Annotated in this window: 219 protein-coding genes, 1 tRNA gene and 24 pseudogenes (1 of these 244 only partly in view); 124 read left to right on the top strand and 120 right to left on the bottom strand. The window is 61.9% G+C overall.

Features of this window, described 5'->3' with window-relative positions; all coding sequences use genetic code 11:
- Window positions 1–532, top strand: partial view of an FAD-binding oxidoreductase gene (locus NKH71_RS04665; RefSeq protein ID WP_352483104.1) — the end only. Its footprint begins 1,091 nt before the window's first position; 532 of the gene's 1,623 nt are visible here — the last part of the coding sequence; its start codon lies off the left edge, out of view; it ends in the stop codon at window positions 530–532.
- Window positions 533–540: 8 nt separating this feature from the next.
- Here NKH71_RS04665 and NKH71_RS04660 read toward each other — a convergent pair whose 3' ends face one another.
- From NKH71_RS04660 to NKH71_RS04650, 3 genes are all read right to left on the bottom strand, one after another.
- Window positions 541–1,056, bottom strand: coding sequence for a hypothetical protein (locus NKH71_RS04660; protein ID WP_023719159.1), 516 nt, complete (start codon window positions 1,054–1,056; stop codon window positions 541–543).
- A gap of 160 nt (window positions 1,057–1,216) precedes the next feature.
- On the bottom strand, window positions 1,217–2,347 hold the full coding sequence (locus NKH71_RS04655; protein WP_023719158.1) for a hypothetical protein: 1,131 nt from the start codon (window positions 2,345–2,347) through the stop codon (window positions 1,217–1,219).
- Between the two features lie 6 nt (window positions 2,348–2,353).
- The gene (locus NKH71_RS04650) at window positions 2,354–2,788 is read right to left on the bottom strand and encodes a DUF4383 domain-containing protein (RefSeq protein ID WP_023719157.1); all 435 of its coding nucleotides are present in this window, start codon (window positions 2,786–2,788) and stop codon (window positions 2,354–2,356) included.
- A gap of 737 nt (window positions 2,789–3,525) precedes the next feature.
- Between NKH71_RS04650 and NKH71_RS04645 the strand changes: the two genes are divergently transcribed.
- Together NKH71_RS04645 and NKH71_RS04640 are read left to right on the top strand one after the other, a co-directional pair.
- Window positions 3,526–4,464 (top strand): diacylglycerol/lipid kinase family protein, encoded by a 939-nt coding sequence (locus NKH71_RS04645; protein ID WP_352894561.1) that lies wholly within the window; start codon window positions 3,526–3,528, stop codon window positions 4,462–4,464.
- A 129-nt stretch (window positions 4,465–4,593) separates the two neighbouring features.
- A complete protein-coding gene (locus NKH71_RS04640) occupies window positions 4,594–5,016 on the top strand; it encodes a GNAT family acetyltransferase (protein ID WP_023719155.1) in 423 nt (140 codons plus the stop codon).
- A 91-nt stretch (window positions 5,017–5,107) separates the two neighbouring features.
- Here the strand turns inward: NKH71_RS04640 and NKH71_RS04635 are convergent, their stop codons facing one another.
- The 3 genes from NKH71_RS04635 to NKH71_RS04625 all read right to left on the bottom strand — a co-directional run bounded on the left by NKH71_RS04635 (window position 5,108) and on the right by NKH71_RS04625 (window position 8,677).
- Window positions 5,108–6,319 (bottom strand): mandelate racemase/muconate lactonizing enzyme family protein, encoded by a 1,212-nt coding sequence (locus NKH71_RS04635; RefSeq protein WP_023719154.1) that lies wholly within the window; start codon window positions 6,317–6,319, stop codon window positions 5,108–5,110.
- Window positions 6,316–7,932, bottom strand: coding sequence for a GMC family oxidoreductase (locus NKH71_RS04630; RefSeq protein ID WP_023719153.1), 1,617 nt, complete (start codon window positions 7,930–7,932; stop codon window positions 6,316–6,318). The genes NKH71_RS04635 and NKH71_RS04630 overlap by 4 nt, the downstream gene beginning before the upstream one ends.
- Window positions 7,933–8,074: 142 nt before the next feature.
- Window positions 8,075–8,677, bottom strand: a complete 603-nt coding sequence (locus NKH71_RS04625; RefSeq protein ID WP_352483111.1) for an SMI1/KNR4 family protein — start codon at window positions 8,675–8,677, stop codon at window positions 8,075–8,077.
- A gap of 322 nt (window positions 8,678–8,999) precedes the next feature.
- On the opposite strand from NKH71_RS04625, the gene NKH71_RS04620 reads away from it, so the two are divergent.
- Complete coding sequence (locus NKH71_RS04620) at window positions 9,000–9,680, top strand: hypothetical protein (RefSeq protein WP_023719152.1); 681 nt, start codon at window positions 9,000–9,002, stop codon at window positions 9,678–9,680.
- A 16-nt stretch (window positions 9,681–9,696) separates the two neighbouring features.
- On the opposite strand, the gene NKH71_RS04615 is transcribed toward NKH71_RS04620, so the two are convergent.
- Window positions 9,697–10,269, bottom strand: coding sequence for a GNAT family N-acetyltransferase (locus tag NKH71_RS04615; protein WP_023719151.1), 573 nt, complete (start codon window positions 10,267–10,269; stop codon window positions 9,697–9,699).
- Between the two features lie 118 nt (window positions 10,270–10,387).
- Complete coding sequence (locus NKH71_RS04610; RefSeq protein WP_023719150.1) at window positions 10,388–11,179, bottom strand: alpha/beta fold hydrolase; 792 nt, start codon at window positions 11,177–11,179, stop codon at window positions 10,388–10,390.
- A 105-nt stretch (window positions 11,180–11,284) separates the two neighbouring features.
- Between NKH71_RS04610 and NKH71_RS04605 the strand changes: the two genes are divergently transcribed.
- Complete coding sequence (locus tag NKH71_RS04605) at window positions 11,285–12,220, top strand: LysR family transcriptional regulator (RefSeq protein ID WP_023719149.1); 936 nt, start codon at window positions 11,285–11,287, stop codon at window positions 12,218–12,220.
- A gap of 317 nt (window positions 12,221–12,537) precedes the next feature.
- Here the strand turns inward: NKH71_RS04605 and NKH71_RS04600 are convergent, their stop codons facing one another.
- Window positions 12,538–13,023 (bottom strand): hypothetical protein, encoded by a 486-nt coding sequence (locus NKH71_RS04600; RefSeq protein ID WP_352894558.1) that lies wholly within the window; start codon window positions 13,021–13,023, stop codon window positions 12,538–12,540.
- Between NKH71_RS04600 and NKH71_RS04595 the strand changes: the two genes are divergently transcribed.
- The 6 genes from NKH71_RS04595 to NKH71_RS04565 all read left to right on the top strand — a co-directional run bounded on the left by NKH71_RS04595 (window position 13,010) and on the right by NKH71_RS04565 (window position 17,952).
- Complete coding sequence (locus NKH71_RS04595; protein WP_352894556.1) at window positions 13,010–14,113, top strand: LuxR C-terminal-related transcriptional regulator; 1,104 nt, start codon at window positions 13,010–13,012, stop codon at window positions 14,111–14,113. The two genes, NKH71_RS04600 and NKH71_RS04595, sit on opposite strands and share 14 nt — an antisense overlap.
- 130 nt (window positions 14,114–14,243) lie before the next feature.
- Window positions 14,244–14,885, top strand: a complete 642-nt coding sequence (locus NKH71_RS04590) for a hypothetical protein (RefSeq protein ID WP_023719147.1) — start codon at window positions 14,244–14,246, stop codon at window positions 14,883–14,885.
- Window positions 14,886–14,924: 39 nt separating this feature from the next.
- Window positions 14,925–15,377 carry a nuclear transport factor 2 family protein gene (locus tag NKH71_RS04585; protein ID WP_023719146.1) on the top strand — a complete coding sequence of 151 codons (453 nt, stop codon included), beginning with the start codon at window positions 14,925–14,927 and terminating at the stop codon, window positions 15,375–15,377.
- Between the two features lie 587 nt (window positions 15,378–15,964).
- The gene (locus tag NKH71_RS04575; protein ID WP_352894554.1) at window positions 15,965–16,936 is read left to right on the top strand and encodes an MBL fold metallo-hydrolase; all 972 of its coding nucleotides are present in this window, start codon (window positions 15,965–15,967) and stop codon (window positions 16,934–16,936) included.
- 157 nt (window positions 16,937–17,093) lie between these two features.
- Window positions 17,094–17,489, top strand: coding sequence for an acyl-CoA thioesterase (locus NKH71_RS04570; RefSeq protein WP_023678380.1), 396 nt, complete (start codon window positions 17,094–17,096; stop codon window positions 17,487–17,489).
- A 97-nt stretch (window positions 17,490–17,586) separates the two neighbouring features.
- Entirely contained in the window at window positions 17,587–17,952 is a 366-nt protein-coding gene (locus tag NKH71_RS04565; RefSeq protein ID WP_245278591.1) for a hypothetical protein, read from the top strand.
- A gap of 50 nt (window positions 17,953–18,002) precedes the next feature.
- Here NKH71_RS04565 and NKH71_RS04560 read toward each other — a convergent pair whose 3' ends face one another.
- Entirely contained in the window at window positions 18,003–18,371 is a 369-nt protein-coding gene (locus tag NKH71_RS04560) for a winged helix-turn-helix transcriptional regulator (protein ID WP_023719142.1), read from the bottom strand.
- A 90-nt stretch (window positions 18,372–18,461) separates the two neighbouring features.
- On the opposite strand from NKH71_RS04560, the gene NKH71_RS04555 reads away from it, so the two are divergent.
- Window positions 18,462–19,067, top strand: coding sequence for an NADPH-dependent FMN reductase (locus NKH71_RS04555; protein WP_023719141.1), 606 nt, complete (start codon window positions 18,462–18,464; stop codon window positions 19,065–19,067).
- A gap of 75 nt (window positions 19,068–19,142) precedes the next feature.
- Here the strand turns inward: NKH71_RS04555 and NKH71_RS04550 are convergent, their stop codons facing one another.
- A complete protein-coding gene (locus tag NKH71_RS04550; protein ID WP_352483120.1) occupies window positions 19,143–19,535 on the bottom strand; it encodes a winged helix-turn-helix transcriptional regulator in 393 nt (130 codons plus the stop codon).
- 98 nt (window positions 19,536–19,633) lie between these two features.
- On the opposite strand from NKH71_RS04550, the gene NKH71_RS04545 reads away from it, so the two are divergent.
- Window positions 19,634–20,614 carry a quinone oxidoreductase family protein gene (locus tag NKH71_RS04545; RefSeq protein ID WP_352787722.1) on the top strand — a complete coding sequence of 327 codons (981 nt, stop codon included), beginning with the start codon at window positions 19,634–19,636 and terminating at the stop codon, window positions 20,612–20,614.
- Window positions 20,615–20,662: 48 nt separating this feature from the next.
- Here the strand turns inward: NKH71_RS04545 and NKH71_RS04540 are convergent, their stop codons facing one another.
- The 6 genes and pseudogenes from NKH71_RS04540 to NKH71_RS04520 all read right to left on the bottom strand — a co-directional run bounded on the left by NKH71_RS04540 (window position 20,663) and on the right by NKH71_RS04520 (window position 23,775).
- Window positions 20,663–21,340, bottom strand: a complete 678-nt coding sequence (locus NKH71_RS04540) for an HAD family acid phosphatase (protein ID WP_352894551.1) — start codon at window positions 21,338–21,340, stop codon at window positions 20,663–20,665.
- 83 nt (window positions 21,341–21,423) lie between these two features.
- Window positions 21,424–21,517 (bottom strand): annotated as a pseudogene (locus NKH71_RS33390) (helix-turn-helix domain-containing protein); the annotation flags it as partial.
- Between the two features lie 81 nt (window positions 21,518–21,598).
- Window positions 21,599–22,033: an FKBP-type peptidyl-prolyl cis-trans isomerase gene (locus tag NKH71_RS04535; protein WP_352494904.1), complete on the bottom strand. Its 435-nt coding sequence runs from the start codon at window positions 22,031–22,033 to the stop codon at window positions 21,599–21,601.
- Window positions 22,034–22,267: 234 nt separating this feature from the next.
- The gene (locus NKH71_RS04530; RefSeq protein WP_352856866.1) at window positions 22,268–22,996 is read right to left on the bottom strand and encodes an SDR family oxidoreductase; all 729 of its coding nucleotides are present in this window, start codon (window positions 22,994–22,996) and stop codon (window positions 22,268–22,270) included.
- A 35-nt stretch (window positions 22,997–23,031) separates the two neighbouring features.
- Window positions 23,032–23,517 (bottom strand): VOC family protein, encoded by a 486-nt coding sequence (locus NKH71_RS04525; RefSeq protein WP_352787717.1) that lies wholly within the window; start codon window positions 23,515–23,517, stop codon window positions 23,032–23,034.
- Between the two features lie 72 nt (window positions 23,518–23,589).
- A complete protein-coding gene (locus NKH71_RS04520; protein WP_031194070.1) occupies window positions 23,590–23,775 on the bottom strand; it encodes a hypothetical protein in 186 nt (61 codons plus the stop codon).
- A gap of 191 nt (window positions 23,776–23,966) precedes the next feature.
- Here NKH71_RS04520 and NKH71_RS04515 point away from each other — a divergent pair, with 191 nt between their 5' ends.
- Window positions 23,967–24,860 (top strand): transcriptional regulator GcvA, encoded by an 894-nt coding sequence (locus NKH71_RS04515; protein ID WP_023719132.1) that lies wholly within the window; start codon window positions 23,967–23,969, stop codon window positions 24,858–24,860.
- A gap of 61 nt (window positions 24,861–24,921) precedes the next feature.
- On the opposite strand, the gene NKH71_RS04510 is transcribed toward NKH71_RS04515, so the two are convergent.
- Window positions 24,922–25,698, bottom strand: a complete 777-nt coding sequence (locus NKH71_RS04510; RefSeq protein WP_023719131.1) for a class I SAM-dependent methyltransferase — start codon at window positions 25,696–25,698, stop codon at window positions 24,922–24,924.
- Between the two features lie 106 nt (window positions 25,699–25,804).
- Window positions 25,805–26,290 carry a VOC family protein gene (locus tag NKH71_RS04505; protein WP_352894672.1) on the bottom strand — a complete coding sequence of 162 codons (486 nt, stop codon included), beginning with the start codon at window positions 26,288–26,290 and terminating at the stop codon, window positions 25,805–25,807.
- On the opposite strand from NKH71_RS04505, the gene NKH71_RS04500 reads away from it, so the two are divergent.
- Window positions 26,283–26,534, top strand: a complete 252-nt coding sequence (locus NKH71_RS04500; protein WP_156948077.1) for a hypothetical protein — start codon at window positions 26,283–26,285, stop codon at window positions 26,532–26,534. The two genes, NKH71_RS04505 and NKH71_RS04500, sit on opposite strands and share 8 nt — an antisense overlap.
- Before the next feature lie 41 nt (window positions 26,535–26,575).
- Here NKH71_RS04500 and NKH71_RS04495 read toward each other — a convergent pair whose 3' ends face one another.
- The gene (locus tag NKH71_RS04495; protein ID WP_352483128.1) at window positions 26,576–28,621 is read right to left on the bottom strand and encodes an ABC transporter ATP-binding protein/permease; all 2,046 of its coding nucleotides are present in this window, start codon (window positions 28,619–28,621) and stop codon (window positions 26,576–26,578) included.
- A 143-nt stretch (window positions 28,622–28,764) separates the two neighbouring features.
- The gene (locus NKH71_RS04490; RefSeq protein ID WP_352592494.1) at window positions 28,765–29,103 is read right to left on the bottom strand and encodes a winged helix-turn-helix transcriptional regulator; all 339 of its coding nucleotides are present in this window, start codon (window positions 29,101–29,103) and stop codon (window positions 28,765–28,767) included.
- Window positions 29,104–29,245: 142 nt separating this feature from the next.
- On the opposite strand from NKH71_RS04490, the gene NKH71_RS04485 reads away from it, so the two are divergent.
- Window positions 29,246–30,160: an NAD(P)-dependent oxidoreductase gene (locus NKH71_RS04485; RefSeq protein WP_352787715.1), complete on the top strand. Its 915-nt coding sequence runs from the start codon at window positions 29,246–29,248 to the stop codon at window positions 30,158–30,160.
- On the top strand, window positions 30,087–30,563 hold the full coding sequence (locus tag NKH71_RS04480) for a GFA family protein (protein WP_352787714.1): 477 nt from the start codon (window positions 30,087–30,089) through the stop codon (window positions 30,561–30,563). Before NKH71_RS04485 ends, NKH71_RS04480 begins: the two co-directional genes overlap by 74 nt.
- A 58-nt stretch (window positions 30,564–30,621) precedes the next feature.
- Here NKH71_RS04480 and NKH71_RS04475 read toward each other — a convergent pair whose 3' ends face one another.
- The 3 genes from NKH71_RS04475 to NKH71_RS04465 are packed head-to-tail and all read right to left on the bottom strand — an operon-like array spanning window position 30,622 to window position 32,352.
- Window positions 30,622–31,032: an SRPBCC family protein gene (locus NKH71_RS04475; protein WP_023719128.1), complete on the bottom strand. Its 411-nt coding sequence runs from the start codon at window positions 31,030–31,032 to the stop codon at window positions 30,622–30,624.
- Between the two features lie 7 nt (window positions 31,033–31,039).
- Window positions 31,040–31,513, bottom strand: coding sequence for a MarR family winged helix-turn-helix transcriptional regulator (locus tag NKH71_RS04470; RefSeq protein ID WP_023719127.1), 474 nt, complete (start codon window positions 31,511–31,513; stop codon window positions 31,040–31,042).
- Window positions 31,510–32,352, bottom strand: coding sequence for an N-acyl homoserine lactonase family protein (locus tag NKH71_RS04465; protein ID WP_352494909.1), 843 nt, complete (start codon window positions 32,350–32,352; stop codon window positions 31,510–31,512). Before NKH71_RS04465 ends, NKH71_RS04470 begins: the two co-directional genes overlap by 4 nt.
- A 189-nt stretch (window positions 32,353–32,541) precedes the next feature.
- On the opposite strand from NKH71_RS04465, the gene NKH71_RS04460 reads away from it, so the two are divergent.
- Window positions 32,542–32,832, top strand: a complete 291-nt coding sequence (locus tag NKH71_RS04460) for a hypothetical protein (protein ID WP_352494910.1) — start codon at window positions 32,542–32,544, stop codon at window positions 32,830–32,832.
- 53 nt (window positions 32,833–32,885) lie between these two features.
- Here NKH71_RS04460 and NKH71_RS04455 read toward each other — a convergent pair whose 3' ends face one another.
- Window positions 32,886–33,179, bottom strand: a complete 294-nt coding sequence (locus NKH71_RS04455; RefSeq protein ID WP_352494911.1) for a hypothetical protein — start codon at window positions 33,177–33,179, stop codon at window positions 32,886–32,888.
- A gap of 198 nt (window positions 33,180–33,377) precedes the next feature.
- Between NKH71_RS04455 and arr the strand changes: the two genes are divergently transcribed.
- Window positions 33,378–33,785: an NAD(+)--rifampin ADP-ribosyltransferase gene (gene arr, locus NKH71_RS04450; protein WP_502895871.1), complete on the top strand. Its 408-nt coding sequence runs from the start codon at window positions 33,378–33,380 to the stop codon at window positions 33,783–33,785.
- Between the two features lie 132 nt (window positions 33,786–33,917).
- Here the strand turns inward: arr and NKH71_RS04445 are convergent, their stop codons facing one another.
- The 3 genes from NKH71_RS04445 to NKH71_RS04435 all read right to left on the bottom strand — a co-directional run bounded on the left by NKH71_RS04445 (window position 33,918) and on the right by NKH71_RS04435 (window position 37,147).
- Window positions 33,918–34,655, bottom strand: a complete 738-nt coding sequence (locus NKH71_RS04445; protein WP_352787712.1) for a class I SAM-dependent DNA methyltransferase — start codon at window positions 34,653–34,655, stop codon at window positions 33,918–33,920.
- Window positions 34,656–34,731: 76 nt separating this feature from the next.
- A complete protein-coding gene (locus tag NKH71_RS04440; RefSeq protein ID WP_352894546.1) occupies window positions 34,732–36,042 on the bottom strand; it encodes a hemolysin family protein in 1,311 nt (436 codons plus the stop codon).
- Window positions 36,043–36,232: 190 nt separating this feature from the next.
- Window positions 36,233–37,147, bottom strand: coding sequence for a LysR family transcriptional regulator (locus NKH71_RS04435; RefSeq protein WP_352787709.1), 915 nt, complete (start codon window positions 37,145–37,147; stop codon window positions 36,233–36,235).
- A 127-nt stretch (window positions 37,148–37,274) separates the two neighbouring features.
- On the opposite strand from NKH71_RS04435, the gene NKH71_RS04430 reads away from it, so the two are divergent.
- A complete protein-coding gene (locus tag NKH71_RS04430) occupies window positions 37,275–38,294 on the top strand; it encodes a zinc-dependent alcohol dehydrogenase family protein (RefSeq protein ID WP_352787708.1) in 1,020 nt (339 codons plus the stop codon).
- A 47-nt stretch (window positions 38,295–38,341) separates the two neighbouring features.
- On the opposite strand, the gene NKH71_RS04425 is transcribed toward NKH71_RS04430, so the two are convergent.
- Window positions 38,342–39,049, bottom strand: a complete 708-nt coding sequence (locus NKH71_RS04425; protein WP_352787707.1) for an LssY C-terminal domain-containing protein — start codon at window positions 39,047–39,049, stop codon at window positions 38,342–38,344.
- 114 nt (window positions 39,050–39,163) lie between these two features.
- Here NKH71_RS04425 and NKH71_RS33385 point away from each other — a divergent pair.
- Window positions 39,164–39,884 (top strand): annotated as a pseudogene (locus NKH71_RS33385) (gamma-glutamylcyclotransferase).
- 53 nt (window positions 39,885–39,937) lie between these two features.
- Here NKH71_RS33385 and NKH71_RS04410 read toward each other — a convergent pair.
- The 3 genes from NKH71_RS04410 to NKH71_RS04400 form a co-directional block, all read right to left on the bottom strand.
- Window positions 39,938–40,792, bottom strand: a complete 855-nt coding sequence (locus tag NKH71_RS04410) for an extensin-like domain-containing protein (RefSeq protein WP_352787701.1) — start codon at window positions 40,790–40,792, stop codon at window positions 39,938–39,940.
- A 116-nt stretch (window positions 40,793–40,908) separates the two neighbouring features.
- Complete coding sequence (locus NKH71_RS04405) at window positions 40,909–41,880, bottom strand: extensin-like domain-containing protein (RefSeq protein WP_352787699.1); 972 nt, start codon at window positions 41,878–41,880, stop codon at window positions 40,909–40,911.
- Window positions 41,881–41,956: 76 nt separating this feature from the next.
- The gene (locus tag NKH71_RS04400; RefSeq protein ID WP_023719115.1) at window positions 41,957–42,382 is read right to left on the bottom strand and encodes a DUF3775 domain-containing protein; all 426 of its coding nucleotides are present in this window, start codon (window positions 42,380–42,382) and stop codon (window positions 41,957–41,959) included.
- Between the two features lie 237 nt (window positions 42,383–42,619).
- Here NKH71_RS04400 and NKH71_RS04395 point away from each other — a divergent pair, with 237 nt between their 5' ends.
- Complete coding sequence (locus NKH71_RS04395; RefSeq protein ID WP_023719114.1) at window positions 42,620–43,177, top strand: tetratricopeptide repeat protein; 558 nt, start codon at window positions 42,620–42,622, stop codon at window positions 43,175–43,177.
- Window positions 43,178–43,504: 327 nt separating this feature from the next.
- A complete protein-coding gene (gene greA / locus NKH71_RS04390) occupies window positions 43,505–43,978 on the top strand; it encodes a transcription elongation factor GreA (protein ID WP_023719113.1) in 474 nt (157 codons plus the stop codon).
- A gap of 245 nt (window positions 43,979–44,223) precedes the next feature.
- On the opposite strand, the gene waaC is transcribed toward greA, so the two are convergent.
- From waaC to rfaD, 3 genes are read right to left on the bottom strand one after another with little or no spacing between them, the layout of a single operon-like run.
- Window positions 44,224–45,213, bottom strand: a complete 990-nt coding sequence (waaC, locus tag NKH71_RS04385; protein WP_352787697.1) for a lipopolysaccharide heptosyltransferase I — start codon at window positions 45,211–45,213, stop codon at window positions 44,224–44,226.
- A complete protein-coding gene (waaF, locus tag NKH71_RS04380) occupies window positions 45,210–46,217 on the bottom strand; it encodes a lipopolysaccharide heptosyltransferase II (protein WP_023719111.1) in 1,008 nt (335 codons plus the stop codon). The genes waaC and waaF overlap by 4 nt, the downstream gene beginning before the upstream one ends.
- Window positions 46,190–47,140, bottom strand: a complete 951-nt coding sequence (rfaD, locus tag NKH71_RS04375; RefSeq protein WP_352787694.1) for an ADP-glyceromanno-heptose 6-epimerase — start codon at window positions 47,138–47,140, stop codon at window positions 46,190–46,192. The genes waaF and rfaD overlap by 28 nt, the downstream gene beginning before the upstream one ends.
- Window positions 47,141–47,314: 174 nt before the next feature.
- On the opposite strand from rfaD, the gene NKH71_RS04370 reads away from it, so the two are divergent.
- The 3 genes from NKH71_RS04370 (at window position 47,315) to NKH71_RS04360 (ending at window position 50,148) form a co-directional block, all read left to right on the top strand.
- Window positions 47,315–47,947 carry a LysE family translocator gene (locus tag NKH71_RS04370; RefSeq protein ID WP_023719109.1) on the top strand — a complete coding sequence of 211 codons (633 nt, stop codon included), beginning with the start codon at window positions 47,315–47,317 and terminating at the stop codon, window positions 47,945–47,947.
- A gap of 139 nt (window positions 47,948–48,086) precedes the next feature.
- Complete coding sequence (gene rfaE1 / locus NKH71_RS04365; RefSeq protein ID WP_352791418.1) at window positions 48,087–49,565, top strand: D-glycero-beta-D-manno-heptose-7-phosphate kinase; 1,479 nt, start codon at window positions 48,087–48,089, stop codon at window positions 49,563–49,565.
- Between the two features lie 7 nt (window positions 49,566–49,572).
- Window positions 49,573–50,148 (top strand): D-sedoheptulose-7-phosphate isomerase, encoded by a 576-nt coding sequence (locus NKH71_RS04360; RefSeq protein WP_352791417.1) that lies wholly within the window; start codon window positions 49,573–49,575, stop codon window positions 50,146–50,148.
- Between the two features lie 388 nt (window positions 50,149–50,536).
- Here the strand turns inward: NKH71_RS04360 and NKH71_RS04355 are convergent.
- The 3 genes and pseudogenes from NKH71_RS04355 to NKH71_RS04345 all read right to left on the bottom strand — a co-directional run.
- Window positions 50,537–50,746, bottom strand: a pseudogene (locus NKH71_RS04355) (Lrp/AsnC ligand binding domain-containing protein); the annotation flags it as partial.
- A 105-nt stretch (window positions 50,747–50,851) separates the two neighbouring features.
- Window positions 50,852–51,748, bottom strand: coding sequence for a DMT family transporter (locus NKH71_RS04350; RefSeq protein ID WP_352494919.1), 897 nt, complete (start codon window positions 51,746–51,748; stop codon window positions 50,852–50,854).
- A gap of 210 nt (window positions 51,749–51,958) precedes the next feature.
- The gene (locus NKH71_RS04345) at window positions 51,959–52,435 is read right to left on the bottom strand and encodes an Lrp/AsnC family transcriptional regulator (protein ID WP_352494920.1); all 477 of its coding nucleotides are present in this window, start codon (window positions 52,433–52,435) and stop codon (window positions 51,959–51,961) included.
- A gap of 256 nt (window positions 52,436–52,691) precedes the next feature.
- Between NKH71_RS04345 and trxB the strand changes: the two genes are divergently transcribed.
- On the top strand, window positions 52,692–53,666 hold the full coding sequence (gene trxB / locus NKH71_RS04340; protein ID WP_352894539.1) for a thioredoxin-disulfide reductase: 975 nt from the start codon (window positions 52,692–52,694) through the stop codon (window positions 53,664–53,666).
- A 97-nt stretch (window positions 53,667–53,763) separates the two neighbouring features.
- Complete coding sequence (locus NKH71_RS04335; protein ID WP_023719100.1) at window positions 53,764–54,660, top strand: LysR family transcriptional regulator; 897 nt, start codon at window positions 53,764–53,766, stop codon at window positions 54,658–54,660.
- Window positions 54,661–55,419: 759 nt separating this feature from the next.
- Here the strand turns inward: NKH71_RS04335 and NKH71_RS04330 are convergent.
- Both NKH71_RS04330 and NKH71_RS04325 read right to left on the bottom strand, forming a co-directional pair.
- Window positions 55,420–57,471, bottom strand: coding sequence for an elongation factor G (locus tag NKH71_RS04330; protein ID WP_352791414.1), 2,052 nt, complete (start codon window positions 57,469–57,471; stop codon window positions 55,420–55,422).
- Window positions 57,472–57,636: 165 nt separating this feature from the next.
- Window positions 57,637–58,503, bottom strand: coding sequence for an alpha/beta fold hydrolase (locus NKH71_RS04325; protein WP_352791412.1), 867 nt, complete (start codon window positions 58,501–58,503; stop codon window positions 57,637–57,639).
- Between the two features lie 144 nt (window positions 58,504–58,647).
- Between NKH71_RS04325 and NKH71_RS04320 the strand changes: the two genes are divergently transcribed.
- The gene (locus NKH71_RS04320; RefSeq protein WP_245278596.1) at window positions 58,648–59,241 is read left to right on the top strand and encodes a methyltransferase family protein; all 594 of its coding nucleotides are present in this window, start codon (window positions 58,648–58,650) and stop codon (window positions 59,239–59,241) included.
- Between the two features lie 44 nt (window positions 59,242–59,285).
- Window positions 59,286–59,681, top strand: coding sequence for a (R)-mandelonitrile lyase (locus tag NKH71_RS04315; protein WP_023719378.1), 396 nt, complete (start codon window positions 59,286–59,288; stop codon window positions 59,679–59,681).
- A 6-nt stretch (window positions 59,682–59,687) separates the two neighbouring features.
- Here NKH71_RS04315 and NKH71_RS04310 read toward each other — a convergent pair whose 3' ends face one another.
- Window positions 59,688–60,890 (bottom strand): pyridoxal phosphate-dependent aminotransferase, encoded by a 1,203-nt coding sequence (locus NKH71_RS04310; RefSeq protein ID WP_023719377.1) that lies wholly within the window; start codon window positions 60,888–60,890, stop codon window positions 59,688–59,690.
- 215 nt (window positions 60,891–61,105) lie between these two features.
- Here NKH71_RS04310 and NKH71_RS04305 point away from each other — a divergent pair, with 215 nt between their 5' ends.
- The 3 genes from NKH71_RS04305 (at window position 61,106) to NKH71_RS04295 (ending at window position 63,576) form a co-directional block, all read left to right on the top strand.
- On the top strand, window positions 61,106–61,999 hold the full coding sequence (locus NKH71_RS04305) for an EAL domain-containing protein (protein WP_352791410.1): 894 nt from the start codon (window positions 61,106–61,108) through the stop codon (window positions 61,997–61,999).
- Window positions 61,996–62,850 (top strand): EAL domain-containing protein, encoded by an 855-nt coding sequence (locus NKH71_RS04300; RefSeq protein WP_352791408.1) that lies wholly within the window; start codon window positions 61,996–61,998, stop codon window positions 62,848–62,850. Before NKH71_RS04305 ends, NKH71_RS04300 begins: the two co-directional genes overlap by 4 nt.
- A 117-nt stretch (window positions 62,851–62,967) precedes the next feature.
- A complete protein-coding gene (locus NKH71_RS04295) occupies window positions 62,968–63,576 on the top strand; it encodes a glutathione S-transferase family protein (RefSeq protein ID WP_352791407.1) in 609 nt (202 codons plus the stop codon).
- A gap of 86 nt (window positions 63,577–63,662) precedes the next feature.
- Here NKH71_RS04295 and NKH71_RS04290 read toward each other — a convergent pair whose 3' ends face one another.
- The 3 genes from NKH71_RS04290 to NKH71_RS04280 form a co-directional block, all read right to left on the bottom strand.
- The gene (locus tag NKH71_RS04290; protein ID WP_352791406.1) at window positions 63,663–63,917 is read right to left on the bottom strand and encodes a type II toxin-antitoxin system RelE family toxin; all 255 of its coding nucleotides are present in this window, start codon (window positions 63,915–63,917) and stop codon (window positions 63,663–63,665) included.
- On the bottom strand, window positions 63,914–64,114 hold the full coding sequence (locus tag NKH71_RS04285; RefSeq protein WP_352495012.1) for a hypothetical protein: 201 nt from the start codon (window positions 64,112–64,114) through the stop codon (window positions 63,914–63,916). Before NKH71_RS04285 ends, NKH71_RS04290 begins: the two co-directional genes overlap by 4 nt.
- Window positions 64,115–64,391: 277 nt before the next feature.
- Complete coding sequence (locus NKH71_RS04280) at window positions 64,392–64,604, bottom strand: cold-shock protein (RefSeq protein ID WP_023678332.1); 213 nt, start codon at window positions 64,602–64,604, stop codon at window positions 64,392–64,394.
- 300 nt (window positions 64,605–64,904) lie between these two features.
- On the opposite strand from NKH71_RS04280, the gene NKH71_RS04275 reads away from it, so the two are divergent.
- On the top strand, window positions 64,905–65,231 hold the full coding sequence (locus tag NKH71_RS04275; RefSeq protein ID WP_023719370.1) for a hypothetical protein: 327 nt from the start codon (window positions 64,905–64,907) through the stop codon (window positions 65,229–65,231).
- A 47-nt stretch (window positions 65,232–65,278) separates the two neighbouring features.
- Here NKH71_RS04275 and NKH71_RS04270 read toward each other — a convergent pair whose 3' ends face one another.
- The gene (locus tag NKH71_RS04270) at window positions 65,279–65,848 is read right to left on the bottom strand and encodes a methylated-DNA--[protein]-cysteine S-methyltransferase (RefSeq protein WP_352791404.1); all 570 of its coding nucleotides are present in this window, start codon (window positions 65,846–65,848) and stop codon (window positions 65,279–65,281) included.
- 163 nt (window positions 65,849–66,011) lie between these two features.
- On the opposite strand from NKH71_RS04270, the gene NKH71_RS04265 reads away from it, so the two are divergent.
- From NKH71_RS04265 to NKH71_RS04245, 6 genes and pseudogenes are all read left to right on the top strand, one after another.
- The gene (locus NKH71_RS04265; protein WP_352791402.1) at window positions 66,012–66,833 is read left to right on the top strand and encodes a transglycosylase SLT domain-containing protein; all 822 of its coding nucleotides are present in this window, start codon (window positions 66,012–66,014) and stop codon (window positions 66,831–66,833) included.
- Window positions 66,826–67,338 (top strand): GNAT family N-acetyltransferase, encoded by a 513-nt coding sequence (locus NKH71_RS04260; protein WP_352639955.1) that lies wholly within the window; start codon window positions 66,826–66,828, stop codon window positions 67,336–67,338. The genes NKH71_RS04265 and NKH71_RS04260 overlap by 8 nt, the downstream gene beginning before the upstream one ends.
- Before the next feature lie 315 nt (window positions 67,339–67,653).
- Complete coding sequence (locus NKH71_RS04255; RefSeq protein WP_352483163.1) at window positions 67,654–68,037, top strand: DUF6152 family protein; 384 nt, start codon at window positions 67,654–67,656, stop codon at window positions 68,035–68,037.
- Entirely contained in the window at window positions 68,038–68,502 is a 465-nt protein-coding gene (locus NKH71_RS04250; protein ID WP_352483164.1) for a hypothetical protein, read from the top strand.
- 45 nt (window positions 68,503–68,547) lie between these two features.
- A pseudogene (locus NKH71_RS33380) lies at window positions 68,548–68,787 on the top strand (Rid family hydrolase); the annotation flags it as partial.
- 257 nt (window positions 68,788–69,044) lie between these two features.
- Window positions 69,045–70,208: a branched-chain amino acid ABC transporter substrate-binding protein gene (locus NKH71_RS04245; protein WP_352639954.1), complete on the top strand. Its 1,164-nt coding sequence runs from the start codon at window positions 69,045–69,047 to the stop codon at window positions 70,206–70,208.
- A 1-nt stretch (window position 70,209) separates the two neighbouring features.
- Here NKH71_RS04245 and carB read toward each other — a convergent pair whose 3' ends face one another.
- Entirely contained in the window at window positions 70,210–73,713 is a 3,504-nt protein-coding gene (gene carB, locus NKH71_RS04240; RefSeq protein ID WP_352639953.1) for a carbamoyl-phosphate synthase large subunit, read from the bottom strand.
- Between the two features lie 399 nt (window positions 73,714–74,112).
- On the bottom strand, window positions 74,113–74,982 hold the full coding sequence (locus tag NKH71_RS04235) for an SH3 domain-containing protein (protein WP_352791398.1): 870 nt from the start codon (window positions 74,980–74,982) through the stop codon (window positions 74,113–74,115).
- A 258-nt stretch (window positions 74,983–75,240) separates the two neighbouring features.
- On the opposite strand from NKH71_RS04235, the gene NKH71_RS04230 reads away from it, so the two are divergent.
- Window positions 75,241–77,649, top strand: a complete 2,409-nt coding sequence (locus NKH71_RS04230; protein WP_352894530.1) for a DNA/RNA non-specific endonuclease — start codon at window positions 75,241–75,243, stop codon at window positions 77,647–77,649.
- An 80-nt stretch (window positions 77,650–77,729) separates the two neighbouring features.
- Here NKH71_RS04230 and NKH71_RS04225 read toward each other — a convergent pair whose 3' ends face one another.
- On the bottom strand, window positions 77,730–78,476 hold the full coding sequence (locus NKH71_RS04225; RefSeq protein ID WP_352791394.1) for a metallophosphoesterase family protein: 747 nt from the start codon (window positions 78,474–78,476) through the stop codon (window positions 77,730–77,732).
- A 90-nt stretch (window positions 78,477–78,566) separates the two neighbouring features.
- Complete coding sequence (locus NKH71_RS04220; RefSeq protein ID WP_352791392.1) at window positions 78,567–78,923, bottom strand: ArsR/SmtB family transcription factor; 357 nt, start codon at window positions 78,921–78,923, stop codon at window positions 78,567–78,569.
- Between the two features lie 182 nt (window positions 78,924–79,105).
- Between NKH71_RS04220 and NKH71_RS04215 the strand changes: the two genes are divergently transcribed.
- The gene (locus NKH71_RS04215; RefSeq protein WP_352894527.1) at window positions 79,106–80,284 is read left to right on the top strand and encodes an MFS transporter; all 1,179 of its coding nucleotides are present in this window, start codon (window positions 79,106–79,108) and stop codon (window positions 80,282–80,284) included.
- 38 nt (window positions 80,285–80,322) lie between these two features.
- On the opposite strand, the gene NKH71_RS04210 is transcribed toward NKH71_RS04215, so the two are convergent.
- Complete coding sequence (locus NKH71_RS04210) at window positions 80,323–80,781, bottom strand: MarR family winged helix-turn-helix transcriptional regulator (RefSeq protein WP_352791390.1); 459 nt, start codon at window positions 80,779–80,781, stop codon at window positions 80,323–80,325.
- 196 nt (window positions 80,782–80,977) lie between these two features.
- Between NKH71_RS04210 and NKH71_RS04205 the strand changes: the two genes are divergently transcribed.
- A complete protein-coding gene (locus tag NKH71_RS04205; RefSeq protein WP_352791388.1) occupies window positions 80,978–81,769 on the top strand; it encodes an SDR family NAD(P)-dependent oxidoreductase in 792 nt (263 codons plus the stop codon).
- 11 nt (window positions 81,770–81,780) lie between these two features.
- Here the strand turns inward: NKH71_RS04205 and NKH71_RS04200 are convergent, their stop codons facing one another.
- Entirely contained in the window at window positions 81,781–82,380 is a 600-nt protein-coding gene (locus NKH71_RS04200; RefSeq protein ID WP_352494934.1) for a LysE family translocator, read from the bottom strand.
- Window positions 82,381–82,472: 92 nt separating this feature from the next.
- Between NKH71_RS04200 and NKH71_RS04195 the strand changes: the two genes are divergently transcribed.
- The gene (locus NKH71_RS04195) at window positions 82,473–83,342 is read left to right on the top strand and encodes a LysR family transcriptional regulator (RefSeq protein WP_023719355.1); all 870 of its coding nucleotides are present in this window, start codon (window positions 82,473–82,475) and stop codon (window positions 83,340–83,342) included.
- A 55-nt stretch (window positions 83,343–83,397) separates the two neighbouring features.
- Here the strand turns inward: NKH71_RS04195 and NKH71_RS04190 are convergent, their stop codons facing one another.
- Together NKH71_RS04190 and NKH71_RS04185 are read right to left on the bottom strand one after the other, a co-directional pair.
- A complete protein-coding gene (locus NKH71_RS04190) occupies window positions 83,398–84,051 on the bottom strand; it encodes a dihydrofolate reductase family protein (protein WP_352494935.1) in 654 nt (217 codons plus the stop codon).
- A 151-nt stretch (window positions 84,052–84,202) separates the two neighbouring features.
- A complete protein-coding gene (locus NKH71_RS04185) occupies window positions 84,203–85,570 on the bottom strand; it encodes an Nramp family divalent metal transporter (RefSeq protein WP_352483177.1) in 1,368 nt (455 codons plus the stop codon).
- A 233-nt stretch (window positions 85,571–85,803) separates the two neighbouring features.
- Here NKH71_RS04185 and mntR point away from each other — a divergent pair, with 233 nt between their 5' ends.
- On the top strand, window positions 85,804–86,259 hold the full coding sequence (mntR, locus tag NKH71_RS04180) for a manganese-binding transcriptional regulator MntR (RefSeq protein ID WP_023678308.1): 456 nt from the start codon (window positions 85,804–85,806) through the stop codon (window positions 86,257–86,259).
- A 34-nt stretch (window positions 86,260–86,293) separates the two neighbouring features.
- Here the strand turns inward: mntR and NKH71_RS04175 are convergent, their stop codons facing one another.
- Entirely contained in the window at window positions 86,294–88,342 is a 2,049-nt protein-coding gene (locus NKH71_RS04175; RefSeq protein WP_352791386.1) for a hypothetical protein, read from the bottom strand.
- A gap of 206 nt (window positions 88,343–88,548) precedes the next feature.
- Between NKH71_RS04175 and ypfJ the strand changes: the two genes are divergently transcribed.
- The 3 genes from ypfJ (at window position 88,549) to NKH71_RS04160 (ending at window position 92,168) form a co-directional block, all read left to right on the top strand.
- Complete coding sequence (ypfJ, locus tag NKH71_RS04170) at window positions 88,549–89,469, top strand: KPN_02809 family neutral zinc metallopeptidase (RefSeq protein WP_023719351.1); 921 nt, start codon at window positions 88,549–88,551, stop codon at window positions 89,467–89,469.
- 152 nt (window positions 89,470–89,621) lie between these two features.
- Entirely contained in the window at window positions 89,622–90,887 is a 1,266-nt protein-coding gene (locus NKH71_RS04165) for a TCR/Tet family MFS transporter (protein ID WP_023719350.1), read from the top strand.
- A gap of 273 nt (window positions 90,888–91,160) precedes the next feature.
- Entirely contained in the window at window positions 91,161–92,168 is a 1,008-nt protein-coding gene (locus NKH71_RS04160) for an alpha/beta fold hydrolase (RefSeq protein WP_352894524.1), read from the top strand.
- A 136-nt stretch (window positions 92,169–92,304) separates the two neighbouring features.
- Here NKH71_RS04160 and NKH71_RS04155 read toward each other — a convergent pair whose 3' ends face one another.
- Window positions 92,305–92,466 carry a hypothetical protein gene (locus NKH71_RS04155; protein ID WP_023719348.1) on the bottom strand — a complete coding sequence of 54 codons (162 nt, stop codon included), beginning with the start codon at window positions 92,464–92,466 and terminating at the stop codon, window positions 92,305–92,307.
- A gap of 346 nt (window positions 92,467–92,812) precedes the next feature.
- Window positions 92,813–94,027 (bottom strand): glutamine-hydrolyzing carbamoyl-phosphate synthase small subunit, encoded by a 1,215-nt coding sequence (gene carA / locus NKH71_RS04150; RefSeq protein ID WP_084642696.1) that lies wholly within the window; start codon window positions 94,025–94,027, stop codon window positions 92,813–92,815.
- Window positions 94,028–94,334: 307 nt separating this feature from the next.
- Between carA and NKH71_RS04145 the strand changes: the two genes are divergently transcribed.
- From NKH71_RS04145 to NKH71_RS04135, 3 genes are all read left to right on the top strand, one after another.
- Window positions 94,335–94,784 carry a GatB/YqeY domain-containing protein gene (locus tag NKH71_RS04145; protein WP_023719346.1) on the top strand — a complete coding sequence of 150 codons (450 nt, stop codon included), beginning with the start codon at window positions 94,335–94,337 and terminating at the stop codon, window positions 94,782–94,784.
- Window positions 94,785–94,881: 97 nt separating this feature from the next.
- Complete coding sequence (locus NKH71_RS04140; protein ID WP_352592386.1) at window positions 94,882–95,964, top strand: arginase family protein; 1,083 nt, start codon at window positions 94,882–94,884, stop codon at window positions 95,962–95,964.
- Between the two features lie 209 nt (window positions 95,965–96,173).
- On the top strand, window positions 96,174–96,731 hold the full coding sequence (locus tag NKH71_RS04135) for a GNAT family N-acetyltransferase (RefSeq protein WP_352790870.1): 558 nt from the start codon (window positions 96,174–96,176) through the stop codon (window positions 96,729–96,731).
- 2 nt (window positions 96,732–96,733) lie between these two features.
- Here NKH71_RS04135 and NKH71_RS04130 read toward each other — a convergent pair whose 3' ends face one another.
- The 3 genes from NKH71_RS04130 to NKH71_RS04120 all read right to left on the bottom strand — a co-directional run bounded on the left by NKH71_RS04130 (window position 96,734) and on the right by NKH71_RS04120 (window position 100,041).
- The gene (locus tag NKH71_RS04130; RefSeq protein ID WP_023719343.1) at window positions 96,734–97,915 is read right to left on the bottom strand and encodes an MFS transporter; all 1,182 of its coding nucleotides are present in this window, start codon (window positions 97,913–97,915) and stop codon (window positions 96,734–96,736) included.
- A 128-nt stretch (window positions 97,916–98,043) separates the two neighbouring features.
- Window positions 98,044–98,253 carry a DUF2061 domain-containing protein gene (locus NKH71_RS04125; protein WP_023678301.1) on the bottom strand — a complete coding sequence of 70 codons (210 nt, stop codon included), beginning with the start codon at window positions 98,251–98,253 and terminating at the stop codon, window positions 98,044–98,046.
- Window positions 98,254–98,376: 123 nt separating this feature from the next.
- The gene (locus NKH71_RS04120) at window positions 98,377–100,041 is read right to left on the bottom strand and encodes a Na/Pi cotransporter family protein (protein WP_023719342.1); all 1,665 of its coding nucleotides are present in this window, start codon (window positions 100,039–100,041) and stop codon (window positions 98,377–98,379) included.
- A gap of 378 nt (window positions 100,042–100,419) precedes the next feature.
- On the opposite strand from NKH71_RS04120, the gene NKH71_RS04115 reads away from it, so the two are divergent.
- The 5 genes from NKH71_RS04115 (at window position 100,420) to NKH71_RS04095 (ending at window position 106,452) form a co-directional block, all read left to right on the top strand.
- Window positions 100,420–100,806, top strand: a complete 387-nt coding sequence (locus NKH71_RS04115; RefSeq protein WP_352790868.1) for an RcnB family protein — start codon at window positions 100,420–100,422, stop codon at window positions 100,804–100,806.
- A 158-nt stretch (window positions 100,807–100,964) separates the two neighbouring features.
- Window positions 100,965–102,941, top strand: coding sequence for a DNA primase (gene dnaG, locus NKH71_RS04110; protein WP_352494942.1), 1,977 nt, complete (start codon window positions 100,965–100,967; stop codon window positions 102,939–102,941).
- Window positions 102,942–103,314: 373 nt separating this feature from the next.
- The gene (rpoD, locus tag NKH71_RS04105) at window positions 103,315–105,336 is read left to right on the top strand and encodes an RNA polymerase sigma factor RpoD (RefSeq protein ID WP_023719339.1); all 2,022 of its coding nucleotides are present in this window, start codon (window positions 103,315–103,317) and stop codon (window positions 105,334–105,336) included.
- A 205-nt stretch (window positions 105,337–105,541) separates the two neighbouring features.
- Complete coding sequence (locus NKH71_RS04100; protein ID WP_023719338.1) at window positions 105,542–105,835, top strand: GYD domain-containing protein; 294 nt, start codon at window positions 105,542–105,544, stop codon at window positions 105,833–105,835.
- 236 nt (window positions 105,836–106,071) lie between these two features.
- Window positions 106,072–106,452 (top strand): thiol-disulfide oxidoreductase DCC family protein, encoded by a 381-nt coding sequence (locus NKH71_RS04095; protein ID WP_352494943.1) that lies wholly within the window; start codon window positions 106,072–106,074, stop codon window positions 106,450–106,452.
- A gap of 62 nt (window positions 106,453–106,514) precedes the next feature.
- Here NKH71_RS04095 and NKH71_RS04090 read toward each other — a convergent pair whose 3' ends face one another.
- A complete protein-coding gene (locus NKH71_RS04090; protein WP_023719336.1) occupies window positions 106,515–106,772 on the bottom strand; it encodes a DUF2798 domain-containing protein in 258 nt (85 codons plus the stop codon).
- A 272-nt stretch (window positions 106,773–107,044) separates the two neighbouring features.
- Between NKH71_RS04090 and NKH71_RS04085 the strand changes: the two genes are divergently transcribed.
- Together NKH71_RS04085 and NKH71_RS04080 are read left to right on the top strand one after the other, a co-directional pair.
- Window positions 107,045–107,728 carry a PadR family transcriptional regulator gene (locus NKH71_RS04085; protein ID WP_023719335.1) on the top strand — a complete coding sequence of 228 codons (684 nt, stop codon included), beginning with the start codon at window positions 107,045–107,047 and terminating at the stop codon, window positions 107,726–107,728.
- Window positions 107,729–107,841: 113 nt separating this feature from the next.
- Window positions 107,842–108,132, top strand: a complete 291-nt coding sequence (locus NKH71_RS04080) for an HlyU family transcriptional regulator (protein ID WP_023719334.1) — start codon at window positions 107,842–107,844, stop codon at window positions 108,130–108,132.
- 7 nt (window positions 108,133–108,139) lie between these two features.
- Here the strand turns inward: NKH71_RS04080 and NKH71_RS04075 are convergent, their stop codons facing one another.
- The 3 genes from NKH71_RS04075 to NKH71_RS04065 form a co-directional block, all read right to left on the bottom strand.
- Window positions 108,140–110,716, bottom strand: a complete 2,577-nt coding sequence (locus NKH71_RS04075; protein WP_352494944.1) for a polynucleotide kinase-phosphatase — start codon at window positions 110,714–110,716, stop codon at window positions 108,140–108,142.
- Complete coding sequence (locus NKH71_RS04070; protein WP_352790866.1) at window positions 110,713–112,095, bottom strand: 3' terminal RNA ribose 2'-O-methyltransferase Hen1; 1,383 nt, start codon at window positions 112,093–112,095, stop codon at window positions 110,713–110,715. The genes NKH71_RS04075 and NKH71_RS04070 overlap by 4 nt, the downstream gene beginning before the upstream one ends.
- A gap of 128 nt (window positions 112,096–112,223) precedes the next feature.
- Window positions 112,224–112,868 (bottom strand): FMN-dependent NADH-azoreductase, encoded by a 645-nt coding sequence (locus NKH71_RS04065; protein ID WP_023719333.1) that lies wholly within the window; start codon window positions 112,866–112,868, stop codon window positions 112,224–112,226.
- A gap of 109 nt (window positions 112,869–112,977) precedes the next feature.
- On the opposite strand from NKH71_RS04065, the gene NKH71_RS04060 reads away from it, so the two are divergent.
- Complete coding sequence (locus tag NKH71_RS04060) at window positions 112,978–113,934, top strand: LysR family transcriptional regulator (RefSeq protein WP_352790864.1); 957 nt, start codon at window positions 112,978–112,980, stop codon at window positions 113,932–113,934.
- Here NKH71_RS04060 and NKH71_RS04055 read toward each other — a convergent pair.
- Window positions 113,894–114,493, bottom strand: a complete 600-nt coding sequence (locus NKH71_RS04055; protein WP_023719331.1) for a TetR/AcrR family transcriptional regulator — start codon at window positions 114,491–114,493, stop codon at window positions 113,894–113,896. The two genes, NKH71_RS04060 and NKH71_RS04055, sit on opposite strands and share 41 nt — an antisense overlap.
- 66 nt (window positions 114,494–114,559) lie before the next feature.
- On the opposite strand from NKH71_RS04055, the gene NKH71_RS04050 reads away from it, so the two are divergent.
- Complete coding sequence (locus tag NKH71_RS04050; RefSeq protein WP_352483190.1) at window positions 114,560–114,985, top strand: VOC family protein; 426 nt, start codon at window positions 114,560–114,562, stop codon at window positions 114,983–114,985.
- Here NKH71_RS04050 and NKH71_RS04045 read toward each other — a convergent pair.
- Window positions 114,982–115,932: a S1C family serine protease gene (locus NKH71_RS04045; RefSeq protein ID WP_023719329.1), complete on the bottom strand. Its 951-nt coding sequence runs from the start codon at window positions 115,930–115,932 to the stop codon at window positions 114,982–114,984. The two genes, NKH71_RS04050 and NKH71_RS04045, sit on opposite strands and share 4 nt — an antisense overlap.
- A gap of 174 nt (window positions 115,933–116,106) precedes the next feature.
- Here NKH71_RS04045 and NKH71_RS04040 point away from each other — a divergent pair, with 174 nt between their 5' ends.
- Both NKH71_RS04040 and NKH71_RS04035 read left to right on the top strand, forming a co-directional pair.
- Window positions 116,107–116,979 carry a S1C family serine protease gene (locus NKH71_RS04040; protein ID WP_023719328.1) on the top strand — a complete coding sequence of 291 codons (873 nt, stop codon included), beginning with the start codon at window positions 116,107–116,109 and terminating at the stop codon, window positions 116,977–116,979.
- 7 nt (window positions 116,980–116,986) lie between these two features.
- Complete coding sequence (locus tag NKH71_RS04035; RefSeq protein ID WP_023719327.1) at window positions 116,987–117,619, top strand: helix-turn-helix transcriptional regulator; 633 nt, start codon at window positions 116,987–116,989, stop codon at window positions 117,617–117,619.
- Window positions 117,620–117,626: 7 nt separating this feature from the next.
- Here the strand turns inward: NKH71_RS04035 and NKH71_RS04030 are convergent, their stop codons facing one another.
- The gene (locus tag NKH71_RS04030; protein WP_023719326.1) at window positions 117,627–118,016 is read right to left on the bottom strand and encodes a type II toxin-antitoxin system VapC family toxin; all 390 of its coding nucleotides are present in this window, start codon (window positions 118,014–118,016) and stop codon (window positions 117,627–117,629) included.
- Window positions 118,013–118,279: a type II toxin-antitoxin system VapB family antitoxin gene (locus NKH71_RS04025; RefSeq protein ID WP_352790862.1), complete on the bottom strand. Its 267-nt coding sequence runs from the start codon at window positions 118,277–118,279 to the stop codon at window positions 118,013–118,015. Before NKH71_RS04025 ends, NKH71_RS04030 begins: the two co-directional genes overlap by 4 nt.
- Window positions 118,280–118,477: 198 nt before the next feature.
- On the opposite strand from NKH71_RS04025, the gene NKH71_RS04020 reads away from it, so the two are divergent.
- Window positions 118,478–119,344, top strand: coding sequence for an SDR family oxidoreductase (locus tag NKH71_RS04020; protein ID WP_023719324.1), 867 nt, complete (start codon window positions 118,478–118,480; stop codon window positions 119,342–119,344).
- 54 nt (window positions 119,345–119,398) lie between these two features.
- Here NKH71_RS04020 and NKH71_RS04015 read toward each other — a convergent pair whose 3' ends face one another.
- Entirely contained in the window at window positions 119,399–119,914 is a 516-nt protein-coding gene (locus tag NKH71_RS04015; RefSeq protein ID WP_023719323.1) for a TIGR00645 family protein, read from the bottom strand.
- A gap of 237 nt (window positions 119,915–120,151) precedes the next feature.
- A complete protein-coding gene (locus tag NKH71_RS04010) occupies window positions 120,152–121,435 on the bottom strand; it encodes an OmpA family protein (protein WP_348633220.1) in 1,284 nt (427 codons plus the stop codon).
- Between NKH71_RS04010 and NKH71_RS04005 the strand changes: the two genes are divergently transcribed.
- The 3 genes from NKH71_RS04005 (at window position 121,400) to NKH71_RS03995 (ending at window position 123,628) form a co-directional block, all read left to right on the top strand.
- Entirely contained in the window at window positions 121,400–122,287 is an 888-nt protein-coding gene (locus tag NKH71_RS04005; protein WP_352494951.1) for a hypothetical protein, read from the top strand. The two genes, NKH71_RS04010 and NKH71_RS04005, sit on opposite strands and share 36 nt — an antisense overlap.
- A 287-nt stretch (window positions 122,288–122,574) precedes the next feature.
- Window positions 122,575–123,021, top strand: coding sequence for a YcgN family cysteine cluster protein (locus NKH71_RS04000; RefSeq protein WP_023719321.1), 447 nt, complete (start codon window positions 122,575–122,577; stop codon window positions 123,019–123,021).
- A 247-nt stretch (window positions 123,022–123,268) separates the two neighbouring features.
- Window positions 123,269–123,628: a hypothetical protein gene (locus tag NKH71_RS03995; RefSeq protein WP_023719320.1), complete on the top strand. Its 360-nt coding sequence runs from the start codon at window positions 123,269–123,271 to the stop codon at window positions 123,626–123,628.
- Between the two features lie 135 nt (window positions 123,629–123,763).
- Here NKH71_RS03995 and NKH71_RS03990 read toward each other — a convergent pair whose 3' ends face one another.
- A complete protein-coding gene (locus NKH71_RS03990; RefSeq protein ID WP_352894516.1) occupies window positions 123,764–124,474 on the bottom strand; it encodes an SIMPL domain-containing protein in 711 nt (236 codons plus the stop codon).
- Window positions 124,475–124,645: 171 nt separating this feature from the next.
- Between NKH71_RS03990 and NKH71_RS03985 the strand changes: the two genes are divergently transcribed.
- Window positions 124,646–124,721: transfer RNA gene (locus NKH71_RS03985), tRNA-Ile, on the top strand.
- A gap of 21 nt (window positions 124,722–124,742) precedes the next feature.
- Here NKH71_RS03985 and NKH71_RS03980 read toward each other — a convergent pair.
- From NKH71_RS03980 to NKH71_RS03960, 5 genes are all read right to left on the bottom strand, one after another.
- Window positions 124,743–125,960 (bottom strand): tyrosine-type recombinase/integrase, encoded by a 1,218-nt coding sequence (locus NKH71_RS03980; RefSeq protein ID WP_352715572.1) that lies wholly within the window; start codon window positions 125,958–125,960, stop codon window positions 124,743–124,745.
- Window positions 125,961–126,629: 669 nt separating this feature from the next.
- A complete protein-coding gene (locus tag NKH71_RS03975; protein WP_352894515.1) occupies window positions 126,630–127,943 on the bottom strand; it encodes an HlyD family type I secretion periplasmic adaptor subunit in 1,314 nt (437 codons plus the stop codon).
- Complete coding sequence (locus tag NKH71_RS03970) at window positions 127,918–129,687, bottom strand: type I secretion system permease/ATPase (RefSeq protein WP_352894671.1); 1,770 nt, start codon at window positions 129,685–129,687, stop codon at window positions 127,918–127,920. The genes NKH71_RS03975 and NKH71_RS03970 overlap by 26 nt, the downstream gene beginning before the upstream one ends.
- Before the next feature lie 394 nt (window positions 129,688–130,081).
- Window positions 130,082–130,873, bottom strand: a complete 792-nt coding sequence (locus NKH71_RS03965) for a calcium-binding protein (RefSeq protein WP_352483785.1) — start codon at window positions 130,871–130,873, stop codon at window positions 130,082–130,084.
- Window positions 130,874–131,345: 472 nt separating this feature from the next.
- On the bottom strand, window positions 131,346–131,555 hold the full coding sequence (locus NKH71_RS03960) for a hypothetical protein (RefSeq protein WP_352811373.1): 210 nt from the start codon (window positions 131,553–131,555) through the stop codon (window positions 131,346–131,348).
- Between the two features lie 80 nt (window positions 131,556–131,635).
- On the opposite strand from NKH71_RS03960, the pseudogene NKH71_RS03955 reads away from it, so the two are divergent.
- Window positions 131,636–131,698 (top strand): annotated as a pseudogene (locus tag NKH71_RS03955) (hypothetical protein); the annotation flags it as partial.
- A gap of 77 nt (window positions 131,699–131,775) precedes the next feature.
- Here NKH71_RS03955 and NKH71_RS03950 read toward each other — a convergent pair.
- The 9 genes and pseudogenes from NKH71_RS03950 to NKH71_RS03910 all read right to left on the bottom strand — a co-directional run.
- Window positions 131,776–132,042 (bottom strand): annotated as a pseudogene (locus NKH71_RS03950) (helix-turn-helix domain-containing protein); the annotation flags it as partial.
- A gap of 8 nt (window positions 132,043–132,050) precedes the next feature.
- Window positions 132,051–133,013: a LysR family transcriptional regulator gene (locus tag NKH71_RS03945; RefSeq protein ID WP_352516375.1), complete on the bottom strand. Its 963-nt coding sequence runs from the start codon at window positions 133,011–133,013 to the stop codon at window positions 132,051–132,053.
- Between the two features lie 67 nt (window positions 133,014–133,080).
- Complete coding sequence (locus NKH71_RS03940) at window positions 133,081–133,869, bottom strand: ABC transporter permease (protein ID WP_023719312.1); 789 nt, start codon at window positions 133,867–133,869, stop codon at window positions 133,081–133,083.
- Between the two features lie 3 nt (window positions 133,870–133,872).
- Entirely contained in the window at window positions 133,873–134,784 is a 912-nt protein-coding gene (gene nodI / locus NKH71_RS03935; protein ID WP_023719311.1) for a nodulation factor ABC transporter ATP-binding protein NodI, read from the bottom strand.
- A gap of 43 nt (window positions 134,785–134,827) precedes the next feature.
- Window positions 134,828–135,073 (bottom strand): annotated as a pseudogene (locus NKH71_RS03930) (carbamoyltransferase N-terminal domain-containing protein); the annotation flags it as partial.
- Window positions 135,074–135,107: 34 nt separating this feature from the next.
- Entirely contained in the window at window positions 135,108–135,704 is a 597-nt protein-coding gene (gene nodS / locus NKH71_RS03925; protein ID WP_352450799.1) for a nodulation methyltransferase NodS, read from the bottom strand.
- Window positions 135,705–135,784: 80 nt separating this feature from the next.
- Complete coding sequence (gene nodC / locus NKH71_RS03920) at window positions 135,785–137,110, bottom strand: chitooligosaccharide synthase NodC (RefSeq protein ID WP_352466667.1); 1,326 nt, start codon at window positions 137,108–137,110, stop codon at window positions 135,785–135,787.
- A gap of 14 nt (window positions 137,111–137,124) precedes the next feature.
- Window positions 137,125–137,784, bottom strand: a complete 660-nt coding sequence (gene nodB, locus NKH71_RS03915; RefSeq protein ID WP_352894512.1) for a chitooligosaccharide deacetylase NodB — start codon at window positions 137,782–137,784, stop codon at window positions 137,125–137,127.
- Window positions 137,781–138,374 (bottom strand): NodA family N-acyltransferase, encoded by a 594-nt coding sequence (locus tag NKH71_RS03910; protein WP_352802842.1) that lies wholly within the window; start codon window positions 138,372–138,374, stop codon window positions 137,781–137,783. The genes nodB and NKH71_RS03910 overlap by 4 nt, the downstream gene beginning before the upstream one ends.
- Window positions 138,375–138,643: 269 nt before the next feature.
- On the opposite strand from NKH71_RS03910, the gene NKH71_RS03905 reads away from it, so the two are divergent.
- Entirely contained in the window at window positions 138,644–139,573 is a 930-nt protein-coding gene (locus NKH71_RS03905; RefSeq protein ID WP_352894510.1) for a LysR family transcriptional regulator, read from the top strand.
- A gap of 116 nt (window positions 139,574–139,689) precedes the next feature.
- Here NKH71_RS03905 and NKH71_RS33375 read toward each other — a convergent pair.
- The 4 genes and pseudogenes from NKH71_RS33375 to NKH71_RS03890 all read right to left on the bottom strand — a co-directional run.
- Window positions 139,690–139,926 (bottom strand): annotated as a pseudogene (locus NKH71_RS33375) (IS1634 family transposase); the annotation flags it as partial.
- A gap of 445 nt (window positions 139,927–140,371) precedes the next feature.
- Window positions 140,372–141,403, bottom strand: a complete 1,032-nt coding sequence (locus tag NKH71_RS03900; protein WP_023678260.1) for a LacI family DNA-binding transcriptional regulator — start codon at window positions 141,401–141,403, stop codon at window positions 140,372–140,374.
- 302 nt (window positions 141,404–141,705) lie between these two features.
- Window positions 141,706–143,034 (bottom strand): dicarboxylate/amino acid:cation symporter, encoded by a 1,329-nt coding sequence (locus NKH71_RS03895; RefSeq protein ID WP_352894508.1) that lies wholly within the window; start codon window positions 143,032–143,034, stop codon window positions 141,706–141,708.
- 54 nt (window positions 143,035–143,088) lie between these two features.
- The gene (locus NKH71_RS03890; protein WP_352894506.1) at window positions 143,089–143,295 is read right to left on the bottom strand and encodes a hypothetical protein; all 207 of its coding nucleotides are present in this window, start codon (window positions 143,293–143,295) and stop codon (window positions 143,089–143,091) included.
- Between the two features lie 741 nt (window positions 143,296–144,036).
- Here NKH71_RS03890 and nifA (NKH71_RS03885) point away from each other — a divergent pair.
- The 3 genes and pseudogenes from nifA (NKH71_RS03885) (at window position 144,037) to NKH71_RS03875 (ending at window position 148,318) form a co-directional block, all read left to right on the top strand.
- Window positions 144,037–145,809 (top strand): nif-specific transcriptional activator NifA, encoded by a 1,773-nt coding sequence (gene nifA / locus NKH71_RS03885; RefSeq protein ID WP_352894504.1) that lies wholly within the window; start codon window positions 144,037–144,039, stop codon window positions 145,807–145,809.
- A gap of 239 nt (window positions 145,810–146,048) precedes the next feature.
- Window positions 146,049–147,188, top strand: a complete 1,140-nt coding sequence (hisC, locus tag NKH71_RS03880; RefSeq protein ID WP_352472406.1) for a histidinol-phosphate transaminase — start codon at window positions 146,049–146,051, stop codon at window positions 147,186–147,188.
- 90 nt (window positions 147,189–147,278) lie between these two features.
- A pseudogene (locus NKH71_RS03875) lies at window positions 147,279–148,318 on the top strand (LLM class flavin-dependent oxidoreductase).
- A 646-nt stretch (window positions 148,319–148,964) separates the two neighbouring features.
- Here NKH71_RS03875 and NKH71_RS03870 read toward each other — a convergent pair.
- The 16 genes and pseudogenes from NKH71_RS03870 to NKH71_RS03795 form a co-directional block, all read right to left on the bottom strand.
- On the bottom strand, window positions 148,965–150,860 hold the full coding sequence (locus tag NKH71_RS03870) for an ABC transporter ATP-binding protein (protein WP_352715606.1): 1,896 nt from the start codon (window positions 150,858–150,860) through the stop codon (window positions 148,965–148,967).
- A complete protein-coding gene (locus NKH71_RS03865) occupies window positions 150,860–152,728 on the bottom strand; it encodes an ABC transporter ATP-binding protein (protein WP_352715609.1) in 1,869 nt (622 codons plus the stop codon). Before NKH71_RS03865 ends, NKH71_RS03870 begins: the two co-directional genes overlap by 1 nt.
- A 73-nt stretch (window positions 152,729–152,801) precedes the next feature.
- Window positions 152,802–153,707 carry an SIR2 family NAD-dependent protein deacylase gene (locus NKH71_RS03860; protein WP_023719298.1) on the bottom strand — a complete coding sequence of 302 codons (906 nt, stop codon included), beginning with the start codon at window positions 153,705–153,707 and terminating at the stop codon, window positions 152,802–152,804.
- Between the two features lie 38 nt (window positions 153,708–153,745).
- A complete protein-coding gene (gene nifT / locus NKH71_RS03855; protein WP_352483773.1) occupies window positions 153,746–153,958 on the bottom strand; it encodes a putative nitrogen fixation protein NifT in 213 nt (70 codons plus the stop codon).
- Window positions 153,955–154,275 (bottom strand): nitrogen fixation protein NifZ, encoded by a 321-nt coding sequence (locus tag NKH71_RS03850; RefSeq protein WP_023719296.1) that lies wholly within the window; start codon window positions 154,273–154,275, stop codon window positions 153,955–153,957. The genes nifT and NKH71_RS03850 overlap by 4 nt, the downstream gene beginning before the upstream one ends.
- A 99-nt stretch (window positions 154,276–154,374) precedes the next feature.
- The gene (locus NKH71_RS03845) at window positions 154,375–154,569 is read right to left on the bottom strand and encodes a 4Fe-4S binding protein (RefSeq protein ID WP_023719295.1); all 195 of its coding nucleotides are present in this window, start codon (window positions 154,567–154,569) and stop codon (window positions 154,375–154,377) included.
- Between the two features lie 31 nt (window positions 154,570–154,600).
- Window positions 154,601–156,079: a nitrogenase cofactor biosynthesis protein NifB gene (gene nifB, locus NKH71_RS03840; protein WP_352836515.1), complete on the bottom strand. Its 1,479-nt coding sequence runs from the start codon at window positions 156,077–156,079 to the stop codon at window positions 154,601–154,603.
- Between the two features lie 233 nt (window positions 156,080–156,312).
- A pseudogene (nifA, locus tag NKH71_RS03835) lies at window positions 156,313–158,077 on the bottom strand (nif-specific transcriptional activator NifA).
- Window positions 158,078–158,252: 175 nt separating this feature from the next.
- Complete coding sequence (locus NKH71_RS03830) at window positions 158,253–158,552, bottom strand: ferredoxin family protein (protein ID WP_023723062.1); 300 nt, start codon at window positions 158,550–158,552, stop codon at window positions 158,253–158,255.
- Window positions 158,553–158,563: 11 nt separating this feature from the next.
- On the bottom strand, window positions 158,564–159,871 hold the full coding sequence (locus NKH71_RS03825; RefSeq protein ID WP_352894500.1) for an FAD-binding protein: 1,308 nt from the start codon (window positions 159,869–159,871) through the stop codon (window positions 158,564–158,566).
- 9 nt (window positions 159,872–159,880) lie between these two features.
- On the bottom strand, window positions 159,881–160,990 hold the full coding sequence (locus tag NKH71_RS03820; protein ID WP_352894669.1) for an electron transfer flavoprotein subunit alpha/FixB family protein: 1,110 nt from the start codon (window positions 160,988–160,990) through the stop codon (window positions 159,881–159,883).
- A 16-nt stretch (window positions 160,991–161,006) separates the two neighbouring features.
- Window positions 161,007–161,858, bottom strand: coding sequence for an electron transfer flavoprotein subunit beta/FixA family protein (locus tag NKH71_RS03815; protein ID WP_023723065.1), 852 nt, complete (start codon window positions 161,856–161,858; stop codon window positions 161,007–161,009).
- A 187-nt stretch (window positions 161,859–162,045) separates the two neighbouring features.
- Window positions 162,046–162,426 (bottom strand): nitrogenase stabilizing/protective protein NifW, encoded by a 381-nt coding sequence (gene nifW / locus NKH71_RS03810; RefSeq protein WP_023723066.1) that lies wholly within the window; start codon window positions 162,424–162,426, stop codon window positions 162,046–162,048.
- Window positions 162,423–163,628: a hydroxymethylglutaryl-CoA lyase-like TIM-barrel protein gene (locus NKH71_RS03805; protein WP_352894497.1), complete on the bottom strand. Its 1,206-nt coding sequence runs from the start codon at window positions 163,626–163,628 to the stop codon at window positions 162,423–162,425. The genes nifW and NKH71_RS03805 overlap by 4 nt, the downstream gene beginning before the upstream one ends.
- Window positions 163,625–164,842 (bottom strand): cysteine desulfurase NifS, encoded by a 1,218-nt coding sequence (gene nifS / locus NKH71_RS03800; protein WP_352894496.1) that lies wholly within the window; start codon window positions 164,840–164,842, stop codon window positions 163,625–163,627. Before nifS ends, NKH71_RS03805 begins: the two co-directional genes overlap by 4 nt.
- Window positions 164,843–165,302: 460 nt before the next feature.
- The gene (locus NKH71_RS03795) at window positions 165,303–165,623 is read right to left on the bottom strand and encodes a HesB/IscA family protein (RefSeq protein ID WP_031195445.1); all 321 of its coding nucleotides are present in this window, start codon (window positions 165,621–165,623) and stop codon (window positions 165,303–165,305) included.
- Between the two features lie 425 nt (window positions 165,624–166,048).
- Here NKH71_RS03795 and NKH71_RS03790 point away from each other — a divergent pair, with 425 nt between their 5' ends.
- The 5 genes and pseudogenes from NKH71_RS03790 to NKH71_RS03770 form a co-directional block, all read left to right on the top strand.
- Window positions 166,049–166,303, top strand: coding sequence for a hypothetical protein (locus NKH71_RS03790; protein WP_352894494.1), 255 nt, complete (start codon window positions 166,049–166,051; stop codon window positions 166,301–166,303).
- 33 nt (window positions 166,304–166,336) lie between these two features.
- Entirely contained in the window at window positions 166,337–167,398 is a 1,062-nt protein-coding gene (locus NKH71_RS03785) for a hemin-degrading factor (RefSeq protein WP_352894492.1), read from the top strand.
- A gap of 11 nt (window positions 167,399–167,409) precedes the next feature.
- On the top strand, window positions 167,410–167,760 hold the full coding sequence (locus tag NKH71_RS03780) for a TroA family protein (protein ID WP_352894491.1): 351 nt from the start codon (window positions 167,410–167,412) through the stop codon (window positions 167,758–167,760).
- A gap of 95 nt (window positions 167,761–167,855) precedes the next feature.
- A complete protein-coding gene (locus NKH71_RS03775) occupies window positions 167,856–168,185 on the top strand; it encodes a TroA family protein (protein WP_352894489.1) in 330 nt (109 codons plus the stop codon).
- A gap of 30 nt (window positions 168,186–168,215) precedes the next feature.
- Window positions 168,216–168,461, top strand: a pseudogene (locus NKH71_RS03770) (nitrogen fixation protein NifQ); the annotation flags it as partial.
- 211 nt (window positions 168,462–168,672) lie between these two features.
- Here the strand turns inward: NKH71_RS03770 and NKH71_RS03765 are convergent.
- Window positions 168,673–169,170 carry an RES family NAD+ phosphorylase gene (locus NKH71_RS03765; RefSeq protein WP_352894487.1) on the bottom strand — a complete coding sequence of 166 codons (498 nt, stop codon included), beginning with the start codon at window positions 169,168–169,170 and terminating at the stop codon, window positions 168,673–168,675.
- An 8-nt stretch (window positions 169,171–169,178) separates the two neighbouring features.
- Window positions 169,179–169,529 (bottom strand): MbcA/ParS/Xre antitoxin family protein, encoded by a 351-nt coding sequence (locus NKH71_RS03760; protein WP_023723076.1) that lies wholly within the window; start codon window positions 169,527–169,529, stop codon window positions 169,179–169,181.
- A gap of 299 nt (window positions 169,530–169,828) precedes the next feature.
- Here NKH71_RS03760 and NKH71_RS03755 point away from each other — a divergent pair, with 299 nt between their 5' ends.
- The 4 genes from NKH71_RS03755 (at window position 169,829) to NKH71_RS03740 (ending at window position 173,354) form a co-directional block, all read left to right on the top strand.
- On the top strand, window positions 169,829–170,089 hold the full coding sequence (locus tag NKH71_RS03755) for a M24 family metallopeptidase (protein ID WP_352894668.1): 261 nt from the start codon (window positions 169,829–169,831) through the stop codon (window positions 170,087–170,089).
- Window positions 170,090–171,038: 949 nt separating this feature from the next.
- The gene (locus NKH71_RS03750) at window positions 171,039–172,256 is read left to right on the top strand and encodes a cytochrome P450 (protein ID WP_352894484.1); all 1,218 of its coding nucleotides are present in this window, start codon (window positions 171,039–171,041) and stop codon (window positions 172,254–172,256) included.
- 40 nt (window positions 172,257–172,296) lie between these two features.
- On the top strand, window positions 172,297–172,509 hold the full coding sequence (locus tag NKH71_RS03745) for a ferredoxin (protein WP_031195447.1): 213 nt from the start codon (window positions 172,297–172,299) through the stop codon (window positions 172,507–172,509).
- Between the two features lie 200 nt (window positions 172,510–172,709).
- Complete coding sequence (locus tag NKH71_RS03740) at window positions 172,710–173,354, top strand: nuclear transport factor 2 family protein (protein WP_352894482.1); 645 nt, start codon at window positions 172,710–172,712, stop codon at window positions 173,352–173,354.
- A gap of 49 nt (window positions 173,355–173,403) precedes the next feature.
- Here the strand turns inward: NKH71_RS03740 and NKH71_RS03735 are convergent.
- Window positions 173,404–173,978, bottom strand: a pseudogene (locus NKH71_RS03735) (transposase); the annotation flags it as partial.
- A 155-nt stretch (window positions 173,979–174,133) separates the two neighbouring features.
- Between NKH71_RS03735 and NKH71_RS03730 the strand changes: the two are divergent.
- Window positions 174,134–174,706, top strand: a pseudogene (locus NKH71_RS03730) (IS110 family transposase); the annotation flags it as partial.
- A gap of 454 nt (window positions 174,707–175,160) precedes the next feature.
- On the opposite strand, the gene NKH71_RS03725 reads toward NKH71_RS03730, so the two are convergent.
- Together NKH71_RS03725 and NKH71_RS03720 are read right to left on the bottom strand one after the other, a co-directional pair.
- Window positions 175,161–175,436, bottom strand: coding sequence for a DUF309 domain-containing protein (locus tag NKH71_RS03725; protein WP_352894480.1), 276 nt, complete (start codon window positions 175,434–175,436; stop codon window positions 175,161–175,163).
- Window positions 175,437–175,876: 440 nt separating this feature from the next.
- Window positions 175,877–176,264, bottom strand: a pseudogene (locus NKH71_RS03720) (hypothetical protein).
- A gap of 455 nt (window positions 176,265–176,719) precedes the next feature.
- Here NKH71_RS03720 and NKH71_RS03715 point away from each other — a divergent pair.
- The 3 genes and pseudogenes from NKH71_RS03715 to NKH71_RS03705 all read left to right on the top strand — a co-directional run.
- Entirely contained in the window at window positions 176,720–176,965 is a 246-nt protein-coding gene (locus tag NKH71_RS03715) for a type II toxin-antitoxin system VapB family antitoxin (protein WP_023723084.1), read from the top strand.
- Window positions 176,965–177,393, top strand: coding sequence for a type II toxin-antitoxin system VapC family toxin (locus NKH71_RS03710; RefSeq protein ID WP_023723085.1), 429 nt, complete (start codon window positions 176,965–176,967; stop codon window positions 177,391–177,393). Before NKH71_RS03715 ends, NKH71_RS03710 begins: the two co-directional genes overlap by 1 nt.
- Before the next feature lie 264 nt (window positions 177,394–177,657).
- A pseudogene (locus NKH71_RS03705) lies at window positions 177,658–178,107 on the top strand (glutamine--fructose-6-phosphate transaminase (isomerizing)); the annotation flags it as partial.
- A gap of 225 nt (window positions 178,108–178,332) precedes the next feature.
- Here the strand turns inward: NKH71_RS03705 and NKH71_RS03700 are convergent.
- Window positions 178,333–178,662 carry a hypothetical protein gene (locus NKH71_RS03700; RefSeq protein ID WP_352684152.1) on the bottom strand — a complete coding sequence of 110 codons (330 nt, stop codon included), beginning with the start codon at window positions 178,660–178,662 and terminating at the stop codon, window positions 178,333–178,335.
- A 165-nt stretch (window positions 178,663–178,827) separates the two neighbouring features.
- Here NKH71_RS03700 and NKH71_RS03695 point away from each other — a divergent pair, with 165 nt between their 5' ends.
- From NKH71_RS03695 to NKH71_RS03685, 3 genes and pseudogenes are all read left to right on the top strand, one after another.
- Window positions 178,828–179,061 carry a KTSC domain-containing protein gene (locus NKH71_RS03695; RefSeq protein WP_352684156.1) on the top strand — a complete coding sequence of 78 codons (234 nt, stop codon included), beginning with the start codon at window positions 178,828–178,830 and terminating at the stop codon, window positions 179,059–179,061.
- Window positions 179,062–179,383: 322 nt separating this feature from the next.
- Window positions 179,384–180,049 (top strand): DDE-type integrase/transposase/recombinase, encoded by a 666-nt coding sequence (locus tag NKH71_RS03690; protein ID WP_352894474.1) that lies wholly within the window; start codon window positions 179,384–179,386, stop codon window positions 180,047–180,049.
- A gap of 343 nt (window positions 180,050–180,392) precedes the next feature.
- Window positions 180,393–180,609 (top strand): annotated as a pseudogene (locus tag NKH71_RS03685) (thioredoxin domain-containing protein); the annotation flags it as partial.
- 54 nt (window positions 180,610–180,663) lie between these two features.
- On the opposite strand, the pseudogene NKH71_RS03680 reads toward NKH71_RS03685, so the two are convergent.
- Window positions 180,664–180,813 (bottom strand): annotated as a pseudogene (locus NKH71_RS03680) (bifunctional folylpolyglutamate synthase/dihydrofolate synthase); the annotation flags it as partial.
- 911 nt (window positions 180,814–181,724) lie between these two features.
- Between NKH71_RS03680 and NKH71_RS03675 the strand changes: the two are divergent.
- Complete coding sequence (locus NKH71_RS03675; protein WP_352894472.1) at window positions 181,725–182,543, top strand: serine protease; 819 nt, start codon at window positions 181,725–181,727, stop codon at window positions 182,541–182,543.
- A 312-nt stretch (window positions 182,544–182,855) separates the two neighbouring features.
- Here NKH71_RS03675 and NKH71_RS03670 read toward each other — a convergent pair whose 3' ends face one another.
- On the bottom strand, window positions 182,856–183,074 hold the full coding sequence (locus tag NKH71_RS03670) for a hypothetical protein (RefSeq protein ID WP_352894470.1): 219 nt from the start codon (window positions 183,072–183,074) through the stop codon (window positions 182,856–182,858).
- Here NKH71_RS03670 and NKH71_RS03665 point away from each other — a divergent pair.
- The gene (locus NKH71_RS03665; RefSeq protein ID WP_352894676.1) at window positions 183,006–183,191 is read left to right on the top strand and encodes a hypothetical protein; all 186 of its coding nucleotides are present in this window, start codon (window positions 183,006–183,008) and stop codon (window positions 183,189–183,191) included. The two genes, NKH71_RS03670 and NKH71_RS03665, sit on opposite strands and share 69 nt — an antisense overlap.
- Before the next feature lie 191 nt (window positions 183,192–183,382).
- Here the strand turns inward: NKH71_RS03665 and NKH71_RS03660 are convergent.
- From NKH71_RS03660 to NKH71_RS03645, 4 genes and pseudogenes are all read right to left on the bottom strand, one after another.
- Window positions 183,383–183,919 (bottom strand): annotated as a pseudogene (locus tag NKH71_RS03660) (transposase); the annotation flags it as partial.
- A 383-nt stretch (window positions 183,920–184,302) separates the two neighbouring features.
- Entirely contained in the window at window positions 184,303–184,491 is a 189-nt protein-coding gene (locus NKH71_RS03655; protein ID WP_352894469.1) for a hypothetical protein, read from the bottom strand.
- A 130-nt stretch (window positions 184,492–184,621) separates the two neighbouring features.
- Complete coding sequence (locus NKH71_RS03650) at window positions 184,622–185,071, bottom strand: hypothetical protein (RefSeq protein ID WP_352894468.1); 450 nt, start codon at window positions 185,069–185,071, stop codon at window positions 184,622–184,624.
- A gap of 61 nt (window positions 185,072–185,132) precedes the next feature.
- Window positions 185,133–186,224 carry an ISAs1 family transposase gene (locus NKH71_RS03645; RefSeq protein ID WP_352458930.1) on the bottom strand — a complete coding sequence of 364 codons (1,092 nt, stop codon included), beginning with the start codon at window positions 186,222–186,224 and terminating at the stop codon, window positions 185,133–185,135.
- On the opposite strand from NKH71_RS03645, the gene NKH71_RS03640 reads away from it, so the two are divergent.
- The 4 genes and pseudogenes from NKH71_RS03640 to NKH71_RS03625 all read left to right on the top strand — a co-directional run.
- Window positions 186,202–186,468, top strand: a complete 267-nt coding sequence (locus tag NKH71_RS03640; RefSeq protein WP_352894466.1) for a hypothetical protein — start codon at window positions 186,202–186,204, stop codon at window positions 186,466–186,468. The genes NKH71_RS03645 and NKH71_RS03640 overlap by 23 nt on opposite strands.
- Window positions 186,469–187,653: 1,185 nt before the next feature.
- Window positions 187,654–187,849, top strand: a pseudogene (locus NKH71_RS03635) (ferredoxin family protein); the annotation flags it as partial.
- A 30-nt stretch (window positions 187,850–187,879) separates the two neighbouring features.
- The gene (locus NKH71_RS03630) at window positions 187,880–188,494 is read left to right on the top strand and encodes a nitrogen fixation protein NifQ (RefSeq protein WP_352894464.1); all 615 of its coding nucleotides are present in this window, start codon (window positions 187,880–187,882) and stop codon (window positions 188,492–188,494) included.
- A gap of 151 nt (window positions 188,495–188,645) precedes the next feature.
- A pseudogene (locus tag NKH71_RS03625) lies at window positions 188,646–189,423 on the top strand (ABC transporter permease); the annotation flags it as partial.
- Window positions 189,424–189,645: 222 nt separating this feature from the next.
- Here NKH71_RS03625 and NKH71_RS03620 read toward each other — a convergent pair.
- The 4 genes from NKH71_RS03620 to NKH71_RS03605 form a co-directional block, all read right to left on the bottom strand.
- Entirely contained in the window at window positions 189,646–190,848 is a 1,203-nt protein-coding gene (locus NKH71_RS03620) for an MFS transporter (protein ID WP_023722996.1), read from the bottom strand.
- 80 nt (window positions 190,849–190,928) lie between these two features.
- Window positions 190,929–192,338 (bottom strand): RNA polymerase factor sigma-54, encoded by a 1,410-nt coding sequence (gene rpoN / locus NKH71_RS03615; RefSeq protein ID WP_352894462.1) that lies wholly within the window; start codon window positions 192,336–192,338, stop codon window positions 190,929–190,931.
- 71 nt (window positions 192,339–192,409) lie between these two features.
- Window positions 192,410–192,943: a peroxiredoxin gene (locus tag NKH71_RS03610; RefSeq protein ID WP_023722998.1), complete on the bottom strand. Its 534-nt coding sequence runs from the start codon at window positions 192,941–192,943 to the stop codon at window positions 192,410–192,412.
- Window positions 192,944–192,954: 11 nt separating this feature from the next.
- On the bottom strand, window positions 192,955–193,419 hold the full coding sequence (locus NKH71_RS03605) for a hypothetical protein (RefSeq protein WP_352894460.1): 465 nt from the start codon (window positions 193,417–193,419) through the stop codon (window positions 192,955–192,957).
- A 1,170-nt stretch (window positions 193,420–194,589) separates the two neighbouring features.
- On the opposite strand from NKH71_RS03605, the gene NKH71_RS03600 reads away from it, so the two are divergent.
- The 30 genes and pseudogenes from NKH71_RS03600 (at window position 194,590) to NKH71_RS03455 (ending at window position 222,911) form a co-directional block, all read left to right on the top strand.
- Window positions 194,590–195,792, top strand: coding sequence for a cytochrome P450 (locus NKH71_RS03600; RefSeq protein WP_352894457.1), 1,203 nt, complete (start codon window positions 194,590–194,592; stop codon window positions 195,790–195,792).
- A gap of 93 nt (window positions 195,793–195,885) precedes the next feature.
- Window positions 195,886–197,175, top strand: coding sequence for a cytochrome P450 (locus NKH71_RS03595; protein WP_352894454.1), 1,290 nt, complete (start codon window positions 195,886–195,888; stop codon window positions 197,173–197,175).
- A 1-nt stretch (window position 197,176) separates the two neighbouring features.
- Window positions 197,177–197,302, top strand: a pseudogene (locus tag NKH71_RS03590) (ferredoxin); the annotation flags it as partial.
- Window positions 197,303–197,470: 168 nt separating this feature from the next.
- Complete coding sequence (locus NKH71_RS03585; RefSeq protein ID WP_031195408.1) at window positions 197,471–198,316, top strand: glucose 1-dehydrogenase; 846 nt, start codon at window positions 197,471–197,473, stop codon at window positions 198,314–198,316.
- The gene (locus tag NKH71_RS03580; RefSeq protein WP_352850760.1) at window positions 198,316–199,659 is read left to right on the top strand and encodes a cytochrome P450; all 1,344 of its coding nucleotides are present in this window, start codon (window positions 198,316–198,318) and stop codon (window positions 199,657–199,659) included. Before NKH71_RS03585 ends, NKH71_RS03580 begins: the two co-directional genes overlap by 1 nt.
- A 154-nt stretch (window positions 199,660–199,813) precedes the next feature.
- Entirely contained in the window at window positions 199,814–200,806 is a 993-nt protein-coding gene (locus tag NKH71_RS03575; protein WP_352894667.1) for a polyprenyl synthetase family protein, read from the top strand.
- Between the two features lie 27 nt (window positions 200,807–200,833).
- Window positions 200,834–200,956, top strand: coding sequence for a hypothetical protein (locus NKH71_RS03570; protein WP_352894451.1), 123 nt, complete (start codon window positions 200,834–200,836; stop codon window positions 200,954–200,956).
- On the top strand, window positions 200,953–202,503 hold the full coding sequence (locus tag NKH71_RS03565) for a hypothetical protein (protein WP_352894450.1): 1,551 nt from the start codon (window positions 200,953–200,955) through the stop codon (window positions 202,501–202,503). Before NKH71_RS03570 ends, NKH71_RS03565 begins: the two co-directional genes overlap by 4 nt.
- Window positions 202,500–203,384 (top strand): annotated as a pseudogene (locus NKH71_RS03560) (terpene synthase family protein); the annotation flags it as partial. The gene NKH71_RS03565 and the pseudogene NKH71_RS03560, both read left to right, overlap by 4 nt.
- A gap of 72 nt (window positions 203,385–203,456) precedes the next feature.
- Window positions 203,457–204,506, top strand: coding sequence for a type 2 isopentenyl-diphosphate Delta-isomerase (fni, locus tag NKH71_RS03555; protein WP_352894666.1), 1,050 nt, complete (start codon window positions 203,457–203,459; stop codon window positions 204,504–204,506).
- Between the two features lie 288 nt (window positions 204,507–204,794).
- Entirely contained in the window at window positions 204,795–205,121 is a 327-nt protein-coding gene (locus NKH71_RS03550; protein WP_502900338.1) for a helix-turn-helix domain-containing protein, read from the top strand.
- Window positions 205,096–206,352: a type II toxin-antitoxin system HipA family toxin gene (locus tag NKH71_RS03545; protein WP_352894663.1), complete on the top strand. Its 1,257-nt coding sequence runs from the start codon at window positions 205,096–205,098 to the stop codon at window positions 206,350–206,352. The genes NKH71_RS03550 and NKH71_RS03545 overlap by 26 nt, the downstream gene beginning before the upstream one ends.
- A gap of 479 nt (window positions 206,353–206,831) precedes the next feature.
- Window positions 206,832–207,725, top strand: a complete 894-nt coding sequence (gene nifH, locus NKH71_RS03540) for a nitrogenase iron protein (RefSeq protein ID WP_352894447.1) — start codon at window positions 206,832–206,834, stop codon at window positions 207,723–207,725.
- Between the two features lie 98 nt (window positions 207,726–207,823).
- Window positions 207,824–209,326, top strand: a complete 1,503-nt coding sequence (nifD, locus tag NKH71_RS03535) for a nitrogenase molybdenum-iron protein alpha chain (protein ID WP_352894445.1) — start codon at window positions 207,824–207,826, stop codon at window positions 209,324–209,326.
- A gap of 127 nt (window positions 209,327–209,453) precedes the next feature.
- Window positions 209,454–210,995, top strand: coding sequence for a nitrogenase molybdenum-iron protein subunit beta (gene nifK, locus NKH71_RS03530; RefSeq protein ID WP_352894443.1), 1,542 nt, complete (start codon window positions 209,454–209,456; stop codon window positions 210,993–210,995).
- A 63-nt stretch (window positions 210,996–211,058) separates the two neighbouring features.
- A complete protein-coding gene (nifE, locus tag NKH71_RS03525) occupies window positions 211,059–212,549 on the top strand; it encodes a nitrogenase iron-molybdenum cofactor biosynthesis protein NifE (RefSeq protein WP_352894442.1) in 1,491 nt (496 codons plus the stop codon).
- Between the two features lie 7 nt (window positions 212,550–212,556).
- On the top strand, window positions 212,557–213,939 hold the full coding sequence (gene nifN, locus NKH71_RS03520; RefSeq protein WP_352894440.1) for a nitrogenase iron-molybdenum cofactor biosynthesis protein NifN: 1,383 nt from the start codon (window positions 212,557–212,559) through the stop codon (window positions 213,937–213,939).
- Window positions 213,905–214,402: a nitrogen fixation protein NifX gene (gene nifX / locus NKH71_RS03515; protein WP_352894437.1), complete on the top strand. Its 498-nt coding sequence runs from the start codon at window positions 213,905–213,907 to the stop codon at window positions 214,400–214,402. Before nifN ends, nifX begins: the two co-directional genes overlap by 35 nt.
- A gap of 17 nt (window positions 214,403–214,419) precedes the next feature.
- Window positions 214,420–214,899, top strand: a complete 480-nt coding sequence (locus NKH71_RS03510; RefSeq protein ID WP_352894434.1) for a NifX-associated nitrogen fixation protein — start codon at window positions 214,420–214,422, stop codon at window positions 214,897–214,899.
- A gap of 108 nt (window positions 214,900–215,007) precedes the next feature.
- Window positions 215,008–215,712, top strand: coding sequence for a response regulator transcription factor (locus NKH71_RS03505; protein WP_502900337.1), 705 nt, complete (start codon window positions 215,008–215,010; stop codon window positions 215,710–215,712).
- 106 nt (window positions 215,713–215,818) lie between these two features.
- Entirely contained in the window at window positions 215,819–216,706 is an 888-nt protein-coding gene (locus NKH71_RS03500) for a universal stress protein (RefSeq protein WP_352894662.1), read from the top strand.
- A 727-nt stretch (window positions 216,707–217,433) separates the two neighbouring features.
- Window positions 217,434–217,610, top strand: a complete 177-nt coding sequence (locus NKH71_RS03495) for a hypothetical protein (protein WP_352894660.1) — start codon at window positions 217,434–217,436, stop codon at window positions 217,608–217,610.
- Window positions 217,611–218,055: 445 nt separating this feature from the next.
- A complete protein-coding gene (locus NKH71_RS03490; protein ID WP_352894430.1) occupies window positions 218,056–219,204 on the top strand; it encodes a TlpA disulfide reductase family protein in 1,149 nt (382 codons plus the stop codon).
- A 438-nt stretch (window positions 219,205–219,642) separates the two neighbouring features.
- Window positions 219,643–220,026 (top strand): DUF269 domain-containing protein, encoded by a 384-nt coding sequence (locus tag NKH71_RS03485; RefSeq protein WP_352894427.1) that lies wholly within the window; start codon window positions 219,643–219,645, stop codon window positions 220,024–220,026.
- Window positions 220,027–220,051: 25 nt separating this feature from the next.
- On the top strand, window positions 220,052–220,255 hold the full coding sequence (locus tag NKH71_RS03480) for a CCE_0567 family metalloprotein (protein ID WP_352850828.1): 204 nt from the start codon (window positions 220,052–220,054) through the stop codon (window positions 220,253–220,255).
- On the top strand, window positions 220,252–220,569 hold the full coding sequence (gene fdxB / locus NKH71_RS03475) for a ferredoxin III, nif-specific (RefSeq protein ID WP_023722647.1): 318 nt from the start codon (window positions 220,252–220,254) through the stop codon (window positions 220,567–220,569). Before NKH71_RS03480 ends, fdxB begins: the two co-directional genes overlap by 4 nt.
- Window positions 220,570–220,610: 41 nt before the next feature.
- The gene (locus NKH71_RS03470; protein WP_352894658.1) at window positions 220,611–220,922 is read left to right on the top strand and encodes an exopolysaccharide production repressor protein; all 312 of its coding nucleotides are present in this window, start codon (window positions 220,611–220,613) and stop codon (window positions 220,920–220,922) included.
- A gap of 336 nt (window positions 220,923–221,258) precedes the next feature.
- Window positions 221,259–222,181: pseudogene (locus NKH71_RS03465) on the top strand (1-aminocyclopropane-1-carboxylate deaminase); the annotation flags it as partial.
- 17 nt (window positions 222,182–222,198) lie between these two features.
- Window positions 222,199–222,567: pseudogene (locus NKH71_RS03460) on the top strand (transposase); the annotation flags it as partial.
- Window positions 222,567–222,911: a hypothetical protein gene (locus NKH71_RS03455; protein WP_352894424.1), complete on the top strand. Its 345-nt coding sequence runs from the start codon at window positions 222,567–222,569 to the stop codon at window positions 222,909–222,911. The pseudogene NKH71_RS03460 and the gene NKH71_RS03455, both read left to right, overlap by 1 nt.
- Window positions 222,912–223,035: the final 124 nt, after the last annotated feature.

Here is a 223,035-nt window from a genome sequence, read left to right as displayed (position 1 = left end):
GGCGCGGACGACGGCAATGGCCGAGGGCGAGGCCTGCCTGGTCACGCGCAACAACCCGATGCACGATTCAGTGCCCTATCTGTTCAACGACCTGCTCGACGAGACCGACATACTGCACGAATATTTCATCCCGCGGGCGGCCTATAACCCGTTCATCGCGGAAGCGCGCGAGATCCTGCGCAACCAGAGCCTGCCGGTGCTCAACGCGTCGGTACGCATCGTCCACAAGGAGGATGTGGCGCTGAATTATGCGCCGGAGCCGGCCTATTCGCTGGTGCTCTACATCAATCAGCCGACCGACGCCGACGGCAATGCCAGGATGCGGGCACTGACAAGGGCGCTGATCGACGTGACGATCAAGCATGGCGGGCGTTTTTTCCTGCCCTACCAACTCCACTACACGGGCAAGGAGCTGCTTGCCTCCTATCCGGAACTGCCGTCCTTCCTGGCGAAGAAGCGGCAATACGATCCGGGGGAGCTGTTTTCCTCGACTTTTTACCGCGCCATCAAGGCACTGATCGGCACGGCCTGAAGTGCCGGTTACAGACCGTCAGGCAGCTTCGCCGCCAGCCAGTTCGCCGAGCGCCTGGCGATGCCGATCGTTGCCGACGCGGCGCGGCCGAGATCGGTCTTGACCACGGCGTAACCGGTCTTCGTGCGGTAGAGCAGGGCGCTGCCGCCATCGACCGCCGCTTCGTAGGCGACCGGCCGGACGGCTTCTGTTTCCGTCGCCGTCGCCTGCGTTCCGACCGCTGCACTGGGCCGATGGCTCAGTTCTGCTGGCAGCGGCTCTGTCGCGGCCGTACTGGCCGTCGTCAATTCGGGCTCCGAAGTGGTCGCCGCGAGCTGCGATGACGAAGACGAGTTCTGTGTCCGGCAGATGCCCGAGACCAGCGGATAATCGAAATTGCGCTCGTGCAGCATCTGGCTTTTCATCGCCGCTTCGCATTCAGCGATGGTCGACCACTTGGCGGGCGTCTCGCCGATATATTCGCAAAGCCTGGCGTCGCAGTCGCAGCCGACGATGGTCATGGCGACAAGGGCGGTCTTGATCACGGTCTTGTCCCTCCGAATTGCCCGGCGCATGTGCGCAAGATCAAAGTGCTACGGCATCATCAATCGTTGCGGAACAAGGCGGGATTTGGCCGCGATTGTGGAATGAGCGTGGCGGAGCATCACGCAACGTCTTGCCGAGGCCGGCTGTGACCGAAAGGCCTCAGTAGTCGTAGACGTGCTCGAGCCTGGCGCCCGCCGTCATCAGCGCCGGCAGCACGACGTGCAGCTTGCGCACGGCGACGGTCAGGCCGGTGCGGCGCGTCGAAGGTTCCGCCGGAAGCGGGTAGCTGAACAAGGTGCGTGCGCCTTGGGGAACATTGATCTCGTCATTGGAAAGCACGGTGACCATGATCTCGTCATTGCCGCCGATTTCGACGAAGGAGACGCCCTTGCCGATCAGGCGCGGGATCATGTCGGTGAACACCTGATAGCGCCTGGTGACGAAGACCGTGCCGTCGGCGCCGAGATCGCGCTCCAGCAAGGTGTCGGGCTCGTTGCGGGTCACCTCGCTGACCGGACCCTTGGCCCAGACGTGGATGTCGAGCAAGGCCGGGTCGGTGGTGGCGGCGAGCGCCGACTTGATCAGATCGGCGTAACCCTGCTTGATGGTGTAGGCGAGGCCGAAGGCGAGCTTGCGTTCGCCGGCGCGGACGGCGCTGTCGTCCGGCGCCGGCTGGACGGCTAACAGGCCGGCACGTTTTTCGGCATAGGGAAACTGGTACCACGGCACCTGATCGAGAAAACCGGCGTAGTCGGCCGCGACCTTGGCCTGGTAGATGTCGACGGTGGTGCGCTTGCCGGCTGTCGCTTCGGTAATGCGGCCGACCGTATTTTCATAGGCCCACTGGATGGCGTGCTCGATCGTGTGGCTGGTGCCGATGATCACCAGCATCTGGTGGTTGTCGAGGTTGAACTTGTAGGCGGAGCTGGCGCGGGTGACCATCGCGTAATCCTGCCAGAAGCGGCCGATATAGGAGAGATAAGGGAAGCCGCTCGGCTGGTTCTTGTCGACAAAGCCGGCATATTCGCGGGCGGCGTAGACGATGGCCCATTCCGGATAGGTGAGAAAGGTCGATTCCTCCGGCCGTTGGTAGCCGGAGATCTCGGCACGGACCTTGTCGGCCAGCGCCTTTGGCGGAGCACCCCCGGCGATGCCCGGCAATGGTGTTGTGTCCAGCGACGGCGTGGTGAGAAAGCCGTAGGCCAGCCCGGCGATCGGGATCAACACGACAATGACGACGAGCCAGAGGATCGCCTTGATGATGCGCTTCAGCCAGCGAAACAGGAACATGGCCGGTCAGGCCGTGGCGAAATGGTCGTACACGCGTTTCGACAGCCAGAACCCGACGTAGACGGCGAAGCCGCCGATGACGATGTGCGGCAGGTTGGCGAAGAAGCGGGCCGGGAATTCGATGTCGTTCAGGGAGCGGAAGCCGTTGATGAAAATGCCGCCATCGAGGCAGCCGGAACCGGTGACCAGCCCGAGCACGCCGTCGAACAGATAGACCGAGCCGAACAGCTTGAAATAGAACACCGCCTGGCGGTGCGAGATGAAGGCGGCGGCCAGCGCCCAGACGCCGGAGAAGGCGTGCAGCAAATCGTCGTACCATTGCAGCGAGAACAGGCCGAACAGATTGCCGCCGGCGTCGTTGAAAGCCGGCACATAGCCGATGGCAACAACGCCGAAGAACAGGAAAGCATAGGCAACAGCAAGCTTCTGGATGAGCGTCATGAAATGTCCCCCTGCCGTCAGCCCCTTTAAACGGCCCCCGACGGCAAATGGATAGTAGCTGATTTTGGCGCAGCGTGAAGCGTCGCCGGCAAAATCGTCAGGCGGGGCCACAAAGACAGTCGGCGCCGGGATTTCTCCCAGCGCCTCCCTGTCAGATCAGGACACGGTCGCGGCAGCAACTCCCGAAAGATGTCGCGCCATGCCGGCCTTGATTTTGACGGTCCTGCCAGTCGCCACCCGAGGGCAGCGTCCGTTCCGGACCACGCCGGTCTCCACTCTTGCGAGCTTTGCCCAGCGCGCCATCGAAGGTTTTTGCCGTCCTTCATGGCAGCATCGGTCCGCCGTCGGCGTTCGCACGCTTCCCGCGGCCCCGTAGGTCTCGGCGTCCATCCCTCCAACAAGCAAGCCTGTTCTCGTTCAGGGCCGTACGGGCCTCAGGAAATCCGCCGTTCCGCTTTGCCTTTCGGCGTGGCGATCGGTAGCCGCCTGAGATGGGTTTTAACGTACGTCGGATAAGCGTTTGGCGGAACTGCCGCATGCCTGTGGATAGCGGGATTATCGGGGACTGACCCTGCCAAAATAGCGACTTTCCGATCTCTGCCGCCGCCGGTCGGGATTTGCCGCCTCGATGCCGAAGCCGCATTGTCGGGTAATCGACCCTTGCCCCGCGGCCCTGCGCGGGCTTCAATGCCGGCAAATGATTGGAAGGCGTGTTCGATGGCCTTGGGGAGGCAGGCTTGAAGGTCGCGGTGGTTCTCAATCCGATCGCCGGCGGCGGCAGGCTCAAGCGGCATTGGCCGGAGGTTGCGGCTTCGCTGAAAAGACATTTCGGTGATTTCGAGCTGCGTGAAACGCAGGCCGAGGGGGATGCCGAACGGCTGGCGCTCGACCTTGCCGCCATCGGCTTCGAGCTGGTGATCGCGGCCGGCGGCCACGGCACCGCCAGCGAAGTCGCCGACGGGCTGCTGAAGGCTTTCCGGGAAAGCGGCCGGACGGCTGAACTTGGGCTGCTGCCTTGCGGCACCGGCATCGACTTCGCCCGCGGGCTCGGCCTGTCGAACAATGTCGATCTGACGCTGAAGCGGATTGCCGAGGCCAAGCCGCGCAAGGTCGATGCCGGCTGCATCAGCTATGTCGACGACCATGGCGCACTGGCCAGCCGCCATTTCATCAACATCGCCAGCCTCGGGCTTTCCGGCGCCACCGACCGTGCCGTCAACGCCGACAGGCGCAAGGGCAAGGTTTCGGCCAAGGCACTGTTCTACTGGCGCACGGTCTGGGAATTCCTCCGCTATCGGTTCCAGGAGGTTGCGATCACCATCGACGACGGTGCCCCGGTCGAGGCGCGCATGGCATTGGTGGCGGTGGCCAACGGCAAATTCTTCGGCGGCGGCATGATGATCGCGCCCGACGCCGAGCTTAACGACGGCGAGTTCGACATCGTCATCCTGCGCGCCGCCGGCAAGCTGAAGCTGATCTGGGACATCCGCCTGCTCTATGGCGGGCGGCACCGCAACCATCCGGCGATCACCATCCTGCGCGGCAAGAAAGTGGTTGTCGAGCCGCTCGGCGATGTGCAAAAGAACGCCGCGCTGATCGACATAGACGGCGAATCGCCGGGTCGCATACCAGCAACTTTCGAGATCCTGCCCGGCGCATTGACGCTGAGATATTGAATCAAGGTGTTGAGACTTTGAATCCGGTCGTTACCGCTTTGATTCCGCAGATACATTCAGCGCTTTGAAATTGCTGATATTCTGCCTGATGTCAGACAACCCCGGTCGGGCCAGTTGGAACGGACATGAATGTTCTCGACCATTGAATACACCGACAGTCATTTTGACGGGGTTGATACGCTTTGGCGGGACGCATTCCCCGATGACAGCCCTTGGAACGCGGCTCATATTTCGATCCCCGAGAAGCTGAGATACCAGCCGAACCTCTTTTTGGTTGTGCTTGAATCTGGCCGGGTCGTCGGTTCGATCATGGCTGGATATGATGGCCACCGGGGCTGGATTTCCCGGATCGCCGTCCTGCAATCCCATCGCCACAAGGGGATCGGAGAGGCCCTCATCCAGGAAGCCGAAAAACGGCTCGCCGCCCTTGGCTGCGTAAAGATCAACCTCCAAGTTGTCGCTTCCAACTCAGCGGTCCTCGGGTTCTACCGCAAGTGCGGGTATGAGGTCGAGCAGCGCGTGAGCATGAGCAAACTGCTCTCCAAGGCCTGAGCTGGCACGGACGGCGATGGTAAAGGCGTTGCGGATCAGGCTGGCGGGTGGCTGCCGGGATGGCCAAGGCCGATAAAGGCATGGCGCTCGCTCACGGCATCAGCGGCGTCTGCATCATCTGCAAATGCAGGTCCTTGCCGGTCCAGGGATGCGCCTCGCAGACGGCTTCGTCGAGTTCGACACCGAGGCCTGGCTCCTTCGACGGGATGACGTTGCCGTCCTGCCATTCGATCTTCTTCTTCAGCAGCTTTTCGTGGAAGCCGCCCCACTGCTTCAGCGATTCCAGAATGAGGAAGTTGGGCAGCGTTACCGCGAGCTGGATGTTGGCGGCGCCGACGATCGGCCCGCAATAGCAGTGTGGCGCGACCTGGATGTGATAGGCTTCGGCCATGGCGGCGATCTTCTTGGTTTCGAGAATGCCGCCGGAGCGGCCGAGGTCGGGCTGCAGAATGGTCGCCGCACGGTTCTCGATAACGCGGGCAAATTCGAACTTCGTCGTCAGTCTTTCCCCTGTCGCGATCGGGATCGAAGTGCCGCGCGCCACTTGAGCCATGACCTCGGGCATGTCGGGCGGCACCGGCTCCTCGAACCACAGCGGATCATAGGGCTCGATGGCGCGAGCGAGGCGCAGCGCACCCGATGCGGTGAACTGGCCGTGCGTGCCGAACAGGATGTCGGCTCTTGTGCCGACCGCGTCGCGGATCGCCTTGACCATACGGGCGGAGAGATCGATGTCGACGAGGCGCGGCTGGTGGCCGTCGAAGGCTGTGTAGGGGCCAGCTGGGTCGAGCTTGACCGCGTTAAAACCCTGCTCGACATATTCGAGCGCGCAGGCGGCGGCCATATCGGGATCGTTGTAGACGTTCTTGCCGCGGGCGTCCTCGGTGTGGACGCTGCCGCTGTGCGGGTAGAGGTAGGTATAGGAACGCAGCGTTTCATGCACCTGGCCGCCGAGCAACTTGTAGACCGGCTTGCCGGCCTCTTTGCCGATAATGTCCCAGCAGGCGATTTCCAGCGCCGAGAAACAGCCCATGCCCGACACGTCGGGCCTCTGGGTGAAGCCGGACGAATAGGCGCGGCGGAAGAAGGTCTCGATATCGTGCGGGTCGCGGCCGATCAGATAACGCTCGGCCATGTCCTCGACCATTTTCGCCGTGACATGAGCCGAGAAGGTGGCGTTGTAGGCCTCGCCATAGCCGACGACGCCGCCATCGGTGGTGAGCTTGACGAAGATGAAATACTTGCCGCCGATGCCGGGCGGCGGATTGCCGACCACCCAGGTCTTGACGTCGGTGATTTTCATTTCTGATCCTCCAGAACCAGTTCGGCGCCCTTCCATCCGGTCATGATCGCGGCGGCGTTGGTGTTGCCGGTTATGTTGTCGGGAAAGATCGAGGCGTCGATAACGCGCAACGCCTCGAGGCCGTGTACCTTGAGGCGCGGATCGACGACGGCGTGCGCCGCGTCCGGCCCCATGCGGCAGGTCGAGACCGGGTGATAGACGGTGCCCGAGCGCTTCCTGAAATCCTGAATGAGATCCGCGTCGGAGGTGATCGAGGGACCGGGCAAAACCTCTTCCTCGATGATCTCGGCCATCGCCGGCATCGAGGCGATCTTCCTGACGAATTTCACCGCCGCCAGCATTTCAGCGACGTCCGCCTCGGTCGAAAAGGCATTGGCGACGATTTTGGGATAATCGCGCGGATTGGCGGAACGGATCATGATTTCGCCGCGGCTCGACGGACGGCAATTGGACAGCCCGATGGAAAAGCCCGGCCATGGATCGGGCGTCAGGATCGGGCGTTCGCCGCTCTTCGGAATGACGGTTGAAAACGCCTGGAAATAGAGCTGCATGTTGGGCCGTGCCGTGGCCGGATCGGTGCGAAAGAAGCCGCCGGCATTGTTCATCGACAGCGACAGCGGGCCCGAGCGCAAAAACACGTACTGCATGCCGACCAGCAGTTTGCCCCACCACGGGCGCAGGATCTGGTTGAGCGTCGGCAGCCTGCCCTTGAACGTGTAGTTGATGCCGACGTGGTCCTGCAGGTTTGCCCCGACATTCTCGTTGGCGTGAACGACGGGAATGCCGAGCGCGCCAAGAAGCGCCGACGGGCCGACACCGGAAAGCTGGAGAAGTTGAGGCGAATTGACCGAACCGCCCGACAGGATGATCTCGCGGCCGGCGCGGGCGGTTTTCGTCGCGCCATTCTGGAGATATTCGATGCCGACGGCGCGTTTGCCCTCGAACAGGATTTTTGTCGCCAGGGCGTTGATCTCGACGCGGACGTTTTTACGCTTCATCGCCGGGCGCAGGAAGGCGCGCGCCGCCGACATGCGGCGGCCGTTCCTGGTGGTGATCTGGTAGACGCCGGCGCCTTCCTGCGAGGCGCCGTTGAAATCCGGGTTGAGCGGCAGGCCGGCTTGGTTGGCGGCGGCGAGATAGCGCTTGGTGAGCGGATGGACGGAGGTCGAGCAGTCGGTGATATGCAGCGGCCCGCCGACGCCGCGCCATTGGTCGGCGCCGGCCTGGTTATCCTCCAGCGCCTTGAAGGCGGGCAGCAGGTCATCGAAGCCCCAGCCGGGATTGCCGGCCGCTGCCCAAGCGTCGAAATCCTCGCGCGCGCCCCTGATCCAGACCATGGCGTTGATCGAGCTCGAGCCGCCGAGCAGCTTGCCGCGCGGCCAGTGGTCGACATTGCCGGCCAGACCCGGATCCGGCTCGGCCTTGTAGTTCCAGTTGACCGCCGGGTCGAAGAAGGTCTTGCCGTAGCCGAGCGGCATCTGGACGTAGAAGCGACGGTCGCTGCCGCCGGCCTCGAGCACCAGCACCGAGAAGCGGCCGGAAGCCGACAGCCTTTCGGCCAGGACCGAGCCGGCCGAGCCGGAACCGACGATGATGAAGTCATAGGTTTGCATGGTGGCTGCGGCTGGCTCCGGAATTCGGCTCTAACCTAGGCTTGGGCGCGACGCGGCGTCGCCGGGTCTTCCGGCATCCGATGTGAAAAAAGCGACTGGTGATATTCGGTTTGAATGTCAGCCTGTCGCCTGCTGCCCGAGTTCAGTCGTGTTCGCGCCCATCCGGGTCGAACAGGGCCGCCACCTCATTGGCTTCTTCCAGCAGGAAGGTGAACACGCTCGTGTAGGACTTAATCGAACCGGACAGAGGATCATCACTCTCCCAGCGAAAGACCCTCCCGTCCGGATTCATGCCAATTAAATCGTCATTGTCCCCTAGCGCACCAATAAAGAGAACATCGTCTGGTGCATTGCCTGGTCGTCTCTTTATATTTGGTTCCAGTATGGAGAAGGGTTGTTGACCCGCCTCCACCAAATTCGTGCGTGACCAGCTACGTCGCAGCCCATAGACGCTTATATAATTCGCAAACAGACCTATCCCGTTGTGGAGCATGAGAAAGCAACGGAAATTATCTGGAAGTCGGCACGAAATTTCAGACTCCATCTGCCCAACTCCGACGGCGCCAAGCGGAGCATACAGCTGGTGCAAATATGCTTCAGGAGCCCGATCTGGCGTATGTCCGATCCACTCCGTTCCATCCGGATAGGTCTTCGTCCCAAGGCGTTTCCATTTATCGACTAGGGTTCGGAGCTCTCTGTATGCACGAGCGTCTTCATTGCTTGACCATTCTTCCTGCGAACGCATTGTCCCTAATAGCTCCATTTACCCACTTTTGACGGGTTCTAGGGTCTACCTTGTCAACCTGATCTATCACATCGAAAACAACGGGCGAACACCACAGAGTTGGTAATCACGCCCGACGGTGACTTTCGCGCCTACAACCTAAGGTCGCCAGCCAGTTCGTTCGGCCGGAGACGTGAGACTTGCCAAGCTGCGATCCGCTACCGAAGTCTAGTCTTGCTGTTGCAATGTCGGTGAGCCTCGCTACGGCTTTGATTAATCTGTTTGCGTTCAGTAATGTTCGCCGGTGACGCTCAACATTTACGATTGCCGTTGAAGAGGTTAGATGTTCTCCCGCTTGATCGAAAGATTTCGTCGGCAGCCAGACCTCCGTCGTGCGCCTCAGCGTGGTAAAGCGTTGGGCGACATTGCCGCTGGAGCATTGGAAGGCGGCTTGGCATCCGATTTTCAACGAGTAGGGGATTTGTTCTGGGTTGGCCGTCCAACAGATCACATACGCTATCTGCTGAAATTTCAGATGTTGAAAGGCATGACCTTCTCCGCCTGTTGGGGCGTCTCGATCGACTTTGTGCCACTTTTCAGAGGCGGAAGCCTCCGGTGGAAAAGGACGGCGAAGTCAGCGAATTTTGACCTTTGCATTGACCCGATAGATTCATCGGGCCGGATTCCCAACTGGTGCTCATTCTATAGTAGCGATAGCTCCTATCAGGTTGAACGCGCAGCTTTGGCGGCGCTCAATGCTGCCCAGCAGGACTGGTCCAGAATCACCGCACTAAAGGACGTTGCTGCTAGTTTCGAACGACGATCCAAGATGAAATTTCGACGTTTTTCGTTGGAAAACTATGTGCAAACAGACCTCGCCTGGGGCTTGGCCCTTGTTGCCGTTGGAGACGCGGGTCGGGGCCAGCATCACATCGATGCATTTTGTGAGCAATTTGCCGTTGCGCCGGAGACGACCATCCTCGCAAAAGCGAGAAGAGAAGCGGGCGCAATAGCGGCTGGATGACAACTTCAAGCTGCGATCACAGGCGATGATCGGCAATCTGCTTGAAATCATAGCGCATGATCGGGCGGGCCGGCGTTCTGCGAGCGACGACCCTGAACCCGGCGCGCGCGAAGGTGGAGGCATATCCGCTGCCGGAAGCGCTCGGCGATACGTCGGCGTCGAAAGGATAGGCTTCGAGCACAGGAGCATTTGCGCGCCTTGCGACTTCCAGTGCTTCCGCAATCAGCTGGAATGTTACGCCCCGCCTGCGGTATCGTTTTCGCACGTAGAGGCAGGACAAGGACCAGACCGGCGCATCATCCACACGCTTGAGCTGCCACAGCCGATCGAGCCAGGGCAGGGCATCTCGCGGTGTCACCTGACACCATCCGACAGCCGTATCGCCGTCGAAAGCAAGTACGCCTGGAGGCGGACCATGCTGGACGTCCTGCCGGAACGCGGCCTTGTTTTCCTCGCCGGGTCTCTTTCGGTAAGAACGACCGATCCGTCCGTGCATACACCAACAGCGACTGCAGACGGCGCTGTCACCGAACAGGTCCTCGAGCGCCGGCCACAGATCGGGCGTCAGTGGGCGAAAGCCAAGTTCCATGTCAGCCGTCATCCGCTACCTACCTTGCCCAGTCTAGCCTGAGCTACGTGTTAGTGCATCATAGGTTGCGGTCCATGCGGGGGATGTTCGAAAACGGGGTTTCACTCAGTGCTCCATCTCAGCGCAGAAAACCGAGCACGGCCTGCATGAATTCTACGGGGTACTCGACGTTCGACAAGTGAACCGCGGGCAGGACAACCAGTTTCGCGCCGGGCACCGTCGCCGCGATCAGCTCGCTATGGCTGGCGGCTGTCACAGTGTCGTGCCGGCCGGCGATTACCAGCGTTGGCCTGGAAATCAGCGCTATGGTTCGGCGAAGGTCCGCATCGCGAACCGCCGCGAACAAGCCAGCCAAGCCTTGCCGGTCGATAGCCAGCAGCATGGCGCGAAATTCTTCGATGACGGGCTCGTTGGCCGCCAGCATACGCGCAGGAAACCAGTTGCCCAGGAACATCTCGGCGGTTTCGGGCATATCCGGCGCCTGCAGCACGGCGGCAATCCGCTCGTCAAACTGCTTTGCCGGTCCGAGGTAGGATGAGGAGTTGCTCAGGATCAAGCGCTCGATCCGCTCGGGCGCGTGGATGCCGAGCCACTGCCCGACGAAGCCGCCCAACGACAGACCGAGGAAGTGTACGCGTTCAATGCCCAGGGCGTCGAGCAACTCGATCACGTCGCGGCCAAGCCGGTCGAGCGAATAAGCGCCGGCCGGAACGCTCGACCCTCCGTGGCCGCGAAAATCATAGCGCAGAACACGGAAATGCTTCGACAGCTCGTCGACCTGCATGTCCCACATCCGCAGCGTGGTGGCGATGGAATTCGACAGCACCAACACAGGCTGCCCGGCGTCGCCGTCGATGCGGTAGGCGATGCGCGTGCCATCGCCGACGGTCACGAAATCCAGCTCATTCATGGTGAATACACCTTCCTTTTGGAGCGTTGAACGTGGCAAAGCCTAGCGGCGGCACGCTTTTGATGATATTACAAAGATGGGATAATCTCTGTAATGTAAGCTGACATGGCCGAATTCACCTTGCACGACCTGCAATGCTTCGATGCCGTGGTCCGCTGCGGCGGCTTTCAGCCTGCGGCGGCCATGCTGCATCGCTCGCACCCGGCGGTGTTCGCAGCCGTTGCAAAGCTGGAGCGGCAACTCGACCTCGTTCTCTTGGATCGCAGCGGCTATCGCGTGCGCCCCACCGAGGCAGGGCTGTCGTTCCATCGCAGGGCACAATCGCTGCTGCGCGAGCTCGAGGGCTTGCGGCTTCATGCTGCTCAGCTGTCAATGGGCGAAGAAAGCGAGATCCATGTGGTGATCGGCGACCTTTGCCCGCGCCCGCAGGCACTGGGCATGCTCGGACGGTTCTTCGCCCAGTGTCCGGGCACACGCCTGCACCTGCATTTCGAGGCGGTGGGCGGCCCGTGGGAGCGCCTCTTCGATGACGAAGCCGATTTGATCCTGCACTGGATCGACAAGAGCGATCCGCGGGTGGAATGGATCGATCTGTGCAAGGTGCCATTCGTTCCCGTGGTGGCTTCGGGCTTTCTGCCGGAGCGCATCAAGCACCCCATCACGCCGGATCAGATGCACGCGTTCACCCAATGTGTCATGCGCGACACGGCCCGCCATTCACCGCGACAAGACTACTTCATGATCGAGGGTGCGCCTCAATGCATGGTGGCCGATCAGGGCATGAAGAAGGAAATCATCCTGCAAGGCCTCGGATGGGGCCACATGCCCCGCTTCCTGATCGAGGAAGAACTGCGCGACGGACGCCTGCAATCCATTGCCGGTCGTCATCTGCCAGGCCGCACCGAGGAGTTGGTGGTGGCGCGCCGCCGCGACCGGCCGCACGGGCCGATCTCGAACCGTCTGTGGGATTATATCGAGCAAGAGGCGCCGACGTTGGGGGCGGTTCCGGTAGAGGGCGAAATGACACCTAAGCGGCCATGACAAGTTTCACACGACTGGGATTTTAGCCGGTTTCGCCACACAACAGTCGCTGGACAAACACCTTGCAGACGGCAGGGTGCGACCCTTCCCGGTCCTCGGCGGCGGACGCGATGAACGGCTCGATTGAGCCCGAAACGAACTTCTGCCATGTCGGTAACCTGCCGCCACCTCCTCAGCAAGATATGTGCTATTCTGAGGATATGCCCGCGCCCTCCGACCGATCACCCGACAAGTCGCCGGAAGACGGTGCAGTTGCATCGGATCCGTATGCGGAGCTAGCCAATCGCGGAGATTGGTCCAGGCTTCACCGCGAACTGTCAGACAGAGGCCGCCGCAGTGAACTTGGCGGCGCCGAGCTCCAGCGCCTCGGGGAAGCCGCCTACATGCTTGGGCGCGAGGAGGAATTCGTTCGGGACTACGAGAGGGCTTTCGAAGAGCATCTCCGGAACGGACGCGAACGATCCGCAGCGCGTTGCGGCTTCTGGATCGGGCTCACCCTGATGTTTCGCGGCGAATTCGCCCAAGGCAGCGGATGGCTGACCCGCGCCAACCGGTTGGTCGCGGATCATGCGCCGGAATGTGCAGAACAAGGTTACCTTCAGCTCCCAATGGTCGAACAATGCCTCGCCGCCGACAGTCCGGACGAAGCATTCACCCACGCAACACGTGCCGCGGAGATCGGACAGCGCTGCGAAGATCCGGACCTCTTGGCTATCGCGCGCCACCTTCAGGGTCGGATATTGATCGTGCGCGGCGACTGTGCGAGGCTTCGAACTGCTGGACGAAGCGATGGTTTCGGTCACCTCGGGCCGGCTCTCACCGATCGTTACCGGGCTGGTCTACTGCAGCGTGATCGAGATCTGTCAGAAATTTCATGCCACGAGCCGGGCGAGGGAATGGACATCGGCGCTGATCGGATGGTGCGCGGGACAGCCCGACATCGTTGCCTTCACCGGCCGATGCCTGATCCACCGGGCCGAAATCCTGATCCTCGACGGCCACTGGGACGAGGCCGGCCGCGAGGCCAGTGTCGCCAGCATCCGCCTTCAGCAGGGGCCCTCGAAGCACCACGCCGGTCCGGCATTCTACCAGAAGGGCGAGGTCTTTCGCCTCCGCGGCCAATGGGACGAGGCCGATGCCGCCTATCGCGCAGCGAGCAGGCTCGGGTTCGATCCGCAGCCGGGGCTGGCGCTTATGCGATTGCAGCAGGGGCACGAGCAGCCGGCCCTTTCGGCGATCCGCCGCGCACTGCAGTCGGTCGATGACATTCCGGGCAAACTCCGCCTCTTGCCGGCTGCGGTGGAAATCACTCTCGCTGTCGGTTCGGCCGATGACGCCTGGGAACTGTGCGAAACACTGCGCGACTGCGCGCGCCAATATTCCGCGGATGCAGTCCGCGCCGCAGCCGCCGAGGCTACCGCGCGGGTGCTGATCCATGCTGGTCGAGCCGCGGAGGCATTGGCCCATATCCGGCGCGCAGTGGAGATCCTCTGGGACCTTCGGGCGCCCTATCATCTTGCCCGGATGCGGGTGCTGACAGCGCGGGCCTGTCTCGCAACCGGCGATACTGAAGCGGCGCAGACCGAACTGGACGAAGCGATAAGACTTTTCCGCGAGCTCGGCGCGCGCCCCGACGAAGCCGTTGCCGGCAAGCTGCGGGCTATCATGACGGCGACAGGCAGCGAAGTTCTCACCCTCAGACAGACGCAGGTTCTGCGCCTGATCGCGTCAGGCCTGACCAACCCGGAAATTGCCGGCGAGCTCGGTCTGAGCCAGCGGACGGTAGACCGTCACGTTAGCGATATCCTGACGCGGCTGAACGTGCGCACGCGCGCGGCAGCCACGGCCTTTGCGGTCGAGCACGGCCTGATCGGCATGGGCGTATCTGGGTAATCCTACCCAAGCCAAAATTTCTCGCTGCGTGGGTATTTACGCCGAAGCGGGCAACCGTGACGCGGGTCTAAACTTCATGGCGTGGTAAAGGCCACAGGAGGTTTTCCCGATGCAAACGAATAATAACAGCATGAGCGGGCCGGGCGGTGTCTGGCTCGCCACCGGAACGCTGCTGCTGGCGGCTGCGCTCGTCTTTCACGGGCCACCGGACGCGGATTTGTCTGTTCAGATGCAGAATATCGCCGAGGGCCATGGGCGATGGGCTATGGTCCATTGGACGGCGGCAGCGGCGCTGTTCCTGATCGCCGGCGCTTCGTTCCTGAACCTGGCGCTCAACCCCCGGGTCCGGCATTCGCCGATGCTGAGTTCCGCCTGGATGGTGATGGCTCTCGGCGCCCTGACCACGTTCTCCACCGCAGTCGCCGAGGCATCGGTGGTCGCGGTCGTGGCCGACCGGGGTGACACCAACGCCTTCATGACCTGGTGGGCGTTTTCCGGCGGCATGGGTAACGGATTCTGGGCGCTGGCCTTGGCGACAGCGCTTGTCGCGTATCACGACGCCCGCGATAACGTCGGGATACTGCCCCGATGGGCCGCGATCGTCGGCTCGGCGTTCGGTATCCTTTCGGCAACCGGGTGGACACTCGGTGAGCAGCTCGGGATCGGCATCGGGGGTCCGATCTGGCTGGTTTCCTCGCTTCTCATGTGCCTGTGGCTCGCGTGGTACGGGCTGTCCTCAAGCAGCGTCCGGTCGGGGCAAGCCACGGCGTAAAGCGCCTGATCCAGCATCATCTTGAGACAGGAGGAAAAAATGTCCCTTCAAACGAAGGAAATCGAGGCGACGATCCACGACATCCACGAATTCTTCACCGACTGGGTGGCGGGCCGATGCCCTGGCGACGACGCGACGTTCAAGAAGAACGCGCTCGACCGGATCAGCGACGATCTGGTCGCCATCATGCCAGGCGGCAGGGCGTTCGGGAAAAAAGACTTCGCAGGTTACATGAAGAGCATCTACGGATCGAATCCGGCCTTCTGTATCAAAATACGCGACATCCGGATCAGCCATCAAAGCGCCGACCTGGCGGTCGTGAACTACCACGAATGGCAACGCGACGCGAAGGACTCCGATGAACCGAACAATGGCCGGGTCACGACGATGGTGGTCCGCGATCGCGGCTACAGCCGCGGGCCCGAGATCTTGCAGGTTCATGAAACCTGGCTCCCAGCCGATGTCGTTCAGTCCGCGGATTTCGCGTTCTGAAAAGCGTCGGTCCGAAACGGGCAGGGAAAGGAATTGCGCTGGCGGGACCATCGGCTCTGCCGCCGTCATGGAGCCAGAACTTTGCTTCTTTTCAGCCCGAATTGATCCACATTCAACGTCCAGCTAGTCCAGCAATCCGGCCATTCCTTGCGTTCGCGTGGAGCGTCCGGCCGTCATCTGCCAGGCCGTACCGAGGAGTTCGCGGTGGCGCGCCGCCGCGACCGGCCGCACGGGCCGATCTCCAACCGTCTGTGGGATCATATCGAGCAAGAGGCGCCGACGTTGCGTCGAGCGCTCGAGCCTCGGAAGCCTGTCCAGTAGGCAAAGCCGGGGCTCGGCCAGGCCGTTCAGCGGACGGCCAAACGAGCGGCCTTACCCGCCTAAATTGATTGCTGCATAATTTGCAGCAGTGAACTGCATCCCGTCGCTATTCCAGCTGCTTGTGAGGCGCATTATTGATGTCGCAAGGAGTTCGCCATGACCCGCGCCGACCCCGCTCGAAGAGTGGTCCGAGGGGTCGGCATCTGCCCTGGCGGCGACCCCGTAGCCTGCGACTAGTTTCATCTGCACATTCGAAGGACAAGACCATGAATATCGACCGTCGAACGTTCGGCCTTGGCGCCTTTAGTGCCAGCGCCCTGCTACTTTCCCCTATCAACCTCTTTGCGAGCAACGCTGCGGCTATCGCCGCCCCGTCTCCGGCTTCGCTTGCGAGCGCCCACAGGTTTATGCTCGGCGACCTCGAGATTACTGCGCTGAGCGACGACTACCTCAATCTTGGCCTCGAACTCTTCCCTTCCGCCGATCCGGCTGCCGCTGAAGCGCTCCTGGCAAAGGCATTCCTGCCAAAGGCACTCCCGACCTCGGTCAACGCTTACCTTGTCACCAGGGGCGACAGGCGGGTGCTGATCGATACCGGCACGGCATCGGCGATGGGGCCTATACTGGGACATATACCTGAGGCGCTCGCAGCCGCCGGCGTCAGGCCGGAAGAAATCGACACGGTAATCATCACCCACCTCCATCCCGACCATGCCAACGGCCTTGTCGGGATTGGCGGCAAGGCCGCCTTCCCGGCAGCGGAGGTCGTGGTTGCCGCGCCGGAATTCGCTTTCTGGCACGATGACGGGATCCTATCCAAGGCGCCCGACCAGATGAAGCCGTACTTCGAAATAGCGCGCAAATCGCTGGTGCCTTACGATGGCAAAGTCAGGAAGATCGAAGGCGAGGTCGAGATCGCGCCCGGAATCAGGGCATTGCCTGCGCCCGGACATACGCCGGGGCATCTCGCGCTTCGGATTGGCTCTGGTGATGCCAACCTGCTGCTCTTCACTGACGTAATCCACGCCTCCGCGCTGCAATTTGCGCATCCGGAATGGGCAATCGCCTTCGACGTGGACCAGGAGGCCGCAATCGCCACACGCAAGAAGGTGCTCGACATGGTGTCAGCGGATGGCCTGCTCGTCGCAGGCATGCACCTGCCCTTCCCAGGCATCGGTCATGTGATCCGCGAAGGCAACGCCTACGCCTACGTCCCGACGCCGTGGCCCGCTTTGTAAAGCGCACCTATTGGTAAGCGCTCGGGCGCGCCAGCTTTCTCACCTCGGCCATAGAGTGCATCGCCGAACGTCAGGCCGCGACACTATTCAGTGGCGTTGACCTGTCCGTGCCATGACGATACGGGATCGGACGATCGGCTTCGAGAGGATTGGCCAAATGGTGCATTACGCGGACGGGCGGCCGATCGGCGATCTGACGCTCAGGACGCTGGCCATGCCTTCCGATGCCAATGCGGCGGGCGATATCTTTGGCGGCTGGGTGATGGCGCAGATGGATCTCGCCTGCGGCATCCGCGCCGCCGAGCGCGCCAAGGGCCGCGTGGTGACGGCGGCGGTGAAGGAAATGTCCTTCGCCAAGCCGATGAAGATCGGCGACACGCTGTGCATCTATACGCATGTCGAACGGGTCGGCCGCACCTCGATGACGCTCAAGGTCGAGGCCTGGGCGCAGCGCTATCTCTCCGACCTGATGGAGAAGGTCACCCATGCCGACTTCGTCATGGTGGCGCTGGACGGCGAAGGCAAGCCGAAGGCGGTTCCGGCGGAAGGCTGACCGGCCTGATTCCAGAAGACGAACTTAAACAGCCGTCTCTCCCGCGCGGGGGATGCGGGCAGCGATCCGGCGTGGTCTTTGACCAACGGGTTCCCGCATGCGCGCCTGCAGCGCGAGCGACGGGATCTTGGGAGGAAAGACAATGCGTCAACACATGCTGAACGCTGCCCTGGCCGGTGCGTTTGCAGCCTTGCTCTGCCTGTCGTCCGCAAGCGCTTTTGCCGAGGTCAAAAAAGGCGATCCAGGCGCCACCTGCACGTCGGAAAACCGCACCATCAACGGGCAGGCGGCCAAGTGCGAGATCTGCTCGGCGACGAAATGCGACACCAGCGGTACGACGGTGAGCAATTGCCGGAAGGAGACGACCACGACCTGCACGATTGGCGGCAAGGTGGTCAGTCCCAACCCGAAATGGAACCGGATCGAGAAGCTGCCGAAGAGCAAGATGCAATTACAGCAGTAGGGCTCATCCGGAGGATCCCCGTCAGGTTCAAACCCTTGCAGCGCAAGGGCTCAGCTGTGCATGGCGTCGAATTTTTCGCGCGCGACCTTGACACGCTCGGTGTTCTTGCGCGCCCATTCGCCGAGTGCACCGACCGGCACCAGAAGCTCGTAGCCAAGGTCGGTCAATTCGTAGTCGACCCGCGGCGGGATGGTCGCGAACACGGTGCGCGTGACGAAGCCGTCGCGCTCGAGCCCGCGCAAAGTGGTGGTCAGCATCTTCTGTGAAATGCCGCCGACCGCGCTGCGCAGCTCGTTGAAACGCAGCGGCCCGTCGCCGAGCTTGCCGACGACGAGCACGGTCCATTTGTCGCCGACGCGCTGCAGGATTTCCGAGATGGCGCGGCAGTCCTCGGTGCGGTGCGGGTGCCTTGGTAACAAAAAAGTGCCTCCTTGCACATTGAGCGGCCAGTTACTCATATAGCGCAGGTATCTAAACGATACCAGTATTCCTGTAAGGAGAGCCCCTCTATGTCAAAACCCAAAATCGCCATCGTCATTGGTTCGACCCGCGCCGCGCGCTTTGCCGACGTCCCGGCCCAATGGATTGCCAAGATCGCCAGGTCGCATGCCGACATCGATGTCGAAGTCGTCGACCTGCGCGATTTCCCGCTGCCGTTCTTCGATGAGGTCGCATCCTCCGCCTGGGCGCCGTCGCAGAACGAAGTGGCGCAGCGCTGGCAAAAGAAGGTCGCCGGATTCGACGGCTTCATCTTCACCGCCGCCGAATACAATCATGGCCCGACGGCCGTGCTGAAGAACGCCATCGACTACGCCGCCAACGAGTGGAACAAGAAGGCGGCCGGCTTCGTCGGCTATGGCAGCGTTGGTGGCGCGCGTGCGGTCGAGCAGCTGAGGCTGCATGCGGTCGAGTTGCAGATGGCGCCGGTGAAGTCCGCCGTCCACATCGCCTGGGCCGATTTCCTTGCCGTCAAGCAAGGTGAGAAGAAGCTCGATGAATTCGAGCACCTCAACCAGGCGGCAACCGCGCTCGTCAACGACATTGCATGGTGGGCCAGGGTACTGAAGACGGCGCGTCAGGCCGATGCCGTCGCCGAGGAAGTCAAGGCGGCCTGAGCGCAGGTTCGAACAATCCTCCCAAGGATTAATTCTCCCAAGGATTCAGGGCGGCGCATGCGCCGCCCGTTTTTTTCAGACGGCATGCGCGTCCTGCGCTTGCCTTGGCCTGATGATGCAATCGGCAAGGCGGTCCATCTCATTCAACTCGTCGGCGTGGTGCTGACCCCACTGGCAAAGTGCCAGCAGGATGGGCTCGAGGCTGAGGCCGAGCCGCGTCGCCGAATATTCCACGCGCGAGGGGATCTCGGCAAAGATCTCGCGGCGAACGAGGCCGTGCTCTTCCATGTCGCGAAGCTGCTGGATCAGCACTTTCTGCGTGATATTGGGCATCAATCCTTGCAGCGCCGACAGCCGCCGCGGCCCGTCGAAGAGATGGTAGAGGATGATCGCCTTCCAGCGGCCCGAAATCACTTTCAGCGCGCGCTCGGCCGGCAGCATCGGCAGTCTCTTGATCAGCTTGGCCATGGTCACCTCCCGGTCAGCGGCGGACAAATCGGTGTGTGGTCGAAGCCAGGCAGATAGTGGCAAACAGCGGCCGATGCCAATAACGATCGGTGCATGTGATGAGAGCCATTCAACTGAACCGTTTCGGCGACCCTGACGTTCTCGAAATGGTTGAGGTGCCGAAGCCCGAGCCGCAAGCCGGCGAGGTCCTGGTCCGCGTTCGTGCGGCCGGGGTGAATTTCTTCGAAGTGCTGATGCGCGCAGATCGCTACGCGGTGACGCCGCAACTGCCGATGATCCTTGGCGTCGAGGCCGCCGGGATCGTGGAGGCGCTCGGGCATGGGGTGGATGCTTCCTTGCTCGGCACGCGCGTCGCCGCGCCGTTGTTCGCCTCGGGCCGCCCGTTAGGCGGCTATGCCGATTATGTGACGATTGACGCAAGCCTGGCCGTGCCCTTGCCGGATGCGCTCTCGTTCGAAGCCTCGACGGCATTGATGGTGCAAGGACTGACGGCGTTGCATCTGTCGCGGCAAAGCCCGCCGGCCGGCAAATCGGTGCTGGTCGCCGCTGCCGCGGGCGGCGTCGGTTCGTTGCTTGTCCAGCTTGCGAAGCGGGCAAGGGCGAGCAATGTCATCGCGGCTGCCGGCAGCAAGGCCAAGCTCAATCTTGCTTTGTCGCTGGGGGCCGACGTTGCCGTCGACTACAGCAAAACGGACTGGCCAGAGCGCGTCCGGGCAGCGGCCGGCGGCGCCGGCGTCGACATAATCTACGACATTGTCGGCGGCCCGCTGGCCGCGGTTGCGCTGGAGGCTCTAGCACCTCGCGGAGAGCTGGTGTTTGCCGCACTTGGCAGATACGCGCTCGGCGGCCCGGAGATGGAGGCGATGATCGGCCGCAACCAGTCGCTGAGAGGTTTTGCACTGCTGCCGCTGCTCTCTCCAGACGTGCTCCGTGACGACCTGTCGGGGCTCTTCAATCTGGCGGCAAGTGGTGAGCTTAAAGTGACCAACGGCGGTCGCTTCCCGCTCGACCAGGCCAGTCAGGCGCATCGCCTGCTGGAGGAGCGCGGCGCGACCGGCAAGGTCGTCTTGATACCCTAGTAGTGCTCGGCAAGGAGCCGGGGATCCGGGCTTGTGCCGTTCCGGCCGTCAGCGAACCCGATAGAACGGATTTGGCAACAGGAACAGCTTCTCGGCATGCCCCCCGAACAAGTCGGATGGCTGGTCGCCGACATTGGCAATTATCGTGTAGCCGGCCTTTTCGATTTCGGCTCTTATGGGTGCCTTGAAATCTGCGGCGGAACCATATTTGGCTCCAGGCTGGACCATGTAAAGTTGCTCATAGCCGGCATAGCCCGCCGACTGCAGGTTCTGTTCAGTTGCCTGACGCTGGTCCTCCGGACGTCCGGTGATGAAGAATACCGCGACTTTCGCCGTTCGCGCCTGCCGGAAGACCTCCAGCACCGGGTCAATGGCCGGATCCTTCGCAAGCTGGTCCCAGGCGGCCCAGCCACAGGGACCGTCGATTGCGATGTCGCAGGCGCCGCTGATCGGGCGGCCGAAATTGTCACGTGTGATCACTTCCCAGTTGGCCAAAGCGGTCTCGTCGATGTCGAGCACCAGTGCGGGGCGAGGCACCTCCGTCGCGCGCTTGACGACCCAGTCGCCGGCCTGCTTCGCCACTGCGGCAAGGTCGCGATCATAGTCGCCGGAATCATGATAATTGGCAGCCGCCAGCATCCCATCGCCGACATTGGCTGGCTGGGACGGGCTTGTGAGAAGGAGCGAGTCGGAACGTGCCGGCACAGGAACATTTGTGCCGATCATCAGCACGATTGCCCCGACACGCGCAATTCTATTCCAACCAATCGCCCGCATCACGAGACTTTGCGGTCACAAGAAGTCCGCTGTCAAGCGAGACCGAACAGACGACCGTACCCCCCGGTTGAATTGTGACACGCTTTCGTAACCGACCGCGAACGCCGCGCTGCTCGCGGTCTTTCCCTCCGACAGGAGACGCACCGCCGAAATCTCCGGCGCAAGTGCGTCACCCCAGGTCGTAGCCAACACGGCCTTGACCGTGCCCTACGCCGCCTGAACGATCTCGACCAGTTCAACGTCGAACACCAGATCCCGCCCGGCCAACGGATGATTGCCGTCGAGCTTGACGCTGGCGTCGTCCACGCCGACGACTGTTACCGGCATGGGGCGCCCTTCTGGGGTTCTGACCTGCAATCGAGTGCCGATATCGACGTTGATGTTGTCTGGTACGCGGGCGCGGTCAACGGTCATCACCGCTTCGGGGCGGTGGGGGCCATAGGCGGCCTCGGCGGGAACAGTCACGGTGCTTTTCGCGCCCACCTCCATGCCCTCGACATGGGTTTCAAGACCGGGGATCACTTGTCCTTCACCTAGCGTGAATTGCAGCGGTTCGCTGCCGGAAGAATCGAATTGGGTGCCGTCTGCCAGGCGTCCATTGTAATTGATGCGCACGGTGTCGCCATTCTTGGCCTGTGTCATGATAGCCATCCTTTGAAAGTTTCGAGGGGCCGGCCAAAGCTCACGGTCCCGTCCTCGATCATCCACGCACTCGGTGCGCGGCGCGAAACGCTAAAACTAGGGACCTGGCTGCCGATGTAAACCCCGATTGAGCTACGCCGGTATGACGCCGCCGGCGCTCGCCGCCTTCGGCAGGAGTGCGCCGGACTAGCGGTCATGCCGCCTCAACCCATTCAGGCGCTGTGCAAATGGCGGCTAGATCAGGTTATGGCCGCCATCGATGCGGATTGTCTCGCCGGTCGTGAAGTCGCTTTCCATGAGGTAGAGGTAGGCGGCGGCGACGTCCGCAGCGGTCGGAATTTTTCTCGATGGCAGCCGGGCAGCCATGTCGGCAAAGAAGCCGGATTTGGCTTCTCCAACGATGTCCCACATCGGTGTTTCTACCCATCCGGGAGACACGACATTGACGCGCGTCGGGGCCAGTTCGAGCGCCAGGGCGCGGGCGAAGTAGCTGAATGAGCCGGCAATCGCGGAGACGACTGCACCTCCCGGCACCGGCGGCTTGTCCTTGTTGATACCCGACGTGAAGGTCATGGAGCCGCCGGCCCTCAGGGTGCGCACAGCGTGCTTGGCGAGCATGACGGCGCCAATCAGCTTGTTGTCGACGAAGCGCCGCACCGCCTCCATGTCGGTACCGCCGATGGGATCGCCGGGCGGCAGTGTTCCGGCGGTCGATACGAGGTGATCGAAATGACCGGCCTCTTCGAACAGGCGAGCGACGTCTGCTTCGTCGGTCATGTCGGCGACCAAACTTGTCACGCGATTACCCGCATTGAGCGTCCGTTCGGCCGCCTGCAGTTTCTCTTGCGACCGGCTGACGATCACGACCGTCGCTCCGCTGTTGAGCGCAGCTTCCGCGACGCCAAGACCAATGCCGGAGCTGCCTCCGACGACGATGACTTTCCTGTCCACGAGCGATGTCACGGGAGGTCTCCATTCGTTTGCGATGTAGGTGAGGGTCAAGCCTTGCCGGCGTAGGCGGCTTCGAGGTCGGCGATGATGATCTTGCGCATCCCATACATCGCCTGCCGGACGCGGTTGGCCTTTTCGCGATCCGGATCGGCACTGAGCCGCGGCAGGATTTCCGGGGTGACCTGCCAATAGACGCCGAACTTGTCAGTGAGCCAGCCGCAGGGTTGTTCCCTGCCGCCGCCGGCGGTGAGCGCCTCATAGTAGTAGTCGGTCTCGGCCTGGTCCTTGGTCTCGATGTAGAGCGAGAGCCGCTCGTTGAAGGGCGGCTGCGGCCCGGCGTTGAGCGCTGTAAGGTGCAGTCCCTCGAGCTCGAAATCGAAGGTGGCATGCGGGACCGTCTTGTTGGTTCCGGACACCCAGTCGGTGTATTCGATCGTCTCGAGCACTTTGCCGTTCTTGAAGACCGAGAGATAGAAATCGCGGGCCTCCTTGGCGTCGGTGTTGAACCAGAGGAATGGATGGATGGTGGCCATGTCCGTTCTCCGTTAATTCCTTGCGACAGCGATCTTTCGCGAAGAACCTGTCCGCCGTTACTTTCGTTCAGGCTAGCGGCGGTCCGACTGCCGATAGATCGAGCCGTCCCAGTCGTGGGCAAACCCGAGGTCTTCGAGCCGGCGGGTCGAGAAGCGTGCAATCAGCCGCTCGGTCCGGCGCCGGCTGCTCGAGGCGAGGATGCGGCCGGCCATGCCGGTCAGGACGTCGACGATGGGTTCAACTCGTTTGGCGCTCATGGTGCTCTCCGTGGATGTGGGCGGTTGCCCCGCGACTTTCGTCAGCGAGAGTATCAGTCACATCAGACTTGCCTTTTGCAGCGGCGGTGGATGGCTGATTACGTGAGCAAACATGCCGTCTTCCGGTCTGGACGACAAACGACTTATCGGCGACAATGTGTGAGCATCGCTCACACATGCAGGTATCGATCATGCCCCGGAAACTGCCTCCCCTCACCACCTTGCCGAGCTTCGAGGCGGCGGCGCGCCTGTTGAGTTTCTCCAAGGCGGCAGAGGAACTTCATGTCACCCACGGCGCCATCAGCCGGGCGATCAAGAACCTTGAGGATCAGCTCGGTGTGCAGCTGTTCGAGCGCGGTACGCGTTCGGTGAGCCTGACCGCCGTCGGCGAGCCCTATGCGCGGGCGGTGCGCGAGGTGCTCGACCAGTTGGCTGCCGCCACCGCTGCAGCAACGGCCCGCTATTCGAGCTCGACACTGAACGTCAGTACCTCCGATGGCTTCGCGGGGAGATGGCTGGTGCCACGCCTCTATCGCTTTCACCGTGCGCATGGCGACATCGATGTGCGGGTTTCGACGAGCGGGAAGCTGACCAACTTCCTCGGCGACGGCATCGATGTCGCGGTCCGGTATGGCAGCGGAAATTATGCGGGGCTCACGTCAGAGTTCTTGACCGGCGAGGAGGTGTTTCCAGTGTGCAGCCCAAAGCTTCTTGAGGGTGCACATCCGCTCCGCACTCCTCAGGATCTTAAACATCACACGCTGATCCGTGACAGCTTTCCGATCGACTGGGCGACCTGGCTCGCAAGCGCCGGGGTCGACGGCGTGGACCCGCAGAGCGGGATTACCTTCGACTCTGCCACCTTTGCGATGGAGTCGGCAGCACAAGGCGAAGGGGTGGTGCTGGGCCGGACCATGCTCGTTGCAGCCGACCTTGCCGCCGGGCGACTTGTCCGGCCCTTCGGCCACGCCCTGAAATCCCCCTCCAGCTTCTATCTCGTCTACCCGCCAGCGGCGATCCGTCAGCGCAAAGTCAGGGCTTTTCGGGATTGGCTGCTTTCAGAAGTCACGCCGCAAATAGGGTGACGGGAAGGCCGAGCCGAGGGGACAGTTCGCCTACAGATCAATGTCCGAAAAACCGCTACTATCAGCTCGCCCGAACTGCGGTGATGATCCAGGCACGCGAGTCGAAAAGCACGCCGTCCGCGGTCAAGCGCGCGTCGAGCAGTTCGCGCAACCGCCGCAGCGCCGCAGCGACATCCACATCCGCGCTAGCCAGCGGATCCTTCACCAGTTGCAGGCCAAGCAAAGCGTCATAAGCCGCATCGACGTCCAGGCCATAGAAAACCGGTTCATGCACTTCGGCAAAGTCGACCGAAACAAAACCGGACGCACGCAAGACCTCCGCGGTGATGACGGGGTCACCGAGCGAAAACGGGGTGGCGGCGGCTGCCGATATGGCGGTCCCCGGCGCAATCGCCCGCTGAATGGCAGTCGCCCACTCGTTGCGGTCCTGGCCCTGCCATACCATCCACACAAGACGTGCCCCTGGTCGCATCGCCCGGCCGATATTGGCGAACGCCGCCGCCGGATCGGCAAAGAACATCACGCCAAAGCGACTGATGCACAGATCGAAGCCGGCAGGCGGAAACGCCAGCAATTGCGCATTGCCGCGCTCGAAGGCGACGTTTCGCAATCCCTCGTCCGCGCTACGCCTCCGGGCGAACTCGAGCATCTCGGCCGATACGTCCACCCCGAGCACGCTGCCTTCCACCGCGACGCGGGCAGCATCGCGAGAAGATTGTCCCGAGCCGCATCCGATATCGAGCACGCGATCACGCGTTCCCGCCTTGACGGCAGCCCTGAAGACCTCGTTGTGCCGTCGCAGCTCGGCGTCGTAAAACTCGGCGCAGTTCAACACCATCGCACGCCTGCCTGGACATGATGGGCACGGCGGCATTCCCAGCCGCTCCGCTCTGATCTTGTCGATGATCTCCTCAGCCGGGTGATGCACCGACTTCTGCTTCGGGTCACCCCAGCACTATCAGCCGCGCCGCCGCCTCGATCGCGGCAACGTCGATTTTCTTCATCTCCATCATCGCCTCGAATGCGCGCTTTGCTTCGTCGCCGCCGGCAGCCATCGCCTCGGTCAGAACGCGCGGCGTGATTTGCCAGGAGATGCCCCATTTGTCCTTGCACCAACCGCAGGCACTTTCCTGGCCGCCATTGCCGACGATGGCGTTCCAGTAGCGGTCGGTCTCCTGCTGATCGTCGGTGGCGATCTGGAAGGAGAAGGCTTCGTTGTGTTTGAACGCGGGACCGCCATTGAGGCCGAGGCAGGGGATGCCGGCGACCGTGAACTCGACCGTCAGCACGTCGCCCGCCTTGCCGGACGGGTAGTCGCTGGGAGCGCGGTGGACGGATTTCACCAAGCTGTCGGGGAAAGTCTCGGCATAGAAGCGGGCCGCAGCCTCGGCGTCCTTGTCATACCAAAGGCAGATCGTGTTCTTGGCGATTGTCATTGCTGGTCCCTTTGCTTTTGAATCAACCTGGGCTTTTGATCAACCTGGGCTTTTGGAAACAACCTGGGCTTTTGAAATCAACCCGGGCCTTGAAGTCAATCCGGGCTTTTGCACAGCCAGCCTCGGCGTTGCACTACGAAAATGGAATGCGCTCGTGCCATCTGACGTTCCGACAGCAACACCTGCACGGCATCAAGGTATCACGGCTGGCACTTTTAAGACCAGATGTGGGCAGTGACTCGAACGGGCGACGGTCCGCCGGGTCCCGACCGGTGGCCTTCACTTTTTTGTCTGGGGCAGCTTTGTCTGGGGCAGCGCCGCTTTGCTCAAGGGCGTGCTGGCTTTCGGTTGGGCGCCCCGGTGCCTCAGGAGGCGCACAAGCAAGTTCCGTCTGCCCTTGCGCGGGACGAGATCGATATCGCTGACAAGCTTTGCGCCGCCCTCGCGACGCTCCAACGTGATCTTGCGGCTATGAAAGGTTTCCAGCTCGGCGCGATGCGCTACGCTGATGATGGTGACCTTCGGCAATTCGCGAATGATCATCTCCATCATCTTGTCCTGGCTCTTCTCATCAAGTGCTGAGGTTGCTTCATCCAGCACTATGATATCGGGGCTGTGCAGCAGAAGACGCGCGAAGGCGAGCCGCTGCTTTTCGCCACCCGACAAGGTCTGGTCCCATGGCGCGTCCTCTTCGATCTTGGCGTTGAGATAATCGAGTCCCACCTTGTCGAGAGCCGCCTTGATCTTTTTCAGCGTCCAGTTGTCGGCGGCGCCTGGATAGGCGACTGCGCGGCGAAGCGTCCCGGTGGGGATGTAAGGCCGTTGCGGCAACATGAACAACCGTCTGTCGGCGTGGATGTTGACGCTGCCGCTACCCCACGGCCACAGGCCTGCGACGGCCCGCACCAGCGTGCTCTTGCCTGAGCCGGATTCGCCGGCAACGAGCACCCGCTCGGCTGGTTTGATCACGACCTCGGTTTCCTTGACCACGGCGGTACCGTCGTCGAGCGACACGGAGAGATTGTTCAGCCCAAGCATCGCATCGCCTTCGGTTTCGCCGCGCTTAATGCGTCCAAGGGTGTTGCTCTGTTCCGCCCGCTCGAGCCCGTCGAGCGACATCATCAGCGAGGCGATGCGCCGTGCACAGGCATTCCAATCAGCGAGACGGGGGTAGTTGTCGACCAGCCATCCGAACGCGCCCTGCACGATGGCAAAGGCCGAGGCAGCCTGCATTACCTGTCCAAGTGTCATGCTGCCTTCGAGAAACTTTGGAGCGCAAAGCAGAACCGGCACGACCGGCGCAAACAGGCTCGACCCCTGCGACACCAGCGCTGTGCGCATGTGCTGGCCTGCAAGGAGCGCCCACTGCCTGAGCACATGGGCGAATGTCTTGTCCATGCCGCTGCGCTCCTCCTCCTCGCCGCCGAGCAATGCGATACTCTCGCCGTTTTCCCGCACGCGCGTCAGCGTGTAGCGGAACTCAGCTTCCGCCTGGTTTTTTTCCTCGGAGAGGTGGACGAAATGGCGGCCGATGACCGCCATCGAGGTGGACGTGATTGCGGCATAGATTACCGCGGTGACGACCAGGAAGCCGGGAATGGTGACGGTCGAACCTGCAATCGGCAGGGTCAAGGCGCCGCCGATCGTCCACAGCACCACGATGAAGGTCGAGGCCGACAGAAATGCGACGATGACACCGGCAATGAAATCGACGGGCGATTCTGTGGCAATCCGCAAATCCTCGGCGATGCGGGCTTCGGGATTGCTGTGGTCGCCGCCGACGAGGTTCAGCTGATAGTAGCGGCCGCTTGCAAGCCAACGCGCGATGACTGCGGTGGTGAGCCAGGAGCGCCAGCGGCGCTGTATCGTCATACGAAAGAAGACTTGTGCCACCACAAGGCTTGTGCTTCCGAGCACGAGCGGCACGAAAACGGCGCTCAGCCGATATACGGTATGGGCGTTGCGTTGCTCAATGGCGTCGAAAATTGCGCGATTCCAGACATTGATCCCATACTGGAAGCCGACATTGGTGACGATCAGGACCAACAGCCCGATCGTGCATGGCCAAGCGAGCCTATCGCCAATGCTGCCCCAGTAACCGCGCGCGCTGATCCAGAAACGCTTCAGCAGGTACCTCTTGCGCGCCTGCTCAGCCTCTTCGGGTGTCAGCTCCGGATCGGGTTCGATGAAATCCGGCGGCGGCGCGGCCTCGCCGACGACCTCGGACGCGGCTTCGACAGTCGAGTGTTTCTCGTGGCGCGACCTCTCGGCATCGCGCAATTGGGCGGCGTCAACCGATTTCGGCTTGAATCTAGCCTCGGGCATCCGGCGATAACGGCTTAAAAATCAGAAGGTTTCATAGCGTCCGCTCGAGATGGTCAGCTGCCAACAGCGCCTGGGCTTGGAGAAGCGCCGCGCTAAATTAGCTGCAAGGTCGGCCTGACATCGCTTTTCCCGAAGCGACTGCCTCAGGCCGCCTTCCGCTGGGATTTCCATGCTTCGTGGTGCTTTCCCCACGCCGACATCACTGTCACGGCATCGTTCAGGCTAAAGCCCAGCGGCGTGATCGAGTATTCCACGCGCGGCGGAACCTCGTCGTAAGAGCGCCGGCTGATCAGGCCGTCGGCTTCCATCTGCCGCAATTGTTGCGTGAGCATTTTCTCGCTGACGCCGGGCAACAACCGGCGCAATTCCGCGAAGCGGTATGGCCGCAGATGCAGTTCCCACAGCAGCGAGGTTTTCCATTTTCCGCCGATGGCCTGCAGTGCGGCGGCAAAACCGCAGCTGTCCGGTTCCTTGCATCTCATTTGGCAGTCCCTGTCATGATGCCGCTAGCTTACCTCAAGGTGCGTACTTCTCAGCGCATTGAGAATTTATATCTTCGGCTCCGGCGCGCCAAACATAAACCAACCCTCGTCGCGAGGGCCAACGCCTATCGGAGAAGTTATCATGGTATCGAATGTCTGCGTGCTCGGCGCGGGCCGAATGGGCTCGTCCATTATTCGAACACTGCTCGACCGCGGCTATCCAACATGGGTCTGGAATCGGACCGCGGCAAAGTGCAGCCCGCTGACGGCTTTGGGCGCCAAGGTCGCCCCTTCGGTGGCGGATGGGTTCCGAGCGGCCGATGTCGTGATCATCAATGTTCTCGACTATGCCGCCAGCGACGCTTTGCTGAAGCAGGACGGCGTCGCTTCGGTATTGGCCGGTAAAGCCGTCGTGCAACTCACCTCCGGCTCACCGCGTCTGGCGCGGGAAGAAGCTCGCTGGGTGGAGGCGCATGGTGCCGGGTATCTGGACGGGGCAATCATGGCCACTCCGGATTTCATCGGAAAACCCGAGACCGCATTGCTCTATTCGGGTTCCCGCAGCGTCTACGAGACGCACAAACCCCTGCTTCTCGCGCTCGGCGGCGGTACCAGCTATGTCGGGGAGATTCCCGGCCAGGCTTCGGCGCTCGATATTGCACTGCTCACCCAGATGTGGGGCGGGCTCTTCGGAGCATTGCAGGGGATGGCTGTTGCCGAGGTCGAAGGTCTCAGCCTGGAGATGTTCCGGAGCCATCTCTCGGCATTCAAGCCGGTGGTCGATGCGGCTCTCTTCGACCTGGTCGATAGGACAAATGTCAGGCGCTTTGCCGGCGACGACGCAACGCTGGCATCATTGGCGGCCCACTACAGCGCCTTCCAGCACCTGCTCGAGGTTTGTGACGAGCGAGGGCTCGACGCGGCTATGCCTCGCGCCATGGATACGATCTTTCGGCAGGCGCTTTCGCTCGGGCGCATGGAAGATGATTTTGCATCTCTCGCGCCTCTGTTTCGGAACGGTTCGCCGCATCAGAGCAGGGAAACGGCGCATGCATAGCGGCGGTAAGACGAGACGAACCGCGACCTGCTCATGCCGGGCGGTGGAACTTATCCTCACCGGAGAGCCGCGGCGTGTCTACGCGTGCAGTTGCCTGGAGTGTCAGCGATGTACCGGGACGGCGTTTTCGTACCGGGCCATCTACGCCGACGCGGCCCTCGTCGGACAGAAAGGGGAGACCAGATCGTGGCGCAGAACCGGGTCGTCGGGACAATGGTTGGAGCAGACATTCTGCACCATTTGCGGATCGGTCGTCTTCATGCGGGCAGAAGGATTGGGGGATGCGCTGTCGGTCTCGGTCGGCTGTCTGGAGGACCCGCATTTTCCGGCCCCGGCAACGCTCCACTGGCCTGACAGGAAACATAAATGGCTTTGTTTGGAAGGCTTGCCCGAGGTCTCTTGAGGAGCGAAATGGCGATGCGTGCAGACGCTGGCACAGAGTTGCAACAGAACTTCAGGGATCACTCTGCTGGACGAGCAGTCTCGACAATTCGCTTCAGGCTCTCAAGATTTATTCGCATGCCGCGTTCGAAGAAGCTGGACGCGAGCGGCGCGAGAAGCGCCATCGGCCCGGGAAGCCCTTTTCCGGTAATCGAACCCTCGAGGTGGAGATGCGTTCTGTGGCCTGTCGGCGCCAGCCGAAAGCGGTAGGTGAATGGCGTCGGCCCGCTCAAGCTGGACAAAGTCAGCAGTGCATCGACTTCGAACTCGGTGACCTCCACGATGTTTTCGAGGACCCGCCCGACCGGGCCGGCCGTGAGCTTGGCTACGGACTGCACAGCCGAGTACCAGGCCGGAGCCGCTTCAATATCCTCGATATGACGGAAGACGGTCTGGGCAGGCCTGTCGATCTCGATTGATATGTCGAACATTTGTGACTTATTCCTTCGGGAGATCGGATGATGGCCCATCGCGCCGGGCGATTGCGTTGCCGGCGGCTGTTCCGGCGACCAGAACTCGCAGCAGCCCGACGGCGGTTGTGACCTCGTTCGGCGTGAGCCGCTGGCCCAGCCATCCGTAAAGCCGGGATTCGACCTGCCGGATTTCGGCGGCGAGCCGGTGCCCCTCCTGTGTCAGTTCGAGCTCCACCTGCCGGCGATCGTCGGAGTTTTCCCGCCTGACGACGAGCGCCCGCTCGACCAGCGTGCTTACCAGCCGGCTGGGACTGCCGGTCTCGCAGACCAGCAGCTTGCCAACAGCATTGAGCGACATTGGTCCGCCGGCCTTCAGGCAGCTGATGACTTCAGCCTGGGAAGGGGTGACGCCAAGCGGCGAGAGCAAGTCGGTAAGCAGCCTGTTGCCTTCGCGCTGGGCGCCGAGAATGAGGAATCGGAGCTCCTCTTCTGGTTTCATGCCGCCGCTCCCAGTTCGACCGGGGCGGTCACCAGCTGACGCGTCGCCAGCCGCACGGCGCTCTCCGGATCATGGGTCGGCAGATAGATCGTCGGCTGCTGCTCGGCGAGGTGCCGGACGGCTCGCAGGGTGGCGGCGGCAATTTTTGTATCGGGTCCCACGCCGTCCACCTTGCCGGCAAGCATCAGTGCCTGGTTGTAAGACGTGTCGCCGGCGAGAAAGAGCGTTGCGTCGCCATCCTCCACCAGCACCGAAAGATGACCGGCAGTGTGACCAGGAGTTGCGATCGCCACGACGTCGCCCGCTTTGGTCAAGCGCTTGCTCGCCGCAAATTGGCCGAACGGTCCATCGTCGAGCTCGAGCCGTATGGGGTTGAACCAGTCGGGCCAGCGCTGCGGCAGGTAGCCGCGGAGCATTCCCATGAAACCCGACGCCGTGTCGATCTCACTGGGGGCGGCGAGTATCTGGCTATGGGGAAAATGCACCAAGCCCGCATCGTGGTCCATGTGCAGATGCGTGAGCACCACCCGTTTGACGTCGCGCGGCCCGATGCCCAGGCCACGCAGCTGCGGCCCGATCTCTTCTTCCGGCTCGATACGAAAGTGCACTTCCCAGCGAAAGAACGGATGCAGCGAGCGTCCGTGCCCGTTCAGCAGATGCGCCGCCTGTCCAGTGTCGACAACAATGACGCCTTCGTCATGCTCGATGGCCCAGGCGAAGGTCGGCAACCAGCCGGACCAGTTCCTGTCGGCAAAGATGCTGGCAAGCCCATGGCCGCGTCCTTCGATCTGGGCCGTCTTGATGCGGACCGACCCGGTCCGGATGGCATGTACTTTCATTTTTTCCTCTCCATTAGATGATATGTCATCGTATGACACGTCATATATTGAGGAGTCAATAGAACGGAGGAGAAAAGATCAGCGCGACAGCGATCGCGAGCATCTGCCGCTCAGCCCGACCGCGCAGGCGCTGAATTCCGGAACAAGGGTGCGATTTTGCCGTTGAGCCAGAAACTGGAAGCGACCCGCATGTCCGAATTGCCGAATGAAGAGATCGAAGGGCGGCTGAACGCCCAGCGCGAGACTTTGGCGCTGGTCGTCGCACTGCTTGCCAGCAAGGATACGGCACCCGAGCGAATATGGGCCGAGCTGGAGGCCCGTTTTCAGTTTCAGAACAGTCAGGAGGACCCCGGCGTCCTGCCAAGCAGCGCATTCGCCATCGAGGCTGCGAAGATGCGGGAGTTCAAGCTGATCGCCGAAGAGGCGCGGGCGCGCACTGCGGAATGGAACGGCAGGGACATGCCACAGGGCGCCAGCTGAAGCCCCGGCAAGTGGTTGCAGGACCGGCTATTTTGCGAGGGGCCGAGCAGGCGTCAGCTTTGCCCTAAAAGTGCACGCGCCAACTCTTCCCATTCCTCGTCAAGACTTAAGGTCGATGGCGCGGCGTTGCAGCGGCGATACCAATATTCCGCATTCGACTGGTCGCCTTCCTTGCGGTGGAGGTAGGCATGCACGTGCATGCCCGCAGTATCGTCGCGCCGCTGCGCGCACTCGTGCGCCTTAGCCCAATCGCCCTTTGCATCCCACCACAGCGCCTGCAGGGCAGGGCTCAAACCGTCTGGCGGCTGTGGTTTCGCAATCGAATCCCTGAAGGTTTGCAGATCCATTTTTCCACCATAGCGACGTACAGGCGCCGATAATACCCGCACCGGCAGCCGACCGATAGCGTGCATCGGGCGGGATAACCGGAATGGGTGTCGGGAGCCGATAACCGCACGGCCAGATGCTTGATTTGGTGACGTGCATGAAATAGTGCGCACCACGGCACCATGATGCCTGAGACAGCGAGGATGGGTAGCGAGCCGATGACAGCCCCCGACAACGCACGCCAATTCTACCACGGCACCCGGGTCGACCTTAAACCGGGAGACCTGATAGAAGCCGGCTACAGCTCCAATTACGGCGCGAGAAAGCAGGCAGCCTGGGTCTATCTGACCGGCACTCTGGATGCGGCCATCTGGGGTGCAGAGCTGGCCGCTGGTGACGGACGGGAAAGGGTCTATATCGTGGAGCCAACCGGCCCGATCATGGACGACCCCAATCTTACGGGCAAGAAATTTCCCGGCAATCCGACGCAGTCCTATCGCTCCCGTGAGCCGCTCAGGATCACGGGCGAGGTCGCCGAGTGGCAGGGCCACTCCCCCGAGCGGCTGAAAGAGATGAAGGACCATATCGAACGGCTGAAGGCGCAAGGCATCGAGGCAATCGATTGATCGCTAAATCCTGCGATTGCCAAGCTTGGCTCTGACCTACGGTCGGCGGCAGTCGCCGCGAAATACGGCTCCACGTCCGCAATGGGTCCGCGAGTTGTCGTTCCTTGCAGGTTGGAGAGCGGATACTCCTTTTCATCTCGTCGCGAACGTGATGATCTCGGGGCTCGAAGGGCCAAGTGGGCTGCCGTCAAAGCCGCCGAATTGCTGTTCGATCCGTAGCCCCGCGTTCCCCAGCAGGCTCGATAAGGCGTCCGTGTCGAGGAATCGCAAGGTGCTGCGACTAACTTGCGGAAGGCTCGGATGCTTTCCGCCGAACCTGTGGGTGAATGTCACCGTCTGTCCATCGAACGGCATGATCACCTCTGTTGTGATCTGCACCGGAGACCCGTCAGGTAGCTCAACGACGACCGCATTTTCGGGTGTCCAGCGCTCCCACGCCCGCACAGAAGGGTTCCGCGTCTCGAACGCGAAGCATCCGCCTGGCACAAGGGCCTGTCGCGCAGCCGCCATCAAATCCCGCAGGTCTTCGTCGCTGACAAGGGCCTGGAATGCATGCCCCGTCATCACAATGAGATCAAACTCGGCTGTCCAGCCGGCCGATTGGAGATCGCCGAGGACCCATTCGATATCCGTGCGCGTTCGTGCGCGATTCAACACGCCGGGTGCTGGGTCGATGCCGCAGAGCCGCCCTGAATGTCCGGCCAGGCGTGCCTCGTGAAGGAGGGTGCCCGTTCCACATCCGACATCAAGCACCGCGTCTGCTGTTAGAATGCGGGGCAGGTAGAAATCATAGTCGTCGCGCGCAGATCTCGGGTGCCAGGCATCGTAGACGGCAGCGAGATACGGGTCGGCGAAAAGGTGGTCGACCATAGGCGGTATTCCCAATCAACTTTGATTGTGCGAGCGGTGTCGCCGCGAGCATATAGCCCATAAGTCGCGTCGATCGTTACCGCACGACCTCGCGGTGGGCGCCGGGCAGTCGGGTGGCGATGAGCTTGTCGATGCGGCGGCCGTCGAGGTCGACGACCTCGAAGCGCCAGCCTTGCGCGTCGACGCATTCGCCGGTCGCCGGCAGATGGTGCATATGCGACAGCACATAGCCGGCGACGGTTTCGTAGTCGCGGTTCTCGGGCAGGTCGATGCGGAGAACCTCCGCCATCTCGTCGGCCTGCATGTAGCCGGCGAGCAGCCATGAGCCGTCCTCGCGCTTGACGGCGTTTTCCTCGTCGCCGGCATCGAGGTCCGAGCGGAAGACGCCGGTGATCGCTTCCAGTATGTCGGCCGGGGTGACGATGCCTTCGAAATGGCCGTATTCGTCGTGCACCAGCGCCATGGGCACGTCGGATTCCTTCAGCGTCGCAAGCACATCCAGCGCGTCGGCCTGGTCATGCACGATCGGGGCGGTGCGCACGTGCCGGCGCGGGTCCAGGGCGCGGCCGCCCAGCATCGCGGCCAGCACGTCGCGGGTCTGGACGACACCAATCATGGCGTCGACGCCGCCGTCGCCGGCCGGCAGGCGCGAATGCTGGGTATCCATCAGCAGCTTCCTGATGGCGGCCTCGTCGGCTTGCAAATTGATCCAGTCGACCTCGGTGCGCGGCGTCATCACCGCGCGCACGGCACGGTCGCCGAGCCGCATGACGCCCGCGATCATGCGGCGTTCGTCGGATTCGATGGTGCCGTGGTGCTCGGCCTCGGCGACCAGCATCTTGATCTCCTCGTCGGTGACCTTCTCCTCGCTCTGGCCGCGCTGGCCAAGCAGCCACAGGAGGGCACGGCCGGAAAAGTCGAGCAGGAAGACCAGCGGCGCCGAGAAGCTGGCGAGGATGGTCATTGCCGGAGCCACCCTGACGGCGACCCGTTCGGGGTCGCGCAAGGCGATCTGCTTGGGGACCAGTTCGCCGATGATAAGCGAGCCATAGGTGATTAGGGCGACGACGATGCCGACGCCGAGCGGGTCGGCGAGGCTTTCGCGGATACCGGCCGACACCAGGAAGGTGGCCAACCGCTCGCCAAGCGTCGCGCCGGAAAAGGCGCCGGACAAGACGCCGACCAAAGTGATGCCGATCTGCACCGAGGACAGGAATTTTCCCGGATTGGCGCCGAGCGCCAGAGCCCGGCCGGCGCCCTTGACGTCGCGGTCGATCATCGCCTTGAGGCGCGCCGGCCGCGACGAGACGATGGCGAGCTCGGACATCGACAGAAGGCCGTTCACACAGATGAGGACGACCACGATGGCAATTTCAGCATAAAGCATGCCGGGTCCATAGCATTGCCACGCGGTTTTCGAAAATAGGACGGTCGCGATTTTTCAGGGCAATCGCTTCAGACAGAAAAGATAATGCCCAATTCGTGTTGGAGGTTATCAATTCTCGAAGTCGGCGCCGCCCTGGCAGCGCAAACCTTAAGCAATGGCCCTTTGTCTTTTCAACTAGGCGGCGGAGCAATCAAGCGGCATCCCAGGGCGGCGTGGAAAAATGCTCGATCAGGGTGTCGACGACGACGCGCACCTTTGGCGCGAGGTTGCGTGTTACCGGCCAGATGGCATGCACCACGGTATTTTCGACAAGACAGTCCGACAGAACCATTTCTAGCTCACCGCGCCTGATGCTGTCGGCCGTCAGCCATGTCGGCAGAAAGACGATGCCGCAGCCGGCCAGTACCGCATCGAGCATCGGTTCGCCGTGGCCGAGCACCAGCCGCGCCTTGGGCGCGAATTTTTCGAGAGGGCCGTCGGCATGCCTGACGGTCCAGGGATGGACAGCGCCGTCGCGGCCGTAGCCGATGAGGCTGTGCCTGGCGAGATCCTCGATCGATTGCGGCCTGCCATGGGCGTCGAGATAGGCGGGGGCGGCGACGATGCCCGAACGCTGAGCATAGATGCGGCGCCCGGCGATCGAAAGGCTGTCGTCGAGATCGCCCATGCGCACCGCCAGATCGATGCCTTCCTCGATCAGGTCGACGCGCCGGTCGTTGAACGAGATTTCCATCGTCAGATCCGGAAATTTTTTGGAAATGTCGAACAGCACCGGGGCGACGCATCGCCGGCCGAAAGCCAGAGGCAGGTCGACGCGCAGCCGCCCGGAAGGCACCTGCTTGCGGGAAGCGAGCAGTGACTGGGCGGCTTCGATCTCGGCCAGCGCCCTGACGCAGGCTTCATAGTAGCTCAGGCCCTCGCTGGTCGGGCTGAGACTGCGGGTGGTGCGGTTGAGCAGGCGAACGCCCAATCGCTGTTCCAGCTGTGCGATCGACTTGCCGACCGCAGATTTCGTGACATGCAGCCGGACAGCGGCGCCGGTGAAGCTGCCAGCCTCCACCGTATGAACGAATGCGACGATGCCCTGCAGATTGGCCGATTCCAATGAAGCGCTCCTATTGTAGAGTTTTGCTCATTAATCTGTTGCGAAACATGCCACATGGAAGCGCTTTTCTCCATAGTGAAACGGCGTAAATGTCTCGCGCAACCATCAACCACGGAGCGCGAACCAAATGAGCACCGAAAATAGGTCCTGGCAGATGAACGGTTTCGGCCTGTCCAGGCTGAAGCCGGCCGAGGGCAAGCTGCCCCAACCCGGGCCGCATGACCTTCGGGTACGCGTCACAGCGGTATCGCTGAATTACAAGGACAGGATGATCGTCGATGGCGTGCTGATACCGGACCTCAGCTTTCCGTTCGTGCCGACGTCGGACGCGGTGGGCGAGGTGGTGGCGATCGGCGGCAAAGTCAGCCGCTTCGGCATCGGGCAGCGCGTGCTCGGCCAGGTCATCGCCGACTGGCCGGACGGCGACGCGCCGCCGGTGCTGCACAAGCATACGCTGGGTTCGTCACTGCCCGGCACGCTGTCCGAGCATGTGCTGTTTCATGAGGATGCCGCCGTGGCGGCGCCGCCGTCGCTCAGCGACATCGAGGCATCGACGCTACCGATCGCGGCGCTGACGGCGTGGTTCGCGCTGGTCGAGGCGGCCAAGCCGATCCCGGGCGAAACCGTTCTCATCCAGGGCACTGGCGGCGTGTCGCTGTTTGCGCTGCAATTTGCCGCCGCCTTCGGCCTGCGCGCCATCGTCACTTCGAGCAGCGACGAGAAGCTTGAGCGGGCGAAGGCGCTGGGCGCCTGGAAGGGGATCAATTATCGCAGCCAGCCGGCATGGGACGAGGCGGCGCGCGAACTGACAAACGGGGCTGGCGTCAGACATGTGCTGGAAATGGTCGGCGGCGACAATGCGCGGCGCTCGCTCAATGCGCTGGGCCCCGACGGCAGGCTCTCGCTCATCGGCCTTCTCGGCAGCATGGAGCTCAGCTTCCCAATCATTCCGTTCCTGCGCAACCGGATCGTCGTACAGGGCATATCGATCGGCCATCGCCGCGCTTTCGAGCGGATGAACCAGGCGATCGAGACGCTTGCGATCAAGCCGGTGATCGACAAGCTGTTTGGCTTCGACGAGGTGCCGCAGGCATTTGAGCGATTGGAGACGGGACCGTTCGGCAAGATCGTGATCACCGTGCCCTGAACCCCGTCGGCGCGAATGGCTGTCAGACGGGAAGGCTGATGGCGCGCCTACGGCAGTTGCAGCAGCACGCCGATGATGGCCTTGCCGTCGGTGAAATAGGGATCGCCTTCGCCGTTGCGCCCGGCCTTTGTGGCGCCGACGCCTGGTATCTGGCTGGTCGAGATCAGTATGCCGGCAGCGGCGAGGTCGCGCATCAACTCGTCGCGCTCGGCGTCGATGTCGGGGCCGATGTGATGGGTGATCGCGCCGGTATCGTGGCTGAGGCCAACGCCGCGATCGAAGCTTGCCGAGCCCAGCCAAAGCGGCCGGCCGTCGTCGCCGGTCGCATCGGTCTGCCAGAAGCGGACGTGGTGGCGCCGGTCGGCGCTGGCGCCGACCGGTTTTTCGAAGGCGAGGTCCTGGGCGCGGCCTTCGAACAACAGCCGGCTGACCGGCGCGTCGGGATAGGGGCGGTTAAACAGTACGCTTTCGCCGATCTCGATCGCGGTCTTAAGCGTGATCGCGTCTGCCGTATCCCAGCCGGCGACGGCAAAAGCATGGACAAGCTCCTTCCTGGTGCCGACCAGGCCGACATTGATCGGATCGCCCGGAATGCCTTGCGGCGTGTGCGTCACCATCTCGAATTGCTGATTGCGAAAATTGCGGTCCCGCAACGTCCAGAACTCAGGCGCGGCGAAATAGGCGAGCGAAAGATAAGCGGCACAGCATGCCACCAGCCAGGTCGTTGCACGTCGTCGAAGGCTTCGTTGGCTCATGCATTGGCGCTCAAACTGGCAGGCCGGAAATCCTTGGCAAGCGGCGCTCAGCCGGTCTATCGTCATATTTTAGCATGAAATGGCGTAGAACCGGCTAGCACGAATGAGGGCGTGATGAAGGGCAAACCGGCGCGCGGCACTGCCATGGCGTTGACCGCCGACCTTGTCGCGCTGGTCGAACGTGTCGAGCCCGACCCCGGCCCCGAGCCCGGGACGACAGAACACACCGACGCGGAGTTCGATGGTCTTGTCGAGCAGCTGCTGCTGGAATACCGGCCCGAAGTGCTCTGGGTCTTTGCCTACGGCTCGCTGATCTGGAATCCCGAATTCGACTATGTCGAGCGGCGCCCGGCTACGGCGCCGGGATGGCACCGCTCGTTCTGCCTGAAGCTGACCCGCTGGCGCGGAACCCGTGATGTTCCGGCCTTGATGCTGGCTTTGGACCGGGGCGGCAGCTGCAAAGGCGTTTGTCTATAGACTTCCGGCAGAAGATCATTTCGGGCAACTCGGTCGGCTGATGCGACGGGAGATCGACGCAAACCCGCCTACCAACGTGCCGCGCTGGATCTGGGTCGAGGCCAGCGACGGTCCGCTACGCGCCCTGGCCTTCGTCGCGGCACCCGACGGCAAGGCTTATGCCGGGCGGCTGCCGCTCGATCAGGTGGCGCAGACATTGGCGCGCGCAGCCGGACATTGGGGTTCGTCCGCCCAGTATCTGTTCCGCACCGTCAGCATGCTCGAGGAAAGCGGAATCCGCGACAAAAACTTGTGGCACGTCCAGGGTCTGGTCGCGCAGCACATCAAGGCTTCCACCGGCGGCACGCAACGCAGCTGATCCGGACGCTCTCGCGAAATGCTTGTTCCAATTTCATCTGAAAACCGGAACGGTCAGCGGCAGGCGCGGTAGCCGTTCTTGCGGTTCTTGATGTCGAAATGGAAATGGTTGCGGTGATCGTAATTGTAGCCGGGGCCGAGCACGGTGGTGAAGTACTGGCAGCCGTCGGCGCGCACATTGTTGAGGAAGCCGCGTGTGCGGAAGGCGAACAGGCCGGGCTTGCGGACGTCGATGTCGTCACCATTGTTGAGCTCGATGCTCATCACGTCGAGCGCATTGCCCTTGCCGTGTTCCGACAAAACACCTTCGCCGGCAATCCTGCGGCAGGAATAGCTCGAGCCCTGGTGGATGGTCTTGACGCCTGAAAAATAGCGCCAGCGGGCCGACGGGACGAGTTCGTTCCTGGTCCAGCCGGCAAAGGTGGCGGCCATGTCGCAGGTCAGCGTCGCGGCCGGCTTCATCTCGACGCTGCCGATGGCCGAGACCTTGACCGGATAGTCGATGCCGCACTGGCCTTCATGGATCGGCGCAACGTCGGTGTAGACGACGCCGAGGCGTTTCAGTTCCTTGCGGCAATCGATCTCTGTAGCCGGCATCTGTTCGGCCGGCGACATCGGGTTGTCCATGCGCGGATAGGCGGCCGTCATATAGGGGTCGGACGGGACGAGGCGCTGCATGCCGGAATATTCCGGGCCGGAATCTTGGGGACCGGAATCTTGTGGGCCGGAATTGGGCGGAACGGCAGCGGTCTGGCTGCCGACATCGACGGCCGGCTGCAGCGACAGCACGCTGCCGGTATTGCAGGCCGAGACCGCTGCAATGGCAAGCACGGCGGCAAGCCTGCCGGCCATGCGCGCGCGTCCTGTGTGCCGCGCAGCGGCAAGCGCAGCGCGAAATAGCCCGGCCATCGGAGGGGTTCCCTGTCCCTGGATGGCACAGACTCTAAACCTGAAGAGTAAAGGAAAAATCAGCGGCGCCGTTCACGCCTGCGGCCAAATTGCGGCGCCACTGTCGGCGCCCGGCGTCATTGGCAAAACGTGCCGCCATTGCGGCGCGGTTCGAGGTCGAAGTGGAGATGTAGCGAATGATCGGCGTCGCTGCCCGGGCCAAGCACGGTCTTGAACGGCCCGCAGGCGGCCTTGCGCACTGCATCCAGGAATTCCGCGTCCTTCTGCGGCGGCGTTGGACCGACATCGATCTCTTTCCCGTCGGAAAGCGTGACGCTGGCGATGTCGAGGGCGTTGCCGAAGGCGTGCTCCGACAGTTTGTCGCCGGCGTGGCGCGGCCGGCAGACGAAGGCGGAGGCCTGGCCGATCGATTTGATATCCGTGCCGAACTCGGCCTTTGCGGCAGGCTGGATGACCGAAGCAGCAAAGCGGGCGGCCGCTTCCGCCATCTGGCAATTGAGCTCGGTTTCGGGACCGATGGCGATGGATTTGCCGAGCGTTTTCAGCACGACCGGGTAAGGGATCGAGCAACCGACCGCCGTATCATGCTCGGGCTTGCGCTCCTCGAAATCGACGCCCATGGACTTCAGCCGCCTGCGGCAGGCCAATTCTTCGGCCGGCATTTCCTTCCCGGCAATGGCGGCCGAGCGAGGATCTGGAAGGATTTCTTGCTCCGCCTTTTTGTCTGCCTCGGCCGGGTTTGGTGGCGCGGCCGGTGGGCTTGCCGGCGGCTCAGCCTGCGCCGGCTTTTCAGGAGGCTGTGGTGCAATCGCCGGCGGCTCCGGCTGCTGGGTCTTGGGCTGGCCATTTTGGGGCTGCCCGTTTTGCGGCTGCTCGTTTTGGGGCGGCTCAGCCTCCGGGGCATCCGCCGGGCGCGGTTCGGGGACCGGGATGTCGGCTGGCGACGGCGGAGTGGCTTCCTGGTTGAACTGCGGAACCGGTGCAGTTTGCGGCAGTTCGGGCGCCTTGGCCAGAGCGGGTCCCGTCAGCGACGTAGCCGTAACGGCCAGGAGCAATCTACCCAATCTGAAAAAGCCAAACGCCGCCATTACTTCGCAACGGCCAGAATGCAGGGAAGTTGCCTTGGGCGAGGCGGGCCGGCGATCACAATCGGTAACCGCGCCGTCACGCGCCGATCGCTTCCAGGCCCTCCTCGAGCCAGTCCGCCAGCAGCGGCATGCCGAGCAGGTACTTTGCCGTGCGCTTGTTGGCGCGCTCGCGGGCGGCGGTCAGCGCGTCCGTCCATTCCGTCGCGTCATAGTCGCCGCGGCCGACCCAGGCCAACGCAATCAGTTCGGCCGCTTCGTCGACATTGAGGTCGTCGATCAGTTCGCGCAGTTCCTCCTCGGTGAGATTTTCGGAGCTTTCCTCGGCAAGGCCGTCGTGATGGTGGTTGTCGTGCGCGTTGCCGTCGAGCTCTACCTCGTGCTCGGCGCCGTCGGCATAGTCTTCGTTGACGGCGGCGCTGAGCGCCTTCGCCTTCAGGATGAACAGGCGCACGGTGTCGGGACCGATCGAAAGCTCCCAGTCTCGTTCAACGCGTTGCTGCACCGGCCGTCTCCCTGCTTCGTGCTCGGTCGGCCCGATGATAGCGGATTTGCAGCGCTCGTCACGTTCTCTTGCGCGTCGGCGTTGATCGTGAACCATGATTTCCGATGCCCTCTGTTCCAGGGATAAGATGGCCTTGCTGGGAGAGATCGCGGTTTTGAGATAGAATGGCATTTTCCGGGGACGAAACGGCTTCGGCCCGGCGTTAGTGTTGCATTGTCAGGTTCTAAGGAGAGTTCGATGCGCAGACGATTGCTGATTTGTGCCATGGCCATGGCCGCCCTGCCGCTGATTGCGGCTCCGGCGTTTTCGGCTGGTGAAGGCGGGGGAGGTGGTGGCGGCGGCGGCGGCAATGGCGGCGGCGGCCAGAGCCAGTGCAAGAAGGGGGAGGCCTGGGACAAGAAGCAGAAGAAATGTGTCTCGCCGAAGCAAGGTATGCTGGACGACGACAGCATCTATGATGCCGGTCGCGCGCTGGCGATGGATGGACGCTATGACGAGGCGATCGCCGTGCTCAGCCTCGCCGCCAACAAGCAGGACCCGCGCATCCTCAACTATCTCGGCTATTCGCACCGCCATTCCGGCCGCATCACCGTCGGCCTCGGCTATTACGAGGAAGCGCTGCGCATCGACCCCAATTACACGCTGGTGCGCGAATATCTCGGCGAGGCGCACCTGCAGATCGGCGATCTTGCCGGCGCCCAGGAACAGCTCCGCGAAATCGAGAAGCGCACGGGCAAGGGATCTCGCGAATACGGCATGCTGTCGGAGCAGATCGATCATTTCATGAGGAGCTGATCCTCCGGAACGCTCGTCATAACCGGCTGTGAGCGATCGCAGCCGGTTTTTTGCTGTGCTGCGCACGTTTGGCACAACCGGGATCTGGCATCACGGTACACGCGATACGATCTTGGAACCCCGCTTTACGTTGGGTCAGCCGCGCAATCGGTCGATGATTTTTCAAAAACCGACTTTTTGGACGTGAAAAACCCGCGAAGATTGCTATATCTTGCGAAATTGTGGTGAGACGGTTCCGTTAGCCCGAGGCTGCCGGACCGTTTTCTTTTTGTACCATCGACAAGGTCGCTCCCGATTGCGGGGGCGGCGGCAGGAAAGGTCAGGCATATGAACAAGGTCCCGATGACAGGCGAGGGGTTCGCGTCATTGAAGGAAGAACTGCGCTGGCGCCAGCAACAGGAGCGGCCGCGTATCATCGAGGCGATCTCCGAAGCGCGCTCGCATGGCGACCTCTCCGAAAATGCCGAATATCACGCGGCAAAAGAGGCGCAGAGCCTCAATGAGGGCCGGGTCAACGAACTCGAGGATCTGATCGCGCGGGCCGAGGTGATCGACGTCACCAAGCTCAGCGGCGACAAGGTCAAGTTCGGCGCCACCGTGGTGCTGGTCGACGAGGATACCGAGGAGAAAAAGACCTACCAGATCGTCGGCGACCAGGAGGCTGACGTGAAGTCCGGCCGCATCTCGATCTCCTCGCCGATCGCGCGTGCCCTGATCGGCAAGGAAGTCGGCGACGCCATCGAGGTCAACGCGCCCGGCGGCGCCAGGGGCTACGAGATCGTCCAGGTGCAATTTATCTGAGGGACAAAGCGGTAGGCGCCTTAATCCCGACGGGCAGCGCCGCCCCTCATCGCCCTGCCGGGCACTTCTGCCCGTATAGTGATGGGGAGAAGGGGCTGTCCGGAACCTCGACGCCGCTTCTGCAACGTCACCGATTGGCGAAATCCCCGGTGAAGGCGTCCTTCTCCCCGTCCCTATACTGGGAGAAGATGGCGGCAGCCTGATGAGGGCCAGCGCCGACTTTCCGGAATTGTTCGTCCCGAAGATCAGCCCCTGCCGACCTTGAGCTGACCAATCTCCCGAAGCGCCAGCAATCTCTCGGCTTCCGCCATCACCGCCGCCGGCGTGATGCCGCGGCCGAGTCTGGCAAGCAGCGTCGATGAGAACGGGCCGCGCGGGCCGGTCAGGCCGGGCTCGGTGGCGAGGAATACCGCCACCGTCGGCAGGCCGAAGGCGCTGGCGAGATGGGTCAGGCCGGTGTCGGCGCCGATCACCAGCGCTGAGCCGCCGATGACAGCGGCGATCTCGGCAAGCGGCGACCTGGGAACCACCACGGTTTGCGAAACGGCGCCGGCGATCGCCTCGGCAACTGCCTTTTCCCGGTCGTTCGACCAGGTGGTGACCGGCGTCATCCCCTTATCCACCAGCAGGCGGGCGGTTTCGATCCAGTCCGCGACCGGCCATTTCTTGTCCTCGCGGCTGGTGCCGTGCAGCAGGAAGGCGGTCTTTTCGCCGACAAAAGTCGATCTTCCGGCTGGCGGCACGATGCCGGAGTCAAGCCGGGAAAAATCCGGCTCGTAGCCGAGCGCCAGCCCGAACAGCCGTCTCGTGCGCTCGATGGCATGCAGGTCGCGCGGCACGGCGTAGCGATGGCCATAAAACAGGCTCGCCGAAGGCTCGCGGGCGCTCGAGCGGTCGAACCCGGCGATCGGTCCTGCCGCCAGCCGCGCCACCAGCGCCGATTTCAACAAGCCTTGCGCATCGAGAACGAGGTCGTAGCGGCAATCGCGCAAGGCGCGGCACAAGCCGACCACTTCCCGCCATGTGCCGGGCTCGAGCAGCTTCCTGCGCCAGCGCCGGATCGCCACGCTGTGGATGGTTTGGATGGCGGGATGCAGCGCCACGATGCCGGCAAAGGCCTCTTCCACGCACCAGTCGAACGACAGGCCGGGCCGGGCGCGGCGCGCATCCTCGATCGCGGGAAAGGTGTGGATGACGTCGCCCATCGACGACGTCTTGACGATCAGCACCTTCATGCGGCGGCCGGCATTTCCAGCAGCCGCTCCGCCGCCACCACGACGCGTTCGACGTCCAGCGTCTTCAGGCAGTTGAGATGACCGAGTGGGCAGGTCTTCCTGTGGCACGGCGAACAGGACAGGCCGAGCCAGACCAGTTCGCGACGCTCTGCGAGCGGCGGCGTGTTCTGCGGCGAGGTCGAGCCGTAGACGGCGACAACCGGCGTGCCGACCGCGGCGGCGACATGCATCAGCCCGCTGTCGTTGGAGACGGCGAGCCTCGCCGCGGCGATCAGGTCGATGGCATCCTCCAGCCGCGTCTGGCCGGCGAGATCGACGGCGCCCGGCGCAAGCGCGGCGATTTCAGCCGTCACCTCGGCGTCGTTCTTCGATCCGAACAGCGCCACGCCAAACCCCTTCGCCATCATCTCGCGGGCGAGGCCGGCATAGTGTTCGCTCGGCCAGCGCTTGGCCGGGCCGAATTCGGCGCCGGGCATAAGTGCCACGAATTTCCTCGCCGTCAGCCCGAAACGGCCGAGCAGTGCCGCCTGGTTATCCTGATCGACGGCAAGCTTGGGAGCCCGGAAGCCGCCGCCCTGGGCAAGGCCGAAATAGGCCTGCGCGGTGCGCCGTTTCAGGCGATCGGGCAAGGGCACGATGTCGGTCAGCAGCCCATAGCGCATTTCCTTGAGATGGCCGACGCGGCGCGGAATGCCGGCAAAGAACGGGATCAGCGCCGACTTCCAGCTGCCCGGCAGGATATAGGCCATGTCGTAGCGGCCGCGCAGCAGGCGGCCGAAGCGCCTGCGGACGCGGAATTCGAACGCGCCGGATTTCAGCGGCAGATCGATCTGCTGGCGTATTTCGGGCATGCGCTTGACCAGGGGGGCTGCCCAGGCCGGCGCCAGCACGTCGATGGCGGCGCTCGGATGAAGCTCCCTCAGCGCCTGGAACAGGCACTGCGCCATCACCATGTCGCCCACCCAGCGTGGGCCGATCACGAGGATCGTTGGGCTTTCAGCCATTCGACATAGTCTCTGACGCCGGTTTCCACTGTGCGGAACTGGCCATTGTAACCGGCTGCGCGCAAGCGGGACATATCAGCTTGCGTAAAGCTCTGGTAGCTGCCCTTGAGGTGGTCGGGAAATTCGATGAATTCGATCTGGCCTTGGCCGAGCGTATCGATCACCGTTTCGGCAATGGCGCGGAACGGCTGGGCCTTGCCGGTGCCGCAGTTGAAGATGCCGCTCGAGCCGCGTTTCCACAGCCACAGATTGACGTCGGCGACATCGCCGACATGGATGAAATCGCGGCTCTGCTCGCCGGGCCCGAAACCGTCATAGGCGCCGAACAGCTTGGGGTTTTCGCCGCGTTCGACCTGGTTGAACAAATGGAAGGCGACCGAGGCCATGGCGCCTTTATGCGCCTCGCGCGGTCCGTAGACGTTGAAATAACGCAGGCCCGCCACCGGCGAATGGTCGGTATCGAACACGGTGCGGCGGACATAGTCGTCGAACAGCTTTTTCGAATAGGCATAGACGTTGAGCGGCCGTTCGTATTGCGGATCCTCGCGGAACTCGGCGCCGCCGCCATAGACCGAAGCGGACGAGGCATAGAGGAAGGGTACGCGCAGGGCCAGGCAGGCGTGCAGCAAGTGCTTCGAATAGGTGTAGTTGACCTCCATCATGAACTTGCCGTTCCATTCGGTGGTGGTCGAGCAGGCACCCTGGTGGAAGACGGCCTCGATGCGGCCGAGGTCCCCGGCTTCCATCCGCGTCAGGAAATCGTCCTTGTCGAGATAATCGGCGATCTCGAGATCGGCGAGATTGGCGATCTTGTGGCCGTCGGTGAGGTCGTCGACGACGAGGATGTCGCTGAAACCGTCGGCGTTGAGCGCGGCGACGATGTTGGAACCGATCATGCCGGCGCCGCCCGTGACGATGATCATGAAAGCCTCTGGTACCTTGTGTCGGTTGTAGCCTTGTGGGATTCTGGCCTTATAGGGGAGCCGGGCCGGGCTGTCGACAAAGCAGGTGGCGGGCGGCAGGATGAGCGTCATAGTGGCGCCGCAAAGGTCTCGTTTCGGTGGGCCGGCCGGCCCCCCCGCGACAGGAGCAAGGTAATGCCGTCAACCGAACTGCTTGTCGCCTTTTTCGCCACCACGGCGATCTTCGCCTATATCCCCGGTCCGGCGATGCTCTATGCCGCCGCGCAAACCATGGCGCGCGGCCGCTGGTCCGGCCTGATGGCGGCGCTCGGCATCCATCTCGGCGGCTATGTCCATGTCTTCGCCGCCGCTGTCGGCCTGTCGGTGCTTTTCCATGCCGTGCCGGTGCTTTACATGGCGGTCAAGCTGGTCGGTGCACTGTATCTGATCTGGCTCGGTGTTTCGCTGTTTCGCGCCAAGGCCCAAGGCGATGCGGTTTTGCCGGGAATTCAGCCGAAATCCGCCCGCCGCGCCTTTTTCGAGAGCGTTGCCGTCGAGGTGCTCAATCCCAAGACGGCGATTTTCTTCATGGCGTTCCTGCCGCAATTCATCGATGCCTCGGCAGGGTTTCCGGTCTGGCTGCAGTTCGTCGTGCTTGGAACGATCGTCAATTTGATGTTCTCGTCGGCCGACATTGTTTGCGTGATGCTGGCCGGCGCGGTGACCGCCAGGCTGCGGCGCTCGAGCCGGGCGCAACGACTGATGCGGCGCGCCGGCGGTGCGGTGCTCGTCGGGCTGGGCGTGCATGTCGCCTTGCAGAAAAGCTGACGCACCGTCGCGCTGCCGCGATCGGTCGAAGGCCCGCCGTTGCGTTGGCTGGAATTGCGGTATATCGGCATCGCCATGAACGGCCGGCCCTGCCAATCGAATTTCCCTGTCACTGAAATCGGCTCTCCCGCGCGTTGACATGATCAAGCTGCCTTCACCCGAACCTCTTCACCGCGCCATCTCGCGCTTCGGCAGCGCCACCGTGCTGGTGGTCGGCGATTTCATCCTCGACCGTTTCGTCAATGGCGTAATCGAGCGCATTTCGCCGGAAGCGCCGATCCCCGTGCTGCACGGGCGCGGCGAAATGCTGGCAATGGGTGGCGCCGGCAATGTCGTCGCCAATATCGTTTCGCTCGGCGCTGCCGCGATACCGGTCTCGGTGATCGGTGCTGACGAGGCCGGCAAGAACCTCATGCGCATGCTCGGCGAGTTTGGCGTCGACACCGGCGGGCTGGCGCAGGATGCCGACCGCATGACGTCGTCGAAAAGCCGCTTCAGCGCGCTCAACCAGCAGGTGCTGCGTTTCGACGAAGAGGAAATCAAGCCGCTGGGCGATGCCGAGCGGGCGATGATGGTCGGGCATTTCCGCGACGCGCTGGTCGGCGCCGACATCGTCATCCTGTCCGACTATGGCAAGGGCGTGCTGCTCGACGGCGTCGCCGGCGAGCTGATCTCGATCTGCCGCGCGGCGGGTAAGCCGGTGCTGGTCGATCCGAAGGGCAGCGACTATGCGCGTTATGCCGGCGCGACGGCAATCACGCCCAACCGCAAGGAGCTCGGCGAGGCGGTCGGCCGCGCGGTGTTCGCCGACGACGAGATCGAGGCGGCGGCGCGCCAGCTGATTGCGGCGCACGGTTTCGATTTCGTCGTCGCGACGCGCAGTGAGAAGGGCATGAGCGTCGTCGGTGCGGACGACGCCCGCCATATCGCCACGCAGGCGCGCGAAGTGTTCGACGTTTCGGGCGCCGGCGACACGGTGATCGCGACGTTTGCACTGGCGCTTGCTGCAGGGGCGGATCGTGTCATGGCCGGATCGATCGCCAACGCGGCCGGCGGCGTTGTCGTCGGCAAGCGCGGCACGGCGCGGCTGACGATCGAGGAACTCACCGGCGCGCTGTTTCGCTCGCATGGTCCGGTTGCCCACAAGGATGCCATCCTCGATGCCGCCGCCGCAGCGCGGCTGGTGGCGGCCTGGAAGGACGAGGGCTTGAGCGTCGGCTTCACCAATGGCTGTTTCGATATCCTGCACGCCGGCCATGTCAGCCTGTTGCACGCGGCGCGCAGCCAGTGCGACCGGCTGGTGCTCGGCCTCAACAGCGATGCCTCGGTGCGCCGGCTGAAAGGGCCGGGGCGCCCGGTCAACGACCAGCATGACCGGGCCTGCGTGCTGGCAGCACTTGCCTCGGTCGACGCCGTCGTCATCTTCGAGGAGGATACGCCGCTTTCGCTGATCGAGGCGCTGAGCCCCGACATACTGGTCAAGGGCGCCGACTATACGGTCGATCAGGTGGTTGGCGCCGATGTCGTGCAGAAGGCCGGCGGGCGCGTCGTGCTGGTCGATCTCGTTGCCGGCAAGAGCACGACCGGCACCATCGGCAGATTGCGCGCCGGGAACTGAGGATTTCATGTCCGAACTGAACGATTACCTGGCCCGCTCGGCGGCCGCGATTTTGGCGATGGTCGAGCGCGACCTGACCAGCGAGATGGAGCGGGCGGTCAGCGCCGTCGTCGCCGCGCTTTCGCAGGGCAAGGCGTTGCTGATCGCCGGTAATGGCGGCTCGGCCAGCGATGCCATCCACATTGCCGGCGAGCTGGTCGGCCGCTTCCTCAGGGAGCGCAAGGCCTACAACGTCATCGCGCTGCCCGCCAATGCGGCGGTGCTGACAGCCTGGGGCAACGACTACGGCTTCGACACGGTGTTTGCGCGCCAGGTCGAGGCGCATGGCTCGGCGGGCGCCGTGCTGCTCGCCATCTCGACCAGCGGCAATTCGCCAAGCATTCTCGCCGCCGCCCAGCAGGCGCGCATGATGGGCATGACGGTCATCAGCCTGACCGGCGACACCGGCGGCAAGCTGAAGCCGCTATCCGACATCCTGCTCAACGTACCCTCGACCTCGACGCCGATCATCCAGCAGGGGCATTTGTGCCTCTACCACCATCTCTGCGAAATGGTCGAAACGCGCCTCTGCGACGCGGGGTGATTGGGTATTCGATTAGGCGCCAGCGCTGAAGCTGCCGATCTCCCCCCTTGTGGGGGAGATGCCCGGCAGGGCAGAGGGGGGGCGCTGTCCCGCCGACCTGTCGATGGATTTTCAATCATGCCCTCAGACATGTTATCGGCTGGTCGCAGGTGAACGAGGTTGGCGTTCCTTCACGCCCCCCTCTGTCCTGCCGGACATCTCCCCCACGAGGGGGGAGATTGGATGTCGCCTCGGTTTTCGCCAATCTTCAACGCTGAAGATAAATTTTGTTCTTGCTTTGTGCCATGCTACTAATTTGGGTATGGTGATGATTCCCACCGACGACCCGCCCGCCGAGGCGGGTTTTTTGTTTCCGGGTTTTTGTTTCACAGGCGCTTTGCCCGGTCTCTCAAGCTGAAAATGCCACCAGCCCTTCGTCCTTGACCCGGCGGATGGTCAGCGCGGTTCGCACCGTGTCGACATTTGGGGCCGGGGCCAATTCCTCGATGACGAAGGTCTGGAACGTGCCGAGATCGCTCGCCACGCAATGCAGCAGGAAATCGGATTCCCCCGACACCATCCAGGCATCGCGCACGATCGGCCAGCCAAGCCGGGTTCGAGGTCCTGCCGCTGCGCGACCGCGTGGATGCGAACCGGTTGGTGACGGCGGTCGAGGCGCTTGGGTCAGAGCACAATTAGTTGGCTTCTGCCAATGTCGCGAAGTTTAGGATTTTTGCGTCATCCAGCGGCGAAAAAGCCGGCCATCTATGATGAGCAGGCTTGCAATGATCGATGTCATCCCCGCGAACTCGAACGGCTCCAGCCTTTCCCCGAGAAACACTGTGCCAAGCAGGATCGCGCTGGCAGGCACCAGAAGCGTCACGAGGGAAGCGTTTGTCGCTCCGGCCGAGGCGATCAGGTTGAAATAGAGGATGAATGCCAGCGCCGTCGTGAAGACCGCAAGAACAGCCACTGCCGCCCATATGGGGACGCTTGACGTCACGATCGCCGCCGGACTGTAGAGAAGGAAAACGATCGGTAACATGACTATGGTGGAGGCAGTGAGTTGGCCGGTCGCCACCACCGATGGCTTCATGTTCTTGAACCGCTTGGCGTAGACGACGCCGAAGCCGTATGAGATGGCCGCCCCGATCACGGCGAGCTTCGCCCAGGCAGGGCCACCAAGATTGGACAGCAGCCCGGGGCCGATCATGATGGCGGCTCCGGCGATTCCGAGCCCCACTCCCGCAAGCTTGGTTGCCGACAATTTCTCATCCGCCGTCAGCAGGTTTGCAATGAGGATCGTCCACAGAGGTGTTGTTGCGTAGAAGATAGAGGCAAGACCCGCACCAATCTCGGTTTGTCCTGTGAAGATCAGAGAGAACGGAATCACGTTGTTGAGCAAAGCCAGGCACAGGAAGGAGCCGGACCTCGCCAGTGCGGGAGCGAACGAAATGCCACATGTCCTCAGCCATAAATGCAGAACCAAGGCGGCGATCGACACCCGATAAAGGACAAGGGCCAGTGGCGGAATCTCGGCTACCGCGATACGCGCGAAGAAGAAGGTGCCGCCCCACAGAAAACCCAGAAGCAGCAACTGCCCCCAGTCGCTTGCCGACATTGAGCGTGTCGGTGCTGTCGTGCTCAACGCTTCGCCTGTCTAATTTCGGAGTGTAAGTGCAGACGATAATACGAATTAAACTGGCGATCATATTGGAAGTTTTGCCTGAATCGACGAGATTTATTGGAATATTAATATTGGAATTAATATTCTAAAGTGTTTTAGAATTCCTATTGTCGAATATCAAAGCTTCCGTTGCTGCGGTCCCGATCAGGCGTGGAACGCCACTAGCCCTTCATCCTTGACCCGGCGGATGGTCAGCGCGGTTCGCACCGTATCGACATTGGCTGCCGAGGCCAGTTCCTCGATGACAAAGGTCTGGAAGGTGCCGAGGTCGCTCGCCACGCAATGCAGCAGGAAGTCGGACTCGCCCGACACCATCCAGGCATCGCGCACGATCGGCCAGCCGCGGGTGCGCTCGGCGAAGGTCTTGAGCTCGGCGTCGGCCTGGTGATGCAGGCCGATCAGGCAGAAGGCGACGACGTCAAGGCCGAGCGCCGGCGCGTTGAGCAAGGCGCGGTAGCCGCGGATGATGCCGGCTTCTTCCAGCCGCCTGACGCGGCGCAGGCATGGCGGCGCCGAAATGCCGACGCGGCTCGACAGTTCGACATTGGTCATGCGCCCGTCCTGCTGAAGCTCGCGCAGGATCTTCCAGTCGATGGCATCGAGATCGGCCTTGATCGGCATGGCGGCTTCCGTGGTGACGCGAAAGAATCTTTCGCGACTTTGTAGTTAAACGACTTTGCTGTCTATTCCATCCGGTGGATCGAGGATTTTCGCATCATCTTGCTACCGGTTGCTTGTCGCCGTCGCCGGTGCGGAAGCTTTCCGGGGACGAACGGCAACTTGCCTTGCTGGCGTCGCAGGCAACACTTACATTACGCGCAACAATCGACGAGAGTTCATGCCACAATCCATGGCTGCTCCCCCGCAGAGGCTTTTCATGATCACCAAGCACGCGCCTGTTCTCATCATCGGCTCCGGCCCTGCCGGCTATACGGCGGCGATCTATGCCGCCCGCGCCATGCTCAAGCCAATGCTGGTCGCCGGCCTGCAGCAGGGCGGGCAACTGATGATCACCACCGATGTCGAAAACTATCCGGGCTTCGCCGACCCGATCCAGGGCCCATGGCTGATGAGCGAAATGCTCAAGCAGGCCGAGCATGTCGGCACCGACATCGTCAACGACATCATCACCGAGGTCGACCTCAATGTGCGGCCGTTCCGCGCCAAGGGCGATTCCGGTACGACCTATACCGCCGACGCGCTGATCATCGCCACCGGCGCGCAGGCGAAGTGGCTGGGCATCCCGAGCGAACACACCTTCATGGGCTTTGGCGTCTCGGCCTGCGCCACCTGCGACGGCTTCTTCTATCGCGGCAAGGATGTCGCGGTGATCGGCGGCGGCAATTCGGCGGTGGAGGAAGCGCTCTATCTCTCCAACCTGGCCAAGAGCGTCACCGTCATCCACAGGCGCAGAGATTTCCGCGCCGAGCGCATCCTGCGCGAGCGGCTGCTGCAGAAGGACAATGTCCGCGTCATCTGGGATACGGTCGTCGACGAGATCACTGGCCGGCCCGGCAAGGCGCCGATGCCGCCTTCGGTCGAAGGGCTGAAGCTGCGCAATGTGGTGACCGGGCAGGAGATGCATCTCGTGGTCGACGGCGTGTTTGTGGCGATCGGCCACGCACCGGCGGTCGAGCTGTTTGCCGGCAAGCTGAAGCAGAAGCCGAACGGTTATCTGTGGACGGCACCGGATTCGACCCGCACCGACATGCCGGGCGTGTTCGCCGCCGGCGACGTGACCGACGATATCTACCGCCAGGCGGTGACGGCGGCCGGGCTTGGCTGCATGGCCGCGCTCGAGGCGGAAAAATATCTGGCGGGGATCGAGGTTCACCGCGAAGCGGCGGAGTGATTGTTGAATAAGCGGCTGAGAAAAGCCGCGCAAAAGCCTGATTTTTCATTCAGACGCCAAAACAGGCGGACGCCAGAAAACAGGACGAGGGGAAATCATGGCGTTGGATTGGGACAAGCTACGCGTGTTTCACGCCGCAGCAGAAGCGGGGTCGTTCACCCATGCCGCGGAAACACTGCATTTGTCGCAATCGGCGATCTCGCGGCAGGTCAGCGCGCTCGAGCATGACGTCGGCGTGCCGCTGTTCAATCGCCACGCCCGCGGCCTGGTGCTGACCGAACAGGGCGAGATGCTGTTCCGCACGGCGCACGACGTGCTGATGAAGCTCGAAACCATCAAGTCGCGGCTGACCGAGACCAAGGACCGGCCCTCCGGCGTGCTCAGGGTGACGACCACGGTCGGCCTCGGCGCCGGCTGGCTGACCGAGCGCGTGCAGGAATTCATCGAGCTCTATCCCGAGGTCAGCCTGCAGCTTATCCTCGCCAATGAGGAGCTCGACCTCACAATGCGCCAGGCCGATTGCGCCATCCGGCTGCGCCAGCCGCAGCAGCCCGACCTCATCCAGCGCCGCCTGTTCACCGTGCATTTCCATCTCTACGCGGCGCCCTCCTATGTGAACAAATACGGCAAGCCGAATTCGATCGCCGAACTGAAGGCCCATCGCATCGTCACCTTCGGCGTGCCGGTGCCGGCGCATCTGTCGGAACTGAACTGGCTGGAAACGGTCGGCGATTTCGAAGGCGGGCAAAGGGTGCCGACGCTGCAGATCAACGACATCCTGTCGATCAAGCGGGCGGTGCAAGGCGGCGCCGGCATCGCCATGCTGCCGGATTACGTGGTCAGCAAGGATTCGGGGCTGGTGCAGTTGCTGCCCGAGACCGAGGTGCCGTCTTTCGACACCTATTTCGCCTATCCCGACGCGATGAAGAACCAGGCGAAGCTGCATGTCTTCCGCGATTTCATCATCGCCAAGGCGCGCAGCTGGTCGTTTTAGAGTGCGTCGATAGTCAGCCTAGGTTGCGACGCCGATGGCGGGCTTTGGGCGACATGCACCCAGCAAGGTCTGGCTGCCGAAAAAACAAACGCGTGCTGCACGATTCCACGTCATCCTGCGTTTTTCGACTTTCCGAGCAAGAATCGCTGCCGATTCGCGGCTGCAGATCGATTTTTGCCTTGCCGCAGGCTGCATTTCAGCGATTCAACTGGTCCTATTGCGCTTCGGGCCGGATTGGACCACAGCCGGCGCCTTTTTGCATGTGTGTGTTGCAAAATAGATGCTTGTTTCTTGGGCATGAAGAGCACATATATAGATCATCTCCTGAGCGCGTTCTCCTCCCATTAGCGCTCTCGAGTGTTCCCCTCTGGAGGTTAGCCTTAACAGGCACTTCCAATCAAACTCAGCCGGGTCTTCATTGATCCGGCTTTTTTGTTGCCCGAAACCAACACATCGCCAGAAAATCGGCCGGAACTGGCGCGTAACAGTGACATGTAACCTCGGGTAACATGCCGCGGGCGCGCCAAATCGATTAAGCAGAGCATAGGACGCGGTGTGGCTCGTCCGGGGGATGGGGGCATCACTCGGACGACCCGGGCTCAGGCGGCTACCGCGTCCGAACCTTCCTCCGCCGCCAGGCACCGGCGGCAAGCATGCGGCGGACCTGCCGTTTCGCCTCCCACGAAGACGGTCCGCAACGAAACGGCGCCCGGATGATCCGGGCGCCGTTTCCTTGTGTTCTGGCCGCAAGCTGTTGTTTCAGGCGGCCTTGCCGTTGGCGTTCAGCGCTTCGTCGGCCAGCCGGCCAGTGAGTTCGGCCATGTGGTCGAAGACGGCCCGGTAGCTGGCGACACCCGCAGTGGCAGAGCGCAGCTCGATGATGAGGTCGCCGATCTCGGCCTGCGGCATGGTCGCCTCGACAACGTCCCATCCCGGCCAATCAGGCCGCGCGTCGTAGCCGAGGATCTGGCCGCGCCGCTGCGGGATCAGCGCGATGATCTTCGACGTCGCATCCGACGGCGTGACGATCTCGACCTTCATCACCGGTTCGAGCAGCACCGGCGAGCACGCGGCCATACCTTCCTTCATCGCCAGCTTCGCCGCCATCTGGAAGGCCATATCGGAGGAATCGACGGCATGGTAGGAGCCGTCGGAAAGGTTGACGGCAACATCGACGACCGGGAAGCCGAGCGGCCCGGATTTCAGGTAATCGCGCACGCCGGTCTCGACCGACTGGATGTAGGTCTTCGGCACGACGCCGCCGGTGATCGTATCGGTGAACTGGAAGCCTGACCCGCGCGGCAGCGGTTTGATCTCGATCACCACGTCACCGAACTGGCCGTGGCCACCCGATTGCTTCTTGTGGCGGCCGCGCTGCTGCGTCGCTTTGCGGATCGTCTCGCGGTAGGGCACGGCCGGCACATGGCCTTCGACCGGGATCTGGTTCTTGCCTTCCAGCCGCTCGCGCACGACGCGCAGATGCATCTCGCCATGGCCAGACAGCACGGTTTCGGCCGAATCCTGGTTGTGATGCAGGTTGAGCGAGGGATCTTCCTCGGCCAGGCGCTGGATGGCCGCCGACATCTTGACCTCGTCCTTGCGCTCTTTCGGCCGCAGAGCGAAGGCGAAGACCGGTTGGGGCGGCGCCAGCGTGACCAGCGGCTTGATGCCGCCCTTGGTCGAGCTCAGCGTCTGGCCCGTCCTGACGGCGTCGAGCTTGCCGAGCGCGACCGTGTCGCCGGCCTTGGCCGAAGTCAGCTTGAACTGGTCCTTGCCGAGCATCTTGTAGATGCCGGAGACCTTTGCCGTTTCGCCATTGGAAAGGAACAGCTCGGCGGCGTCGGCGACCTGGCCGGACAGGATGCGCGACACCGACAGCTTGCCGCCATGCGGGGTGTGGACGGTCTTCATCACCTGGACCACGGTGGCATTGCCATCGGGCGCGCCGAGACGCCGGCGCGTCGCCTCGATGTCGGGTGCGTCGTGACGGATTGTCTTCAACAGGCGCAGCACGCCATTGCCCTTCTCGGCGGTGCCGATCAGCACCGGCGTCACTATGCCGTCGCGCAGGTCGGCGGCAAGATCGTCGAAGATGGCATCCTTTGGCGGTTCGATCTCGTCCAGCAATTGCTCCATCAGCCGGTCGTCATGGTCGGCGAGCGTCTCCAGCATGGAAAAGCGCGCCTCGAGCTCGCGCGCCTTGTCGTCGCTCGGGATCTGCGCGACCTCGCTCTCGGCATATTCGCGGTAGATGTAGGCTCGCTCCAGAGCAAGATCGATCGAGCCGATGACGACGCCGTCCTTGCGCAGCGGGATCTGGCGCAGCAGCAGAGGCACCGAGCTTGCAGGCTGGAGCATCTTCAGCGTGTCGCGCACGCCTGCTATCGCCTTGTCGACCTTGTTCAGGAACAGGATGCGCGGCACGCCGAGATCATCGAGCTTGCGCATGATCAGCTGCAGGGCAGGAATCTTCTTCTCGTCGGCTTCGGCGACGACCACGGCGACGTCGCAGGCGGCCAGCACCGGCTCGGCTTCGAAGGAGAATTCGATGGAACCGGGACAATCGACGAAGGTGAACGGCTCGCCCATGAATTCGGTGGTAGCGAAGGTCGCCTCGACGCTCATCGCATGGGCACGCGCCTCGGGCGAATGATCGGAAACGGTATTTCCCGACGAAGCGGGATTCTGGCGGGGAATGGCGCCTGTACGGGCGAGTATGGCTTCGAGAAGTGTCGTCTTACCGCTTGCGAAGGGACCGACTATGGCAATGCATTTCGGTCCCGTGCGTCGTCCTCCGGCGCGAGTACCCATGGCTGACCTCCACTCAGGCGTTTCCCTGTGAGCGGCGGCCGGCCTGTCGGCCGTCGCGGGCGAGGCTTTTTTCAATTTGCCACCTACCCAAAGGGCATCGTCCCACGGGCAGGCCGGGAGGGCAAGGGATTTGAAGTTGAAGGGATTTGAAGTTGACGTTCGGGTTCAGCCGGTGCCGGCTAGGCGCGACGCCAGCGGGGTTGCGTCCACGCGCTGCACTGCCACCGTCTCGGCAAAGCGCGCGAGCAGCGGATTGAACAGGTCCGCACGTTCCCAGAAAGGCGCATGCCCGGCGCCGGGGACGATTTGGCAATGCTCCCACAGCGAGCCGTAGGCGAGCGTCTCAAAATAGCCGAGCCGGACGAACGGATCGTTCTCGCCATTGACGATGGCGACCGGAAATGCGGCTTGCTCGACCACCTGTCGCTGGTCGGCGCCCTTGCCGGTGAGCATGCCGCGCGTCACCGCGGCGCGCAGCCGGCCGTCGGTGCGCAGGATGGTTTTGCGGAAGGACGGGTCGGCGGTGTCGCCGAAGCAGAGCGTTTCGAAGCGCTCGGCATCGCGTTCGGAATACGTCTTTTTGGACGCCAGCAGCATGTCCCAATGCGCATGGAAGCCGCGCAGCATGCCGAAAGGGCCCTTGGATACCGGCGGCGCGCCGGCTAGCATCAGCCCGCCGACGGCGCGGTGGAAACTCGCGAGCTCGATTGCCACGTGCCCGCCAAGCGACCAGCCGAAGACGACGGCGCGGCCGATCCCCAAGGCATCGAGGAGCTGAGCCGCCGACTGGGCAAGGCCGGCGATGGTGTAGTCCGTCGCCGGATCGCGGGCGTCAGACGATTCGCCATGGCCGGGCAGGTCGAAAGCAATCAATCGATGGGCAGCGGCCAACGGGCTGTCGAACTGGCGGGCGAATACGGCGCGCGAACTGCCCGAGCCGTGGATCAGGACAAGCGGGATGCCTGGTCCCGACGACTGGCTGAGGCGCAAATCCGCTTGCGGCGTGCGGATCGTGCGGTGGGAAACGGCCATAGCTGGTTGGACCTTCGGATTGTCTCGAGGTCAACATCGCATGCCGAGGTCACCATGTTGTTTAGAACGGTGGTTAAGAAATGATTTCTCGGTTTCTACCGAGTATGATGCAGCGAATCCACCACAGCTAACCCCGGGACCCTGATGATGGAATCCACACTCGACCTTCTCCTCTCGATCAGCAGCATCGCCACGCTCGGCCAATATGCCTGGTCGATGCGCGCGCATTTCCAGTCATCGAGCATGTCTCAAGGCGCCATGATCATTTCGGCCGTCGTGGTCGGCACGGCGCTGTTCTTTCTTGCACTGCTGTGGATCGAGCGGCAGCCGGTTGCAGCGAAGATCGTCGGGCTCGCCATCGAACTGGCAAGCTCGGCGCTTTTCTGGTGGGCGATCTCGGTCTCACGCAAGGCGCGGCTGCGTTTCGCGTTCGATCCGGACAATCCCGACAGCCTGGTGACCGAAGGCCCTTATCTCCATGTCCGCCATCCGTTCTACACGTCCTACATCATCTTCTGGATCGGATGGGGCATCGCGACCTGGTCGGTGTGGGCGGTGGTGCCGGTCGCCGGCATCGTTACGATCTATGTGATCGCGGCCTTGGACGAAGAGCGAAAATTTTCGCGGACAAGGCTGGCCGATGCCTACAACGCCTACCGCACGCGCACCGGCCTGTTCTGGCCTCGCCTTGCCCGTAGCCGGGCAGGACATGCAGCCGGCATCGGACGAAAGTGGTAGGGTCTAAGTCCGCACACCGAGGAATCAAATCGAGGATTGCGACGATGAAGATCATTGCCTGCGGCAGCGTGCCGACGATCGTTGCGCCGGAGACATATTTCACCGGCCGGGTTTTGCAGACGCCGATCATCGAGAAAGAGGCGCCGGCGCGGCTCAGGGCCACGCTGGTCAGCTTCGAGCCCGGCGCCCGCACCCACTGGCACACGCATCCGCTCGGCCAGACGCTCTATGTCACGTCCGGTGCCGGCCTCGCGCAAAGCTGGGGCGGGCCGATCCAGGAGATCAGGGCCGGCGACGTCGTCTCCTTTGCGGCCGGCGAAAAGCACTGGCACGGCGCCGCGGCCAAATCGGCGATGACCCACATCGCCATGCAGGAGGCGCTCGACGGCTTGCATGTCGACTGGCTGGAGAAGGTCAGCGACGAGCAGTATGGCGGCTGAAACGTCTCAGGCCAGCGAGGCAGTAAAGCGCTGGATGCGCGTGCAGGCCTCTTCGAGCAGTGTCTCCGATGTGGCGTAGGAGATGCGGAAGTTCGGGCCGAGGCCAAAGGCCGAGCCGAAAACAACCGCCACGCCCTCGGCCTCGAGCAGTTCCGAGCAGAAGGTTTCGTCGCTGTCGATCACCTTGCCGCTCTTGGTCTTCTTGCCGATCAGCTGGGCACAGGAGGGATAGACGTAGAAAGCACCCTCCGGCGACGGGCAGGTGATGCCGCGCGCCTGGTTGAGCATCGAGACGACGAGATCGCGCCGGCCCTGGAAGATCGCCTTGTTCTTCGGGATGAAATCCTGCGGGCCGTTCAGCGCTTCGACCGCCGCCCATTGGGCGATGGTGCAGGCGCCGGAGGTCTGCTGGCCCTGGATCATGTCCATCGCCTTGATCAGCGGCACCGGGCCTGCCGCATAGCCGATGCGCCAGCCGGTCATGGCATAGGCCTTCGACACGCCGTTCATGGTCAGCGTGCGCTCATAAAGCTTAGGCTCGACCTCGGCGATCGTCTTGAAGACGAAGTCGCCATAGGTCAGATGCTCGTACATGTCGTCGGTCAGCACCCAGACATGCGGGTGCTTCAACAGCACGTCGGCCAGGCTCTTGAGCTCCGCTTCGGTATAGGCGGCGCCCGAGGGGTTGGACGGCGAGTTCATCAACAGCCATTTGGTGCGCGGCGTGATCGCCTTCTCCAGCACGGCCGCCGTCAGCTTGAAGCCGTTGTCGATCGAGGTCTCGACAAAGGCCGAGGTGCCGCCGCAGATCGCTACCATTTCGGGATAGCTCACCCAATAGGGCCGCGGGATGATCACCTCGTCGCCGGGGTTCAGTGTCGCCATGAAGGCGTTGAACAGGATCTGCTTGCCGCCGGTGCCGACGATGGTCTGCTCCGTCCGGTAGTCGAGATTGTTCTCACGCTTGAATTTTTTCGCGATCGCCTCGCGCAGCGGCACGATGCCGGAGACCGGCGGGTACTTCGTCTCGCCGCGGCGGATGGCCTCGATTGCGGCGTTCTTGATGTTGTCGGGGGTGTCGAAGTCCGGTTCGCCGGCGCCCAGCCCGATCACGTCGCGGCCGGCGTTTTTCAGCTCGCGCGCTTTCTGCGTCACCGCGATGGTCGCGGAAGGCTTTACGCGGGAAAGGGCGTCGGCAAGAAAGGCCATGAGAGATATCTCCAGGAAGCACCGGCGCGGCGAAGGCGCCGCGGCGCCTCTCATGTCGCATCATCTGGTCAAGCGCAAGCCCCGGCGCAAGCCCAGCGCAGGCATTGTCGAATGAGCCAGAGCGCAATGCTGGCAACAATAAATTCATCAACGATCGGTAAAAGCTTGAACGGCAGGACCGTGGCCGGTCGGCCAGTCTCGCACAGCGAGGAACCGTGACGCGCAGCATCGAACTTGCCCATATCATCCGCCAAGATGACGGCACCGCCAGCGGTGTCTGGGGGCTCTATACGCTGCAAAGCGCTTTCCAGCCGATCTTCGCCTTCAACAAGGGCAAGCTTTCCGTCGTCGCCTTCGAAGGGCTGATCCGGCCGTTCCGCGACGGCGATCCGCAGCAGCCGATGAGTTTCTTCAACAGCTGTCCGGCGGTCGACCGCCTCCATATCGAGGCGCTGACACGGACGCTGCACCTTCTGAACGCCGGCGCCTGCCTGCCGCGAGACGCCTCCATCTTCATCAATTTCGATCCGTCGGTGTTCACCGACCGCGGCATCGCCGACAAGGCGCTGCGCGACATGCGGCTGGTGCTGCGCGAGGCCGACATTGATCCGCGCCGTGTCGTCTGCGAGGTCACCGAGCAGAAATCGGCGTCGCAGGAAACGCTCTACAATTTCGTCGAGGCGCTCAGGGGCAATGGTTTGCGCATTGCCGTCGACGACTACGGCGCCGACGAATCCGACATCAATCGCATCAAGGAACTCAGGCCGGACATCGTCAAGTTCGACGCCGACTGGATCATGACGCTGATGGAATCCGGTGCCGGCTTCGCCTTGCTGACCGCCATGGTGACCAGCTTCGAAGAGCAAGGCATCCGTACGGTGTTCGAGGGCATCGAGACGGGCTGGCAGCTCGAGCTTGCCGAAAAGTCGGGCGCCTCGATGGTGCAGGGCTACGTGCTGGCGCGCCCTGAGCTCGCGCCGACCAGCTTCCGCGTCTTCGACACGAACGGGCAGGCGGCCGCGGTGTTGGCCGATGCGGAGAAGGTGCCTGCGGCAGTTCCGCCATCGCGACGGCCGATGCGGCCCTTTGGCCGCAGGGTGGCATCGTGACCGGGCAAGCCGATATGCGGCGCAAGGTCGGTGAGGCGATCTTTGCCGACGAGGTCGGCATCGAATATGGCGTCTACGGCGCATTCCGGCTGAGGAGCGCCTACCAGCCGATCTTCGCGCCGCGCGGCAGATTTCTCGCCGCCGTCGCGGTCGAGGGACTGATCGAGCCGCATCGTGCAGGCAGGCCGGTGGCGCCGCAAAAGTTCTTCGAAGGCGTGCCGGCAGCGAATCGGCTATTTGTCGAAACCATATGTCGGGTGCTGCATTTGCGCAACTTCCGCAACATCGGCGTCGACGGGCTCGACCTGTTCTTCAACTACAATCCGCTGATCAACGATGACCCCGCACGGGCGCTGGCCGAAATCAGGCTGATGACCAGGCATCTGGCGGATTTCGGCCTGCATCCCGGCATGCTGGTCTGCGAGATCACCGAGCAGGCTGCCGGCGACAAGGTGCTTGTCAGCCTGGCGCGCGAGATGCGGCGCGACGGCGTCCGTATCGCCATCGACGATTTCGGCACCGGGCATTCGACGGAAGAAAGGGTCGCGCTGGTGCAGCCCGACATCGTCAAGATCGACGGCACCTGGTTCGCCGAATTCTGCCGCCATGCCGCCGCCGAGCGGTTTTTCCGGCCGTTGGTTTCGACGCTGCACGACCGTGGCGCCAAGGTGCTGGTCGAAGGCATCGAGAACGCCACGCATCTGCGCGTCGCGCTGGATGGCGGCGTCGACCTGCTGCAGGGCTTTTATCTTGCCCGGCCGGCGCTGGCCGGTACGATGTTCGATGAGGAGCCGCTGTCGAGCGACAGACTGCTTGGCAGGGATAGCAACGTCATCCCTTTGTTCGGATGAATGCATCAGCGGCGCTGATGGTTACGCCAAAACAAATCACTGGATGAAGCCGCCGCTGCCGCGATAGAGGCTGGATCAAGCCCTGAGACGGGTGGTTGCGAGCAAGGGGGAGCACCGATGATACTCTATGGAATGATCGACAGCGGCAATTGCTACAAGCCGCGCCTGTTGATGGCCAAGCTCGGCATCGCTTTCACCAATGTCGAGGTCAGCTCGCATGCCGGCGACACGCGCAAGCCCGACTATGTCGCGAAAAACCCGAACGCCATGGTGCCGCTGCTCGAACTCGACAACGGCCGGCGGCTGGCCGAATCCAATGCCATCCTGCTCTATCTCGCCGAAGGCACGCGGTTCCTGCCGGCGGACAGATACGAACGCGCGCTGGCCTATCAGTGGCTGTTCTTCGAGCAATACAGCCACGAGCCCTATATCGCCGTGCGCAGAGCACTGCTGACCTTCCCTGAAAGAGCCAAGGACGCGACGCCCGAGCGGCTGGCGGTGACGCTGGAGCGCGGCAACAAGGCGCTCGGCGTCATGGACAAGCACCTGGCCGGGAGCAGCTTCTTCGCCGGCAATGCGCTCAGCGTCGCCGACATTGCGCTCTATGCCTATACGCATACGGCCGAGACGGGCGGCTTTCAGCTCGACGCCTATCCGGCGGTCGCTGCCTGGCTGCAACGGGTCGAGGCCGACCCGGGGCATGTGCCGCTGGAGTGGCTGCCTTAATTCTGTTCTCACGCTTATCGCCGCTTCGCGGCTCGCTCCGGACGTCGCGCTTGTGGCTTCGGCCCGTGGCGTGAATGGACGCGCGGCTATTTCAGCAGGCGATCATATTCCGAATGGGTGCCTATCCAGAACCAGACCACGTCATCGTGGTCGCGAACAGCTACGGCGCGGTAATTGACATCAACCCGCGCCGACCAACAGCGCCCGACCTGTTTGAAATGCAACGACGGGTGGAACGGCTCAGAATTCAGTTTGGCGAAACGTCTGTTCGCCTTTGCTTTGATCAACGAGGGCAGTTTTGCGTAAGCCTCCCAAAACGAGGGAGTGGCAAAATGCTTCACAGAGGCCGAGTCCGGCCGGCCCGATGATCAGCCAAGGCCTGCTCGGCAAGCCTGTCCAGCCTGCCGGCCTTGGCATCGCCTTCAAACTGCTGGTCCCACATGTCGGCCTGCAGCGCCTCGAACCATGCGGCAAACGCCTTGAGCTCTTCGGGGCTTAGTTCGGCGACGGATTTCTCAATCTGTTCAAGCTTGCTCATGGGTTGATGGTACCATGACCGGGGTAAAAACACCACAAAGTGGTCCCACAGGACCAAGGCGGTGGTTCATCGGAATCCAGACAGCAAAAAGGCGGGACAAAATCCCGCCTTCCCATGCTTGGTAGCCTGATCGGGAGCGTTTTGGCCGGGCCGGCAGCAATCTGCTGCTTCGACTTGTCGGGGTCTTTCGCTCCGGCGCGCTTCTCGCGCGACCGCCAGTACATCCGTGACTTGCCGCGCGCCCCGGGCTATCGCCCGGCGCGCACCATTCGCAAAATCAGGCTGCCTTGCTCAGAGATCCAGCGGACGACTTGCCAGTGCGGCGGTCCTGCTCGATCTCGAAGTTGATCTTCTGGCCTTCGACCAGGGTCGACAGTCCAGCGCGCTCGACTGCGGAGATGTGAACGAAAACGTCCGCGCCGCCGCTGTCAGGCTGGATGAAGCCGAAACCCTTGGTGGAATTAAACCACTTGACCGTACCTGTTGCCATTTCGATAGTCCTTTACGTTTGCTTTAGTTTGACTGGACCGAAACCCAGCCGGTTTGTATCGAGATTTTGGAGATAGAACGTCAGCAAACGCGAATATCGCGAGGCCCGGATCGATCGGCCGAAATATCAATGGACCGCATATAATATGCTTTCGCGCGAAAAACAAGACGGGGCGGAAAATGGCGCGGCGGCAACGCTGCCCAACGGCCGCCCCAATCGCGTGAGAGCGTCGTCGTTGCGCGCCTGACGCGGGAGGACCGCGCCGGCTTCGGGCGCGACCGGGTTTTGGGGGAGAGGGCCATGAAAATCGTTCTGCTTGCCGCTTGCCTGACGCTGGTGGCCGCCGAGGCGCAGGCGGTCTCGCGCTACGACCCGACCCGCATGAGCTGCGGCAAGGTGCAGGCGACGATCGCGCGCGAGGGTGCGGTTATCCTGCGCTACAGATCGGCGCGCGTGCCGGGGCTGGCGCTCTACGACCGCTATGTGCGGAGCCAGCAATTTTGCGACATCGGCGAGGTCAGGGCGCGGGCCTCGGTGCCGAGTGCCGACACGAATTCCTGCACCGTCTACAAATGCAAGCGGGTGGAGATCGATCGGCGCTTCCGCCGGCGCCTGCTTCCGGATTAGGGGCGGTTGGCGTGCAGGGTGTCGGCCTCACCTGAATATCGACATACCTAAAACCCGAACGACACCTGCGCGGGCGGCGGCGGGCCAACCCGCACGCCTTCCATGGCCAACATCCTTTCCTTGGTGGCCGAGCCGCCGGGCGCGGAAAATCCGCCGATCTTGCCACCGGCGGCAAGGATGCGATGGCAAGGGATGACCAGCGGCACCGGGTTGGCGCCGAGCGCCGCGCCCGTCTCACGCGCGAGCCCGGCATGGCCAGCGCGTTTGGCCAGTTCGCCATAGGTGGTGGTTTCGCCGAAGGCGAGCTTTCGCGCCGCGTCATAAATCGCCAGGCGGAACTCGTCGACGCCGCTGAGATCGACCGGCACGCCGGAGAAATCGATATCCTCGCCGGCGGCATAGGCCTTGATCGAGGCGATCAGCTCCGTAACCCATTGCGGCTCGGGCTTGGCTGCCTGGTCGGCGGCGGCATGGCGCAGCAGCCGGCGCTCCACCGCGTCGCGATTGCGCTGCGGCAGGCAGAGCCGGGTCAGCCCGGCCTCGCTCCAGGCGATGCCCATGAAGCCGAGCACGGTTTCGAAGACCGCGTGGCCGGCGGTAGCATGAGAGGCATTCATGGCGTGCTCCTTTCCGGAATCCTGCGAAGTACAAATCCAGAACAATATCGCATTTCCCGGCCCGGCTCGCCACCCGAAAACCACCTTCTACCGCGGATTGCAGGGGGAAAGATGCTGGTGTAAGGACTTTCTTAACACCCGACGAACCGGACCCGAGCGCCGCTTGCCAGCAAAATTCCTCTTTCCCGTCCTTGCGGCGGTGTTGGCCGTGGCCGCTCTCAGCGGTTGCACCTCGACTTCGCCGGTGACCCCGGCGCCCGCCTTCATGGAAAATACGGCCAACACCGATGCCGGCTTCACGCTGGCGCTGCCCGACACGGTTTCGGTGCTGCCGGAACCGTCCGGCCTCGCCCAGACGGCAGCGCTGCCGGTCGAGCCGGCCGCCGCCTTTGCCGGGCCGACGCCGCTGGCGGCTTCTGCGCCCGCCGTCATGACCGCCAATGCCCAGCCAGCCATCGCAACGGCCGCTGTCGCCATGCCGGTCACCGAACAGACCGCCGCCATGCCCGGCGTTCAGCCGGTTTCCTACACCGTGCCGCAGAACCCGGCCGCTCTGGCCGCGACCGACCTGGCAGAGGGCCAGTCGAACGCCGGCGGCCGCAGCGAGATCGAGCGGCTGATCGAGAAATATTCCGCGCTTTACCAGGTACCGGTCGATCTGGTGCGCAGCGTCGTCAACCGCGAGAGCACCTTCAACCCGAAAGCCTACAATCGCGGCCATTGGGGGCTGATGCAGATCAAGCACGCGACGGCGCGCGGCATGGGTTATGATGGACCGGCAAGCGGCCTGTTCGACGCCGAGACCAATTTGAAATATGCGGTGAAATATCTGCGTGGCGCCTGGCTAGTCTCAGGCGGCAACCCCAAGCGCGCCGACCGGCTCTACCAGAGCGGCTATTACTACGACGCCAAGCGCAAGGGGATGCTGGGCGAAACCGGACTCGGCAGCGACCGCCTGCGCCGCCGCATGCAGCCCGATGCCTGAGCCGCGTCCGCCGGCGCCAAACGAAATAAGACTGCGCAAGATCCTCGACGACACGCTTCTGGCGCCGCGCTGGCCGGAAGGTTTCTTCATGCGCGCCTTCGAAGCCGCCGATGCACTCGCTTTGCATACGCTGTTGACCGCGGTGTTCGACGACGGCGCCGACGGGCCGTTCGACGAATGGTGGCCGCGCATTTCGGGCGACGCGGAATTCGACCCGGCTTTGTGTTTCCTGGTCATCGATCGCAAGGGCCGGCTGGCGGGTGCCGCGCTCTGCTGGACGCGGGCTTTCGTCAAGGATCTTGCCGTCCATCCCGAGGCGCGCGGCAAGGGCATTGCCGAGGCGCTAATGCGGCACGCCTTCGCGGTGTTTCAGGCAAGGGGCGCGACGCATGTCGACCTCAAGACCAACACGGTGGAGAACGCGGCTGCGGTGCGGCTTTATGAGCGGCTGGGGATGGTCGAGGTGGACTGGGCGGGTGAGAGGTCGGGGCAAGCGCCTTGGTAAGTGCGGCGATGTTCAGCAGAGGCTCCGACGCTCGAAGGTAACGGCATGGATCCTAGGGTCTCCGCGACGTCGCTTCGCTCCTGCTCCGCCCTAGGATGACGAAGGTACAGTGCATAAGGCCAATCGCGGACGTTGGAGATTGGCTGGAAACCTCCCCTCGCTTCGTCATCCTAGGGCGGAGCGAACGCGGAGCGCAGACCCTAGGATCCATGCCGTTACCATGGCTGTGGAGCGCAGCGCCCAAAAGGCCCTCATGTGATTTGACGCTGCGGCGCGCTGACCTACCCTCTAATGCCGGAACCGAGGAGACGAGCGATGCAGTCACCTTTCAACCGGAGCGTCGCGCTGGCCGCGGCGGTGATCCTTGTCGCCGCCACCGCAGCCTATGCCCATCATGGCTGGTCGTGGACGCAGGACGGGTTTTTCGAACTCAAGGGCCGGATCACGGCCATCTATATCGGCAACCCGCACGCCACGCTGGATGTCGACGCCGAGGGCGCGGTCTGGCGGGTGGAGATGGCTCCGCCCTCCCGCACGATCGCTGCCGGCTTCACGGAAGGTGTTGCCAAGGTCAGCGACGAGGTGACGGCGATCGGCCATCGCTCGCGCGACGAGAGCGAAAAGCGCATGAAGGCAGTCCGCATCATCGTCGGCGGCAAGACCTATGATGTCTATCCCGACCGCGTGCCGCCGGCCTGAATGGACGGGTTTTTCGCCGGCATCGAGCAACTCGCTTTGGTGCGGGGGCTGAAGGCCTCCTTCGTCGCCTACCCCATAATCAATGCGCTGCACATCATGTCGATCGGCGCGTTGCTGACCAGCGTCTGGCTGATCGACCTCAGGATTCTGGGCGCCTTCCGGTCGCTGCCGCAGGCGGCGTTCGTGGCGCTGCTGCGCCGCACCGCATTGGGCGCGTTCGGCGGTGCGCTTGTCACGGGCTCGCTGCTGTTTTCGGTCAGGGCGAGCGAGTATGCGGCGATGCCGATTTTCCTCACCAAGATGACACTCATCCTCCTCGCCGGCGCCAATTTCCTCGTCTTCATGCGCCGCGCAAAAGGCGGTGACGAGCCGGCTGGTGGGGGCACGGCCGTGCTGGCTGTGCTTTCGCTGATGCTGTGGACGTCTGTGCTTTTCGCCGGGCGGTTTATTGGGTTTCTCGGCTGAGGCGAGCGAGGCGCTGGCGTTCGCAACGTGCGAGATGGTTCGTGGCTCGAAACGCAGACCGAGGCGTGGCTGAAAGGCGCTGAAACATTGCCTCGAAGCGGCCGGCACCTCGTTGGAAAACATAGTCATGGTGCGCATCTACGCCGTCAATTCCGGCTTCTACAAACCATCAACCGCGTCTATGCGAAGTATTTTTCGACGAACTCGCCGGCGCGGAGTTTTGTGCCGGTGGCCTCGTGGCCGATGGAGTTTGATATCCAGATCGAGTGCGTGGCGGTGGCGTGAAGCGTCAACTTCTGCCCTTCCAGGATAATTTCCGCTTGTCTTTAAAGTAAAGTCGTCCCCAAATCCATCTGGGGATAGGGAGGGCGAGTCATGAACAAGCTGCCGAAAAAATTCGTCGCTTCAGCTTGTCGAAAATGAAGTGATCAAATGCGACACAATTGACGGCGACAAGGCGAAGGAAGCTGTAACTAGGATGCGCAAGGCTGCAAGCAAGTTGGAGAGAACAAAGAACAAAATCGTGAAGGAAGCCGTCGTCGATGTTGTGGATTAGCCTACTAAAGTACCAGACATTTTTATGGATCAGGCTGCCGCTGGCGATGTTCGTCGCTTTTATGGCTTTGCCTCAACCCGCCACTGCAAAATGCGCCGATATTCCCATGGCAGTGGTCGGTCCTATGACCGGCGATTGGGCGTACGACGGTGAGGAGATGCGGCGGGGCGCTCAACTTGCAGTAGACGACATTAATGCCAAGGGCGGGGTACGAGGATGCAAGATAGTACTCACCGTGCTCGATGATCAGTATACACCAGCCACCGCGATAGCCCTCGCCAAGAGATTGGCAAAAGAGGGGGTTCGCTTTGTTATCGGCCATTTCAACTCAGGCAGTTCTGTCCCTGCCGCGATGATCTATGCCAAGAACAACACTTTGATGGTCAGCCCCGCGTCGACAAATCCCGCTCTTACCGAATTCAAACTTTGGAATGTCATTCGCACGGTCGGTCGTGACGATGTTCAGGGGATGTTTGCCGGCGAGTATATGGCCGATCATTTCTCAGCACAAAATCTTGCCATCGTTAGCGATGGTACGCCCTATGGTGATGGCTTAGCGAACAAGGCAAGAAAAGCGCTGCGAGCAAAGGGGCATCCTGAAAAGCTGGCCAAAAAGATCAAACCCGGCCAAGGCGATTTTGCAGACCTCATCAGCAAACTTAAATCGATGAAGATCGAAGTTCTCTTCTTCGCGGGGCTTGCCGACGATTTTGGTCCGCTCGTTCGCCAAACCAAGGAAGCTGGGCTGAAGGTTCAGTTCATCTCCGGAGATGGAGCTCTAGTTCACGATCTGCCCGGGAAAGCGGGGCCCGCATTGGAAGGCGTGCTAATAGCATTTTCGCTCGAGGACCGGAGCAATCCTGCCGCAGCCGACGTTGTCGCGCGCTTTCGTTCTCAAGGATTCGAGCCGGCAGACTACACGCTGAAGTCCTATGCGGCAGTCCAAGTGGCGGCCAAGGGTATCGAAATGGCAGGTGGTCAGGCGCCAAGGGCTGTTGCGGCTTCTATAAAATCCGGCCAGCCAATTCCGACCGTGTTGGGGAACCTGACCTTCGACGCGAAGGGAGATCGAAATCAGCGTGACGTAACAATGTACGTCTGGAAAAGGCGGGGAGACGGCACACTCATGATGGATTTCCAATCCCCATAGCTTACGCAAAATACTCCTGCAGCGGCCGCACTTCCAAACTCCCCGCCCGCAGCGCCGCAATCGCCTCCGCCACCGCAGCTGCACCCGACAGCGTCGTGTAGTACGGCACTTTCTGCATCAGCGTTGCGCGGCGCAGCGATTTCGAATCCGATACCGCCTTCTGGCCGTCCGTGGTGTTGAAGACGATCTGCACCTGGCGGTTGCGGATGGCGTCCTCGATGTGCGGGCGGCCTTCCAGAACCTTGTTGATTTTCTCGGCGGCGACGCCGTTTTCGGCGAGGAAGCGGGCGGTGCCAGAGGTGGCGAGCACCTTGAAGCCCTGGCCGGCGAGCCGCTTGACCGCCGGCAGGATGCCTTTCTTGTCCTCGTCGCGCACCGAGACGAACAGCGTGCCGGAGCGCGGCAGGTCGACGCCGGCGCCTAGCTGGCTCTTGGCGAAGGCCAGTGCGAAGTCGCGGTCGAGGCCCATGACCTCGCCGGTCGAGCGCATTTCCGGGCCGAGCAATATGTCGACGCCGGGAAAGCGGGCAAAGGGGAATACCGCTTCCTTGACCGCGATGTGGCCGGGATTGCGTGGGTCGGGCATGGCGCCGTAATGGGCGAAGGCGTCTTCCAGGCTTTCGCCGGCCATGATGCGGGCAGCAATCTTCGCGATAGGCCGCCCGATAGTCTTGGCGACGAAGGGCACGGTGCGCGATGCCCGCGGATTGACCTCCAGCACATAGACGGTGCCGTCCTTGATCGCGTACTGCACGTTCATCAGCCCGCCGACATTGAGCGCGCGGGCAAGGGCTGCCGTCTGGCGCTCCAGCTCGTCGACGAGCTCCGAGGGCAGCGAATGCACCGGCAGCGAGCAGGCGCTGTCACCGGAATGGATGCCGGCCTCCTCGATGTGCTCCAATATGCCGGAGACGTAGGTCGCCTTGCCGTCGCAGAGGCAATCGACGTCGACCTCGATGGCGCCTGAGAGATAGGTATCGAACAAAAGCGGGTTCTTGCCGAGCAGCGTGTTGATCTGGCCGGTCTTGTCGTTGGGGTATTTCTGCTTGATGTCCTCCGGCACCAGGCCGGGCACGGTGTCGAGCAGATAGGATTGCAGCATGCTCTCGTCGTGGATGATCTGCATGGCGCGGCCGCCGAGCACGTAGGACGGGCGCACCACCAGCGGGAAGCCGAGCTCGCCGGCGACGAGGCGGGCCTGCTCGACCGAATAGGCGATGCCGTTCTTCGGCTGGCTGAGGCCGAGCTTGTGCAGCAGCTTCTGGAAGCGGTCGCGGTCTTCGGCGAGATCGATCATGTCGGGCGAGGTGCCGAGGATCGGGATGCCGGCCTTCTCAAGCGCGTCGGCGAGCTTCAGCGGCGTCTGGCCGCCGAACTGGACGATGACGCCGACCAGTTCGCCGGCCGCCTGCTCGGCGCGCAGGATTTCCAAAACGTCCTCCGGCGTCAGCGGCTCGAAATAGAGCCGGTCGGAAGTGTCGTAGTCGGTCGAGACGGTCTCCGGGTTGCAGTTGATCATGATCGCCTCGAAGCCGGCGTCACGCAGCGCAAACGCCGCATGGCAGCAGCAATAGTCGAACTCGATGCCCTGGCCGATGCGGTTGGGGCCGCCGCCGAGGATGACGACCTTTTTGCGCGACGAGACCTGCGCCTCATTGGCGAGCGCGCCGGCGAACGGCGTCTCATAGGTCGAATACATGTAAGCGGTGGGCGAGGCGAACTCGGCCGCGCAGGTGTCGATGCGCTTGTAAACCGGATGCACGTCGAGTTTTTCGCGAATCTTCTGGATTTCTTCGACGTCTTTCCTGACCAGGGACGCGAGGCGGGCATCGGAAAAACCCATCGCCTTCAGCATACGCAGATTGGCGGCGTCCTCGGGGATGCCGTGCTCGCGGATGCGCGCTTCCATATCGAGAATGCCGGCGATCTGTTCGAGGAACCACGGGTCGATCTTGCACATTGCGTGCACGTCTTCCAGCGAGGTGCCCATGCGGATCGCTTGCGCCACCATGCGCAGCCGGTCCGGCGTCGGCGTGCCCAAAGCGGCGCGAATGGCGTTGCGGTCGTCGACGTGGCTGGCGGCCGTGCTGCCATGGCCGATGCCGGGGATCTCGATTTCGTCCAGACCGGTCAGGCCGGTCTCCAGCCCGCGCAGCGCTTTCTGCAGCGATTCCTGGAAAGTGCGGCCGATGGCCATGACCTCGCCGACCGACTTCATCGAGGTGGTCAGCACCGGCTCGGCGCCGGGGAATTTCTCGAAGGCAAAGCGCGGGATTTTGGTGACGACATAGTCAATGCTCGGCTCGAACGAGGCCGGCGTCGCGCCGCCGGTGATGTCGTTCTCGAGCTCATCCAGCGTGTAGCCGACGGCGAGCTTGGCGGCGATCTTGGCGATCGGGAAGCCTGTCGCCTTGGAGGCCAGCGCAGACGAGCGCGAGACGCGCGGGTTCATCTCGATGACCACCAGACGGCCGTCGGCCGGGTTGACGGCGAACTGCACGTTGGAGCCGCCGGTCTCGACGCCGATCTCGCGCAGCACCGCGATCGAGGCGTTGCGCATCATCTGGTATTCTTTGTCGGTCAGCGTCAGGGCCGGGGCGACGGTGATCGAATCGCCGGTATGGACGCCCATCGGGTCGATGTTCTCGATCGAGCAGATGATGATGCAGTTGTCAGCCTTGTCGCGGACAACCTCCATCTCATACTCCTTCCAGCCGAGCACGCTCTCCTCGATCAGCACTTCGGTGGTCGGCGAGGCGTCAAGGCCGGACTGGACGATCTCGTAGAATTCGGCGCGGTTGTAGGCGATGCCGCCTCCGGTGCCGCCCATGGTGAAGGACGGGCGGATGATGGCGGGCAGGCCGACATGGTCGAGCGCTTGTGCTGCGATCGCCATGCCGTGGCTGATGTAGCGCTGCTTGCGGTCGCCCTCGCCGAGGTTCCAGCGCGTTTCCAGCGCGTCGAGTGCGGCGTCAAGATTTTCGGGCTTCTCGGCCTTCAGTGCGGCGCGCTCGGCTTCATGCGTCTTGCGGTCGGCGTTCTTGACGTCGGTGGCGTTGGCCAGCATCGACTTCGGCGTTTCCAGGCCGATCTTGTTCATCGCCTCGCGAAACAGCGCGCGGTCCTCGGCCTTGTCGATGGCGTGCGCGTCGGCGCCGATCATCTCGACATTGTAGCGATCGAGCACACCCATGCGGCGCAGCGACAAAGCGGTGTTGAGCGCGGTCTGGCCGCCCATGGTCGGCAGCAGCGCGTCGGGCCGCTCCTTGGCGATGATCTTGGCGACAACTTCCGGCGTGATCGGCTCGATATAGGTGGCATCGGCCAGCTCCGGATCGGTCATGATGGTGGCCGGATTGGAGTTGACCAGGATGACGCGAAAGCCCTCTTCCTTCAGTGCCTTGCAGGCCTGGGTGCCGGAATAGTCGAACTCGCAGGCCTGGCCGATGACGATGGGGCCGGCCCCGATGATCAGGATCGACTTGATGTCGGTGCGTCTTGGCATGTCGAGGGTCCGTTTGGCGGGCGGCTTGCACAAAAAGCCGGACGGGATGACCCGGCCGGTTGTGCTCGCGATTCTGGTATCAGGCTAGGAGGGCCTTATAGGGAAGAGTTTTGCCGGATGTAACCCCCTAAAATGCGGCTTTGTGTGCGGGTCCACTAGCTGGGCAATCGCTTCAGGTTTAGATGCCGGTGCTGCCCCTCACCTGCCTACCGGCATCCTCTCCCCGTATAGTGACGGGGAGAGGGGCGCTCTCATGGACGATTTCGCCACTCGCCAGCATTGCAAGAAGGGCGCCGACGCTGCGGCCAGCCCCTTCTCCCCGTCACTATACGGGGAGAAGTGCCCGGCAGGGCGATGAGGGGCGGCGCTGATTCCTACAATTACACCAGTCCACTCTCTCTATCCTCCGCTCGCCAGCGCGTCGGTGATCTCGAAGCGTTCGGCAACGCCGACGCGGATGATGTTCAGGCTGCCCTCGCGCGTGAAGCGGAATTCGCCGGGCCCATTCGCACCGGCCGGCTTGCCTGACTGGAAGCTGATGACGCGCGTGCCGCCATCGGGCCAGGTCACGGTCACCTCGGTCTTGTCGCCGGTGTGCACGACCGCCGCCTTGCAGTTGGTCATCGGCTGGCCGACATAGCGCGCGCAAGGGATCGCCTTGCCGGCACCAGGGACCGGTGTCCCCGGCGGCTGCAGCCGTGCAACGGTTTGTGCATCGGCCGGAGGCGATGCATTGATCGCGCCGAAATTCTGGACGGGATCAACCGCGGGCGCCGATCCATCAACCTGTCCAGTCGAGGGGTTTCCAGCGGCCAGGGCCAGGCGGTAAGCATCCTCGATCGCCACCCTACCGATTGCGTCAGTGGAGTTCAGCGCCGTTTCGGGAGCGGTCGCGCCGAGGCGCGTTGTCAGATCGGGCAGCGGTTGAGAGGCAGGGCTCTCCGTATTGGCCGCCGCCTGGGGTGTCACTTGCTGGGGATTGATAGGGTCGAGGTAGCGCGCCGGAGCCCATCCGCTCAGCTTGGGGTCGTCAATGTCTTCAACCTTGCACCACCGATGGCCGCTGACGTCGCCGCAGCCGAGATTTTTGACGCTCGAACCAATCGGCAGCCGCGCCTCGATTTTGCCCATGGCCGATGCCGTGGCGCGCACGTTCAGGAGATCACCCGGAGCGAGACCCGTTACAATCGAGATGATGGGCTCCGGCTCCTGGCCCTTCGCCGGCAACCCCGCCAGCATCAGCGGAGCGGCAATCACCGCAAGCAGCATCGTCGGGAGTGTTACTGTGCGCCTAATCATCTGCCATGGGCGGTAGGTTGCATTGCGAAGGCGTGGCCAGGCACGGAAGCGCCATCGCACGCCAGCCGGTTTTTATAGGCGACGAGGCGGTGCTGTGTAAGCCCGAAAATGAGTAAGGTGCCGCGTGTTGAATCGCGGAGCAAGCCACTTCCGTGAGCTGAAAGCCGGCAAAATATTGCACATTTCATGTAAATATGCACTCTCTCAAGTAAGGTTGAGGAGGGCAATATGGTCGACCTTGAAATATTTGCGCAGGTGGAAAACATAGTTCGCCAGCGTATCAAGAAAACGCGCGCCGAAATTGAGGCTTCACTTGGTCACATCGCCAACGGTAATCCGCTGGCCGCCGAACAGACCCTCTCCAGGCGGCTCGACAGGTTGCAGGTAAAAGCGTCGCTCAGCCGCACCGAAGCGGAGATGATATCGGCTGCAATCGACATGAGGTCTGCCGGGGAGAGAAAGGCCGCCGCCAAACAGCCAGGACCGGAAGCAATTCTCGGCCCAACGCTCGATTTCATCGGGGTCGCATTTTTGGAACGTGGGCGCCGTGTGGCCGATGCGGTCGGCCGCGTTGCCTTTCTCAACGGCAATCCACAAGGATCGGGTTTTCTGGTCGGGCCAAGGCTGTTCCTCACAAACAACCATGTGATTTCGTCGCCGGCAGATTCCCGGCGCTTCCAGGTCCAGTTCGATTATGAGCAGGACGGTGCGAATGCCGTGCGCACGCCGACGACGTTCCTGCTCGATCCTGAATTCTGTTTCGTGACCGATAGCATAGAGGGTCTGGACTATACGCTGATCGGGGTCGGCGAGCGGCGTTCCGGCCCAAAGGAACTGGGGGAGTTCGGTTTTATCTCGCTGTCGGATGCGCGCGACAAGCATATGCTTGGCGAAATCGCCAACATCGTTCAGCACCCCGATGGCCGCTTCAAGGAACTGGTGCTGCGTGAAAACCGGCTGGTGGCCCGCGACGAAACGGTTCAAGTGCTGCACTATGTTGCCGATACCGAACAGGGTTCGTCCGGTTCACCGGTTTTCAACAATGAATGGGAGCCAATTGCCCTGCACCATTGGGCAGGGCCATTCCACGAGGTGACGGGCATAGGTGGCTATGCGCTGACGCGCGAGATCAACGAAGGCATAAGGATCAGCGCCATCGTTGACGATCTGGGCGCTAGAAAGTCCAGGCTGCCGGGCTCCTCGGCATCGGCGGTTTCGCAAGCTCTGGCGATTTGGGCCGGCACGCCGCGCATGATGGACGAGACAGTTCGGCTGAACGCCGACATTCGCGAAGATGTGCTGGACAAGCCGGTGCAGCGGCCGGAACCGGATGACAATCCACCGGCGACGAGACACAACGCCGATGGCTCGGTCACCTGGACTTTTCCCGTCGAGATAAATGTCCGGGCGCCCTTGATCGACCGCGACGGAGGCGATGCGAGACGAAGCGACGAAGGCCCGGCAAGCGAACCCGCAAAGTTAGCAATCGCCGAGGCAGCGGCTTGGAAAACAGAGGATTTCGACGATCGCGGAGGGTATGAACCCGGCTTCATACCGGGCTTTGTCCTGCCAATGCCGACGGTTGCCAATTCACCCTACCGGTTGGCCAAGAACCTTCTTGCCAAACCGGGCGAGGATCCACACGAATTGCGCTATCATCATTTTTCGATCTTGATGAACGCCGATCGCAGGCTTGCCTTCGTCACCGCCTGCAATATCGATGGATCTCGCACCAAGGCGGTCAATCGTGACGACAAGACCGTCATCGACAACCCGTCGCTTGTCGAGTTGGGAGTGGAGTCGATTTCCGGTGCGGAAGCCAGCGACGCTTTCCGGCCCGACCGTCGCATCGACCCTGGCGAGCAGATGACCCAGGAATTCTATTCGAGCCAGAATGTGCCTGGATTTCCCGTCCTAAAATCCAAGGAACGAATAGCTCGAATGTTCCAGAAGGGCCATATTACGCTTCGCGGCGACCCTGCATGGGGAGTGGATCAGGAGGCGGTCGCGGCAGAGCGGGACACGTTTTTCTATCCCAATGCTGCGCCGCAAGTCGGCTTCTTCAATCAGGGAAGCTCGCTTGACCATCCCGGCTCCAAGGGGAAACTGAGATGGCGCGCGGTGGAAACCTATGTGCTGCGCAACGCCTATACGACGCGAGGCCGTGTCACGGTGTTCGCCGGCCCAGTGTTCCGCGAGGACGATCCTCCTTACCGCTTCAACAGCCATGTTCCGCTGAAATTCTGGAAGATCGCGCTGTGGTCCGATCAAGCTGGCCTGCGCGCCATCGCGCTGCTGGCGGACCAGAAGCCGGTTTTGGAAGTGATGCCCGAAGCGTTCGGTGGGCGTGCCGAGGCATTCGACGACCCGCTTGAAATTGCCAGGGTATCGGAGTTCCTTTCGACGGTGGCCGAGATTGAAGAACTGACTGGCCTGAACTTTGGCCAGCAGGTGCGCGACGCCGACATTCGGGCCGGATCCGAATCGGCTCCTGCACAGACTTTCAACCCAACGCAACTGGCGCCCAAGACCTCACGGCCAAAGGCTTCATCGGCCAAGACTTCGGCGGCCAAGACTTCGGCGGCCAGAACCCGACGTCCTGCCAGGCGATCGAAGCGATCCGCGTCCGACAAGTGAAGATTGGACCGGTCGCGGCCATCGAGGCTGCTTGCCTGCCGCTCGAAGGCGGTCATCCGTTCAGCCTGGCATGAGCAAGCTCAGCCCGGCATGAAGCCGGTGCGCAGCGCGTGAGCCCATTCGGGCCGTCCAGCCTGCTCGGCCCGACGCGCCGCCCCCTCGTGGTCATAGTCGACGGCGATGGCCTCGAAACGATCGGGATGCAGGTCGATGATGCCGTAGCGGGCGTGCGGCGAGCCTTGTTCGGAGACATGCGCCGGCGGCGTATCGTCGTGATAGGCCGGGCAACCGATGCTGCCTGGATTGAAAATGACCGGACCGCCGGGAATGCGGACCAGCTCGCTACGATGGCTGTGGCCGCAAAGCATGACGCGGCAGGCGGGATCGATCGCGCCGAGCCGCCGCTCGATGGTGGTCAGCGGCGCGCGCACCAGTCGGCCGTCGACTATCGCGTCAGCCAGGTATTTTTCGTCGTGGTCGGGCCGGGCGTGGAAGGCGAGTACGCCGGGCGCCACCTCCAGCGTGACGGGCAGCGCGAACAGCGCCTCGCGCTGGGCTGCCGTCAGCCGTTCATGCGCGTAGCGGTCGGAAGGCCACATGGTCTCGTCGCCGGTGTCGTAGGCAACGCGGCGGTCGTGGTTGCCGCGCACCGTCGGCAGCTCGAGCGCCTCGAGCCGCTCCATGGTCTCGCGCGGCCAGAGAGGGCCGGAAACGCAATCGCCGAGATTGACGATGAGGTCGGCGCCGCCGTGTCGCCGCAGATCGTCGAGCACGGCGTCGAGCGCCAGGACATTGCCGTGGATGTCGGCGAGGACGGCAATGCGCATGGCAGGCTCCGTTTGTTGGAATGGCTGGAGGACAATTATCTTCCTCACCTCGCGAAGCGGGCGAGAGCGGAATGCAGCTTCGGGGTCGCTCTAGGCGCGGACTTCGATCTCATGGCCGCCGACCGCCGGCAACGATGCATCGTCGCCGGCCGCGGCAATCACGCTGTCGAGCAGGCCCGGGAAGCGGCGGTCGAGATCGTCACGGCGCAGCGTGATCAGCCGGCTGGTGCCAACCGCCTCGGTGCGGGTAACGCCGGCCTCACGCAGCTTGGCCAAATGGTAGCTCAGATTGGTCTTCGAGCAGAGGTCGAGGAACCGGCTGCAATTCAGCGGCACGCCCTCCTTGCTCGCGAGATAGCGCACGATGGCCAGTCGCGTCGGGTCGCCGAGCACGGCAAGCACGTTCGGCAGGCCGATCTGGTCGGCGGTGGGATGGGGCAAGGTCATGACCAGGAATTAAGCACATTCGGGGCCGATTTCAACGCATCTGATCCTTCGCGGTTCTGGTGGTATTCGGGCCTGTCCTGACACAGGGCTGTCAGTAGGGTTCGATTAGTCTGCACAAGCTCATTGACATCATGCCCTGTTATGTCCAATTGTTCAATAACCTTTGAACTAAGGAAATTGCCATGGATAAGCGCCTCATCTGGCTTGCGCTCGGATCATTCACGATTTCGACCGAAGGTTTCGTCATCTCCAGCCTTTTGCCCGACATTGCAAAGGATGCCGCCATCTCCGTTCCGCTCGCCGGCACGCTGATCACGGCGTTTGCGCTCGCCTATGCGATCGGCACGCCGATCCTGGCAACGCTGACTGGCGAATGGGACCGGCGCCGCGTCATCCTGTGGACGCTGGTGTTCTTCGTGTTGGGCAACGTCGCCGCGGCGCTGAGTTCCTCCTTCGAATTGCTGTTGATCGCGCGCATCGTCATGGCGCTGTCGTCAGGCCTGTTCGCGGCGACCGCGCAGGGAACGGCCGTTGCGCTTGTCGACGATCATCACCGCGCCCGCGCCATTGCCGTGGTCGTCGGCGGCACCACGGTTGCGGTGGCGGTCGGCGCGCCGCTTGGCGCGCTTGTTGCGACGGTTGCCGGCTGGCGCGGCACCTTCTTTGCCATTGCCGGCCTTGGCGCGCTCGCCGGCGCGATCCTGTGGTACCGGCTGCCGCGCGGCATCGTCGGCACCAGGCTGCCGCTCCGGATGCGATTGGCAGCGGCACTTCGCCCCGGCGTCATGCCCATCCTGGTGACGACGATCCTGGCACTGATCGGCGCCTTCACTGTCTTTGCCTTTGTCGCGCCGCTCGCCATCGAAGGCGGCGGCCTGAGCCCGATCGCGCTACCCGGAATGCTGCTCGCCTTCGGCGTCGGCGCGGTCATCGGCAATATCGGCGGTGGGCAGGCCGCCGACCGTTTCGGCGCGACGCGCACCGTCTGCTGGTCGCTGGCGCTGAGTGCCGCCATGCTGGTCACGTTTTCGCTGATCCCGACATTCCTGCCGCGCGAGATCGCCGGGCCGGCACTGATGGCCATGATGGTGCCGTGGGGCATCGTCGGCTGGGCATTCCCGCCGGCGCAAGCCAGCCGCATCATCAAGCTGGCGCCCGATGCCGCGCCCATCGTGCTGTCGCTGAACGCTTCGTCACTCTATCTCGGCGTCGCACTGGGTGCCGTGGTCGGCGCCGCGGTGCTGCGCTATGGCGCACCGGCCGACCTCGGCGTGGTCGCGGCGGCATTCCCGATCATTGGTTTGGGCGTGGTGCTGGCGGGCTACCTGGCGGCGCGACCGGTGGCGATGCCGGCCGAATAAGGCTTGTTAGCAAAGCTTGGCTGCCGGCCGCCGACAATTCAAGTCGCGGCCGGCGGTGCGTCAAAATCCAGCGCGGCGATTTCGTCCAGTGCCACTCGCAGGCTTGCCGCCTGCTCTTTTCCAAACATCTCCTCGAAGCGCTGCTGGGCGACTTGCCACAACTTCAGGGCTTCTTCGAGCTTGGTCCGGCCTTGCGGCGTCAGCCTGACGCGCCTGATGCGGCGGTCGGCAGGGTCGGCGAAGGCCTCGACATAACCGTCCCGGATCAGCGGCTTCAGCGTATGACCGAGGGCCGACAGGTCCATGACGAGGGCTGCGGCAATGGCACCCATGGTCGGTTCATTGCCGACGTGGATTTGATAGAGCAGGCCCTGCTGCGTAGCCTTAATGCCGGAGGGCGCGAGCACATCGTCATAGAACTGGCCGAGTTTCCGCGTTGCGCGGCGTAGCATGGCGTTGTTGCAAAACACCAGGCCGGGCAGGGTGGTTTGGGACATTGGCGGATTTCCGATGAGGGGACCGGAAGGGACCCTCGATGCAAACCAGAAATAGTCCTTGCTCCGCGGATTGACAAGATGGTGGCATATGCCTACGTATCGATAGTGGCATATGCCATTAATCGATCTGCCAGTCGAAGCAAGGGTGTTGCGCTGCGGCACCGGCATTTGGGATCGAACCAGAAGGAACAAGACAATGAGCAATCAGGACAAAGGCACGGCGGTCGTCACCGGCGCCTCTTCCGGCATCGGGGCGGTCTATGCCGACCGGCTCGCCGGCCAAGGGTATGATCTGGTGCTGGTGGCGCGGCGCGCCGACCGGCTGGAGGAATTGGCGGAGAGGCTCCGCTACGCGTATGGCATCAAGGTCAGCGTCATCAGCGCCGACCTGGCCGACGACGCCGATCTGCGACGGGTCGAACAGGCGATATCAACCGACGACAGCGTGACGCTGCTGGTCAACAATGCCGGCCTTGGCGGCGCGCAGGTGGTGGCAACGGCCGACGCCGATGTCGCCGAGCGCATGATCAAGGTCAATGTGGTGGCGCTGACCCGGCTGACGCGCGCGGTGCTGCAGGGACTATTGGCGCGCAACCGCGGCGCCATCGTCAACATCGCCTCGGTGCTGGCCTTCGACACCTCGTTCGGCGGCATCTATAGCGGCACCAAGGCCTATGTCGTCAACTTCACCGAGGCCCTGCAGCGGGAAGTCGCCGACAGCAGTGTAGCCGTACAGGTCGTGCTGCCGGGGGCCACGCGGACCGAGTTCTGGGAAGTCGCCGGAAGCGATATTGCCAATGTGCCCCAAGAGATTGTCATGAGTGCGGACGATCTGGTCGATGCCGCGCTTGCCGGCCTGGCCAAGGGTGAAGCGTTCACGGCACCGGGTCTTGCCGACGTTGCCGGGGTGGATGCCTTTCTTGGCGTCCGACAAGGCTTCTTCGGTAGCCTGCTGGCCGGCAAGCCGGCGGCACGCTACGCTGCCTGAAATAACTGGTCTTACGCTGTCCGCCACATCGGAATGATCGAGGCGGCCAGCAGCAAGCCAAGCACGGCGTTGAGGATGCGCCACTGCCGCTCGGTTCGCAGCAACCGGGCGAGCAGCGTGCCCGCCACGCACCACGCCGCCAGCGATAGCGCCGCGGCAAGGCCGAAGACCGTGCCGAGCAGCAAGGCGAGCTGCAGTGGCCCGCTGGCGAGCGCGGCAAAAGATGCCGCCGCTCCCAGCCCCATGGCCCAGCCCTTTGGGTTCATCCATTGCAGGCCGGCGCCGCCCAAAAAGCTGTTCGGCTTTGCCATGGTCACGTTCAGATTGGGCGGGCCGCTGCGGCCGATCTTGAGGGCAAGCCATACCAGATAGAGGGTGCCGGCTATTTTCATTGCCAGTTGCAAAGAAGGGGCGGCGGCCAGCAGACCGGCGAGCCCGGCAGCACCTGCCGCAGCCACCGTGGCCAGGCCGGCCGCACTTCCGGCCATCAGCGGTATAGAGCGGCGAAAGCCGAACTGCGCGCCGGACGCCGTCGACAAGGTCGTGGCCATGCCGGGCGTTGAGGTTGAGACCAGCGCGAACAGCACGAGGGGAAGGACGGTTTCAAGCATGCTGCTTCCTTTGAAGCCTGCACGGTAGGTCTTTTGGCTCATCAGTAAATGCAATGTTTGCGATGGTCGCTATTAAGAAGCATAATAGTCAGATGGCTCGCAATCTCGATACCGCCTTGATCCGAACCTTCGTCACCGTTGCCGATAAGGCCAGCATGACGGCAGCAGCGAATGCGCTGCATTTGACGCAAGGTGCCGTCAGCCAGCAGATCAAGCGTTTGGAAGAGGTTCTCGGCTGCAGGCTGTTCGAGCGCGACCGGCGTGGATTGCGGTTGACCCGATCCGGCGAGCGATTATTCGGCAAGGGCAAGCGCCTGCTTTCCCTCAATGACGAGATCCTGGCGGAGATGGCGGGCGATGCGGTTGCCGGTCAGGTGCGGCTTGGCGTGCCGTATGACCTTGTCGGCACCTTGCTTGCGCCGGTGCTCAAGGCCTATGCCGAGGCGTATCCGCAGGTCGAGATTTCGCTGATCTGTGCTTCGTCGCCGGAGTTGGCTGCGGCCTTGGCGGCCGGCACGATAGAGCTCGCGGTGATCGAGGAGCCGATCGGTCGGTCGGCCGGCGAATGCCTTGTTGTCGACCGGCTGGTTTGGGTCGGCGCCAAAGGCGGCGGGGCTCGCAGCAAGCGCCCCTTGCCGGTTTCGATGGTGGCCGAGACCTGTGCGTTCCGCCCGGTGGTGCTGGAGGCGCTTAACGAGCACGGGCTGGAATGGCGCACCGTATTCGAAAACGGCAGCATCGACGCGACGACAGCGACGGTGCGTTCGGACTTGGCCGTCACCACCTGGTTGGCATCGACCGTGCCTGCCGACCTTGATATTTTGGCCAACGATCCGGAACTGCCGTCATTGCCGAATTTTTCGATCAATCTGCATTTGCCGAAGCACGGCCTTGCGCCGGCTGCACTGGCGTTCGCAGGCCATCTCCGCGATGGGTTGGCACGGCGACGGGAGGCGGCTTAGAAAACAGCAAAAAGGACGGCCAGTGTTCAGCCGTCCTTGATCGCCTCGGCAGCCTCTATTTCCAGTTCTTGCGCCGCTCGATCTCGGCTTCGGACGGCTGCTCCGTGGCAAAGGACCCGGTCTTGATCTCGCCGGAGCGTTCATAGCTCGCCATGATGACACCGGTGGTCGATGCCTGCGAGCGGGTCAGCTTGAAGGCGGCAGGTATTGTGCCGCTGCCGAACAGTTTTTTGCCCTTGCCCAGCACCAGCGGGAAAATCAGCAGGCTGATCTCGTCGATCAGGTCATTGGCGAGCAAGGTCTGGATCAGTTCGCTCGATCCCTGAATGAGCAGGTCCGGGCCGTCCTCCTGCTTCATCCGGCGCAATGTCGCCACGACGTCGCTGCCGAGCGGCTGGCTGTTTTGCCAGGACAGCGTATCTGGCCTGTGCGTCGCCACATATTTGGTGACGGCGTTGAAGCTGTCGGCGATCGGGTCATTCTTCTGATAAGGCCAGTGGGCGGCGAAGATGTCGTAGGTTTTGCGGCCGAGAAGCAGCGCGAACGGTTTTGAAAACGTCTCGCCCATGGCGGCGCCCATCACATCGTCCCAGTAGTGGAACGTCCAGCCGCCGAACTTGAAGCCGCCGACCGGGTCCTCGTGCGGGCCGCCGGGCGCTTGCATGACGCCGTCGAGGCTGACGAATGTTGCGGCGATGATCTTCCTCATTGGAGCTCCCTTTCCCTGATCCGTGCCGTCATGGCCGGACTTCGAGCCAAGGACGGGCGAACGGACATTTGTCCGACAGCGGCCGGCAAATTTCCAGGGCTGGAAGGGCGGATGACTGCCGACCTTAGTTGCGTCAGTTTGGAGCAGACGCTCAGCCCAGACCGACGACCGTATCGTAGAGCAGCTTGAAGTTGAGCACCAGGATGAGGGCGGCAACCACCCAGGCCAGCACGGCGACGGCGCGGGAAATGGCGAAATTGCCCATTTTGCGCTTGTCCGAGACGAACTGCACCAGCGGGACGACCGCGAAGGGAAGCTGCATCGACAGGATCACCTGGCTGAAGACCAGCAACTGGCCGGTGCCCTTCTCGCCATAGAGGGCGGTGACGACCACCACCGGGATGATGGCGATGCCGCGCGTCAGCAGGCGGCGCGCCCATTGCGGGATGCGCAGCCGCAAGAAGCCTTCCATCACGATCTGGCCGGCCAGCGTCGCCGTCACCGTCGAGTTCAGGCCGGAGGCAAGCAGCGCCACGGCAAACAGAATGGAAGCAATGCCGAGGCCGAGTAGCGGCGACAGCAGCTCGAAGGCCTGGCCGATCTCGGCGACGTCATGATGACCGGTGCCGTGGAACGCCACCGCCGACACGATCAGGATGGAAGCATTGACGAACAGCGCCAGTATCAGCGCGATGGTCGAGTCGGTCGTCGCCCATTTGATGGCGTCGCGCTTGCCGCGATCGGTGCGCTCGTAGGCGCGGGTCTGCACGATCGAGGAGTGCAAATAGAGATTGTGCGGCATCACCGTGGCGCCGATGATGCCGATGGCAATGTAAAGCATCGCCGGATTGGTGACGATCTCGGACGACGGCACGAACATGGCGTGCAGGATGGAGCCGACCGGCGGCGCGGCGGCAAAGATCTGAATGGCGAAGCAGCCGAAGATGATAATCAAAAGCGCTATGATGAAGGCCTCGAGGAAACGGAAGCCCTTGTTCATCAGCAACAACAGCAGGAAGGCATCGAGCGCGGTGATGATGGCGCCGCCGATCAGCGGAATCCCGAACAGCAGTTGCAAGGCGATCGCCGTGCCAATGACCTCGGCCAGGTCGCACGCTATGATGGCCAGTTCGCAAGCGACCCACAGCATGAAATTGACCGGCCGCGGGTAATAGGCGCGGCACGCCTGCGCAAGGTCACGGCCGGTGGCGATGCCGAGCCGGGCGGCGAGCGCCTGCAGCAGGATCGCCATCAGGTTCGACAACATGATAATGAATAGCAGCGTGTAACCGAACTGGGCACCGCCGGCGAGGTCGGTCGCCCAATTGCCCGGATCCATGTAGCCGACCGAAACCATGTAGCCCGGCCCCACGAAGGCGAACAGCCGGCGAAGCCATATCCCCGAGTGCGGCACCGCGATCGTTGCGTTGACTTCGCGAAGGCTGGGCTGCTCGTCGTCTTCCGGGCGGGCAAATCGCCACATGGATCGGGGGGCTGAGGTGGCTTCGGCTTCCGACATGAAATGGCTTTCCACTGGAACGATCGATGTTGTCTCCTTATCTATGCCACGGCTGAACATTATGCAATATGCTATATTTCATTGTTCGTGCTTTTTCGTATGGCCGCTTGACGGTGCGACCGGAACGGCAGTGAACGCCGGTTGCGCCGGCCACCGAATGGAAATAAACGGCCAGAACCAAGGTTCCGTGTTATGACTGCAATGCCGATTCAAACTGCCGGGAGGAGCGCGTATTGGCGCTGAAGAAAAGACCGGTTCCTCGCGAAAAACCGCTGCCTGACGCAGAAATCCACTCGGAAGGGTTCCGGCAGACGCGTGAAGCGCGCCGCAGCGCGCTGGTCGAGGATTATGTCGAGCTCATCGCCGACCTGATCGAGGACGGCAACGAGGCGCGCCAGGTCGACATCGCGGCACGGCTCGGCGTCGCCCAGCCGACGGTGGCGAAAATGCTGACGCGGCTGTGCGCCGACGGGCTGGTCTCCCGGAAACCCTATCGCGGCGTGTTCCTGACCGATGCCGGCCGCAAGGTTGCGGAAGAGAGCCGCATTCGCCACCAGACGGTCGAGGCTTTCCTGCGCTCGCTCGGCGTCAGCGCCGAGACGGCGCGGATCGACGCCGAAGGCATCGAGCACCATGTCAGCGCCGAGACGCTCGAAGCCTTTCGCAAGGCAATAATCGCCGCCCGCTGATTGATCGAAGTGATATGCAGTGCGACTGACCTGCTCACTCATTCGTATCCTGCACCCAGTTGCGCGGGTGACCATCGACGCGAAACTGGAAGATGAAATAGGGTGGGATGCAAGTGCCCTTGCCGGGCTTTGCTTCCGGCAGATCGTCAAAACCGGCGGTGCAGATATAGTCCTCGCGGCAGGGATGGGCCTTGTCGCACGCACGCAGGCCAGCGGTCTTGGTGAATTCCCTGGTGCAGAATTTGTGGTCCTTGCCGGAGCCTACGCAGTCGTTGAAGCCGGTCTTGGCGAGGCGGCCGCAGCTTGCCTCGTCGGGCAGCTTTTCGCAGGTCGCCTTGCGCAGCATGCCGCCGGGAAAGCCGCCAGTCTTCTGCTCGGGATTATCGTAACGCTGGCGCGCCGCGCCATAGCCGGCGAGCTTTATCGGCGGTTTTCTGTCCCTGGCCGGGTCGATGGCGCAGGCCTTCGCGGTTGCCGGTGACAGACGGCAATATTGGTCGTTGCCCCATTTCGACATCCTGATCTCGCCGAACTCCACCGGATCGCCGACCGCGGTGCCGGCCTCGCTGACGCAGGTACCAAAGCCCGGATGGATGGCGCTCTCGTGGACCCCGGCGCAACGCAGGCCTTTGTCGCAGGTCCAGTTTACGAAACTTGGGTCGGTGCCGCGATAGCAGGTCGAGCCCCATCCATTGTAGAGATCGGTGCCTTTCAGCGCTTCGGCGTATTTTGCCTCCTGACGGCCGGCAAAGCCGCGGCTGAAATCCGGGTGTCTACCAGCGGCGAACGACTCGACAATGGCGCGGCGGCGCGGCAGGTCGGCAAAAAACACAGCCGAGCCCGGCACGAACACCGCGTTGCGGCGCGGTTCGCTGGCCGGGTCGGCGCCGGTGTAATGGAACCCGGCGATGCCGTGCGTCTGGTGACAGCCGGTGCAGGTCATCTCGTTAAGGCGCAGATTGAAGCCGGCCACCGATTTGACGGTGCGAAGCGTATTGCCCTTTGCGACATAGTCCTTGAGCGCTTTGTCGATAGCATCGTCGTCGAGCAGCCCAAAAGCCAAATTGTTTTGCGACCGGCTCATACCGCCGGGTGCCACCGAAACCGCGGTGGTCGCGAGGAATTTTTCGTCGATCACCAGGCGGCCACGGTCGAGATCATAGATGTTGCGGTCGGTGAGCAGCCATCTTTCGAAGGTTTGCCTGTCGGCCAGCACCAGCTTGCGGTCGATCTGGTTCTCCATTTTCGCTTCCTGGAAAATGGCTTTGGCCGGGTCCCACTTGAATATCTTCAACAGATACTCAGCGTGGCCGCCGAAATCGCGCCGGCTCGAAGCCGATAGGCGCACGACCTGCATGTTGAGCTCGAGCCGCATGATCTGCGAAGAATTCAACATCGCGCTGGAAAGCGGGCCTTCTTCCGAGCGCAGCCAGGCCGCCAGTTGATCCGGCTCCAGATTCTTCTGCCCGGCGACAAGCCAGCGCTTCGCCACGTCCGCGCAGGAACCGTTAGCCGAGCGCGGACGGTCCTTCGAGGCGCGAATCTGTGCCGAAGCCGGTATGGCGTTGAAGACCAGGCTCAGGGTCAGCGGCAGGCGCGACGAGATGCGTTGCCCAGGCTTCTCCTCGACCGAATAGTGGAAGCGGTAGATCAGCCTGATCTCGCCGCATTCGGTGTGGCCGAGATAGCCGCGATCCATGCGATTGACGATGCCGGTCAGGTCCAGCGTCGAACCGTCGTCGTCGATGTATTTCGGATTGAACTTCTGGGTGATGTCTTTCGAGTTTGCCAGAGCGGTTACATAGGAGTCGGGGCTGTTCCTTGGTTCGTCTACGATCTGCTGTTTGACGGCGTTGCGGACCGGGCTCAGCGCGCGCACCGAAAACAGCCCGCGATTGTCGACGTCGCGTGTCAGTCCGAGCGCTGGCCCAAGCAGACGGCTGATCGATAGCCCGCCGCGCTCGAGCGCCTGCAAGGTCTCGGGATCGGTGATTGCGACACTGGAATCGAGAGTGACGGCGCTGGCCGGCACGGGGCCTAGGCAAGACAATGCCGCAAACAGCAACAGAACCCGCCCGATCATCCGCAAGCGCCCCCTCGCTTCCACAGCCACGGTGGATGCTACAGACCTTGCGACGTCTAAGCCAGAGCAGACCCGCGTCAGCCGGCATTGCTTATTAGCGCGAAAAATACTGTGACTTGGCGTAACCATTGGGATAATTGTTTGCTGGGTTGGAACCGGCCAGGACATCGGCGGGTTGATTGCAAACATGCATCACGGGGGTTGCCATGCTCTGGAAGGGCCGTCGTCAGAGTGACAATGTCGAGGACGAGCGCGGCCAGAGCGGCGGGCTTGGCGGCGGGCCGGGGCAGTTTCGCATCCCGATCGGAGGTCGCGCCGGCGGCGGCGGCATGTCGGGCATCATCATCGTAGGATTGATTTTCCTGGCAGGGTGGTATTTCGGCTTCGACCCGAGTCAGATCCTCGATAACAGCGGCTTGCAGCCCGGCGGCGGCGGCCAGATCACCGACAATAGCGGCGAGCAAGGCGGCGGTACCGGTGCGCCGGCCTCCGACGAGATGAAGCAGTTCGTGTCGACCGTGCTGGCCGAGACCGAGGATACCTGGACTGGTATTTTCCAGTCCGAGGGCCTGACCTATCAAGATCCAAAACTGGTCCTGTTCAGCGGCCAGATTCGCTCCGCCTGCGGTTCGGCCTCGTCAGCGGCCGGACCATTCTACTGTCCCAACGATCGCAAGGTCTATCTCGATACCACCTTCTTCCAGCAACTCGATCAGCAGTTCGGTGCCTCGGGCGATTTCGCACAGGCCTATGTTATTGCGCATGAGGTCGGCCATCACGTGCAGAACCTCGTCGGCATCCTGCCCAAATTCAACCAGATGCGGCAGAATATGAGCGAGGCCGACGCCAACCACATGTCGGTGCAGGTCGAGCTGCAGGCCGACTGCTTTGCCGGCATCTGGGCACATTTCACCGGCCAGAAGGGCATTTTGGAACAGGGCGACATGGCGGAGGCATTGAACGCCGCAAAGCAGATCGGCGACGACACGCTGCAGAAGAAGATGCAGGGCTACGTCGTGCCGGAAAGCTTCAACCACGGCACGTCGCAGCAGCGGCAGGCCTGGCTGGCGCGAGGCTTCCAGAACGGCAAGCTTTCGGACTGCGACACGTTCAACAATCCGATCTGAGCCGACGGTTTTCTCGCGAATCCGAGAGACTGGATAGCAGTCAGGGGATGTCAGGATGAAAACACCCTGCCCGTTCCCTCATTGTTCCCAGCGATGTGTTCGCCTATAAGGTGCGTTCGCCTTCGCCCCGGGCGGCCCGAGGAGATACCATCATGATAGACCCCAAAACCGCCAGGCGGGGCCTTGCGCTTGTTTTCACCACCCTGCTGCTCGACATCATCGGCTTCGGCATCATCATGCCGGTGCTGCCGGCCTATCTCAGAGAATTGACCGGCGTCGGCATCAGTGAGGCGGCTATCGAGGGCGGCTGGCTGTTCTTCGCCTATGCGGCGATGCAGTTCATTTTCGCACCAGTGATGGGCGGGTTGAGCGACCGGTTCGGACGACGGCCGATTCTGCTCGCCTCCGTGCTGACGTTTTCCATCGACAATCTGATCTGTGCCATCGCCTGGTCCTATCCGATGCTGTTCATCGGGCGTGTGCTGGCCGGCATTTCCGGCGCCAGCTATTCCACGACATCGGCATTCATCGCCGATATCTCGACCGACGAGAACCGTGCGAAGAATTTCGGCCTGCTTGGCATCGCTTTCGGCGTCGGCTTCGTCATCGGGCCGGTTCTGGGCGGGTTGCTCGGCACGTTCGGGCCGCGCGTGCCATTCTATTTCGCTGCCGGGCTTGCCTTCGTAAACTTTTTGATCGCGCTGTTTCTGTTGCCGGAAACGCTTGATAGCAAGCATCGTCGCCGCTTCGAGTGGAAACGCGCGAACCCGGTCGGCACGCTCGTCCAGATGCGCAACTACGAAGGCATCGGCTGGATCGGGCTTGTCTTCTTTCTGATGACGCTGGGGCACATGATGTATCCTGCGGTCTGGTCGTTCGTCTCCAGTTATCGCTATGGCTGGAGCGAACAACAGATCGGCTTCTCGCTCGGTGCCTTCGGCCTGTGCGGGGCTATCGTCATGGCGACGGTCCTGCCGCGCGTGATCCCCAAGCTCGGTGAGTGGAAGACGGCGGTAATCGGTCTGGCATTTACGGCACTCAGCGCCTTCGGCTACGCATTCGCGTCGCAAGGCTGGATGATCTATGCAGTGATCGTCGTCGGCTGCCTCGAGGCGTTGGCCGATCCGCCGCTCAGGAGCCTTGCCGCCGCCAAGGTGCCGCCTTCGGCACAAGGCGAACTCCAGGGCGCGATGACGTCGATCTTCTCGATCACCTCGATCATCACGCCGCTGCTTTATACGGCGATCTTTTCCTGGTTCACGGGGCCGAACGCGCCCGTGACCTTCGGCGGCGCACCCTACCTGCTCGGCGCGATTTTCCTGACGCTGGCGCTCATCGTCTTCGTCACGAAAGTAGCCAAGCCGGCGGCGCTCAGAAACGTCACGTCCGGCGTTGCTGAAGACGGAGCACAGATATGAGCCATGACGGCCGCATCGCCCTGACCAAGGACGGGCTGTGGAGACAGATCCGGCCAACGAAATGCCCGTCACACTGGTTCTTCGACCGGTTTTAATGGCTTCATTGAAAAAAGGCGATAGGAATGAGGGCAACAACGCAACTCCGGTAATCGCGCAGTCCGGCCTCGAGGCATTCGCGCCGCATTTTGTAACTCTGACCATTCGAACTCCCGCCCTAGTTTACGTCAGAAGCAACAAACGCGGGGCCTGGATCGAAGACGAGAGGAGAGCAACATGTTGAACCGGATACTTCATCGCGCGGCGCTCATGGCTGTGGCTGTCTGCGCGGTGCTCGTTGTAGTGGCGGCTCATGCGGCGCCTGCTGGACGGGCAGGTCAGGTGCCGCCCGGGTTCACCTCGGCCAAAGCCGCGGTGAACGGCAGCAGCATGCACTACCTGCGTGGCGGGCACGGACCAGCCCTTATCCTGGTGCATGGATTTCCGGAAGATTGGAACGAATACCAGGCCGTCATGCCGAGACTGGCGCAACGCTTCACCGTCGTTGCCGTCGACCTGCCTGGCATAGGCCGCTCGGAGCCTGCCAGGGGCGGCTATGAAGCCGCCAATCTTGCGGCGCAGATCCATGGGCTTGCCGACGCTCTGCATCTGGAAAAATCCTATGTGGTGGGTCACGACCTTGGCGGCATCGTCACCTATGCCTATCTCAGGCGCTTTCCCGACACGCTGCGCGGTGCGATGATCCTCGATGTTCCGATGCCCGGCATCGACGGCTGGGACAAGGCGATATCAGGCACGTGGCATATCGGTTTCATCCAGGCGCCCGGCGGCCTCGCCGAAAAGGTGGTTCCCGGTCGGCAGGCCGCCGTGCTTGGCTGGTTCCTCGACTTCGGCAAATTCACCAGGCAGGAACGCAAATACTATTTTCGCATCTATCGAGCGCCTCAACTGCATGCCGCGTTCGAGATCTACCGCGCCTTCCCCAGCGATGCCGAATGGAACGCCGCCCAGACGGCGCCGAGCACCGTTCCGCTCGTCATCGCCTTCGGCCAGAAGTCCCCCTTTGTTGCGCTGCTGCCGACCTTCCTCGCCGGCTACCGCGCCAAGGGCATGAGCCATGTCGAGCGCGCCGAGATCCCCGATGCGAGCCACTATGTGCTGGCCGACAATCCTGATGCGGTTGCCGAACTGATCGAGAAGCGGGGGGGGGCCGGCGGGCCCGGCCCGGCGGGAGAGAGAAACAAAGGAGAAGGAGCCGGACACCCGCGGCGCGTCACGGGGTGATTACTCCGTTCGCTGGGTTGGTCGTGCGGGGGTAGCCGCAGGGGCCCTGTCTGCGCCGATGGTTTGCGGCGATTGGACCCCAGGTCCGACAGAAAACCCTGGCTGACGCCGATCATGGCCGCCAAATCGGCTTGCGTCAGCCGCCGCCGGTTGCGCAGCGCCTTGAGCCGGCTGGAGCCCGCAAGATGTCCATGGTCACGTCCGCGGGCAGTGCCTTTTCCGCTCGGAGATCGGCCTTACGCTCGTCGTAGATCGCCGCATCGGCAGCGTCTTCCAGAGCTTCTTCGGCGGCACGCAAAAGGATCTCGTAGTCCCCTTGGGATAGCGACCAGCTCCTCACCGGTTGGGGTCTTGATGATTTGCGGGGCGTTCATGGTGTTCTGTCCTACTATGGCCGACGGGTAGGTTGTCGTTTCGCGTTTGCCGACATAGACCGCAAGGATCGTGGCGCGGTCTTCGTCAAACATGACTCGGTAGCGACCGATCCGAAGTCTGTAACCTTCCCTGCCGACGAGGCGCTTGGTATCTCCGCGACCGCCGACTGCGTAAGAAATCAGACTTTCTGAGACCTGCTCGCGGACGTCCGGAGGCAAGTTGTCCAGATCACGCGCCGCCGATATGTTATAGCTGATGCATCGGCTTGGTCAGCGCTCGGCCAGTGCCGGTTCGCCACGCTTTTCGCGGATCAGGTTGACGAAGCGGCGGAACAGATAGTGCGAATCCTGCGGGCCGGGCGAGGCTTCCGGATGATGCTGGACCGAGAAGACCGGCTTGCCGGTGAGCGCGATGCCGCAATTCGAACCGTCGAATAGCGAGACATGGGTTTCCTCGACGCCGCTCGGCAATGAGTCGGCGTCGACGGCAAAGCCGTGGTTCATCGAGACGATCTCGACTTTGCCGGTGGTGTGGTCCTTGACCGGATGATTAGCGCCGTGGTGGCCCTGATGCATTTTTGCGGTCTTGCCGCCCAGCGCCAGCGCCAGCATCTGGTGGCCGAGGCAGATGCCGAACAGCGGGATATCGGTCTTCAACAGATCCTGGATGACCGGAACGGCGTAGTGGCCGGTGGCTTCCGGATCGCCGGGGCCGTTGGATAGAAAGATGCCATCGGGCCGCATCGCCAGGATCTCCTCGGCGCCGGTCTTGGCCGGCACCACGGTGACCCTGGCGCCGAGGCCGGCAAGCAGGCGCAATATGTTGCGCTTGACGCCATAATCGATGGCAACGACGTGCATCGACGGGTCGGCCTGTTCGCCAAAGCCCTCGTTCCAGGCCCAGGGTGTCTCGCGCCAGACCGAGGATTGGCCGGAGGTGACCTCCTTGGCCAGATCAAGCCCGATAAGCCCCGACCATGCGGCGGCGCGGCGCTTGAGGTCTTCGATGTCGAAGATACCGTCTGGGGCGTGCGCGATAACGGCATTGGGCATGCCCTTTTCGCGGATCAGCGCGGTCAGCGCGCGCGTGTCGATGCCCGAAAGTGCAACGATGCCGCGCTTCTTCAGCCACTGGTCGAGACCGGTTCCGGCGCGGTAATTCGACGGGTTGGTGACATCGGCCTTGAACACGGCGCCGACGGCGCCGGCGCGGGCCAGCGGATTGAGATCCTCGATGTCTTCGTTATTGGTGCCGATATTGCCGATATGCGGAAAGGTGAAAGTGACGATCTGGCCGGCATAGGAGGGGTCGGTGAGGATCTCCTGATAGCCGGTCAGCGCGGTGTTGAAGCAGACCTCGGCAACGGCGGAGCCGGAAGCGCCCAGACCACGGCCCTCGATGACGGTGCCGTCGGCCAGCACCAGCAGGGCGGTCGGCTTCTCGGTGGCCCAAGGGGGGGTCGATGCGGCGGTCATCGTTGCCATGGCGGCACTCCTAAAGGCTGCGCTCCTCAATCGGCGCAACAAAAAGCGCGAAGCGGCAATCTCACAGCCTCGGCGCGCTGCATGTCGTTGCCCCAAAACCGCTACGCACTTTTGGGCGACGTGCACTAGAATTCAATTCATGCAAGGCACAGTACATAGGGGAAGGCGCCAAGGCGGTCAATGATGCCGCGCCGTACGTGCCTGGATTTATTTCGTCGAACAATATCAGGGATTTGCCGGACAGACTTGAATTTGCCTTGGGCTTTCGGCACGGCTATTGTCCGCCGCATTCGAAGGAGAAAGCACCATGCGAGGCAAAATCGCCGAATCCCTGAAGAGCGCGATGAAGGCACAGGACAAGCGCCGGCTGCCGACATTGCGGCTGATCCAGGCGGCCATTCATGATCGCGACATCGCCAATCGCGGCGCCGGCAAGGAGCCGGCCAGCGACGACGAGATCCTGCAGATCCTGGCCAAGATGGTGAAGCAGCGCGAGGAATCGGCCAAGGCGTTCGATGACGGCAAGCGGCCGGAACTTGCCGCGCAGGAGCGCGACGAGATGGCGATCATCCGCGACTTCCTGCCGACGCAACTGGGCCAGGCCGAGACGGAAAGCGCCGTCCGTTCCGCTATCGCCGAGACAGGTGCCAGCGGCGTCAAGGAGATGGGCAAGGTGATGGCGGCGCTCAAGGAGAAATATGCTGGCCAGATGGATTTCTCCAAGGCGAGCGGCATCGTCAAGAGCCTGCTTCAGTAGGGATTTTTCCCGCCTTAGCGGTGCTCATGAGACTCGAAGAGACCATCGCGAGGAGCCAGGCTAGGAGCGGGCGGAGCGGACGGCAGTTCGCACCGACATGTTCATCGCCACGGCCGCGCGAATGAACCTGTATGTTCGACGTCTGGCGTCTCACGACGGCATCGATGCGGCGAGCTTTTTGCTTGTTAGGCCTCGTGCCGATGCCGGGCGGCAACCTCTCAAGTCGAGGAGGAACCTTCCTCCCTCCGGACACGTTTGCGAGAAGATCATGCGAAAATGGAGCTTCGATTTGGCGGCGCGTTTGTTGAATATTGTCGGTGCGGCCACGAGTGCCGGCGCCTATTCGCCGGGTCAGGAACAGGCCCCCGCGGCCTTTCGGCGAAATGGGCTCGCAGAAGCGATCACGAACCGAGGCAGATCCATCAGGGATCGTGGCGATGTTGCATCGTTCCGATGGCGACCGGACCCTTCGCGGTCGCAGGCTATGAACCTGGAAGCAGTGCGCGACGCCTGTGAGTTGGTCGCAAGCCACGTAGCGACGGCGATCGCAGCGCAGGAAGACGTGCTTGTTTTAGGTGGCGATTGTACTGTGGAACTGGGGACGGTCGCCGGGGCGAATGCGGCCGGCGCGCGGATCGGACTCGTTTACATTGACTTCGACGCCGATCTCAACACACCTGACACGAGCGACGGCGCCTTGGACTGGACCGGCGTCGCCCATCTGCTCAATATCCATGGATGCGAGCCTTCGCTCGCGAGGCTCGGCCCGACCCGCCCGATGCTCGTGCCTCAGCAACTCCTCTATTTCGGCATCGAGAACATCACCCCGCCCGAAGCGGCCGTGATCGGAAATCACGCGATCAAGATCATATCGCGTGAGGAAGCTTTGAGTGACATCGAGGCGGCGTCGGCGCGCGCGGCCGAATGGGCGGCGCGCTTTGACTGCGTGCTTATCCACTTCGATGTCGATGTGCTCTCCTTTATCGATTTTCCGATTGCGGAGAATGTGCGCCGTTGCGACGGTCTCAAACTGGAGCAAGTCGCCTTTGTGCTAAAGCAACTGACAGCCCTGCCGCAATGGCGCGGCCTGACCATCACAGAAGTTAATCCGGCCCATGCGCCAGACGAGTCCGCAGCATTCGCACGCTTGAATGAGATGCTTGCAGACGCCCTTGGATAGTTCGAGATCCATCTCACGGTCGTTCGCGGGCAATTGGCCGGCTTGCCTCATCCAAGCGGAGCCAGCCTTATGCGCCCGGTCGCAATCATTGCGCGACATGGGCGCAATGCGGAAAACTTGGGAATTACGGTCGATGGCGGGGCAGTTTTGTCGTAGCCGCTACAGCCGCAAGCCCGCCTTTGAGGGCCGACAGCCAAAAGCTCGCGCTCATGATCGAACTCGTCAAACCGGCGTTTGAACACCTGCCGTCCTACAAGGCGGCCCTCGAGCGCGGCTGGTCGCCGGACAATGTGCGGCTGCTCGACGCGACGCGCGAGCAGCTTGCGGCTATCGAAAAGGATCCAGCGACTTTCCTTGCCGATCTCGACGATCCTGATGGCAAGGGACCGCCGATCGTCTTGCCGGACGGTTCGACGGTGCCGCGGCTGCCTGGATTTCGGCGCTGGATCTGGGACGGGGAAGTCTCAGGCTCGATCGGCTTGCGCTGGCAGCCCGGAACCGCGGCGCTGCCATCGCACGTGCTCGGCCACATCGGCTATGCGGTGGTGCCGTGGAAACGGGGATGCGGCTATGCGACGGAGGCGCTGCGGCTCATGCTGGAGGAGGCGAGGGCGGTTGGCCTGCCCTTCGTCGAAATCACCTGCAAGCCTCACAATGTGTCCTCGCAGAAGGTCGTTCTGGCCAATGGCGGCGGGCTCGTCGGGCGTTTCTTCGAGGATGCTTCCTATGGCGGCGCGGAAAGCCTGCGTTACCGGATCGATCTGTAGCCCTATTCGGCGGCAGCCGGCAGCGGCGGCGCCGCCCGGCTCCGCCATTCCCAGACATGCGAGGCAAGCGCAACCGCGACCGCGACCAGCATGGCGATCGCGCCAACCACCGGCAAGCTGCGATAGCCATAGCCGGCATTGAGCATCGCCGCGCCGAGCGATGCGGCGAGCGCGATGCCGACATTGAAGCCTGACGGAATGAGCGACGAGGCGAGATTGGAGGCGTCCGCGGTCCAGGTCAGGATGCGGGTCTGGATCGGCGTGCCGATGGCGAAGTTGAGGCCGCCCCAGACGAAGATCGCCATCACCATCGGCAGTGGGTAAGGACTGACGGCGTAGATCGAGGCGAGCATCGCCGCCTGCAGGAATAGCATTGCGATGAGCGACGGCATCAGCTTCCAGTCGGCGAGGCGCCCGCCGACGAAGACGCCGATTGTAGCGCCGACACCGTTGAGCAGGAGCACCCAAGGTATCCATTTCTCGTCGAGGCCGGTGACCTCAAGCAGCGTCGGCGTGATGTAGGTGAACAGGCCGAACTGGCCGATCATCAGCATCAGCATCATGATGAGCGAGGTCCAGACCTGCTGGCGTGCGAGCACGCGTACCTCGCTGCCAAGGCTGACGGACGGGCTCGACGATCCTGTCTTGCGCGGCAGCAGGGCGCCGATGGCGGCGAAGGCCACCACGCCGAGAGCGCACATCACCCAGAATGTCGCACGCCATCCCCAGATGTTGCCGATTGCCGTGCCGGCCGGAACGCCGATGACATTCGATACGGTGAGGCCGGACAGGATCAGCGCCACCGCCATGCCGCGCTGGTCTTCGCGCACGAGGCCGACGGCCACCACCATGGCAACGCCGAAATAGGCGCCGTGTGCCACGGCCACCGCAATCCGCAACAGCAGCATCGAGGCGAAGTCGGGCGCCAGCGCGCAGGCCGCCTGGCCGATGGTAAAGGCTGCAGTCAGTCCAAGCAGCAGGGCCTTGCGGGAGAACCTTTTGGTGGCGAGCGCCAGCAGCGGGCCGCCGACTGCAATGCCGCCGGCATAGCCGGAAACGAGATAGCCGGCGGTCGGGATCGCGACGCCAAGGCCATCCGCCACCTGCGGCAGCACGCCGGCGATGACGAATTCGGTGGTGCCGAAGGCGAAGGCGGCAATGAACAGGGCAATGAGGGGAAGCATGGCGGGAAGGCGATCCTCGGATAAGGTGACCTCAAACCACGGATAAGGGCACCGGGCAATTCAGAAATTGGCGACGCCGCTTTAGATTTTCTTTGTCACCGGTCAGGTGCCGGCCGCGGCGGCAAGAGCTACGCGGCCGCCTTCCTTCCGTAAGGAATTTTCAGCCACGCCCGCTCATGAAGGTAGTAGAGCAGCGACTTGGTGACGACCTCAGTCAGGCCGATGGCCGCAGCGAGCTTGATGCTTCCCGTCACGACGAGCGAAATGATCATCGTGTCGATGGTACCGGTGACACGCCAGGAAAGCGCCTTGGCGAAGCTGCGAGAATGGGTGTCCATCGACTTTCCTTCCGGTAGATCTGGCGATCTTTAGCCGACAGACAGGAGGTGGCGCAAAGGTAATTTTGCGCATTGGCTCACAGCATAGGCGAGCTTCTGAAGCTACCGGCCTGTGGACGCAATCTATCCGGCCTTCAGCCGCGAACCGGTTAGCAGGCCGCGTTCCTCAAGCACGGGATAGGCCATCGAGGCGAGCAGCGAGTTGATCTGCTTGAGGTCGCGAATGGTGTCGAGATGGATGGAGCTGGTCTCGACGCTCTTGGCGGTGCCGTCGCGCAGCCGCACGAAATGGCTCTGGCTGGTTTCCTTCTCGCGGTCGCGCAGCCGGTCCTTTTCCAGCACCAACTGGCGAGCGGTCTCCGGATCGCGGGACACCAGGACGTTGAAGGCTAGCCTGGCATTGGCAAGCACCAGGGCATGGAAGGCGCAAAGCTCGCGCCAGCCTTCCGGCGTGAACTCCAGTCCGCGCTCGAATTTCTTCTTCACATGGACCAGCATGTTGCGCACGATGATGTCGCCGACCTGCTCCAGCTTGACGCAGGCGCCGATCAACTCCTGGCAACGCAGGGCCTCGTCCTCGCTCAGCGGGTTCTTGGTGACCTTGGCGAGATAGAGCTTGATCGCCGCGTGCTTCCTGTCGACACGGTCGTCGAGCGCGGCCAGCGCACTGATCTTGTCGGCGTCGGCGCTCTCATAGAGTTCGATGATCCGTTTCAGCATGATCTCGACCGTCTCGCAGACCCGCACTACCTCGCGGGTGGCATTGGCGAGTGCTTGGCTCGGCACGTCGAGCGCACTTTCGTTGAGCGCCGAAAGCTCGATGACGTCGAGCGCGTTGGCGGGCTGGGGCCTGGTGCCCAGCGCCACGATCTTTTCCGAGGCACGATAGACCAGGCGCGCCAGCGGCAGGCCGGCGATCAGGATCAGGATGTTGAAGACGATGTGGGCATTGACGATCTGCTCGGGCACGGTGCTGCCCAAGAAGGCGACTGGCGGCTTGAACGTCAGGAACAGGATCAGCATGATCAGAGAGCCCATGCCGCGCATCAGGAGATTGCCGATCGGCACGATGCGAACGCCGGGTTCTGCGTTGCGGGTTAGAAGCGGCGCGATGATCGAAGAGCCGAGATTGACGCCGAGCACCAGCACGATGCCGAGTTCGGGCGGGATGAAACCGCGGCCGGCGAGCGTCACCATAAGCAGCACCGCGGCGATCGAGGAATGGAACAGCCAGGTGACCAACGCCGCCAGAAGGTAGGCGGTGACCGGATCGCCGGAGAAGTAATCGACGATGAGCGGCATCAGCGTGCTCTGGCGCAGCGGCTCCGACGCCTGGCCGATCATCTCCAGCGACAGAAGCAGCAGGCCGATGCCGACCAGGATGCGGCCGAACTGGCGCCAGTCGCGCCGCTCGGTGGCCATGAACATGACGGTGCCGGCGACCAGGCAGACCGGTACCAGCAGCGACAGATCGAAGGTAAGCAGCTTGACCACCAGCGCCGAGCCGATCTCGGCACCGCGCACCGCAAGCTGGCCCGACATGCCGCTGACAATGCCGGAGCCGGCGAATGAGCCGACCAGCAAGGTAACGGCGGTCGAGCTTTGCAGCGCGACCGCCAGGCCGCAGCCGGCCAGAACCGCCATGAAGGGATTGCGCATGGTGGCGCGCAGTTTGTGGCGCAGCACATCGCCATAGGCGCGCTCGACGCCGGTCTTCACCAAACGGGTAGCAAACAGCATCAGTGCCACCGCACCGGCAAGGTGCAGCAAAACGACGGAGCCACTCATGCCAGGCCCCGCAACGCGACAGGTGCCAGCGACGCGGGCGCGGTGAAGTCAAAGGGGCAACAGTGGGCGCGAATCGTGGACATTGCAGAGGTTGATATTACTCCGATTTATTTTAGCCGAATAATAAATTTTGCCCGGTTCGGACGAGTGTTGCCCCGCGACGGGGCGTGTCGGAAATGGATGGCCGGCAAAATGGTTGCATTGCCCGCGGAGTTGCGGAGGGTCATGCGTCCGTGCTCGGACAGCCGCTTTAAAGGTAGTGCTGAATTAGGCGTGCTAAATGTAGGAAATCATTACGAAAACGTAATCTCTGCGTTCAGTTTCGGTTCATCCTTCCGGCTCTATTCCAGAGGCATCGACAACCAAGGAGTACCCGCTATGAAACGCATCGTTCTTTCCGCCATTGCCTTCTCGATGCTGGGTGCAACGGCCTTGCAGGGCCAGGCTGCACCATTGAACCCACCAAACGCACCGCAATCGAGTTATAGCCAGGTCGACTGGCAAAAGCCCGGCAATGTCGACGTGAACAAGCATGTCGAGGTGAACAAGGGCGTCGTAGTGACGAAAAAGATCGTGGTGAAGCGCAGCCATTGGCGCAACGGCCAGAGATATTCCAGCTGGAAGCGTCACCAGCCGATCCGCGACTATCGCCACTACGGCTTGCGCCGTCCCGGTCCCGGCCAGGAGTGGATCCGGGTCGGCAACGACTATCTGCTGGTCAGCAACCTCTCGGGCCTGATCTTCGGCGCTATCGCCGCGCAGTAGGTGCGGAACGGCTGACCGGCGCTGCGCCGGATTAGATCGAGAAGGCGGCCCGCAGGCCGCCTTCTCTTTTTGGCCTGTGAAAACCGGGTATGGTTCCGCATTAGGAGTCGTCGGGCTTGGCCCGTGTGATTATATGGAGGCCAAACGAGCTGTCCCTCATGCGCTTTCCGCCTGCTTTCCTCGACGAGATCCGCGACCGCGTGCCGATTTCTTCGGTGATCGGCCAGCGCGTCGCGTGGGACAGGAAAAAGACAAACGCGCCGCGCGGTGATTATTGGGCGTGCTGTCCGTTCCATGGCGAGAAGAGCCCGTCCTTCCATTGCGAGGACAAGAAGGGCCGCTATCACTGTTTCGGCTGCTCGGTTTCGGGCGACCATTTCAAGTTCTTGACCGAACTCGACGGGATGAGCTTTCCCGAGGCCGTCGAGAAGATCGCCGACATGGCCGGCGTGCCGATGCCGGTTCGCGACGCCGATGAGGAACGGCGCGAAAAGGAACGCGCCAGCCTGACCGATGTCATGGAGATGGCGACGGTGTTCTTCCAGGAACGGCTGCAGGGACCGGAAGGCGCAAAGGCCCGCGCCTATCTGCGCGACCGGGGACTGACACCGGCGACGCAGCAGTCCTTCCGCCTCGGCTATGCGCCCGACAGCCGCAACGCGCTGAAGGAGCATCTTGCCGCCAAGGGCGTCCCCAAGGCCGACATCGAGGCGTGCGGGCTGGTGCGCCATGGCGACGACGTCCCGGTTTCCTACGATTGGTTCCGCGACCGCATTATGTTCCCGATCCCGGATTCCAGGGGCAAGATCATCGCCTTCGGCGGGCGGGCGCTAGCGCCGGATGCGCTGGCCAAATATATGAACTCGCCCGATACGGAGCTCTTCCACAAGGGCAACGTGCTCTACAATTTCGCTCGTGCACGCCAAGTGCTGGGAAAGGGGGCGCTGGGAAAGGGGGCGCTGGCCAAGGGCGGCACGGTCATTGCCGTCGAAGGCTACATGGATGTGATCGCGCTGGCGCAGGCCGGCTTCGAAAACGTGGTGGCGCCGCTCGGCACCGCATTGACTGAAAACCAGCTCGAACTTCTATGGCGCATGGCCGGCGAGCCGGTGCTGTGCTTCGACGGCGACCACGCCGGGTTGAAGGCAGCATGGCGCGCCGCCGACATGGCGCTGCCGGCGGTCCAGGCGGGCCGCTCGGTTCGCTTCGCCCTGCTGCCGGAGGGCAAGGATCCCGACGATCTGGTCAAGGGTGACGGACCGGATGCGTTCCGCGCCGTGCTTTCCGAGGCGCGGCCGCTGGCCGACCTCTTGTGGATGCGCGAGACGGCCGGCGGCATCTTCGACACGCCGGAACGGCGAGCCGAGCTCGAAAAGACGCTGCGCGAACTGACCAGCCGTATCCGCGACGAGAGCCTTCGCTATCACTACCAACAGGAAATGCGCGAGCGGGTGCAGAGCTTCTTCGGTGCCCAGCGCGGACGCCAGGGGCGTCAGGACGGACGGCCCGGCGAACGTTTCCAGGGCAAGGGTTCAGCACCCGGCGGACAGTTTGCGCGCGGCGGCAATGCCGGTGGGCGCACCGCGATCACCGAAAGCCTCGGTCGCTCGGCGTTGGTCAAGCGCGGCGGCGAGGGCATGTCGGTACGCGAGGCGACGATCATTGCCGCCCTCGTCAACCATCCCGTGCTGATCGACGAGAATTTCGCCCATGTCGAGTTCCTCGATCTCGCCAACTCCGATCTGAAGCGGCTGCATGCGGCGATCCTCGACGCCATGGCGCATGATATGGCCAATGACCGCGACGCGGTGATCGCGACGATCGAGCGGGCCGGCTGCGGCGAGATCTGGCAGCGTGCGGTGGCGCTGATCAAACGTGCGCGGCAATGGCCGGCGCTGGAAACGGCGGCACTCGACGATGCCCGCGATGCGTTCAGCCAGGCCCTCCACTTGCAGCGCAGCGCGCGCACCTTACATAAGGAGCTGAAGCAGGCGGAAGCAGCGCTCGCCAGCGACCCCACGGACGAAAACTACCGGCACCTGGTCGAAATCCAGGCGCAATTTCGTGATGTGCAGGCAACGGAAGCGCTGATCGAAGGGTTTGGCGTATCGTCGGGCAGGGCTGGGCGCGTTTAGATCGAAGCCCCCAGAAGACTGAATGTAAGGACGTGCTTGCGCGTCGAATCAAGCGTGCGGCGCTCTAAGTCGGGTAATTGATTCGCTTTTTTCATGCGAATCATGCGAGAGGCGCTTGACCTTCCGGCAGAATGGCGGAATCAGGTCGATTCGAAACGTTAACCCGCCCCGGCATCGACGGGAATGCAGCGATGTAAGGTACTGATCACTGGACAGGCAGTCAGCTTGCCACAGATATCAGGGTTAATCTGGACTTAACGAGAGATGCAGTTACTGGCCCGGTAAAGCGCGTTCTGGAAAGAGCGCATCCAATTTGACCGGACCGGCAGCTTACGCGGTTTTGATACTCAGCCGCTTGGAGAAAATAAAGACTATGGCGACAAAAGAAAAGGAAGAAGTCGAGACCGAACGCGAGGCCGCGACCGATGGCCCTCTGCTCGACCTTTCCGACGATGCTGTCAAGAAGATGATCAAGGCCGCCAAGAAGCGCGGCTATGTCACCATGGACGAGCTGAATTCGGTGCTGCCCTCGGAGGAAGTGACCTCCGAGCAGATCGAGGACACGATGGCCATGCTTTCCGACATGGGCATCAACGTGGTCGAGGACGACGAGCAGGGCGAGGAGCCCGAAGCCGCCGATACCGCCGCTGACGCCGAGGAGGATGCCAACGAGCTGGCTGAGCAGACCGGCACCGCCGTCGCCGCCACCACGACCAAAAAAGAGCCGACCGACCGCACCGACGATCCGGTTCGCATGTATCTGCGCGAGATGGGCTCGGTGGAGCTTCTGTCGCGCGAGGGCGAAATCGCGATCGCCAAGCGCATCGAGGCCGGCCGCGAGACGATGATCGCGGGCCTCTGCGAAAGTCCGCTGACCTTCCAGGCCATCATCATCTGGCGCGACGAGCTCAACGAATCGAAGATCCTGCTGCGCGAGATCATCGACCTCGAGGCGACCTATGCCGGGCCGGAGGCCAAGCAGGCGCCGGTGGTCGAGCGTATCGAGGAAGCCAAGACCGAGGAAAAGCCGCGCCGTTCGCGCGAGGACGAGGACGACATCACCAATGTCGGCGGCGACACCCGTGGCCTGGTGGACGACGACGAGGAGGACGATGACGAGGCGAGCCTGTCGCTGGCGGCGATGGAAGCGGAACTGCGGCCGCAGGTGATGGAGACGCTCGACGTCATTGCCGACACCTATAAGAAGCTGCGCAAGCTGCAGGACCAGCAGGTCGAGAACCGGCTGGCCGCCGCCGGCACGCTGTCGCCAAGCCAGGACCGTCGGCTCAAGGAGCTGAAGGACCAGCTGATCAAGGCGGTGAAGTCGTTGTCCTTGAACACGGCGCGCATCGAGGCGCTAGTCGAGCAGCTCTACGACATCAACAAGCGCCTGGTGCAGAACGAGGGCAAGCTGTTGCGGCTGGCCGAAAGCTATGGCGTGCGCCGCGAGGAGTTCCTCAAGGAATATCAGGGCTCGGAGCTCGATCCGAACTGGACGCGTTCGATCGGCAATCTGACCTCGCGCGGCTGGAAGGAGTTCACCAAGAACGAGAAGGACGCCATCCGCGATCTGCGCGCCGAGATCCAGAACCTCGCCACCGAGACGGCGATTTCGATCCAGGAATTCCGCAAGATCGTCAACCAGGTGCAGAAGGGCGAGCGCGAAGCCGCGATCGCCAAGAAGGAAATGGTCGAGGCCAATCTGCGTCTCGTCATCTCCATCGCCAAGAAATACACCAATCGCGGCCTGCAGTTCCTCGACCTGATCCAGGAAGGCAATATCGGCCTGATGAAGGCGGTCGACAAATTCGAATACCGCCGCGGCTACAAGTTCTCGACCTACGCGACATGGTGGATCCGGCAGGCGATCACCCGTTCGATCGCCGACCAGGCGCGCACCATCCGCATTCCGGTGCACATGATCGAAACGATCAACAAGATCGTACGCACCTCGCGTCAGATGCTGCATGAGATCGGCCGTGAGCCGACGCCGGAAGAACTGGCGGAAAAGCTCGCAATGCCGCTGGAAAAAGTGCGCAAGGTGCTGAAGATCGCCAAGGAGCCGATCTCGCTCGAAACGCCGGTCGGCGACGAGGAGGATTCGCATCTCGGCGATTTCATCGAGGACAAGATGGCGATCCTGCCGATCGACGCGGCGATCCAGGCCAATTTGCGCGAGACGACGACGCGCGTGCTGGCCTCGCTGACGCCGCGCGAAGAGCGCGTGCTCAGAATGCGCTTCGGCATCGGCATGAACACCGACCACACGCTTGAGGAGGTCGGCCAGCAGTTCTCGGTCACCCGCGAGCGCATCCGCCAGATCGAAGCCAAGGCGCTGCGCAAGCTCAAGCATCCGAGCCGGTCGCGCAAGCTCAGAAGCTTCCTCGACAGCTGAGTCTGGGTGACGGATAAGCAGTTTAAAGGGCGCCGGTGGCGTCCTTTTCCGTTTGGGCACAGGCGATCACGATTGGACGCGCCGCTCTTGCGGGTCGTGCCCTACGAGAGGATAATTCCGCGACGGATGCATTTTCTGGGCGACAAACCCGGATGCCCGCCCCGGCTGTGACGCCGTGCTCCGTGGCCCCGGAGGGAGGTGTGCCATGACAACTTACATCGTGCTGATCAACTGGACGGAGCAAGGCGCCAAAAACGTGCGCGAGTCGCCGAAGCGGCTCGATGCCGCCAAGAAGCTGTTGGGAGACATGGGCGGGTCCTTCAAGGCATTTTATCTCACCATGGGGGATTGCGACATGGTGGCGGTGGTCGAAGCCCCCGACGATGCCGTACTAGCTCGTTTCTCGCTGATGCTGGCGGCGGGCGGAAACGTCAGGACGCGGACACTCAAGGCTTTCCCGGAGGATGCCTATCGCGAGATCATTACCTCGCTCGGCTGAGTGCCGTGCCTGAAGCGCGTCGCGCTTGAACGGCCTCTTGCGACGCGCTTTACGCTCTTCTTTTTAAACAGGTCGGTATGGCAAACCGCCGCGCACCCTCGGGCCAGGCCCGAGGACATGTTTTTGGGGCGACGTGCATTAGCCGAAGCCGGGACATTCCGCGGTGTCGCGTCACGTTGCGGCGCAACGGCAGTTGCTGGATAGTCGTCGCGCGTCCTCCGCTGGTGTTGCGAACCATGGCCAAGCCTCTGCTGACCGTCTGGTACAATACGCGCTGTCCGGTCTGCGATGCCGGCATCAGCCGGCAGAAGCGGCGGCTGATCGAGGCGGTCAAGGCGGGGCGGATCGAATTTCGCGACATCAATGCCGAACCGACGGCGCTGGCCCGCTACGGCATCGGGCTGGAGGATATCCGGCGCCGGCTGCATGCGACCGACGCCGGTGGCAAATTGCTGGTCGGCGCCGATGTTGCCGTTGCGGCTTGGCTGATAACGCCGGGCGAGGGCTGGTTGGCGACGCTGTTCGGCAATCCCGCCACGCTGCCGTTGACGCGCTATGCCTATGATCGCTTCGCCGATCTGCTCTATGCCTGGAACCGCCGCAAAGGCCGTTGGTGATAGTGTCCGTTCACTTCGCACTGAAAGACCCGTAAGTTGCTTCGGGCCCTTGGCGCAGCCTGCTATCGAGCCACGGGCTCGCAAAGCCAGCCAACGATGCGGCGCACCGCCGGCAGCAACAGCAGCAGCGTCGGAAAGGCCACCATCCAGGACAGGCCCCAAGCCGTCAGCCAGGTGGCCGGCAGATCGGGCTGGAAGCCAAGGCTTTTCAGTGTCGAGATGAACGACACGATGAACGTCATCAGCAACGACAGCACCAGCGGGCCGAGGACGGCGGCATAGCGCGCAGGCAGCTTCCTGCGCGGGGTTTTCATGGTCATTTGGATTTTTCCCTGAAGCATCCGGTCCGTCGCATTGGCATCCATTCGCCGGTCTTCCGGCGTAACTGCCCGGAAACGACCGGGGTGGATGCGTTGCTTCACGTCAGACGCTTACGGAGGGGTCTTCGACCCTCACGCGCTTCCTAGCTGCCCTTGCCGGCGAAATCAATCCTGCTGGCGCATTTTCAGATACATCGTAAGATATATCTTGACTCGATCGTGGCGAGCACCTAATTGAGATATATCGTAAGACATAACTCAAGGAGCAGACAATGCACAAAGACAATCATTTCGGGCATCATCGTTTTGGCGAACACGCCGAGCGCGTTTTCATGCATATGGCCGGCAAGTTCGGCGGACGCGGCGGGTTCGGCCCGTTCGGGCATGGCATGAGAGGCGGCGGCGGACGCGGCGGACCAGGCGACATGTTCCGCGCCGGGCGTATGCTGGCTGACGGCGATCTCAAGCTGATCACGCTGTCGCTGCTGGCCGAGGCGCCGCGGCACGGCTACGACATCATCAAGGCGCTGGAGGAGCGCACCAGCGGCGTCTACAGCCCGAGCCCCGGCGTCGTCTATCCGACGCTGACCTTCCTGGAAGAGGCCGGCTATGCCGTTTCTGCGGCGGAAGGCAACAAGAAGGTGTTTTCGATCACCGAGGCAGGGCAGGCGCATCTCAACGAAAATCGCGAGATGATCGACCACGTGCTCGACCATCTCGAGCGCTTCGGCCGCAAGATGGCGAAGGCGCGCGAGTGGTTCGGCTGGAACGATGACGGCGACGGTGGCCGGCGCGGCCGCGGCCGCTCGGAAAAGCGCGACGAATTCCGCGCCGTGCGCCACCGGCTGCGCGCCGCGCTCGGCGAAATCGTAGATGCGCCTGAAGCAAAGCAGGCCGAGGCAATCAGCATATTGGAAGCTGCCGCAGAGGCCCTGGAAGCGCTGTCGCGCGACTGACCCCTGAGTGCCAAGCCAGCTGCGGCCCTTGCCCGCTCGGCCAAGGACCGGTACTGAAAATCATCCTGCACCACGCTATGTGGTGCAGGATGATTGCCGTTGGAGGATACCCCATGTCTTTTCTGAAGCGTCTTTTCGGCGGCGGCAACGAAGCCGCTGAGCCAAAGACAGCGGCGCCGGTAAAGCAAATCGAGCACAAGGGATTTTTGATCAGCGCCACGCCCTACAAGGCGGAGGGCCAGTACCAGACCTGCGGCGTGGTTTCGAAGGAGATCGACGGCGTGATGAAGGAGCACAAATTCATCCGCGCCGATCGCTTTGCCGGGCTTGATGACGCTGTCGACATCTCGATCAAGAAGGGCATCCAGCTGGTCGATGAGCAAGGCGAGAAGATCTTCGGGTAGATCGTTATTACAGCCTTGGGTCGATTGGCTCGCTTTCCAGCGCCAGCACGGCGAAGACACACTCGTGAACGCGGCGTAGCGGCTGCTTGGCGACAAATCGCGTCAGCGCCTCGTGACCGAGCGCGAACTCCCTGAGTGCCAGGCTGCGCTTGCCGCTCAGGCCGCGTTCTCGCAGGCGGATGAGATTGTCCGGCGCGTCATATTCGGGACCATAGATGATGCGCAAATATTCCGGGCCGCGGACCTTCAGCGCCGGCTGGATGAGTCCCTTCTTGCCACGGCTGACGAAGTCGCGTGGTTTGACCACCATGCCTTCGCCGCCCGAGCCAGTCAGCGCCTCCCACCAGGCAATAGCCTCCGCACACGCGCTGCCGTCGGCCAGATCAACCGTACGCCATCGGGTCGGCGTGACCACGCCAACATGGGCAGCCAGACGGTCCGCGAGCGACATGTGCCAGACATGATCCTGGTCAAACCAAACACGTCCCTCGCTGGCGAGCAGGTGGAAAGGCGCGACCTTAAGGTCGTCGACGCCGGAGACCGGCCACACGTAAGGCGCCCAGGCCGTGGCGTATTTAGCCGCACGGGCGGCCCGGTCTTCAAGGCGTGCGTTCAGGCCGGCCGCATCGACGCCGCGCGCCATCGCACGGGCTAGCGCCTCGCGGCTGACCTTGAAACCGGCGGCTGAGGATGTCGCCACCGGCGCATACTGGCTTTCGATCAGGCTGCCGGCCTTTGCCGACCAAGGCATTATCTCGGTGTCCAGCAGCAGCCAGTCGCTGTTCAATTCCGTCCACAGATCCGCCGCGTCGACCTCGACCCGGAGACGAGCGAGCAGGCCTTCCGTCATGGTGCCGTCGTTGAAAAAGGAACGTCCGGTGCGGGTCCAGATTGCGCCGGTCTCGTCGCCCGGGATCCCGAAGCGGCTGCGCGCCGCCTGCGCGTTCCGGCACAGCGCGACCACCGCCCGCGAACCCATATGCTTTTCCTCGCACACGACCTGGGCGACGTCGCGTTCGCGGAAATAAGCGAAGGCATCTTCCGGACGTTCCAGCCAGCCGTGTTGGCTGCTGGTCTCGGACGGCGACATGGTCGGCGGCAGATAGATCAGCCATTGCGGCGACAGCGCGAAGCGGCTCATCACTTCCAGTGCCGCCGAGGCGTTCTCCTCGGCCACCACAATCCGGCCCCTCAGCCCGGTCTCGATCCAGCGGCGACCGGAGACATCCTGGTAATCGAGCACGCCGTCGGCGTCGGCCTGTGCCGATTTGCCCAGACAGGACCCGCCCAGCGGACGTATCGGCTCCGACCATGTCTGGATTGCCGGCACCTCTACCAGTTCGCGTTCCGGCCAGCGTAAGGCCGTCAGCTTGCCGCCGAACACGCATCCAGTGTCGATACACAGGGTGTTGTTGACCCACTCGGCCGACAGCGTTGGCGTATGTCCATAAATTACGGCTGTCTTGCCACGGTAGGCTGCGGCCCAGTCCGCGCGGACGGGCAGCCCGAACTCGTCAGTCTCGCCTGTGGTCTCGCCGTACAGAGCGAACTCGCGCACGGCGCCGGAGCCGCGTCCGATCATTTCCTCCTTGAGACCGGCGTGGGCGACGGCGAGGTGTCCGCCGTCCAGCCAGACGTGGCTGCGCAGGCCGTCGAGAAAGGCCGGCAGCGCCTCTCGCAGGCCGCGGTCCTGCGTGTTCAACTGGTCTATCGTCTGCTCGAGGCCGTGGGCGACCGTGACCTTGCGACCTTCCAGCCAGCTGCCGAGTTTGCGTTCATGGTTGCCCTGGACACAATAGGCGGTCCCGGCCGCGACCATGCTCATGGCGATGCGCAGTACGTCGGGCGAGTTGGGGCCGCGATCGACGAGGTCGCCGACAAAGACGATCTTGCGGCCCTGCGGCGGGATCACAGTGGCCGTTCGGTCGCCCTGATGTTCAGACCAGGCGACGCTGTAGCCCAGTCGAGCGAGCAGCATCTGAAGTTCATCCGAACAGCCGTGGATGTCGCCAATGATATCGAACGGGCCGTGGTCGTCGCGCTTGTCGGTCCATAGCGGCTGCCGCGACACCTCGGCCGCGTCGATGCTGGCCTCGCTGGTAAGCGTCCAGACCTGGCGGAAGCCCTCGCGTTGCAGGCCGCCAAGACCCTTGCGGATCTCGGTTGTCATGCGCTGGGCGACCCCGGCGCCGACCGGCCGGTCGGCTCGCACCGCATTGCGTGCGACGCACACCTCGACGCCTGGATCGAGGACCACGGCGACGGGCAAAGCGTGCCACTTGCGCGCCAGCTCAATCCAGGCCTTGCGGTCGGCGGCTCGCACGTTGGTGGCGTCGATGACGGCCAGCCTGCGGTGTTTAAGCCGCTTGCCGGCTATTTCGCGCACCAGATCGAAGGCATCTGCAGAGACGTCCTGGTCGGTCTCATCGTCGGAGACCAGCGCCCGGCACTGATCCGAGGAGATGATCTCGGTCGGCAGAAAATGCCTGGCCGCGAAAGTCGACTTGCCCGATCCGGTCGAGCCGATCAGCACGACGAGGGCAAAGTCAGGAATGGCGAGATCGGTCTTGTCCAGTTCTCTCATCGGGTGAACACCGCCATCTGCGTGGGCGCGCCGAGGGTAGAATCCTGGGCTCCGATACCGCTGAAGGTGGCTGCATAGCCATAGATCTCACCGATTTTGGCCGCCCAGGTTTCGAACTGAGCCCGGCTCCATTCGAAACGGTGATCGGGATGGCGAAATGCGCCAGGGGCCAATCTGGGAAACAGAGCGTTGTAGTCCGCGTTCGGAGTGGTCACGATGACGGATTTAGGCGCCGTCTCGCCGAAAACGATGCGTTCGACCAGGGGCAGCCTGTCCTCGTCGAGATGCTCGATGACCTCGACCAGCACGGCGACGTCGGCTGCCGCCCAGCGGCCGTCCCGGTATGTCAGAGATCCGTGCAGCAGCGTAACCCGGCCCCCCGGCGGCCCGCCAAACTCGTTCAGCTTGAGACGCTTTGCAGCCCATTCCAGTTCGCGTGCCGCTGGATCCAACCCGAACAGCTTATGGACCCATCGCTCGCGCACGAGCCGATAAAGTAGCTTGCCTTCGCCGCATCCCAGGTCCGCAACCGTGGTTGCACCCGTTGCCTGGATGGCTCGGACAACAGCTTCCATGCGCAGATCGTTGAGCCGGATCGGCGTCTCCAGCGCTTCCTCAGGTGTGACACGCAGTTCGGGCGGCAAAGTCTCCCTGGCCGTTTCAGGAACCAGTCGTTCCAGAGCGATGCGGGCCAAGGCACCGCGGTTGCGCAAGTATCGGCGAACTATCAGGTCCTTGGCGGGATGTTTTTCCAGCCAGCCCTCTCCCTTGGACAGCAGCTTGTCGACCTCTGCTTCGCCGACCCAATAATGCTTGGCATCGTCCATCACCGGGATCAGTACGTAGAGGTGGTTCAACAAGGCGCTGAGCCGGCCCGTGCCGGTCAGCTTCAGATGGCCGTACCGGGACTCGCCTGCACCAGACCCGATTCCCTCGATTGGCGTCAGATCGACTGTCCAGCCCAAGGGTTCGAACAGGCTTCGAACCAGAGCCTCACCGCCGCGCATCGGCAGTGGAGTCACGACTGCCTCCAGCGGCAGTTCGCCGCTAGCCAGTTCCTGGCGCTCCTTTGACATTCCGGTCATCGCCGTCCGCAGCATTTTGTTTAGCGCCACGGACAGGAAAGACGATGCCGCGTAAGGCCGGTCGTTCACATATTGGTCCAGCAAGCCTTCCGCCCGCCCCTTGCCGCGCACTAGCCCTATCGGGTCGACATCGAGCAGGAGTGCTGCCTCGCAACGCTCTTCGGTCGCTTCGGGATAGAATAGCCACCCTTTGCCAAAGGAGAGGTCGGTCTCGTGCAAACGATCGGGATGCTTGTGCAGCAGGAAACCGAGATCGGTGGCCGGACGGTGCGTTGTGGCAACGGACAGGAACATCCGCGACCGATAGCGCAGACAAGCGGAATAACCAATGGCAGTTGTTGGCCACCACAATAGGTTGTCGCCAACGACAGCAAGGGCAGGCACCGAGCGCCTGCCCTTGTTCAATTCAAACGATGCTGGCTTTACGCCGCGGCGGCGACGCGCTCGGCGCTTCCGGTTGCAGCCACAATGGCGTCGACCTTGGTCGAGGCCTTGGCCAGCGCTGCTGCTACCGCATCGGCGCCCATGCCGACTCCTTCGATGCGGATGACCTCCACATCGGTCATGCCGAGAAAGCCGAGCACGCTGCGCAGGTAGGGAATGGCATGATCGAACTGCACGGCTGCACCTTCGGAATAGATGCCGCCCGAGGCCAGCACGATATAGACTTTCTTGCCGGTGACGAGGCCTTTCGGGCCAGCATCGCCATAAGCAAAGGTTTTGCCGGAGCGGGCGACGTGGTCGACCCAGGATTTCAGCGTCGACGAGATGTTGAAGTTGATGAAGCCAGTGGCGAGAATGACGGTGTCGGCCGCAAACAGCTCGTCCAGTACAGTATCGGAAACGCCGACGACCTCAGCCTGGCGCTGGGTGCGCGCTTCGGCCGGCGTATAGATGCCGGTCGAATAGTCGGGGTCGATATGCGGCAGCGGGTTGGCGACGAGGTCGCGGGCGACAAGCTTGGCCGAAGGATCGGCGGCAAGCAGTTTGTCGGCGAGTTCGTTGGCGACGCGGGTCGAGTGCGAGGCGGCGCCGCGTGGGCTGGATGTGACAAGAAGGATGGACATGGTGACTCTCCAGGGTTGGATTAAAATCTCCCGGCAAATATGTGTGCGCAGACCCATTTGAAAAACTGGTATATTTTGTATATGATCCATCTAAATTGTGGATTGAAAGATGCAGCCCAACCCGACGCTTGACCAACTGCAGATCCTGGTTGCGGTGGCCGACACCGGTTCCTTCTCGGCTGCCGGCCGTAAGCTCAACCGCGCGCAGTCGGTCGTCAGCTACGCCATTGCCAACCTCGAAGCGCAGCTTGGGCTGAAGCTGTTTGAGCGTGAGGGCACGCGTGAGCCGCAACTGACCGATGTCGGCAAGGCGACGCTGGAAGATGCGCGGCGCATGGTCGGCGTGCTGCAACGCATCCGCTCGCGTATCGACGGATATCGGCAGGGATTGGAGGCGGAAGTTGCGCTGTCGGTCGACGTGACGCTACCGTCGCCGGTGCTGGTTCGGGTGCTAAAGGCATTCGAGGTGCAGTTTCCGGCCGTGACACTGCGTCTGCATATCGGCTCGCTTGGCCTTATCCTCGATCATGTTGTCCGCGGACAGGCCGATCTCGGCATCGGAGGGCTTCTGGGCGAGGCGGACGTGAATCTGCTGCGCATCGGTTTCTTCTCCCTGGTGCCGGCCGCAGCGCCTGATCACCCGCTGGCGCTGCTGCCCAGACCAGTGGCGCTGGAGGATGTCCGCGAACACATCCAACTGGTCGTCTCGGACCAGTCCGAGCGTACGCGCGGGCGCGACTATGGCGTCTTCGCCTACCGCACTTGGCGGCTGACGGATGTGCGCACCAAGCACGTGCTGATGCGCGAGGGGCTGGGCTGGGGCGGGCTGCCGCGATGGCTGATTGCCGATGATCTGGCGAACGGCCGGCTCGTCGAACTCGATCTCGAGCCTTACAGCGAAGTCCGCTCGCCGCTTTATGCCATGCACCGCGCCGATCGCAGCCCGAAACCGGCGGCCGCCTGGCTGATCGATCAGTTCAAGCGCCAGCTTGGTTGTTTCAACGAATTCGAGCCGGGTGAGGTGCCTAAGGAGGAGCCGGAGACAGACCGTCGATCAGCGCGATGAGAACGGCGCGATAGTCCTCGATCGATGCTCCAGCTTCAATGGCGAGCGCTGCGCGGTCGAAGGCAGCGGCGAGCAAAGCGGTCAGAGCTTCCACAGGCAATCTCGTCATAGAGTGCGAGCGCATCGCGGCAACAAGGCCCTCACGCAGCGAACGGTTGCCATGGCGATTGTCGATCGCATCCATGGCGGCGCGGCCGAGCACGGCGGGGCCATCAAGCAGCAAGAGCCGAGTTCGGCCGGGGGCGCGCATGGCAGCCAGATAGGCATCCGAGCCGGCAATCAGCGCATCGCGGGCAAATAGCGAAGGCGGCGACGCGCGTTCGATCTCTTCCGCCACGGCTTGCGCCTCCTGTTCGACCACAGCGGCAAACAGCGCCTGCTTGTCTGCAAAGTGATGATAAAGCGCGCCGCGCGTTACGCCGGCAGCGGCGACGATCTCGGGTGTGCTGGTCTCGGCATAGGATTTTTCGGTGAACAGTTTTCGCGCCGCGGCGATGAGCTCGGCGCGTGTCGCTTCGGTGCGATCACGGTTGGAGCGGCGAGCGGATCGCTGTTGCATACATTCAGCCTGTATGTTAGTTACATTTACATGCAGATTGTATGTTGTTCGCCGGGAGAAGGAAAGATGAGGACGACGAGCTATTATCCGGTGCTGATGACGGGCGATGTTGCCGGCACTGCAGCCTTTTATGTCGCGCATTTCGGCTTCAAGCCGCTGTTCGAGGCCGACTGGTACATCCATCTGCGCTCAGCCGAAGATCGCCGCGTCAACCTCGGCATCGTCCAGGGCGATCATGAGACGATCCCGGAGGAGGGGCGGGGCCGCGCGTCTGGCGTGCTGATCAATTTCGAGGTCAGGGACCCGGATGCCGTCTATGAGCGGATCACCGCCGCCGGCCTGCCGATCCTGCTAACGCTGCGCGACGAACCCTTCGGCCAGCGCCATTTCATCACCAAGGATCCCAACGGCGTGCTGATCGACGTGATCAGGCCGATCCCGCCGAGCCCGGAATTCCTGGCGCAATATGCGCAGGGTGCTGCAGCGAGCTAGCTTGCCCTCGCCAACGGCATCACCGTGACCTGGGCAATGCCGGAGCGGCGCACCACCGTGCACAGTGTCTCGCGGCCGATGCGCTCGGCGTCGAGCATGCGCACAAGATCGTCGACGCCGGTGACCGGGCGGCCGTCGATGGCGGCAATAATGTCGCCTTCCCTGAGGCCGGCCTTGTCCGCCGGGCTGTTCTTCTCGACGCTGCGCAGGCGCACCGCCGTGCTGCTCGACACTTGCGACAAGAGTGCTGCGCGGCGCGGCAGGTTGGTGGTGTCGGCGGAAACGCCGATGAAGGCGCGGCGCACGCGGCCGAAGCGGATGATCTCCGAGATGACGAAATTGGCGGTGTTGGAGGCAACCGCGAACGCGATGCCTTGCGCTCCGTGGATCATCGCGGTGTTGACGCCGATCACCTCGCCGGCCGAGGACACCAGCGGTCCGCCGGAATTGCCGGGGTTGAGCGCGGCGTCAGTCTGGATGACGTCGTCGATCAGCCGGCCGGTGGAGGCACGCATCGAGCGGCCGAGCGCCGAGACGACGCCGGTGGTGACGGTCCATTCGAAGCCGAGCGGGTTGCCGATGGCAATTGCAATCTGGCCGCGCCTCAAACGCTTGGAATCGCCAAGCGGCGCAACGTCGGCAAAGTTGCCGTCGGCGCGCACCAGCGCAATGTCGGTGTCGGGGTCGCGGCCGAGCACGCGGCCTTCCCTGGAGGCGCCGTCCGGCATCGACACGCGCACACTGCGCGCATCGCCGACGACGTGGAAGTTGGTGACGACCAGCCCGTCCGGCGCGATGACGAAGCCTGAGCCATGGCCGCCCGGGCCACCGACACGCTCGATGCGGCAGACGGCGGGCCCGATGCGGTCGACGGCATCGGCGACCGTCGCCGAATAGGCATCGAGAAGGGCATCGTCATATTGCAATTGCTGGGCGGGCAGGGCCATCTGCGGGGCTCCGTAGCTTTTGGACAAGATGAACAATGCCTATATGTGCGGAGCGGCCGGACCGGCCGCGACCTGACCAGATGGCCAGTCAAACGCCCAACTAGCCGTCAGGCGAGTATCCGCCAAGGCCCTGCCGGGCGATATCTGGGTCACGAGGAACCCAGGAGACAAATCATGAGCGATTTCAATCTGAGCACATTTTCCGACGCCATTGCCGACATCGCCGCAGCCGCGGCTCCAGCGACGGCCAGCTTCGCGACGCACCACCACCGCACGTCTACCGCTTTCCACTGGCAGGACGGCTATTTCGTCACTGCCGAGGAGGCGGTCGAGGCCGGCGAGGAGATCGAGCTGACGTTTCCTTCGGGCGAAACCGTCAAGGCCGAGCTGGTCGGCCGCGACCCGTCCACCGGCACGGCCGTTTTGAAACCCACCGGCGCACCAAGCGTGCCGTCCCTGGTGAAGGCGGATGCAGTGCGGCCGGGCAATCTGGCGATCGTCGCGGGCAATAGCGACGGCACCTCGCTCGCTACCTTCGGCACGGTCGGCGAGGTCGGCCCGGCCTGGCGTTCAATGCGCGGCGGCACGATCGACCGGCGCATCAACCTTGCCGTCAATGCCGGCGGCCGTTTCGAGGGCGGCCCTGTGCTCGACGCCAAGGGCGGACTGATCGGCATGCTGCTGTTCGGGCCACGCCGGCGGGCGCTGGTCATGCCTTACGAAACGATCGAGCGGGCAGTCACGACGCTGCGCGAGAAGGGTCATGTGGCGAGGGGCTATCTTGGTGCCGGCCTGCATCCGGTCCGCAATGGTGATACACAGGGCGCCATGGTGATGAGCCTTGACGATAGCGGCCCGGCGAAAGCCGCCGGTCTCAGTCTCGGCGACATCATCGTATCGTGGAACGCAGAGACGGTGCATGGCCCGCGCGAGCTGATCCGCAAGCTCGGGCCGGACAGCGCCGGTGCCTTGGTGACACTCGGCGTGGTGCGCGGCGGCGAGAACCGTGAGGTCTCACTGACCATCGGTGAAAAACCACTGAGCTGAGGGATAGATGGTAAGCGGTGAGGTCGCTGGCAGACGGCTGACGGTGCTGATCGTGCTCCGTGACGTCGAGCGCGCGCGAAGTCTGTCCGCGGCTCTCGCTGCGACCGATGACCTGCAGCCTTTTCTGGCGGGCGAAGTCGACGGGCGTTGGGCGGCGGATGTCGCCATCGTCGATGATCATGGGGTGCAAGGCGGGCTCGTCGACGCCGCTATGCCTCGAGTGCTGCTATCGTCGCGAGCGGCCGGGGAGCGGCCGGCCGATACAGTGTTTGCCGTGCTGCCGGTGGCAGCGGACGACGTGCTGATCGCCGCTGCGGCGCGGCTGGCGGCGGCTGGCTACCGGATTTCGCGTGACAGCCACGCTCTGTCAGACGGGCACGATTTTACCTTTCATGACAGCGACCGGTTCGACGAGGAACCGAGTAACGAGCAAATCGTCCGGCCGACGCTTTCGCCGCGCGAAAGCGAGGTGCTGGCACTGCTCGCCGAAGGCGCGCCCAACAAGGTCATCGCGCGGCGGCTGAACATCTCCGTGCATACGGCGAAATTCCACGTCGCAGCGATCCTGACGAAGCTCGGTGCCGCCAACCGCACCGATGCGATCGCCATCGCCATGCGGCAGGGCCTGGTGCTGGTCTAGCCGTGGATCAAACAGCCGGTTCGATGTCGGTCAGCCGGAAATCGTCACCCTTGAACAGCAACGGCATGGCTTCGATACGTGCCGCAGCATAGGCAATGCAGTCGCCGAAGTTGAGGGCGGCCGGATGCCGGCCCTTGCCATAGCGCAGGAACGCCTGACGAGCGACCGCGGCGTGGTCGGCCGTGAAGGGGATCGTCTCGATCGAGGCGGTGCGCAAAAAAGTTTCGAAGCGATCGATAATCTGGTCCTGCCAGCGGCCGACGAGCACCATTGTCGTTTCAAGCAGTGTCGGTGCCGGAAGCAAACGTCTTTCAGCCTGGGTGATCGCCAAAACGAAGCGGTCGTAGCCCGGCTCCGTGCGTAAAATGGCGACCAGCGCCGAGGAATCGATGATCATCGCGTCGGGATACCCAGTTCGTCATAACCGAGAATTTCATCGTCGCTCATCGCGTCTTTGCGCTCCGGTATTCGTGCAGCTCGTTCCGCAATCGCCATCAGACGATGAAAAAGGTCACCGGTCTCGTCGCGCGGCACAAGCCGCTCGCGCGCAACCTCGCGCTCGAGGCTTTGACGGATGGCCTCCGTCACCGATACCTGGCGCCGGCGGGCGAGCTCACGTGCCAGTTGCTCGACCGCCATATTCTTGATCGATAAGGCCATTTATATATTCTCCCTTTTCGTATAGAATATATACCAACTTGCCCGACAGATTCAACGCGCGCTCCCGCGAAATCCACGACCCTCCGTAGCGTCACACCACCGCTGCGGGTTAAGGGCGCTTGTATCCGCCGGCGGTGCAGGCAAGGATCGCAAGGAGAAAAGATGGTAGAAAAGAGAGTAGCACAGGGAGGGGCGAGGATGTCGCTCAAGGGAAAGACGCTGTTCATGTCTGGCGGGTCACGCGGCATCGGGCTGGCGATTGCGCTGCGCGCCGCGCGCGACGGCGCCAATGTGACGATCGCGGCCAAGACCGCCGAGCCGCATCCGAAGCTGCCGGGGACGATCTACACAGCGGCGCAAGAGATCGAGCGGGCCGGCGGCAAGGCGCTGCCGGCGCTGTGCGACATCCGCGATGAAGCGCAGGTCGCCGAAGCCATCGCCAAGACCGTGGAGACGTTCGGCGGCATCGATATCTGCATCAACAATGCCAGCGCCATCCAACTCACCGGCACGCTGGAGACCGACATGAAACGCTACGACCTGATGCACCAGATCAACACGCGCGGTACTTTTCTCGTCTCCAAAATGTGCATTCCACACTTGAGGTTGGCGGAAAATCCTCACATTTTGAATCTGGCGCCGCCGCTCGACATGAAGGCCAAGTGGTTCAAGAACCATGTCGCCTACACGATGGCGAAGTTCGGCATGTCGATGTGCACGCTGGGCATGAGCGCCGAGTTCGCCAGGGATGGCATTGCGGTCAATTCGCTCTGGCCGATCTCGACCATCGACACGGCGGCGGTGCGCAACCTCCTGGGCGGGGCGACGGTGGCGGCGATGAGCCGTTCGCCCGACATCATGGCCGATGCCGCACACGCCATCCTGGTCAGGCCGTCGCGCGGGGCAACCGGTAATTTCTACATCGACGAAGAAGTGCTGCGCGCCGAAGGCGTCAGCGATTTCTCAGCCTATGCGCCGGGCGCGACAGGCCCGCTCGCCGGCGACTTTTTTGTGCCGGACGAGGTGTTCGAGCGGACTGATACCAAAATCAAAGGTATTTACTGACGGAAAGCATCTAGCTGACAGGCGTATCTCTTAAAGACCGGCACAGACGCGTGCTCAGCCTTCGGCTTTCTTGGCTTTGCCAAGACCCATCAGCCGGTCGATATAGGCAAGCATCAGTGCCGACAGAACGAAGGCCAGATGAATGATGGTCAGCCACATCAGCTGGTCGGTCGTGTAGGAGACCGAGTTCAGGAAAACCTGCAAGAGGTGGATCGAGGAGATGGCGACGATTGTCGAGGCGACCTTGACCTTCAGCGAGCCGACATCGATCGTGCCCAGCCAATGCACCTTGCCGTCATTTTCATCGAAGCGGCTTACGAAGTTTTCGTAGCCCGAGATGATCACCATCACCACCAGTGAGGCGACCAGCGCGGCGTCGATGAGGCCGAGGATCTTCAGGATGGTATCGGTGTCGTCGAGCGTGAAGGCCACGGAGACGAACTCGAACAGCTTCTTGCCGAAGGACACGGCATAGATGGCAAGCGCCGCGCCCAGTCCGAGATAGAAGACGACCAGCAGCCAGCGCGAGGCGAGAATGATCGATTCGATGGCGAGTTCGAGGCGCTTCATGCGGCGATTCCGGGCTCCGTTGTCGGAGTGCCGTATTTCGGGCAGGCTGCGGCGGTTTGCAAGGTTCTAAAAAACGAAACCCCGCCGGGGAGGGGAACCGGCGGGGCTCGTGTGTCCCGCTGGAGTCGGGACGGGGCAGGGACGCCCTTTCCAAAATTTGGGATTGGTGACCTCGCGTTTCAAGATTGGTGACCGCGCGATTCAATGGTTGATCGGATCGCGCGGTTCACATTCCGCTTATTGGGCGCTGGCCACCGGCGCCACCAGCGAGGTGATGCGGCGGATGGCGACGCGGCGGTTCTCACGGTTGGGTCCCGACGTGTCTACCTTGAGATACTCCTCGCCATAGCCCTGTGTCGTCAGGTTCTCCGGCGGGATGCCGAAGGCATTGGTCAAGGCTTCGGCGACTGCCTCGGCGCGGCGGTCGGACAATGCAAGGTTCGCTTCCGGCTTGCCGACTGCATCCGTGTGGCCTTCGATCAGGAAGGTCTCGGCCGGGTTTTTCTTCAGCAGCTTGTCCATGGCGTTGGCAACACCCTCCAGCTTCTGGACCTCGGTGTCGGAAATCGAAGCCGAACCGAATTCGAAGTTGAGCGTATCGAGGTCGATGCGGCGGGCAATGTCGCGCACGCGGGCCGAGCGTTTGACCTCGTCGATCGAATAGAGGCGCTGGACCTTCTCCACCGGCGGTCGTTCGAGGAAGGTGTAGTAGTCGTCCGGATCCTCGACCTCTTCGGAATCCAGAATGTATTCCTCTTGCGGGATGGTAAGGCGCATCGGCGGCAGGTCGTCGCCCGGGTCGCGCCAGTCTGCATCATCGTCATAGTTCCGCTCGTCGACATAGCTCAGCACATATTCGCGTCCGTCAGGCGCGATGCGTGAACGCTGGATCACGTCGCCGTAGCGGTTGCGGATGGTGACGATCCGGAAACCGTTGTCACGCTCCACGATTTCCCGGGTGCGATCGCCCGACAGGTCCTCATAATAGACATTCCTGGCGCCGCGGTGCATACGCGGGGCGTCGCTGCTTTCGACGAACGTCTGGTTGTTGAACTGGAGGATGACGCGGTCGCCGAATTCCCTGAGGACATTGGTGCCTTGCGGGCGCCGACGACGACGAACATCCTCGAAATCGGCTGAGCGCTCGACGCGCTTGCCTTTTTCCTCGGTCACGGGAGCGATCTTTTCAGGTTTGATCTCCTGCTGCGCTGCCCGGTCGTCGGTCGGGGGCGGCCCCTGGTCGACCGGAGCCGGTTTCGAGACTTCCGCCTGGTTGCCGTTCTCCTCGACGGGCTGGTTGCCTTCCTGACCACCCGTTTTGCCGCCATTTTGGCGACCCGCGTTTTGGCCGCCTTGGTCCTTGCCGTGCCTGCGCCTGACATCCTTCTGACTGTCCAGTATGGGCGCCTCGTTCGGGTTGGCCGCGGCTTCGCCCGAAGCAGGGGGCCCACCCTCGGCGGGTGCTGCCTGTTCGCCGGTGGCGGGTTGCTCACCGGTTGCGGGCTGCTGTTCGCCTGTCACCGGCTCTTCCCCAACGGGCTTCTTGCCGCGTTTCTTCGCCTGGTCCTGGGGCTGTTCGGCTTGAGCAGGAGCGGCTTGCTTGTCGGTTGGAAGTGGCTCGGCCTGTGGGAGAGCCGGCGCCGCCTGCTGGTCCTGCTTATTCTTCCTCTTGCGCGGATTGCCCTGCTCGTTGTCGTTTGCAGGGGCAACCTGCTCGGCCGGCTGTTCAGCAGGTGCGGCTTCCTGCTGTTGCTGGTCGCGCTTCTTCCTGCGCTGCTTGAGCTGCTGCTGAACGTCGTTCGCGGGCGCAGCCTGCTCGGCCGGCTGTTCAGCAGGTGCGGCTTCCTGCTGTTGCTGGTCGCGCTTCTTCCTGCGCGGCTTGAGCTGCTGCTGATCGTCGCTCGCGGGCGCAGCTTGCTCGGCCGGCTGTTCAGCAGGTGCGGCTTCCCGCTGTTGCTGGTCGCGCTTCTTCCTGCGCGGCTTGATCTGCTGATCGTCATTCACGGGTGCAGCCTGCTCGGCCGGCTGTTCGGCTTCGATCTGCTGTTGCTGCCTCTTTTTCCTGCGTTGATTGCCCTGCTCCTCTCCGCCCGAGGGCGCGAGTTGTTCGGCGGGCGCGGATTCGGTCTGTTGCTGCTCGCGCTTGTTCCGGCGCGGCTTTTGCTCGGACTCGCCCGATTGTTCGGCGGGTGCTTCGGTTCGCTCCTGCCGTTCGCGCCTCTTGCCGGGCTTCTGTTCCGGCTCCGCCTGCCCGCCTTGGGCACAGGCTTCGGCCGACTCGCCTTCGGCGCAATTCGACTGCGCCGGGATAAGCACTGCGCTGTTCCGAGCGGGGCCGAATGCGGCGCTGCCTTGCAGCGGGAACGCGCCTAACGGCGCGGACGCCATCAACAGGCCAAGCGCCGTGCCTGCCAGAATCCGTGGTTGGCGTTTCATCATAAACACTCCTTGTGGCGTCCCATCCCTGCCCAAACTTTCAGCAACCATGTTTGGTTCCTGTTTGTAGGTCTTAGCGGTGGCACAGGGCGATTGACCGGCGTTTTGAAGGCGACTTCATGTCATTCGTATGGTCTTGGCGTATGGTCCCGGCGTATTGTTCGGACGAGGGTGCATGGGTTGCTGCGCTTGACCTTGACGCCTCCGAGGTCCACATGCCGACGATGGAAAAGCCGTTCTGGAAAACCAAGACGCTGGAGGCGATGACCCCGGCCGAGTGGGAATCGCTCTGCGACGGCTGTGGCAAATGCTGCCTGTCCAAACTCGAAGACGAGGACACCGGAGATATCTACTGGACCAGCGTCGGCTGCCGGCTGTTCGACGCTGGAAGCTGCCGCTGCTCCGATTATACCAACCGGCTGGCGCGTGTTCCGGATTGCGTCGGGCTGACGCCGCAGAATGTGCGCACCATCAGCTGGCTGCCCAAGACCTGCGCTTACCGGTTGGTTGCCGAGGGCCGCGATCTCTATTGGTGGCACAGGCTGGTGTCGGGAAGCGACGAGACTGTGCACGAGGCCGGCATCTCGATGCGCGGCCGGGTCAGCGCCAGCGAGACGGAGCTTGCCGAGCCGGAGGATTATTTCGACCATATGCTTGCAGACGAGCCTTAGGATTTACTCCGGAATCTAGGACCCAGAACCGACAGCAAAACGGACGTTGCCTATCCGCCCATGCCGGTCCACCCTATGTAGGACCGCCGTCCATAGCACCGGTTCCGGAAGCGAGAGACTATCCCGGTTCTGCCGCATGAACCGGAGATGAACGGCCGGTTCGCAAAAAATTCAGACAGGCGGGTGCATTCTCCTCCCATCGGTTCGACGAAAACGGGTGGAAACCCTCAAACAAGGAGAGAAGACAATGTTCAACACCATCAAGACGGCGGCTCTTTCGGCTCTTGTCGGCCTTGGCACGCTTGCTGCCATCCCAGCCCATGCAGACAGTATCTATCTCGGCTTCGGCAACAACCAAGATCCGCGCGTCGGCGTCTATACCGGCGACGAAGATGATGGTTACTATCGCGAACACCGCCGTGAGCGCAACTGGCGCCGCTCCTGTTCGCCCGAGCGTGCCCTCGACAAGGCCGAACGTATGGGCCTGCGCCGCGCCCGCATCGTCGACATCAACCGCCGCACGGTCAAGGTCGCTGGCCGCCAGTACGGCGACCGCGTGGTGATCGTATTCGCCAACGAGCGCGGTTGTCCGATTATCTATCGCTAAGCCCGTCGAAGCTTTGCGGCCGGCGTCTTTCAGCCGGTAAAGTAGCGGAGCCTCTTTCCGCCAGGACGGAAAGGTGCGGCTCGAAAACCCCGGAGGATCGGTCCTCCGGGGTTTTTTATGCGCTGCGATCGACGATCACTTCAGTTCGAAAGTCACCGTCACCTGCGCGGTATAGGAATTCTCGCCGGCCTGCACGGGGACCGATGCGCCGGCCGCATCGAAAGCCTTGGCGTTGATTGGCATCGGCGGCGGTGTGAAATTCTGGTCGGTGATTTCCAGAACCCGGCCGATGCCGACGCCGGCCGCTTCGGCCAGCGTCTTGGCCTTGGCCATGGCATTGGCGACGGCCTTCTTGCGCGCTTCAGTGACGGCTGCCGCCGGATCGTCGTTGGAGAAGGAGATGCCGCCGCCCTGGTTGACGCCGAGCGACACCGCCTTGTCGAGAATGTCGCCGGTCTTGTCGATGTCGCGGATGCGCACCGAAAGCGTGTTGGTCACCTGATAGGCGACAAGTTCGGCCTCCTGGCTGCCGTCGGGCTTGTTGGTGTAGTTATAGCGCGGGTTGATCTGGATGCCCGCGGTCTGCAGGTCGCGCTCCTTGATGCCGGACGATTTCATTGCCGCGATCACCGCGGCCATGGCGTCGTTATTGGCATCGAGCGCGGCACGCGCCGTCTTGGCCTCGCGCATGACGCTGAGCGTCAGCAGAGCCAGATCGGGTGCTATCGCCGCCTCGCCTTCGCCGGTGACGACGATGCGCGGCGGCGGCGGCGAATCGGCGGCGCCGGCGATCGCCGGAAATGCGATTGCGGCGGCAATCGCCAGTGGCAAAATACGTCTGGTCATGAAATCTCCTCGATCTGCGATCCCAAGACTGCCGAGTGTCGAGCGGCTCCAATGGGGGACGTGCAATAGGTTATCAATATGGGCTGATTTGGGCGGTCTCGGCCAGCCCCCTCGGAAAGCCGCTCTGAAAGCCTTGTGCGGTTCAGGGAAAAACACTAATCCAACGCCGTGGGGCCTGTAGCTCAATGGTTAGAGCCGGCGGCTCATAACCGCTTGGTTGGGGGTTCGAGTCCCTCCGGGCCCACCATTGGCCTTTGTGGCCGTTGATTTAATTGGATTTTTTGGCCATTTTTGTCCCACCTCTTTCAACCCCCTCAGAAAGTGGGACAATTTTGTTCTCTTTTCGATCGATAACCAGCAGGTATTTCGCCGCTCTCGCTACCTTCCGGCGACGCGCTTTCTTGATGTAGTGGTCGGGCTGCTGGTACGTAGTCCACCCATATATCGCCTTCAGCTGCTCGTGCGTCGCGCCGTTCTCAGCGGCGATCGTCGCGCCGGCCTTGCGAATTCCATGAGCACTGCAGTGCGGCAGCTCAGCTTGATCACACCACTGGCGCATCTTGTTGCCCAGACCGTTCTCCGAGAACGGGCGACCATACTCATTGACCAGGAAGGTCATCTGGTCGGAGGGCGTGTGCTCAAGTTCCGCCTCTAGTTCGGGCAGAAGCGGGAGCTCCACCAACACCGCATCCTTGTTACGACTGGTCTTCCCAGGCTTAATTCTGATCCACTTCTCCCACTGCTCGGTCTCCTCGTTGTAGACGAGCGTGATGTGCTGTCGACCGAAGATCGCGACGTCGGACAACCGCAGGCCAGTAAACATGAAGATCGAGAGCGCACGTCTGGCTGCGGTACCCAGCGGATGCCGCTTCTCATATTGAACGATCTCCGACACGTCCCATGGGTGCCAGCCGTCGCCGCTCTTTAGCCGTCTGATGCCGCGGGCGGGATTGGAGTCGACGCCCGGAATCTCTGTGTCCTTTGCCCACTCAAACATCGCGCTGATGGCTTTTACGATATTGTTTGCCGCGCCAAGGGCGTCGAGCCTGGTGTCCCTGATCTCCTTAACATGAGACCGTTTCATACCGGCGAATGGCAGAGATCCCTTGGTGGGATACTGAGGATCCGGGTCACCTTCGAGGGGATGAGGTAATTCGCATACGCGCTCCAGAATTGCTCGTCGGCGCGCCATAGTGTCTTGGGTGATTTCCGTGCCGCCCCGACGGTAATACTCCTGGCAAAGCCACAGCAACGTGCCTTTCTTCGCTGGCTCGGAAGGCTTGGGGAGGCGCCGGCAAATCTCGGGAAGAGTGCCGGGCCGAACATAAGTGACCTCGGCGCGCGCGCACCGCAGTTCCTCGAGGAACTCGTCGCTGCCGGTCGGTTCACGGAGCCGGACCTTCTTCCGACCCGGTGCGCGAAAATAGTACCGATCATTGCCGTGGCGATCAGTGTCCTTCACTACGCCCTTAAGATCGACCTTCACGGGCTCATCCGTCATGTTCGTGGTTTTCGATCCCAAGGATTGTCTAGTGGCGGCGAATCTTCGTCAAGCTTTGGTGCTCCTCCGATTTGGCGGTGAGGGAGCTTTCGAAACGCCAATACAAGTTCCTCGACGTCCCAAACAATGCGCCCCTTGCTCGGCATTCGTGGCTGCGGCATCCGGCCGTCCTGGACCATTTCATCAAAGGTCGTTGAGCTTACGCCGATGAACGTCGCAGCCTGCTCGCGATTGATTCCTACCGGCGGGAGCGAGGGCGGCAAGACGCTCGGGGTGCGCAGCATCGGTTTAGTGCGTTGAAAGCGCGTCTTTGGCGCCTGCCTGTCTTTCTATGCACCTGTCCGAATATTGCAGACGCTCAATCATGTCCTGGCCCTGTGCTTGCAGGCTCACCTAGGTCTCCAGACCTAGGATCGCTCAAGACACCGGACTCTTTTCCAGCCTTTGTGTACGATGATGGGTATCTTAATGCGCTCGAGGCCAAGAACTGAATGGGCAGCGACTTGCAAGGGCAAAATGACCGCGGAACCACGTATCTGAGTCAGAGGCGCAATCCAACTGAGGAACGCATGGTTGTGTTTTCAGACGGTTATGATTCTCATGCATGCGTAACAACCAACAAGAATACCAACAAAATATTTCTGTGGATCACTTTCATTCCTCATGGAATGCGCGACTGATTTGGTCCGACAGCGGCTTCACAAAATAAGAAAGCGCCGTACGCTCGCCCGTCTGGATCATCGCTTCGGCCGGCATGCCGGGCACGAGCGTCAGGTCCTTGAGCTTCGTCAGTTCCGCATGCGGAACCGACAGACGCACCAGGTAATACGAAACGCCGTTTTTTTCGTCCGTCGCCAGATCGGCTGCGATCCGGCTGACATATCCGTTCAATACCGGCGTGGTCCTCAGATTGAAGGCTGACATCCGCAGCACGGCCTTGTGACCAAGCTGGATTTGGTCGATGTCCTTCGGGGTGATTCGTGCTTCAAGCGCAAGATCGTCGCCTTCCGGCACGATTAGCATAATCGGATCGGCGGGCGTGATCACTCCTCCGACAGTATGAACTGCGAGTTGTTGAATGGCGCCTGACTGCGGCGCGACAATTTCGATCCGTCGCAGTTCCTGTTCAGCCGCCACCTTGCGCTCAACATACTCCCCAACCTGCGCCTGAACCTCTCTGAGCTCTTGGCCGACTTCCGTCTTGAAATCCGGATCGATCTGCAGGATCTGCAGGCGCGTTTCGGCTATGCGGGCTGCCCTCTGTGCCTGTTGTGCAATCTTCTCACCGCGTTCGCCGCCGAAAGTGGCAACCTGCGTCTTCAGACTGTTCAAGCGTTGGTCCGAGACAATGCCTTGGACGCGCAGCCCACTCAGGGCAGCAATTTCCTTTTGGAGGATCTCGGTGCTTTTCTCACAGGCGATTTCCTGCGCCTTGAGCCCCTCGATCTCGTGCTCATATTGAGTGATGCGTTCCGCTAGCTGCGCCTGCCTTCCGTCGCGGGATTGTCTGCGGAATTCGAACAGCCGCGTCTCGCCATGTACTGCCGAAGCTACGTCCGGAACATCTCTGCGGGCGAGCAGCCAGTCCGGGAAGGCGATCTCCGCCAGATCGTCACGCTCAGCTTCGAGTCGTGCCAGGTTGGCGGCCAGCTCATCGAGCCGCTTGGTGACTACAGCGAGAGTGGCGCGCGTCTGGGTGGCGTCGAGCCGCATGAGGATGTCGCCGGCTTTTACTTTATCACCTTCGCTCACCAGGATTTCTCCCACCACCCCGCCGGTCGGGTGCTGCACCTTCTTCACATAGGAATCGACGACAAAGTGTCCGGACGCGACAACCGCGCCGGACAGATTCGTGAAGGCCGCCCAGGCTCCGGCTCCTCCCACAAAGATCACGCTCGCCAGCAGGCCCGCCACCAGATGCCGGCGAATGGACCTGGAAACGTCATTGTTCTGATGAATGCCGGACACCGGGATCCTCCATGTCAGCGCGCTCGTTATCCTGTGTAGGCTCGATGGCCTTGACCCCAGCGCCTGATGCCATCGCTGCCCCCTTAAGGACTTTGGAAAGCGCTTCATCACGCGCACCGAATGCTCGCTGCCGTCCACCTTCCATCACCAACACCAAATCCACGGCGCGGATGGCGCTCGGCCGATGGGCAACGACAACCGCAATGCCCTTGCGCTCGCGCACGGAGGCGATCGCCTTAACGACCGCAGCCTCGCCTTCCGCATCGAGATTGGCATTGGGTTCATCGAGCACAACAAGGAAAGGGTCTCGATAAAGGGCACGGGCAAGACCGACACGCTGGCGCTGCCCGGCGGAAAGTGCCGATCCGGCCTCACCAATCGGGGTTTCGTAGCCGTGCTCAAATCGGAGGATCAGTTCGTGCGTGCCCGCTGCCTTCGCCGCGGCGACAATAGCCTCAGGGTCAGGATCGTCTTCAAAACGAGCGATGTTTTCGGCAATGGTGCCGTCGAATAGTTCAACACCTTGCGGCAGATAGCCGATATGACGGCCTAGCGCTTCCCGGTCCCATTGATCGAGGCTTGCGCTGTCGATGCGAACCTTTCCGGCGACCGGCGCCCATGCGCCGACGATGGCGCGCGAGAGTGTCGACTTGCCCGAACCCGATGCACCGATGATCCCGAGTGCGCTTCCCGCCTGAACGGCAAACGCAAGGCCGGTCACGGTCGGCTTCCTTTCGCCGGGCGGAACGATTGTCACGCCTTCGAGGCGGAGTTCGCGTTCAGGTGCAGGCATTGGCATAACAGGAGCGGTTTCAGGAACCTTTCCCAGGAGGTCCTCCAGCCGCGCCCAACCCTGGCGCGCCATGAGGAAGGGTTTCCAGCTTGAAATGGCCAGATCGACCGGAGCCAGCGCACGCCCCATCATGATCGAACTTGCAATCATGACCCCGGCCGTAGCCTCCTGCCTGATCACAAGGTACGCGCCGACGGCAAGAATGGCCGATTGCAGCAGCACGCGCAGCGACTTTGAAATGGCACCCAGCCCACCTGCCACGTCCCCGGCTTTCCGGCTGGCGGCCAGATACTTGGCATTGGCCGTGTGCCATCGGGCAGCGATCCGCCTTCCGAGACCGAGAGCTTGCACGACCTCGGCATTGCAACGCGCTGCTTGCAGTAGACCATTTCGTGCCATGTTGTGGGCAATGGTATCGCGTATCGGTTGTTGCGAGAGAGTGTTGGCAAGAAGTGTCAGAGATGTGAGACCGATCGCCCCGATAAGGGCCGTCATGCCGATCCAGAAATGAAAGAGGAAGCAAATGGCAAGATAAAGCAGCATCCATGGCAGATCGAAGAACGCTGTCGGACCGTTTCCACCTAAGAATCCGCGAATATTGTCGAGATCGCGAAGCGGCTGCAAGCCGTCGCCCGGCATGCGCGTTAAAAGCGGAAGGCGAACGATCGCATCGTGAACGCGTCCGGAAAACTGTTCATCGAAACGCTCGCCAATCCGCAGCAGCACGCGGGCGCGCAAAACGTCGAGCAGGCATTGGAACGCATAAAGCCCTGCAGCAAGCACGACGAGCCCCACTAGCGTCGATACGCTGCCACTTGCCAGAACGCGGTCGTAGACCTGAAGCATGAACAGCGGCGAGATCAGCGCAAGCACGTTGACCACGCCGCTGATCAACAGAATTCCCCAAATAGCGGAACTCAGAGGGAAAGGTCTCAAAGCTGAATCCTTCAAGGAATGGTTACTCACGTAGGTCTCCGTGAGGATCTGGCGACCCAGCTCCCTATATTGCTCCCCGAGCGGCAACCGACTGCATCCGCGCGCTGATTCAGGATCAGTGCTCCCGCCGAATGTTTGGTTTGGCATCTAATGGAGCGGGTCAACAACAACACCGTCCGGCTGAAGGTTTGGAAGGGCAACGTCATCGTGGCCGGCCGCAAGGGCCCGAACAGGCTTCCGCCTCCACGCCTTCAGGGAGATTTCGGTGTACGACCAGCGCGACGTGCAGGGCTTCGTCAAGCTGTACACGCTGCGACTGCTCCCGGGCGCCCCGGCCCATCGCAAGTAGCGGAAACGGAAAGCGCCCGCCCCCGGGGGGCGGGGCGCTGTTCCGTATGGGTTTTCTGGATCAAACGAAGGTGAAGTCCGACGCGGTCAGGCCTAGGTCGGCCACGGTGACCACACCGCCCAGGTGGACGAATTCATGCGCGTTGTTGTCGGCGGTGACATAGGCCAGAGTTGCGACTCTGTCGGTGTAGCTGCTTTGGTAGACAATGATGTCGCCGGCGTGCTCGCCGGAGATCGCACTCGCGGCTTCAGAAGCAGAGTTGAAAGATTCGCCAGTGATTACCACGACGTGTTCGCCGTTCGCACCTGAGGCCGCACCACTGTAGAAGCTGCTCACCGGGTAGCCGGACTGTATGCTGGCGTTGTTGACGAAGTTCGCGCCAAAACCGTCATTGTAGAGGCCCACCGCATCGAAGGCGAACTTGTCCTCCGCCGGGTTGAAATCGGTGATAGTGGTAATGTCCGACTTCGACCCGACAACCCCAGGCACCGGATTGTGGAACTGGAACACGAACGTGTCACTGTCGGTGCCCCCGGTCAACGTGTCCTGGCCGTCACCCACGTAGAGGACATCCTGGCCGGGACCGCCGCTGAGCCTGTCATTGTCCTCACCGGAGACGCGCGGGTTGAAGCGGCCGTTGTCGCCGGAGAGATCGTCCCAGCCATCTCCGCCGAAGATGCGGTCGTTACCCTTGCCGCCGATGAGTCGGTCACTGTCCGGGCCACCCGAGATCTCGTCGTTGCCGCCACGACCGTCAATCCAGTCACCGCCCTGGAAACCCTCCATCCAATCGTCAAGCTCGGTGCCGATGAGTGTTTCGGCACCCGGGCCACCCTCGATAATCTTTGCCATCGAAAATACTCCTAATGATGCACCCTGCCTGACGCGTTCATATTGCTCATCGGATAATTAGAGAAATCGATTGCTTGGATAGACACACATTTACGAAATGGATGCATTCACGTTCACTTCGCCCTTCTGCTGAGCAGTTGCGGGCTCGCTGGCGGCGGGGACGCTGGTCGCCCAAGCAATCGATCTGAAGATTCGACACTCAAACCACCAGGACAACACTTCGTAACGGGGCCGACCTGGTTCGGCCCCAAACTTCTCTCTGTTTGCTCGACGCCGGCATACCCGCACCGTAAGCGCTGGACGAGGACAAGTTCCGCTGGCCGCGGGTGGAGAACGGCGTGATCCGGCTTGCCGCGCGGAACTGATGGCGCTCGTCGAAGGCATGGACTGGCGCGTTTGAGCCGAACGGAGACGGCGTCCGACGTCGGCCGGATAGGCCGTGGCGAAGTGACTCAGGCGCAAAAGGCGGGCCTCAGGCCGTGCAAAATAAGCTCCTGTCGGCGTCATGACGAGAAGCGCTTCGGCCCGTCCCCACGAAATCGATCCGCTCAAGGCGATGTTCGTCGCCATGGCGGCGGAGAAGGCCGAACTGCAACAACTCCGGAGCGAAACACTCAAGGCCGAGATCGTCCGGATGGCGACACTCAACGAGCGTGCCCAGGAGAAGATCGCCGACCTTCATGGGATCATCAAGCAGCTGGAGCGCGCCGCTTCGGTCGCAGCTCCGAGAAGCTCGAACGTGCCCAGCAGGCCTTCGCCTTCGAAATCCAGACCGGGCTCGGCGCGATTGAGTCCGAGCTCGAGGCCGCAAGACCGACAGGCGAGCCGCGACGTGCTGCGCGACCGCGCAAGGCGTTCCCGGCGCATCTGGAGCGGGTCGAGATCGTCATCCAGCCCGAGCCATGGGGGAAGAAGCGCTCCCGCAGCCAATTGTCCGGTCCGTCAAACGCGGTCGGCCGCACAGGCTTGCGAAACGGAACAGTCCCGCCATCGCTTAGATACCGAGGCACCGTGTTGCGCGCGCACCCGAATTCCTTCGCCCGTCGGTTCATTCCCCAGCCAAGCTCATGCAGCCGCAGCATCGTTGCCACCTCTTCAGGCTGAAGGATCTGCTCTCCCTGCATCGTTCTCGACAATGCAGGAATCGCCCAATCCCAATCGCCATCCATGCCTCCTCTCATAACCGAGGGGTCGTCGGCCGACAACTGAGACGTCCGGTGCTCTTAGGCGGGGTAATCATACGAGATGCCTCCTGCAACATCATTTCCCGCATCCATAGGCTTGCCGGATCATTATTGTGAAGCGCAGGCCATTGGACGGCCTCCGTGAATGCGGCAGGAAGTGGCGGCGGAAGTTCGACAATCCGCAGGGGTGTTAATTTTGCGAAATGCTGCGCCAGCCGTAAGGGCATTGTCCCGATGCGGTTGGTGCCTGATAGAAGGGGCGGGATCATGCTAAAGCCCTGTACGACGACCTCGATACGTCTCTCGAAACCGTTCTCGAGCAAATACCATTCCTCGATGGAGGGCTGCCGGGTGTCCCCGAATTTAAGCACAACCTGCCCCATCGACAAGTATCGGTCGAATGTAAGTGGCTCTGACAGCTGCTTGTTCGTGCCGCAGCCTACGCACACGAGCATATCTTCGAACAGGGCTGCGCGAGGATGTTTCGACATGAACACTTCCGGCATAATCAGAAAATCAACGTCGCCGCGCCGGAGAAGCTCCTCGGGGTCGTCGGAAATAAGCAGACATTCGAAGCGGACGGCGGGAGCTTCCCGCGCAGCACGCTTTACGATCTTCTTAAAAAATACGAGCGTGAGGTAATCGGAAAGGATGATGCGGAAGCGACGATCCGATCGGGCCGGGTTAAAGGCGTCCCAGGAAATAATCGACAGCTGGATGTGCAGCAATGCCTCCCGGACTGCTGTGGCGAGCCCCTCCGCGCGCGGTGTCAAAATGAGTTCGCGGCCGTTCATCGTAAATAGCTCATCGCTGAAATAGGCGCGTAACCGACCGACGGCGGCGCTCATGGCCGGCTGACTCAGGTTAATACTGCGGGCCGCGGCGGTGACTTTACGCTCCCTGATCAAAGCGTCCAGCACAACCAGGAGATTTAGATCGAGTCCCTTAAAACGCATGTATTGACCTATCCGACGCGTGGATGGGTATCGCCCAAAGAATCAATTTTACGAATGGTGAGTAGCGTCAACGCATCAGCCGACGACGAAATAGAGCAACCGATAGGAAGAACGGCAAAACCGTGTATATGCAAAGCGCGCCGATATGCAGGCCCATGCTGCCGGCCGGACGGCCAAGCATCGCCGGACGAATGAGGTCAATTGCATGTGCGAGCGGCAACAAGGAGGCGACGTCCTGAAAAGCGCCGGGCAATTGGTTGACCGGAAACATCGCGCCGCAAAGGAACAGCATGGGTGTTATAACAAGCGTATTATAAAATATGAAATATTCATAACTGGGCGCAAGCGCCGTGACGACCATCGCTAGACTCGCGAAGGCGAGGCCACTGAGAGCGATTACTGGCAGCAAGCAGAGGATGGATGGCCACGATGTGTAGCCGAGCGTGGTGGCAACAACAGTGATTGCTGTGCCCGCCATCAGGGCCTTGGTGGCTGCCCACGCCAATTCGCCGAGTAAGATATCGCCAAGCGTCAGCTGAGTGCATAACATTCCTTCCCAGGTGCGCTGGTTGTCCATGCGGCCGAAACTCCCGTAAACCGTTTCAGCAGTCGCCGATGCCATCGCGCTTGTGGCAACCATGCCAGCCGCGAGAAACGCAATGTACGAAGTGCCCTCAACAGGACCTATCATTGTTCCGATGCCAAAGCCGAGACCGAACAGATAGATCATCGGATCGGCGAGGTTGCCGAGAACCGATGCAAGCCCGATTTTCTTCCATCCAAGATAGTTGCGGCGCCAAACCGCGACCCAATTCCACGCATTGGCGGGCATGGCCGCCGCATAACGTTCGCCCATTGTTCAGTCCTCCATCTCGCGCCCGGTTAGCCGCAAAAACACATCCTCGAGATTGGGGGGACGCTGCAGAAGGCGTAGACCCGCGCGCCCGCGTAGCTGCACCAGCACCTGCTCCGGATCGGGTGCATAGCAAAAAAGCGTCTCACCGCTCACCTCGATGCGCTGTGCGTACGGCCGGATCAGCGCACCCAGTTCATGCGGATTGCCGCCGTAGACCTCGACCACGTCACAGCCGATCTGCTCGTCAATGAGTGCGGACGGGCGGCCTTCGGCGATCTTGCGCCCCTCCTCCATAACGCACAGCCGATCGCACAGCCGCTCGGCCTCTTCCATGAAATGGGTAGTCAAAAGAATAGTCTTGCCCCGCGCCAGCAGCGATCGCAGCCGTTCCCAGATCAGGTGGCGGGCCTGCGGATCGAGGCCGGTGGTCGGCTCGTCCATCACCAGCAAGTGCGGGTCATTGATCAGCGCACGCGCGAGCGTCAGGCGCCGCTTCATGCCGCCCGACAGTTCGGCGACGCGCGCATCCGCTTTGTTCTCGAGGCGGGCGAACTCAAGCAGCGACGGTATGACCGCTTCGATCTGGCGTCTGCTCATCCGGAAGTAGCGCCCGAACACCAACAGGTTCTCGCGTACAGTGAACGCGGTATCAAGATTGTCGAACTGCGGGACCACGCCGATGCGCATACGTGCCAAACGCGCGCGCGCCGGCACTGGAGCGCCGAGCACAGTAATCTTCCCCGCATCAGGCGATGTCATGCCGAGGACCATACGCGCAATCGTGCTTTTGCCCGCACCGTTCGGTCCCAAGAGCCCGAAGCATTCCCCCGCCGCAACGCGGAACGACAGTCTGTCGACAACGAGCTTGTCATAAGTTTTGCTTACGTCAGTAAGATCGATCGCTACCATGGACATGGGTTCATTTTACCGAGAGGGACGCCAAGACTGGCGGTTGCTTGGTTGCCTGCCGGACCTGAAACTGTGACTCGTCTTCGCCATCCCAGCCGTCGATAACGAACTGATCGACATCACAAGGATTTAGCCCGTGTTCCGCCAAAGCGGCGACAATTGCGTCGAGATTATCGATGGTTTGATAACGCGGATTGTTGTGCCGCTTTTCCTGCTCAACGCAGAAGACGAGCCGTCCATCCTCGACAAGGGCGATCGCCCCATCATGGGTCAGCTTGGTACCACAGATGCGCATAGTGTCTCCACGTTAACGGCATAGATTCGATTCATCAGGAAGCGGAAAGCGGGTTCCGGAAACGGACGAGCAAGCAGTCTTCGTTGACCGACTCGCCCCGACACTCAAGACGCTCTACCTCGATCAACGTTTCGTTCAGCATGGCGATGACCGGCTCAGCACCAGCGGCGTGACCCCAGCGACGGCAATTAGCATCCCTTGCCGATCCGAAGATCAGATGCCCGCCTGGCGCAAGCACCCGCACCAGGTTTTTGACGGCCGCGCGCATCTCGGCTATGTCTTCGAGGTAGTATAGGACCTCCGCCACAACGATCAGGTCAAACAACTCGTCGGTCGAAAACTGTTGAACATCGGAGACTATCCAGTTGATGCGCGACGGCTCCTTTATCCGTTGACGTGCTCGAGCAATCGCTTGCGCCACGACATCGATGACGGTGAGCCCTTGGCAGTAGGGAGCTAGTTTTTCCGTGAATGCGCCGGCAGCGCACCCGACTTCGAGGGCATTTGTAATGGAGCCTTGGGCAAGCGCCAGCTGGAGCATTTGCGTGTGGCGCTCCCGCTCGAACGGATTGCCGTCGAGGCGCCACGGATCGTCTGCGGCCAATTCCCGATCGAGCAACTGATGATTCATGTTCTGGGTCAAACTCGTCCACCTCTCGTCCACCTAGGTAATTAGCGATCGCTCGTCGCCGCAGATGTTGCTCGACAGCGCTAATCCCGAAGAATCCGCGCAAGATTGAGCCTGCGAAGCGGAGCCGCATGCGGTGAGAATTCTGCCCTGCTTGATCCAGTGATCGGAGTTTGGGTGGGGGCCTGTTTTCCCCCAGTGTTCGATGTAGCGACAGCAGAGCTTCGCGACAGCCAATCGCTATTGCTCAATGTACACAGCGCGTAGGCCTTCAAGGGAAGTAAGAGAAAGATGTTGATGAACGTGTGCAGGGAAAAGCCCAGAAATCGAAACTGTCGAGCACGAAATGCTACCACGCTGCATCGGAGCATGGTCATGGACACAATCATCAGTCCTGTCCACCAAGGCACAGTGCCTGTCAGTGCGAAATGTGCGAGGCCCGTTAGTACCGATAGGGCGAGGAGTAGCGGCCCGAGATTCTGTCCGACCACGTCCAACGTGAGATAGCTATTGAGGCCGGGCAGCAAGCGCAGCCCAAGCAGCGTGTCCCGGAATGTGCTTCGTGCCCAACGGAGTTGTTGGCGCAGATACGGTCCGAGTCTGTTCGGAACGACTGTGGCCGCGATGGCGCCCGGAACGTACTCGGTTCGAAAGCCTGCTTTCAGCATGAGGATAGTGAGATGGCGATCCTCCCCGAAGTCGCTTGGCTTGCCCCGAAAAAATTGCGACTCGTACTGGTCCAGTAACAAAAGGAGCGCAGACCGGCGGTACATGGCACATGGGCCGCAACAGCACATAACGGCACCGAAGCGAGCCTGTGCCGCGCGCTCCTCGTTGCAAGCCAGCCAGTACTCCATGTCTATCAGCCTTGTCAGCCAGCTCTCGCTCCGGTTACTGGCAATCAACTGACCCATGACTGCGCCGACCGCTGGATCTCGCATCTTCGGTACAAGCTTGGTGATGACGTCGGACGCGAGTATCGTGTCTGAATCAACGTTAAGCACCAAATCCCCGGATGAGCGGCGTATCGCGGCGATCTGCGCCTTGCGCTTTCCAACATTCTCGGGAAGCAAAATGATGTCGAACCTAGGGTCGCGCGCGTAGGTTTCGTGGACAGTTCCTACGGCTTCGCGATTTCCAGAACCGTCATCAACCACATAGACCCGAAGTCTTCCGGCGTATTCTTGGTCTGCAATGGAAGCCAGGCACTCTGAAAGCGTGCGCGGATCCTCGTTGAAGCAGGGGACGATGACATCCACGCTGGGCAGTTGATCGGAGCCGACGAGATCCTCCAACGCCGATGAGTCGTTTGTCGGCAGAGCATAAATCCCCTGCATGCTCTTATAAGCAGTCGAGAGCAGTGCATAAAGCGAAATGGCCACAGTGCTGGTTGTACCAAGAAGAGTCATGGGATCTCGTTTGTTCAGTGATGTTGAGGAAGTGAGCGGATTACAAATCCGCGCTCATGAAGTGCTGGAATCAGACGGGACAGCGCCGTGACCGTCTGGTCACGCAGACCAGCGTGAGCGCCCTGGCTCAACTCGCCGGGAGGGCATCCGTCGTGCAAGAGTACGATTGCGCCCGGCCGGACAGAGGCGAGCACGGTATCGATAATCGCGTCGACCCCAGGGCGAGACCAATCTCGAGGGTCGACGGACCAATGGAGGGCCGTCAGCCCGGCGATCTGTGACGCTGTGAAGACTTCTTCGCTCCAGGCGCCGTAGGGCGCGCGAATATAGCGCACCGAGGCCTGAGGGCACGCCCTCATGATGGCGCCGTTCGCTTCAAAGATCTCACGTTGCACTTCGCCGAAGCCGCATTTGTACAGATCCGGATGAGTCATCGTGTGGTTGCCTAGCTCGTGCCCTTCTGCAAACATTCGTTGGATTAGATCCGGGTGCTCTAAGGCGTAGGCGCCGATGACGAAGAAAGTCGCCGGCACCCGCTGCTCTGCCAACACATCCAGAATCTCCGGTGTGAAAAGTGGATTGGGACCGTCGTCAAACGTCAGATAAACGCCGCGACGGCCGGTGCCGTCAGAGCACTCACGGCGCACTTCGTACAAGCAATCGGGACGGCTCATAGCTCTGGTCCGTTCCGATCGATCATCGTGCCCGTGGGCCATTCGCTGATCGGCCGTCCAACTGGCAGAACAATGGTGAGTGCGTCATCGATGCGTGTGGGCGGCAGGTCGAGGCGCGCCTCTGGTCGGGTGGAGCGCACGCGAATTCCCGACAAAACGGCCAAAGGGCTGTATCGCCGCCCGAACCTCTCAACATGATTCCGCAGCGCGTCCCGGACGGTTCCGAAAGCGAATGGAACGCCAAGCTCCTGCAGTATTGGAAGCATGACATGGATTGAATGGGCGATTCCGAGACCCTCAAGATCCGGACGTACCCCGTACAGGCCCAGCTCAGCCACCAACAGATCGACCGCGTCAACCTTGATGAAACGGCGCAGTATGCCCATGTGAGCCGCTACACCGCTCGAATCATAGGCGATTACGCGGAGTTCAGGCCTGGCTCCGGCCCAGCTTCGACTACCTTCGAACGGTTCTGCGTTGGACGCCCCAGTCGGCCCGTAGGTATTACGAAAGAACTGGGCGAGCTCGACGTGGTCCGAGAGCTGCAACTCGTTTTCCCAGCACAATTTCCACTGCACCTGAGGGCGCATTCAGGACCTCTCTTCAAAATAGTTTCTTGCGGGCCGCATTAAACCGGCCAAAGCGGCGGCGTTGTTGGCTGCACTCAACCGTTGTCGTTAGCGAAGGTGAGCCAGCCGGTGGGGCTCGCCAGTGAGCTCTCTCGATGTTCCCGCCCGTGTCGCGGCGCCGTCGATTTGAGCTTGACGTCGGTCATTTACGTTCCTCTAATGCATGGTTCGTAAATTCGTAAAATTGATTGTTTAGATGATGCCCATCCACACGCTGGATAGATCAGGATATGCGGTTTAAGGGGCTGGATCTGAATCTCCTCGTTGTGCTGGACGCTCTGATCAGGGAGCGTAAAGTCACTGCCGCGGCCAACAGTATTAACCTGAGCCAGCCGGCCATGAGCGCCGCCGTCGCTCGGTTACGCGCCTACTTCAGCAATGAGCTATTTACGATGAACGGCCGCGAGCTCATTTTGACACCGCGCGCGGAGGGGCTTGCCCCAGCAGTCCGGGACGCATTGCTGCACATCCAGCTATCGATTATTTCCTCCGACGCCTTTAACCCAGCCCAATCGGATCGTCTCTTCCGAATCATGCTTTCCGATTACCTCACGCTCGTGCTTTTTAAGAGGATCGTAGAGCGTACTGCGCGGGAAGCTCCCGCCGTCCGCTTCGAATGTCTGCCTATTTGCGACGACCCCGAGGAGCTTCTCCGGCGCGGCGACGTTGATTTTCTGATTATGCCGGAAGTGTTCATGTCGAAACATCCTCGCGCAGCCCTGTTCGAAGATATGCTCGTATGCGTAGGCTGCGGCACGAACAAGCAGCTGTCAGAGCCACTTACATTCGAGCGATACTTGTCGATGGGGCATGTCGTGCTCAAATTCAGGCACACCCGGCAGCCCACCATGGAGGAGTGGTATTTGCTCGAGCACGGTTTCGAGAGACGTATCGAGGTCGTCGTACAGGGCTTTAGCCTGATCGCGCCCGTCCTATCAGGCACCAACCGCATCGGGACCATGCCCTTACGGCTGGCGCAGCATTTCGCAAAAACAACACCCCTGCGGATTGTCGGACTTCCGCCGCCACTTCCTCATCCCAAATTCACGGAGGCCGTCCAATGGCCCGCGCTTCACAATACTGATCCGGCAAGCCTGTGGATGCGGGAAATGATGTTGCAGGAGGCATCTCGCCTGGCGCCTTTGCTTGAAAGCTATTGAGCGTCTCGGGCACGACCATCCGACCTTGCAGTTTAAACACCGCCCGCAAGAATATGTCATTAATCAGCATGTTAGGCGCGCTCCGGCGCGTGTTACCGCTACGTTTTGGGGTGATCTCAGGCGAGTTGTTCGTCGAGGTTGTGTGGCAGAGCGATGCCAGCTGCCTTCAAGACGTTGCCCACTTTGGCCGTGACGTGGTGGTGACGGCGCGAGCATCCTTTCGATGGTGGCTTCCTGGAGGCGGTCGCGATCGCGTAGGAGCGGTTGCCATTCGGGCGCCAGGCCTTTGGCCCGGCAGAGCGGCGCAGTTCCTTGCTGAGTACGAGGGCTAGGAACGAGCAGAACACATGCCCGGGTTGGTACTGAATTGACTGCCGCCTCCGATTTCGCGTGCGAAGTCCCAGAAGATGTTTAGCTCCACTCAAATGCCAACTTTGCCGGCTTGCCGCGGCTTTTCACGCGCGGCCAGGCGAGGAGATGCCGGTCGACGAGGTCGATCCCAATGGACTGTGCCAGCCTCGCTCGGCTACTGGCGTGAGGCATCCTGGACGACACCGCCCTGCACCGACAACGTCGAGATGTTGGCAATGAAGCCGGTCGCGGTCGACACTGCGGATGTAGGGAATTTACCTCGCGCTTCCGCCTGAACGCGTGGCCGATCCGTTCACCCAATCGGCGCTTCATCCTGGGCCGCGGCTGAGGCCGTGGGGTGCGGCTACCCCGCGTGGATGGGATCATCAATCAACTTTCTCTCATTTATGAAAGGAAACTCCCCGCTTACGATAGAATCCATCAGCTTCATATATTTTCCGGCAGATGGATGTCGAACGGCAGAAATGTCTGTCCTGGTGTTTCAGCAGTGCCGGTCTCGATAGCCCGCGTCATCAGCGTTATCAGCTCCTGGGAAAGCCGGCGCATTGGCGTGGCGACCGCCATCGTGATGATGTTATCTGCGAGTGCCGCCCGAGATTCCGGCGTGATTTCATTCACGATCGCGACGAGATCGCGACTTTTACCCTCTTCCCGGACCGCGGAGATGGCGCCCTCCATGCCGCCGCCGGCGACATAGAAGCCGACGAGCTCGGGTTCCCGCTGCATGAGATCAAGCGTTGCCTCGTAGGTGACCTGCCGTTTCTCCAGGTTCACAAGCGGATCGAGCACCTCGAACGTCGGCGCGTTCTCACGGCAATAGGAGCGAAAGCCGACGTCACGGAGCTCGTGCCCCTGGAAACGATGGCTGCCGACAAACACCGCCACCTTGCCGGGCCGTTTTGCGACCTTGGACACCATCCAAGCGGCCGTGCGCCCCACCTTGCGGTTGTTGAGGCCGATATAGCCCTGTCGCACGCCGGCGGCGAAGTCGGAAAGCAGCGAGAAAACCGGAATGCCTTTGGCCTTGAGGTCCTCAACCGCTGCTGTAATTTTCGGGTGGTCCGGTGCCACCATCGCGATCGCATGGCAGCGTGCGCCCAAATCCTTGAGCGGTGCGATTAGGTCGCTCGGCATATGTGACGGGGCGAATTGGATGAGCGGAATGCCGTGGAAGGACTGGGCCAAATTGACCGACGCTTCGACCTCGCGCGCAAAGTCTTGGTAGAAATGCTGGGCCGGTTTTCTCAAGATGAAGCCCAGACGGTAGCACGGTAGGTCTCGCCGCAAGCGCTGCTTGATGAGCCCGGCAGCATGATAGCCGATCGCGTGGGCGGCGTCGTGGACCCGCCGCGCGGTCTCCTCGCGCACCGGATGGCGGGCGTTCAGAACCCGATCGACCGTTGCTACGCTGACTCGGGCTTCGCGGGCGAGATCGGCAATTGTGGGGCGCTTGGTCATGGGTCCTATTCTGATTGGTTTTTGACGCAGGCTGGCTCTCTGTCACCTAGCGCGATTCGACAATGCTTTCGGGTGGGCAAAGTGAAGACGCCCGCATACTGAATGATCGACAGCGTATTGGACTACTCCAGACGTAGACCGGCCGGGTATAACGGAAGGTTCATTCGCTTAGGGCGGCGATGATTTGCACTCACACATTTAGCGCTTCTGATACATGGTCCGTGAGGCGCCGTTTAGAGCCTGCGAGTCGATCGTTCAGGTCATGTGACCAGCTTGGCGAAACCGGTCGCGGTGCGTCGCCCTTACTCGGCGGAGGATAGCCGGTTTGATGCCTCGGCAAGCTGATGACCGCAGAAGGCGGCTTTCATCTGCGCTTGGTCCAATTCTCCTTCCCAGCGGGCGACGACGAGGGATGCCACTGCGTTACCAACGCAATTAGTCAACGCCCGGCATTCGGACATGAAGCGGTCGATGCCGAGTATCAGTGCCATCCCAGCAACGGGAACACTCGGAACTACGGCGAGCGTAGCAGCCAGGGTGATGAAGCCCGCACCTGTGACACCTGCAGCGCCCTTGGAGGAAAGCATCGCCACGAGCAGCAGCAGCACCTGATCGCCGATTGACAGGTCCGTGTTCGTCGCCTGCGCGATGAAGAGGGCCGCCAGGGTCATGTAGATATTCGTGCCGTCCAGATTGAACGAATATCCGGCCGGGATGACGAGACCCACAACCGAACGCCTGGCGCCCGCCTTCTCCATCTTCTGCATGAGCGAGGGGAGCGCGGCCTCCGAGGAGGACGTTGCGAGCACAAGCAGCAGCTCTTCCTTGATGTAGCGAATGAGAGAAAAGATCGAAAAGCCGTTGTAGCGGCAGACCGCGCCGAGAACCCCGAACACGAAAAGAAAGGCGGTGAAATAGAACGTCGCGACCAGCATCGCGAGGTTCACGACCGAACCGATGCCATATTTGCCGATCGTGAAGGCCATTGCGCCGAAAGCGCCGATCGGCGCGGCCTTCATCAGAATGCCAACGAGCTTGAAGACAGGCGCGATGAGCGCCTGAAGGAAGGAGACGACAGGCTTGCCCGTCTCTCCGGCCGTCGCCAGCGCCATGCCGAACAGAACCGAGAAGAACAGGACCTGCAGGATGTCGCCTTCCGCGAAGGCACCGACAATCGTTGGCGGGATGATGTTCATCAGGAAGCCGGTGACCGACTGCTCGTGGGCCTTTGCGGCATAGGTATTCACGGCCTGGACATCGAGCGAGGCCGGATCGATGTTGAGGCCGGCGCCAGGCTGGACGACATTGGCGACGATCAGGCCGACGATCAGCGCGAGCGTCGAGAAGGTGAGAAAATAGACCATTGCCTTGCCGGCGACCCGGCCGACCTTGTGAAGATCGTTCATGCCGGCAATGCCGGTCGCAATTGTCAGGAAGATGACAGGCGCGATGATCATCTTGACCAGCTTGATGAAGGCATCACCCAGCGGCTTCAGGCTCTCGCCGGTCCCCGGATAGAAATAGCCAATTGCGACGCCGAGGGCGATGGCGGCAAGCACCTGCGCGTAAAGCTTGGCATAGAAGGGTTTGCGGGGCGCGGGACTCGCGCCGCGGACCTGTGCAGCTGACACTGTTTCTCTCTCCCTGACCGGATCAAGGTGGCGTGACTTCTCCCGGGCTTCTCCCTATCGCGGCGCTCCGGTGGAACGCTGCACCAACGCCGCCGCAATACCCATGCCAAATGGATCCGCATGACCTGTGACGTTGGGCTCGCCAGTGATGGGATGAATGCGGTGGCACAAGACGGGAATGACAAGGCCGCCGTCCAGCACGCGCTTGATGTTCTCCGGCAGATTGCCGGTCGATCTCTCTGCCTTGCGGTTTTGCTGCACATCGTGGTGGGCTCCTCGGTTTGCCGACTTTGGGAAGGGCCGCATCGCTGGCACCAGAGCGGAGAATTGCCGTGTTCTTTGCCGCGCTGCCGCTGCAGCGACAGCTTGAAAGCGACGTCGAGACGTAGGGATTGACGCCGCTGGTGCTGACCGCGACGATGCGGTTCAGAAGTTCCGAGCACCGCCGAGAAAGCCGCGCTCGACCGCCAGCTTCGCGCCTTCACACGCGACGCCGCCGCCTTATCTGCGTCATCAATATCGAGGAAATGGCGGTTGCCGCGACCGACCAGTGTCGTCGGCATTGATTATCGCTCCCGCCCCTGGTTCGCAGGCGCTGGTCAATGGCACGGCCCGGCATTTTATACTCGGCGCGGTCAGCCGCTCGGGCACCGCATCGCCGGCGCCGTATTTCTGTCGTTCAACATCGCCGACAAAAATTAGAACTGATGAATTGTATCATAGGCCGCGAGGTTTCCTTTCACGAATGAAAGAAAGCTCGATTGACTATCCCGCCTCGCTCCGGTCTCTTGAAAATCAACGTGTGGTTGCCCCCGTGCAAGCCGAGAACGTGGCCAAGCTTCGTGGAGGGAGAGCCAAGCGATGCGTCAGGGGTCGACCCGCTTTGCACTCGACCACACGGCGGTGGCACGAGTTCACGTCAGAGCATTTTCGCGCTTGCCCGCGACGTCGCGGGCGCACATGCCGCCGGCATGCATTTCACGGCGCGAGATCGAGGATCACATGCACCACAACATTCCCAAATCAGAACAAAATGCCAGCGAGTGCCGCATTTCGCTTCCGGATGCGAAAAGGGGCTACCCAAAGTCCGAGACGAACACCGCGGTCCCTTTTGTGCCATCGCACGAGCACGCGCTTATCGGCATCTTCGAAATATCGAAAGTACTCACCGACCCCGCCCGGCTCGAAGTCACGTTGGCCAAGGTCGTCGATCTCCTGCCCTCGTTTGTGCAGATGCGGCACGGCATCATCGCTGTCTTCGACGCTGAGGGCGTACTGGACATCACCGTAGTCACCGGCTGCGACGAGAACAGCGATGAGCGCTCCCGGATGCGCCTGCCGCGCAAGGCAATCGATCTGATTGTGACGACGGACACGCCGCTCGTCGCCGAGAACATAGCGGTGCATTCGGCCTTCACTGCCGCTGACATAGAGGTGCTTGGGGCCTCCGACCCCGTGTCGTTCATCGGCGTTCCCATTCGTGTTGATGGGAACGCCGTAGGCACGCTGACTATCGACCGCGCCTTGGACAGCAGGTCAACGTATCGGCTCGATTATGATGTCCGGCTGCTCACCATGATAGCCAACATGGTGGGACAGACAGTCAAGTTGCACCGCTTCTCCGCGGGCGACCGCGAACGACCGACAGAGGTGGAAGATCGGCTGCAAACGCAATTCTCTGATGTCAAGCACCCTGCACCGCAGCGCAAGAAGGTTCACGTCAAGGGAATGATTGGCGATAGTCCGGCGCTAAGCGCGCTGCTCGAGAAGATCGCAGTGGTAGCTAAGGCAAAGACCACGGTTTTGTTGCGAGGCGAATCCGGTACCGGGAAGGAGCTGGTCGCCAAGGCAATTCACGAGTTGTCGCCGCGCGCCAAGCGGCCCTTCATCAAACTCAATTGTGCAGCGCTGCCAGAGACAGTCCTGGAATCCGAATTGTTCGGTCATGAGAAGGGTGCCTTCACAAGCGCGTTCAATTCCCGCAAGGGTCGCTTTGAGCTCGCCGACAAGGGGACGTTGTTTCTGGATGAGATCGGCGAGATCTCGGCCTCCTTCCAGGCAAAGCTACTGCGCGTGCTGCAGGAGCAGGAGTTTGAGCGCGTCGGCAGCAACCAGACCATCAAGGTCGACGTTCGCGTGATTGCCGCCACGAACAGGAACCTTGAAGAGGCGGTTGCAAGGAATGAGTTCCGCGCCGACCTATATTATCGCATCAACGTGGTTCCCTTGCTGGTGCCGGCATTACGCCAAAGGCGCAGCGATATTCCGCTCCTCGCAGCTGAGTTTCTCAAGAATTTCAACGATGAGAACGGCCGTACGCTGACCTTCGATCCGCGTGCGATTGAAGTACTGATGAAATGTGAATTTCCCGGCAACATTCGCGAGCTTGAAAATTGCGTGCACCGGACAGCGATCCTGGCGGAGGGACTATCAATCGGGAGAAACGACTTTGCGTGCTCCCACGACCAATGCTTTGCCGAGGCGCTGCGGAAGAGCAGATCGGGCAAGGCCGCGCTGCAACCAGCGCCAATCCTGCCAGAGGCAGTGAATCCGGCCACGCCGCCGGATGCGGCCGCTCGTTCGGCCGCCACCACAGTCCCGCCTGCCGGAGCAACCCACTCATTGGGCGCGAGGACCACCGACGCCGAGCGCGTCATTGCTGCCATGGAAAGATGTGGCTGGGTGCAGGCAAAGGCGGCGCGCCTGCTTGGACTGACCCCGCGCCAGATTGGCTACGTGCTGAGGAAATACGGCATCGAGGTCAAGCGTCTGTGAAAGCATGACTGACTCAGGCGGATTAGCTGAGACCGCTTAGCGGCTTGGCCCGCGCAGGGATGCAGATCCGCGTCCGCGTCAAGCCGATCCGACCGAGGACAGCCTGGCCGAATTCCCGTGGCAGCCGGCGTTGCGACCATCTTGTGAAAGGCGACGCTGCCATCGTCAATCCGTCCGCCATGTTGCTCTCGTTGCGAGCTCATACGGATGCCCCTGTGCGACTGAAACGGAGATAAAATATGTCCGATGCAAAACTGCAAGCTGTGCTTTCGTCTCTTCCGCAAGGGACGCGACAGTTAGATGCTCTGCCGTCCAACGGACCGGCGCCGGACAGAAGTTTTGTCAAGCTGAATACGAATGAGAACCCGTTTCCGTTGCCGCCAATCATAATGCAAAGTGCAGTGGCGGCCCTCCAACGCCAGTATCTGTATCCGGACGACGATAACATCAGCTTGAGGGAAGCAGCGTCCAATACCTATGGCGTATCCACGGATCAGGTCATCGCAGGCAACGGGTCGTCTGAACTGCTCGGACTCATCTACAGAGCTTTCCTCGCCCCTGGCGACAAGGTGGCGATGATATCGCCAGGGTTTTCGTTCAACCGCAAACTTGCCATGTTGCATGGTGCTGAGTTTCTCGAGATCGGATGTCAAACTCATTCGCTGCCAATGGAGCAATTGCTTTCCGGTCCGGCAAAAGACGCCAAGTTCATTCTGGTGGCCAATCCAAACAATCCGACCGGAACATTCCTCTCGATAAGCAATATCGAACGCCTCGTGGCACAATCGGATCGCCTGGTCGTCCTTGATGAGGCCTACGTCGACTTTGCACCCGATCACGGGCTGCGCCTCATCAACCGTTATTCGAACCTTCTGATCTTGAGAACATTTTCGAAGAGCTATGCCGCCGCCGGCATTCGCGTCGGTTTCGGTTTCGGTCACCCTGAGATTATTGGCAGGCTGCGCAACATCCAGAACGTCTTCAACATGAACGTGATCGGGCATGCGGTTGGTATCAGCGTGCTTGCGCATCGCGGCGCCTACGCAGAGAACCACAAGCACATCAGACATGAACGACAGCGAGTGACAGCCGCACTGTCGCAACTTGGATTTTCCGTAACGCCCTCCCACGCAAATTTCTTGCTAGCCCGTGTGCCAGCGGGACAGGACGGCTCATGGTGGCAAGCAGCCTTGGAAAGGCAAAAGATACTCGTTGCCTACTTTCCGGACAATGGTTTGGAACATTGCATCCGCGTCAGCATCGGCACAAAAGAGCAATTGGATGCATTTCTTGCTGCCGCTCGCGATATAGTTGGAAGCTTAAACATACCAAGCACCACGGGCAGGGGAGCGTCAGGCTCTGCCCGTTCGGTACGCTGACGCTAATCCGATATCACACATTGCTATCTTTAGACTTGCTTGGTCACCCAAGCGGACAACATTTTTCTTTAAAATCGGGGATAATATCGAGTGACAAACGTCTTTCCTTCAAACCTAGCCTTCGGCATCTTCGATCATCTGGACGAGGACGGCCTCGATATCGCCCGGCAGTACGAAGATCGCCTGATATTAGCAGAGGCGTGCGATCAGCTAGGGTTCTATGCCTATCATCTCGCAGAGCACCACTGTACCCCCCATGGGAGAGGTCCATCGCCGAATCTGTTCTTATCGAGCGTCGCCCAGCGCACCCGGCGCCTGCGTCTCGGACCCTTGGTGATGCTGCTTGCGCTTTATCATCCGCTGCGTGCGTTCGAAGAGATCTGTATGCTGGACCAGTTGAGCGGTGGCAGGCTCGAACTGGGCATAGGGCGCGGTGCTCTCCCGATCGAATTGAGTTACTTCGGGATTGGTGCGGACGCGGTGCCGGGCCGCTATGCGGAAGCCAGCGAAATTCTTGTTGAAATACTTTTAATGCCATGAAGGTTGGCACGCTGTGCTATCAAGGCCGCCATTTTGAGCTCAATGACGTTCCTTTGACGCTAAGACCTCATCAGCGTCCACATCCGCCGACATGGGTCGCCGCCAATCGACCCGAGTCCGCAGCCTGGGCCGCTGCGAATGGAGCAAATATCGCGTGTGTAGGACCTTCCTCTTCTGTTCGCAAAACTACTGATGCGTTCCGCGCCTATCAAGAGGACAACGCTGGCGCGGGCGATCAAGCGCCATTTATTGGATTGCTCCGCATGGTCGTGGTTGGGCGTTGTGACACACATGCCTATTCGCTCGCGGCACCTGCTTACGAACGATGGCTCAAGAGCTTCCAATTCCTTTACGAGCTTAACGCTATCCCCACTCCACCCAACCTGCCGCTGACCTTCGATGCGGCAGTCGAGAGTGAATTGTGCGTGGTAGGATCAGCAGCGTCTGTGCGAGAAGCTCTGCTCAGTCAGTTGGAAGAGGCAGGTGCTAACTACCTTCTTTGTCAACTGGCATTTGGGAATCTGCCGCTAGATGCTTCCCTATACACCGCGACGACCATTCAATCCGAAATCATGGCTCGACTTGGCTGACCGTGGAATTGGCGGTCTGATCCGAAGGTAAATCGTTGTAACAGCGCTCCCTCACATTGCTCGAGCGTGCACGTGGTGGGGATTGGGAAATCGTGAGGGAGGCCAAACTGACGACGAGCCGGCGGCACAGATTACCAGGTTTGTGCGTTGGCCGGCATCTGGGCACGGTGTGAGACTGCACGATCCTAAGGAGCTGATGGCCGAGCGCGCCACGGTGCCGGCACGCGTCTGCTCGTCGCGCTCGCGCTAGTCATTGCCCATAGCCGGCCGCAGAGGTTCTTCTCGACCGGGGCGGCGCCGGTGGCGGCTCCCGCATCCAGCTTCATCAGCGGCTCGGCGGTAGCAAAGCCGTCACTCGCTACGGCGCTGTGAGGGCGCGCTCGCGAGCGGCTTTAGTTGTGTGCGTCAAGTTCTGCAAAATGGCGTGGCATTGCGGTGACGTCGGCGTGTCCGCCGCGCAGCCCCCGTGTTTAGCGGAGCGGCGTGCACCGCGGCCGGATAACGACGCTGGAGGAAATCGTTCGCAGCCGGTCTTCACGATCCGCGCGAGTGCTTTGCATGAATGCTGCCTGCTTCCTCGTCTGCGGCGGCCCGAGTGTCCGCCGGCACGCCGAGTCAATGCCAGTACCACAAGGCCGGCAAGACGTCAGGTCTGGGAGCCAGCTTGTACGGTCGTATCGTATTCGGGAATGTCGTCGAAGGAGGCGTAGTTGAGATTGTAGAGTTTGGAATAGAGGCCCCCCGTGGCTATTAGCTGATCGTGGTTGCCAGCCGCAATAACTTGGCCATTCTGAAGCACGATGATGCGGTCGGAACCCCGGATCGTGGCAAGACGGTGGGCGATCACGAGGCCAGTACGGCCTTCAAGCAGCTTTATCAGAGCCTTCTGAATCTGCATTTCCGTGTAGCTGTCGATGTTGGCGGTAGCTTCGTCGAGCACGAGGATCTTGGCGTCGGCGACGAGGGCGCGGGCGAAACTGATAAGCTGGCGCTGGCCGAGAGATAAGTTGTCGCCGCGTTCGCCAAGTTGGGTCTCATACCCATCGGCGAGGCTCATGATGAAGTCGTGGGCGCCGACCGCCTTGGCCGCCTCGATCACCTTGTCTCGCGTGGCCTCTGTCTTGTGGTATCGAATGTTCTCGAAGACCGTCCCGGTGAACAGGAATGGCTCCTGCAGCACCATGGCGACCTGGCGGCCGAGCGATTCCTGAGTGAGATCGCGCACATCATATCCACCGACCAGCACTTGGCCCTGCTGAACATCATAGAAGCGGTGGACCAGGGCCATCGCACTCGATTTGCCAGAACCGCTCGGCCCGACCAGTGCGACCGTCTCGCCGGGATTGACCCGGAAGGAAACATTTTTCAGCACCGAACGGTTCGGATTGTAGCCGAAGGTGACGTCCCTGAACTCGACCGAGCCGTCCATTTCGGGCGAAAGCACCTCGGCATTGGGTTTGTCCTGAACATCGATCTTGACGTCGAGCACATCGGCCAGGCGCTTGCCTGAGGCCATGGCGCGCTGCATGACCGAATATTGCAGGGTGAGTGAGCGGATCGGGTCAAAGAAGCGCTGGATGTAAAATAGGTAGGCAACCAATACGCCCACATCTATGCGGCCATTCAGGACCATCGAGCCGCCGACCACAATAACGGCGGCCATGGCGAGGCCGGTGAGGCCATCGACGATAGGCACCATGACCAGTGCATATTTGGCAGCGATCAGGTGGGTCCTGAGGTTGGCATGGGCCTTGTCGTCAAAAAGGATGAAATTCACCTGCTGGCGGTCCATGGACTGGACGGTGCGCACGCCGTGAATGGCTTCGGCCTGCGCGCCGTTGACGACGGAATTAGTCTCGTGTGCAGCCATGAAGGCGGCGCGGGCACGCGGCAGCCAGACAATGCGGACGATCACCAGGACCGGCAGAACCGAGAGCGTCAGGAGGCCGAGGCGGAAGTCGAGCCACAGCATTAGGAAAACGATGCCGAAGAGAAGCGCAACATCGCCTACGGAATATACCGAGGTTTCGAGGAATTCCTGTATGGAGTTGACGTCGCCTTGCAGGCGCGACATGAGGCGTCCGACCTCGGTCTTGTCCATGAAGGAGAGCGAGACCTTCTGCAGATGGCCAAACATGGCGCGGCGGATGTCGAACAGGACAGTTTCGGCCACTTTCCCAACCACGGTTTCCTGCATGTAGCCGGCAGCGAAATTGACCAAAATCGCCAAAACGAACGCGCCGACGGCCGCAAGCTGGGCTGAGCGATCGTTCCTTGCCGGGTTCATGCCCTGGTCGATCGCGTAGCTGATGATCAACGGGATGAGAAGCTGCGTCCCGGTGAAGATCAGCATTGCTGCAATCGTGATGACTACCCTGGCCCGATAGGGACGGACGAAGGCCCAGATGCGCCGGAGGATGCTCTTGTCGAAAGCCCGGCCGAACATCTCCTCCTCGATGCGGTGCGAGCCGACAACCGCGCGCGGAGGGCGTCTGCCGTCGTCACGGTCGGCTTCGAGTTCGCCGGCGCGGCCCTGGGCCATCAGCGGGCGTCCCCATACTGGGTCATAATGTCATCACCCGGGCGCGTCTGGAGATCGTAAAGGGCCCTGTAGCGTCCCCGCTTCGCCAAAAGCTCTTGATGCGTGCCGCGTTCTACGATTTCGCCGTTATCGACAAAAAGGATCTGATCGGCATGCATAAGCGCACTCAGCCGGTGCGCGATGATGATCGTCACCCGATCCTTGGCGAAGCGCCGCATCGCCGCGCGGATGCGCTGCTCGGTGCCGGCATCGATCGCGGCCGTTGAGTCGTCGAAAACGACGACGGAGGGGCGCAGCATCATGGTGCGAGCAATCGTGAGACGCTGGCGCTGGCCGCCAGAGAGAGAGACGCCGCGTTCGCCCACGACCGTCTCGTAGCCTGCTGGGAGCCCGAGGATGTAGTTGTGGAGCTGGGCGAATTCGCCAGCGCGTTCTATTCGCTGTCTCTTCGCCCAGGGATCGCCATAAGCGATGTTGTTCTCGATCGTGGTGGTGAATAGGAATGCATCCTGCTGTACGACGGCGACCGCCTTGCGAAGCGTCGCGAGGGTGACATTACGTATGTCCTGGCCGTCCAGCGTGATGGCGCCACCGGTCACGTCGTAAAAGCGGGGGACCAGATGAGCCATCGTCGATTTGCCCGAACCCGGCGGACCGACGATCGCGATCGTCTCGCCTCTACGGGCCTCAAAGCTGAGGTTCTTCAAAATGGCGCGGTTTTCGGCGCTGGGGTACGCAAATGAGACATTGTGGAAGCGCAGAGTGCCGTCGCTTATCTCGAGCGGTCTGGCCTCGAGAGCATCCCTGATTGTGATCTCCTGGTCGAGGAGACCGAAAAGCCGAGAACCGCAGCTAGAAGCGCGGGCAAAGGCATTGACCATGAGGCCGATCTGGCGGACTGGCATTTGCAGGATTGTCATGAAGGTCAGGAAGGTCGCCACCGTTCCGACGCTGATCTCGCCAGCGACGAGCCTGCTGCCACCGATCCAGAGCACCAATCCCATTGCGAAAAAGAAGGACAAGGTCATCGCCGACGTGCTGGGCACGTAGATGTCAACTCGGTCGTGGGCGAGGTCGAGCGCGTTCTTGGAAGCGCCGTCGAACTTCAGCATCTCATAGGCTTGAGACGCAAAAGCGCGGACCACGCGGATGCCTGCGAGATTTTCCTCCATCACGCGGCTTAGTACCGAAAGCCGCTCATGCAGGTCGAGCCAGGTGGCGCGCAGCCTAAGCTGTGTGGCCGATGAGCGCCAGGCGACAAAAGGCACGAAGCTCAGCGCGACCAGGCCGAGCATGGGATCGGTCGAGATCATCATGTAGGCGCCGATCCCGATCAGCATGGTGAGCAGGAGCACGCGAACGAGCGCGGTGGAAAAATACATCCGCACGCCTTGGAGATCGAGCATTCCGATGGTGATCAGATCGCCTGAATGGACCCGGTCGTGAAAGGAAAAGCTGAGACGCTGGATCTTGTCGTAGTAGGCGAGCCGCAGTTCGTACGCGACATGATGCCCGACGGCTTCGGCAAAATAGTTCTGCGCCATCGTGAAAAGGCCGCGTAGCGCGCTGACGGCGAGCAGCAGGAGAGCCGGGGTCCAGAGCGCTTGTCCTGCCGCGGTCCCCGCGACACCGCCCCCAATGGCTGTCTGGGTCTGGTCGACAGCCCGGCCGAGAAGCTGGGGAATGAGCAACTGGAGGATTGCCGCCATGATCGTCGAGCCCATAGCGAAGGCGACCTGCCAGGGATGCCGCAAATTCATACGCGTGATGCGCAACAGCGTACTCAAATCCCGGCCCCAGGGCGCCGCTTCCACATGGGTCAACGAATTCAGAGCGTTCGTTGCGCTGCCGATAGCATCACTGCTCACGGGTGTATTCCCGACTGCATTTTGCGCCTTCGAGGCAAGCCGAAGGACCAATCATCAAAGGGGCCCGCCATTGTTAATCCTGTCCACCACCTGCAGCAGTGCCCGTTCCTATAAGCCGAGCCGCGGTTTCACTTACTGGCATGTCGATCACCGTGATTCCGCTTGCCGCAAGGAAACGCGCTTCGTTTCTGGTCAGCGTTTCCGCGTCCATTACCGCGCAATGTGGACCTCGGGAGCGCTTCATGATCTGCCTGGCGTAGGTGCGCAGCATCTGACCGTTGAAGCGGCAGCCAACGAAGAAAAATCCACGGGTGATGCGCCGTTCCTTCACCACGTCTGGGATCGGTGTCTGGATATCGATTTCGGTCAGGACTTCGACATAGTCGGAATCTGCGACGAGAAAGTTTTGCGCCGGCCTAATACTCCCGTGAGGTGTATAGAGAACCGTCTTTGCCCCCGATCGGGGGTCGAGTTCCCTCCCGGACAGATCGTAGGTTTTCGTCCAAATGTCCCGGATTTCGTTCGCCCGCGTGACGCCTTGTATCTCGACGACGTCCGTTCGGCCGGTCTCTACGAGAGCCGTGCGCATCGCGCTGTCGTACCAGCTGTCGACGATGAGGGAGAGCGGCAGCCTTGCGAGCCAGGCGTGGAGGACGGTCGGCGCCACCGGTGCTGCGAATATGTCGGTCATCCAAGCTTGAAGCGTCCGGCGATGCCGGCGCTGTTCGATGAACTGCGCAACCGACCACATATTGGTGCGGATCTTGGAAGGGGCTGGCGCCCGCGCATTGAGTGCCGCGGCAACGACCTCCGGCGTATGCGGCACAGGCGGTTCCGCACAGTTGAACCCAAGAAGACCCGGACCGAGATAGGGGATCACCTCATCGGCGGCGAGCGCTTGCTTCGCCAGGTCAAGCAGCTTTTCGGCAAAACTGTCCCGCACGATGACGAGGTGGCCCGATGTCGGGATCGTGTTCATGCTCGTTTCCTCGCGACGCCCCTTATCAATGGGCAGCATCAGTCATCTTCGGAAATCTTCCTTGCCTCGACGGTGATCGGCAGACGCGTATCCCGCGGAAGATCGGGTAGGAGGAGCCGCCACCCGTTCCTGAGCGTCACAGTCCCGCCCCACAACTCTTCCTTCTCAAGCTTGATGATCGGCTCTTCGAGGTCCTTCTTGGGGACGTACGCCGATAAGCCAGCATCGGTCCTGCGGATCATGACTTTCATCTGGCCGTCCCTTCATTGGTATTGCTTTCAGCACTGCCGGGATCCTCGGCTTTGTCGAGGCTCATCAGTTCACGGGCTCGCATGCCGACGACCGTGCCACGGTCGATCCATTCGACCGCATAGATGAAGAACTGCTGGAGAAAGGTGCCAATGTCGCGCACATATCCCTCGTCGCCCTTCCGCACGAGATTTTCGCCGATCTCCCTGCCAGGATAGGTACCGTCATTCTTTATGTGCCGAATGGCACGAACCCGCTCTCCCGGCATGAATCGTGGAGGCCTGCGGATTTCGACCTCCTCTTCGCGTCCGAGCCACATGTCGGTTCCCTGGTTTCTCTTGAAGCTGCAGGTTGGGAACAAGGCGCTCCAGGCGTGCTTTGGAGGCAGCCCCGACCATCTCGGCATCCCAATTGTCGGTCACGCAGGAACGCAGGTCTTCGGCACCGGACATACCGAGGCACATTGCTGCGTATCGAAGGCTCCCTCGCATTCGGTGCACTTTTGCGTGTCGACCACATAGCTCTCGCCTTTGAACTTGATCGCGCCGGAGGGACATTCGAATTCGCAGGCGCCGCATTGGGTGCATTGGGATGCGATGATCTTGAAAGCCATTTTAACTCCTGGTCCGAATGGATGAGACAGCTCAGGCCGTCGCCGCGAGTGCGGGGGTCCTAGACGCGGCGGCGTAAATCGCGCTGATTGCGGTCTCGATATAGTCATGGGCATATGCGTCGGTGGCTTGGATTCCAGCGTCGGCGAGCTGATCCTGCGGGCAGTTTCCGATCTTGGCGCACAGCACGATATCTATGCCTTCAAGCGCTGCGATGACGCCATCGAGAGCGGCTTCTCCGCCCCAGCCGCCGAGGCAATACTGTTCCACCTTGCGATGCCCGACAAAGCTGATCCCCCTCGACGAGGCTTGATAAACCTGGAATTCCTTCGCGTGGCCGAAATGTTCATTGACGCGGCCGCCGCCCTTAGTCGCCACCGCGAAGAGAAGGGGCTTGCCGGGGCCCGCTGCCTTAACCATTCCGATCGCTTGGCTCCTGGCCGTCACGTGATCACGGCGCTCCTGCACGACCAACTCCCGATAGGCCTTGCGCTTGCTGGCATCGTAGGTGACCGCGCCGGGAATCCGGTCGGCCGTGAATTCCTGGCCACGATCCTCGCCAAGCAGGCCGACGGCATCTGCCCGGCACTGCCGGCAGTGGCGCATCAACTGGGCGCCGCCTTCGAGACGATCCTGAAGAGCCTTCATCTCCATTGCGTTTGGGCCGCGCTGCCCGCTCAGTCCGTAGTGCGTGCCGTGCGCCGGGTCCGAAATCAGCGGCATGACGTTGTGCAGGAACGCGCCTCGCTCCTTGACCCATCTATTCACCTCAATCAGATGCTCATCATTCACGCCGGGGATCATCACCGAATTGATTTTGGTGAGGATGCCGCGCGCACTCAGCATCTCCAGGCCCAACATCTGCCGCTCGTGCAGGATCCGGGCGGCTTCGATGCCGACGTAGCGGCGATGGTCGTAAAAGATCCAAGGATAGATCTTTGCACCGACCTCAGGGTCGACCATGTTGATGGTGATCGTCACGTGATCGACATTCATGTCGGCAAGCTCATCGACATGGTCCGGCAGCGCGAGCCCATTCGTGGAGATGCAAGACTTGATGTCTGGGATTTCCCTGGCGACTCGTTCGAACGTTGCCTTCGTCTTCTTCCAGTCGTAACAGGCATCGCCCGGTCCGGCGATGCCGAGCACGGAAAGCTGCGGCACCTCGTTGGCGACCGCAATCACCCTGCGTAGCGCCTGGTCGGGCGTCAGCTTTTCGGAGACCACCCCAGGCCGGCTTTCGTTGGCGCAGTCATATTTGCGATTGCAGTAGTTGCACTGGATATTGCAGCCGGGCGCGACCGCGACGTGTATGCGCGCGAAATAGTGGTGCGCCTCTTCTGAAAAGCAGGGGTGATCCTTGATCTTCTCCCAGATAGCCGGATCCGTGTCGTTCGGCTTTGTCGACGAGCCGCAGGACGAAGACGCGCAGCCACCAGCTTTCACGGTGGCAAGCAACTGGTCACCTAATGTCGTGCTGAGGCTCTCAACCGAAATTGCCGGTGCGGACATCGAACGGCTCCGTTGCTGGGAATGTCGCAGTTCAAAGCGCAAGAGCTATGCCAGCTCAAAGAGCGGTTTTGGTTCACGAATTGGCTTTTCGTGTCGGATTCCGTCGGCTTGCCCCGGACACTTTTGTCGGGCTACCGACAGTGGACAAACAAATAGGGTCGCGAGGCTACCAGCCTTTGGGCGCGCAGAGTGTGAGGGAGACTACTCCGGGCTTACGTTTCACCAGCGGATGCCTAGAATTTCTTCACCTCGATACCATGCCGGCGCAGGGCGTAGCCGACTTGCCGCGGCGTGAGGCCGAGGATACGAGCCGCCCTGGCCTGAACCCAACCGGCCTTGTCCATCGCGTCGATCAGCCGGTCGCGTTCCGTCAGACGCGGGGGACAAGCGGGATCGTTCGGATCGCCGGCCGTAAGGGGAGATACCTTGCCCGCCGAGGCACCGATGCGACTGGCCGGCAGCTGCAATCCGACCGGCACTGCGTTGACCCGTGCGAGATCGTCGATGGCATTGCCGCCATTCGAGCGGTCGACTCCCTTCCAGAGGAGCCAGGAAAGGCACTGGCTCTTCTTACAGGCGAAATCGGATGGAGTGATCGTCCTTGAACGCGCAAGTGTGGCCGTCCTTTGGACGCAGTTCTCCAGTTCGCGGACGTTACCAGGGAAGTAGCATTGCGAGATCAGGTCAAGCGCCGACGGCGCGAAGGCGAGTGCGCGATCGTTCTCCTTGTTGAATCGGTCGAGGAAGGCGTTCGCAAGGCGTGGAATATCGCCGGGTCGCTCTCTGAGCGGAGGCAGGATGATTGGCACCACATTGATGCGGTAATAAAGGTCGGCCCGGAACTCCCCTTTTATGACGGCCGTCTCGAGGTCCTTGTTGGTGGCGCATATGAGGCGGACGTCGACCTGTAGCGTTTTGGTGCCGCCGACTCGCTCCAACTCGCCTTCCTGCAAGACACGCAACAGCTTGGCTTGAAAGGCCGGCGAAATCTCGCCGATTTCATCAAGTAGCAGCGTTCCCTCATTTGCCAATTCAAAACGACCGGCGCGCTGGGAGATAGCACCCGTGAAAGCGCCCTTTTCATGCCCAAACAGTTCTGACTCCAGAACGCTTTCAGACAGTGCGGCGCAGTTCAATTTGACGAAAGACTTCTTTCTCCGACGTGAGAGCTTATGGATGGCCTGCGCAAAGAATTCCTTGCCGGTGCCGCTTTCACCCCGCAGAAGCACGGTGGAATTAGTCCCTGCTACGACCGAGACGGTTTCGAGCACCTGCTTGAGTGCGGGGCTTTCCCCGACGATCCCGTCGATTTTGACGTCCGCCTGCCGGGCAGGGTGGCAGATCCTCCCCTCGTTGGGCGATTTCTCCGGTCTCCATTGCTCATGGACAGACCCCTGACGATCTGTACTCAGGATACGATGGAGACGGATGGTCCGGCCGACAAGGTTGGCGACCATCGTCAGGAAGTATGTGTCCTCGTCATTGCGAAAGTCGGTGGCGCCGTCTCCGGCCCGGTCGATCGACAATGTCCCAAGTATCTTATGATCAGCCTTTAGCGGGATACCGATAAAGGCAATTGGGATGGTGCCGCTGCCCGAAGACGTTTGAAGGTTAGCCTGAAATAGTTGGGACTTGCGGACGTCCGGTATGAAGAGCGGCGTCCCCGTAGCGACGATTTGATCTGTTACGGCCTGTGGTGTGACGCGGCGAGTGCCTGATTGAGGTGGCGTGGGTATTGCCGGCAGTTGCTGCAATTTCCGGCTCTCCTTCAGCGTCCAGGACGACGATTGCTCCCTGACGCATCTGCAGAAACGAAGGGAGGATGTTCACGACATTGGCGAGCGTAATCTCCAGCTCGCTGGGGGCGGTCAGCACCTTCGATATCTCGTAGAGTCCCCTGAGCGCGATATCTGCTTGGGGCATGCTTTTGATGGGCGGTTCAGGGCGGGTATCCCGAGGTCCTACCTCGTCGACCCGATCTTGCGGTACGTGAGCCATGGAAACACCTCAGGGGTTGTCGTCCAGAGTGCTCCTCCTTTTGAATCTGAATTCTGAAAGCACAGTATTCACGAGCCTCTCTTGTTGCGAGGCGATTCCAGCAAAGATAGGCTTGGCGTTGGTCGCGACCTCAGGTGTACCAAGATTGACCCTGTTGATACGGTGCGTGCCTCGGTCATCCGAATTTGAAGAGGACTCCGAAGCCGCCGCGTGGATAGTTCCACTCGATCTCGCCATTGGTCTCGCACAAAATCCGGCAGGTACCGCACTCCATGCAGCCGTCGGCGGTGATCTCCACTTGACCTTTGTCGTTCAACTCATAGCATTTCGCCGGGCAGACGTGGGTCAGCGCGAGCAAGTTCGCGCTTGGCGTCTCGTGCGGTAGCACTTTGATATGCGGACGGCCGGAATCCACCAAGTAGCGGTTCTGGTAAAGCTTGTCCTCGACACGTGACTTCGTCACTGCGATCGTCATTTCGTCTCCCCTCAGCGCCACGCCAATGCAAGGCGGACCGCGTCGCTGACCAGCCCCCAGCGCGAGCGCGCCTTGATGAAGGCCGCCGTCGTAGCCTTTTCCTTCTCGATCTTCGGCGTCCCGTCGACACGCATGAAGTTCTGCGCGGCTTGCGACATCAACCGCGGATAGGTCGTGAAATAATTGCAGGAATTGGTGTGGAGCAAGGCCGGCATGTCTTTGTATTTCCTTAGGTCCTTGACCACGAAGGACTTGTCCAGCATGGCTTTGTAAAGGGCGAGATTCCGTTTGGTCATAGGACCGTTGCGGCTCTTGACCTCGACGATTGCCTCAGCCGCGATGCGGCCGGAGGTCATGGCGAGGTTCGAACCCTCGCGGTGAATGGCGTTGTTCAGTTGCGCGGCATCGCCGACCACGACCCAGCCGTCGCCAAAGAGCTGCGGAATAGCCTTGTAGCCGCCTTCGGGAATGAGATGCGCGGAGTATTCTTTCACTTCCGAGCCGGCGATCAGCGGCCGGATCGAAGGATGGCTTTTTAAGGCGTCGAGGAGGACGTAAGGGCTCTCGACCATCGCGGCGAAATCGGAGACGAGGCAGCCAATGCCCAGTGAGATCGACTCCTTGTTGGTGTAGAGGAAGCCGAGCCCGGCCATGCTGCGGGAGGTCGTGCCCACCGCCTCTATCACGCAGCCTTCATCGCCCTTGAGGCCGAACCGCTGCTCAATGACCTCTTCGGGCAGGAAATGCATTTCCTTGACGGCGAGCGCCACGGTTTGCGGCTTCGGCATCTCGCGCAGGCCGGCCCGCGTGCCAAGCAGTCCGCAGACACCTTCTGCGAGAACGACCACGTCCGCGTAGATGGCTCCGCCGGCCCGGTCTGTGCGGACGCCGATCACCCTGCCCTTGGCGTCACGGATGAGTTCCGTCACGGTCGTCTCGCACAGAACCGTCGCGCCGGCCTCGCGCACCTTACGCGAAAACCATTTATCGAACTGGGCACGGATGATCGTGTAGCGGTTGGGCTTCGCCTCATTGAAGTCGTCCGATCGATAGTGAATCCCGGTGTGGGACGTGTCGTCCATCACCCAAAGCCGCTGTTCAACCAAATGCCGCTCGAGAGGCGCATCGTCCCGGAAATCAGGGATGATCTTCTCCAGCATGTTCGCGTACATGATGGCACCCTGGACATTCTTGGAGCCCGGGTATTCACCCCGCTCCAACTGCAGCACCGTCAGGCCGTGGCTGGCCATGGTGTAAGCAGCTGCGTTTCCGGACATGCCGGCACCAATAACAATGGCGTCGAATTTTTCCTCGATCATGTCCATCTCTTAGCTCGCAAGCTTATCGCGACTGTGGGGCGACAGCCGCCGGGTGAAGGCTTCCGTCAGTGCGGGCAGGAAGCGGATCGCGTCGGTGACGATCCCGAGGTGAGCGAAATCGAAAATCGGCGCGTTCGGGTCGGTGTTGATGGCCACGATGAGATCCGCCCCCTCGACGCCAACCCGATGCTGGACGGCGCCGGAAATCCCGGCCGCTATGTAAAGCTTCGGCCGGATGGTCTTGCCAGTTTGGCCGATCTGCCGATCAGCCGACATCCAGCTCTTCTGGACCAACGGGCGCGAACAGCCATGCTCGGCGCCAATTGCTCGCGCGAGATTCTTCACAAGCTGCAGGTTCTCCGCCGCGCCTAGACCGAGGCCTCCCGCAACCACGACGTCGGCATAGGCAAGATTTGACTTTGTCGACTGACTATCCGGCAGGAAACCGAGGACTTTGGTAACGATCTCGTCCTCCGCTACCGACAGCTTGTGCCGGATGACACGGCCGACCGGTTTATCCGCCCGCTGCGGCATGGGCATGACCCTCGGTCGCACTGTCGCCATCTGCGGGCGGAAATTGAGCGTATAGATCGTGCACAACAAGGAACCGCCGAAAGTCGGACGGGTCGCCGCCAGCGAACCGTCGGCATCCACATCGAGTTCGGTGCAGTCGGCCGTGAGCCCTGTCTGCAAGGTCGTCGCCACGGAACCGGCAAGATCCCTGCCAAGTGTGGTGGCACCGAGAAGAAGGATCTCAGGTTTGTGGGTATCAACCAGATCCGTCATCGCCTTGGTGAAAGGCTCGTTCCGATAGTCGGCGAGCAGCGGCGCCTCGACGATGTAGACAAGGTCGGCGCCATAAGCGAAGGCTTCGGCAACGGCGTTCCCCATGGCCTCTCCCGGCGGTCCAAGCACGACGCCCGCAAGCTGGACCTGAAGCTTGTCGGCTAACTTGCGGCCTTCACCGAGCAGTTCGAATGATACGGGATGGACCTGGCCGCGTTCGAGCTCGATGAAAACCCAGACGTGCCGGTAGTCCTTGAAATGCGCGGGCAGCTCCTTCTTTATGCCGGCCCGGCCGGCGGCAGGGCGAGGGGTTTCTCGGTTCGCGCTCGACATCGTCTGCTCCTTGCCGTCACGCGCCGCCGTTGAAGGCGAGCTCATGTTCCAGCGCCGGCTGGCGCGTGAAGATTGCGGTGATGAGTTCGTCAGCGACATCGCGCAAGGCCATCTCGGCGGTGTCGATTTGTGCCGCCTTTTCCGCCCGCGCAGGAGGGGCGAAAACGCGCTTAACGACCGTCGGTGAACCGCGCAGGCCGCATTTGGTGAGATCCTCAATGCCGGCGTCGGCCGCAGTCCATTTCAAGACCTGGCTGCGCGCGGCGCATAGGGCGTCCTGGATCGAGCCCCGGCGGATCTCGTTTGTGCCTTCCAGCATCGTGATGAGGCAAGGAAGCCTGCTCTTCAGCATCTGCGTGCCGCCTTCGGAGCGGCGCTCGACCTTGATCTCGCGCGCAGCAAGGTCAATAGAGGCGATCTTCGCGACATAAGTGAGCTGCAGGAGATCGAGGCGCTTGGCGATGCCGGGTCCGACCTGGGCGGTGTCGCCATCGATCGTCTGCTTGCCGGTGAAGACGAGGTCTGGCGTGCCGAACGTCTCGCCAACCTTCGCGATTGCCTGGGAAAGTGCGAATGATGTCGCAAGTGTGTCGGAGCCGGCAAAATAGCGGTCGGTCAAGAGCACCGCGCGATCGGCGCCGTAACCGAGCGCCTTGCGCAGCGCGTCCTCTGCCATGGGCGGCCCCATGGTGAGCACTGTGACCTCGCCACCATAGGCGTCGCGCAGTCTGAGGGCTTCTTCGAGGGCGAACAGGTCGTACGGGTTGATGATGGTCGGAACACCCTGGCGCATGATCGTGTTCGTCACCGGATGGACCCGTATCTGTGCCGAGTCCGGCACCTGCTTGATGCAGATTACGATGTGCATTGGCGGTTTCTCGAGGCTCCTGTCCGGATGCGGGCTTGGCGGTTCATCTCCTTGGTTTGCATCATTCGTGCCAACTGTTTTGCGTGTCCTCTATTGCTAGAACTTCGGTTGGTTGCTTCTGAGGACGCCGTGGTGATGACCGGATTTGTCGGCTTCTCGACATTGTCGCGTCGCACCCGTGTCGCGGTCATTCCTGTCCGAACCGCTTCAGTACGGAGTCGAACGGGACAAAGGTGCGGCCCGGCGTGGCAGCTTTGTTCGGGTCGTGGTCTTTGAGCACCTTGAAGACCCGATGCGTGAGCGGCGAGGAAATCGCGAAGTCCTCGTAAGCGCGTTCGAGCGTCGCGCGCACCCGCGCGGCAATCACCTGGTCGGGCAGACCGGAGAAATCTTCTTCGGCAAGGTATTGGCCCACGCGCTTCATGATATGGAGCCGCGAGACATTCAGCACCTTCGGGTCATAGGAGACGCCAAGGACTGCGAAGAACTCCTCCGCAGCCGACAGGCGCTTCAGTCGTGCGAGGATGTCGGTGACATCGATGGGGCGGCTGTCAGCGGAACAATTCATTGCATTCTCCCTGGTCGGAAAACTGTGGTGTCGGTGCGCTCGCGCACGGCTGACCTGGACCCGCACAGCTCCGCGAGGGATGCCTCGCTGCACATTCCATCGTAGAGCTCGACCAGTTGAGTTGCAGTGACGGTCGATTTGGTCTTGGCCGCCTCGCGCCGGACGCGGGCCACAATCGCGGCTGCCAGATCCGGGTCGAGATCGCGACCGCTTTCGCTCAGCACATGGGCAATCGCAGTGGCGCCGGAATGCTTGCCGATGACGATACGCCAGCAGCGGCCCACGAGAGCCGGATCGAGCCCCTGATAAGTACGCGAGTCGTTCAGCCCTGCGACGTGAATGCCGGATTCGTGGGTGAAAACATCGGCGCCGACGACCGGCTTAATGGCCGCGGTCTGCCGGCGGGCGGCCCAAGCCACCTGGGCGGCGAGGTCGGGCAATGCGGTCAACTCGATGCCGGTGTCCGCGCCGTCGAGGACCGCTATCGCGGCGGCCACCTCCTCGAGCGCGGCATTGCCCGCACGCTCGCCGAGCCCCAGGACAGTGACGGAGGCATGCCGCGCGCCTGCGCGGATCACGGCCAGCGTGTTGGCGGCAGCAAGTCCTAGATCGTTGTGCGCATGAAATTCAAGGTCGATTGGAGACTGCGACACGAGCTGGGCGACAAGTTCGAAGGCCGAAAAGGGGTCCAGAACGCCAACTGTGTCGGTTAGCCTGACGCGGCTTGCGCCGGCGCGTACAGCCGTCTCGATGACGCGGGCGAGATGATCCCGATCGGCCCGCGAGGCATCCTCGCAGCCCACCGCGACGAAGAAGCCGGCGGCGGCTGCGCGCCTGACCATATGCTCGATGACCTGGAGCGCTCCCGCTTTGTCGAGCCCGAGCTTGGCCGAAAGTTGGATGTCCGACGAAGGCAGCGACAGATTGACGGCCTGGACGCCGCTCTCGATCGCTGCATCGAGATCCAGCGACGTCATCCGGCACCAGGCCATGAGCCGAACCGGGAGACGCCGCGCGACCACGGCGCGAATTGTTTCGATCTCGTCGGCGCCCATGACCGGCGTGCCGATCTCGATTTCTGCGACGCCGGCCGCCGCAAGAGATTGGGCTATCTCCAGCTTTTCCGTCGTCGTAAAGGTGATGCCTGTTGCCTGCTCGCCATCGCGCAAGGTCGTATCGTTGAGAAAGACCTGACGGCTCATGAGCGACTACCGGTTCTTCCGGCGCGGGAGCATAGACCGAATTGAAGGTCTTCGGCACTTCGCTTGCCCGGCCCGGAATTGCGAACGCCACGCAGCCTCTCCACGATTGCGGGCATGACCTCGAGCACCCGGTCGACGTCCGCTTCGCCGTTGTCGCGCGCGAAGGAAAAGCGGACTGCCCCATGTGGCATGTTCATCGCCCTCAAGACATGGCTCGGCTCCAGGGAGCCGGAGCTGCAGGCGGAGCCGGCCGAACAGGCGATACCCACGCGGCTGAGGAGAATTTGGATTGCATCCCCTTGGATAGATTCGAAGGCGATGTTTGCGGTGTTAGGCAACCTCTCCAGCGTGTCGCCAGTGACAAAGGTGTTCGGGATGCGCTGGAGAACCCCGTTCTCAAGGCGATCGCGGAGCGACTTTACCCGTGTGCTCTCGTCGTCCATGAATTTCGAGGCGAGTTCGGCCGCCATGCCGAGCCCGACTATGCCGGGCGTATTCTCGGTGCCCGCACGCCGATCGTACTCTTGGTGCCCTCCCTTGATCAGCGCGTAGAAGTTGACGCCACGTTTTACGAAAAGCGCGCCGATCCCTTTCGGCCCGTGCAGCTTGTGGCCGGAGAGCGACAGCATGTCGATTGCGGTCGACTTCAGGTCCATCGGAAGCTTGCCGACCGCCTGCACAGCATCGGTATGGAAAAGGGCGCCCACTCCCTTGGCCAACTCGGCAAGCCTGGCCACGGGGAAGATCACACCAGTCTCGTTGTTCGCCCACATTATCGAGACGATTGCCACCTGTGGGGTGAGGGCAGCCATATAGGCGTCGAGGTCGAGCCGGCCACGGCAATCCACTGAGATCCTGTGCACTTTGACGCGGCGGGTGTTCTCAAGATGCGCGCAGAGCGTCAGCACGGCGGGATGCTCGACCGCGGACGTCACGATCTCGGTTCGGTTAGGGGCCGCCTCGAGCGCCGAAAGAAGCGCGGCATTGTCGCTTTCTGTCCCACCCGAGGTGAAGGTGATCTCATCGTCGAACTCCGCGCCGATCAGCGCTTGCAACTGCCTCCGCCCCTTTCTCACCGCCGCACTGACTGAGCCGCCAAAAGCGTGCGCCGACGAAGGGTTGCCGAATTGATCCGTAAAGAACGGCAACATCGCTTGCACGACCTCAGGATCGACCCGTGTGGTTGCGTTGTTGTCGAGATAGACAGGCTTCATAGGTGCGATCCTCAGTTGATCAGAATGACGCGAGCGCGAGACCGCCTCATTGAGCCTCTGGCGCATGCGGTTGATGATGATGGTCCCGAACCGGCAGCCGGCGCAGACGCCCGACAGTTTGAAGTAGACGGATCGGCGTCGACATGGACAAGTTCGCAGTCGCCGCCGTCAGCCCGCAGGTAAGGACGCCCGAACGCGACAACGTTATTGATAAGCCGAATTTGGCGCAGCGGCGCGATTTGACGGCCAGCAGCTCGGGTGCCACCAGGAACCGAACTGTTTCGGGAGGCGACGTTCTTTGCATCCTACCGGAAGCGATTGCCTGTCCCAAGATCGGCTTCGACCTTGCCTTGTTCTTGAGGACGGGGACATCTGTTGTGCTGGCCATATAAGCCTCCTCTGCCGCAATGAGTCCATCGGCGGCAATCGCTTCATGGACCCGCGCAGGCGCTTCGGGCGATCAACTAAAGGACTTGCCGCAGCCGCACTTCTCGCGCGCGTTGGGGTTGTCGAAGACAAAGCCGGAAGATTCGAGCCCGGTGACGAAGTCGACGGTCATACCGGCGACATGGGGTTGGGAGCCCGCGTCCACGAACAGCTTGATCCCATCTGTCTCAGTGATCGCGTCGCCCTCGCGCGACACGCTCTCCAGGCCCATTAAGTATTTGAAGCCGGCGCAGCCGCCGGCCTGGACCATGATGCGAAAGCCTTCCGCCGGCTCGCTGGCGCGGGAAAGCGCAGTCTTGACGGCGGCAACAGCGTTGTCGGTGAGCGTAATCATGGCTCCATTCTCCTGCTTGCGCATCACGTTGCATGCACCGTGCCAAAGCAAAAAACCGTTTCAACACAGCGCGACATCTCTGACACTGCTGTGGTTCTGGTGAGCCGGCTGGGAAGGTGTCGGCCAACCGACACGTACTGTCGGGTTTGTCGAGTCCGCCACACGGGGTGTTAGGGCTGAGTTCTTGGCTGAACTCACATTAAACCAATGACCATCGTACAAAAGACTTCTTCTGAGCTTGCTTCGGCGCAATTGGCACGGCTTTTGACAGTCCATTTGGCGAGGCGGAAAGAGACTGCCGATCCACAATCATGTCGTGGGTGCCCTCGCGATCGATGGGGCGAAGGAAGGGAGCAACATGTCAGGTCTGGGTCAGATACGCTTTCTTTGGCAAAGCAGCGCCGCCGTGGCATCCGAATGCCTGATTGGCCGATTGGCGTCGACATCCACAATCGCTCACCACCGCCCAGTGGCCGCCGACCGGCTTGATGGGATCCGATCGGCATGTGCCTGTTCGTGTCACTCGGGTCTCGCCGCTCAGACAGCACGCCCGGTTTCGGGCGAGTGCCGTCGACGTGCGCTCGCTCTCCAGCGACACTCTGTTCTTGGGCGAGCACCAGATCGGGATCGAGGATTACGGCGCGCCCTATCGGCTGAAGATCCCCCGGCAGGGCAGCTGATCCTCAACACGTAGGTGGAAGCAGGGGTAAGACATGGACCAGCGCGAGAAACCGTCGCCGGACGAAATCCGGCGGGCGTGGGAAGACAATCCGAAGACACGCGAGCACGATCTCGCCGCCCGACTGGGCGTTTCGGAAGCGGAACTGGTCGCGGCGCATTGCGGTCACGGATCGGTGCGCATCGAGCCGCGCGTCAGTGATCTGCTGACCGGCCTCGAAGCGGTCGGCGAGGTGATGGCGCTGACCCGCAATGATAGTGCCGTGCACGAAAAGATCGGCGTCTACGACAAAGTGGTCACCGGCAACCAGCATGCCATGGTGCTCGGCGACGACATCGACCTGCGCATCTTCCCGAAAGTGTGGGCGTATGGCTTCGCCGTCGAGAAGCGCGATGGCGACCACATCCGCCGCAGCCTGCAATTCTTTGATGCCACCGGCGAGGCGGTGCACAAGGTGCATCTCAGGCCCGCCTCAAACCTCTACGCCTATCAGAAGCTGATGGCAGAGCTCGAATCCTCGGACCAGGAGCCGATCATATCGGTCAAGGCGAGCGGTGCGGGCGATAACGCAGTGAGTCCGGACCAAGCCGCCACGGTCGAGGACCTACGCGAGCACTGGAGTCGGCTGAGCGACGTGCATCAGTTCTACGATATGTTGAAGACACTCAAGCTCAGCCGCTGCCAGGCGATGCGTATGGCCGGCGAGGACTACGCCTGGCTGCTCGACAATGATGCCGTTGGCACCCTGTTCCAACACGCGGCCGAAGACGAGATGCCGATCATGTGCTTTGTCGGCAATCGTGGCTGCGTCCAGATCCATTCCGGCCCGATCAAGTCGGTCAAGCAGATCGGGCCGCGGATCAATGTGCTCGACGAAACCTTCCACCTGCATCTTAGGACCCATCACATCCGCGAGGTCTGGGCCGTGCGCAAGCCGACGAGGGACGGTCACGTCACGTCTCTCGAAGCCTATGGCGCCGACGGCAAGATGATCATCCAGTTCTTCGGCACGCGCAAGGAAGGCGAACGCGAGCGTGGCGACTGGCGGTTCCTTGCCGAGAACCTGCCACGCATTCCCGGTCCGACCGCTGCATGAGGTAAGATCCAATGCACGCTGTTTTCCGTTTTCGCTCGGCGCTTGCGCCGGTGCTCTTCGTTCTGCTGGCCGTCGCTTTGCCTGCCGAGGCCTATGAGGGCGTAGCTGTCCTTTACGATCTGTCACGTACGATCTGTCACGGATCGCTCGATAGGCGGCTCGATCACCGAGAATCGTCTACGCGCTTAGAGGAAAGTCATCTCGTCGCTCGCAAGTCGACGAGCTACTACCCGAAAGCCGCGCTGAAGGTGCCCGATGTCGGCTACATGCGTCAGCTGTCGGCGCAGGGTGTTCTGTCGGTCAGTCCGTCCAACATTCGGGCCTTGCATGGCAAGGCGCCAAGGAAGCGGTCGATGTGTTGACGAAATCGAACGGGCCCTTCATCGAGCTGCCCGGGCACCACCGCCATAAAGGGGTCCTTGAATGATGCGCGTCGTCTGCCAGGCGCTCGGCGTCGATGCCAAAGGCCGAAAAGTTGGCGCTCGAGATGGATGCAAAGCTGAAGGCAGCCGAAAAGCAGACCGCAGCAATCAAGGAACGCAAGCGCATCCTGTTCCTGCTGTCGGCGCAAGACGGCAAGATCTTTGCCGCGAGCAGCGACACAGCAGGCGACGGCATCATCAAGCTGTTAATGCGGTCGAGTGTTTCTCCGGCTACAGCAGATGTCCGAGGAGGCGATCGTCACTGCCAGGCCGGACATGATCCTGCCGATGAAGAATGCCGGGCCGCCGATATCGGAGGACGAGCTGTTCGCGAACCCCTCCATCGCCTCGACTCACTGGCATAGGCCGCACGCTGATCAGCATGGACGGCTGCTGACCATGTCTGGGAGAATCTTGGCCTTAATCGGGCCGAGTTCAGCCGCCTGCTTGCCACGCATTTTCCGACGCTGGCGCCCGGCAACGCCCAAAACATGGAATGGAAGAAATACCGGAAGCTCTGCGCGGCCGAAGGTTTTTCGCTATGCACCGCCCCCAGTTGCCGGGAATGCAATGATTTCGAAAGCTGCTTCGGCCCGGAGGAAGGCGAAAGCCGCCTCACACGGATCGAGAACGGGATCGAGTTCGATCAAGACTGGCTTTCGCCAGCGGTACAAGGCCGCCAAGGCAAGGTCTATGCTTCGCTCGAGCAGCCCCAAGTACCTACCAGTCGCGATGGCGGCAATTTCGCCTTCGCCGGCGAATTTTCCGAGAAGAGCCGTCAGCTCGCGGAGATCGAGGCGGATCTCGCGATGACAGCGGCAACCTGGGCCACCGGATCGCCGCATAGGCGCTCTATTGCGAGAGGCGGTTCTCGTCGTCGATCAGGATGAGACGGGCCGGGGGAATGTCGGACCACCTCCACAGCACGAGGTTCATATCCTCGGCAGTCGCACCGGCAGCAAAGCTTCGGACAAGGAGGCCGTTGTAGCCGGCGCCAATCAGGCGCCGGGCAAAAGCCTGCGTCTTCGCCTCGCCGCTCGCCTTCATTTGATCACGCCATGTCATGTCGGCGAGGGTCGCGGCGTCCATTCCTTCGGCCGCAAGCGCGGCCGCGTCTCTGCAATCGAAAATGTTGTCGAGGTCGGCGTCATAGGAGACGAGCGTTGTCGGCTGGAGGTTGCCGACCTGGTTGGATTCCCGCAGCGCCGTCATAACGGACAGAGATGTGTAGAGCGCCGGCAGGCCCTTAGGATTGAACCGGCCGCCATAGAGCTCGGCGCCACGTCCCGACAGCGGCTCGCGGGCATATATCGGGTTCAATGTCCGATAGAGCTTGCCGTCATAACGCATGCGCAGGGTCAGGCGTGCACGCCGGAATCGACCGCATCGATATAGTCGAGCACGTCGTCGGCCCGACCGCTGCGCACGAGCTGCATCGCCGTCTGACCGGAAAATCCTGGCAGCGGCTCCGAGCGATACCAGGCATAGGCCATCAGCGCCGAACCGAAGCGCGGCTCGACCTTGTTGATGATCTCGATCATCTCGCGCAAGCGCCGCTGGGTCTTGTCCGACCGGACCCGATCCTTGCGCTGGATCGCGTCCTTGCCCAGCCCGGCCGTGCGAGCGATCTCCTCGCTCGTCGTCCGGAAGGCTTCCGCAATCCGGCGCGGGGCGAAAATCCCGTTATCCGCATATTGGGCCACGCCCATGGCTCAGACCTCGTCTCGACGCCAATGATTCTGACGCAATATAGCGGCAGAATGAGCGGAGTTCAAGAAGAAAGGAAATCAAAGCCCAGCTCGCAGATCGGGCGAGCCGCTGAGGCTTGCGCTCAACCGCGCCGCTCGCGATCCCGCCCTTGGTCCTGCGCAGGCCTGGAAGTCCCTCTTGTCCGGCCGGGCAGGGATGCTTGGCTGCAGTTGCTGATTCCTATCTTCGGTCTCAATCTGTGACCAGACGAGCGTCCCTTGATACACGTCAGCACCCATGAGGTCGATCACAAGGTTATATTGTTCCTGCGTCCCGAAGGATTCGGCGGAAACCTGTTGCACCGGACGGTCACGGTATCGGCATGAGCGGGCACGAAGGACCGTGGCTTGCCGAGGGAAGCGACGACATCTTGCAAGAGAACATGGTCATCAGTGTCGAACCGGGCATCTACTGGCGCCAAGGTGGCTACCGCCATTCCGACACCGTTCTGATCACGGCTGATGGCTACCGAAAGCTGACCGATTTCCCATCTGATCTGGAATCCATGGCCCTCGCCTGAGCGGCCCATCCCTTCAGCCAAAGGCGAGAAAAGATAAAACGCATAATGTCCGCCTGAGCCCATCCAACCGCAGCCGTGCCTCTTCGGCTGTGCAACCGGATTTCAGGATTTTCTGGAAGGTCTCGATCTTCCAGCGCATGGCCTACCAGTCGAGCTTCGCGATGGCATCGTCGTGGGAATGCACGGTCAGTTGGTGATCAGCTTCCAGCCGTTCCTTGGCGATGCTTTGGTTCCTCACGCTCCTGGGCGTACAGCACGTGAGGTCGAGCGCGGGATAGCGCTTCTGTTTGCCGATCGGCGGCAGGACATGGATGCGGCGGTATTTGATCTCGACCGCGTCTCAGGCTTGCCCTTGGCATCGCGAACCTCGACCTCTTGCAGCCCGCTGATCTTTTCCTCATTCATCTCCGGATGGTGTGCTCGCCATCACCCGCCAGGCGATCGACGCAATGGCTTAAATCCAGTGCAGCAGGAGCCAGGCTGAACAGCCCGGTGTCGCGGACTCGACAAAACCGACCGTGGATGTCGGTTGTCGGACGTTGTCCTAAGAATGATGGACAGATGGTCATCAAACTTAGCGGCGGCGGGCCCAGTGCAGGCTGGGCGTCGCTTGATGCAGCGCCATCGGTACGCCTATCCGGCACGCGACTTGCTTCAACAATTTTATCAGCGGGGCGTCAGCAGTGCCTAACGAGCTCTGCGGTGATTGACCAGTCTCTCAACCCTAACGGGGATAAGCGGCGGCTATGCTTTATGACCGCAGCGCGACGAGATGCCCCTTCTGATTGAATTCGCAACCGATCTCATCCGCTCTGGTACGCAGGTGGGCTGTGTCGCGCAACAGAATATCAAGCGCCTGAAGCCGGGACGTATCCATGCTGGTAATCGACTCTATGAACAGAGTGCAACCTCAATCGAGCGCATGAACGCCTGATGTAGAGAAAGCAAAATGGCGACCAATCCCGTTCCAGATCACGTCCCGCCCGAAATGGCGAGGGACTTCAGCCTGTTTACGTCACCAGGGATGTCACCGACGCCCAACGGGGATCCGCAAGCAGCCGTCGCTTGCGTACATGCCGGGCCGCCGATCTTCTATTCGCCCTGCAACACGCGCGATGGGCGGGGTACCTGGGTCATCACTCGCGCCAGTGACCAGCGCCGGGTGCTGCAGGATGCCGAAACGTTTTCGAGCCATCGCAGCATCTTCGCGTCCGCGCTTGGCGAAAACTGGCCGATGATCCCGCTTGAACTGGATCCGCCTGCCCATGGCGTCTTTCGCTCGCTACTCAATCCGCTGCTTTCGCCAAAGCGGGTGATGGCTTTGGAACCGGCTGTCCGCGAACGGGCGATCGAGCTGATCGAAAGGATCGCCGCGTCGGGCACAAGCTGCGACGTCATGAAGGATTTTGCATTTCCTTTCGCAGTCAGCATCTTCCTTCGCTTTCTGGGGCTGCCGGATGACCGACTCGACACATTTGTCGGCTGGGGGAAAGACCTGCTCCACGGTGACGATGTGAAACGCCCGGCGGCGGCCCGGACGATCGTGGCGTTCATCGACGAACTTGCAGCCATGCGCCGCGAGGACGCCGTTGACGATTTCATGACCTTCATCGTGCAGGCACAGGTCGAGGGCCGCCGGCTGACGGACACGCAAGTCCGCGGCATCGGCGTGCTTGTCTTCGTCGCCGGGCTCGACACGGTCGCAGCAGCTATAGGCTTTGACTTGGCCTACCTCGCGCGCAACCTCAAAGATCAGCAATTGCTGCGGAGCGAACCGGAACGGATCGTGCTCGCGGCCGAAGAATTGCTGCGCGTCTATCCGACCGTTCAGTTGATCCGCGTGGCAACGAAAGATATCGACTTCGAAGGCGCGCCCATCCGGAAGGGGGACTATGTTTCCTGCGCCACGATGATTGCCAATCGTGACCCGGCGGAATTCGAATGCCCCAACAAGATCGATTTGGAGCGGGAGGACAACCGCCACGCCGCCTTTGGCTATGGTCCCCACCGTTGCCTTGGCTCGCACCTTGCCCGGCGGGAGATTGTCATTGGCCTGGAGGAGTGGCTGGCGCGCATCCCGGCTTTCAGGATCAAGAGGGGTACGGCACCCATAACCACTGGCGGCCATGTGTTCGGGATCGAAAATTTGATCTTGGACTGGTCTTAGGCCCGCCCCGAGCCGGGGCACAGACAATGGAGGCAGCGCCATGCGCATCATCGTCCAAAATTCCAAATGCCAAGGTCACGCGCGATGCGCGGCGCAAGCGCCCGACATCTTCAAGCTTGATGACGAGGGTTACATCCTACCCGGTGACATTGAAGTTGCGGAAGGGGAGGAGCTGCCTGCATCGCGAGGCGCGCGATCCTGCCCCGAACGGGCGCTGGAACTCGACCGTACACCGGCTGCGCGGGTTGAATAGGACGTCATTCAAATCGAGAGTCTGGCTGGCTTGAATGGGATCGACCATGTGGCCGCACACTGGGAAAAGGACGGCGCGCGATCCCTGTCCCGGCACCGTCCTCATCCAACTGCGCAGGGGGGCATCTGTGCTCTGATGCGCAAACTGCAGGACGCGGGTTGGCGAAACACCTCTCCAATCACAGAATTGGGACAGAGCCGATGGACCAGGCGAAAAAAATTGCCGAACTACTTGACCGTGAGGCGATCCGCGACTGCCTCTATCGGTACTGCCGCGGAATAGACCGCGCGGATGAAGCGGCGCTCCGCAGCGCGTACTGGCCCGATGCGCATGACAATCACCGGGCCAATTGCGGCTCGGCAGAGGGCTTCATCCGGTTTGCGCTCAGCGTCTTCAAGAGCGGACCCCGCAACATCCATCAGATCACGAACGTCCTGATCGAATTCATCAGCTCGGCAGAGGCTGCGGTCGAGAGCTATTTCACCGCGCTGCAACGCGGACTGGACAACGACGGAGAAGTACGCCAGGCGCTCCTCTGCGGCCGATACTGCGATCTGTTTCACAAGAGGGAGGGGGAGTGGCGGATTGCCGAACGGACAGTGGTCTACGATTGGCTCGAAGAGCAGATCCCACCAGCGGTCGTTGAAGCAGAACGGTTCGGCAAGCGACAGCCTATTGGAGCACCGCATCCGCACGATCCGGTTTACACGCTTAAGAAGCGTCGCATTCCTTTTCGCCCTGACGCCTTCAAAGGTTTCGAGTGGGAGGCCGCATCGGCAGTGGGGAAAACAGAGTATACCAATTTTGCAATGCCACAGCGATCCCGGCGAAAGCCTGCCCGGTGAGAATGCGGCCGATAGGAGTGCCTTTTCTCTCCGCGACGGCGTGACGGTCTGCACCCCACGCGGCATCGTCCAACGTGTCGAGATACTCCTGTACCGAGCGGCGTGTGCCGCCATCGTCTCCCAGTCGACCTGCTCCGATCCATCGGCTGAGCGCTGCTTGTTCGCGTCCGCTCTGATGAGGCTGGCATCGACGGCGAAGCCCTCGTTGCCGACGAGATCTTCTTCGATGCAGCGGCGGACCGTAGTCTCGAACAACTCGCGCAGCAGATCGCTGTCGCGAAAGCGGCCGTGCCGGTTCTTGGAGAAAGTGGAATGGTCCGGGACATCACCCTCCAGGCCAAGCCGGCAAAACCAGCGATAGGCGAGATTCAGATGTACTTCCTCGCAGAGCCGGCGCTCGGAGCGGATGCCGAAGCAGTAGCCGACGATCAGCATCCGGATCATCAGTTCCGGATCGATCGAGGGCCGGCCGATCTCGCTATAGAACGGCCGCAGATGCGAGCGCAGTTCGGACAGGTCGACGAACCGGTCAATCGAGCGAAGCAGATGGTCTGATGGCACGTGACGTTCGATGCTGAACTCGTAGAACAGCGCTTCCTGCATCACGGTCCGCTCGCCCATCATCGACTCAATCTCCTTTTCCCAAGGAGACTGAATCAGATGGGATATTCGGCTTGAGCCCCATCTTCGACGGTGATGGACGGAGGTGCTGCGCTCCGAGCTGATGATAGAACGTGGTCTGCAGCTACAGCCACAAGCATCAGGAAAGGAAACGCAGCATGAAGCATTATGCCGGATTGGATATCTCGGTAAAAGAGACCGCCGTTTGCATTGTCGATGAAACTGGCAAGATCTGCCGCGAGGTCAAGGTGGTCAGCCACCCCGACGACCTCACCGCGGTTCTGAAAGATCCCGCCTTGCGCATCGAGCGGATCGGGCTCGAGGCCGGACCGTTGTCGCAATGGCTGTTCGAAGGCCTGGCCAGGGCCGGTTTGCCGGCAATCTGCATCGAGACCCGACACACTAAGGCATTCCTCAAGGCGCGGCCGAACAAGACGGATCGCAATGATGCGCGCGGCATCGCACAGATGATGCGCGTCAACCTGTTCCGCCCGGTGCATGTCAAGACGCTGACGAGCCAGAAGCGCCGCGCGCTGCTGACGGCGCGCAAGCTGCTGCAGGAAAAGGCCCTCGCCATCGAGAACGACCTGCGCGGTCTGATGCGCAATTTTGGGCTCAAGGTTGGCGTCGTCGGGAACGTCAGGTTTGAGGATCGGATTCGCGAGCTCGTCGAAGGACGCTGTGAACTGGCCGAAATTGTCACGCCGCTGCTGGAGGCGCGCTGCAAGCTGTAGGCAGACGGACCCGCAAGAAGAAGCGGTGGCAGAAAGATGTTGCTTTGCCGCGAGATGAACGATGGAAGCGGCGCCTGCCATGGGTGCTCCGCCAGCGCCGGGCTGTGCCGTAGGTCAACTGCGCCAGGATCGAAGCTGCCCTTATCGAACTGTCCATGACAGGCCGGCAGTGCTGCACCTGCCTATCAGACGCCCTCGGATTTAGGGGCGAGAATGAAATCGAAAACGGGCTCAGGCTGGCCAGGCATCGGCTCTCGCAAAGCAGCCGGGAAAGTTGTGGCCGTTTCGGCGTGTACCGCGAGCGCGGCAGGTGTCATTCCGACTGCGGCCTCAAAGGGCCGGCTCGGCAGAGGCGCCAACCGACGAAAAAGTGCTGCAGCTCTCCCCGCATGGCGCGCGGCAGCGACCCGCTTTCCCTCGCGCATCTTCACCCCGGCCGCCGCCAACAGGATCAATCCCTTGAAGAAAGGCGATGCTGAATGCTTTGTTTCGCAGCGTGCCAAAGAGGCTCCCAAGCCTCATGGGCTTCCCAGTAATAGCCGTGATTGAAAAGGTCGATACCCCATCGGAACCCGTTTGAGCTGAGTGATTCCTCGACGGCAACAACGGTCACCGGGTCGCTTTGGTAACTGTGACCCAGCGGGTCGCAAACCGGATGCGGATGTTTGCCAGGCAGGTATGCGTAGCCCGGGAAATTCTTTTCGGGTAGCAAGCGACGACGCGACATAGATCCCAGCAATCATGAAAGCACGTCGATGACAATTCATGTCATATGGAATCTGATGGGACACCGCCCTGCATTGGCTGCTGGGTCCTTCCATCCCTGAGATTTCAGCCTCCGCCGTACACGCACGACGCCGGACGTCTTCGGTGGCAGAGGCCGATAGCGCTTGACCGTCTTGAAGCCCGACTACTCGCGCACCGAAGACTGACGTGCTCTGCGACCAGCAAGCCCGGTCGCAGGGCCGAAGGCGATGCCAGGGTAGTTCGGATCGACCTCCGCCCGGAGCCAGTCGCGCCGGCGTTCAACGTGAGCAGTTTGATGACGGGAACGAAGCCGGGTCTCACTGCGGAGAGGCTGCTGCCGGCGGGGATTCGCGCGCCTGGTGCCTCATCGCCGCCGCGCCATCTGCTTAGCCCGCAAGGTAGGAAGCGGCGCTCAGCCGGCTAGAACCGGGCGAAGTGACCTGAGCTCCGAAGCTCGGCGAGCAGGATGATGGCCGTTCCGCGGTGGTCAACCCTCGCTTGCTCACTCAGCGGAGACGCATACCAGGCAGCCAATTCTGCCACCAAAACGGCGGTGTTCCCGCTTACAGATGCGCATCTAAGTTGTCCGTTCTTGTCCATCACGATTATTGCTGTGCCGGTCACGCCATATCCAATCGCGGCCATCCGCTGAACGCAGATATCGCCGTCGACACGAACATCGAAAAGAACCGATCCTGCGGTTTTCTCCGCAGCGTCAGCCACACGATCACAGAACGGCCGATGCAGGCCTTCGATATTTGCCGAGTGACTGCTCAAACAACGCCAATTCAACATGCTGCGCCACCATGGCTGCGAAAATGCGCGCCGGCTGGCACAATCGACAATAGGCCAGGGCTGACTATCCACGCACCAATCCCCTCCCGATGCCCACATGGCAACTGCGCTCTTGGCCGGCGTCCTCCCAAGCGCCGCCCTTCTTTTCCATAAGCGTTTCGGCTTGCCGGAAATTAGGGTCTCGGTGAATAAATCCGCATGGCTTTTCGGGTGGGTGCTGGCAGGAAGACTTATGCGCGGGCGAGGATGGATTAAGGCGTTGCGTCAGGACGACCCTCGGCAGGTGCGTGCGCATTGCGGAACTGGAGCGCGATCTCATGGCGACCAGATGAGGAGCGGGTCTCGGAATTATTCCTGGACGATTTTCGCGAGTCACATTCTTCCTGCCAATCGAAACCGGCAGATTGCGAATTTGGTGGCGAGTATATTTGTTGGGTGATATATAAATATCATTCAGAGGATATACAAATGCCGCTCTTCATTCGCGATCCCGACGTTGACGCTTTGGCCCTCGAGCTGCAGCAGATCACAAAGGCGCGTAGCAAGACCGAGGCCGTCAGAACCGCCTTGCGCCACGAGATCGAGCGCAACCGCGGCAGCGTCCCACTGCGCGAGAGACTGGCTAAGGTCAAGGAAATGGCACGGCGGATCGGGCCGGCCAATCCTGATTTCGACATGAAGAAATTCACTGACGAAATGTGGGGCGACGACTGATGTTCGTCGACGCGTCGGTGATCGTCGCCATCCTCAACGAGGAGCCTGGCGCGGAAGAACTGGAAAAACGGCTCGCGGCCGCGACCAGCCCGCTGTACGTCTCCCCACTCGTCCGCTTCGAGGCAGTTCAAGGTCTCGCGCGAGCGGCGGCTGAAGCCATCCAGAAGAACACCAAGCCCACGCCCGACATGTTGGCGCGAGCTCGCGACACCGTCGATGCTTTCATAACCGAGGTCGCTGGCAAGGAAATCATGATATCCGGCGATATCGGCAATCGCGCGATCGAAGCCAGCATGAAATATGGCAAGGCTGTGGGGCACAAGGCCGATCTCAATTTCGGGGACTGCTTCGCCTACGCATGTGCGAAGGCTCACCGCTTCCCGTTGCTCTACAAAGGCAACGACTTTTCGCAAACGGATCTGGCTTGAGTTCGCTGAGATCAGTGCGCTCACCCGGCAGGTCAGGGCGTGGCGCGATGACTTTAGCCTTGTCGCGCGGATTTCGCTATCGTTCGTCTCGCTTGCTTCCGTCTCGGCATGGCCCCTCTCAACGTCGTTGAAGGCAGGTGGAAGATATGTGAGGGGCAGTTTTGGGTGTCGAGAATGTGTCGGGTTGGCGTCTTCAACAACATCGGCAAGGCGCATAGAGTCTCAGTAGAAAATCAGGGGATGTCGATGACGCGCCAATCAATGGGCGCCGAGTTCCAGACCGACACCGACACCGAGGTCGTCGCGTATCTCTTGGCAAGACACTGCCGGGATGGCATGAGGCGGCAAGAGGCGATGCGTGCCATGCTGAAACGCGTCAGAGGCGCCTATGCGCTTGCCGTCCTCTTCGAAGATGATCCGTCGACCATCATGGCGGCGCGCAACGGACCACCGCTGGCGATCGGTCACGGCGACGGCGAGATGTTCCTGGGCTCCGACGCGATCGCGCTTGCTCCCTTCACCAATGAAATTACCTATCTCATCGACGGCGACTGGGCCGTTGTCGGCAATTCGGGCGCCCATATCTTCGATTTCGACGGCCATCCCGTCGAGCGTCCGCGCCATACCTCCAGGGCCGCGGCCGATCTGGCCAACAAGGGCAACCATCGCCACTTCATGGAGAAGGAAATTTACGAGCAGCCCGAGGATTTCGCAGCGTATCCGCTGAACGCGGTCGCGATCTCTTCGATGCTGTGGTGGCGACCAATCAGGAGCTGCTTCACCTCCTCAAGGCGCTCGGACACCAGCCATTCGCCTGGAGGCGATAACTACGTCAGCGACATCGACATCGAAAATGCGATCACCCAGCGAAGGGTGCAAATGTCGCTCCGCTGACGCTTCAAAGCCAAGCCCGCGCACCGTCACCGATAAGAGCTTTAGCTATCGCGTTGGGGGCATCATCGCGGCGCCTTCGGAACGTCGAATAGGCCCACCCGCGGCGTTCACACTCGATCTCGGCGCGGGTCTTCGCTTGTCTCCTCGCCCTGTCAGCGCCCTGCAAATGAGCGAAACCAAGCTGTCGCGCGCTCGCTTGTGGAGTGCGCCTTTCGGCCGCCATGCAAGGAAATCATCAACGCTCATCCAATCAACCGGGTTTGTGTCGGCGTCTGGCTGGCTGAATTCCACATACAGATGCAGTTCGTCCGGCACGAAGACGACCCTCCACGATCCTTTGATGTCATTGGCAAGGTTGTAGGCGAGGGCGGTCATGGCGGGGCACTCCTTTCGCCGTGGAGCGTGCCTATCTCACGGGAAAATTCTATCACCAGAAGTTGGTATTGACGCTCGCGCCTTCTCAGAAATGCAACGTCGGCGTGATGCCGAAAGGTGCAGCCGCGCTCCCCGCAAGGGCGCGGGCCTCGGCCTGTGGTGCTCATGCCATCTACTTCGATCCGCAAGATGGAATATGATCTGGATAGAAGGACGCTCTCGGTGTGGTTCGTCGCCAGCGGTAAACGGTACGAGTTTGAGGGGGTACCGCCGGAAACCTTTGCCGCGTTCCGGGCCGCGTTCGCCAAGGGCCGCTATTTCAACGACCACATCCGCAACAATTTCCGCTACCGTCTGGTTGCGAGCGATAGCGACCTAGTACTACAGTTGCGGATGTGATCGACACTTGTAGTGCGCGATGGCGGGGGATGTCACGGTAACGGCTTGTGAGAGACTGACGCGGTAGACGCACATGCATGAACACTTTGCCCATCAGCTACAAGCGCCATCGCTTCCCGCCTCAGATCATCGCCCGTGGGCGTCTGGCTCTATTTTCGATTTCCGCTGAGCCTGGGCCTTAGTCGAGGAAATACTGCTGGAGCGCGGCATAGTTGTTTCCTACGAAACAATCCGGCGTTGGGCAAAGAAGTTCGGCCCGGACTATGCACTTCGCCTTTATCGCAAGAAGCCCAGCCGGAATGACGCGTGGCATCTGGACGAGGTGGTCATCACCATCGCTGGCAGGAAACACTGGCTGTGCGCGCCGTCGATCAGGACGGTTATGTGCTTGACGAGATCGTCCAGGCTCGCCGCAACAGCCAAGGCTGCCAAGCGATTGCTGACCCGGCTTCTGAAGAAGCAGGGCATTGCGCCGAAGCGAATAATCACCGACAAGTTGCGCTCCTATGGTGCGGCGCGTCGCCAGGTCATGCCGAATGTCGAACATCGATCGCATAAGGGCCTGAATAACCGGGCAGAGAATTCGCATGTGCCGCTGCGAAAGCGGGAGCGAACGATGCAGGGTTCAGATCGCCGGGAAATCTGCAACGCTTCGTCTCAATCTTCTCCGCCATCCGAAATCTCTTCGTCCCACCCCGTTCCCAACGATCTGCATTCCAAATTCACCTGCATCGCCTTCAAGCGATCGTGGAATGGGAAGCTGTGTCTGGAACTGTGGTCTGAAATTCATCCGCGATGGCCAACGCATTCGCCGCGCCCGAACGTGACATTGCCCCGGCACCAGATGCGATCCTGTGGCCGGCTGCGCAACCCGGACCAGCTTCGCCGGCCACCCCAGCCGAAGCGCAAACACCTAGCATGCACTAACATCCAACATGGATCACCCGATTGGGGCCGGCCAGTTGTCGGGCTCCGGCGAGGTCACTAGCGCTCGTAAGTAACCGAATCCGACAGCTTGTGTCGTTTTTGTCGGGTCCGCGACACACGGCTTGCTTAGCCAATCTCTTGTTTGCCTCGGGCTAAGCAGCTGAAAAGCAACCACAAATTTTCTTCTCCGGCCCAATCAGCCAAGTTGGCACGAGTCTTGACACTCTTGGTGCAAGGCGGCGAGAGCTGCCAACGGCATTCATGTCGCGGGCAGCCGCCAATAGAACAACGGAAGGAAAACTACATGTCAGGTCTGCCTCCCAAATGGTGCATCCAGGCGGTTAACGAAAGGCCATCCCCTGCCCCAGCGCGCCGTCGATGACCGCATCGGCGTCCAGGCGCTGCTGATCGGTCCGTCGCTGGAGGAAATCTCGACCGAAATGGCTGGCAAGGTGAAGATCACCAAGGTCAATATCGACGACAATCCGGAGATCGCGTCGCAGTTCGGCGTCCGCTCGATCCCGACGTTGATGATCTTCAAGGGCGGCGAAGTCGCCGACACCAAGGTCGGCGCTGCCCAAGACCGCGCTGGCGCACTGGATCAGCGGCAACGTCGCCTGACCGTCCAATAGATTAAGAGCCCGGCCTTCGTACCGGGCTTTTTGTGGCTGAATATCAGCTCGGCGGCGTGCCGTTTTCGGCGAGCACCGCGCCGACGAGATAGAGCGCTCCGCCGATCAGGATGCGCGGCGGCGTTTCGCTTGGGTCCCAGGTGTCGCGCAGCAGCATCAGCGCGTTGGCGACCGAACTCATGGGTTCGGCCGACGGCAAAATAGTACGAGGAAACCGATGCCCCCAACCACCCGTCGTCATGCCCTCCGCGCGCTCGCTGCCCTTTGGCGAAGCATGAGACTCTACAAATTTCTTATCAAAATGGCCGCAATGGTGGCCATCATCGTCGCTCACCGTATCGTCACCGGCAGTTGTATAGACCACAGCACGGCGTTCGCATGCTTCGCGGTGATGGGGGCCTTCAGTGTGATCGATGCATATTTCACGCCGACGGTCAGCCGGCGCCGCTCGGGAGAAGGCGAATGATCGACATTCCCCGCCTCGCCCTATCCGCCCGTCAGCCGTGGGCCACGACTTTGGCCCTCGGGTGGAAAACCATGACCAGTCGTCGCCGTTGCGGGTGAACACACGCGCCTCGCCGTTCTCTACGATGATCTGCGCGCGGTAGCCGTCGAATTTGACTTCGTGAATCCAGCCTTCGCCCTTAGGCGGCTGATCCACCAGGGTCGGTATTTGCGGGGGGCTGAACTCGAGCCGGGACGCGGCGACAGAACGTTTACTCATGCCGCGTGAATCTAATGATTGAATCGTATTTTAGGCGTCTCTGAAATGCAAAAAGCCGCCGCTCGGCGAAGGGTGGCAAGCGGCTAGATGGGGCGGAGCTATTAGTATCGTGCCTGGCGGCGAGTAACCTTGAGCGTCTCGAGCTGCATCAGCACCGTATTGCAGAGCCTGCCTATAACAGGCCCCGTACCGTCGTCGCGCTTTCCGAAGAAGTCCTCTGCCCACGGCAACCAGAGCGTCCTATCGAGGACAAAGCATGTTGCCTGCGGCATTCCGAATCACATGCGAGATGAGGGTTGCCGACTAATGGGTTTGGCAGGCATGAGTGGCGCCAACGGCACACGGCCGGACATATAACGCTAAATAGTACGAGTAAACCGATGCCACTCTTCACCCGTCGTCATGCCCTCTGCGGCCTCGCTGCCCTTTTTGGTGGAAAACACGCCCATGCTCGATATTCTGTATCTAGCGAGCCACCCGACTCAACGCGGGAGCCCACGAGTTCTTTTCGTGAGAAAATCGTGGGCGGCGAGCTGACCACGTTCGAAGAGCATCCTTGGCAGGTCGAACTCAATATTGAAGGGGATGGCTATAGCGTCATTTGCGGTGGAGCGGTGATCGGAGCGCGATGGATCCTCACAGCGGCGCACTGTGTAGCGGGTGCAACAGCCAAGCACGTCCAGGCCATAGTAGTCGATGGCGTTTCGTTGGATGTAGTGGAGATTATTGTTCACGAAAAATATAAGCATGATGAAGAGAGGCAGAAGGAATACCCACCCGCACATGATCTGGCGCTCGTGCGGGTGCACAGTACGCGACCCGCAGCGGTCATTCGCCTTGCTACCCCCACGACGCAAATTCCTATTGGCAAGGAGCTTATCGTGACGGGCAAGGGAAAGACAGAAGATCGAGAATCATCAGACCAGCTCCGAGAGGGCAAGGTCCCGTACGTCGACAACGAAACGTGCAGCCGCAAATATGATGGGATCCTTCCTGGGATGATGTGCGCCGGAAAGGAAAACGGCGGGCCCGATTCTTGCCAAGGGGACAGTGGAGGTCCTTTGATCAAACGCGATAGCCAAGGCAAGGCCATCTTGGTTGGAATTACATCGTGGGGGGAAGGATGCGGAACGACATACGGTTTGTATACGCGCGTGTCGCATTATTACGAGTGGATCATGAAACATACCGGTGACTGAGGCGGCGAGTCGGGATGCGTGCAGGATGGAAAGTTCACGTTGCCGCGTCTATCCGAATGCGCAGAATCTCCCAACAACCGGAGTTCGGTGTAACAGGTATCCTCACCATGTCCCATGAATGCTGTGCAGGCTAGTACTACAGTTGCAGATGCCGATGCCGTTTGTAGTGACAGATGATGGCCGCAGCCTGATGTCGTCGTCGCCATAGCGACCAGGCTAAGATGAAGGGCTTTTGTGTCGGTGGGAAGATGAGGATCCGGGCGAGGAGATAGCGGATCTCGGGGACGCTCGGGACGAGCGCAGCCATCCGGATCAGGCGGCGATTGGCTCCTTTGGACTCGTTTCGTTCGGTTTGCTCGATGCGCTGCGGCGAAGATCAGCCGATAGCTTCGAGAGGAATGCCAGGGCGGCCATGCACAGGCTCATATGGCGATGCCATCCGTGCCAGGACCGAGCCTCGCAATGATCAAGTCCGAGATCATCCTTGGCGCGCTCAAAACACTCCTCGATCGCCCAGCGCAGGCCGGCCACTGCCGCCAATTCGGCCAAGGAGGAAGCGGGCGGGGCGAAGACCAGGTAGTAGGCTTTTTCTCCGGATGTCGATCGCTTGCGGCGGACGAGAAGCCAGTGCTCGAAGCCGCCTTTTGACGTTCAAGGGCGGCGGATGCGTGCCCAGTCGTAGAGCCGAGGCCCTTTGGCGCCTTCACCTGCCGCATGACAGGCCCAGTCGTGGGGCTCGAACTCGCTGGCCAGTTCCTCGGGCGAGGTTTCCTCAAACAGACGATCCCCTCCAGGGCGCCGGCATCGAGCGCCGCCTCGACCATGGCGCGCGCCATCTTTGGCTTGGTTGCAAAATCGACCGTCTCCGGGATCGACGCCCTGGCACATCGCGCCCGATCCTTTGTCCATCTCTCCAGCAGATAAAGGCGACGATCAACCAGCGCTTGGCCGTAGCGGCTCGCGTAAGCCAAGAACACGCCGATCTGGCTGTTCTCGATCCGCCCCGCCGTTCCCGAGTACTGACGCGCGACACCGGCGGAACGATCGCCCTTCTTCACAAATCCCGTCTCGTCGACGATCAGGACGCCATCCTCATCGCCAACGCCTCCACCACCCGCGAACCTCGTCTCGGAGCCGGTCAGCGTCCCAGTGGCTGCGCCCCAACAGCGACTGCATCCGATACGGCCGCTCCGCTCGGACTGCTCGGCCATCAGCCAGCCTGTCTTGCGCTCAATGCCGGAAAGAAGGCCGTCAAGAAAATCTGCGCCCGTCTCCCGCAACTCACGACGAGGAAGCACCCGCGCAACCCGCGCCTTCAGCGCCGTGAGCTCCTGCTCCCAAGCCAACAACGACCCTGACCACGAAGCGACAGACATGGTTCCCTCCACAACCTGTCGAGTGAATCAGAACATCAAATGATCCGCAACTGTAGTACTAGGATGACCTGACCTGTCGGTGGCTCAATTCCTCCTGTCGCTCCAATCGGCGGTTGTTAGACGCTTTGCCGCTGTTGCGCTTAGGGTCGTTTACGATCCGCGCTCACTCGAAAAAGCCCCCCCCCGTGTCCCTCCGCCTGGTGCAAGCGCTTGATTCGGTCCCGTCCTCCTGGCAGTGCGGCGGGACTTTTTTGCGGTCCAGGTGGAGCGTCCGCGCGCGGGGAAGGGGCGGTGCACGCAGCACCCTTTTCTGATCCAATGTACGTCGCTGGCGCTGAAGGGTCTCAAGGTCGGTCTGCCGCCGGAGCTCAACTGCTGCTGGACTATTGCTCGACCGGAAGCGGCTCGTGCTGCGGCTCAGCGCGGTGGAACACCTGTCCAAGATCGCGCGCGTCGAACGTTTGGCCGCAGACTGGGCAGTAGACAAAGTGCTTCGACTCGTCCTCTACCGGCCCGTCATGCGGCCTGCCCTCATAGCCCGTCGCGATGTTGTCGGTTCTAATCCGGGGCATCGACAAGTGCCTTTCGTCGTTTTGGCGGCCGATACTTCTCCACCAACCGGACCTTCTCACGGTCGACCGTGACCAGCGGCCGAGGTCGATCGTCACGGTGCCCTCGTCGATGCGCGTGACCTCGCCCCTTTCAGGGCGATTTGCTGGCCTCGGTCACCTGGGTGTGGTCGATGATGGAATGTGGGAAGTCGTAACCCGGGATCGAGACGCTTACGCGGTCCTCTGTTACCCGCCTTAGAACCGTGGCCATGATGGCCACTGGTCGCCAATGCCTGTCCGCGAGCCATACCATGGATTCTGGTGCGGGCAGCGTCTTCTTCAAGAGGCTTCTAATATACGCCGTCCTAATACGACCGGAGTTACAAAATTGAACTTCATCGGGGAACACTCCTTCTGTCTGCCTGTTGGATTTGCCAGCGCATCCCGCGCATTCAGACAGGAGAAAGAAGAAGAAACGCATCCTTTTGGCTCCGGCCGTGCTGGCGGTGTCGGCCGGGCTTTCCTTTGCCCAGACGACCAGCGGAACTTCGAGCGGAACCTCGACGAGTGGAAGCTCGACCACGACAACAATGCCCAGCACAACGGATCAGGGCACCGGCACGACGAGCAGCGGGACCAACCTGTCCGGCGATCAGGCAGGGCTATCGCATATGAGTGATGGCATTGATGAGATAGTCGTCGTTCCAGGCGCATTTCTTGATGCGATGGCTGATGGGAACTTTGGCAGCATCGGCGGCCTGAAGGATGTTTCTGGCGAGGCGATTGAGAAGGGCTGTGTTGGCGGGGGCATTGTCCTTGCGGGCACGGCTGAGATCCTCATCGAGATGGACATCGAGCATCCAATGCAGGCCGTTCTCGATCTGCCAATGAGCTCTAGTGAGGTCGAGCGCCCGCTGCGGCGACATGAGCGTGGAGGCCATGAACAGGCGCATCAACGGCTTGGCCTGATCGCGTCGGCTGGTGATGCGGATGAAGGCCAGGTGGCCGGGCATCAGCGGCTCGGCCGCCGCCACGATCTCGGCCTGCCGCCACTCGTTGCGGCCGTGGCTGGTCTCGGTCCGCTCGGCAATGGAAGGGGTGGCGTCGGCCAGTTGCAGGTTGGCACGGCGCAGCCAATGACGACGGTTGCCCTTCAGCGCAAGCAGGTAATCGCCACCTCTTTGGGTAATGGCCGCAGCCATGCGGGTGTGGCAGTGGAGCGCATCGGCGGTGACCAATCTGCCCGTAAGATCAATGAGTTCGACGACCTTGAGCGCGGCCTCGACTTCGTTCTCACCATCGCTCGGCGAGACTGCCGCCAGGCACAGCCGGGTCTCGGCGGCGAAGGCCGACACCGTCAACGGCGGACTGGCTGCCAAGCCCTTCTCGTAGGCTCGCCGCAAAGCCTTGCCGTCAAGCGACACCACCTCGGGCGTCTCTCGGCTGGCTCGGGCGAAAGCTGCGGCAAAGGCAGCAAAGGCGCGACCAAAGGCCTCCGGGTCGAGCAGACGCAGCAGCCGCGAGAAGGTGTCGTGGCTGGGAGCTGCGTCATAGTCGATCAGCCGCGACAGCGCCTGCTTGCGCTCCTGCGCGAACAGGGCAAATTCCGTCGCATTGCTGGCGCCGCACAGGCTTGCTGCGATCATCATCACGATCAGGTCGCCAAGCCGGTGCGTGGCGTTGGGCGCGCGTGGATCAGGCACCGCGCCAAAGTAGCTCTCAAGGCAGGAAATGGCAGTCGCTCCTTCGCTCAACTGCCTCTCCAAAGAATCCTTTCTCAGCCTAAACTCAACCCCAAAATCGCCATATGCGATTCCCCTGGGCGATCAGGGCACCGACACGACCACCACCAGCGGCACCACAAATCCGAACTCGGCCAGGGACTGCGCGCCCGGCCAGCAGACTGGCAGCGCTCAGCAGGCGGCGCCTGGTCAGCAGGACACGGCAGCCAACACCGCCGCGCCGGGCCAGGTGAAAAAGACCGGTGAAGGTTGCTGATTGGCACATCGGCTCAGGTTGGAATCACCAGCGTGTGGCTGGCTGGTCTCCCCGACCGCCGGCTAAATCAACTCGGCTGGCGAGCAAGTTGCCGCCAGCCGAGCATCAGTTCAGGAACCTTTGCGCTTGCTTGTGCTTTCAGTGGGGCACGCCTGGCTTCTTTTTGCTTTCGGTCAGATAGATATCCGTCTGCTCGCGCATCTTGCCTGAAGGGAGTTGCGGTCGCGCTCAGAGGACAGGCTAACAGGTGATTTCGATCGATGCGCTGTATTGCCGATAGCGCTCCAGCGATTCGAACCCCCACATCGGACAGCGTTTTCGGGGTTGATGGTTGCGGCCGGCTTTGCAGTGGTTCCGGAGGAACGGAGCTTCCGCCGCGTTGCCCGGCCGGCTCAACCCACTACTGACTTCTGCGAGCCAAAGCCGGCGATCTCAACTCGTAGAAGTGAGCGGACCGTCTCGCCAGCTCGCAAAATTCGTTGGTGTCAAACCTGTAAAACGGCGGAACTCACGAACGGCGTGCGGTTGATCAAAGTAGGCCTCATTGACCTGACGCTGCAACAGCGTGGCATCCAACCCTCCTCTGCCGGCGTCATAGCTGAGGTTGGCGCAGCCATCTGGAAAGTCGCCCTAGAGAATTGGCGCAAATACGAAATTGAACGAAGGTTCGCAAGTCACGTCTAGGAGGCGCTTGCCGCGTCCCAGAGGGAGTTACATCTTTTTGTTGAAGATGGAGTCGGCGATGTAGCCGGCAAATGAAGAAGGCAACTCTACAACTGACGTGTTTGACTCTGCCTTGGGCTTGTGTCCCCGGTCAGCAGCTATACATTCAGAACATTGCCCTCGGAAGCGAGCCAGCTATGCTAACGTCACGCGCTGGTGGGTGCTCGGTCGGGAGATGCCACCGGCTATGATCGGACGACCCTCCACCTTCGCACCCGGGAACAGGAATTTGGAAGCTTCATGCGAGATCTGGCGCAAAGCGGGATCGAGATCTTGAAGATCTACGAACGTCCGACATTCCAGGAATTGGATGATCATCACTACCTGATCGATATGTCAGGTCATGCAAGTGACGAAAAAATGCTTTCATTTCTAAATGGACGCCGCCATCTTCCTATACTGGGGTCTTATCCCCGGTGCTATTGAGCGAGCGGTAGCAAATCCGGAAGCGTCGGAGAGGCGCATCTTTACGGCGTCGGTCATGCGGGTGAAATCCTCAGCGTCTGCGACGGCGAGGATACGATTTCGACGGCGAGCTCGATCGCATGATCATGGTTCTCGACCATTGCCGGCCTTTGCATTGCCTGCGGAGCCTGGCGCCCGCTTCTGCCCGAAGAACTGCCCGACCCATGTTGCGGCCGACCGGGTCGCTGCATGACTTGATAGGACAAACCAGGAGAACGGCACCATGTTTGCCCAACACTATACCCGGCTCAGCACTGGCCAATGGCCGCAGATCGAGTTGGAGAGAAGGTTCGACCAGCATGTGCTTGCCTGTGTGCTTTCAAGTGCGCTCGAGGAGATCGAGGCCGGCGAGGCGACGGCGACGGCGGCAACCGGCCTTTCGCGCGCCGAGCTGCGCGATGTCCTGGCCCGCAGTTTCCCTGCTATTCCTATCAACGCGTTTGTCTTGGAAGAGGTGAGCGAGCCCGAGCCGGATCTGGAGGAAGAACTTCTGCGTGGACTGCTGCTGGCGCATGCCCGGCCGGGCGACAAGGCGAGCGCCCGCTTCGCCAAGATCATCGCCCGGCGTGCCATGCGCAATGACCATCTCTGGCAGGACCTCGGCCTTTTTAATCGGACCGAGCTCGGCCGCCTGCTCGCCTCGCATTTTCCGACGCTGGCGGCCGGCAACACCCAAAACATGAAATGGAAGAAGTACTTTTACCGCAAGCTCTGCGAGGCCGAAGGTTTTTCGCTGTGCAGCGCGCCCAGTTGCCGGGAATGCAATGATTTCGAAAGCTGCTTCGGCCCGGAGGAAGGCGAAAGCCGCCTCACACGGATCAAGAACGGCACGGGCTAGGATTAAGAGCCGCTTTCGTCGGTCGTACAAGCGCCAGGGCTCGCGCCGCACCATATGTCTCTTGTCGAACGTCGAACTTTCGCCTTCGAGGATTTGAATGCTGTGCCTGCTGTCCGGTTGCGCCTATGCTCGCTTCGGCGGTCGCCTCATCATGGCGGAGCAGGACCCGACCCGCACCATCGCCGCCGAGCAACTGGTGTTCTCCGTGCCGTTGCTGCTCGCCTGCCTGGCCGGGCTCTATTCGGAGCGGGCCGGCGTCTTCGACACGGGGCTCGAGGGCAAGATGCTGGCCGGCACCTTTGCCGGCGCCTCGGCGGCCGCGGTTACAGGCTCGGCTCGGCCTGGGCGCCGCCGTAGCGACCGCCGTGTTTTTCGCGCTGGTGCACGGTTTTCGCCTCGATCACTCATCGCGGCGACCAGATCGTCTTCGGCGTCGCCATCCGTTTCACCGCTGCCGCGCTCCACCATCATTCTCGGCCAGGCCTGGTTCCGGCAGGGCGCGCGCCGGCGCTCTCCGAAGACTCGCGCTTCGAGGCGATCATTCTGCCCAGCGCCGAAGCGGTGCGCGGCGTGCTGGTGCTCGGGCCGGTCTATTCCGAGCTGATCTCGGGCCATTGGCTGCTGGTCTATGTCGCGTCCCTGATGGTGCCATTCACCTGGTTGGTGCTGTTTCGCACCCGCTTCGGCCTAAGGCTTCGCGCCGTCGGTGAAAATCCGGCCGCCGTTGGTACCACCGGCATTTCGGTGACCTGCCTGCGCTACCGCGCGGCATCTTCACCGGCGTTCTGGCGGGCAAGGCCGGCGCGTACCTGTCACTCGCCCAGAATGCCGGCTTCGTGAAGGACATGACCGCCGGCGAGGGTTTCATCGCGCTGGCACCGCTCATCCTCGCCAAATGGAAACCGGTTCCGGCAATGTTCGCCTGTCTGGCGAAGATAGCCATGGCCCGGAGGTGAAGCCGGCGAGGCGCTGGCGCTGGTCCATGCGAGATCGGAGGCCGACACGGAACAGGCTGCCGCGGCGGCGATCCAGTCGCCTATGCGCTCGGCGAAACGAAGCCTGCAACCGCCAAAGTAATCGTGCGGAGGATCGCGCCGCGCGGTGGACGCGATTGCATCTCTCGTCGCGCTGCGCTGCTGAGGCCTCTTCTGTCAGGCGGTATAGGTTTCGCGCTTCGGGCCGAGCACGAACACTGTCAGGGCGGCGAGGAACGTGGCAACCGCGCTGTAGACGACAGCGCCGGCAATCCCGGCATTGTCCACCAATAATCCGCCGAAAAAGGCGCCGGCTGCGATTGCCACTTGGAACGCTACGACCATCAGCACACCGGCGGTTTCGGCCTGCTCGGGAGCGGCGCCCCGCACCATCCACGTCTGCAATCCCACCGGCACCGCGCCGAAGGCAAAGCCCCATGCGGCAACCGCAATCGCCGCGGCCGAGGCCGATGCTCCCGCCGTCAGCAGCGAGACAGCGGCTATCGCTATGAGCAGCGGTGCAAGGGCCGCGACTGTCTTGAGACTGTACTCGGCCAGAAGCCCCCCGGCCAAATTGCCGAAGAATCCGCCGATGCCAAAGGCAAGCAACACAAGCGAGATCATCTCGACATCGAGCGCGGGAACCTTCTCGAGGAAGGCGCGGATATAGGTGAATCCGGCGAAGTGGCCGGAAGCGACCAGTAGGACGACAAAAATCGCGACCTTGATCATCGGGATCTTGGCCACATCCAGCAGGCTGCGGAAGCTGGCCACTCCAACCGGAGGCAGCCTCGGAATGGTTACGAGTTGCACCAGCAGTGTTGCGGCGCCGACCACAGCGGCGAGTATGAACGCGCTTCGCCATCCCCAGATATCGCCGACATAAGCGCCGATTGGAGCTGCACAAACTGTAGCGACGGAAACACCGGTGAGGATTATCGACATGGCGCGCGGCAGGAGGTGGCTTGGGACGAGCCGCATCGCCAGTGCTGCCGACAGCGACCAGAAGCCTCCGAGCGCTATGCCGAGCACGACGCGTGCCGTCAGGAGAACCGCCAGCGACCACGCGCCGGCCGCCAGAACGTCCGACAGGATCAGTAACAGCGTCATCGCCCAAATGACGATCCTGCGGTCCAAGCGCTTTGTGATGATGGCCATCGTCGGCGCCGAGATCGCCCCGACGATGGCGGTCGCCGTCATCGCCTGTCCAGCCGCACCCTCGGTGACACCGAGATCATGCGCGAGCGGCGTGAGTAGGCCGACAGGCAGAAACTCTGCCGTCACCAGCCCGAAGGTGCCCAAGGAAAGCGAAATGACCGCACCCCATGCGGGACCAGACGGCTGGTCGGGCTTTTCTGGGTCGTGCCGAACAGCGTCCATCACGCCTGCCGCGGATTGGGTCACGAACGAAGTCTCCACTTTGGATGTACCGCAACATGAGGTTGGCTGCCTTGACCCACTTAAAGACACAGGCGCTTTTCCCGGCGGCGTTGTACGGAGGAGGGGATGTTCATTGCCTCGCGATATTTTGTGACGGTGCGGCGCGCAACATCCATGCCGGTTTCCTTCAGCCGGACAGCGATGGCATCGTCGGAAAGCACGTCGCCGGGAGGTTCTGCGGCAATTATCGCTTTGATCTGATGGCGGACAGCTTCGGCGGAGTGGGCATCGCCGCCTTCGCAGGAAGCGATCGCGACGGTGAAAAAATACTTCAGTTCAAAGATTCCGCGCGGGGTAAGCATGTACTTGTTCGAGGTCACCCGGCTTACCGTCGACTCGTGCACGCCGATCTCGTCAGCGACGGTCCTGAGATTGAGAGGCCGCAGGTGAGCAACGCCATGTTCAAAAAAGGCCTCCTGCTGGCGCACGATTTCAGTCGCAACCTTAAGAATCGTGTTGGCGCGCTGATCGAGGCTGCGTATCAGCCAGTTCGCAGTCTCCAAGCATACGTTGAGAAATGCTTGATCTTTCGAATTTTGGACGGTGTGACGCGAGACTTCGGCATAGTAGGCTCGGTTGATCAGCACCTTGGGCAGTGTGGCCGGATCAAGTTCGATCTTCCATCCGCCTTCCGGCGAGGGCATGACCCAGACGTCGGGTATGATGGATTCCAACGGACCGGACTGGAACCGGTTTCCAGGCTTGGGATCGAGCGCAAGAATCTCATGGTACATGTCGAGAAGGTCGTCTTCATCGACACCGCAATGCTGCTTCAGTGCCTGGAAATCGCGTCGCCCAAGCATTTTAAGATTGGCAACCAAAGCTGCCATTGCCGGGTCGAACCGGTCTCGCTGGCGCAACTGGAGCTCGAGGCATTCTTCGAGAGTTCGCGCAAAAATTCCCGGTGGATCAAAGTGCTGCAAGGTTCCGAGAACCCGTTCAACATCAGCCTCCTGGACATTCAGGCTCTCGGCTAGCTCCAAAAGGTTGGCCCGAAGATAGCCAGTGTCTTCCAGATCGGCGGCAAGCTGGTGAGCGATCAGCCGCTCCTTTGGTGTGAACGCAGTGAGGGCGATCTGACCAGCGACATGGTCGTGCAATGTTTCGGCGAGGGTGGCAAACTCGTCGAGGGAAGGGCCATTACCCGACGGGTTGTTGGTCTTGTTGCGGAGTGACCCGGGCCCGGTCGGTCCGTCAACGGCGTTTGCACGTGGGCCGATAGGCTGATCCGCTCCCGAAATCGAAACATCGCCAAAAGACCCGTCATCGTTTGACGCAGATTCCAAGAGCGGGTTCTTCTGGATTTCCTGCTCCACGAACTGATGCAGTTCAGTATGCGCCAGTTGCAGCAAGCGAATCGACTCAATGAGTTGAGGCGATGCGACCATGGATTGCTTCTGGCGCTGAAGTAGGCTTGCTGAGGATTGCATGGTGAGCGCGACATCCTGTCGAGGAGCTTCTTGGGGTGGGTAATGGCACCAGGGAGGAAAAGTTTTCTAGGTCATGCGGCGGCCTTCAGCGTTTCGAGAACGTTTTGCGGGGATGAGACGCCATAGGGGTCGGCCTCGCAGTTGTCGGAGAAACCTTCCTCCTCGAACCACTGCTCCACCACGCCATTGTTGATCAGAGCGGCGTAGCGCCAGGAGCGCATCCCGAAGCCGAGATTGTCCTTGGCGACCAGCATGCCCATTTTGCGTGTGAACTCGCCTGAGCCATCGGGAATGAGCTCGACCTTCTGCAGGCCCAAGGACTTCCCCCATGCATTCATGACGAAGGCATCGTTGACGGAGACGCAGTAAATCGCGTCAATTCCCTCCTTCTCAAACTCATCATAGAGGTCTTCGAAATTGGGCAGTTGGTAGGTCGAGCAGGTCGGAGTGAAGGCGCCAGGCAGCGAGAATAGGATGACGCGCTTGCCGGCAAAGTAGTCGTCAGATGTCTTTTCTTCCCAGCGATAGGGATTTGGGCCCTGGACTGACTCATCGCGAACACGCGTGAGAAAGGTGACGAAGGGAACCTTCTTTTGAACGGTCATCAACTTGCTCCTCAAGAAAAAAACTGGCACGCTGGATTCTGGCAGAGGCTGGCGCAATACCGAGCAAAGGCTCGTATGCCGGGCATGAAATGAGGCCCTCGCGGCCGCAACTTCCTCTTGCCATCCGGATGTATGGGAACGTTTTGGCTGCTGGTCTTCGCCACCCGAACGCCATCGATCTGAGCGAGCTGGAGGCCGTCGAGCCGCTTGGGCAGTCTTTCCAGGGCTATGGCGGCATCGATCACTCGCGCTCGTGCCCGGGGAAAAGTGATAGCGGCCGGAAGTAGCCAATATCGGAAGCGTGTGGAGGCCTCAGATGTGACTTCACGCAAGAGACCCGCGTCACTCAACTGGTTCGGCGTATCGTCGATATTTGCCAGTGACCCGCCGACCTTGGCTTCGGTACCTCTTTGATCGGGCTCTTGGGCACTCACATGCTGATCAAAACCGGTAAACGGCAATTGCGCGAGCGCCATGTGTTGGCGTGCCGGCATCGGACCAGTCGTGCGCAAAGCGCCTGCCGAGCACGGACCTCCGGAGGAGACGATGTACCGATGTTCAGCGGGAACGGGCACCGTCTCCTCAGGCCACGATCTAGAGCTTCGGGTGTCGGGCATGGCGCTGTCGCTTTCATCGTGATTTGATGGGCTCTAACCAGGAGCAGCAAGCGGCGTGCCATTTCAAATAGACATGCTTTTGGACCGCCCCCTTTTTCTCGGAGGCGGTGTCTTCGCCAAGATCGGGCGCGCGCTATAACCGCCTAGTCACGACACCCAACAACGGTGCTGTATGGTGCGGATGTTCGGCGCTTCCGCCCCAGCTGGGCAAAGACGAACGCAGCCGAGCCGATGCACCACCTCGCACCGGCGGGCACTGCAGCGATTGCGTAGCGTATGCCGCTAGCGTGTTCTTGCGTGCGCAGGCACGGCTATTGCGAACACCCGCCTGTGGCAGCAACCATGAGCGCACGCTCTTCGGCAAGCGCCCTGTCCGAGAGGATCGCGCCGCCAAACGTGTCTATTTGCAACCCTCTTATGTTCGAAACTGGACCAGAATGTCGCAAGCCCGACCGAAAGGTCGCCCAGGCTCGTACCATCCGACACTGTTCTGTCGCCTTTGTTGGTCCACGACACCGGCCATTTCGCCGAGCTCTTGTCCGGCCTCAGGCTAAGCCCTGAATCTTTTCTTCTGCCGGGCCGGCCAAATTGGCACGAGTTTTGAAGCCTGTTCGTTGCTGGCCGGGCGCCGCCGACCGACCTTCATTTCGTGGATGACACCGCGATCGATGGAACGAAGAAAGAAAAGCAAAATGTCAAATCCGCATCAGATAGCATTCTAGGGAAGGGGGCCTCGGCGAAACCGCCCCTACCAAAACAGGCTCGCCGCCTTGGTCGAACAAAACTTGATGGCCGGCTGCGGCTCAAATGCCTGCCACACCCGCTTTATCCTGAACTCGAAGGCGCAGGATAACGTTCTGCATCTCGCCGCGGGGTATGCCTACGCAGTTACACGTTGGCCGATCTTGAAAAATCGAGGTCGGGCTACGCCGCGGAGGACGTCGTCTATATGCCGTCTTACGTCATTCGCTGCTCGCAGCGCCTGCCGGTCACCTTCCGCCCTTCCATCGCTTAAAGAGAAGTGCCACCATGCCCGAACAACCCTTGCCGACGCTGCCGATGTGGCGAGTCGATCACATCGAGCCCTCGCCCGAGATGTTGGCGCTACGCGCCAACGGTCCGATCCACCGCGTGCGCTTCCCGTTCGGGCACGAAGGCTGGTGGGTGACAGGCTACGACGAAGCCAAGGCGGTGCTGTCCGACGCGGCCTTCCGGCCCGCGGGAATGCCGCCGGCGGCATTCACCCCGGATTCGGTGATGCTCGGTTCGCCGGGGTGGTTGGTCTCGCACGAGGGGGGCGAGCATGCCCGGTTACGCACGATCGTGGCGCCGGCCCTCAGCAATGGCAGGGTGAAGCTGCTCGCGCAGCAGGTCGAGGCGATCGCCGCGCAGTTATTCGAGACGCTGGCGGCCCAACCCCAGCCCGCCGACCTGCGGCGCCACCTCTCCTTTCCGCTTCCGGCCATGGTCATCAGCGCTTTGATGGGCGTGCTCTACGAGGATCACGCCTTTTTCGCCGGGCTGTCCGACGAGGTGATGACGCACCAGCATGAAAGCGGCCCGCGAAGCGCGTCGCGCTTGGCGTGGGAAGAACTGCGCGCCTACATTCGCGGCAAGATGCAGGACAAGCGCCAGGATCCGGGCGACAACGTGCTGACCGATCTGCTCGCGGCGGTCGACCAGGGCAAGGCGACCGAGGAAGAGGCGATCGGCCTGGCGGCGGGCATGCTGGTGGCGGGGCACGAGAGCACCGTCGCACAGATCGAATTCGGCCTGCTGGCCATGTTCCGCCATCGGCAACAGCGCGAACGCCTGGTCGGCGATCCATCCCTGGTGGACAAAGCGGTGGAGGAAATCCTGCGCATGTACCCGCCGGGCGCGGGCTGGGACGGCATCATGCGCTATCCGAGGACCGACGTGACCATCGCGGGCGTGCATGTTCCCGCGGAGAGCAAGGTGCTGGTCGGCCTGCCGGCGACGTCGTTTGATCCGCGCCACTTCGACGACCCGGAAATCTTCGACATCGGACGCGAGAAAAACCCGCACCTGGCGTTCTCCTACGGGCCGCACAACTGCATCGGCGCGGCGCTGGCCAGGCTGGAACTCAAGGTAGTGTTCGGTTCGATCTTTCAGCGCTTTCCCGCGCTGCGCCTGGCGGTGGCGCCCGAAGAACTGAAGTTGCGCAAGGAGATCATCACTGGCGGGTTCGAGGAGTTCCCGGTGCTCTGGTGAGGCGCGGACGCCGCCGGGAATCGCGATCTTCTCCGCAATTCGCCGGCGCCCCTGGCGGGCGCCGGTCAGATCACCAGCCAACAGGTAACCAAGATGGATGTGCAAGAAACCACGGCAGCATGCCGGGACGCCTTCGCCGAACTGGCGTCGCCAGCGTGCATCAACGACCCGTATCCGTTCATGCGGTGGTTGCGCGAGCACGATCCGGTGCATCGCGCGGCGTCGGGCCTCTTTCTGTTGAGCCGCCACGCCGACATCTACTGGGCGCTCAAAGCCACGGGCGATGCGTTTCGGGGACCGGCGCCGGGCGACCTGGCGCGCTATTTCCCGCGTGCGCAGACCAGCCTGTCACTCAATCTGCTGGCGTCCACGCTAGCGATGAAGGATCCACCGACGCATACGCGTCTGCGCCGGCTGATCTCGCGCGATTTCACCATGGGCCAGATCGACAACCTGCGGCCGAGCATCGCGCGCATCGTCGCAGCGCGCCTGGACGGCATGGCGCCCGCGCTGGAGCGCGGGGAGGCGGTGGACCTGCATCGCGAATTCGCGCTGGCCTTGCCCATGCTGGTTTTCGCCGAACTGTTCGGCATGCCCCAGGACGACATGTTCGGGCTCGCTGCCGGCATCGGCGCCATTCTGGAAGGCCTGAGCCCGCACGCCAGCGATCCCCAGCTCGCCGCGGCGGACGCGGCCAGCGCCAGGGTGCAGGCCTACTTCGGCGACCTCATACAGCGCAAGCGCACCGATCCCCGCCACGACATCGTGTCAATGCTGGTCGGCGCACACGACGACGATGCCGACACGCTGTCGGATGCGGAGTTGATCAGCATGCTGTGGGGCATGCTGCTGGGCGGCTTCGCCACCACTGCTGCGGCCATCGACCATGCGGTCCTGGCGATGCTGGCGTATCCCGAACAGCGGCACTGGCTGCAGGGAGACCCCGTGGGGGTGAAGGCATTCGTCGAAGAAGTCCTGCGCTGCGACGCGCCCGCCATGTTCAGCTCCATTCCGCGTATCGCCCAGCGCGACATCGAACTGGGCGGCGTGGTGATCCCTAAGAACGCGGACGTGCGCGTGCTGATCGCGGCCGGCAATCGCGACCCGGACGCCTTCGCCGATCCCGACCGCTTCGATCCCGCGCGGTTCTACGGCACCAGTCCTGGCATGTCGACCGACGGGAAGATCATGCTGAGCTTCGGCCACGGCATCCACTTCTGCCTCGGTGCGCAACTGGCCCGGGTGCAGTTGGCCGAGAGCCTGCCGCGGATCCAGGCGCGCTTCCCCACGCTGGCATTGGCCGAGCAGCCGACCCGGGAGCCCTCCGCGTTCCTTAGGACATTCCGTGCGCTGCCGGTGCGGCTGCATACGCAGGGGGGCTGAGATGCGCGTCGTGGTCGACCAGGATCTGTGCGGAACCACCGGACAGTGCGTGCTGACGCTGCCGGGCACCTTTCGCCAGCGCGAACCGGACGGCGTGGCCGACGTGTGCGTGGCGACGGTCCCGCAGGCGCTGCACGCCGCCGTGCGGCTCGCGGCCAGCCAGTGCCCGGTCGCCGCCATTCGGGTCATCGAAAGCGACGCTGGCGATGACGAGCACGCCAGCGCCGATCCGGCGCCCTCTCCGGCGGAGGCCGAGCGGCGTGTCGCGAAAGACCAAGGCAATCCAGGAGACACGATGGGACGGTTTGAAGGCAAGGTGGCCGTGGTGACCGGCGCTGGCGCGGGCATCGGCAAGGCATGCGCCCTCGCCATCGCGCGGGAGGGGGGCCGAGTGGTGGTGGCCGACATTGATGGCTCGGCTGCCGTCGCCTGCACCGCGCAGATCGCGGCCGAAGCGGGCCACGCGCTGGCCCTGGCCATAGACATCGCCGATGCGCAGGCGGTGGCCGCGCTGTTCGAGACGGCGGAGCAGCACTTTGGTGGGGTGGACCTGCTGGTGAACAACGCGAGCGCCATGCATCTGACCCCGCGCGACCGCGCGATCCTCGACCTGGACCTGGCGGTTTGGGATGAGACGATGGCGACCAATCTGCGTGGCACGCTGCTCTGCTGCCGGCAGGCCATCCCACGGATGATGGCCCGTGGCGGTGGCGCGATCGTCAACATGTCGTCGTGCCAGGGGCTCAGCGGTGATACCGCGCAGACGTCCTACGCCGCCTCGAAGGCGGCGATGAACATGCTGTCGGCCTCGCTCGCCACCCAGTACGGTCACTCGCAGATCCGCTGCAACGCGGTTGCGCCGGGTCTTATCATGACCGAGCGTCTCCTCGCCAAGCTGGACGAGTGCATGCAACGGCATCTGCGACGGCACCAGCTCCTGCCGCGCGTCGGCCGTCCCGAGGACGTGGCCGCGCTGGTGGCGTTCCTGCTCTCCGACGATGCTGCGTTCATCACCGGCCAGGTCGTGTGCATCGACGGCGGCATGCTGACGCATGTGCCGACATATGCCGATGGTGGCAACAGCCGCGCCGCGCGGCCATCCGGCGACACCGCCGAAGCGGACGCTGCGCCAAGGAGGTGATGGACATGCTGCTCAACCCGCTCAACCGACGGCACCGGCTGCGATACGACGTCCCGGTCATGCCCGGCGCTTTTCCCCTGGTCGGGCATCTTCCCGCCATCGTCTGCGACCTGCCGCGCCTGCTGCGGCGCGCGGAGCGGACGCTGGGCAGCCACTTCTGGCTGGACTTCGGTCGTGCCGGACACCTGATGACCTGCCTGGATCCGGATGTGATCGCATTGCTCCGGCACAAGCACGTGTCCTCGGCGCTGATCGAAGAGATCGCGCCCGAAATCCTTGGCGGAACGTTGGTCACTTTGAACGGTAACGCGCACCGGCAGGCGCGCGATGGGATCAAGGCGGCGTTCCTGCCCAGGGGGCTGACCGAGGCCGGCATTGGCGAGCTGTTCGAGCCCGTCATCCAGACCCGGGTGCAGGCGTGGCGCGACTGCGGTGAAGTAACTATCCTGCCCGAAACCGGCGACCTGATGCTCAAGCTCACCTTCAGTCTCATGGGCATCCCCGCCCAAGACCTGCCGGAGTGGCATCGCAAGTACCGGCAACTGCTGCAGTTGATCGTCGCGCCCCCGGTCGACCTGCCCGGAACGCCCTTGCGGCGCGGCCGCGCCGCCCGAGACTGGATCGACGCGCAGTCGCGCCAGTTCATCCGCGACGCGCGCGCGCATGCCGCGCGCACCGGGTTGATCAACGACATGGTGAGCGCCTTCGATCGCAGCGACGATGCGCTCTCCGATGACGTCCTGGTCGCTAACATCCGCTTGCTGCTGCTTGCCGGTCACGAGACCACCGCCTCGACGATGGCCTGGATGGTGATCGAGCTGGCACGGCAGCCTGAGCTGTGGGACGCCCTGGTCGAGGAGGCGCAACGCGTGGGCGCGGTGCCGACCCGGCACGCGGACCTGGCGCAGTTTCCGGTCGCCGAGGCGCTGTTCCGCGAGACGCTGCGCATGCATCCGGCGTCCTCGCTCATACCGCGTCGCACGACGCAGGAATTACAACTCGGCCAGCGCCGCATTCCCGCGGGCACAAGTCTATGCATCCCGCTGCTGCATTTCTCGACCTCGGCGCTGCTGCACGAGGCGCCTGATCAGTTCCGCCTGGCGCGGTGGCTGCAACGCACGGGGCCGATCGGGCCGGTGGACATGCTGCAGTTCGGCAGCGGCCCACACGTCTGCATCGGCTACCACCTGGTATGGCTGGAACTGGTGCAGTTCAGCATCGCCTTGGCGCTGACCATGCACAAGGCCGGGGTGCGGCCGCGGTTGCTGAGCGACGCCGAAAAAGGCCGGCGCTATTACCCGACAGCACAACCCTCCATGAAAATCCGCATCGGATTCTCATGAGCTGGCATCGCATACCCCGTGTGGCGAGGCAGCGGCGCCGGCGACGCGCGGCATTGCTGCACTCGGCGCGCGCGCTCGGTGCGACGCCGGCAACACTGCATCGGCTCGCCGCTCGCCGTGGCCGTCTGCTGTCAGGTACAAGGACATGAACGACATGCAGACCGGTTCCACGCTACACGACCACGGAACTGGCGTTTCCGCGCTCGGCGGATTGGGCGCGCAGGCGCGCGGCGCATCCGGCAGGCTGCTGCCGGAGATCTGGATGCAGGACGGCGCAAAACGGGTCGAACAGGCGCTGGCGCGTCTTCTCTGCGCCGAAGACGACGGTGAGACCGAGCTGATGGCGGCGATGCGCTACGCCACCTTGAATGGCGGGAAGCGCACCCGCGCCTTGCTCTGTATGGCTGCCGGCGCACTGGCCGACACGCCGGCGCACACGCTCGACGACGTCGGCGCCGCCATCGAGATGATGCACGCCTGTACCCTGGTCCACGACGACCTGCCCGCAATGGACGACGACGTGCTTCGCCGCGGCCTTCCGACCGTGCACGTCAAGTTCGGCGAAGCCACTGCGATCCTGGTCGGCGATGCGCTGCAGGCGCACGCCTTCCTGACCCTGGCGAGCCTGGATGCGCCGGGCGACAACCGTATCGCGCTCGTGCGCGAACTGGCGCAGGCGGTGTCCGCCGAGGGTGCCGCAGGCGGGCAGGCCATGGATCTGTCGCTGGTCGGAAAGCACGCCGAGCTGGACAGGATCGTGGCGATGCACCGGATGAAGAGCGGAGCACTAGTGCGCGCGTCCGTTCGCATGGGCGCGCTATGCGCCATCACGGAGGATGCCGCGCACGCTGGGCTGTACGGTGCGCTCGATCGCTACACCGCCTGTTTCGGCCTGGCGTTGCAGGTGATCGACGACATGCTCGACGCGACAGCGGATACCGCGACGCTGGGCAAGACCCCCGGCAAGGACGCGGCGGCGCAGAAGCCGACCTGCGCGTCGATCATGGGGCTGCAGGCAGCGCGCCAGTTCGCGCTGGATTTGTTGCGCGACGCCGGGGAGGCCATCGTCCCGCTGGGGCCGCGTGCGGAACGGTTGGCGCAGATGCTGCAGCGGGCCAACGTGAATCTGTCCGCGCCATACGCATGAGCGCGCCCGTCCGCATGGACTCGCCCTATGCTGCTGCGACTGGTCGGCGGGCGATGCACGCTGCTCTTTGTCCGAGTCCACGGCGCCGATCGCAGCGGTTGCCCGATCCTGGTCCTCGCCAACCGTCTGCAGAAGGAACATCCCGCGTGAACGCGCTGTCCGAACAGATCCTTTCCGAATTGCGCCACCTGCTGAGCGAGATGAGCGACGGCGGCAGCGTCGGTCCGTCCGTCTACGACACGGCGCGAGCTCTGCAGTTCCACGGCAACGTCACCGGTCGGCAGGACGCATACGCGTGGCTCATCGCGCAGCAACAGGCCGATGGCGGATGGGGAAGCCCGGACTTCCCGCTGTTCCGCCATGCGCCCACGTGGGCGGCGTTGCTGGCGTTGCAGCGTGCCGATCCTGTTCCCGGCGCTGCCGACGCAGTCCAGGCTGCAACCCGGTTCCTCGAGCGCCAGCCCGATCCCTACGCGTATGCGGTGCCGGAAGACGCGCCGATCGGCGCGGAGCTGATCCTGCCGCAGTTGTGCGGCGAGGCCGCATCCTTGCTGGGCGGCGTGGCGTTTCCGCGCCACCCGGCGCTGTTGCCGTTGCGGCAAGCGTGCCTGGTCAAGCTGGGGGCGGTGGGGAGGTTGCCGAGCGGCCATCCGTTGCTGCACTCCTGGGAAGCCTGGGGGACGTCGCCGACCACCGCATGCCCGGATGACGACGGCAGCATCGGCATCAGTCCGGCGGCCACCGCCGCGTGGCGTGCGCGCGCCGTGACACAGGGGAGCACGCCGCAGGTCGGGTGCGCCGACGCGTATCTGCAGGCGGCATCGCGGGCGACGCGCAGCGGCATCGAAGGTGTCGTTCCCAACGTCTGGCCGATCAATGTGTTCGAGCCATGCTGGTCGCTGTACACCCTGCATCTGGCCGGGCTGTTCGCGCATCCCGCGCTCGCCGAGGCGGTGCAAGGGATCGTCGCAGAGCTCGACGCCCGGCTGGGCGTGCGGGGTCTGGGCCCGGCCTTGCACTTCGCGGCCGATGCGGACGACACCGCCGTTGCGTTGTGCGTCCTGCGCCTTGCAGGCCGCGACCCGGCGGTCGATGCGTTGCGCCATTTCGAAATCGGCGAGCTGTTCGTCACCTTCCCCGGCGAGCGCAATGCCTCGGTGTCGACCAACATCCATGCCCTGCATGCGTTGCGACTGTTGGGAAAGCCCACCGCCGGCACCAGCGTCTACGTCGAGGCCAATCGCAACCCGCACGGTCTATGGGACAACGAAAAATGGCACGTTTCGTGGCTTTATCCTACCGCGCATGCGGTCGCTGCGCTGGCGCAAGGCAAGCCCCAGTGGCACGACGAGCGCGCGCTGGCGGCGCTGCTGCAGGCGCAGCGCGACGACGGCGGCTGGGGCGCCGGTCGCGCGTCCACATTCGAGGAAACCGCCTATGCGCTGTTCGCGTTGCACGCGTTGGACGGGAGCGAAGAGCTGACAGGGCGCCGGCGCACCGCGCAGGCGGTGGCGCGTGCGCTGGAGTGGATGCTCGCCCGCCACGCCGCGCATGCATTGCCGCAGACGCCGCTGTGGATCGGCAAGGAACTGTATTGCCCCACCCGGGTGGTGCGCGTGGCCGAACTCGCCGGGTTGTGGCTGGCGCTTTGTTGGGGGCGGCGCGTCCTAGTCGAGGGAGCAGGAGCGGCGGCATGATCCAGACCGAACGCGCGCTGCAGCAGGTGCTGGAGTGGGGACGTTCCCTGACCGGGTTCGCCGACGAGCATGCCGTGGAAGCGGTCAGGGGCGGCCAGTACATCATGCAGTGCATCCACCCGGGCCTGCGCGACACCAGCGCCCGCACCGGCCGCGATCCGCAGGACGAAACGCTGATCGTGGCGTTCTATCGCGAACTGGCGCTGCTGTTCTGGCTCGACGATTGCAACGACCTTGGCCTGATCGCGCCGGAGCAGCTCGCGGCGGTGGAGCAGGCGCTGGGGCAGGGCGTGCCGTGCGCGCTTCCCGGATTCGATGGCTGCGCTGTGCTGCGCGCTTCGCTGGCCGCGCTCGCCTACGATCGTCGCGACTATGCTCAGCTTCTCGACGATACCCGGTGCTACTGCGCGGCGCTGCGCGCCGGACACGCGCAGGCGGCAGGGGCGGAACGCTGGTCCTACGCCGAGTACCTGCACAACGGCATCGATTCGATCGCCTACACGAACGTGTTCTGTTGCCTGTCGTTGCTGTGGGGGCTGGACATGGCGACCTTGCGCGCGCGTCCGGCATTTCGCCAGGTCCTGCGGCTCATCTCCGCGATAGGGCGCCTGCAGAACGATCTGCATGGACGCGACAAAGACAGGTCGGCTAGCGAGGCCGACAACGCGGCGATCCTGCTGCTGCAGCGCTATCCGGCTATGCCTGTGGTGGAGTTCCTCAACGACGAGCTGGCCGGCCATACGCGCATGCTGCACCGGGTGATGGCGGAAGAACGCTTTCCCGCGCCCTGGGGACCGTTGATCGAGGCCATGGCGGCCATCCGCGCGCAGTACTACCAGACCTCGACCAGCCGCTACCGCAGCGACGCTGCGGGGGGAGGCGGCGGCGTGCGCGCGCTGCCGTCGGTCCGATCCGACGCAACGCCGTCGCCCGATGCGACGGATGGAGCGAGCATGAGCGACACCGCCCTGAGCCGGCGCAAGGACGACCATCTGGACATCGTGCTGGATCGGCGAACGGCGCCGGCCACGGTCGCCGCCGGCTGGGAGTACATCCGTTTCGAACACTGCGCATTGCCCGATTTGGACCTGACGCAGATCGACCTGCGCGCCTCGCTGCTGGGCAAGACCATGCGCGCGCCGCTGCTGATCAGCTCCATGACCGGCGGCATGCCACGCGCCGAGGTCATCAACCGGCATCTGAGCGAGGCAGCGCAAGCCTTGGGGATCGCCATGTGCGTCGGTTCGCAGCGCGTGAGCCTGCAATCCCGCAACTCCCAGGGGCTGACGCGCGCGCTGCGCCGCCTAGCCCCAGACATTCCCTTGCTGGCCAATATCGGCGCCGCGCAACTGCGCGAGGCCGACGGCCTGGACCTGGCGCGCCGGGCGGTGGATGCGCTGGAGGCCGATGGTCTCATCGTCCACCTCAATCCGCTGCAGGAAGCGGTACAGCCGGAAGGCGACCGCGACTGGCGCGGCGTCCTGGCGCAGATCGCTCGCGCCGCGCGCAGGGTGGGCGTGCCGATCGTGGCCAAGGAAGTGGGGTCGGGCCTGTCCGCCTCGGTGGCCTGTGCGCTCGTCGAGGCGGGCGTGGCGGTGATCGATGCCGCCGGCGCCGGCGGCACCAGTTGGGCCGCGGTGGAGGGCGAGCGCGCCCGCGATGCAGCGGACCGTGCAGTGGCGATGGCGTTCGCCGATTGGGGGATTCCGACCCCGGCCAGCGTGCAGGCGGTACGTCGGGCGCTGCCAACGGTGAAGCTGATCGCGTCGGGCGGGATCCGCGACGGCGTTGACGTGGCCAAGGCTATCCGCCTGGGCGCGGACATCGTCGGGCAGGCGGCCGGCGTGCTGCGCGCGGCTACGGTATCCACCGAGGCGGTTGTCGCGCATTTCGAGATCGTCATCCGCCAGTTGGCCGTCGCCTGCTTCTGCACCGGCTCGGCTGATCTGGCGGCGTTGCGTCAGGCGCGCTTGGTGCCTTCGGCGCATCTGCCCGCCGGTTGATGCCGGGGTCGCGTCTCTTTCGCATTCATAGGGCCACCGTCGGGCGCATCGGCGCTGAGGTTAAACTAGCCATTCGCTGAAGTGGCGGTGGCCATGGCAGCTGTTCTCGGAGGAACGCCGTTCGATGTGCTGCGCTAAAGCCTGGGAGATCCTCGAATGAACAATGATCTCTTTGCATATCATTATCTTCATGTATGATACGCGAACAGATCATTAAAGATTTGAGTTGCTCGTTGGGTGAGATACCTTTCAGTATCATCGGGCATTGGAATGGATCGTATAAGTATCATGGTGGAGTCTGAATCGGAAATTCTGCGCGAAATCGGTGGGCTTTTCAGCCAGGCGAGGCTGGCGGCTGCCATGACGCAGGAGCAGGTCGCTGATTTGGCGGGTATATCCCGTCCCCGCTATCGCGACATCGAAAAGGGAGCCGCAGCGGCGCGTGCGACGACGCTCATAAATGTCGCTCGCGCGCTCGGTCTGGAAATGATGCTGGTTCCGCAAGTCATGGTGCCGGCTGTCCGGGCTCTATTGCGTCCGCATGATGACGATCGCCCCGCCTTTGTTCCTCAACCTGACGATGACGATCATGGCTCCAGTCTTTCGCGCACCTAAGACGACCCAGTCCCTGGACGTGCTCTTGAACGCACTGAAGATCGGCACAATCGTTAGGACGCCGGGCGATTTCAATGCATTCAACTTCGATGAGGCCTACCGCGCGACGGGCGGCTTTCCGGTTGTCAGCCTGTCGTTCCGGGCAGCGACGGGAGGATTGCGGAAAGATCCGAAGCCTCTGGCGGGCGCCTTACCCGCTTTTTTCGCGAACCTTCTGCCGGAAGAGAAGTTGCGCGAGGCGATGGAAAAGCACCATGAAGGCAATGTGCGGCCAGGCAATGATTTCGATCTCTTAGCGGCGCTGGGCGCCGATCTGCCGGGAGCCGTACGGGCGTTGCCCAGTGACGGCGCGATTGCGGTTTCGCAGGATGCTTCAAAGGATAAGCCCAAGGCACGGTTCTCACTTGCCGGCGTGCAGATGAAGCTGTCGGTCATGAAGAACACTGGAAAAGGCGGCGGCCTGACCTTGCCGATGGACGACGAGCAAGGCCGGTACATCGCCAAGTTCCCTTCGACGGCGTTTCCAGGCGTTTCCGAAAATGGATTCGCCAACCTGGCGCTGGCGGCAGCAATCGGCATGGAGGTGCCCGAATGCGAACTGGTCGAGAAGTCCGATTTTGAGGGCGTTCCCGAAGAATTCAACACGCTGTCGGTGGGCAAGGTCCTTCTCGTCAAACGTTTCGATCGCGGCGCCGATGGCGATAGGATTCACATTGAGGATTTTGCTCAGGTCTTCGGTGTCTATCCCTCGCGCAAATACAAGGGCGCTGCTTACCATGACATAGCCTCGGCCCTTGGCGTGGCCGTCTCGACAACGGCGGCTCTCGAATTCGTCCGCCGCCTGGTGCTGACGGTCATCACCGGCAATGGCGACATGCACCTGAAGAACTGGTCTTTGATTTATCCCGGTAACGGCGACAAGCCGGTGCTTGCACCAACCTACGATGTTTTGTCGACCGTGCCATATATTCCCGCCGACGCCATGGCGCTTTCGCTTGGAGGGGAGCGCTCGTTCAAGGCGCTAGCAGCACCGCGATGGAAGGCATTTGCGAACCGCGCAAGGCTTCCGGAGCCGGCAGTCCTGAAGGCAGTGGTCGAGACCGTCGAACTCGTCAATGAGCACTGGTGGCATCTGCCTGAGCGCGACGTTGTCGCGGCGAAAGTGCTTGAGCGGATTGACGAACATGTCAAGGCGATGACGCCGATACTGAACTCCTGCGCCGATAAGTGAGCCGCGTCGCCTTGGGTTGGTGAAATGGCGGAATTGTCGCCCGTGGCTCCGGATGGATGCCGTGGATCGATGGTATGCCAGCGGCGCGCAGATTCCGCGCAGGTTCGATGAGGACACGCGAGACCAAGCACGTCAGCTCGCCGGAACAGAAGACTTCGCAGCATCCCCGCAATTAACGCTAGGGTCGAGATGATGTTCGCCCACCTCACCACAACGATGCGGTTCGAACGAATGCGGTGACTGAGGATCGCGATCCGACGCTTTGTGTCGCCATTGTCGGGTCCGCTACACGGCTTGTTCCGCCGATCCTTTCTTTGGCCTCAAGCTAAATCCCTGAAAAGCAACCATGAAAACTTCTTCGGTTCGATCAGCCAAATTGGCACGAGTCTTGAAATCCTTGGGTGCGAGGCGGCGACAGCTGCCCGACGGCATTCATGTCGCGGCAGCCGCGATGAATGGAACGAAGGAAGGAAAGCTACATGTCAGGTTTGCGTCAGATCGCCTTTTACGGCAAGGGCGGCATCGGCAAGTCCACCACCTCTCAAAATACGCTCGCCGCCCTCGTCGATCTCGGGCAGAGAATCCTCATCGTCGGCTGCGACCCCAAAGCCGACTCCACCCGCCTGATCCTGAACGCGAAGGCGCAGGATACGGTCCTGCACCTCGCGGCCGAGGAAGGTTCGGTGGAAGACCTGGAACTCGCGGACGTGCTCAAGGTCGGCTACAAAGGCATTAAATGCGTGGAGTCGGGCGGTCCCGAGCCGGGTGTCGGCTGCGCCGGCCGCGGCGTAATCACCTCGATCAACTTCCTCGAGGAGAACGGCGCCTACGACGATGTCGACTATGTCTCCTACGACGTGCTCGGGGACGTGGTGTGTGGCGGTTTCGCGATGCCGATCCGCGAGAACAAGGCCCAGGAAATCTATATCGTCATGTCCGGCGAGATGATGGCGCTCTATGCCGCCAACAACATCGCCAAGGGCATCCTGAAATACGCCCATTCGGGCGGCGTGCGGCTCGGCGGCCTGATCTGCAACGAGCGCCAAACCGATCGCGAGCTCGACCTCGCCGAAGCGCTGGCTTCCAGGCTCAATTCCAAGCTTATCCACTTCGTGCCGCGCGACAACATCGTCCAGCACGCCGAACTCAGGAAGATGTCTGTCATTCAATATGCGCCGGACTCCAAGCAGGCCGGGGAATACCGGGCGTTGGCCGAGAAGATCCATGCCAATTCGGGCCAGGGCACCATCCCCACCCCTATCACCATGGAGGAGCTCGAGGACATGCTGCTCGACTTCGGCATCATGAAGACTGACGAGCAGATGCTTGCCGAGCTTCAGGTCAAGGAAGCGGCCAAGGCGGTCGCACAGTAACGACCGCTGCCGAACGAGGCGCGGCCTTGACCTGGCGCGCCTTTCAAAGAACGGCGCCTCGTTGGTGAGGCGTCACCCTGAACCTTGAAAGGGGTCCCATGAGCCTGGAATACGAGAATGACGGCGCCCTCCATGCGAAGCTTATCGAGGAGGTGCTGTCGCAATATCCTGACAAGGCGGCGAAGCGCCGCAAAAAGCACCTGAGCGTCGCAAAGAGCGGCGACGAGGCTGGCGAGGAAAGCGAGGTCCTTTCCGAATGCGAGGTCAAATCGAACATCAAGTCCATTCCGGGCGTGATGACGATTCGCGGCTGCGCCTATGCCGGCTCGAAAGGCGTGGTGTGGGGTCCAGTCAAGGATATGGTCCATATCTCGCACGGCCCGGTCGGCTGCGGGCAATATTCCTGGTCGCAACGCCGCAACTACTACGTTGGCACGACGGGCATCGACACGTTCGTGACAATGCAGTTCACCTCCGATTTCCAGGAGAGGGACATTGTTTTCGGCGGCGACAAGAAGCTGGAACAGGTCATCGACGAGATCGAGGAACTGTTTCCGCTGAACAAGGGCGTCACCGTGCAATCCGAATGTCCGATTGGCCTGATTGGCGACGACACCGAAGCTGTGTCCCGCAACAAGGCCAAGGAGCACGAAAAGACGATCGTGCCGGTGCGCTGCGAGGGCTTCCGCGGCGTCTCGCAATCGCTCGGCCACCACATCGCCAACGATGCGATCCGCGACTGGGTGTTCGAGAAGAAGGACATCGAGTTCGAGGCCAGCCCGTACGATGTCAATGTGATCGGCGACTACAACATCGGCGGCGACGCCTGGGCTTCGCGCATCCTGCTCGAGGAGATGGGCCTGCGCGTGGTCGGCAACTGGTCGGGCGACGCTACGCTGGCCGAAATAGAGCGCGCGCCGAAGGCCAAGCTCAATCTCATCCATTGCTACAGGTCGATGAACTACATCTGCCGGCACATGGAGGAAAAGTATGGCATCGACTGGATGGAGTATAATTTCTTCGGCCCCTCCCAGACCGAAGCCTCTCTGCGCAAGATAGCCAAGCATTTCGGGCCGGAAATCGAGGCCAAGGCCGAGGCGGTCATCGCCAAATACCGGCCGTTGGTCGATGCCGTCATCGCTAAATACCGGCCGCGCCTCGAAGGCAGGACGGTGATGCTCTATGTCGGCGGGCTGCGCCCCCGTCACGTCGTCACGGCATATGAGGATCTGGGCATGGTGATCGTCGGCACTGGCTATGAATTTGGCCATAACGACGACTATCAGCGTACCGGCCATTACGTGAAGAAGGGCACGCTGATCTATGACGACGTGACTGGTTACGAGCTGGAGAAGTTCATCGAGGGGATCCGTCCTGATCTCGTTGGCTCCGGCATCAAAGAAAAGTACCCGGTCCAGAAGATGGGCATACCGTTCCGTCAAATGCATTCCTGGGATTATTCCGGCCCATACCACGGCTACGACGGCTTCGCCATCTTCGCCCGCGACATGGATCTGGCCATCAACAACCCGGTCTGGAACCTCTACGACGCCCCCTGGAAGAAAGAAGCCGAGCCGTCGGCGGCGATCGCAGCCGAATGAAAACCTGGCCTCCCGGAAGCCGGGAGGCCGTTGAACGCCTGTGGCCCTTTGTCCGCGGGAGACCTGAAACGTTTCGACGTCCCTGTGCCGCCGTATAGCGAGCCAGATGGAGAAGAGGTAACCACCCATGCCGCAGTCGGCTGAAAAAGTTCTCGACCACGCGCCGCTGTTCCGCGAGCCGGAATATAGGCAAATGCTCGCCGAGAAGAGGCTGAATTTCGAATGTCCGCACCCGGACCAGGTCGTTACCGACCAACGCGAATTCACCAAGACGTGGGAATACCGCGAAAAGAACCTCGCTCGCGAAGCGCTTGTCGTGAACCCCGCCAAGGCCTGCCAGCCGCTCGGCGCGGTGTTCGCGGCCGCGGGCTTCGAGCGAACCATGTCCTTCGTCCACGGCAGCCAGGGCTGCGTGGCCTATTACCGCTCGCACCTGTCGCGCCATTTCAAGGAGCCTGCTTCGGCAGTTTCCTCCTCGATGACCGAGGACGCGGCAGTGTTTGGTGGCCTGAAGAACATGGTCGACGGGCTCGCCAACACGTACCAACTTTACGACCCGAAGATGATCGCCGTCTCGACCACTTGCATGGCGGAGGTCATCGGCGACGACCTGCACAGCTTCATCGAGAACGCCAAGGACGAAGGCTCGGTCCCGCGCGACTTCGACGTGCCCTTCGCCCACACGCCGGCCTTTGTCGGCAGCCATGTCGACGGCTATGACGTTGCGGTCAAGGGCATTTTGGAGCATTTCTGGAAGGGCGAGGAGCGAACGGAAGCCGAGGGAACTATCAACATCATTCCGGGCTTCGACGGCTTCTGTGTCGGCAACAATCGGGAAGTCAAACGCCTGCTCGATCTGATAGGCGTGTCCTATACCTTCATCCAAGACGCCTCTGACCAGTTCGACACGCCGTCGGACGGCGAATACCGCATGTACGACGGCGGCACAAAGATCGAAGACGTGAGGAAGGCACTCAACGCCGAGGCGACACTTTCGCTACAGCATTACAACACCCGAAAAACACTGGAGTATTGCGAGGGGGTAGGGCAGGCGACTGCCTCGTTCCATTACCCGCTCGGAGTCCAGGCCACCGACGACTTCCTGATGGAGGTCTCCGCGATCTCAGGCAAGCAAATCCCCGAGGCAATCCGCCTGGAGCGCGGCCGACTTGTTGACGCCATGGCGGACAGCCAATCCTGGCTGCACGGGAAGAAATACGCCATCTACGGCGATCCTGACTTTGTCTACGCCATGGCCCGCTTCATCATGGAGACGGGCGGCGAGCCGACCCATTGCCTCGCCACCAACGGCACCTCGGCATGGGAAGCCGAGTTGAAGGAACTGCTTGCATCCTCGCCCTTCGGCAAGGACGCTCAAGTCTGGGCGGGCAAGGACCTCTGGGCGATGCGCTCGCTGCTCTTCACCGAGCCGGTGGACCTGCTGATCGGCAATTCCTATGGCAAGTATCTGGAGCGGGACACCGGCACGCCGCTGATCCGGCTGACGTTTCCGATCTTCGACCGCCATCATCACCATCGGTTTGCGCTTATGGGCTACCAAGGCGGGTTGCGCGTCCTAACGACGATCCTCGACAAGATCTTCGACAAGCTCGATCGCGAGACAAGCGAGACAGGCGTGACGGACTATTCGTATGACCTCACCCGCTAAGAGTGGGAGCCGGCTCTTCGGTGAGGCCGGTCGTCTTCCCCATGGACTTTGGAGATCGACGCAATGTCCTCGTTCAGTGCCAAGATCCAGGATGTCTTCAACGAGCCCGCCTGCGAGCAGAACCGCGGCAAGGACGCCAAGACGCGCAAGGAGGGCTGTTCGAAGCCGCTGACCCCCGGGGCGGCTGCCGGCGGTTGCGCCTTCGACGGCGCCAAGATCGTGCTGCAGCCGATCACCGACGTCGCGCACCTGATCCATGCGCCGCTCGCCTGTGAGGGCAATTCCTGGGACAACCGCGGTGCGGCTTCGTCCGGGCCAACGCTTTGGCGCACGAGCTTCACGACCGACCTCACCGAACTCGACGTGGTGATGGGGCAGGGCGAGCGCAAGCTTTTCAAAGCGATCCGCGAGATCAAGGAAGCGTATGGGCCGCCGGCGATCTTCGTCTATCCGACCTGTGTTACGGCGCTGATCGGCGACGACATCAACGCCGTCTGCAAGCGCGCGGCGGAAAAGTTCGGCCTTCCAGTCGTGCCGGTCAATGCGCCGGGCTTCGTCGGCTCCAAAAATCTCGGCAACAAGCTTGCCGGCGAGGCGCTGCTTGATCATGTCATCGGCACGGTGGAGCCCGACGATGCCGGCCCTTACGACATCAATGTCCTTGGCGAGTTCAACCTCTCGGGCGAATTCTGGCTGGTGAAGCCGCTCCTTGATAGGCTCGGCATCCGGGTGCGCGCCTGTATTCCGGGCGACGCGCGTTACCTCGACATTGCTTCCGCGCACCGCGCCGGGGCGGCTATGATGGTGTGCTCGACCGCGCTCATCAATCTCGCCCGCAAGATGGAGCAGCGCTGGGACATCCCGTTTTTCGAGGGCTCCTTCTACGGCATCACCGACACCTCGGAAGCGCTCCGACAGATCTCTCAGTTGCTCGTAAAGAAGGGTGCCGATCCGGAGATCCTGGGCCGCACCGAGGCATTGATTGCAGAGCAGGAGGCGATCGCCTGGAAGAAGCTCGCGGCCTACCGGCCGAGGCTCGAAGGCAAGCGCGTGCTGCTCAACACCGGCGGTGTCAAGTCCTGGTCGGTCGTCCATGCGCTGATGGAGATCGGCATTGAGATCGTCGGCACCTCTGTCAAGAAGTCGACTGTCCAAGACAAGGAGCGCATCAAGCAGATCCTCAAGGACGACAACCACATATTCGAGCAGATGGCGCCGCGCGAGCTTTACGCCATGCTCTCAGAACAGAAGGCCGATATCATGCTGTCGGGCGGGCGCACGCAATTCATCGCGCTGAAGGCCAAGACACCCTGGCTCGATATCAACCAGGAGCGCCAACACCCTTACGCCGGCTATGACGGCATGGTGGAACTCGTACGCCAGATCGACCTCGCCATTCATAACCCGATCTGGCGCCAGGTGCGGGAGCCGGCACCATGGGATTGCCAGTGTGCGGTGAGGGAGGAACTGCCGCGCACGAAAAAGGAGACCACGACCTTGCATGTTGTCCAGGAATTCACCGGCACGACGGCCGACGATTTCGGCGAGTGTTGAGGAAACGATGGTCCGCATCCTTCCCCAGACCAAAGCGGCGGCGATCAATCCGCTGAAGTCGTCGCAGCCGCTCGGTGCCGCCTTCGCCTTCCTTGGTGTGGACGGCGCAATGCCGTTGTTCCACGGCAGCCAAGGCTGCACCAGCTTCGCGCTCGTGCTCTTCGTGCGGCACTTCAAGGAAGCCATCCCCTTGCAGACCACGGCGATGGACGAGGTGGCGACGATCCTCGGCGGTGCAGACCATCTGGAAGAGGCGATCCTCAACCTCAAGGCCCGCACAAAGCCAACGCTGATCGGGGTCTGCACGACGGCGCTGGTGGAAACCCGGGGCGAAGACTGCGCAGGAGACATCGCCAATATCAGGCTGAAGCGCAGGGAAGAACTCGCGGGTACGGAGGTGGTGCTAGCCAACACACCGGATTTCGACGGTGCGATAGAAGAGGGTTGGGCCAAGGCGGTCACCGCGATGATCGAAAGGATTACGCGGCCTGGCGAGCAGGCGCGGCAGTCGAAGAAGATCGTGATCCTGCCTGGCTGGAACCTCACTGTGGCTGATATCGAGCATTTGCGTGAGATGGTTGAAAGCTTCGGACTGAAGCCCGTGATTCTGCCGGACGTCTCCGGCTCGCTCGACGGGACGGTGCCCGACCGCTGGGTCACGACCACCTATGGCGGCACCAGTGTCGAGGATATCCGTGAACTTGGCACGGCCGAGCAATGCATCGTCATCGGTGAGCATATGCGCCGCCCGGCCGAGCTGCTCCAGAGGTTGACCGGCGTGCCTTACGTGCTGTTCCGGTCGCTGACTGGATTGAAGGACGCCGACAGGTTCGTCTCGCTTCTCTCTGCGGTTTCGGGCGCGGGGGCGCCGGCTGGGGTGCGCCGTCGCCGGGCGCAGTTGCAAGACGCCTTGCTCGACGGACATTTCCACTTTGGAGGCAAGAAAATTGCGATCGCTGCTGAACCAGACCAACTCTACCAACTCGCGAGCTTCTTCATCGGAATGGGCTCCGAAATCACCGCGGCGGTCACCACGACCGCTATGTCGAAAATTTTGGAGGAAGTACCGGCGCAGTCGGTTCAGATCGGCGATCTCGGCGATTTGGAAGCTCTTGGCGCCGACGCTGATCTTCTCGTCACCCATTCCCATGGCTACCAGGCGGCGCAGCGCCTCGGCATTCCGCTCATGCGGGTCGGCTTCCCGATCTTCGATCGGCTCGGCAGCCAGCACAAGCTCACAATCCTCTACCAGGGGACCCGCGACCTGGTTTTCGAGGTTGCCAATATTTTCCAGTCTAACTGGCAGGCGCCGACACCTGAAGAACTTGATCCCCTCCGCAAGCGAGAAACGCCAGATGGCCCCCGTCCGCCGCCTCTCGCTCGTCACTGACGAGGTTCACGCACTGAGACCGGAACGCCAAGCCGGCGCATTGCGCGTGGCGATCGCCACGCAGGACATGAAGAACCTCAACGCCCATTTCGGTTCGGCCAGGCGCTTTGCTGTCTACGACGTGGGACGCGAGGAGTGGAAACTCGTTGAAGCCGTAGCCTTCGATGACGTTTCCGACGAGAGCGGGAAGCATCGGACTGAGGGCGACGACCGCATCACCCCGAAGGTGGAGGCGCTGAAGGGCTGTCATCTCCTGTTTTGCCTGGCGATCGGAGGGCCTTCGGCAGCCAAGGTTGTTTCGGCAAAAATTCATCCGATCAAAGTGCCGCACCCCCAAACCATCCAGGAGGTGCTGTTGCGCACGCAGATGATGCTCAGGACGTGTCCTCCCCCTTGGCTGCGCAAGGTGCTGACGCAGGCAGGTGTCGCTGAACACAAACCGTCCTTCGAGGACGAGGACTGAAATGAGGAGTTGGCGAAATGTCTGACGCCGTGGTTAGCCCTGATGTCGCCGAAGACGAGGCGGCCCTTGCCACACCGTTCGTGAAATGTCTCGTGCGGCTGGTCCGGGCTCATGATTCGCACGGGTCTTGGGAAGGCAAATCGGACGCCGAGCTGCTGGGCGACTTCATCATCACCAGGGAACAGCGCCGTGCGATCCCGATCATCGGCGATCCCGATCCGGACGTGCTGTGGAGGCTCGAGATGTTTTACACCGCCGTCGGGCTTGCGATCGAGGAGCGCTGCGGCCTCATGGCATCGCCGATGATGGAGATGAGCCATGAGGGCTTCGGGCGCGTGCTTTTCACGGCCGGGCGGTTGGTCGTTCTGTCGAAGACCCTGCGCGACGTCCACCGGTTCGGCTTCGAGACGTTCCTGAAACTGGCCGCGGCCGGTACCAAACTGGCCGGCGATGCGACCGCAGCCATTGAGGTTCATCCCGAGGTGGCGCGGGCGTGATGGAACTGATTTTCGATCAAGGGGATCATGTCAGGCCTTGAGGACATGCGATGGCCAGCCCTCTCAATCGAGGCTGTCGAGGCCGATGTGGTTCTTGGGGTAGCGCTGATGAAGCCACTGGTCCTGATCTGTTCGCAGGATCCGGAGTTCTATCTGGTCCACAGCCACATTCTGGAGGTGGACGGCTTCACGATTCAACTGGCCGGCGGCGTGGAGGAGGCGCTTGCATTGGCCAGTGAACGGGAGCCGAAGGCCGTGGTGCTGGACTGCCAGCCAACAAGCGCGACAGGCTCCACAATCTGCGCCCGGTTCAAGGGGGAGCCCCGGACCGGCGGCCTGCCCGTAATTGCGCTGATCGCGCCCGGCGCCGAGAACCAGCACCTGGATCTCTTGAAGGCTGGTATTGACGAGAGCTTTATGCGGCCCTTCGCGCCGGCCAAGCTGCTCGACTGTCTACGAACGAAGCTGGCGCTGCCGAAGCCGGGTTCAAACGGGATTGAAAACGGCGGATGGATCTCCTGTGGCGACCTTGAGATAAGGCTCGATGCCCACCGGGTTCGGGGCAATGGCCACGAAGTCCACCTTGGGCCGATCGAGTTCAACCTGCTGCGGCTTTTGCTTGAGACTCCCGGCAAGGTCTTCACCAGAGACGAGCTGATCAGCGCGGCCTGGCCGCCCAATATCCATGTCGGTGTACGCACCGTGGATGTCCATATCAGCCGGCTCAGAAGGGCTCTGAAGGCGGCCTCCCCCTCCAGCGTCATTCGTACCGTCAGGTCGGCCGGCTACTCGCTCGAGTGGCCGGACGGCTGAATAGCGAACGGATGTAGTGCCACCCCCCATCTCCGTCGTGCTGAGGGCAAATCTTGCGGCTCGAAACGCGCCTACAGGTACGACATATTCAGAAAGAAGCAGTCAAATGGCTTTCAGAAGTGTACTCAGTGTGACGGGAGCTGACCACTCCGATCAGGATGTCAGGACAGCTGCCAGCTTGTGTGCCGAAGTCGGCGCGTATCTTTCCGTACTGGTGATGTCGCCTCCGCCGCTCATTATGCCTTCTCCGCTGCTCGGCGATGGCATCCCCGAGTGGCCTGGGCAACGCGCACAGGCCATCGCCAGACTGGACAAACGGTTTAGGCAGATCGAGAGATTTTCACAGGACATGGCCAGACTGGAAAAAACATCCAGGGAAATTCAGACACTGCTGAGAGCCACGTGGCTTTGCTATGACGTCGATACCGACTACTGCGATGAGGCCATCATCGGTGAGGTGGTGCGAAGACGGGCGCTCTGCGCCGACCTGACAATCGTCGGACCCTCGCTTCTCAACGACGATAGGCTCGGACCTTTTGCTATCAACGGCAGCTTGTTCGATACGGGAAAGCCGGTGCTTTTCGTCCCAAAGGGCGCTGAGGCGACCCTGTCGCCGCGGCGCGTGCTGGTCGGCTGGGATTCGCGAGTCGAGGCGTCCCGCGCGGTTCGCGAAGCGCTGGATCTCCTATGCGGTGCTGAGGACGTTCGTGTCACGCTGGTCGATCCGGAGGCGACATGCAACAGAAACGGCGCCGATCCCGGAGCCGACATCGCTGCCTATCTCACTCGGCACGGTGCCCGGGTGTCGGTTGACCGGCTGCCGAGCGCCGGCAAACCGGCGGCCACGGTGCTCGCGCAGCACGCAATCGACATGTCTGCCGACATGATCGTCATGGGCGCTTATGGCAATCGTCGGCTGCGCGAGCGGCTCTTCGGCGGCGTGACGAGATGGATAGTTGGCAAGCCGCCATTGCCGCTGTTTTTGGCTCGCTGACGGGTTCTGAAGCAGCACCGACGCTGTTCGAAACTCTACTCACTGGGTCACTATCCTGATGCCAAGTCGGAGAAGGATCGCGGCAAACGTGCAAGCTTCGCGAGCTTCTCGGAGCCAATCTGCACGCGCCGTCGCCGAGTACATCCCGGACGTCTGTTTGATAGCGCGCGTTCGCGGGGCTGCTCGCTTGAGTTAATCCGTGTGCGGAGACCAACGGCTGGACAGAGGTATTGGCACTCCTCAATACAGTCAACACCAGGGCTTCGCAGGTCGGCGTCAGGTCAAGAAAGAGAGTCGTTTCAGCGCGGCAGGCCGAGTTCGGACCCGTAGCGGCATCGCATGGGCGCTATCCCGATCTCCTCAACTTTGGCCGGGAGCTGAACAACGCGATGACCGTGCCGTGGCCGAGGCCCTCAACTGCGAGTCGGGACGGTCGGGCTCTTGCCGGAGTCGGCGGGAATTGATGGCATCAATCACGTTGTCATCGCCTGGGATGGTAGCCGGGTTAGCAGCGAGAACGGCCGCGTCTTCAGTGTTTTCTGTCTGCCCGGCCAATCGCGTGGCGACCGAGCGGCCTTGAGGCTGGTCAAAATTCCGACAACGCTCACATTCGCACCAGGCGGTCCCTGCAGCGCCTGAGCACAGGGAACATAGAAAATATCGGCAGAAAGCAGGAACCCCGGAGAGCTCACCAGCCGCACATGCCGGCACTCATCCTGGCGCCACGATCATAATCGTCGAGCTGACGACGGTGGTATTGGCGAGCCGAAGCTGGACCGGCTTCGTCGTGAAAAAATTTCCAACCAGCCAGGAATTCAATCGCAAGACGGGCGAGGGGGCACAGGCCGCGCTCGGATGGAGCAGCCCTTTGCAATCGCAAATGGCGAGATCCGCTGCCGCCTGAGGGCCGGAACGGCAAGACGCTCAAGCCGGTGGCGTGAAGCGGACGATGATGACGGGCCTGGCGGCAGCCAACGCAGTCATGATGTCCATCTGCTCGGTCCCGTCCCTCGGCCCGAATACATGTGTAGTCATCCGTGGCCAGGCTTTCGTGCCGGCCCGAAGCGCCAAAGGCGTGTCCAAAACCAGACAGCGGCAGGAAAACATGTCGACTTCAATACAAACGGCCAGCTTGGCTTGGAGCTTTTCTAAGCCATTAATGCGCTTACTGCCCGCTGAGCGTGCTGGCACGGCCTTTGCGAAGTGTGATGCGGCAACACTGAGTGAAGGCTGGTTGCACGCAGACGCGCGTGACTCTCCTTTGCTTGAACCCGTGTGCCCCTTCCTGAGGGGGAAACAAGCTCGCGCATAAAGTCGCGCAGCCTTTGGCAATAGTTTTGGAGAGCAACATGGTATTGCAGATGGAGTCACCGGCTCCTTCGATCCAAGTGGAGAACTGGCTGCGTGGCGAGCCCCTCACGAACTTCCAACCCGGCAAAGTATATATCGTCGAATTTTGGGCAACTTGGTGCGGACCATGTGTGGCGGCGATGCCCCATCTGGTGCAGCTCCAGGAGAAATACAAGGACAGCGGACTTGAGGTCGTCGGTGTCGCGGCCAGTGAAGATGCTCCAACGGCCGTCGAGGCCCAAACCAAGTTGGACGCGTGGTTGACCGAAAAGTGCTCGAATCTGAACTTTCGGATCGGGTTCGACTCCACAGGCGAAATGAAAAAGCTTTGGATGGAGCCCAGCTTTTCTTTCTGGATTCCGACCAGTTTCGTGGTCGACCGAGACGGCCACATCGCCTTCATCGGTGATCCGGGGCAACTCGATGAGGTTTTGCCGAAAGTCCTTAACGGCAGCTGGCGCACCAGCGATGAAGCGAAAGCCGCCGATAAGGAGCGTATCGCCGAAAGCGAACCCATAGCGCGCGAACAAGCGTTGACGAAGCCGATCAATGCTAGATTTCGGGCGGCTGTGAAGACAGAGGATTGGAAGACGGCGCGCTCGGCAATCGAAGAGGGCATTGCCTTGTTGCCGGACAACCTCAATTTCCGCCTGGCTCATGCGAATCTGGTGCTTCACAAAATGCACGACATGTGGACCGGCTTGCCCCTCATGCACCAATTGGTTCGCGACGCGATCGACAGAAACTCCGAGGACTGGATGATCGCGGCGCTAGAGCAACTCTTCCAGCCGAACTATGATCATTCGCGCTTTCCATCTGCTGAGCGCTTCGCGATGGGCAAGGAGCTGTCCGAACACATCCTGGCACTCAATCCCCCGCAAGGCGACAGCCCAAAGTTCTGGTCTTATCCGGCGGTCGCTCGTTACTATCATGAGAGCGGCAACAAAAATCGCGCGATCGAGTTGGTCGAGCTGGCACTGAAGTCGCTGGACGGTCCGGAGCCTATCCCTGACGAACTGAAGGAGCACCTTCTACCGGAGTTGCTACAGGCCTTGGCCAACTACAAGGATGAGAAGGTTTGTCACGGCGCTCTCTGCGCGGCACCGCAAAAGAATTTTTTGCCGAAGGTGTCAAAGCGCCGCCCGTAAAAGGGGGTGACGGTTGGAATGTATACTGTCCAATTCGTCCATTTCGCTGGCGCGGCCGCAGCAAGTCGGTTCCATGCAGCACAGTGTGGATCGCTTGCAGCGGGTTCGAGGCTCCAATCTTGCGATCACCTCCGGCCGCATCACGGCGGAAGCGATGCTCGACGCGAATTCCGGCCGGGGTGGAAGACCTCGCACTCGAGGACGCGTTCAAGGTCGGCCACTGGGACATCCATTGCGTGGAATCGGCCGCCCCGAGCCGGGCGCCGGCTGCGCAAGTCTGCCCGAAGTAGGCGTCCCCGAAAACAGACATCGTGCTTCGAGGAAGAGGACTGAGATGAGGAGAAGGCGAAATGTCTGATGCCGCGGTCAGCCGGGCTATCAACGAGGACGAGGCGGCCCTTGCCATGCCTTCTGTCAGATGCCTCGTGCGGCTGATCCGTGCTCAAGACTCCTACGGCTCGTGGGAAAGGCAAATCGGACCCCACGCTGCTGGCCGACTTCACCGTCACCAGAAAACAGCGCCGTGCGATCCCTGTCATCGGAGATCCCGATCCGGACGTGCTGTGGAGGCTCGACATGTTTTACACCGCCGTGGGGCTTGCGATCGAGGAGCGCTCTGGCCTGGTGACACCGCCAATGATTGAGATGAAACCCATGGGGGCTTCGGACGATTGCTTTTTACGGCCGGGCGGTTGGTCGCTCTGTCGAGACATCCACCGGTTCAGCTTCGAGACGTTCAGGAAGCTCGCGGAGGCCGGTACGAAACTGGTCGACGATGCGACTGCAGCCATTGAAGCCTATCCCGACGTGGCACGGGCGTGAAGAAACCGATTTCGAGGAAGGATTTATGTCAAAGCTAGATGAGATGAGGAAGAAAGTCCGAAAGCTTCAGCTGCGCGCGGCAATTGCCAAGATGAAATTGAGCGACCTCGTAGAGAAGCTCCCGGGAAAATGGACGGAGATAGTGGAAGTTGCCGAGGAAGCGTCGGCCGTTTTTGCCGAGTTGGATAGTGCCAGGAGAGAGCTCGCTGCAATGAAGAAGTCACGATGACGAGCACATTCACCACTCGCGACGGCTCCGGATGGGTGCCGGAATATCTCACCGCTATAGACGGCACGACGTGCATCGGCTGCGGCCGCTGTTTCAAGGTCTGCTCGCGCGAGGTCATGCATCTTTACGGCGTCGATGACGCGGGTGAAATCCTCGGCGCCTGCGACGGTGAAGACGACGATTTCGACGGCGAGCTCAATCGCATGATCATGGTCGTCGACCATGCCGGCCGCTGCATTGGCTGCGGAGCCTGCGGCCGCGTCTGCCCGAAGAACTGCCAGACCCATGTTGCGGCCGACCAGGTCGCAGCATGAGCTGAGAAGACAAAACCAGGAGAACGGCGTTGCCCTTTAGAATGTTTTGTCGCGTCCTGGGGCTGGTGCTGTGCAGCACCGCACTGACTGTCTACTTCGCTTCTCATTCCATAGCCACAGTAGTCGTCACGACGCTGACTTGTTCGCTCCTCCTTCAGCTGGCGTATTTCGCAAGCGTGCTCTTTCTGATCTGGCGGTCTGGCTGCGTTAGCCGAGCTGGCCAAAGGGCTGAGCATTTCGACAGTTGGAAGGAAGTTGGATCCGAGCCACCAGACCTTGATGAGGTGACGAATGAATCCGCAGATTTGCTCCAGCGCGATCAAATGCTGGCCATATCGCTGCTGCTGCCTTGAGGGGCCTTGACAAGGTCAGTGCTTAGGCTAACGCCACTTTCGATGAACCACGGACATTGGGCTGATCATTCAACAACAGGTGTGCTTGACTTGGGCGGAGGTGACCGCATCCCGGGACGTCTAATGGCGCGAGATGCAGCTATTTGGGTTCCGTAGGCATGAGAGCCGTCGCAGCACGCCGGGATGCGGGCTGCTTCGTCTCCGTGCGAGGCGCTGGAAATGATGATGAGGCTCTTCTGCAACATCTCATAACGCAGCTGTCGTCAAATCAAACACGCCTCTTGGACTGACTGGGTGCATAGCTCATTCAACGCGATCATGTGTTGCTGAGAAGACATGCTGGAAAGGTTCGAACGCTATCCGCTCACATTCGGACCCACGCCCATCGAGAAGCTCGACCGCCTCGCCAAGCATCTGGGGGGCAAGGTGGAAATCTACGCCAAACGCGAGGACTGCAACTCCGGTCTCGCGTTCGGCGGAAACAAGCTGCGCAAGCTCGAATACATCATCCCCGACGCGATCGCGTCAAACGCTGATACGCTCGTCACCATCGGGGGTGTGCAATCCAACCCCACGCGGATGGTCGCCGCGGTCGCCGCCAAGATCGGCATGAAATTTCTCCTGGTCCAGGAGAGCTGGGTACCACATGAGGACGCCGTCTACGACCGGATCGGCAACATTCTCTTAAGCCGCATAATGGGAGCAGAGGTGCACCTGGTCGTCCAGGGCTTTGACATCGGCATCCGCCGCAGTTGGGAACAAGCGCTCGATGAGGTCAAATCAAGGGGCGGCAGGCCTTACGCGATTCCGGCGGGGGCCTCAGTTCACAAATATGGCGGCCTTGGGTACGTCGGGTTCGCGGAGGAGGTGCGCGCCTAGGAGAAACAGCTTGGATTTGCCATCGACTACATCATCGTTTGCACGGTCACGGGCTCGACGCATGCCGGCATGGTCGTCGGATTTGCCAAGGACGGTCGGCAGCGCAACGTGATCGGTATCGATGCCTCCGCCACCCCCGCCCAGACCAAGCGCAGGTGCTAAGTATTGCCCGGGACACTGCGAAGCTCGTCAAGCTTGCACGGAAATCGTCCAGGATGACGTGGTGTTGCTCGATGGGTACGCGTCTCCCTGTTTACGGCCTTCCGTCCGGGGAAACCAAGGAGGCCATCCGCCTGTGTGCGCGGCTCGAGGGTATAATTACCGATCCCGTCTACGAGGGCAAATCGATGCAAGGGATGATCGACCTCGTCCAGAAAGGTTGATGGCGCGTACATGAATAGCCGCACTGCACATGATCGAGCCTCGCGCCGACCGGCCACAGGCGATCACGCTCGGCGCCGACAAAGCCTACGACGCGGAAGACTTCGTCAATGAGCTACGCTCGATGAGGGCGACGCCGCACGTGGCGCAGAACATGAGCGGCCGCAGTTCCGCGACCGACGGGCGAACCACCCGGCATAGCGGCTATGTTGTCAGCCAGCGCATCAGGAAGCGCATCGAAGAGGCATTCGGTTGGATCAAGGTCGTGGCGGGCCAGCACAAGACTAGGTTCCGCGGCCGCGACCGTGTCGGATGGGCCTTCACCTTCGCAGCCGCGCCCTACAATCTGGTGCGACTGCCAAAGCTCATGGCGGAGACCGGCTGATGGCCAAGGTTCCCGGCTTCGCCAAGGCCTTTCCCGGCCGCTGGCGCATCGTCGAGATGGATGTTTGGGATAACGACTTCCTCGATCTCGTTGAGGAAGCGCATCTGACATTCAAGGGTTCGGCGGATGGCGAGATCGCCTTCGGCGCACTCAAGGGCTTCCTCGATGTCCGATATGGCACCCGCGATGGCTCAGCCTGCGCGGAGTTCTCGTGGGAGGGGCATGAAGAGAACGACCCAGCCTGTGGCCGCGGCCGGGTTGTCTTTGGCACTGCAGGCCGCCTTGTCGGCCGCATCTACATCCACAACGCCGACGATTCAGGCTTCGTTTGCGAAAGAGCCTGACTTCTTCAACAGCCTGCTAGTCTAGTTTCCGTCCACAAACGCCAAATCATTGATCTTATTGCTTAAATCGTAATTTTGCGAAGGCAAGGCCCGGCGGTTTCAGGTACACTTTGGTCTCATGCCA

The sequence above is a fragment of the Mesorhizobium sp. M0983 genome (genome assembly GCF_040318975.1).
In the GTDB taxonomy this organism is placed as follows: Bacteria; Pseudomonadota; Alphaproteobacteria; order Rhizobiales; family Rhizobiaceae; genus Mesorhizobium.
This window is presented reverse-complemented; position numbering and strand designations above follow the sequence as displayed.

Bases quoted from the DNA above. Each gene is read 5' to 3' on its own strand.
- NKH71_RS04655 (WP_023719158.1), bottom strand. From the start codon at position 2,347: ATGTTCCTGTTTCGCTGGCTGAAGCGCATCATCAAGGCGATCCTCTGG.
- NKH71_RS04650 (WP_023719157.1), bottom strand. From the start codon at position 2,788: ATGACGCTCATCCAGAAGCTTGCTGTTGCCTATGCTTTCCTGTTCTTC.
- NKH71_RS04640 (WP_023719155.1), top strand. From the start codon at position 4,594: ATGTTCTCGACCATTGAATACACCGACAGTCATTTTGACGGGGTTGAT.
- NKH71_RS04635 (WP_023719154.1), bottom strand. From the start codon at position 6,319: ATGAAAATCACCGACGTCAAGACCTGGGTGGTCGGCAATCCGCCGCCC.
- NKH71_RS04630 (WP_023719153.1), bottom strand. From the start codon at position 7,932: ATGCAAACCTATGACTTCATCATCGTCGGTTCCGGCTCGGCCGGCTCG.
- NKH71_RS04625 (WP_352483111.1), bottom strand. From the start codon at position 8,677: ATGCGTTCGCAGGAAGAATGGTCAAGCAATGAAGACGCTCGTGCATAC.
- NKH71_RS04620 (WP_023719152.1), top strand. From the start codon at position 9,000: ATGTTCTCCCGCTTGATCGAAAGATTTCGTCGGCAGCCAGACCTCCGT.
- NKH71_RS04615 (WP_023719151.1), bottom strand. From the start codon at position 10,269: ATGGAACTTGGCTTTCGCCCACTGACGCCCGATCTGTGGCCGGCGCTC.
- NKH71_RS04610 (WP_023719150.1), bottom strand. From the start codon at position 11,179: ATGAATGAGCTGGATTTCGTGACCGTCGGCGATGGCACGCGCATCGCC.
- NKH71_RS04605 (WP_023719149.1), top strand. From the start codon at position 11,285: ATGGCCGAATTCACCTTGCACGACCTGCAATGCTTCGATGCCGTGGTC.
- NKH71_RS04595 (WP_352894556.1), top strand. From the start codon at position 13,010: ATGGTTTCGGTCACCTCGGGCCGGCTCTCACCGATCGTTACCGGGCTG.
- NKH71_RS04590 (WP_023719147.1), top strand. From the start codon at position 14,244: ATGAGCGGGCCGGGCGGTGTCTGGCTCGCCACCGGAACGCTGCTGCTG.
- NKH71_RS04585 (WP_023719146.1), top strand. From the start codon at position 14,925: ATGTCCCTTCAAACGAAGGAAATCGAGGCGACGATCCACGACATCCAC.
- NKH71_RS04575 (WP_352894554.1), top strand. From the start codon at position 15,965: ATGAATATCGACCGTCGAACGTTCGGCCTTGGCGCCTTTAGTGCCAGC.
- NKH71_RS04570 (WP_023678380.1), top strand. From the start codon at position 17,094: ATGGTGCATTACGCGGACGGGCGGCCGATCGGCGATCTGACGCTCAGG.
- NKH71_RS04565 (WP_245278591.1), top strand. From the start codon at position 17,587: ATGCGCGCCTGCAGCGCGAGCGACGGGATCTTGGGAGGAAAGACAATG.
- NKH71_RS04555 (WP_023719141.1), top strand. From the start codon at position 18,462: ATGTCAAAACCCAAAATCGCCATCGTCATTGGTTCGACCCGCGCCGCG.
- NKH71_RS04550 (WP_352483120.1), bottom strand. From the start codon at position 19,535: ATGGCCAAGCTGATCAAGAGACTGCCGATGCTGCCGGCCGAGCGCGCG.
- NKH71_RS04545 (WP_352787722.1), top strand. From the start codon at position 19,634: ATGAGAGCCATTCAACTGAACCGTTTCGGCGACCCTGACGTTCTCGAA.
- NKH71_RS04540 (WP_352894551.1), bottom strand. From the start codon at position 21,340: ATGATCGGCACAAATGTTCCTGTGCCGGCACGTTCCGACTCGCTCCTT.
- NKH71_RS04535 (WP_352494904.1), bottom strand. From the start codon at position 22,033: ATGACACAGGCCAAGAATGGCGACACCGTGCGCATCAATTACAATGGA.
- NKH71_RS04525 (WP_352787717.1), bottom strand. From the start codon at position 23,517: ATGGCCACCATCCATCCATTCCTCTGGTTCAACACCGACGCCAAGGAG.
- NKH71_RS04520 (WP_031194070.1), bottom strand. From the start codon at position 23,775: ATGAGCGCCAAACGAGTTGAACCCATCGTCGACGTCCTGACCGGCATG.
- NKH71_RS04515 (WP_023719132.1), top strand. From the start codon at position 23,967: ATGCCCCGGAAACTGCCTCCCCTCACCACCTTGCCGAGCTTCGAGGCG.
- NKH71_RS04510 (WP_023719131.1), bottom strand. From the start codon at position 25,698: ATGGTGTTGAACTGCGCCGAGTTTTACGACGCCGAGCTGCGACGGCAC.
- NKH71_RS04495 (WP_352483128.1), bottom strand. From the start codon at position 28,621: ATGCCCGAGGCTAGATTCAAGCCGAAATCGGTTGACGCCGCCCAATTG.
- NKH71_RS04490 (WP_352592494.1), bottom strand. From the start codon at position 29,103: ATGAGATGCAAGGAACCGGACAGCTGCGGTTTTGCCGCCGCACTGCAG.
- NKH71_RS04485 (WP_352787715.1), top strand. From the start codon at position 29,246: ATGGTATCGAATGTCTGCGTGCTCGGCGCGGGCCGAATGGGCTCGTCC.
- NKH71_RS04480 (WP_352787714.1), top strand. From the start codon at position 30,087: ATGATTTTGCATCTCTCGCGCCTCTGTTTCGGAACGGTTCGCCGCATC.
- NKH71_RS04475 (WP_023719128.1), bottom strand. From the start codon at position 31,032: ATGTTCGACATATCAATCGAGATCGACAGGCCTGCCCAGACCGTCTTC.
- NKH71_RS04470 (WP_023719127.1), bottom strand. From the start codon at position 31,513: ATGAAACCAGAAGAGGAGCTCCGATTCCTCATTCTCGGCGCCCAGCGC.
- NKH71_RS04465 (WP_352494909.1), bottom strand. From the start codon at position 32,352: ATGAAAGTACATGCCATCCGGACCGGGTCGGTCCGCATCAAGACGGCC.
- NKH71_RS04460 (WP_352494910.1), top strand. From the start codon at position 32,542: ATGTCCGAATTGCCGAATGAAGAGATCGAAGGGCGGCTGAACGCCCAG.
- NKH71_RS04455 (WP_352494911.1), bottom strand. From the start codon at position 33,179: ATGGATCTGCAAACCTTCAGGGATTCGATTGCGAAACCACAGCCGCCA.
- arr (WP_502895871.1), top strand. From the start codon at position 33,378: ATGACAGCCCCCGACAACGCACGCCAATTCTACCACGGCACCCGGGTC.
- NKH71_RS04445 (WP_352787712.1), bottom strand. From the start codon at position 34,655: ATGGTCGACCACCTTTTCGCCGACCCGTATCTCGCTGCCGTCTACGAT.
- NKH71_RS04440 (WP_352894546.1), bottom strand. From the start codon at position 36,042: ATGCTTTATGCTGAAATTGCCATCGTGGTCGTCCTCATCTGTGTGAAC.
- NKH71_RS04430 (WP_352787708.1), top strand. From the start codon at position 37,275: ATGAGCACCGAAAATAGGTCCTGGCAGATGAACGGTTTCGGCCTGTCC.
- NKH71_RS04425 (WP_352787707.1), bottom strand. From the start codon at position 39,049: ATGAGCCAACGAAGCCTTCGACGACGTGCAACGACCTGGCTGGTGGCA.
- NKH71_RS04410 (WP_352787701.1), bottom strand. From the start codon at position 40,792: ATGGCCGGGCTATTTCGCGCTGCGCTTGCCGCTGCGCGGCACACAGGA.
- NKH71_RS04405 (WP_352787699.1), bottom strand. From the start codon at position 41,880: ATGGCGGCGTTTGGCTTTTTCAGATTGGGTAGATTGCTCCTGGCCGTT.
- NKH71_RS04395 (WP_023719114.1), top strand. From the start codon at position 42,620: ATGCGCAGACGATTGCTGATTTGTGCCATGGCCATGGCCGCCCTGCCG.
- greA (WP_023719113.1), top strand. From the start codon at position 43,505: ATGAACAAGGTCCCGATGACAGGCGAGGGGTTCGCGTCATTGAAGGAA.
- waaC (WP_352787697.1), bottom strand. From the start codon at position 45,213: ATGAAGGTGCTGATCGTCAAGACGTCGTCGATGGGCGACGTCATCCAC.
- waaF (WP_023719111.1), bottom strand. From the start codon at position 46,217: ATGGCTGAAAGCCCAACGATCCTCGTGATCGGCCCACGCTGGGTGGGC.
- rfaD (WP_352787694.1), bottom strand. From the start codon at position 47,140: ATGATCATCGTCACGGGCGGCGCCGGCATGATCGGTTCCAACATCGTC.
- NKH71_RS04370 (WP_023719109.1), top strand. From the start codon at position 47,315: ATGCCGTCAACCGAACTGCTTGTCGCCTTTTTCGCCACCACGGCGATC.
- rfaE1 (WP_352791418.1), top strand. From the start codon at position 48,087: ATGATCAAGCTGCCTTCACCCGAACCTCTTCACCGCGCCATCTCGCGC.
- NKH71_RS04360 (WP_352791417.1), top strand. From the start codon at position 49,573: ATGTCCGAACTGAACGATTACCTGGCCCGCTCGGCGGCCGCGATTTTG.
- NKH71_RS04350 (WP_352494919.1), bottom strand. From the start codon at position 51,748: ATGTCGGCAAGCGACTGGGGGCAGTTGCTGCTTCTGGGTTTTCTGTGG.
- NKH71_RS04345 (WP_352494920.1), bottom strand. From the start codon at position 52,435: ATGCCGATCAAGGCCGATCTCGATGCCATCGACTGGAAGATCCTGCGC.
- trxB (WP_352894539.1), top strand. From the start codon at position 52,692: ATGATCACCAAGCACGCGCCTGTTCTCATCATCGGCTCCGGCCCTGCC.
- NKH71_RS04335 (WP_023719100.1), top strand. From the start codon at position 53,764: ATGGCGTTGGATTGGGACAAGCTACGCGTGTTTCACGCCGCAGCAGAA.
- NKH71_RS04330 (WP_352791414.1), bottom strand. From the start codon at position 57,471: ATGGGTACTCGCGCCGGAGGACGACGCACGGGACCGAAATGCATTGCC.
- NKH71_RS04325 (WP_352791412.1), bottom strand. From the start codon at position 58,503: ATGGCCGTTTCCCACCGCACGATCCGCACGCCGCAAGCGGATTTGCGC.
- NKH71_RS04320 (WP_245278596.1), top strand. From the start codon at position 58,648: ATGATGGAATCCACACTCGACCTTCTCCTCTCGATCAGCAGCATCGCC.
- NKH71_RS04315 (WP_023719378.1), top strand. From the start codon at position 59,286: ATGAAGATCATTGCCTGCGGCAGCGTGCCGACGATCGTTGCGCCGGAG.
- NKH71_RS04310 (WP_023719377.1), bottom strand. From the start codon at position 60,890: ATGGCCTTTCTTGCCGACGCCCTTTCCCGCGTAAAGCCTTCCGCGACC.
- NKH71_RS04295 (WP_352791407.1), top strand. From the start codon at position 62,968: ATGATACTCTATGGAATGATCGACAGCGGCAATTGCTACAAGCCGCGC.
- NKH71_RS04285 (WP_352495012.1), bottom strand. From the start codon at position 64,114: ATGAGCAAGCTTGAACAGATTGAGAAATCCGTCGCCGAACTAAGCCCC.
- NKH71_RS04280 (WP_023678332.1), bottom strand. From the start codon at position 64,604: ATGGCAACAGGTACGGTCAAGTGGTTTAATTCCACCAAGGGTTTCGGC.
- NKH71_RS04275 (WP_023719370.1), top strand. From the start codon at position 64,905: ATGAAAATCGTTCTGCTTGCCGCTTGCCTGACGCTGGTGGCCGCCGAG.
- NKH71_RS04270 (WP_352791404.1), bottom strand. From the start codon at position 65,848: ATGAATGCCTCTCATGCTACCGCCGGCCACGCGGTCTTCGAAACCGTG.
- NKH71_RS04260 (WP_352639955.1), top strand. From the start codon at position 66,826: ATGCCTGAGCCGCGTCCGCCGGCGCCAAACGAAATAAGACTGCGCAAG.
- NKH71_RS04255 (WP_352483163.1), top strand. From the start codon at position 67,654: ATGCAGTCACCTTTCAACCGGAGCGTCGCGCTGGCCGCGGCGGTGATC.
- NKH71_RS04250 (WP_352483164.1), top strand. From the start codon at position 68,038: ATGGACGGGTTTTTCGCCGGCATCGAGCAACTCGCTTTGGTGCGGGGG.
- NKH71_RS04245 (WP_352639954.1), top strand. From the start codon at position 69,045: ATGTTGTGGATTAGCCTACTAAAGTACCAGACATTTTTATGGATCAGG.
- carB (WP_352639953.1), bottom strand. From the start codon at position 73,713: ATGCCAAGACGCACCGACATCAAGTCGATCCTGATCATCGGGGCCGGC.
- NKH71_RS04235 (WP_352791398.1), bottom strand. From the start codon at position 74,982: ATGCTGCTTGCGGTGATTGCCGCTCCGCTGATGCTGGCGGGGTTGCCG.
- NKH71_RS04230 (WP_352894530.1), top strand. From the start codon at position 75,241: ATGGTCGACCTTGAAATATTTGCGCAGGTGGAAAACATAGTTCGCCAG.
- NKH71_RS04225 (WP_352791394.1), bottom strand. From the start codon at position 78,476: ATGCGCATTGCCGTCCTCGCCGACATCCACGGCAATGTCCTGGCGCTC.
- NKH71_RS04220 (WP_352791392.1), bottom strand. From the start codon at position 78,923: ATGACCTTGCCCCATCCCACCGCCGACCAGATCGGCCTGCCGAACGTG.
- NKH71_RS04215 (WP_352894527.1), top strand. From the start codon at position 79,106: ATGGATAAGCGCCTCATCTGGCTTGCGCTCGGATCATTCACGATTTCG.
- NKH71_RS04210 (WP_352791390.1), bottom strand. From the start codon at position 80,781: ATGTCCCAAACCACCCTGCCCGGCCTGGTGTTTTGCAACAACGCCATG.
- NKH71_RS04205 (WP_352791388.1), top strand. From the start codon at position 80,978: ATGAGCAATCAGGACAAAGGCACGGCGGTCGTCACCGGCGCCTCTTCC.
- NKH71_RS04200 (WP_352494934.1), bottom strand. From the start codon at position 82,380: ATGCTTGAAACCGTCCTTCCCCTCGTGCTGTTCGCGCTGGTCTCAACC.
- NKH71_RS04195 (WP_023719355.1), top strand. From the start codon at position 82,473: ATGGCTCGCAATCTCGATACCGCCTTGATCCGAACCTTCGTCACCGTT.
- NKH71_RS04190 (WP_352494935.1), bottom strand. From the start codon at position 84,051: ATGAGGAAGATCATCGCCGCAACATTCGTCAGCCTCGACGGCGTCATG.
- NKH71_RS04185 (WP_352483177.1), bottom strand. From the start codon at position 85,570: ATGTCGGAAGCCGAAGCCACCTCAGCCCCCCGATCCATGTGGCGATTT.
- NKH71_RS04175 (WP_352791386.1), bottom strand. From the start codon at position 88,342: ATGATCGGGCGGGTTCTGTTGCTGTTTGCGGCATTGTCTTGCCTAGGC.
- ypfJ (WP_023719351.1), top strand. From the start codon at position 88,549: ATGCTCTGGAAGGGCCGTCGTCAGAGTGACAATGTCGAGGACGAGCGC.
- NKH71_RS04165 (WP_023719350.1), top strand. From the start codon at position 89,622: ATGATAGACCCCAAAACCGCCAGGCGGGGCCTTGCGCTTGTTTTCACC.
- NKH71_RS04160 (WP_352894524.1), top strand. From the start codon at position 91,161: ATGTTGAACCGGATACTTCATCGCGCGGCGCTCATGGCTGTGGCTGTC.
- carA (WP_084642696.1), bottom strand. From the start codon at position 94,027: ATGGCAACGATGACCGCCGCATCGACCCCCCCTTGGGCCACCGAGAAG.
- NKH71_RS04145 (WP_023719346.1), top strand. From the start codon at position 94,335: ATGCGAGGCAAAATCGCCGAATCCCTGAAGAGCGCGATGAAGGCACAG.
- NKH71_RS04140 (WP_352592386.1), top strand. From the start codon at position 94,882: ATGTTCATCGCCACGGCCGCGCGAATGAACCTGTATGTTCGACGTCTG.
- NKH71_RS04135 (WP_352790870.1), top strand. From the start codon at position 96,174: ATGATCGAACTCGTCAAACCGGCGTTTGAACACCTGCCGTCCTACAAG.
- NKH71_RS04130 (WP_023719343.1), bottom strand. From the start codon at position 97,915: ATGCTTCCCCTCATTGCCCTGTTCATTGCCGCCTTCGCCTTCGGCACC.
- NKH71_RS04125 (WP_023678301.1), bottom strand. From the start codon at position 98,253: ATGGACACCCATTCTCGCAGCTTCGCCAAGGCGCTTTCCTGGCGTGTC.
- NKH71_RS04120 (WP_023719342.1), bottom strand. From the start codon at position 100,041: ATGAGTGGCTCCGTCGTTTTGCTGCACCTTGCCGGTGCGGTGGCACTG.
- NKH71_RS04115 (WP_352790868.1), top strand. From the start codon at position 100,420: ATGAAACGCATCGTTCTTTCCGCCATTGCCTTCTCGATGCTGGGTGCA.
- dnaG (WP_352494942.1), top strand. From the start codon at position 100,965: ATGCGCTTTCCGCCTGCTTTCCTCGACGAGATCCGCGACCGCGTGCCG.
- rpoD (WP_023719339.1), top strand. From the start codon at position 103,315: ATGGCGACAAAAGAAAAGGAAGAAGTCGAGACCGAACGCGAGGCCGCG.
- NKH71_RS04100 (WP_023719338.1), top strand. From the start codon at position 105,542: ATGACAACTTACATCGTGCTGATCAACTGGACGGAGCAAGGCGCCAAA.
- NKH71_RS04095 (WP_352494943.1), top strand. From the start codon at position 106,072: ATGGCCAAGCCTCTGCTGACCGTCTGGTACAATACGCGCTGTCCGGTC.
- NKH71_RS04090 (WP_023719336.1), bottom strand. From the start codon at position 106,772: ATGACCATGAAAACCCCGCGCAGGAAGCTGCCTGCGCGCTATGCCGCC.
- NKH71_RS04085 (WP_023719335.1), top strand. From the start codon at position 107,045: ATGCACAAAGACAATCATTTCGGGCATCATCGTTTTGGCGAACACGCC.
- NKH71_RS04080 (WP_023719334.1), top strand. From the start codon at position 107,842: ATGTCTTTTCTGAAGCGTCTTTTCGGCGGCGGCAACGAAGCCGCTGAG.
- NKH71_RS04075 (WP_352494944.1), bottom strand. From the start codon at position 110,716: ATGAGAGAACTGGACAAGACCGATCTCGCCATTCCTGACTTTGCCCTC.
- NKH71_RS04070 (WP_352790866.1), bottom strand. From the start codon at position 112,095: ATGTTCCTGTCCGTTGCCACAACGCACCGTCCGGCCACCGATCTCGGT.
- NKH71_RS04065 (WP_023719333.1), bottom strand. From the start codon at position 112,868: ATGTCCATCCTTCTTGTCACATCCAGCCCACGCGGCGCCGCCTCGCAC.
- NKH71_RS04060 (WP_352790864.1), top strand. From the start codon at position 112,978: ATGCAGCCCAACCCGACGCTTGACCAACTGCAGATCCTGGTTGCGGTG.
- NKH71_RS04055 (WP_023719331.1), bottom strand. From the start codon at position 114,493: ATGCAACAGCGATCCGCTCGCCGCTCCAACCGTGATCGCACCGAAGCG.
- NKH71_RS04050 (WP_352483190.1), top strand. From the start codon at position 114,560: ATGAGGACGACGAGCTATTATCCGGTGCTGATGACGGGCGATGTTGCC.
- NKH71_RS04045 (WP_023719329.1), bottom strand. From the start codon at position 115,932: ATGGCCCTGCCCGCCCAGCAATTGCAATATGACGATGCCCTTCTCGAT.
- NKH71_RS04040 (WP_023719328.1), top strand. From the start codon at position 116,107: ATGAGCGATTTCAATCTGAGCACATTTTCCGACGCCATTGCCGACATC.
- NKH71_RS04035 (WP_023719327.1), top strand. From the start codon at position 116,987: ATGGTAAGCGGTGAGGTCGCTGGCAGACGGCTGACGGTGCTGATCGTG.
- NKH71_RS04030 (WP_023719326.1), bottom strand. From the start codon at position 118,016: ATGATCATCGATTCCTCGGCGCTGGTCGCCATTTTACGCACGGAGCCG.
- NKH71_RS04025 (WP_352790862.1), bottom strand. From the start codon at position 118,279: ATGGCCTTATCGATCAAGAATATGGCGGTCGAGCAACTGGCACGTGAG.
- NKH71_RS04020 (WP_023719324.1), top strand. From the start codon at position 118,478: ATGTCGCTCAAGGGAAAGACGCTGTTCATGTCTGGCGGGTCACGCGGC.
- NKH71_RS04015 (WP_023719323.1), bottom strand. From the start codon at position 119,914: ATGAAGCGCCTCGAACTCGCCATCGAATCGATCATTCTCGCCTCGCGC.
- NKH71_RS04000 (WP_023719321.1), top strand. From the start codon at position 122,575: ATGGAAAAGCCGTTCTGGAAAACCAAGACGCTGGAGGCGATGACCCCG.
- NKH71_RS03995 (WP_023719320.1), top strand. From the start codon at position 123,269: ATGTTCAACACCATCAAGACGGCGGCTCTTTCGGCTCTTGTCGGCCTT.
- NKH71_RS03990 (WP_352894516.1), bottom strand. From the start codon at position 124,474: ATGACCAGACGTATTTTGCCACTGGCGATTGCCGCCGCAATCGCATTT.
- NKH71_RS03965 (WP_352483785.1), bottom strand. From the start codon at position 130,873: ATGGCAAAGATTATCGAGGGTGGCCCGGGTGCCGAAACACTCATCGGC.
- NKH71_RS03960 (WP_352811373.1), bottom strand. From the start codon at position 131,555: ATGAAGGTCGGCGATCTTCTCCTGGGCACGCTCGTTGAGTGTCGCCAT.
- NKH71_RS03945 (WP_352516375.1), bottom strand. From the start codon at position 133,013: ATGCGTTTTAAGGGACTCGATCTAAATCTCCTGGTTGTGCTGGACGCT.
- NKH71_RS03940 (WP_023719312.1), bottom strand. From the start codon at position 133,869: ATGGGCGAACGTTATGCGGCGGCCATGCCCGCCAATGCGTGGAATTGG.
- nodI (WP_023719311.1), bottom strand. From the start codon at position 134,784: ATGTCCATGGTAGCGATCGATCTTACTGACGTAAGCAAAACTTATGAC.
- nodS (WP_352450799.1), bottom strand. From the start codon at position 135,704: ATGAATCATCAGTTGCTCGATCGGGAATTGGCCGCAGACGATCCGTGG.
- nodC (WP_352466667.1), bottom strand. From the start codon at position 137,110: ATGACTCTTCTTGGTACAACCAGCACTGTGGCCATTTCGCTTTATGCA.
- nodB (WP_352894512.1), bottom strand. From the start codon at position 137,784: ATGAGCCGTCCCGATTGCTTGTACGAAGTGCGCCGTGAGTGCTCTGAC.
- NKH71_RS03910 (WP_352802842.1), bottom strand. From the start codon at position 138,374: ATGCGCCCTCAGGTGCAGTGGAAATTGTGCTGGGAAAACGAGTTGCAG.
- NKH71_RS03905 (WP_352894510.1), top strand. From the start codon at position 138,644: ATGCGGTTTAAGGGGCTGGATCTGAATCTCCTCGTTGTGCTGGACGCT.
- NKH71_RS03900 (WP_023678260.1), bottom strand. From the start codon at position 141,403: ATGACCAAGCGCCCCACAATTGCCGATCTCGCCCGCGAAGCCCGAGTC.
- nifA (WP_352894504.1), top strand. From the start codon at position 144,037: ATGCACCACAACATTCCCAAATCAGAACAAAATGCCAGCGAGTGCCGC.
- hisC (WP_352472406.1), top strand. From the start codon at position 146,049: ATGTCCGATGCAAAACTGCAAGCTGTGCTTTCGTCTCTTCCGCAAGGG.
- NKH71_RS03870 (WP_352715606.1), bottom strand. From the start codon at position 150,860: ATGGCCCAGGGCCGCGCCGGCGAACTCGAAGCCGACCGTGACGACGGC.
- NKH71_RS03860 (WP_023719298.1), bottom strand. From the start codon at position 153,707: ATGAACACGATCCCGACATCGGGCCACCTCGTCATCGTGCGGGACAGT.
- nifT (WP_352483773.1), bottom strand. From the start codon at position 153,958: ATGAAAGTCATGATCCGCAGGACCGATGCTGGCTTATCGGCGTACGTC.
- NKH71_RS03850 (WP_023719296.1), bottom strand. From the start codon at position 154,275: ATGTGGCTCGGACGCGAAGAGGAGGTCGAAATCCGCAGGCCTCCACGA.
- NKH71_RS03845 (WP_023719295.1), bottom strand. From the start codon at position 154,569: ATGGCTTTCAAGATCATCGCATCCCAATGCACCCAATGCGGCGCCTGC.
- nifB (WP_352836515.1), bottom strand. From the start codon at position 156,079: ATGTCCGCACCGGCAATTTCGGTTGAGAGCCTCAGCACGACATTAGGT.
- NKH71_RS03830 (WP_023723062.1), bottom strand. From the start codon at position 158,552: ATGACGATCGCAGTGACGAAGTCACGTGTCGAGGACAAGCTTTACCAG.
- NKH71_RS03825 (WP_352894500.1), bottom strand. From the start codon at position 159,871: ATGATCGAGGAAAAATTCGACGCCATTGTTATTGGTGCCGGCATGTCC.
- NKH71_RS03820 (WP_352894669.1), bottom strand. From the start codon at position 160,990: ATGTCGAGCGCGAACCGAGAAACCCCTCGCCCTGCCGCCGGCCGGGCC.
- NKH71_RS03815 (WP_023723065.1), bottom strand. From the start codon at position 161,858: ATGCACATCGTAATCTGCATCAAGCAGGTGCCGGACTCGGCACAGATA.
- nifW (WP_023723066.1), bottom strand. From the start codon at position 162,426: ATGAATTGTTCCGCTGACAGCCGCCCCATCGATGTCACCGACATCCTC.
- NKH71_RS03805 (WP_352894497.1), bottom strand. From the start codon at position 163,628: ATGAGCCGTCAGGTCTTTCTCAACGATACGACCTTGCGCGATGGCGAG.
- nifS (WP_352894496.1), bottom strand. From the start codon at position 164,842: ATGAAGCCTGTCTATCTCGACAACAACGCAACCACACGGGTCGATCCT.
- NKH71_RS03795 (WP_031195445.1), bottom strand. From the start codon at position 165,623: ATGATTACGCTCACCGACAACGCTGTTGCCGCCGTCAAGACTGCGCTT.
- NKH71_RS03785 (WP_352894492.1), top strand. From the start codon at position 166,337: ATGGACCAGCGCGAGAAACCGTCGCCGGACGAAATCCGGCGGGCGTGG.
- NKH71_RS03780 (WP_352894491.1), top strand. From the start codon at position 167,410: ATGCACGCTGTTTTCCGTTTTCGCTCGGCGCTTGCGCCGGTGCTCTTC.
- NKH71_RS03775 (WP_352894489.1), top strand. From the start codon at position 167,856: ATGCCAAAGGCCGAAAAGTTGGCGCTCGAGATGGATGCAAAGCTGAAG.
- NKH71_RS03765 (WP_352894487.1), bottom strand. From the start codon at position 169,170: ATGCGTTATGACGGCAAGCTCTATCGGACATTGAACCCGATATATGCC.
- NKH71_RS03760 (WP_023723076.1), bottom strand. From the start codon at position 169,529: ATGGGCGTGGCCCAATATGCGGATAACGGGATTTTCGCCCCGCGCCGG.
- NKH71_RS03750 (WP_352894484.1), top strand. From the start codon at position 171,039: ATGGCGACCAATCCCGTTCCAGATCACGTCCCGCCCGAAATGGCGAGG.
- NKH71_RS03745 (WP_031195447.1), top strand. From the start codon at position 172,297: ATGCGCATCATCGTCCAAAATTCCAAATGCCAAGGTCACGCGCGATGC.
- NKH71_RS03740 (WP_352894482.1), top strand. From the start codon at position 172,710: ATGGACCAGGCGAAAAAAATTGCCGAACTACTTGACCGTGAGGCGATC.
- NKH71_RS03725 (WP_352894480.1), bottom strand. From the start codon at position 175,436: ATGTCGCGTCGTCGCTTGCTACCCGAAAAGAATTTCCCGGGCTACGCA.
- NKH71_RS03715 (WP_023723084.1), top strand. From the start codon at position 176,720: ATGCCGCTCTTCATTCGCGATCCCGACGTTGACGCTTTGGCCCTCGAG.
- NKH71_RS03710 (WP_023723085.1), top strand. From the start codon at position 176,965: ATGTTCGTCGACGCGTCGGTGATCGTCGCCATCCTCAACGAGGAGCCT.
- NKH71_RS03700 (WP_352684152.1), bottom strand. From the start codon at position 178,662: ATGACCGCCCTCGCCTACAACCTTGCCAATGACATCAAAGGATCGTGG.
- NKH71_RS03695 (WP_352684156.1), top strand. From the start codon at position 178,828: ATGCCATCTACTTCGATCCGCAAGATGGAATATGATCTGGATAGAAGG.
- NKH71_RS03675 (WP_352894472.1), top strand. From the start codon at position 181,725: ATGCCACTCTTCACCCGTCGTCATGCCCTCTGCGGCCTCGCTGCCCTT.
- NKH71_RS03665 (WP_352894676.1), top strand. From the start codon at position 183,006: ATGATCAAGTCCGAGATCATCCTTGGCGCGCTCAAAACACTCCTCGAT.
- NKH71_RS03655 (WP_352894469.1), bottom strand. From the start codon at position 184,491: ATGCCCCGGATTAGAACCGACAACATCGCGACGGGCTATGAGGGCAGG.
- NKH71_RS03640 (WP_352894466.1), top strand. From the start codon at position 186,202: ATGGCAGTCGCTCCTTCGCTCAACTGCCTCTCCAAAGAATCCTTTCTC.
- NKH71_RS03630 (WP_352894464.1), top strand. From the start codon at position 187,880: ATGTTTGCCCAACACTATACCCGGCTCAGCACTGGCCAATGGCCGCAG.
- NKH71_RS03620 (WP_023722996.1), bottom strand. From the start codon at position 190,848: ATGGACGCTGTTCGGCACGACCCAGAAAAGCCCGACCAGCCGTCTGGT.
- rpoN (WP_352894462.1), bottom strand. From the start codon at position 192,338: ATGCAATCCTCAGCAAGCCTACTTCAGCGCCAGAAGCAATCCATGGTC.
- NKH71_RS03610 (WP_023722998.1), bottom strand. From the start codon at position 192,943: ATGACCGTTCAAAAGAAGGTTCCCTTCGTCACCTTTCTCACGCGTGTT.
- NKH71_RS03605 (WP_352894460.1), bottom strand. From the start codon at position 193,419: ATGGCGCTCGCGCAATTGCCGTTTACCGGTTTTGATCAGCATGTGAGT.
- NKH71_RS03600 (WP_352894457.1), top strand. From the start codon at position 194,590: ATGCCCGAACAACCCTTGCCGACGCTGCCGATGTGGCGAGTCGATCAC.
- NKH71_RS03595 (WP_352894454.1), top strand. From the start codon at position 195,886: ATGGATGTGCAAGAAACCACGGCAGCATGCCGGGACGCCTTCGCCGAA.
- NKH71_RS03585 (WP_031195408.1), top strand. From the start codon at position 197,471: ATGGGACGGTTTGAAGGCAAGGTGGCCGTGGTGACCGGCGCTGGCGCG.
- NKH71_RS03580 (WP_352850760.1), top strand. From the start codon at position 198,316: ATGGACATGCTGCTCAACCCGCTCAACCGACGGCACCGGCTGCGATAC.
- NKH71_RS03575 (WP_352894667.1), top strand. From the start codon at position 199,814: ATGCAGACCGGTTCCACGCTACACGACCACGGAACTGGCGTTTCCGCG.
- NKH71_RS03570 (WP_352894451.1), top strand. From the start codon at position 200,834: ATGCTGCTGCGACTGGTCGGCGGGCGATGCACGCTGCTCTTTGTCCGA.
- fni (WP_352894666.1), top strand. From the start codon at position 203,457: ATGAGCGACACCGCCCTGAGCCGGCGCAAGGACGACCATCTGGACATC.
- NKH71_RS03550 (WP_502900338.1), top strand. From the start codon at position 204,795: ATGGTGGAGTCTGAATCGGAAATTCTGCGCGAAATCGGTGGGCTTTTC.
- NKH71_RS03545 (WP_352894663.1), top strand. From the start codon at position 205,096: ATGGCTCCAGTCTTTCGCGCACCTAAGACGACCCAGTCCCTGGACGTG.
- nifH (WP_352894447.1), top strand. From the start codon at position 206,832: ATGTCAGGTTTGCGTCAGATCGCCTTTTACGGCAAGGGCGGCATCGGC.
- nifD (WP_352894445.1), top strand. From the start codon at position 207,824: ATGAGCCTGGAATACGAGAATGACGGCGCCCTCCATGCGAAGCTTATC.
- nifK (WP_352894443.1), top strand. From the start codon at position 209,454: ATGCCGCAGTCGGCTGAAAAAGTTCTCGACCACGCGCCGCTGTTCCGC.
- nifE (WP_352894442.1), top strand. From the start codon at position 211,059: ATGTCCTCGTTCAGTGCCAAGATCCAGGATGTCTTCAACGAGCCCGCC.
- nifN (WP_352894440.1), top strand. From the start codon at position 212,557: ATGGTCCGCATCCTTCCCCAGACCAAAGCGGCGGCGATCAATCCGCTG.
- nifX (WP_352894437.1), top strand. From the start codon at position 213,905: ATGGCCCCCGTCCGCCGCCTCTCGCTCGTCACTGACGAGGTTCACGCA.
- NKH71_RS03510 (WP_352894434.1), top strand. From the start codon at position 214,420: ATGTCTGACGCCGTGGTTAGCCCTGATGTCGCCGAAGACGAGGCGGCC.
- NKH71_RS03505 (WP_502900337.1), top strand. From the start codon at position 215,008: ATGAAGCCACTGGTCCTGATCTGTTCGCAGGATCCGGAGTTCTATCTG.
- NKH71_RS03500 (WP_352894662.1), top strand. From the start codon at position 215,819: ATGGCTTTCAGAAGTGTACTCAGTGTGACGGGAGCTGACCACTCCGAT.
- NKH71_RS03490 (WP_352894430.1), top strand. From the start codon at position 218,056: ATGGTATTGCAGATGGAGTCACCGGCTCCTTCGATCCAAGTGGAGAAC.
- NKH71_RS03480 (WP_352850828.1), top strand. From the start codon at position 220,052: ATGTCAAAGCTAGATGAGATGAGGAAGAAAGTCCGAAAGCTTCAGCTG.
- fdxB (WP_023722647.1), top strand. From the start codon at position 220,252: ATGACGAGCACATTCACCACTCGCGACGGCTCCGGATGGGTGCCGGAA.
- NKH71_RS03470 (WP_352894658.1), top strand. From the start codon at position 220,611: ATGTTTTGTCGCGTCCTGGGGCTGGTGCTGTGCAGCACCGCACTGACT.
- NKH71_RS03455 (WP_352894424.1), top strand. From the start codon at position 222,567: ATGGCCAAGGTTCCCGGCTTCGCCAAGGCCTTTCCCGGCCGCTGGCGC.